Raw genomic sequence first — 230,686 nt, forward strand, 5'->3', positions numbered from 1 at the left:
CATTAAAATATATTGGGGCAGAGTACATTGTAACGAGTGATAAAGAAGAGATATTGAGAAGCGATGGCGTGATTTTACCGGGAGTAGGTGCATTTCCGAAAGCGATGGACGTATTAGAAGAAAGAGATTTAGTGTGTGTACTAAAAGAGGTTTGTGATATAGGAAGACCACTCCTCGGTATATGTTTGGGCATGCAGCTTTTATTTGAACGAAGTGAGGAACTAAAAGATTGTAGCGGGTTAGGTTTACTACCAGGGGAAATTCGTAAGTTAACAGTTTCGTATAAAATTCCTCATATGGGATGGAATGAATTAAGGAAGGAAAGAGAATTTCCGCTTTGGAATGGATTAGTGGATGGTTCTTTCGTTTATTATGTTCACTCATATTACGCGGATTGTCCAGATGAAATTGTATGCGGAGTAAGTGATTATGGAATGCAAGTACCAGGGTTTGTAGCGAAAGGAAATGTATTTGGTGCACAGTTTCATCCAGAAAAAAGTGGTGAAATTGGCATGCAAATATTAAAAAATTTTCAAGGGGTGGTAGAAGCATGGAAATCTTCCCAGCTATCGATTTAAAAGAAGGACGATGCGTTAGACTTTATCAAGGAGAGTTTAGTAAAGAAACGGTGATGAATGAAGATCCGGTAGCGCAGGCAATCATATTTGAAAAGCTTGGAGCGGAAATACTACACATTGTTGATTTAGACGGTGCAATTGCTGGCGAGTCGTTAAATTTGCCCGTCATTGAAAAAATCTGTAAGGCGGTACGTATTCCTGTGCAAGTGGGAGGAGGAATTCGTTCACTTGTAGCGGTGGAGAAGTTATTGTCAGTAGGTGTAGAAAAAGTGATTTTAGGAACAGCAGCTCTTTATGATAAGTCATTTTTAGAGGAAGCAGTTCGTCTATATAAAGAGAAAATCATTGTTGGAATTGATGCGAAAAATGGTTTCGTAGCAACGAGAGGTTGGCTTGATCTGTCTGAAATTTCTTATATTAGTTTAGCGAAACAAATGGAAAGTTTAGATGTTCAAACGATTGTGTTTACAGACATTTCGAAAGACGGGACGCTTGCAGGGCCAAATTTTGAACAATTGGCGTTACTTCAAAAAAGTGTGGGCATTCGTCTCATTGCCTCTGGAGGAGTGGCATCTATTCAAGATGTGAAAAAGTTAAATGATATGAATATATATGGTGTCATAATTGGAAAGGCGCTTTACGAGAAAACGATTGATTTAGAAGAAGTGTTACAGGTAACGAAGTTATGTTAGCGAAACGAATTATTCCATGTCTAGATGTGAAAGAAGGGCGAGTCGTAAAGGGTGTAAATTTTATAGGATTACAAGATGTCGGTGATCCGGTTGAAATAGCTGAAGCATATAACGTGGCAGGGGCAGATGAAATCGTATTTTTAGATATTACAGCGACTCATGAAGGAAGAAAAACGATTATAGATGTTGTAGAAAAAACAGCAGCTAAAGTATTTATTCCTCTTACGGTTGGCGGGGGGATTTCAAGTGTGAAAGATATGTACAATTTACTAAGAGCTGGAGCAGACAAAGTTTCAATAAACTCAGCGGCAGTGCGAAATCCGAAGCTAATCGAAGAGGGCGCAGAACACTTTGGATCACAATGTATTGTCGTGGCAATTGACGCTAGAAAAGTAGCAGAAGATAAATGGAACGTATACGTCAACGGCGGAAGAGTTGACACAGGAATGGATGCCATAGAATGGGCGAAGCGTGTTGTTAAGCTCGGGGCGGGTGAAATTTTGTTAACGAGTATGGATGCAGATGGAACGAAAAGTGGATATGACCTTCGTTTAACAGAAGAAATTTCAAAAAGTGTTTCCATTCCAGTCATCGCATCAGGAGGCTGTGGTCATACGGATCACATTATAGAAGTTTTTCAAAAGACAACAGTTGATGCAGCATTAGCGGCATCCATCTTTCATTATGGTGAGGCGACAGTGCAGAGTGTAAAGCGAAAATTAAGAGATGCAAATGTTGAGGTGCGGTTATGAAACCTAATTTTTCAAAAGGATTAATACCGGCAATTGTCATCGAAGAAGGTACGAAAGAAGTTTTAATGCTAGCTTATATGAATGAAGAAGCATATGAAAAAACGTTAGAGACGAAAAGAACATGGTTTTACTCTCGTTCGAGGCAGTCGTTATGGAATAAGGGAGAAACATCAGGGAATGTTCAATATGTGCAATCTCTATACTTAGATTGTGATCAAGATTCAATTGTTGTGAATGTGAAACAAGTAGGACCTGCTTGTCATACGGGGGAGAAGACATGTTTTCACTATCAAATTATATAGGGGGATACATATGGAAAATGCCTTTAAGTTGCTGTATAAAACAATTGAAGAACGAAAGGAAAGCCCACTTCCTGAATCGTATACAAATTATTTATTTTCAAAAGGAGAAGATAAAATTTTAAAGAAAATTGGTGAAGAGTGTGCTGAAGTAATTATCGCATGTAAAAATAATGATAAAGAAGAAGTAGTGAAAGAAATGGTTGATGTATTTTATCACTGTTTCGTTTTATTAGCTGAAAAAAATATCGCATTGGAAGATGTCATGCGAGAGGTGAAAGAACGAAATGGAAAGCTTTCGAGAGTTGGGGATAGAAGGGAAATAGATACATTATAAGGGGGAATGTATATGAAAGTAGATTATCATCTTCACTTAGAAGAAGGACCGTATTCAATAGGATGGCTTGCTAAAATAAATGAAGCGTTGGAATGTTATGAACCGCTTCAAGAAAGGCATTCTATGGATTGGCTTATGAAAACACAAGAGCGTTTGCAAAAACGTGTGAAGGAAGGGCCATTTACAACAGAATGGATAGATCTATATTTAGAAGAAGCTGTGCGAAAAGGAATAAAAGAAGTGGGAATTGTTGATCATCTATATCGTTTTCATGAAGCGAAAGGATATTATGAAAAATATGTAGATATTAGTGATTCTAAGCTCGGTCGTATACAGAAAGAATGGTTAGATCAAGTAAGGGTAGTTTCATTGTATGATTTTACAAAGGCAATTGAAGAGGCGAAAGAACGATGGAGTAAAAGAGGTGTCACACTTAAACTTGGAATTGAAGCGGATTATTTTATTGGTTGTGAAGGAGAGTTAAAAGAATTATTAGCGCTAGGAGACTTTGATTATGTAATTGGCTCCGTTCATTTTCTAAATGGCTGGGGATTTGATAATCCAGATACGAAAGAATATTTTGAGGTGCATGACCTACGCGCATTATACGATACGTTTTTTAAAACAGTTGAGAGTGCGATTCGTACCGAGTTATTTGATATTATCGCTCATCTAGATAATATAAAGGTATTTAATTATCGATTGGATGAGAATGAACAGCTTTCTTATTATGAGGAAATTGCCTGTGCGTTAGTAGAAACGAATACGGCAACAGAAATAAATGCAGGATTGTACTATCGTTATCCTGTTCGTGAAATGTGCCCAAGTCCACTATATTTACAAGTATTAGCTAAGTATGGTGTTCCAATTACGATTTCTTCGGATGCCCATTATCCAAATGATTTAGGGAACTATGTACAAGAGAATGTACAAACATTACGAGCGCACGGTGTTACTCAGGTTGCAACATTTACGAAGCGAGCAAGAGTAATGAGGTCGCTTGAAGAAGAAGTAACAAATTCAAAATGAAACGCAATTTTTTGATGAAAACCACCCTTTTTGTTCAAAATAAGAAAGAATGAAAAGGAGGGTAAGAAATGGCGAAACAACAAAATAAACAAAATGTACAAGTTGCACAGCAACAAGCTTATACTTCTGAAACGAATGCTGCATCTCAATCGGTTATTGAGGAGCAAATTAGCGATACGGTTGCAGAAGGAACTATTGATGTGAAGCTCGGAAAAGAATCGCAGGAAAAAGCGTAAGAAGAGGGGAGAGTTGCATCTCCTCTTTTTTCATGGAAAAGTGTCGATTTTCAAAACTATAATCAAATTCCTTGGTTTTTATATGTGGATTTCTTACAATGAAATATAAGAGATATCTTATTTTCTATAGAAGAGGTGTTAGTAGTGGCAAAAATATTAGTAGCGGGAAAAATTCCGGAAATTGGATTAGAACTATTAAAAGATCATGATGTAGAAATGTACGATAAAGAGGAATTAATTTCTATAGATGAATTAACAGAGCGTGTAAAAGATAAAGATGCATTGTTAAGTTTACTTTCGACAAAGGTGCCAAAAGAAGTTATTGATGCAGCGTCTCATTTAAAGATTGTTGCAAACTATGGTGCTGGTTACGACAATATTGATTACACGTATGCGGGTGAAAAAGGAATTGCAGTTACGAATACACCGAAAGTATCAACGGAAGCGACTGCAGAATTAACATTTGCACTTCTTTTAGCAGCGGCGCGTAGAATTCCTGAAGGGGATACGTTATGTCGTACGACTGGATTTAACGGATGGGCACCGTTATTTTTCTTAGGACGAGAAGTCCACGGTAAGACAATCGGAATTATTGGTCTTGGAGAAATCGGGAAGGCTGTTGCAAAACGTGCGAAAGCATTTGGAATGGATGTTTTATATACAGGGCCAAATCGTAAGTTTGAAGCTGAAAGTGAACTGGGAGCAACGTATGTGACGTTGGAAAAATTATTACAAACAGCAGATTTTATTACAATTAACTGTGCTTATAATCCGAAATTACATCATATGATTGATGAAGAGCAGTTTAAAATGATGAAGAAAACAGCGTATATTGTAAATGCTTCACGTGGACCAATTATGAATGAAGCAGCACTTGCTCATGCATTAAAAACGAATGAAATTGAAGGGGCAGCTCTTGATGTGTTTGAATTTGAACCGAAAATTACAGAAGAGCTAAAAGAGTTAAAGAATGTAGTACTTGCTCCACACGTAGGGAATGCAACGTTTGAAACTCGTGATGCGATGGCTGAAATGGCTGTCAGAAATATTTTAGCTGTATTAAACGGCGAAGAGCCAGTAACACCTGTAAATCAAAAGGTATTAGTCACAAAATAAAAAGAAACCTTCCGGACTCGGAAGGTTTTCTTATTTTTCTTTATTCGCTTTTTTAGACGGTCTTTGTCTAATGAATTGAGATAACATGTACAAAATATATAGTGGAATGGCAATGAATAAGAAAACAGAAAAATTGCCAAATCCTGTTTGATACATTGTAATAATGATTCCAACTAAAAATAGTGTAATAATGATGCTATATCGTGGAATTGGTACATCTTTTAAACTTGGGATACGAATGCGGCTCACCATTAAAAATGCGAACGTTACAAATACGGTAATAAGAACGATTTTTGGAATGGTATGTGAAAATAATGTTAAGAAAGCAACAAGCCCTCCCGCTGCTGTAATCGGTACTCCAGTGAAATATTTCATTGAAGTAGAAGATGGTGTTACATTAAATCGTGCTAAACGATATGCTCCGAAAAGAGGGAATAATCCCGCTATGTATAATCCGATGATTCCGTAGTTTGAGAAAGATGTGTAATACATTAAAACAGCAGGTGCTGCACCAAATGTTACGACATCTGCAAGCGAGTCGAGCTCTTTTCCCATTTGTGAATCAACACGTAATAAACGAGCAACACGACCATCAAGACTATCTAACATCATCCCGATAAGTACTAAAATAGCAGCTGATTTATAATATCCTAAAGATGCATAGCCGATTGATAAAAATCCGCTATATAAATTTCCGAGCGTAAATAAGTTTGGAATAGCTGCTCTATACAAAATCTGATCCCTTGCTTTCTGTAATAAATTCTTAATTAGTGTATGAAAGTTTACTTATTTTATCATACCATAAATTTATTCCTCATACGAAAGAAATTACCAATTTGTGAAAGATTTCATAGAAGGGTGATTTAAAAATTAAGTGAAAATAAAAAGAGGAAGCAACTTGTATAAAGTTGCTTCCTTTACTATTCAAATTTCGTTGTCATGGTTCCAGTTTTATATTGATTATTAGGATCGAAACGTAATAAATCTCCATAAATTAATTTATCGGAGAGTTTTAATTCTGTTTTTGCTTTTTCAATATACGGCTGACATAGCGTCATATCAGCTTCTTCACCCGTACTTCTTTTGTAGCACATATTTTTTGTATAAACATACTCTTCAGAAACAAAGCTACCATCACGCATTACCATAAGCGGGTCTTTTTCTTTAATAAATAAGTCAGTTCCAAATTCAACGGATTTATTTGTTTTAATACCAAGTAAATGAAGGAGCGTTGGTTTAATATCAATTTGACCAGATACTTTAGAAACAACTTTTCCTTCTTGACCAGGCACATGAATAATAAGAGGAACTCGTTGTAATTGCATAGAATCGAATGGTGTAATAGTATCTTTTCCTAGGAACTGTGCCATAGCTGCGTTATGGTTTTCGGAAATACCATAATGATCACCATAAATGACAATAACGGAATTATCATACAGTCCTTCTTCTTTTAATTGTTTAATAAATAATTTAAGAGCTTCATCTGTGTAACGAACAGTTGGGAAGTAGCGGTTTACAACACCACTTTCTGAGTTGAATTCATCAACATATTGGTCTTCCGGATTTAGAAGAAACGGAAAATGATTTGTTAATGTAATAAATTTTGTATAGAACGGTTGCGGTAAAGATTTTAACTTTGGAATAGATTGTTCAAAGAACTGTTTATCTTTTAATCCCCAACCGACAGACATTTGTTCCGTTCCTGCGTAATCATTTAAATTAAAGTAACGATCATATCCAAGCGCAGGATACATTACATCCCGATTCCAAAACGTTTTATCATTTGAATGGAAGACGGCAGAAGAATATCCGTATTTCTTTAATTGTTCTGGTGTCGCTGTGTATTCGTTTGTTGCATGAGTAAAGAATACAGAACCACGATCTAGCGGATAAAGTGAGTTTTCAACGATAAATTCAGCATCAGAAGTTTTGCCTTGTCCAGTTTGATGATAGAAGTTATCGAAATAGAAACTATCCTTAATAAATTCATTTAAAAATGGGGTAATTTCTTTTCCATTTATTTTTTTATTAATAACAAAGCTTTGTGTAGATTCCATTGAAATTAAAATTACATTTTTACCTTTTGCAGCTCCAAATAAGTTTTTATCAACTTGTTTGTCTTTTGAGTCTGTATAGTTTTTGATTTCAGAAAATCCATCCCCACTTGCAAATACACGCTCAGCTGAAGACTTGGATTGAAGTGTAATATCAAATAGATGATATGTGTATAAACCTAAATTCTTTACGACAGTTTGACGGTCAAATGAGCGCGAGAACATTTGTGGTTTATAAATAACTGATACAACAATTTGTAGTGCTAATAAAGCTGTTACACCGCTAAAGAAAGTTCGCTTCTCTGAGCGGGAAAGTGGTGTTTTGTCGCCAAATGATGGGAATTTACGCGAAATAAACATTAAAATAATTGCATCTGCAAATAAAAGTAATGTTTTGTACGTAAAGAGTTCTTTTATACTTGTCCCTAAATCAGCCATATTGTTTGTTTGGAATAAAACCGGGAAAGTAACGAAATCGTTATAGAACCCATAAAACATTGCGTTTCCAAATAAAATAAATGACAGTATAAAACTGATTCCAATTATAATTCGGTTTCGGTGCTTAGATGCAAGTAAAGCTAAGCCGAAAAATAAAAGTAACGCAGCTAGTGGATTAATAAAAAGCATGAATTCTTCAAAGAAATTATCAATTTTAATATCAAATGCTAGCTTGTACACAATATATGTTTTAATCCATAGTAAAACGACTGCAACGAGTGCAAATCGCAGTTTTGGAAACAGATGTTGTAGCATAATATACTCCTCTCCTAAAAAGCATGACAGTTCTTGTGAGTCAGTTTGCTTAACGACTCATTTTATATATACGAACAGTCCTTTGTTATTATGATTATTATACTATGAGTATCATTATACGAAAATAAAAGAGAGTTGTGGGCTTTTTTATAATAATCGAGTAGAAAAAGAGTGGTGGGAGACAATAAAACAGAATTTCTATGTATGATAATTATCGTACGCAGAAAGAATCGCGTGATAATACGGAGGTTATAATGCGAAAATTATTATATTTTATAGCATGCAGTAGTGTTATACTTTTTACCTCACCGAGTGTGTCAATAGCTCAATATGATGCACCTCTTATGGAAGATGCACTTTATTCTGTTTTATTTCCAAAAATAAATAAAGCAATTGAAAAACAATATGGAAGTTTGAAACCGTATCAATGTCCTAAAATTATTAGTTTAAAAAAAGTGTATAGCGGTACATATTTATTTCAAGCAAGTATTGAAGTGACAAAGTATGAACGTGTTGCTGGGAAAATTGCTCCCCCATTTGAGAAGGTAACGATTACATTTAATAACGAAGAAGGCGAATGGGAAGTGAGAAAGATTTCAGTAAAGCGCTTACCAAATGATACAAAATTAAACTGTAAAAAAACAATATAAAAAATTGTTTGACAAATAAAATGGTCCTTTGGTATTGTTAATAGCAACAATTAGATGTTTGAAAATTAAATAGACTTACCTCATCTACTCTCAAAGGTAGAGGCCGCGATAGGAAAGAGTAAGCTATGGGAGATTTCATGGAATCTGTGATCATAGGCTGAAAGGGACTATTGCCGAAATATAAGAATAACCATCTTATTCATATATTGGGACTACATTGAATAAATGTAGTACTGTCATAAGATTTATTTTATGGAGAGCTATTTGGAGATGTTGATGCGGTTTCTTATTTTGAGGAGATAACAACTCGTTTATTTTTTCAATATATATTTTTCCTAATAAGAAACGCGTGTGAACATTGTTCCGCGCGTTTTTTGTCTATCTAAAAGCGTGCTGCAATGAATAGAAGATTGGGGTTATGAGTTTTAGAGGAAATAAGGGAGGAATTTAAATGTATTTACACGGCACAAGCCGAATTAATGGGCAAGGACACTTAGAAATTGGAGGGTGCGATACGACGCAGCTAGCAAAGCAATACGGAACACCACTTTATGTATACGATGAAGAGTCTATTCGAGGAAAATGCCGAGCATTTCATCGTGCTTTTAAAGAAAGTGGTTTCTCTTATCAAGTAGCATATGCAAGCAAGGCGTTCTTGTGCATGGAGATGTGCCGAGTAGCTCGTGAAGAGAATATGTCATTAGACGTTGTTTCTGGAGGAGAATTATATACTGCGCTCCAAGCAGGATTTCCAGCATCACGTATTCATTTTCATGGAAATAATAAAACAGAAGAAGAGATAGTGATGGCTCTTCAGGCGAATATCGGTTGTTTTGTCGTAGATAATTTCTTTGAATTAGAAGTTTTACACGATTTAGCGATGCAACATGGAAAGTTTGTGAACATATTAATTCGTGTAACGCCTGGAGTAGAGGCGCACACACATGAATATATTACAACAGGCCAAGATGATTCGAAATTTGGATTTGGCGTTTCAAACGGTCAAGCGATGCAGGCAATTGGATTTGCTTTACAAAAATCCAATTATAATGTGCTAGGGATTCATTCACATATCGGATCGCAAATATTTGAAACAGCTGGCTTTGTTCGAGCGATTGAAGTTCTTCGCCAATTTTTAGAAGAAGTGAGAGAGCAAACAAACTATGTAGTAAAAGTGTTAAATGTAGGCGGGGGATTTGGAATACGCTACACAGAGTCGGATACACCGTTAACTCTTGAGACATATGTGCGAGCTGTAACAAGTGCAGTGAGAGAACAATTTACTGTATGTGAATATCCATTGCCAGAAATATGGATTGAACCAGGCCGTAGCATTGTAGGTGATGCTGGGACAACAATTTATACAGTTGGATCTGTGAAAGATATTCCTGGTATTCGGAAATATGTATCAGTCGATGGTGGAATGACAGATAATTTAAGACCTGCTTTATATAGTGCGCGTTATGAAGCAATGTTAGCGAATCGAGGGAATGATGAGAATGAGGAACTCGTTTCGATTGCGGGGAAATGTTGTGAGAGCGGAGATATGTTGATTTGGGATATTCATTTACCGAAAGTCGCTTCTGCTGATTTACTAGCAGTTTCCTGTACAGGAGCCTACGGGTACTCGATGGCGAATAATTACAATCGGATTCGAAGACCAGCCGTTGTCTTTGCAAAAGGCGGAACATCGCAAGTAGTTGTGGAACGCGAAACATATGAAAATATTATTGGGAACGATCGCATACGTATTAAAGAGCTTGTTTAAATAGAAAAAGGAGTTGTTCGGATGGGCAATTCCTTTTTTGTAAAATAAAATAATTAAAATATATCGGAAAACTAGGATTGAAAAAAATCAGAATTGTGATAAAATACAAATACAAAGCTTATCAAGAGAAGCGGAGGGAACTGGCCCGAAGAAGCTCGGCAACCTGCTTATAGAAAGCAAGGTGCTAAATCCAGCAAAATGGAATCCATTTTGAAAGATAAGGTAAAATATATTACCGAACAGTCTTTTCGAAATGGGAAAGATTTTTTTTATGAATAAAAAGGGGGGCTGTTCGCGTGGGTGTACGGGAACATTTTGATGAAGTATCCGAGAAGATTGAAGCGATGCTTGCTGATATGAAATATGGCTCAATTACAATTGTTGTGCAAGATGGAAAAGTAATTCAGTTAGAGAAAAGTGAAAAAGTACGCTTAAAGTGAAAAGCGCTGACTAGAAAAACTAGAGGCGGTTTTAACCTATTTTCATTAGGTTAAAACCGTCTTTTTGCTTTTACAGGGGGAAAAAACATGTTGACGTATGAAACGTGGGAAGAAAATGTTGTTTCGTTTTCGGAAGAAGATGAAACAAAAGGCGCGTTATCAGTATTAAATTGGGCTTATGAAGAGTATAAAGATGAAATCGTCTACGCATGTAGCTTTGGGGTGGAAGGTATGGTATTACTGCACCTTATAAACCAAGTAAATCCATCTGCTAAAGTTGTATTTTTGGATACAAATGTTCATTTTCAAGAAACATATGAATTAATTCAAAGAGTGAGGGAACGATTTCCTTCATTGAATATTATAGAAAAGCAGCCAGAACTTACACTTGATGAACAGGCGAAGTTGCATGGTGAAAAACTGTGGGAGAGCAATCCGAATCTTTGTTGTAAGATTAGAAAAATTTTACCTTTAGAAAAATCATTAGTCGTGGAAAAAGCATGGATATCGGGCTTAAGAAGGGAACAATCAGAAACACGTAAGCATACAAAGTTTATAAATCAAGATCATCGTTTTCAATCTATTAAAGTTTGTCCACTCATTCATTGGACGTGGAAAGAAGTTTGGCGATATGTATACAAACATAGCTTGCCGTATAACCCGTTGCATGATGTTGGCTATCCAAGTATTGGGTGTGAGAAATGTACTTTACCTGTAGGGGATGGTGGCGATTCAAGAGATGGTAGATGGGCTGGGAAAGTGAAAACCGAATGTGGTCTTCATTATCAATAAGATGAATCTTGAAATAAAGCTAAGAGGGGATATAGAAAATGAGCACAGTAAACGAATTAGTAAACCGTATAGATGAGACATATGATATATCACAAATTGAAAAAGAAATTAAATTAGACAACATTGCTTTAAGTGATTTAGAACTATTGGCGACAGGTGGATATAGCCCGCTTACTGGTTTTTTGGGGAAGGAAGATTATGATTCAGTCGTAGAAACGCTTCGTTTAGCAAATGGTAGTGTGTGGAGTATACCAATTACATTACCGGTAACAGAAGAAGTCGCAGAAAGCCTGAAGACCGGAGAGGAAGTAAAGCTTGTCAACAATGGAAATATATATGGTGCTATTCAAATAGAAGATATTTTCGTACCAGATAAAGAAAAAGAAGCGTTACTTGTATATAAAACAACGGATGAGGCTCATCCAGGAGTGAAAAAATTATATGAACGACCAAACGTTTACGTTGGAGGAACTATTATTCTAACAAAACGCTTTGAAAATAATCAATTTCCTTCTTATCATTTAGACCCAATTGAAACGAGAGAAGAATTTAAAAAACGTGGGTGGAAAACAGTAGTCGGATTTCAAACGAGAAACCCGGTACATCGTGCCCATGAGTATATTCAAAAATCTGCTCTTGAAATTGTAGATGGTCTCTTTTTAAATCCACTCGTTGGAGAAACGAAATCGGACGATATTCCTGCTGATGTAAGAATGGAAAGCTATGAAGTACTCCTTCAAAACTATTATCCGAAAAATCGTGTCTTTTTAAGTGTATTTCCTGCTGCAATGCGTTACGCAGGACCAAGGGAAGCGATATTTCATGCGTTAGTAAGAAAGAATTTTGGATGTACCCACTTTATTGTAGGACGTGATCATGCCGGAGTAGGAGATTATTACGGAACATACGAAGCGCAAGAAATCTTCACGAATTTTACGATAGAAGAGTTAGGCATTACACCACTATTCTTTGAACATAGTTTTTACTGCACGAAATGTGAAGCGATGGCTTCAACGAAAACATGCCCGCACGGAAAAGAAAATCATGTTATTTTATCAGGTACGAAAGTAAGAGAATTATTAAGAAACGGTGAGATTCCGCCAAGTACATTTAGTCGTAAAGAAGTAGTAGAAGTGCTAATTAAAGGTTTAAAAAAAGAAGTAGTAACAGAATAGGGAGAGAACGAGATGGATACGAATATTACTTGGCATACAGCTTCGGTTTCAAAAGATGAGAGAAGAGTGAAGAATGGACATCACAGTTTTGTAATTTGGTTTACTGGTTTATCAGCTTCGGGTAAATCTACAGTAGCGAATGCGGTCGCTCGTAAATTGTTTGAAAAGAATATTGGAAATTATGTGCTGGATGGGGATAACATTCGCCACGGTTTAAATAAAGACTTAGGATTTTCTGAAAGTGATCGCATGGAAAATATAAGACGTATTGGCGAAGTGGCAAAGTTATTTGTAGATCAAGGAACAGTTGTCCTTACAGCATTTATTTCACCATTTCGAGTAGACCGCAAACAAGTAAGAGATTTATTAGCGGCAGATGAATTTATTGAAATTTTTGTGAAGTGTCCGATTGAAGAGTGTGAGAAACGTGATCCGAAAGGGCTTTATAAAAAGGCAAGAAAAGGTGATATTAAGGATTTCACAGGTATTGATTCGCCTTATGAAGAGCCAGAGCAAGCAGAATTAATTGTAGAAACGCACAAATATTCTATTGAAGAATGTGCAGAACAAATCGTGCAGTACTTACAAGAGCGTAGTTTTATCCCGCTATTTGCCGGGAAGTAAAATTCCTACCTCAAAGTTCGGTTGGGGCAAGGAAGTTAGGTGGGGGTCGGGCTGCCCGTAAATACCCGATTGGTTAAGGCTAATAATCAGCGTGGGATGAACAAAACTCTACTGATTAAAGTTTCACTTTATATAGGGGGATTTAAAAATGAGTTATGAAAAAGTATGGGCTAACAATGAAAAACTAAATCAAACGGAGAAAAATAAATTAGAAAAAGATGGATTAGAAATTTTTAATGATATTCCTTACTATGCGGAAAATGGATTTGAATCTATTCCGAAAGAAGAGTGGGATGCCTTTAAATGGGCAGGATTGTATTTACAACGTCCAAAAGAAGCTGGTTATTTTATGATGCGGGTAAATATTCCGTCAGGGATTATTACAAATGCGCAGGCAGAAGTACTTGCTTCTATCGCTGAGGATTATGGACGTGATGTAATAGATATTACTACGAGACAGGCGATTCAGTTTCACTGGTTAGAAATTCAGCAAATTCCAGATATTTTTAAAAGATTAGCAAGAGTTGGATTATCTTCAGCGGGGGCTTGTGGTGATATAACGCGGAATATTACAGGTAATCCGCTTGCTGGAATTGATGCAAATGAACTATTTGATACGACACATATTGTGAAAGAGGTATATGACTATTTCCAACATAATGAAGAGTTTTCTAATTTGCCACGTAAATTTAAAATGTCTATTAGTTCTAATATTTATAACTCAGCAAACGCAGAGATTAACTGTGTTGCATTTACACCTGCTACGAAAGAAATAGATGGTGAGAAAAAAGTTGGTTTTCATATAAAAGTAGGCGGAGGATTATCAGCCCGTCCATATTTAGCTGATGAATTAGATGTGTTCGTTTTACCAGAAGAAGTGAAGGCAGTGGCAATTGCGATTGCTACTATATTCCGTGATTTTGGATATCGTGAGAAACGTCATTTAGCCCGTTTGAAATTTCTTGTTGCGGACTGGGGAGCAGAGAAATTTAAAGAGAAACTAATAGAGTATACAGGGCCTTTACAAAGTAAAGGGGAAAGTGCACTCAAAGGATGGAATGCAGGCTATTTTTATGGTGTTCAAGACCAAAAACAAGAGGGATTAAAATATGTAGGTTTTAATGTACCGGTAGGTCGTTTACATGCAGAAGAAATGTTTGAGATTGCAAGAATCGCAAAGCAATATGGAAATGGACAAATTCGTACATGTAATTCACAAAATTTCATTATTCCGAACGTTCCTCCGGAAAATGTAAAAGGATTACTTAGTGAACCGTTGTTTGAAGCGATATCTGCAAGCCCAAAATCATTTATTGGTCATGCGGTTTCATGTACCGGTATTGAATATTGTAATCTTGCACTAGTAGAAACGAAAGAAAGATTACGAAAAATTGCAGAATACTTAGATACACAAATTGCACTCGATGTTCCAGTTCGAATTCATATGGTAGGCTGCCCGAATTCATGTGGTCAACGTCAAATTGCTGACATTGGGTTACAAGGGGTGAAAATGAAAACGAAGGAAAAGGGAATTGTTGAAGCATTTGAGATATATGTAGGTGGAACGTTGTTAGATGGCGGTGCCTACAATCAAAAGTTAAAAGGAAAAATAGATGGCGAGGATTTACCTGATGTACTCGCATCATTTATAAGTTATTTCAAAGAGAATAAATTACCAGCCGAAACATTTTATGATTTTGTAGGTCGTGTTGGTGTAGACACATTACAAATAGCGTTAAATAACGTGTTAGAAGAAGTCATAGCGTCTTAGGGGGGACAATATGGATTTATATCGATTTGAAGCTGTATTAGTGAGTGATATTGTTCCGATTGTTGTTGTTGCTCAAAGTGAAGAACAGGCATTTAAGCTTGCGGAGATTGAGCTTGAAAAACATTTTTTACCGTTGCCAGAGGTAAAAGAGATTTCTTTGTTTGAAAAAAAGAAGATTCGAAAAGGTGCAGCATTTGTTATTCATGAGTAGAGATTAGTAATACGAAAAAATAAAAACTTCCATTCTTATATACGAATGGAAGTTTCATTTTAATAGTAGAAATGAGGAGAGATGATGGGGAAGGTTTATATTGTTGGAGCGGGTCCTGGCGATCCAGATTTAATTACTGTTAAAGGGTTGAAATGTATTGAGAAGGCAGATGTTATTTTATACGATCGCCTTGTGAATAAAGAGCTGCTTTCACACGCAAAGCCTGACGCGGATTTAATTTATTGCGGGAAGCTCCCGAATTATCACACGATGAAGCAAGAAACAATTAATACATTTCTTATTAAGTATGCGAAAAAAGGGAAAGTTGTAACGAGGCTTAAGGGCGGCGATCCATTTGTATTTGGTAGAGGGGGAGAAGAAGCGGAAGTATTAGCAAAGCAAGGTGTACCATTTGAAATCGTCCCAGGTATTTCGTCTGGAATAGCTGCACCTGCTTATGCTGGTATTCCAGTGACGCACCGTGATGCAAGTGCAAGTTTTGCTATTGTGACTGGGCATAGGAAAGAAGGTGCTGAAGAAGAAGTGAAATGGGAAAGTTTAGCGAAAGGTGTAGAGACTTTAGCGATATATATGGGGGTTAGTAATTTGCCCTACATATGTGAGCAACTTATGGAGCATGGAAAAGATAAAAGTACGCCAGCTGCTATTATTGAGCAGGGGACGACGTCTATGCAACGTACAGTTGTTGGGACATTAGGAACAATTGTAGATGTTGCGAAAAAAGAGCAAATTCAAAATCCGAGCATGATTGTAATTGGAGAAGTTGTCCGTTTTAGAGAAAAAATCCATTGGTTTGAGAAGCAAACGGAAAATGCTTATCAAGTAAGTGGAGTGTTGTAAAATGAAAGCCGTCTTATATATATGTCATGGAAGTCGTTTGAAGACAGCGAAAGAAGAGGCGATTCAATTTATTACATCGTGTATGAGTCGTATAGAAGCGAATATTCAAGAAGTTTGTTTTTTAGAGTTAGCGAATCCTTCTATTGAAGATGGTTTTCGTACATGTGTGAAGCGTGGGGCCACGGAGATTATTGCCATCCCTGTTTTTTTATTAGCGGCAGGTCATGTGAAGAAAGATATTCCATTTGAATTGGTAAAGCTCAAGAATCAATATCCGAATGTTAAAGTGACTTATGGTAATCCGTTTGGTGTATCAGAAACACTGATCAAATCAGTATATAACGGAAGTGGTATTGAAAAGGAAGGGAAGGCTGAAGTGACCCTTCTGCTCGTTGCAAGAGGAAGTAGTGATCCTGAAGTATTACAAGATATAAAATGGATCGCCTCTTTATTTCAAGCTGAGGAGAAAATTAAAAAAGTTGAGGTTTGTTATTTAGCGGCTGCGGAGCCAAAATTTGAGAGGAAATTGAAGGAAGTTGTAGAACAGGAAGTGGAGAACATCGTTGTGCTACCTTATTTGTTATTTACAGGTTTACTTATGAAACATATTGAGAAAGAAGTGCGCCAATATGCATTGGAAGAGATAAAAATCAGTCCATATTTAGGGAAGAATGAAGCGTTACAAGATATGTTAATTCAGAAAACGACGGAGTTATTGAAAGGAGATCAGTATGTATCCACTTACAGTGCGAGTTAATGAGAAACGCGTTGTTGTTATTGGTGGGGGAAAAGTTGCAGGATTTAAAATTATTCCTTTACTCAAACAAGGTGCGGATATAGTTGTGATCAGTCCAGAATTAGATGCGAATTTAGTAAAACTTGTGGAAGAAAAGAAAATTCGTTGGTATCAAAGAGAATATGAAAAAAGTGATATTAAAAATGCTTTTTTAGTTGTTGCAGCGAGTAGTGATTCAATATTAAATGAACAAGTTGCTGAAGATGCCGCAGAGAATCAATTAGTAAATGTTATTACAAATCCGGAAAGTGGTAATGTTCACTTTCCAGCAGCGATTCATCGTGGTTTGCTTAATATAGCAGTTTCTACTGGGGGAGCGAGCCCAAAGCTCGCAAAAAAAATTCGAGATGAGATTGCAAATAAATATGATGAGACATATGAATTGTATTTAGATTTTTTATATGAAGTAAGGGTGAAGTTAAAAGATTTACAGTTAGAAAAGAGAGAACGAAATATATTACTCCAAGAAGTGTTGAAATCAGTATATGTGCAAAACGAGAGAGAAAGAGAAAGTTTTTTGCGAGAATTAGAGGGAAAGGTTTTAAAATAATAAAAGATAAAGTGCGCTTTACAAATATAAAAATATAATTTATAATCACAAGTAACTTCAATAGATGAAATCGATGAGCAAGAAGAGTACGTATATTTGATGCGTTCAGAGAGCTGGGGTTAGGTGGGAGCCCGGTACGATAAATTATACAGAATGGGCTTGCGAGAGGTATGTTGAACATTGTAGTAGGCAACCCGGGTTCCGCCGTTAAAAGGATAGAGTATCGGAATTATTCCTGTACTTGAACAAGTGGGATTTATCAATCCAATTGAGGTGGTACCACGGTATTTACATTACATATATCGTCCTCTACATGCATATTTGCGTGTAGGGGACTTTTTTATTTTCTAAAGGAGGTGTGCGAGTATGAAATGAAAGTGTATAATTAACAAAAGTTTAAATATTCAGAAAAGGAGAATTTATGATGAAAGAAACACAGCAATGGACGTCGAAAATAGGCTTTGTACTCGCAGCAGCCGGAGCCGCAGTAGGTCTTGGTGCGATATGGAAATTTCCATATGTTGCAGGTAATGGCGGGGGAGGCGCATTCTTCCTTGTATTTTTACTGCTAACTTTATTTATAGGTATGCCTCTTCTAATAGCGGAGTTTGTTATTGGACGTAGCACGCAAAAAGAGGCGGTTACAGCTTATAAAGTACTAGTGCCAAATAGCAAATTATATCCTTGGATTGGTCGTATGGGAGTTGTTACTTGTTTTAGTGTACTATCTTTTTATAGTGTTGTAGGTGGATGGATTTTACTTTATTTATATTATAGTGTGACAGGAAGTTTCTGGAATGGAGTAGCTGATTATGGACAATTGTTCGGTGAAACGATTTCAAATCCGTTAAGTGCGATTGGAGCGCAATTTATCTTTATGCTTTGTACGATTTTTGTTGTAAGTAAAGGTGTAGAGAAAGGTATAGAAAAGGCAAGTAAGTACATGATGCCGCTATTATTTATTTTATTTATTGCGATTATTGTTCGTGCGTTAACACTCGATGGTGCTTTTGCTGGAGTAGAGTTCTTCTTAAAACCAGATTTTTCAAAGCTTACAGCAGATACAATTTTATATGCGATGGGACAATCTTTCTTCTCGCTAACTGTAGGTGCCTCGGTAATGGTAACGTATAGTTCGTATTTAAAGAAAGAGGAACATTTAGCGAAATCGGCAACATCTATTGTAAGTTTAACTGTTTTTGTTACAGTACTTGCAGGATTAGCAATTTTCCCAGCGATTTTCGCATTAGGAGTTAAACCGACTGAAGGACCGGGATTACTGTTTATCGTCCTTCCAGCAGTATTTGCAAAAATACCATTTGGTCAATTTTTCTTTATTATGTTTTTAATTTTATTCTTCTTTGCGACTTTAACATCAGCAATTTCAATGCTTGAAATTGTAGTAGCATCTGTTGCGAAAGGTAATGAGAAGAAGCGTCCGTCAGCATCATTATTAATTGGTATTCTTATTTTTGCAGTCGGTATTCCATCAGCGTTATCATTTGGGATTATGAGTGACGTGAAAATATTTGGGAAAACATTCTTTGATTTAGTCGACTTTTCGGTAAGTAACGTATTGCTGCCGTTAGGAGTACTAGCTATTTCATTATTTGTACCAAATAAAATGAGTAAAGAGTTGTTGATGAAAGAATTAGAAGTGACGGAAACGAAGGGGAAAACGTTATTTAACATTTGGTTCTTCTTACTTCGTTATGTCATTCCGGTAACTGTAATAATTGTATTTTTAAATGTGATAGGTGTATTTAAAATGTTTGCATAAAAAAAGGCGGGGATCTCCCGTCTTTTTTTATGTTGTTGAATGTAATAGACGATTATACGCTTTATAGGCTGTGGTGACTGCGAGGAATGAACCGATTAAAAATAAAACTGATCCGCCAAATGTAAATATCCGGCCGATAAATGTCGCTCTAGCTTCTTCTATTTTTTGTTGTAATTGCGTATTCATATTGATCACCTCGTAAACTATAGGCATTTAGTTATAGTCTATGTAGAATGCCTATATTGTGTGAAGTGTAAATAAAAAACCTCGGTAGGTACCGAGGTTTTTTATAATCCGATATAAGGAGATGGGTCGACTGCGTTTGTCTTGCCGACATTCCATTCTCCAAGATGAAGTTCGAAGTGTAAATGTTGTCCGTATGATTGGCCAGTGTTCCCCATAAATCCAAGCTGATCGCCTTGTTTTACAGTTTGTCCATTCGATACAGAACGGCTATTCATATGAGCATATACTGTCGTATATGTTTTTCCGTTTATACGGTGAGATAAATACACTACGTTTCCGTAACTAGATGATAATTCTGAGCGAATAACAACGCCATCTGCAGCAGCGATAATTGGAACCGTTCCCGAAGCGGCGATGTCAATTCCTTTATGGTTATCTAAAGAACGTACACCAAATCCGGAAGTTTTTGATCCAGCTGCTGGTTTGATAAAGCCACCGATGTTTGTATCATGTGGTGTTGGAGCTGCTTGAGTTGCTTGAGCAGATTTAGTAGCTTGTTGTTTGCGAGCCTCTTCTGCTTGGCGAGCTTCTTCCGCTTTACGAGCTTCTTCGGCCCGTTTTTCTTCTTCAATTGCTTTTTGCACAGCTTGACGTTGATTTTCTAAAATGCCTTTGGATTCTTCTAATCCTTCAATCTCTGAATCTACTTTTGCTACTTTCGTATGTAGATCGTTAATAAGAGTCTGTTGCTGCTGTTGGTTATTTTGTAATTCTTGTTGTTTTTGTTCTAGTTTTTGCTCAGATTCTTTCAGTTGTTGTTCTTTTTTCTCAACAGCTTCTTTTTCTGTAGTTACAGCATTTTGATCAGATGTTTGTTTTTTTACAATATCTGTATCGTTGTTTAATATTAAACTTACGGAGTACATATTATCAACAAGATCAGCAATGTTTGTAGAGTTTGTTAATACTTCTGTAATGATATTTGTACGCGGTTTTTCTTGCATAGATTGTAATCGTTGTTTAATAACTTCCTGACGTGTATCTATGTTTGTTTGTAATTGTTCTATATGTTTCTTTTTGTCAGTAATTACTTGTTGTGTTTTGCTAATTTCTTTTTTTGTATCGTTTAATTCAGCCTCGTTTTTATTAATAGAAGTAGTTAATTCATCGATTTTCTTCTGTAATTCTTGAATTTCTTTTTCTATTTGTTCTTTCTCGACTGATTTATTTTGTAAGTCACTTTGTTTGCCTTCTAATTCAGATTGAATGTTAGATAATTTATCTTGATTTGTTTCAGCGTATACGGGTGAAAGTAACGGGGAAGCAAAAATCGTTCCTGCTGCTAAAACACTAAACGCTGCAAATTTCTTTTTCATAGTTGTCTGACTCCTTTCCCTATGAATGTTATATATCATAAGAAGAAGAGTGTCTATCGTTGTAATCATAATGTAAAGAAAACTTTATAAAATTGCTAAGTTTTGTCGGAATTTATCATTTTTCAACTTTAATTGTCATAGTACTTACATTTTATTTATGGCTGTAATAAAGGTATATTTTGGGATTTATCTGTAAAATACAGGAGGAAAGTAATAGTTTTTATGGGGTGAAATAGTACTTAGAAAGCTAATAAAACACTAGTGAGGAATCGTTCTCATGTGAGGTTTTCTAACATGGGTTTATTTTTTGTCAAGAAAATTATTTGCATTCGGGCAAAGTTATTTTGTTGTCAGATTTTAAATTTTGATTTATGATTTTTAACAGGGACAAAATGTAGTGAATTGTCGAATAATATGTAATACTCTTAATTTCTTAGTTTTATAGAGATAGAATGAGAGATAGAGTGACACATCGAAGAGGGGGTTACAACAAATATGAAAAGAATAGGACTTGCATGGCAAATATTAATAGGGCTTGCGCTTGGTATTGCGGTTGGGGCGATTTTCTTTGATAATCCAGCTGTTGTGAAGTACTTACAACCAATTGGTGATATTTTCATCCGATTAATTAAAATGATCGTTGTACCGATTGTTGTAGCAAGTATTGTTGTTGGGGTTGCTGGTGTTGGCGATGTTAAAAAACTAGGTCGACTAGGCGGAAAAACAATTCTTTACTTTGAAATTATTACAACAATTGCAATTATTGTTGGTCTATTAATAGCGAATATTTTCCAACCAGGAAAAGGCGTAAATATGGAGCAGTTAACAAAGACAGATATTTCGAAATATACACATACGACAGAGCAAGTACAAAGTCATTCATTTGCAGATACGTTTGTAAATATTGTTCCAACGAACATTATGAAGTCATTGGCTGACGGAGATATGCTTGCTATTATCTTCTTCTCTGTACTATTTGGTTTAGGTGTAGCAGCAATTGGTGAAAGAGGAAGACCAGTTCTTCAATTTTTCCAAGGTGTAGCTGACGCAATGTTTTATGTAACAAACCAAGTTATGAAATTTGCACCATTTGGTGTGTTTGCACTAATTGGTGTTACAGTTTCTACATTTGGTCTTGCTTCATTAATTCCATTAGGGAAATTGCTAATTGTCGTATATGGGGCAATGATCTTCTTCGTTGTAGTTGTCTTAGGACTTACAGCGAAAATATTTGGAATTAACATTTTCCAATTCTTTAAGATTTTAAAAGACGAGCTGATCTTAGCGTATTCTACAGCAAGCTCAGAAACAGTTTTACCAAAAATCATGGAGAAAATGGAGAAATTCGGTTGTCCGAAAGCAATTACATCTTTCGTTATTCCGACAGGTTATTCATTTAACTTAGATGGATCAACTTTATATCAAGCAATTGCGGCTATTTTCTTGGCGCAAATGTACGGTATTGATTTATCTATTACACAACAAATTACATTATTACTTGTATTAATGGTTACATCAAAAGGTATCGCAGGTGTACCGGGCGTATCATTCGTTGTATTATTAGCGACACTTGGTACAGTAGGTATTCCACCTGAAGGTTTAGCGTTCATTGCTGGTATTGACCGTATTTTAGATATGGCTCGTACAGCAGTTAACGTTGTAGGAAACTCTTTAGCAGCTGTAGTTATGTCTAAGTGGGAAGGTCAATATGACGCTGAAAAAGGACAAGCTTATTTAAAAGAGATTTCTGAAAAGGGTCAAGCTGCTTAATTATAATATGAACAAGCTCTCACATAATATGTGGGAGCTTTTCTGTATATAGAAGAGGAGTATACATAATGAAACGTAAATATGGTGACGGTTCTTCGTGGAAAAGACTAATAGAAAAGAGTTATAGGCTTAAGCAAGTGGAAGAGGGAATGCTCGGAATACTGGATATAAAAAAGGTGAGAGAGCCTAGTTGTAAAGAATATGATGGTAAAGAAATTTGTATTGCAAGTGATGGGTATACGTGGGTTCAATATTTCATTAATGGAAAGAACTTTGCGATTACAGTTATGTTAGATGATAGGCACAATTTAGTGCAATATTATATTGATGTGACGAAAGAATATGAAATAGACGATCGTGGTTTACCGTATTTTGATGATTTATATTTAGATGTAGTATTATTACCTAGCGGTAAGGTGTATGTATTAGATGAAGAGGAGCTAGAGGATGCTTATAAAAGTGGCGATGTCACGAAGGAAGAGTATGAGTTAGCTTGGTACACTACGAAATGGATATTAGCAGCAATAAAAAATAGTGAATTTTATTGGATTTCAATATTGGAAGAAGAAATCGAAAAGTTAAAATGATTATTGTATTCAAATTTTTGTATAATTACCAAAAAAATCTATACAAAAAATAATTGACTTTTGTTTTGTAAGCGAGTAAAGTTAGGGAAGAAATTATTATTAAAAAATAAATATGAAACCTTCTTATAAAGAGAGGCGGAGGGACTGGCCCTACGATGCCTCGGCAGCGGACTCGATTTCAGAGTGCTGTGCCAAATCCAGCAAGCATGTGCTTGAAAGATGAGAAGAGCGTTTCTTATAGATGTATAAGACCTCTTCTCATCGGAAGAGGTCTTTTGTTATTCATTAGAAAAAGGTTGAAACTAGGGAGAGATGGTACTTTGAAAGAAACGAGAGGAAATGGTTTAGCTTTATTACCACTTGGGATATTTTTGGCGCTATTTATTGGTTCTGGAATTATTACAGGTGATTTCTATAAATTGCCGATACTTGTAGCAATTTCAATTGCTGTAGGAGTCGCTTTAGTGATGAATCGTAAAGAAAGTTTTAATGTGAAAGTAGAGCGGTTCGCTAAAGGTGCAGGAAATCCGGATATTATGATTATGGTATTAATTTTTGTGCTTGCAGGTGCATTTTCTGAAACTGCTAAAGGAATGGGTGGAGTAGACTCAACTGTTAATTTAGCGTTAACTATTTTACCGCCAGGATTTATCGTAGCTGGAATCTTTGTTATTGGTGCATTTATTTCATTAGCAATGGGAACTTCAATGGGAACAATTGCAGCATTAGCGCCGATTGCTGTAGGTATTAGTGGTCAAACTGATATCTCAATTGCGCTTGCAATGGCTACTGTTGTTGGGGGAGCGATGTTTGGTGATAATTTATCATTTATTTCAGATACAACAATCGCAGCTGTTCGTTCACAAGGAACAGAAATGAAAGATAAGTTTAAAACGAATTTTTTAATTGTGTTACCAGCGGCTATTATTACAATTGTACTATTAGTAATAGTTACTTCAGGAAGTGACACGCAAATTAAAGCACATAGCTTTGATTGGATAAAGATTTTACCGTACGCAGGAGTACTTATTACAGCGCTACTTGGCTGGAATGTACTTATTGTATTAACTGGTGGAACTGTATTATCTGGTGTTATCGGTCTTATAGATGGAAGTTACACGTTAGAAAGTTTCTTTAAAAGTGTAACGACTGGAATGGGCGGTATGATGGAGTTAGTATTACTTGCTATATTAATTGGCGGTATGGTTGAATTAATCCAATATAATGGTGGTATTCAATATTTAATGAATGTATTAACACGTAATATTCGTTCGAAAAAAGGTGCAGAATTTGGTATTGCTGGTTTAGTAAGTATGACGAATATGTGTACAGCGAATAATACGATTTCGATTATCTTTACAGGCCCGCTTGCAAAAAATATTGCAGATCAATATGAAATAGACCCTCGTAAATCAGCGAGTGTATTAGATCTTTTCTCATGTTGTGTACAAGGATTAATTCCGTACGGTGCCCAAATGTTAACGGCAGCAGGATTTGCAGCGTTATCTCCGGTTGAATTGTTGCCATATGCATTTTATCCAATCTTAGTTGGAGTATGTGGGATTGTTTCTATTTTAATTGGATTTCCAAGATTTTCGAAAGTAGCTGAGAAAAAAGAGTATCATAAAACAGCTTAATTTAATATGAATGTTAGTAATTAAAAAAAACGTGCAGAGAATAAACTCTGCACGTTTTTTTGCGTAAAGGGCTGAATATGACTCGGTCTTAAGTCTGAGTTAAAAACGGTTCTTAAGCTCGTTATGGAAAGATGAAAAAATAGTTAAGATAAGAGTATCAAATCGAAGGGAGGCAAGCACAAGATGAAACAATTTCTAGCGTTTATCGCAGCCGGTATTTTGGCTTTAATTGCTCTTGGTAGTCTTGCTGGTATTGTAGGATTCGCAATCGGAGCAGGAGTTGTATATTGGAGCTATAAATCATTTGTGCGAGCTAAGTCATTTTTTGGAAAGTTAGCTTGGGGTATTGTTGGTTTAATCGGTTTATCCATTGCGCTTTCTCATTCACCAGCATTAATCGGTATCGCTGCTTTAGTGGTTTTATACTACGGATACCGTGAGTGGAAAAAAGAAAAAGATGTAGTTGTTGAATCTGCTCCAGAAAGTTCTAAACCATATAGCAACTTTGAAGATGAGTGGAACAAATTAATGAAAAACTAAAACAATAAATCAAATTATAAATAAAGTAGAAGAGAGGAAGATTTATAATGAAACAATCTTTATTCGGACGTGTACGCGATGCAATTTTAGCTGATTTTCATAACGTGTTAGATGAGAAGGAAAGAAAAAATCCAATTGCGATGTTAAACCAATATTTACGTGATAGTGAGCGTGAAATAACAAAAATTGAGAAGTTAATTGAACGTCATAAAACATTAAAATCTAACTTTGCTCGTGAGCTTGAGCAAGCACGTTATTTCGTTAACAAAAGATCAAAGCAAGCTATCATTGCTCAAGAAGCAGGCGAATTACAATTGCACGAACGTGCGTTAGAAGAGGTAGCTTATTATGAAGGGCAAGTAACTCGATTAGAAGAAATGTATGCAGGTGTTGTAGAGCAAATTGATGAGTTAGAGCGTCGTCTTTCTGAAATGAAAAATAAATTAAAAGAAATGCACGCAAAGCGTATGGAACTAATGGCACGTGAAAATATGGCACATGCAAATCGTCGTATGAATACAGCGATGCATAAAATGGATGAAAATAATCCGTTCTTACGATTTGAAGAAATTGAAGATCACATTCGTGACTTAGAAACTCGTATGAATGAAGAACATGAGCGTGACACATTTGATATGAAAATTGCAAAACTTGAGCGTGAAATGAAAGAAAAGAATGATGTATCGTTAACGAAAGAGTTAACAAAATAATAGTAGTATATTATAAAACAGGCTTATGATATAGTGATAGGAGAAAAGGTGTTGGAAAGCAATGCCTTTTCTTCTATGTATATGTGACAAGAAGGGGGGAGCTGAAATGAAGAAACATTTTTCAAAGACACAATTAATGGGGATGCTCCTCATCATATTTGGATTCGGTCTTTTTCTTGATATGATACTTGGACATTTTGAACCAGGTGGTCTCATTTTTGCATTTATTATGCTTATGTTTGGAAGGCATTATCGTAAAAAGAATCGTTATGTACGGGGAAATGTATTTTTATTTGTTGGTGGTATCGTATTTTTATTCTTCTTATTTTCATCAGCAGCATTTGTTCTTGTCGTATTTGCTTGTTTAGCTTTAATTGGTTATCAATTGATTCAACAAGGGCATCAGCAAAAAGCAATGAAGGTTGAAATTAAAGAAAAAGGGATTATAGACGAAGAGAAGCAAATATATCGTACAGAACCATATTTGAAAAATATGTTTGTAGGCAATGTACGAATGATGGATCATATTTATGAACTTGAGGATATTAATGTTCAATACGGTGCTTGTGATGTGGAAATAGATTTAACTACTGCTATGATTCCAGAAGGGGAAACGGTAATTGTTATTCGGGGTGTCGTTGGTAATATTCGTTTATATGTGCCATATGATATTGAACTTTCTTTAAATCATTCTGTTATTGTCGGACGTGTGCTCTTGCCAGGTCATGAAGAGACAGGGTTTAACCGCAATGTTACATTTAGAACAGAGCAGTATAAAGAGGCTCCTCGTCGTATTAAAATTATTTCTTCGCTTGTCGTAGGCGACACGGAAGTGAGGAAAGTATAATGAAGAAACAAAAAAATATTTCGTGGATGTATATTCGTTATTCTATGTTGTCCTCAGTTAGTATCGCACTCATTTGTACAATTGTATATGTATGGAAAAGCGAGCAACAAGTGTATGATTTATTATGGAAGGAATCCATCGCTTCTGTTCCAATTGGCTTGTTTATTATGACTACAAGTTTACTTATCGGGGGAATTGTAGGATATGCAATCGGTTACTATATAGAGCAGCGTATACAAGGATTAAATACGTTTCTATTTGAAGTAGAGCGAGGGAATTTTCCGAGCGATGTTTCGTTTACTGCAGATGATGAATTTCATGAAGTGGAACGAAAAGTAATCGTTTTGGCTCGTCGATTAGAGGAGCAAGCTGGACTCTTTCAAAAAGTAACGAATGAACGAGCTCATTGGAATGAAGAGATGAGACAAGAAGCGATTTCTCAAGAAAGGCATCGTTTAGCAAGGGAGTTGCATGATTCAGTAAGTCAGCAGCTTTTCGCAATGTCGATGATGATGTCAGCGATTAATGAACAAATAACTGAATTTCCAGATGTGACAAAAAAACAATTACAACTTGTTGAAAATATGGTTGTAAATGCTCAATCAGAAATGAGAGCATTGCTCCTTCATTTACGTCCTGTACAATTGGAAGGTAAGAAACTGACAGAAGGTATAGAGGAATTATTAACGGAATTATCGCGAAAACAACATATGAAAATTGAATGGCTTATTGAGCCAATAGAATTAAAAAAAGGTGTAGAAGATCATTTATTCCGTATTGTGCAAGAAGCGCTATCAAATACGTTGCGACACGCAAAGGCAAAGAAAACAGAAGTGCGCCTTCGAAAAATTGATCAATATGCGATTTTAAAAATTATTGATGACGGCGTTGGGTTTGAAGTAGGCGTTAATAAGGCAGGTTCATATGGCCTAAGATCGATGCAAGAGCGTGTTCATGAAATTGGTGGGACACTCAAGGTGCTTAGTTTCCCGGCCAAAGGTACACAAATAGAAGTAAAAGTACCGATTATGATTGAGAGAGGGGGAGAAGTATGATAAAAGTATTGCTTGTCGATGATCATGAAATGGTTCGTATGGGTGTATCGGCATATTTATCTACACAGCCAGATATTGAAGTAGTAGGGGAAGCTGAGAATGGACGAAAAGGATCAGAATTAGCATTGCAATTAAGACCGGATATTATTTTAATGGACCTTGTTATGGATGAGATGGATGGTGTCGAAGCAACACGTGCTATTATTCAAGAATGGCCAGAAGCAAAAATTGTAGTTGTAACAAGCTTTTTAGATGACGAAAAATTGTACCCTGTTATTGAGGCTGGTGCGACCAGTTACTTATTAAAAACATCAAGAGCAAGTGATATTGCTGATGCTGTACGAGCTACTTATGATGGAGAAACAGTATTAGAGCCGAAAGTTACCGGGAAAATGATGTCCCGTATGCGTCAAAAGAAAGAGCAACCTTTGCATGATGACTTAACGGAAAGAGAGTTTGAGATTTTGTTATTAATTGCAGAGGGAAAAAGTAATCAAGAGATTGCGGACGAGTTATTTATTGCACTGAAAACGGTAAAGACACATGTGAGTAACATATTAAATAAATTGAATGTAAGTGATCGTACTCAGGCAGTTATTTATGCATTTAGGCATCAATTAACGAAGTGATAAAGTGAAGCTTTAATTGGCGGGGAATTCCTCGCTGATTATTGGCTCGCTACAATATAGATTTGGCGTTAAAACCATCGAATGTTTTTATTGACGATAAATAATGTAAGCGTTATCATTAAGGTGTTAACAGTACATATAAAGGGGAGAATGTATATGTTAGTTCAAACTATATTCGGAATGGATAAGTCTAAAAAATTAGGGGAGTATGTGAACGCATTACAAGCACTTTGTGAACAATATAATGTTGAAACAGATAAAATTGCGATTATTGAGGCAACAGAGGAATACTATTTATTTTTAGTAAAGCAAGAAGAGCGCTATGATGTTGTCAAGGTAGAAACAGTTGATACAAATATTGAATATTATACGAAAGCTTATAAAATAAGCAGTTTTAATCATACTGCTTATCAAATGTAAAAAAACTCCCTTTTGGGAGTTTTTTTAGGAGGCTTTTACTTCGTTAGATTCGATTAGTAATGGAACTTTTTTCGTACCGCTTAACTTAGCGATTGTAAGGCCAAGAAGAGCTCCTGCTAATGCTGGTATTAGCCAACCGATTCCTTCATTATATAAAGGGATAAATTCAAAATATGGTGTGATGAATGAAACTGAAATACCACCTTGTTTTAATCCATCAAATACGCTCACTACAGCTGCTCCGATTAAAGCACCTACATAAACAGAGCGATATCCACCGAAGTATTTATGAAGTAATGATAGTAGTACGAGTACAATCGCAATTGGATACACAACAAGTAGAATTGGAACAGAGATTGCGATAATTTTTGTTAAACCTAAGTTGGCAACTAATAATCCTAATGCGCAAATGATACTCGCGAATGTTTTGTATGAAAATGTAGTCAATAATGTTGAAAAATATTGGCTGCACGCAGATACGAGTCCAACGCATGTCGTTAAACAAGCGAGTGTAACGATAAGAGATAATAGGAGCAAACCGTACGGACCGAATAATTGTTGTACGATAACAGTAAGTAGCTGTCCGCCATTTTTTGCATATCCGAGAGAGACACTAGTTGCCCCAAGCCAGCCTAGTGCACCATATACAAGTACGAGTCCTGTAGCGGCAATAAGCCCTGCTTTTGCTGTGGCGATGGCAATGGACTTACGATCGTTCACACCTTTAGAGCGAATTGCATTTACAACGATAATTCCAAATGCAAGTGCTGAAATAGTGTCCATTGTTAAGTACCCTTCCATAAAGCCTTTGAAGATTGGAGAAGTTTGATACTCTTGCATAGCTGGTCCTGATTGCCCAAGTGGTGTAAAGACACTTTTAACAAACAATAAGAAAATTGAGAGTAATAAAATAGGTGTTAATATATTTCCAATACGATCGACAAGTTTAGATGGATTTAAACTCAGCCAAAATACGATAGTAAAGAATATGATTGTATATACAAATAGCACTAGGCTGCTAGAGCGGATTGTTTCTGGTAAGAAAGAACTAACACCCATTTCATAAGCAACATTTGCAACACGTGGGATGCCCATGGATGGACCGATGGCAATGTATACAACTACTGTAAAGAAAATTCCGAATAATGGATGGACATGACTTGCAAGTTGCTGCATCCCATTTCCTGATAGAGAAATTGCGATAACAGTTAGTAGTGGTAAGCCAACTCCTGTTAGTAAAAATCCAATCATTGCTGGCCAAAAATTTTCACCTGCGTTTTGTCCAAGCATGGGAGGGAAAATTAAATTACCTGCCCCAAAAAATAAAGAAAATAGCATAAGACCCGTGAAAAAAATATGTTTTTTTGATACAGTGTTCATTGTTTTTCCTCCTTTTTTAAATTCATTTGTAAGAACACAAAAAACTCGTCCCTAAAGAAAGGGACGAGTTATATTTACCCGCGATACCACCCTAATTTACACATGTAGAAATAAATCTATATGTATACGGCTTTGCAACGTACAACATGATACGTGTTCCTTGTAACGGGGGACGGCCGGTAAGAACTTACTGTAACATTCGGTTCTACTTCTCGGAGATGATTTTCGGTTATGCACTGAACGTTGGCTTTCAGCAAATCGCCAACTCTCTGGGGAACAGTTCTATAACGTACTCGTTCTCGTCAATGAATTTTTATTCAAGTATTCTGACAGTATTGTTGCATGTTTTTTTTAGAAAGTCAATATGTTTTTTGAAAGATATATTTATATACGGAAATATCGAAAGTAATATTCGTTGTTGCAAAAGGAATAATGAATTGTAAAATGGGAGTAAAAATTTGTGGAGAATTGTAAAATTTATAGAGAAAGTTGATATTTATAGGAGTAAAGAAGGGATTATTTGAATTTACAGAGAATATTACAACAATCCACTTGCTGGAAAGAACAAACCAAAAGAGGTGACTGAAATGCTTGCGATGGGAGTATTATTTGGCATTATTGCTATAATTGGTTTTATGTGGTTATATTATTCGCGTTCGTTTAAACAAGCAGAAGTTTTACTCTTTCAAAAAGGTAGTTTGTTGACAAATCAGTCTAGATATTTAGTATGTCCGAAGTGTGGAAGTGCACAGGCCAGAAGTGGAGGATATCAAGAGTGTTGCAAAATTAGATTATGAAAGAAAGGAAGCCTCACATTATTTTGTGAGGCTTCCTTCCTTACAACTTCATGGCGCTCCAAATTGTCCATCGATCTCTTTCAATAATAGGAGAGACGTTTTGTAATGCGGTCTGTATATGTTGTAGAAGTTGAGAAAGTTCATCATCTGTTAACTCATATAGAATGGATCGACCTGTTCGAGGAGATAAATCTTGTAGCAATGCTTCTACAGAATCATGTATTTTTCGTACTTCCCATTGTGTTTGTGTGGGAAGCACGTGAAGAGAATGTTTTTGTAATTCTTTCTGTATCGTGTTGGTTTTTGGACGTCTTTTTGACTCTATTTCAATGAGTTTTGGAAATATAGAGAAAAAATATCCACGAATGTGTTCGGGACTTCCTGGAACTGTACAATCTTCAATCGTTCGATCTTGTAAAATAAGTACACCGTTTTTATTTAATATACGAGAAGCTTCACATAAAAATGTAGGAATGTCTTGTAAATGATGAATAACTGCACGAGAAATAACTATGTCGAATGTTTCATTAGGGTATGGGATATTATGTGCATCACCGTGGATGAAAGAAATATTTGGAAAGTTGCTGCAATTTTCTTTTGCAGCTTGTAATATTTCTTTTGAAAAATCAAGTCCCACAACATTTTTGGCTCCCATAAGAGCAAGTTCTTTCGTATAAATCCCGCCACCGCAGCCAATATCAATTATTTGCTTGTTTTGTATGTCTGTAATGTTTTTTACCATTTCAGCCCAAGAAATATGAGCGTTTCTTGTTGCGTATGTGTATTTATTATTTGGATCATGAAAATTAATGGACATGATAAAGACCTCCTTTCAATGATTAGTATAACTTATTTAATAGGATGTCACGTTTTTGTTTTATGTATGAAGATTATAAGAATTTCTTATCGTAAAAGGAGGATTAATTTGAAAGGGAAATATGTATTGTTGTTATTTGTTATGTTACTAGCAGCTTGTGGTCAAGCTGAGCAAAAAAAAGAAACAAAAAAAGTAGAAGAGACGGTGAATGAAGTGAAAGAAACAATAGAGGTAACCGTTATACAAAAAAAACATAAAGAGAAAAAGTTGCAGGAATCAGAAGCGAAGTTAGTAATAGACATTTTGGATAAAGCTGAGAAACAAGAAATAACCGGAAGCTTCGGTGAACCTGAATATGAAATACAAATTAGTAGAGATGGGAAAAAAGAAACTTATTATGCATGGTTAAGGGGAGAAGATAGACGAGGATGGGTGCAATATAAGAAAGCTATGTATATGTTGAATGAAAAAGATACGGAAAAGCTTTTGGCTATATTTCCAAATGTTTCAGAACAAAAAGAAGATGAGATGCAGGTAGGTCCTTTAACGGAAGTAACAAAAAAAGATTTGCAGATTACTACGTTTCATATTAAAGCGGGCGATCAAAACGTGAATTATATGGTACGGTATACGATTTCACAATCACTATACGACAAGTTAGTGAAGGAACGAGAGTATTATTTGCAACTCACTTTCCCAGAAAAAGTTCAAAAATTAATTGGAGCAAAAGAGAGTGAAATGATTTTAGGTGAAAAAGTAAAGGAAGGGTATAAGCAATATGAATTGCATGCTACTGTTCCGATAAAAGGTGCTTCAGAATCACAATTAAAATCATTAGAAACATATTACGAAAAGTATGATTTGAAAATATTAAACAGTGAAAAAGAAAAAATAGGCGTGTTTCAAAATATAATTCAAATCGTTAAAGAGTATGGTGAAAAAATGAATTTTCAAAGATAAAGTGAGACTTTAATCGGCAGAGGATGCTCATTTTTCATTGATTAATAGTCTTTGCCAATTCGGCATTGATTCCCGCTTAACTTCTTTGTTCCAACTGAATTTTGAGATAAGATCCTTATTGGCTGTAACTGAATTGAAATTCTATGTAGCCTTTCCTAGGAAATGATAATAGAGAGGGGAGAAGAACACCCTCTCTATTATTTTGCTTTTGCAGATGGCTCATTCATTGATTTTCGTGTAATAAGAAATGAAATCATAAGAGCGGAAAGAATGATAAGAGTGATAAGTAAGTGATTTGGCAACCAATCTAATAATAATACATAGCTCACTGTATAAAAAATAAGAGTTGAAGCTAAAAATGATAAAACACTTATTATGAGAGATTGTAAATTCATTCGTATATACCTCCTTTATTTATATTTTTGGCTAAAAATGGATTAAATAAACATTATTTCTAACAATAGAAAAAAATATGTCATAATAGAGAAAAGAACAAGCTTTGATGAATGAATATGATTCATTAATGAGAGATAAAGGAGAGGAATATGAAAAATAATAAAAAAGGATTATGGGGAATTATTGTTGCGATAGGTCTATTTTTACTGTCTAAGTTAAAGTGGGTATTTGCAATTTTTAAATTAGCAAAGTTTTCAACGGTATTTAGTATGTTTCTATCGCTTGGCGCATACGCAGTTCTATATGGTTGGAAATTTGGAGTGGCGCTCATTTATTTGTTGTTTGTTCATGAAATGGGCCATTTATGGGCTGCGAAAAGAAAGGGGATCCCAACATCGCCAGCAATCTTTATTCCGTTTATGGGGGCCCTTATTGGAATGAAAGAGATGCCGAAAAATGCGAAAGATGAAGCTTACATCGCTTATATGGGGCCGCTTTTCGGACTTCTTTCATTTTTACCAGCGATTCCACTTTATATAATGACGCAAGAGCCGTTTTGGGCGCTTGTTATTTTGCTTGGAAGTATGATTAATTTCTTTAATTTAATTCCTGTTTCGCCGCTAGATGGTGGGCGAATTATTTCAGTTGTCAGTACTAAAATTTGGGGAGCAGGCCTTATTTTATTACTTGGCTATTCAATTTACTTTAAAAGTATTTTGGGAGGATTTATTGTTATTATCGGTTGTATGGAATTATACAGAGTGATAAAGAGAGATGAGCCGATTAAGGAATTAGGGCATAAAATTGATGGAATGAAAGAATATGTTGCTAGGCTTGAAGAGGAATTAAAAGAAACTGGAGCTGTACATCGGACTATATACATGATGCATCATGAAATGAATGCATTAAGACAAAGAGAAAGGGAAAAAGAGTTACAAATAGGTGAACTTCAAAAAATGGAAGTGTTAGAGTATCTTTTACCGAAGTTTGAACCGTTAGATTATGTTCCATATGAAGATGAAAAAGATGAGTATACTATTCACATAAGAGAAGCATTTGAAGCGTCAGAAAGAAAATTAAATGAATGGAAAACAGAAAAGGAACAACAAGAAAACTATTATAAAGTGGATACGAAAACGAAATGGACAGTATTTGCTTGTTATATCGGATTAATAGCTATACTTGGTTATACAGCTTATGAAGGTTATATTGTTTTACAGGAGCATTTGCCAAGACGAAATGTGTAGAAAAATATTGTCGAAATGATAGGAAGAATTAATACAGGAATTATATTTCTACGAGAGAATGTTACAAGTATAGTCATACATTGTAATATCTTTAGTAGAGAAGGAGTTCTGTATATGAAGAAATTGTTAAGTGTATTCGGGATTATTATCGTAATGATCATTGCGAGTTATAGTCTTATGAAAGTGCTGTTACATTATGCGAATAAGCCTGCTGAGGTAAATACAATAGCTCGAGTAGAAGATGTGCAAGAAGAGACAAAAGTGCTAGATTTTATTCGAATGACACATGAAAGCTATAATAATTTCTTAAATTACGGTAAAGCAGAGAATTATACAGACGGGGATTGGAAGCAATTTAAGCAATGGTTTCAACAACAAGAACCATCTTTAAAAAATATACATACGGAAATAAAGAATGAAAAAATAAAACGCGATGTAAATAGAAGCTATGAAATTGTAAAAAAAGGTGTGGAACTTCAAAATATTGAGTATGTAGTGTATGCCCACCGTGTATATCATGACTTGGATATTATCGTAAATAAATATAGAGGTGAAACGAATATCTGGGGGTATACGGAGTTTGGTGATGGGAAAGATAGAAAGGTAATTGAACAAGCTATACAAACAAAATAATAAGCTAGCTAGAATTCTAGTTAGCTTATTTTCTTTTGTAAATGCAATGTTCATATATTATTCACAAAAACAACGTGTTAATAGTGATTAAAATCACAATCTGCATTATAAGATTCAGTTAAACTAAAAACAGTTAAGGAAATAGAGGAGTGGGATACAATGTTAAGTGCAAAAACAATTGAAATCGTAAAGTCAACAGTACCATTATTACAAGAAAAAGGCGTTGAAATTACAACGAGATTTTATCAAATTTTATTTTCGGAACATCCGGAGTTATTGAATATTTTTAACCATACGAATCAGAAAAAGGGAAGACAACAACAAGCGTTAGCGAATGCTGTTTATGCAGCTGCAACGTACATTGATAATTTAGAAGCAATTATTCCAGTTGTAAAACAAATTGGTCATAAGCATAGAAGTTTAGGTATTAAAGCTGAGCATTATCCGATTGTAGGTACATGTTTACTACGTGCCATTAAAGAAGTCGCAGGTGCACCTGATGAAGTTTTAAATGCATGGGGAGAAGCATATGGTGTCATTGCTGATGCATTTATTAGCATTGAAGCAGAGATGTATGAAGAAGCTGCACATAAAGAAGGTGGATGGAAAGACTTCCGCAACTTTGTGATTGTTAAAAAAGTGAAGGAAAGCGATGTTATTACGTCATTTTATTTGAAACCTGAAGATGGAGGGAAAGTTTCTTCATTCATCCCAGGTCAATATGTAACGGTTCAAATCAATATTGAAGGTGAGACATATACACATAATCGTCAATACAGTTTATCTGATGCACCTGGGAAAGAATATTATCGTATTAGTGTAAAGAAAGAAAAAGGTGTAGATACACCAGACGGTAAAGTGTCTAATTACTTACATGAACATGTAAAAGAAGGAGATGTTTTACCAGTAAGTGCACCAGCGGGAGATTTCGTGTTAAATATGGATTCAACATTACCAGTTGTACTAATTAGTGGTGGAGTAGGGATTACACCGATGATGAGTATGTTAAATACGTTAATTGAACAAGATTCAAAACGTAATGTATATTTTGTTCATGCAGCAATAAATAGTAATACACATGCAATGAAAGAACACGTTAAGGCAGTAGAAAATGAATATGAACAAGTTAAAGCATATACTTGTTATTCTGCACCGACTGAAAAAGATTTAGAAATGAAGAACTTTGATAAAGAAGGTTTCGTTGAAAGCGAATGGTTAAAAACTATTATTCCGACAACTGAAGCAGAATTTTATTTCTGTGGTCCAGTAGCATTTATGAAGCATATAAATGCTGCACTAACTGATTTAGGTGTGAAACAAGAGCATATTCATTATGAATTTTTCGGCCCAGCAACAAGCTTACAATAAGACGGATGAGAATAAATAAAAAAACGAGGTATTTATTTTACCTCGTTTTTTATTTGTTCTCGTAATAAACGGTTAACTGTTTCACGGCGTATGCCTATCAGTTGACCAATTTCAGTTTGTGTTAATATTTCATATATAGGAATGTCACCTAAATATAATGTGAACCATTCTTGTAAACGATGAAGACGTTCTTTTGGTGAGACGGTTGTCAATTGATCAATTCGTTGTTGCATCATTCTTAATTTCGATTGCAATTGCATAGCGATGTTGGCATATGATTCAGGATTTGCTTGAAGTCTCTCATACCATTCACTACTAGTAATTGGTTCCACTTCTGTTTTTATTAAAGCGATAGCTGTACCGTGATATTCTTTCGGTGAAATTAAAGAATGATGAGGTATCGTTTCACCTGGAACGATAATGTTGAATAAAAATGGTGTTCCGTCTTCCTCTAGCCGAACTACTTTTAATAAGCCTGTTTTTATAAAGTATAAAGGACCGTCCTCGTCTTGACGGAATAGTACATCTCCTTTGTGTAGAATCAATGTTAGCCCCCCATTAATATGTTTCTATTTCTTCTATTTTAGCGTATATGTATATAGACAATATGCTATTTCAACAGCAATTTCATTGACGAAATGTATGCTATTACAGTAGTATACTATTTAGTGTGTAATAGTACTAGCAATGAATACGCTGTAGGGGGTTTAGTATATTGTTAGATGCGATGAGAATGACGGATATGAGAATTCCGGCGAATGCTATCATTCATGTAGAAGAGATGAAAGGTGGAGTCGTTTTATCCGTTGAAGTAGACGGCCAAATTATTTATACGATGGCTTATGATGAAGAAACAGATAGTTATGCTGAATTATATGATCGAAATGATAAGAGGGCGTGCCAAGTACATGAAGACTTTATGGGATGGTCACTTCTTCACTAAAAAAGATGTCAATATGACATCTTTTTTTATTAAATCGATAGAATATACAAAGAAATGAAATATAAGGATAAAATTTGTAATAATTGATTTTGCATTGTTAGCACTCTGTAACTGCAAGTGAACTAATTTTTCGCTATCATAAAGATAACAGTCGCAGTTATAGGAGTGGTCAACTTGAAGAAAGTACATATTTCAAATTATATGTTATTATGTGTTTGTTTAATTTTATTTGTTCTCCTCGGAGGATTTTTATATTCATGTGTATAAGAAAAACGCATTCTAAAAAGAATACGTTATAAAAGGGAAATAATGATTAATCTAGTTCCAAGAATAATTAACGTAATACGTAATAAATTAATTACGGCGTTACCACTTAGTTTTGTATTAATGTAAGCCCCGATTTTTCCGCCGATCCATGCACCAGGAATAAGGATTAATGCATAAATCCAGCTGACATTTCCAAGTGAGATGTGAGTTGCAGAACTTACAATTGCTGATAGAAATACGATGAACATTGAAGTTGCTACTGCAATATGTGCTGGGAATGCAAAAAGAAGCATCATTGCTGGAACAAGTAAGGCACCGCCACCAATTCCAAATAACCCAGATATAAACCCAACTATAAAGGCAATAAAGATAGCAAGAAACGGTGGGAATTGGTAGTGTACAGTATTTCCATCATTATCTGTAAAAGAACGCTTAATTACAGACGTATTTGAGAGGGAAAGAGGTTTTAATTTGTCTCGAAGCATAAGTAGAATTGAGACGAATATAAGGAAAACCCCAAAGTATAAAGAAAATGTGTCTTGGTTTAAAAATTTATTTGCCCATGATCCGATAATACCACCAGGGCCGCTTCCGATAAATAAAATAAGTCCACTTTTATAATCTACTCGTTTATGCTTCATATAAGTAAGGGTGGAAGATAGCCCTGTAAAAACGACTGTTACCATAGAAGTCCCTACTGCAAGTTGTGGTGATAAACTGTGTAATCCAATTAATAACGGAACAATAATAATTCCGCCTCCAAGCCCAACTAGGCTGCCGACTGTCCCGGCGATTAGTCCGATGAAAAGTAACATGATGTATTCCAAAATTGCCAACTCCTCTAAATAACTTATCCACCAATTATTATACACGCTTTTTAATGAGAAATAGGCTTGTTCACAAAAAAGTCGTCTTCCTAGAAAAATAAGGAAGACGACTTTTGATTAGAAAACAAAATGTAATAGGTAGTAAAATAGAGCAGCTAAAGAAGCTGAAATAGGAAGTGTAATAACCCATGTAATTAACATACGTTTTGCAGTTCCCCATTTTACCCCTTTCACACGGTGAGAAGCACCAACCCCTAAAATAGAAGAAGAGATAACGTGCGTCGTACTAACCGGTAAGTGAATGAATGTTGCACCGAAAATAACAAGTGATGATGATAAATCGGCAGCTACACCATTTACAGGACGAATTTTCATAATTTGTCCACCGACAGTTTTAATAATTTTCCATCCACCGACAGAAGTACCAAGCCCCATTGCGATAGCACAAGATAATTGTACCCAGAACGGAATATCGCTAGAAGTATGATAGTTATTAGCCATAAGAGCCATCGTAATGATTCCCATTGCTTTTTGTGCATCATTCGTACCGTGTGTATAGGCTTGTAATGCTGCAGTGAAAATCTGGAATATACGGAAGTTTTTGTTCGTTTTCGTTAAGTTAAAGTTTTTAAAGACCACTTTAAAAATACTGTATACGATATAACCAATAACGAAAGCGATAATTGGTGAAATAATTAAAGCTTCAAGAATTTTAATGAATCCTTTAAGGTTTAATGAGCTAATACCAGCAGCAGCAATGGCTGCACCTGCGATTGAGCCAATAATTGCATGCGAAGAACTACTTGGGATACCGTAGTACCAAGTAATTAAGTTCCATGCTATCGCCGCAAGTAAAGCAGCTAAAATTACAAGAGAACCATTTTGTAAAGCAAATGGGTCAACGATATCTTTTGTAATCGTTTTTGCTACACCTGTAAATGTCATTGCACCTAAAAAGTTCATAATAGCTGCCATAATAATTGCATGTCTAGGCTTTAGAGCTTTCGTTGAAACAGCCGTTGCAATAGCGTTTGCTGTATCGTGAAATCCATTGATAAAGTCAAAAGCTAAAGCGCAAATGACTACTAAAACGGTCAGTATCAAGAGTGTATCCATGATCAAACTCCTTACGCGTTCTTCATAATAATTGTTTCTAATACGTTTGCAACGCTTTGACAGCTATCAGCTACTTCTTCAAGCTCTTCGTAAATCTCTTTAAATTGAATAATCTTAATCGGATCTTTCTCACGAGAGAATAAGTGCTTAATCGCATGACGACGAATATCATCGCATTGTGATTCGTAATCCTTAATCTTGATTGCGTTCGTACGAATGTCGACTAACTTCTTTTTAGACAGTAGTTCAACAGAATTTGCAATTTCAATTGCACATTGATTAATTGCTTCTACGAATTTAATCATGTATTCATCAGCTTCTGTAATAGAATACATTTCGAACAGACCAGCACTGTGATCTAATCCGTCTAATACATCATCCATACTCATTGCAAGTTGTAGGATGTCCTCACGTTCAATCGGAGTAATAAACGCTTTGTTTAGCTCCATAATGATTTCGTGAATAAATGAGTCACCTTTTGACTCATACTCTTTCATGCGCATAGAAAACTCTTTTAAATCGCTAGCATTTTTAATTTTATACTCCACGAAAAATTGCGCGCCTTCTTTTAAATTTTCGGAAACATTCATTAACATTTCAGAAAATTTATCTTTTTTTGATTTAAAGACCATTATTGTTACCCCCACAAAAGTAATATATGTAAAATATATTGGCTAATCAATTCTAACAAAAAACTGTCGTTTTTTAAAACATTTTATCGAAAAGTTTACAAAAACTTAACATAACTCTCGTTGTTCTATTAATAATATTAATATCCAATAGTGAATATCTTACTTGTAGAATGTCCTTTTCTTGCAAAAAGTATGAATGTAAAAGAAAAGCTTTACACTATAGGAATGACTACGTTATTATAATAAATTTAAAAGGCGGTATATTCTTCCTTTTAAAAAGAAGAGTGTAAATAAATGAAGGAAGTGAACGAATGAAATTGAAGAACACTCATTTTAAAAAAATGCTTGAGTGGTTCAATAAGAGGAAGAAACTTCGTAATTCATTAATTGTATTGGGAAGTGTACTCGTTACTATATTTATTGCTGTAAATATAATAATTTCCATTCAAGACATATCTGAATTAAAACAAGCTGTTCCACAACCGACTTTAATTTATGATGCAAATAATGAGGTCGCAACTAAATTAGCTTCTTCGAAAACAGAAGGCGTTAAAAGAAAAGATATTCCTGATATTATGGTTCAGGCAATTGTTGCAGTAGAAGATAAGGAATTTTTTAACCATCATGGTATTTATTATAGTGGAATTATAAGTGCAGTTTTTAAAAATATTACAGCAGGAGAAGTTGTAGCAGGGGGAAGTACAATTACACAGCAGCTTGCGAAGAATGTATTTCTGACACAAGATCGTACATTTTCTCGTAAAATAAAGGAATACTTTTTAACGAAAAAAATAGAACGTACTTATACAAAAGATGAAATTATTGAAATGTATATGAATCAAATTTATTTTGGGGAAGGTGCTTGGGGGATAAAGAGGGCAGCTAAATCTTATTTTGATAAAGAGGTAAAAGATTTATCAATTTCAGAAGCTGCAACGATCGCGGGTTTAATTAAAGCGCCGTCTGCGTATTCGCCTTATAAAAACTTTAATAAATCAATTGAACGACGTAATGTCGTATTAAGTTTAATGAAGGAACAAGGATATATTTCTGAAGAGCAATACAATAAAGAAAAAGAGTCAGGCCTTGTATTAAAACGTGGGGTTGATGATAAATATAAAGGTAAATACTCCCAATATGTAGACTATATAGTTAGGGAAGCGATGGATAAGTATGAATTAACACAAAATGAAATTTTAGCAGGTGGTTATCGTATTTATACTGAGCTGGATCCGAAAAAACAACAAGCTGTAGAAGATGTTGTGAATAATGATAGTTATTTCAAAGATAGTGGCTCAGATCAACTTATGCAAACGGGTGTAGTCCTTATAAATCCCAAAACAGGCGGTGTTCCAGCTTTAGTTGGCGGGAGAGGACCATATCAGTTTTTACAATTTAATCATGCTACGCAATTAAAAAGACAGCCAGGTTCAACATTAAAGCCTCTAGCTGTATATGTACCCGCTTTAGAACAAGGGTATGAAGTATACGATATATTAAAGGATGAACCATTTCATATTAAAGAATATGAACCTAAAAATAGTGATCAGGCTTTTCATGGTAATGTGACAATGTATGAAGCGGTAGCAAAGTCGTATAATGTTTCTGCTGTGTGGTTATTAGAGCAAATAGGATTAGATAAAGGATTGAAATCTTTAGAGCGATTTGGTATTCCATTAGTACCAGAAGACCGTACGTATCCAATTGCTTTAGGTGGGATGCATGTAGGGACATCTCCATTTGTAATGGCCCAAGCATATAGTACATTCGCTAATGATGGGGTTCAAGTAGAGGCTCATGCAATTAGAGAAGTTCAAAATGCTGAAGGAGAAATAATAGGAAAATGGTATAAAAAAGAGACACGAGTGACGAGTGAAAAAATTGCTCAAAAGATGACGTATTTATTAAAAGGTGTAGTCGAAAAGGGAACAGGTGAAAAAGCGAAAGTTAATAATGTTGATACAGCAGGGAAGACAGGGACTACTCAACTTGTAAATGGTCCGAGTGTAGGAGCGAAGGACTCGTGGTTTGTAGGATACACACCAGATTTAGTAGGTGCGATTTGGGTGGGATATGACAAAACAGATAGCGAGCATTATGTGCCAGGTGGTAGTCAAATTACGACGACGATGTTCCGGGACATCATGAAAAAAGCAAATGTAAACCCAGCCCAAAAAGCGTTCCAATTGTCGTTAATATCTGAGGCGGACTATAAAAAACAATTGCAAACAATTGAAGAAGAAAAGAGAAGAAAAGAAGAAGAAAAGAGAAGGCAAGAAGAGGAACAACAAAGGAAAAAAGAACAGCAAGAGTGGTTTGATAAAGTGAAAGAGTGGATTCCATCATTATGGTGAAAAAAGAGGCGAATTTCATTATTCGCCTCTTTCTCATGTGAAAAATAAAGTGCGCTCATAATGAGTGAGATAAATGCTACTATTCATTAAGAGTAATATTCGTACTGCCAAAGGATTGAGAATCGTATGTGACGATTATTTTTCCTTTACTAATCGGTTCGTAAGGTAATTCTTCTTCATAACTACCATTATTTTCATTATGGATAGACAGCGTGATTTCATCAATTCCTTTATTTGTATACTGATCTTTAATCGTTTCAGCAATTTGAAGTAGAGTTTCGTAATTAGAAGCTTTCGTAATAAGCATTCCTTTTATAACTTTTTTTTCATTATTTGTGGAATTGGAATAAGGGATGTCGTTTTGTTTCGTATACAAAAGTTTGTATGGAACTGTTTTTCTCTCTGCTTTTGAAATAGTGGAGTATTTTAGAGTTAAAAAAAATCCTACACATAAAATAATGCATACCATAAGAGCAATCCAAATGCGTATCAGTGACATAACTCTCATTTTTCATCCCTCTTTCATATCTTTGACTTCATTATTTATCATACAAAATGAGGATTAAGATAGAGTAAATTTGAGGTAAAGAAACGTAAAGAAGGAGCACTTATCCTCCCAAATAAGTGCTCCTTTTTATTAAAAGAGAGATTTAATAGACAATCAAAAGCAAACCTATTACTTATAAATGTGCTTAGTCCTCCCAAAATATTATCGGAAATTGTGGTTAGTAAATTCGGAAGACAGATAGTGTCGCAGTTGTATCGCCCGCAGGTCCTTGAGCGCCTTGAGGCCCTTGAGCACCAGTAGTCCCCGTAGTTCCTCCACCTAGGCAACCAGATCCATATTGAACTAGAATAGCTTGACCAAGAGCTTGAAGAAGTCTAACAAATTCTGTAAGTTCTGACTTAGGGATGTTAATATGGCTACATGCTCTTACTTCGCAACAATCATTACCATAAAATACTTTTCCTTTATTTTTATTGTTCATCTTTTCATTCTTTTCTTTCATAGAATTATTAGTCATTACTATATATTAAAATGAAATTTATACTAAATTCGTGATGGACAAACTACCATTTCTAAAAAAATAAGAAATTGGCCCACCTAGAAAGAAATAAGTAAGATATAGAGAAAGGTTTATATAATGTAAAGAAGAAAAGTGCAACATAAAAAACTACATGCTAATTGTTGGGAGTGTTTAACAATTGGCATGTAGTTCGTGGATTAGTCCTTTATTTACATTGATTTAATTTTTCAAGGGTTGTTTTAGGTAAGATTGGAATTGAAATAGTGAAAGTTGTACCATCTTCATTACTAGTCATTTTTAATGTGCCATTATGATTTTGGATGATTTTTTTTGTTACTGACAAGCCTAGTCCTGTTCCCGAATCCTTCGTTGAGAAGAATGGATCAAAGATATATTCTTGAATAGCTGGAGGAATACCAATTCCATTATCTGTGAAAGTAATCCGAACGAAGTTATCAAGGCGATAACTAGTGATTTGAATAGAAAGAGGTTTGTCGCCTTGAGCATCGACGGCATTTTGAAATAGATTTAAAAACACTTGAACAAGTTCATGTCGATCAATATTGACTAAAATATCATCTAATTCATTAGAGAAGTTATAATCAATTGAAATGTTATGCAAGGAGACTTCACTAGCTAGTAACTGTTCAATATAGTCACGTAAAAATGTATTGATCGGAAACGGTTCTCTTGTAAATTCCCGTGTTTTTGAAACAGCTAAAAATTTTGTAATAATATTATTTGCACGATCTAATTCAGGGATAAGCAAGTTTTTAAATAACTCTTGATTTGATGTAGAAACGCTTTCTTGTAAAAATTGTAAGTATCCTCGTACTGTTGTAAGAGGATTTCGTACTTCGTGTGCAATTCCAGCTGCGATTCGCCCTGCTAACGAAAACTTCTCTGCATCACGTTCTGTATTTAAATAATGAAAGACACTAATAACTCTAAAAATCTCACCGTTATAATCACGAATAATTCGGTTATTTATAATACCGTAATTTTTGTCTAAAACTTCTTCATTATATATTTCTGTTCCCGTTCTTAATGTTTCAATTGCTTTAATTTTTTCTTCCGGCAAGTTTAGTAATTGTTGAATTGGTTTTCCAATAATATCATTACGTATTACACCGAAATCATCTGCGGCAACTTGATTACATAAAGTAATATTCCCTTTACTATCGACAAAGGTTACATGATGTGAAAAGGCATCAAAAATATGAACAAAGTGTTTTTCAAGTTGTTCAAATAAAAATAATGAATCACAAGTAAGTTGAAAATTAGCTTCTTTATTTTCTTTTGGTATTTCTTGAATGGAATGAGTTGTTCTGGTTTTCTTTATTCGTAAACCAATATGTGGATTTTTGTATGTGAAATGATGTGGTAATTGATTCACAAGTTCTTCATAAAAACGTACTTTATTTTCTAGTTCTTCAATTCGTTTTTCATGAGATACAGTAGCATCGTTTGGAAGCATAAATAAATAACCCCTCATTTTAAAAATTCTTCCATATAGTATATCATATTTTTATAAGGATACTCTTAAAGAAAAGGCTACATGATGCAAAGTGTTTGGAAAGTGAATAGAAGATGAAGTTAAAAAGGGAGGGATATATGTGCTGTTCATTGGAGTGACAGGATGGGGAGATCATAATTCTTTATACATAGATTCCTATGAAAATAGAAATAAATTACGAACATATAGCGAGTATTTTCCTATTGTGGAAGTGGATAGTTCATTTTACGCGATGCAACCTGCACGAAATTATATAAAATGGGCAATGGAAACGCCGAAAGATTTTTCTTTTGTCGTAAAAGCGTATCAAGGAATGACAGGACATATGAAAGGTGAAATTCCTTTTTCTACGTTCGATGAGATGTTTGATGTGTATAAACAGTCTATTCTTCCTTTATTAGAAGCTGATAAATTAAAAACAATTTTATTTCAATATCCACCATGGTTTGATTGCAAAAAGAAAAATGTAGATTTTATTCGATATACGAAAGAAAAAATGGAAGGTTTACCATGTGCAATAGAATTTCGAAATCAAACATGGTTTTATCCAGAAATGAGAGATAAGACGTTACAGTTTCTAGAACAGGAGAAATGGGTTCATACAATTTGTGATGAACCACAGGCTGGGATAGGTTCTGTGCCACTCGTGTTAGAGGTTACGAATTCAGACATGGCATTAATACGTTTTCACGGTCGAAATGTTCATGGTTGGCTTGATAAAGGGGAAAATTGGAGAGCGGTTCGCTGTTTATATCGCTACAACAATAAAGAACTGGAAGAATGGGTTGAACGACTAGAGCAATTAAAAAAGAAAACAAAGGATATATACGTACTGTTTAACAACAATTCAGGTGGGGATGCAGCAGATAATGCGAAACAGCTTATGAAAATGATGAACATTACATATGGTGAGCCGAAGCCGGAGCAATTAAATTTTTTTGAATGATAATAAACAAGAAAGGCACTGTACAAACAGGGGGAATGTACAGTGCCTTTCTATATGAAAAAGAGGGGTAACAATGTTACTGAGCGTTTGGTTGATTCATCAATTGTTGGCTTCATAATAAATGATAATGGTTATCATTATCATTGTCAATGGTTTTTCTAAAAATATATAAAAAACTTTGTATATTTTAAATAGAGATAAAAAAAGAACAGCATTAATGCTGTTCTTTTCCGTTGACAAATTGTTGTAAATCAAAAGGAGTTATCGCCTGGATAAATTCTTTTGAGATAAGTGTTTGAACGAGAGTGCTCTCAGAGATAGAAGCACCTGTTTTCTTTTCATAAGCTTGTTTTAATAAATCAAGTTTTTCAGCCGTTTCTTTTGGTAATTCAATTGTAAGTGTGTTCATAATTTCTCCCCCTTAGTATTAGAGTACCACTACAGTATAGGAGAGACAAGAAAAGAGAATATGAAATATAAAAAAGGTTACCAAATTTTCAAATGGTAACCTCTTTTATGTATAAGAGTTATTAAGCAATACCGATATACTTTAAAGTTTTTGATGGAGTACTGTGATCAAAGAAGTGTTGTAAAAATGCAATATCAACACCTGATTTGTATGCACAATAACCCCAAGTTTTTCGAAGTGTATGTGAGCTAATCCCTTCTAATCCAACTTCTTTTGCAGCTTTGTTTAAAATGTACCATGCATGTTGTCTCGTAATAGATTTTGTTCCTTTTTGAGATTTTAACAATGGTTCATTACGTTTCCAAGTTTTACGTTCTTTCATGTAGTCTTCGATTGCGTGCTGTAAGTCTTCATTTACAGCAAACCATTTATGTTTCTTCACTTTTTCATTGTAAAATAAAATGGAATGGCGAACATTTTCATTTTCATCGATTACATCACTAACTTTTAATTGTAAGATTTCACTTACTTTTAAGCCAGAATTTACAGCTAATACGAATAATAAGCCATCACGTTTCGAAGATTGTAAAAGTATATTTTTGATAGTTTCTAATTGTTTTTCATTTTGAATAGGTTGTCCTGCTTGTTTCATTTCACGCACTCTCCTCTTTTATATGTGTAAAGGAAAGGATTAACTTGTTTCTTACTATAAAGGGAGAGTGTGAATTTCATGTGAACTCCTAGTGAAATTAAGACAAATTATTTGACTTCTTTTACTTTTTGTAAATTGAAATAGAATACAACACTGTTAGTCGTATTATACACACCGTATTCGGCATGATGGAGGTCTAAAATGTTTTTTACAATAGATAATCCGAGACCGGTACCTCCAGTGTGACGGCTACGTGATGCATCTAGACGATAGAAGCGATCCCAAATTTTTTCAAGACTTTCTTCAGGGATAGGGTTTCCTGTATTTTCGATTTCGACTTTTACGGTATCTTCTGCTTCTATAATAGAGACTTGTATTTTTTCTCCATCTGGCGTATAACGGATTGCATTACTTAGTAAGTTCACAACTACTTGCTCAATACGACTGCGATTTGCTTTAACAAGTATAGAAGGGTCTGCATAGACATTCACTTGTAAATGTTTTTCTTCCATGCTAAATAATAATTTTGTGTAGACTTGTTGCGTTAATTCACCGATTGAGAACGTCGTCATATCTAGTTTGTAAGTACCAGATTCCAACTTTGCTAATTCTAACATTTCAACAATCAGCCTGTTCATATTTTCTGTTTCTTCTAAAATAACATCAGTATAATACGAAGTATCCTTACTAACACCATCTTTAATTCCTTCTGCAAAACTTCTAATTACACTCAGTGGTGTTTTTAATTCGTGTGACACGCCAGAAATGAATTCTTTTCTTGTTTTTTCTAATTGACGTTCACGTTCAATATCTTGTTGTAACTTTGTATTAGCGACATTTAATCGATCGATTCGATCTTTTAAATTTACAGATAATGTATTGATACTGCCAGAAAGCCCGCCAATTTCATCGTCAGCTGTAACAGGTAATTTCTCGCTGAAATCAAAATTAGCCATTTTTTTTGTAACACGATTTATTTTAATTAATGGCTTAACAATGATTTTTGAGTAGTAGAAGGATAACAAAATAATAACGAGAAACACGATGATTAAGGCATAAACATAATAGTCTTTTAAAACGAGCATCGCTTCATTAACGGGCTGTAAAGATGCTATCGCAAAAGCATATTCTGTAATCTTTCCGTTTTCTATAATCGGTTTTACAAAGATACTATTTTTTATATTTTCGCCACCATCTAATATGAACGTTTTTAATTGGTCCGAGTTAGAAGTGCCATCTCTAATAATATCTGCAAAATATTGAACGGCTTGTAATGTTTCAATATCATTTGCAAGACGAACCTCAGCTTTTGATGGGAGCTGTAACTTAGTTATAACACCTGTAAAGACGATGCGAGTTGTAGATTTGTATCGGCTTGCAAGTCTATTCTTGGAAGGATTACCATTAATCGACTGAAAATCCGAATAGAAATGTTCGTTTTGCCATTGATTATAATTCGTTCCTAATTTTTGTGGTGTGATTATATTATTCTCTTGTACGACTCCATCAACATTAATTATTACATCTTTTTTTAAACCTAAATTTTCGAATTTATTATATTCTTCTGGTGTTAAAAGATTATTGAGTGGAATGGAATACTGTTTATTATTGTTGGGATTAAATACATCGATATAGTAATTGTTATCACTTTTAATAATACCGTTAGAATCCAAAAACTGCATATCGGCATTTGTTTTATCATGAAATTCTTGTTTTAGTTTTCTAACCTTCTCATAACTTTTATCACTTTTGTCATAATTATCTACGAATTTTTCAAAAGCAGTTTGGACTGTTTTTACTTTCTTGTTAATATAAAATTTTTCTAAAAATAGAGATTGTCCTAGGAAAAAAAGTAGGAATATGATTGTAAATAAAGTGGATGTTAATAAAAATAGTTTAAAGACGATACTTCTGTTTTTCACTGCGTCACCTCTTATGAGAAATACTGTAAATAATTTCTTTATCCCGCTTTAACGGGCAATAAGACTCCCATTTCAAAATTCGGCGAATACAAGGGAGTTAGGCGGGAGATCAACTGCCCGTAAAATCCTGATTGGTTCAACTAATAATCAGTGGGGGATGGAAAAGAAAACCACTGATTAAAGTTTCACTTTATTATAACAAACGTTACAAGAAAGTAGAGGGGAGAAATCTGTCTCTTTATAAAATGGTTATTTATAAAAAGTCACATAAAAAGAACTCGCCAGACGTATGACAAGTTCTTTAGTGTATTATTGTTGAATTGCTGCATCTAAAGCGATTTCAATCATTTCGTTAAATGTAGTTTGACGCTCTTCAGATGTTGTTTCTTCGCCAGTGAAGATGTGATCGCTAACTGTTAATACAGATAATGCATTTACACCGTATTTCGCTGCTAATGTGTAAAGAGCAGTTGTTTCCATTTCTACTGCTAATACACCGTAATCTCCAAGTTTTTTAACCATGTCCATGCTTTCACGATAAAACACATCTGCTGTTAAAACGTTACCGACACGAACGTGTAATCCTTTTTCAGTTCCAGCATCGTAAGCTTTCTTTAAAAGATCAAAGTTTGCAGCTGGTGCAAAATCAAATCCTGGGAATGTTAAACGGTTCATATTAGAATCAGTGCAAGCCGTCATTGCGATAATAACATCACGAACTTTTACATCTTTTTGAATTGCACCGCAAGTTCCAACGCGAATTAAATTTTTAACTCCGTAGCTTTGGATTAATTCGTTTGCATAAATAGAAATAGAAGGAACACCCATACCTGTACCTTGAACAGATACACGTTTTCCTTTATAAGTTCCAGTGAAACCTAACATACCACGTACGTTATTATAGCAAGTAACATCCTCTAGAAATGTTTCAGCGATATATTTTGCACGTAATGGATCACCAGGTAATAGAATAGATTCAGCGATTTCGCCTTGTTTTGCTTCGATATGTACACTCATGAAAAGTCCTCCTTATAATGTATTGATAGAAATCAATATCATTTGCATTATACACTACGAATCCTTTCAATTAAAATCTTTTTATTATTTGTAATATGTGCAAAATAGGAGGATTTCATAAATCATAATCTAGAATATATACCTTAAGAAGTTTTGTATGAACAGAGACAATAAAAATGGTAGGTGATGTTTTGAAAAATCTTGTCATTGGGCTTATTGCGTTAGTACTTATTGTGGCAGGAGGATTTTACATAAAAAAATATCAAGAAAACGAAGAGACTGTAGGAGATGTTCAGGAAGTAAAGTGGGATGTGTCAAATGGAAAGGGAAATGAGAAAGTAGATATTGTATTTCAGTTGTTAAACAAAAAGAATAATGAAATTCGTGGTTTAAATGATCAAATTCGGGCAGTGATTGTAGATGGACAGTTAAAACACATACAACAAATTAAACCTACATTTGCAGGGAACGGGTCATATAAGTTATCTTCCAAAATAGCGAAAGACGAAGAATATACAATATTTTTATACGAAGATAAAAATAAGTCCGTAGAGTCATTCGCTAGGAAAGATTTTGGTAGAACGAAAGAGGAGAACAATAAGAAAAAAGTGAAATTTCCAATCGACAGTGTACTTACAAAAAAAATAGGAGAGTATGAAATTTCTCTTTTATTTGGCGCATTACATCCGAATGAACCAGTTACGTTAACATTTCAGTTTCAAGCGAAAAAGGGTGAAAAATTGAAATTACATTCAGAGAGAGGAGAAGTAGAGTCACTCTATATCGTGGATGAAACGAAGGAGAACTTTTTATACGCTATGCCTGTAGATACGGATGAGCAATTACAATACCGGATTACATTTCCTGCCGAGGGCACGTATAAAATGTGGGGGAATTTCTATATAAATGGTAAGAAGTATGAAAAAGAATTTATTGTACAAGTTCAAAAAAGAAAAAACAGCTAAGAATTTAGCTGTTTTTTCTTTTTCCTATTAATTTTGTTACAGAGAGCATTGTAATTGGTAAAGAATGATTCTTCCTAAATGCTAAATATTTACCGCTCCATGCTGGTTTATATTTTTCTTTAAAATGTCGTAATCCGCTGAAACTATACGTATAACGAACGTTATTAAAGATTGCAGCAGCCACTCGTTCAGACCAGAAAGACTGTGTGGATAAACCAACATTTGAAAGTGGTGCCATACCAATATTAAAGGAGTGGTATTCATTTTCTTTTGCCCATTGGAATAAGTGGATGAAAATTGCGTCCATAATGCCGCTAGGCGCATCGGGATAATATCGCATTAAATCGACAGATAATGATCCGTTTTGATATACGGGCATGAATGTTGTGAATGCAATAATTTTTCCATCTGCATCAGATAATGTTGCGATAGGGGCACGACTAATATATTCACGATCGAAGTATCCGAGTGAAAAACCTTTCTCTTTTTTTCCACCAAGCCATGCATCTGAAACTTTTCTTAACTCTTCATATAATTCGTCTGAGAAAGGTGGCTCGTGAATAGAGAATGTATAGCCTTCTCTTTCAAAACGGTTGAAAGTAGCTCGCATGCCAGCGCGTTTCTTTCCTGTTATTGTAAATGTATTTAAATCAACAACAGCTTCTTCACCGAGCTTAAAGAAGTTATAACCAAAATCGTGATATAAACTCATCCATTTACTTTCAATTTGGTAGAATACACAAATGTATCCAAATCGATCAGCCTCAGCTAAAAACTCTTGCAGTACAGTACGATAGGAGGAAGGGTCCCCAATTGGATCACCTAGTACAATAAGTCGTTTTCCAGTTATTGAGAAGAGAATGAGTGCTTTTCCATCACTACTGAAAAAGAACTGCTTATCTCCTAAAAAACCTAAATGACTAAGTACGTTTCCACCATGTTCATCTAAGAAGTTTTGTAATCTTTTATCATTAGCTGGTTGCCCGGGAAATTCATTTCGATAACGATTTGCAATGAGTGAACCAATTAGTAAAAAAGTAGGAACAAAAAAGGCAGCTGCTAATGCACTTCGTTTCACTTGTGTAATATTACGAACGACAAAATCAGGTTTGAAAGCTTCCTTTGCACCTGCAAATAAAATACCTAAGTTTTTATATAAATATAACGTTACAAGTAGGAATATAAAAACTTTTACGATATCGGAAAGTGAGACTTCCATTTTCTCACGTACAAACCTTTTACGAAGCATATACAATACAGCGAGTACGATTAATAAAATAAACGTTTCTTCAACATCAATTCCTTTTAGTGTATTAAAAATAGCCGCTCCAATTAAAGAAACAATCGTCATATAATAAGAACGTTTTGTTCCGTAATATATCCCCCGTGAAAGAATGAGTAGGAGAATACCGAATGTTAGCGATAAGCTAAAAGAAAATTGAATAAGGTGTTTTGGAGCTAGAATATGTAAGGCGTGTGCCCGATTTATACTTGTCGGTAGAATGGTTGATAAAATAACCATTAAGCCAGCAAATACTGTTAAAGCAGCAGATGCCCAAGAACCTAACTTTCCTAGAAAGTCACGCTGCAAAGTCCATATAACACCAGTTGTCTCTAATGCAGGCGCAATAAAAGGTTTATCTTCAAACTTTTTAATGGCTACTCCTGTCATTTCAAAAGCTGCAAAAATGAGACCAAGGCAGAATGGTAAGATGTAATAGACGAGACGATATAATAACATAGCAGGGAGTAAAACACCTGTATCGATGCCATATTGCCCAAGCCCAGTTAAGAAGACAAGATCAAATGATCCAAGGCCACCAGGAACAAGACTAACGACACCAGCTAAAGCAGCAATGACATATACGCCTAAAAACTTTTGGAATTCGATTTCAATGCCAAATAATAATAATATGACGTACATAACAATACCAGCAGATACCCATTCGACTAATGAAACTAATGAGTATAAAACGGTTGGGTTTTTCTCCTCTTCTTCTTGTCCCTCTGTTTGCGTCGCTTTTCTATTTTTTAATTTAGAAAACCCGATATATATAGGAACGAAAAGAGCAAAGAAGATAAGAACAGGCCATAGCCATGGTTTTTCATGCAAAATAAATCTCGTGTCTAATATTCCGATAAGACCAAGAAATGAAAGAATAGCTAATCCATTAATAAAGGCAGTTGTCATCCAAGCGATACTTTTAATAAGTTTTCCATTTTCTTTTATGTATGGACGATAAAGCATTGTGCGTACGCCGGCTCCAACGAGACCACCAAACCCGATAAATCCATTTAAAGTATTAGCAATCCACGAGATACGGAAAATCTTTTGGACAGGAATATCAGCTTTTAAGTAACGAAGCATAACATAGTCATAAAAGAACATTGTTGATACAGCGAATGCACCAAGTGTAATTGCTAAAAAGACTCCTCCAGTTGGAATGTTTTTAATTGTATCAATCGCTTCTAAAAAAGAAATGCCCGCTAATTCTTTTTTTGCTTGAAAGAATACAATTGTTAATACAACAAATGGGAAGATAATTTTCCCGATTTGTAAGAAACGTTTCCATGAAAACGACATAAATACAACTCTCCTTGTGTAAGAAAACTGAGACAATAATATTATTATGACAAACTTCAAGAAAAATAAAAAGGTAAATTCCTGTATAGGGGAGCTATTTTTTATATAGGTATATTTAAAAGAATATTTTGTTTATCAGAAAATTAAGTTAGAATAAGATAAAAGAAGGAGGAGGGGGGAGTATATGATTATAAAAGGTTATGTAGGGTATGAGTTAGAAAAAGCGAAACCTAATACATCAGAGGATTTTTTTAACAGATCTGAAGTGACATATATATTAAATGATAAAGAGAAAACTTTTTCGGTTTTATATGTTCGATATTTTGAAGAAGTTTTACAAGAAATTACTCCTTTTGAAGGAAATCCATTGTATAAAGTAGAAGAACAACACATATATTTGCGCGATATTGTAGCGATATGTTGTTTAGTGAAAGATAGGGAGCTTCGTGCGCAAAAACGTTTGTATTTAAATAATATGGAAGAATTTCAACAATATTTTGATGAGGGAACGGTGTTGAAAGTACAAGAAATATTGGCTGAATTACATAAAAATAAAAGAGTAGAAATAGCGTAAAATGGCAAAGGAGAGAGAAAAATGTCTAATTTGATGGTTGAAAATCAAACAGAGCAAGTTTCTATATTTTTAGAAGATGCTATTCATTTAATAACCAATTATGTAAATTATCATACGTTGCCTTCTTTATTAGAGGAGACACCGGCAGGGAACGAGCAATATTATAAAGGGTTATTAGCATCAATGAGACGACTTCTCGTTTTTTGCGAAGAAGGACATGATGCATGTTTTGTTTTGTTGAATAGTCAGCCATTTCGAAAAACAGCAGCTGAAAAAATTTTATATAAGATTTACCATCAAGTAATTGCAGAGTTTTTTTCACCGAAGAGTGATTATTGGTATGAAAATAGTCGGTCTGCATATACAGGAAAAAATTCTATCGTTTTTCAACAAACACCACCTGCATCTTTGGGGCAAGTGATGAAGAGTTTAGAAGGTAAATTTCAATTGATGCGTGAAGAACTAGAATATTATGAGACGGATTATCAGACAAAGATGTTACACAAATATTGATTGCGGAAAAGAAGCTAAGGTGACTTAGCTTCTTTTCCTTTTGTACAGTTATATAAGGGATTTTCATTGAATATAGTTAAGTGGATAGCATTAGGGAGGTGCAACATGAATCAGCAAGGTGTATTTACAGATTACTTTCATGAAGTAGAAAATTGGTGTGAAAGTGTTCTTCACGTATTAGATAGCCGCGCAATGGAAGTGTATGATGTCCATATGCTTGCTTATAAAATTCAGACGTTGTTAGAGCGTATGAAAGAGCATGAGTATGAAACAGATGCAGAGTTTATGTATGAAATAAGTGATGATGTAGAACATATTCAGCATCACTTGCAGGAAGTATTTATGCAAGAAGAAGAGGAATATGAATTATATGAAAGAGGGGATAGCGAACGAGCTGTTCCAATTGGAGGACATACACTCCCGCCATTACCTTATCCGTATAATGCGTTAGAACCGTATATTTCTAAAGAAATTATGATGTTACACCATGATAAACATCATCGGAGTTACGTGGAAGGGTTAAATAAAGCAGAGAAGATGATGGAAGAAGCGAGAAAAACAAATCAATTTGATTTAATTAAGCATTGGGAAAGAGAAGCGGCTTTTCATGGGTCAGGTCATTACTTACACACGATATTTTGGAATAACATGAAAAAAGACGGTGGTGGAAGTCCAAGAGGTGCTTTTTCACAACAAATCGAACAAGATTTTGGGAGCTTTTTACGTTTCCAAAAACATTTTACAGAAGCGGCCTCTAAAGTAGAAGGTTCAGGCTGGGCAATTCTCGTTTGGGTGCCCCGGTCTGGAAGGTTAGAAATTTTGCAAAGTACACTTCATCAATTATTTACACAATGGGATACGATACCACTCCTTGTACTAGATGTCTGGGAACATGCGTATTATTTACAATACCAAAATCGAAAAGATGAATATATTAAAAACTGGTGGAATGTTGTAAATTGGCCTGATGTAGAAAAAAGGTTTGAAACTGCGAAACAAATTGAATGGACACCATATTAGACGCAAATTCTCTGCGTCTTTTTTAATGGAAGCAGAAGGAAGATTTCGTTCATATTTTAAAAGGCCAAGCATACACTTGTACAAAAAGTGCCAAAAGGACGTGGGGGGAAATATGAGACGAATTTGTGTAATCATTACGCTTCTTATTATGTACGCAAGCGTTATGCCAATTCCTACATATGCAAAGATGAACAGCAATGTCAGTGCTCGAAATGCTGTATTAATGGAGCAACAGTCTGGTCGTGTATTATACGGAAAAGCAGAACATGAACCTCAAAAAATTGCTAGTATAACAAAAATTATGACTGCCTTGTTAGCTGCTGAATCAGGGAAGATGAAAGAAATGGTGTCAGTTAGCAATGAAGCGGTGAGGGTGGAAGGATCAGCAATCTATTTAAAGCCTGGACAAAAAGTGAAGTTAGAAGATTTAGTATACGGACTCATGCTTAGATCTGGTAATGACGCAGCGCAAGTAATTGCTGAAAGTGTGGGTGGGAGTATAGATGGATTCGTATATTTAATGAATGAAAAGGCGAAAGAAATTGGAATGAAAGATACTCACTTTTCAAACCCTCATGGTTTAGATGGAGATGGATCACATTATTCGTCGGCTTACGATATGGCGTTATTAACGAAGTATGCAATGGGAAACGAGTCATTTAAAAAAATCTTTGGAACAAAAACGTATAAATCCGATTCTTGGGATTACCCGTGGAAAAATAAACATAAGTTGGTAACGTCTTATTATGAATTTGCAACAGGAGGAAAAACAGGCTTTACGAAGAAAGCAGGAAGAACGCTTGTTACAACGGCATCAAAAGATGGACTAGATTTAATTGTCGTAACTTTGAGTGCTTCTAGTGATTGGGATGATCATATGAATCTATTTGACAAAGGATTCGAACGTTTCAAGCAAACGAAAGTTTTAGGACAAGGAGCAATTGCTGAAATAAATGAAAAGAAGTATGCCAACCATGTTTATACGAAAAATAGTTTTTCCGTGCCGTTAACTGAAGAGGAAAGAAAGAACGTGTTATTAAAAGTTGAACTGGATAAAAGTATAACGCTTGAGGATGGAGTAAAGGTTGGAAAGACAGATGTTTATGTTGGCAATGAGAAAGTTGGAGAACGGAATTTATTTTATAGTAAACGGAAGTTAGTAGCTACAACGGGACTTTACTGGAATAATGTGAAAGAAATTTTTTCTTACATGATAGGTGTTGGGAACGATGGTTAATCTCGTATGGGTAGCGATGGCTGTCATTGGGATTGTATACGCCATGATAAATGGAACGATGGAAGAAGTGAATAAGGCTGTATTTGACGGAGCAAAAGATGCAGTAACGATTTGTATAGGACTTATTAGTGTTTTAGTATTTTGGCTTGGTTTAATGAAAATTGCAGAGGAAGCCGGATTGTTAAAAAAATTAGTTTCACTTTTTATGCCGATAGTAAAAAGGTTGTTTCCAGAAATACCAAAGGACCATCCGTCCATGGGATTTATTCTATCAAATATGATGGCAAACTTTTTTGGTCTAGGTAATGCAGCAACCCCTCTTGGTATTAAAGCGATGGAACAACTAAAAGAGTTAAATGGAGGAAAGGATTCGGCGAGCCGTTCTATGGTGACGTTTCTAGCATTAAATACATCAGCTATTACATTAATTCCTACGACAGTCATTTCAATTCGAATGACGTATGAATCAGCCAATCCTACTGAAATTGTTGGGGTAACATTTATTGCACAAGTACTTTCTATGATTGGAGCGATTTGGATTGACCGCTATTTTTACCGAAGAAGGAGTAGAAAGGGGCGGAAAAAATGAGTATTGTAAATACAATTTCTTTATGGGTAATCCCTTGTGTAATTGGTTTTATCCTTTTATATGGCACGATAAAGAAAGTGCCGACGTATGAATCGTTCGTTGAGGGAGGAAAAGAAGGGATTCAAATTGCAATTTCCATTTTACCGTTTATGGTTGGAATGCTTGTTTCTATTTCTATATTCCGATCTTCAGGTGCGCTAGATGCAATGATATCAGTAATGAAGCCAATGCTAGATTTAATTCATGTTCCAGCAGAAATCGTTCCATTAGCACTAATACGCCCTATTTCAGGTTCTGCTGGTCTAAGTATTACGACTGATTTAATTGCCACATATGGGCCAGACTCATTCATTGGGAGATTAGCTTCTACGATGCAAGGGAGTACAGATACGACTTTTTATATTTTAACAGTATACTTCGGAGCTGTTGGTATTAGAAAAATGGGAGATGCATTAAAAGTAGGTCTTTTTGCAGATTTAATCGGAATTATTTGCTCGATTGTCTTTGTTTCCCTATTGTTTCAGTAAAGCTATTCATTTTTTATGCTATTTCGCGTATAATACGTATACGACCACTATTAAGGTGTAGCTTAATAGTGGTTTTTTTATGTGGTATTTTTGACAAAATGATGAACTTTTATTGTGAGAAATATGAAAAATATGGACAATAATAAAGGATAAAAACATGATTTGACCTTTATATGTTTAATATCATCGCTATGTTGTTTAAGTGAGATGGAGCGAATAACCGTAAAGCGTATGCGGTTGCCAAGTCTTTCTAATGTAAGGTAAGATAAATTCGAGGTGAAAAAAAGAAATGGAACGATTACAAAAAGTGATTGCGCAAGCAGGTATTGCATCGAGAAGAAAGGCTGAGGAATTAATTCAGCAAGGAAAAGTGAAAGTTAACGGAAAAATAGTGAAAGAGTTAGGAACAAAAGTAACTCCTCAAGATAAAGTAGAAGTAAATAACATCCCTCTTGAAAAAGAAGAACCTGTTTATTTTTTACTATATAAACCAACTGGTGTAATTTCAAGTGTATCAGATGATAAAGGTAGAAGTGTTGTAACAGACTTTTTCCCTGAAATTACACAACGTTTATTCCCAATCGGACGTCTAGATTATGATACGTCAGGAGTATTATTAATGACAAACGACGGGGACTTCGCAAATATATTAATGCATCCTAAATATAAAGTTGAAAAAACGTATGTTGCAAAAATAAAAGGCCCATTAACAGGTGAGAAAATTCGCATGTTAGAACGCGGTGTTGCACTAGAAGACGGTAAAACAGCACCAGCACATGTGAAAATTATTTCTTGGGACAAGCGTAAAGAAATGGCTATTGTACAATTAACAATTCATGAAGGACGTAACCGTCAAGTACGTCGTATGTTTGAAGCGTTAGACTGTAAAGTAGTGAAATTAAAACGTGAACGTTATGCTTTCTTAGAAGTAGGAAGCCTGCGACCTGGTGATGCGAGAGAATTGACACCACATGAGGTGAAACAATTACGCGCGCTTGCTTCTACAAAGCCAAGATAAGCTATAGAGTTAAAAATTCACCAGTGGAGTGCTCTGCTGGTGATTTATTCAATACAACATTTACAGAAGATAATACATAACATTTACCGAGGAGAGGAGAGGTAATATGAAGAAAAATCGCTTATTATTTCGCGTTATTATTCTACTCATTTTATGTGGTGCTGTAGGATTTACCCTTTATCAAGGATTCTTTGCTAATAAAGAGAAAATGCAAATCGGAAAAGAAGCACCTAACTTTGTTGTGACGGATTTAGAAGGGAAGAAAATTGAACTAAAAGATTTAAAGGGAAAAGGTGTATTTTTAAACTTTTGGGGTACGTGGTGTAAACCTTGTGAAAAAGAAATGCCTTATATGAATGAATTATATCCAAAGTATAAAGAAAAAGGCGTTGAAATCATAGCGTTAGATGCGGATGAAACGGATATTGCAGTAAAGAACTTTGTGAACCAATATGGTTTGAAATTCCCAGTTGCTATTGATAAAGGACAAAAGATTATAGGAACATATGGAGTAGGTCCATTACCGACAAGCTTTTTGATTGATAAAGATGGAAAAGTAGTGGAGCAAATTATAGGTGAACAAACGAAAGAACAGTTAGAAGGGTATTTAAAGAAAATTACTCCGTAATAAAGAAAGCCTTTACATAAGAGGTGCGTGTCTATAGTGCCTCTGGTTTAAAAATTCTGAGTATTGCGGTAACTCAAGGTTAGAATATAAAATAGTACATATAGAGACAGGGGCGGTGAGAGTGTTGAAAGAAATTAAATGTGAATGTGGACATGTTAATCCGATAGGAACCGTTTTTTGTGAAGCTTGCGGGAAACCATTTGAAAGCAATGAAAATGCAAAACTATTGGATATGCGCTATGAGGGGAGTGCACGGAGATCTCTCACGCAAACAAAAACGATAGTCGATAAAATTTGGAGCTTTTTCTCTTCTGTAAAAGTGGGTGTATGGCTAATCGTAATAACTTTAGCTGCATCAGCGATAGGAACTATTTTTCCGCAAGAAATGTACATAACTCCAGGGATTGCACCAGCTGAATATTATAAACAAGAATACGGATTTTTAGGGCAATTATACTATCAATTAGGATTTAATAATTTATACGGTTCATGGTGGTATATGATTTTGATTGCTTCTATCGGTATTTCACTTGTGATATGTAGTTTAGACCGCGTTATTCCACTTTATAAAGCTTTAAAAAAGCAAGGCGTAAAAAGACATCCTAGCTTTTTAAAGAGACAGAGATTATATGGGACTGGTACACCGAAAGATGGTGACCTGGAAAGAGTGCAAAAGAATTTAAAGAAAAGAAACTATAACGTGAAAGTGGAAGACGGAAACGTTTTAGCAGAAAAGGGACGCTTCTCGCGTTGGGGTCCATATGTAAATCATATCGGTCTTATTATCTTTTTATTCGGTGCGATGCTTCGTTTTTTACCGAGTATGTACGTAGACGAAGCACTTTGGTTACGTGATGGTGAAACGAAAGAAATACCAGGGACGGATGGACAATACTACTTAAAAAACGAGAAATTTATAAAAGAAGTTTATGATAAAAGTAAGGACAAGGAAGTTTTTGAGGAAGCGATTGATCGTGTAGGCGATAAAATGATTGCGAAAAACTTCCAAACGAATGCTGTATTATATAAAGCTGTGGACGAAAATATAGCAGGGCAAAAACCAAAGTTGGAAAAAGTAAAAGAAGCGGAAATTCGAGTAAATGAACCACTGAAATTTGATCAATTTGCAGTGTATCAAGTGGATTATAAAGAAAGTGAATTTAAAAGTATGTCCTTCAACTTGCAAAATAAAGAAAATAATCAAAAATGGGGACCGATTAAAGTAGATTTAACGAATCCTAAGGAAAAATATGATTTAGGAAATGGTTATTCTCTAGAACTATTAAGCTATTTTCCTGATTTTTATTTTGATGAGAATGGAAAACCAAATACAAAAACGAAATTACCGAACAATCCTGCATTTGTATTTAAAATGTTTACACCTGAAACACCAGATGGTGAAGTGAGTTTTGTTGGTATTCAGCAAAATATAGAACCTGATGGAAACAACAAATATAAAATGTCGTTTGCAGGTGTTGAAATGCAAAATGCAACAGCACTTACTGTAAGAAAAGATTTAACGCTTTGGATTCTCGGTATTGGAGGGTTTATATTTATGGTTGGTGTCATTCAAGGTATGTATTGGAATCATCGCCGTATTTGGATACAACGTGTTAATGATGAATGGTGGATTGCAGGGCATACGAATAAAAATTGGTTCGGTTTAAAGAAAGATATTGAAAGAGTAATAGAAGGTACAGCAATTCCACAGCCAAATGATAAAGTAATCGATAAAAAAATTAGTTAAGGTGGGGAAACGATATGGTGCAAATAAGTAGTAACTTTCTCTTTACCGCATTTATTTTATATTTAATTGCGACTCTATTTTTTGGTGGAGCCATTAAAGAAAAGGGTCATAAATGGGCAAATGTAGGAATAACAATTACAATTTTAGGGTTTATAGCACAAACAGTATATTTTGTTACAAGGTGGATTGCATCAGGGCATGCACCAGTTAGTAACTTTTTTGAATTCGGTACATTTTTCGGCATGATGCTTGTAGGAGCATTTATTGTAATGTATTTTATGTACCGTGTAAGTATAATTGGACTATTTGCATTACCAGTTGCGCTTTTATTAATTGCCTATGCAAGTATGTTTCCGAGGGAAATATCTCCGCTTATTCCATCTTTAAAAAGTAATTGGTTACATATTCACGTGACGACTGCAGCAGCAGGACAAGCAATTTTAGCGATTAGTTTTATTACGGGCGTTATGTATTTATTAAAAAATGTAGATCAATCAACGAGAAGTAAACGGACATTTTGGCTAGAGACGGTAGTATTTACACTTGTTTGTACAGTTGGATTTATTGGAGTAACAACGGTATTTTCTAGTATGAAATATGAAGCGAAGTTTCAATGGGTTGATAAAAATGAACAGCAACTGGAAATGAAGTACAATCTTCCGGCTTTAGTTGGACCGCATGAAGGGAAGTTACTGACAGAAAATAAATTAGAACCGGCAGTTGAAGTTCCAGCGATTGTAAATGCGAAGAAATTAAATACTGTTATTTGGTCAGTGTTAGTTGGAACATTACTTTATATTGTATTAAGACTTGTTTTACGGAAGCGAGTATCGGCAGCACTTCAGCCGTTAGTAAAGAATACGAATAGTGATTTACTAGATGAAATCGGATATCGATCTATTGCAATTGGATTCCCAGTTTTCACATTAGGAGCGTTAATTTTTGCAATGATTTGGGCTCAAATAGCGTGGACGCGTTTTTGGGGCTGGGATCCGAAAGAGGTTTGGGCACTTATAACGTGGCTCTTTTATGCTGCAGTACTACATTTACGATTATCTAAAGGGTGGCATGGAGAGAAATCAGCTTGGCTTGCAGTAATTGGTTTTGCAATTATTATGTTTAACTTTATTGTAGTAAACTTAATTATTGCCGGTTTACATTCATATGCATAGAGAAATAAAATAGGAGAGTGCATGTCACTTTCCTATTTTATTTTTGTCAACTTTTCTTCTTTTTTGAGAAAAACATGACAAAGTAGCGGTTGATTTTGTAAAATGATGTCGAGGACATTATATACTGTTCAAAAAAAATACATAGTTTTGGAAAAAAATTGAACAAAATTTATTATTCTTGTGAAGCATAATATGGGAAGTGAAACATTTAGAAGATTGCTTAAATAAACGAGAATAGCGCAACATAATAGTAAAGAAGGGTAGGTGTGAACCGCTGAAGTGAGAGTACGCAGCGGGTAGAGATGGAAAATGAATCAAGAATTTTAATTGTAGATGATGAGGATCGTATTCGTCGTTTATTGAAAATGTACTTAGAAAGAGAACAATACACAATTGAAGAAGCAGATAATGGTGATACAGCTTTAGAAATGGCGTTACAAAATGATTACGATTTAATCTTATTAGATCTTATGATGCCTGGTAAAGATGGCATTGAAGTATGTAAAGGGGTTCGTGAGAAGAAAGCGACACCAATTATTATGCTGACAGCAAAAGGTGAAGAAGTAAATAGAGTACAAGGATTTGAAGTTGGAACAGATGATTATATTGTAAAGCCATTTAGTCCACGTGAGGTCGTGCTACGTGTGAAAGCGGTATTACGTCGTGCTGTACCAACAACATTCTTTACACAAGATACAACGACAAAAGATGTTACTGTATTCCCGCACTTAACAATTGACAACGATGCACACCGTGTTACTGCAGATGGTAATGAAGTAAACTTAACGCCGAAAGAATATGAGTTACTATTATTTTTAGCGAAAGCTCCTGATAAAGTATTCGATCGTGAGCAACTGTTAAAAGAAGTATGGCAATATGAATTCTTCGGAGATTTACGTACAGTTGATACACATGTAAAGCGTTTACGTGAGAAGTTAAGCAAAAAATCACCAGATGCAGCGAAAATGATTGTTACTGTTTGGGGTGTAGGTTACAAATTTGAGGTTGTGAACGACTGATGCTTTGGAGAAGTGTAGTAGGGAAGTTATGGATGACCATATTACTTCTCGTTTCGTTTGTTCTTGGATTTGTTGCGATTTTACTTTCACAGTTTTTTAGAACGTATTATGTTGATATGAGTGAAGCTAGGCTTCAAAAAGTCGCAACAAGTGTTTCAGAGTTAATTGAAGAAGGTGCCGATGTAAAAACGATTGAGAATATCGCTTACAAATTCTCTGATCCACTTTCAAGGATTATTATTGTAGAAGATGGTAAAGAAATCTCTTCTTCACCGAAACAAGAAGGCTTAGTCACTCTTACAATGGATGACTTAAAAGAAGATAAAGAATTAGCGGCTGTGTTTACAGACAAAAAAGAAATTAAGAATAACATTAGAAAAGCCTCTAATAGTAGAAAGAATAAAAATACTGAAAATGATATTATGATTGTCGGAAAACCAGTGCAATCAAAAAATCAAAGTGCAGTGTTTGTGTACGAATCTTTACAAGTGCCGATACAAGGTATGGAAAGAACGACTGATTTTATATTCTTATCAGCAGGGATTGCGATTATATTAACAACTTTCTTTGCATTCTTCTTATCTACTCGAATTACAGCACCACTTCGTAAAATGCGTGAGGTTGCTTTTGAAGTGTCGCGTGGGAAGTTTGATGCGAAAGCCCCTATGGTATCTCAGGACGAGATTGGTGAGCTTGCAACGGCCTTAAATCAAATGGGGAAACAGTTGAAGTTTAATATGAATGCCCTGCAGCAAGAGAAAGAACAGTTAGCAAGTATTTTGAGTAGTATGGCAGATGGGGTTATTACATTAAATCAAGAAGGTGAAGTTGTAGTAATCAATCCGCCGGCTGAACATTTCTTACAAGTTTGGCAAGAAGAAAAAGAGATAGAGCTCAGTAAAAAACTGCCTTCTGAACTTGTTGAACTATTCCATCTCGTTGTAGAAAGCGAACAACAACAAGTTGTTGAAATTAATTTACAAAAAGGGAACTATGTAGTTCTTATGACGCCGCTCTACAATCAAACGAAAATTCGCGGGGCTGTAGCAGTACTGCGAGATATGACGGAAGAACGTCGTCTTGAAAAGATGCGTCAAGACTTTATTGCGAATGTATCGCATGAACTTCGTACACCGATGGTCATGCTGCAAGGGTATAGTGAAGCAATTTTAGATGATATTGTGCAAACGAAAGAAGAAATTAATGAGTTTGTTCAAATCATTTATGATGAATCCGTTCGTTTAGGTAAACTTGTAAATGAATTATTAGATTTAGCACGCATGGAAAGTGGTAATGTAGAGTTACATATAGGTGAAGTGGACATACATCCGTTTGTTGAAAAAATTGGTCGTAAATTCCAAGGGATTGCAAAGGATAAAGAAGTTGAACTAACAGTTGATTTCAAAAATCCAATTGAACAATACCCGTTTGATGCAGATCGTATGGAACAAGTATTGACGAATTTAATTGATAACGCAATACGTCATACGAACGCAGGCGGACATGTAACACTTGTAATTGATACGAAAAATAATGGTCTCATTTTTGAAGTACAAGATTCGGGCGTTGGTATTCCAGAAGAAGATATTCCATTTTTATTTGATCGTTTCTATAAAGCTGATAAAGCAAGAACACGTGGGAAAAAAGGTGGAACAGGACTCGGGCTTGCGATTGCGAAAAATATTGTTCAAGGCCATGATGGTAAAATTTCTGTATCAAGTGTTGTTGGAGAAGGAACTACATTCTCTGTCTATTTACCGAATCGTATAATTTAGATATACGTTTTTAAAGTTGGTAATGAATAAAGTTCTGCTGTTTTTTATTTTTTTGTAAACTCAATTAAATAAAGAATGGTAGAACTTTTTTCTATGTTGCTCGAATAAAGAATAACAAGAGAGGTGCTGTGAAGAAATGAAATTATATACAAAAACAGGAGATAAAGGAACGACAAGTGTAATAGGTGGTAGGGTTGATAAAGATGATATCCGTGTGGAAGCGTATGGAACAATAGACGAGGCGAATTCTCATATCGGATATGCAATGACTAAACTACAAGGCGGGCCTTTCGGAGATATTTACAATGAACTTGAAACGATTCAACATGAACTATTTGATTGCGGGGGAGACTTGGCGATAGTAGGCGAGAAGATACCTTATAAAGTAAAAATTGAAATGGTCGAAAACTTAGAAAGTAGGATTGATTCGTATATAGAAGAAGCACCGCCGCTAGAGCGCTTTATTTTACCAGGTGGAAGCGAGTCGGCAGCTGCTATTCATATTGCACGTACAGTTGTAAGGCGAGCAGAACGATGTATCGTGTCCTTACAAAAAGAAGGGAAAATAAATGAAGTTGTTTTAAAGTATGTAAATAGATTATCTGACTATTTATTTGCAGTAGCTAGAGTAATAAACGCTCGATTACAAGTAAAAGATGTAGAGTATAATCGCAGTGCAATCGTTTTTCGTGATAAGAAAGAGAAGGAAGTGGAGTGATTCACTTTCTTTTTTGTATACTTTTTTCTGTAATATACCAAAATAGAGAAGGTATGGTGGTAATTAGAAAACGGAGGATGTATATGAAAGTTTTAAAATACGGCGTTATGTTATTGACAGTACTGTTTTTATCTCAATTACATGTGTACGCAGAGGGAAATCAATGGGCATGGCCTGTTGAAGGACAGATAAGTGATTATTTTGGGACAAGACACGGAAAACACTACGGTATAGATATAGCGGCACCAATCGGCACGCCTGTGTCAGCTATTCAAGAAGGGAAGGTAACAAAGTCTTATTATTCAAGTAGTTATGGAAACGTTATATTTATTAAACATGGAGAATATGAGGCTGTGTATGCACATTTAAATAAGAGATATGTAGTTCAAGGGGATTATATTTCAAAAGGAGAAAAAATTGGAGAAGTAGGGAACACGGGAGAATCGCGAGGTGCACACTTACATCTAGAACTTCATCAAGGAAGATGGACGATGGCGAAAAAGAATGCGATGAACCCATTGCTTGTTTTAAGTGAACAAAGAAATGAAGTTGTTTCTTCATCATTATATGTCGTACAAAAAGGGGATACTTTAGTTAGTATTGCACGGAAATTTAGTATGACACTTAAGGAAATTAAAGAAAAAAATGGATTGCAGCAAGAGCTAATTTATCCTAATCAACAATTATATGTTAAGTAAAGGCAACGTCTCAAAAATTAAACTTTGAATATTCTTAAATAAGGTTCAATGTAAATGAAATTATATGGGCGCTTCTCCTAGAAGTATTGAGTGAATTAGAGTATCTATATTTAAAAGAAAACCGTCCCAAAATTTATTTTGGGACGGTTTCTTTTACCAAAAAATAAAGACACATATAAATCCAGAAATAGCTAAATAGCTATATAAGTAAAAAACTTTTGTTCTTGTTTTCTCTTTTGTTCGAAACAGTACGATAGTCGGTTCAATTAAACCGATTGTCAAACAAAGTAGGCCAAGAAGCATACAACCAATCGAAATAGAATACAGGGCGATTTGTGGTGCTTGAAATGGAATCATCCATTTTAATAAAAATGCAATAAGTGCAGTGTAACAAATGCTACCGATGTATTTATTCAGTGGTGTATTAGAACGAAAGCCAGGAAGTTTTTTTAAGAAAGAGCGGGAAACAACTTCTGTTTGTAAAGATGTATGCTCTTCAATAATTTTTTGAGCTTCTTTTCCTTTTTGAAAAAGAGATAAGATCCAATTTCGCTCACCCTGAAAAATAAATTGAGAAGTTGTCAAATAGTGATCAATCTTCACTTTACTCCAACTCTTCCACGGATGACGCTCACACAATTTTAATTTACTTTCTGTTTTCTTATCATACTGATAAATACTGATGCCATCTTCATCGAAAGTAGCATAGTATGTCTCGTTTGAGAATGTGCCTAAATCAATTGGGCAGTAGAAAAGTAATTCTTTTTTTAAGTAAAAGTATTCTTTTCTTAAGTTTTTTTTCATTGCTTCTCGAATAGAATGTCTCTTTTCTTTTTTCATGACATTTCCTCCATAACTCAGAAAATGTTCTTATCTTAACAATTCAATATCTTATCACTTTTAATTATATATGACTAGGTAATTCAAAAGAGAAATGCCGAATAATAAAAAATATGGATTGTATTGTAAAATATTTCGCAATTCATTTGTTGTTACGAAAAATAAATAACTAATTTTAAATAAGTTACAATTTTTTAGTTCACAATGTTATGAGGTTGTTGTATAATGAAGGGGAAAATAGAATATCGGTCTATCTTCGGGGCAGGGTGAAAATCCCGACCGGCGGTGATGAACTATTTATGATTTTGTTCTAAGCCCGCGAGCCGTTAAGGCAGGATTTGGTGTGATTCCAAAGCCGACAGTATAGTCTGGATGGGAGAAGATGGAGGTTCAAGCGTTCAAAAAAGATATGGATTTGAACGTCTGTTTGATGTGCCTTAAATTCTCCCTTTGTGTAAAACACAAAGGGTTTTTTCGTTCTATGAAAAAATAGGCATAGCAGAACCTTTCCACTTTCCATGAGATGATCGATGGAAAAGGAGAGAGAAAGATGAAACAAAAAAACAGTGTAGTGCAGATGGTGAGTGTAGCGATGCTAAGTAGTATTGCATATTTACTAATGATGTTGGATTTCCCGTTCCCAGGGCTTCCGCCATTTTTGAAAATTGATTTTAGTGATGTACCAGCTCTAATTGCAGCAATTATCTTTGGACCAGTAGCAGGAGTGATTGTAGAGGCGATAAAGAACATTTTACATTACGGGATTCAAGGAAGTTTAACAGGAGTACCAGTTGGAGAAATTGCAAACTTTATTGCAGGATGTTTATTTATTGGACCAGCAGCTTTCTTATTTAGAAAGTATCGTACTGTGAAGAGTTTAACGACAGGATTAATGCTAGGGACAATTACAATGGCACTTATTATGAGTGTATTAAACTACATCATCATATTCCCGGCTTACACTTGGTTTTTAAATTCACCGGCTATGTCTAGCGAAGCTATCAGAACAACGGTTGTAACGGCAATCTTACCATTTAATTTAATTAAAGGAATTGTTGTAACAATTGTATTTGTAGCATTATTCTCACGCCTGAAAGTATGGGTGTTTGCAAAAATGAAAAATGCATAATATATATTAAAACCATTAGTAGTGTGGAACTACTAATGGTTTTTTATTAAGGAAAATAAAATTGAGATACAAAAAACGCCCCTCATCAATATGAGGGGCGTTTTTTGAAGTTAATAAAAGACTATTCGAATTTTAAAGCGTCTCCGTCGAATGATTCGTCAGCAACTTTAATTGAGTCAGTTGGACAGCCTTCGAATGCATCCATCATATCTTCAATTAATACATCTGGAATTTCAACGATACCTTGGTTATCGTCTAATGTTACAAATGCAATACCTTCATCATCATAGTCATAAATGTCTGGTGCAGCAGCGCCACAAGCACCACATGCAATACAAGTATCTTTATCAACGATTGTATATTTTGCCATCTTTTTTCCCTCCTGATAATATGTATGTGAAAAGCTCGCCATAAAAATTATAACCTTATTGTAAAACGGTTTGTGAAACTTTTCAACATAAAATTATAATGATAATGCTTATCAATTAGAGTGTCAACTTATTTTTGAATTATGTCATAAGATTTTCAAAATACGTAAATGTGATTTCGTTTGATACAATAGAATATATACAAGTATATAGTTCTTATATGATAAGTTTAATGAGCGACAGTAGATAGTGTAATTGTACTGAAAAGAATGAAGTTAAGATTGGAAGGTGGAAGCGGTCATGCAAATACAATATACTTTGTTGCATTGTTTAAAACAATTGAATGGTGAAAGAACCGTTTCTTCTATTTATTATTTACTAAAGGGCAAACGTTCTTCGCAAACTTTACAAGATGGAAATATGTTCCGGATTTCTTTTTTATTCGGAATATATAAATCATTAAATAGAAATGACTATGATGGTGAAGTTGTAAAGTTGTTGCAAGCGGATTTTATTCAAGAAATACATGAAAATACATATGTGTTAACACCTACGGGTAAAATGCAGTTACATAAATGGGAGGAAGTTTATGCTTTTCCAGCACATTTGCATGGTTTACATTATGGTGAATTAGGTGAAACATTTTGGAAAAGATTATCATTGATTATTCAAACCATATCAAATTTACAACAGAATAATACGAAGTTTATCCCAATTCAACAAGATACAGAAATAATGATGTGGGTAAAACGTTTTCTAACAGGAAGGCCATATAAAAGAAGTGAGTTGGCGAGGAAACTATGGACGGAAGTACATAATCTTTTGGAAAAGAGTAATGCGATAGAAGCGACGATTGTAACATATCGACTAACGGGCTATGAACGTATTGGTTGTACATTGCAACAATTAGCAGAAATTACGAAACAAGATATATTCAGGGTGTATTTTTTATTTTGGGGTACAATGCATTTCTTTATACAAGAAGTTCGTGATAAAGAAAATGAATTTCCACTATTAGCTGAAATTATATCTTATCCAAATGAGAGAGCTGAATTATTTAGTTTATCCACGAAAAAAACATATAATTTTTGGAGACAAGGGCGTTCTTTAGAAGAAATAGCGACGATTCGGAATTTAAAGGTTGCAACGATAGAAGATCATTTTGTTGAAATTGCTTTGCGAGAAAAAGATTTTTCTATTGAAATGTTTATGGAAAAAGAAAAGATAGACAAAGTAATAAAAGTAATTGAAGCATTACAAACGCGGAAGTTACGTGTTTTGAAACAAGCGGTTGGAGAAGATATCTCTTATTTTGAAGTTCGTCTTGTATTAGCGCGGATGGAGGGTGTAAATGAAACTTGAAGAATATTTATATAAGTGGTTTGGATATTCTGAATTTCGTCCAGGTCAAAAAGGAGTTATTACAGATTTATTAGAAGGAAAAGATGTGATAGCAATGCTTCCGACTGGAAGAGGGAAATCTATGTGCTATCAGTTTCCGGGGCTTATGCGAGAAGGAACAGTGCTTGTTGTATCACCGTTATTATCTTTAATGGAAGATCAAGTGACACAATTAAAGTATGTTGTGAAAAACCGAGTGATAGCATTTAATAGTTTTCGGACATTAAATGAAAAAAGAGAAGCGATGAAAAAATTATCTTCATATAAATTTATTTTTGTTTCACCAGAGATGTTACAGTCGGAGTTATTAATTAGGGAATTGAAGAAAATTCATATTTCATTATTTGTTGTTGATGAGGCTCATTGTATTTCTCAATGGGGTTATGATTTTAGACCGGACTATAAGAAACTAAATGTAGTTATTGAAAATATTGGTTCTCCTACAGTATTAGCATTGACAGCCACAGCGACAAAAGGGGTACTACAAGATATCGCAGACAGTTTAAATTTAAAGGGTGCCGCGGAACATGTATACTCTATTGACCGTCCTAATATTGCAATGGAGGTGCAATTTGTAGAGACGATAGAAGAAAAGAAAGAGGCGCTTTTGGAGCAGGTGATGTATTTACAAGGGCCGGGAATTGTATATTGTTCAAGTAGAGCGTGGACAGAAAGGTTAACGGAATACTTGAGAGGAAAAGGTGTTACTGGTGTAGCTTTTTATCATGGTGGTATGGAACATGAAGAGCGTATGTTAATTCAACAACAGTTTATGAACGATCAATTGCAGCTTGTAATATGTACAAGTGCATTTGGTATGGGGGTAAATAAGGCGAATACGCAATATATTATTCATTTTCATTATCCAACTAATATAGCTTCTTACTTACAAGAAATCGGAAGAGCTGGAAGAGATGGCGAACCGAGTATAGCTATTTTATTGTGTAGTCCGTTGGATCATGATTTACCAATTTCAATCATTGAGGATGAATTGCCAAGTAAGTCGCAAATACAATTTTTATTTTCTTTACTACAAGAAAGAATGTTTCAAACGAAAGAATTACCAATAGAAGATGTAGAAGAAATTTGTTATAATGCAGCAAGATTTAATGAGCAATATTGGCGTTTCGTTCGTTATCATCTCGAACAGGTTGGAATTATACAACAACGAAGATTATTATTAGAGGGTTTGTCAGATGAAATTATGAACCGATTAATAGCTGAAGTAGAAATAAGGTTGCGTAATAAATATAGTGAGCTAGAAAATATGAAGTCATGGATACGAGTTAAAGGATGTAGACGTGAATATGTGCTGCAACAGTTCGGTTATAGGAAAGAGAAAGAGTTAAATAATTGCTGTGATTATTGTGGTATTACAAAAGAAGATTATAAAAAAAGACGAGCGCAACAATCGGATTTCGACTATAATTGGGAAACAGAGTTACAAAAGCTTTTCGGCCTAGAAAAGATGGGGGAATGATGAACATTCAAAGGCATAATGTTGAAGATATGAGTCCGCAGGAAATAAGGCTGAATCTATATATAACACAGTTAATTATTATCGGTATTGGCTGTTTACTAGCATATATATTATTTCAAGATGTAAAAGAAGTGTTTAATTTATGGAGATGGGAACCAGTATCTATACTTATTATAGGTGGTTTGTTAGCGATTGGTATTGTGTTATTAGATTATGTTGCAATGCGAGTGTTTCCAGAGTCTTGGTTTGATGATGGTGGTATTAACGATAAGATGTTTCGAGGAATGTCGGTTCTGCATTTACTCATTATTACGTTCGTAATCGGTTTTGCAGAAGAATTTTTATTTAGAGGTGTAGTGCAGACTCATTTTGGAATTGTAATTGCGAGTTTCGTATTTGCAGTGTTACATATTCGTTATATAGCAAAGCCATTTTTGTTTTGTTTCGTCTGTTTCATTAGTTTTGTCTTTGGTTATGTATTTGAATGGACAGGGAATTTGTTTATAACAATCTTTGCACACTTTCTTGTTGATTTTATAATGGGACTCCAATTAAGAAAATAAATGGAAGGTGGTGGTGAACAACATGAGGAAACGAATTCCTGATTTTGAAGAGGAATTAGAAGTTGAGCGAGTAGAAGAAAAAGAAAGTTTACCGCCGCGTAGTGAAATTCATAGAAATAAAGAGAAAAAACAAAAGTTTAAAATAAATCATATTTTCGTCCGGGTTTTAACATTTCTATTCATTCTGCTGCCGATTAGTATTTTGTGGTATACGGATAAATATATTCAGGTGAAGGGCGATAGTAATAATGCCGGGAAAAGTGCGTTTGAAGTAATCTTCTTTGATTCAGCTAAATCTGAGTCGCAGAAACAGTCTGAAAAAGCGATAACGCATACTGTGAAAGAGGGAGAAACTTTAGAAAGTATAGCGAAGCAATATTTTTCAGATGAAAATGGGGTTGAAGTAATTAAAAAGTATAATAACTTGCAAGAAGATGAAGTGAGTGCAGGTCAAGAATTAAAAATTCCGATAAAAGATAAGTCCACAAAGCAAGAGAGCTAGTGAATTAGGCGAACGCAGTTTGTTATAAAAGCCTAGGGTTATCTTTATGATGAGGGGAGTAAAAAATATGATATGGATTATATTATTCAGTACTCTCATAGGAATGGGGATTTTATTACTTCTTGTGATGTATAAAGAAGCGATGCGTAATACAGTGTTGGAACATACTTTAGTATTTAAAGAATTTCCGAAAAGTTTTCAAAAAGTAAATGTGTTTTTTATTTCTGATATTCATAGAAGAGTCATTTCGAATTTGTTAATTGAACAAGTAAAAGGAAAAGTAGATCTCGTAATTATCGGAGGAGATTTAGCAGAGAAAGGAGTCTCTTTATCAAAAATCTCTGCCAATATTCAAAAGTTAAGAGAGATAGCTCCTGTATATTTTGTGTGGGGAAACAATGATTATGAGATAGAATATCATGAATTAGATGCTTTATTATTAGAAAATAACGTAAAAGTTTTAGATAATACAAGAGTGGTATTTGAGTCTGAATTAGGCGAGAAAATTTGTTTGCTCGGTATAGATGATGTTGGATTGCACCGTGATCGTTTAGATTTGGCATTGGCGGATTGTAAAGAAGATGGTTTTCGTATCTTAGTTAGTCACAACCCTGATATAATAAAAAAGATGTCTGGAAATGAACAGATCTCACTTGTATTAAGTGGACATACGCATGGAGGACAAATCCGATTATTCCCATCTAAAAAATATTTAAAAGGTGGCGTATATAACCATTTGAATACGATTCTCTTTGTTAGTAATGGGTACGGAACAACATTGATACCACTTCGTTTCCGAGCGCCTGCTCAAACACATATTATTACATTGTGCGGAGGGAAATGATGCCAACTCTTAGTGGAAAATATAATATAAAAGCTGTTTCAAATATAATTGGAGTTCAGCCGAGTACGCTTCGCGCATGGGAAAGACGATATCAAATTATTGCCCCAAAGCGGAATCAAGCTGGACATCGTTTATATACAGAAGAGCATATTCAAATTTTAAAATGGTTAATGGAAAAAGTTTCTTCCGGTATGATGATTGGACAAGCAGTTCAGTTATTAGAAGAGAATCGTTTGCAGAGTACAGTTCAAAAAGAGATACATTGCGATAAAGAAGTTGTTTTAGTGGACGATTTGCTACAAGCTTTGTTAAAATTTGATGAAATTACAATTGCTGCATTATTAAACGAAGCTTTTAGTATATATTCAACAGAAAAGGTTGTTGCCAGTATCGTTCTTCGAGTGACAGACAAATTATTAACGTCAAAAAATAATAATGAGATTTCAATGGTGCAATTTCAATATGCACTATCATTTTTACAAACGCGTCTAGGGATGGTGTATCACAATGCCTCAATGTTTTCTTCTTTACACAAAGTTATTGTGTTAGAAAAGAATGCATTGAAAGGATTTATTTTTTCAACTTATTTACGCTTAAAAGGATATGAGGCGATATATATTAGGACAAGCTTAGCTGAAGATGGTATGTTGTCAGCGGTAGAGGAAATACAGCCGAAATATGTGTTTGTATCTTTTGCTGACGAACTAGAAATGAAAAAGACGATGAACTTTATAAATGTATTACAAGAAAAAAGGGAATCTCTTTCTGTTGGATTTATCGGAAAGCTAGGCGTTCTAAACCAGTTGGACATTGAAACAATCTTAATTGGTGATACGAAAGAAGAATGGGATGAATGGTTAAAAATGTCGGAATAGTTGTTCGAAAAGAACCATCTATTTTCTATTTCATATAATAAAAATTAGATGCATTGGTTACGTAGGGAGGGTATGAGATGAGGCTGGAACGATTAAATTACAATAAGATAAAAATTTTTCTAACATTTGATGATTTATCTGAACGAGGATTAACGAAAGAAGATTTATGGAGAAATGCGCCGAAAGTACAGCAATTATTTCGTGATATGATGCAAGAAGCAAATAAGGAATTAGGATTTGAAGCAGATGGTCCGATTGCAGTTGAAGTGTTTTCTCTACAAGCACAAGGGATGGTTGTAATTGTAACGAAAGAAAATCAAGAAATGGATACGGATGATGAGTTCCGTGACGAGTTTATTGAAATGCAAGTGACTCTAGATGAAAGTGAACATATATTATATGAGTTTGCTACGCTAGATGACATAATTAACCTGTCGAATCGCTTATATAACCTTGGTGTAACTGGCGGAAAGCTATATACGTGGGATGAGCGCTTCTATCTTTGGGTGGAAGAAGAGGAACAAATTCAATTGTTAAAAGCGGATTTTATAGCTATTTTAGCGGAATACGGCAATCCGTCTACAGCAACTATTTATCGCATCATGGAGTACGGTAAAGAATTAATGGATTTTAACGCGATAGAACAAATACACAATTACTTTGTGAAAAAACAAAACCTCAGCTAATACAACATAGCTGAGGTTTTGTTTTTATTTGGATAAGGGAAGGGATGATAGTAAATACGCGAACATACTTTTTGAAAATAAAATATGCAGTTTTATGGGAGCGTCGCTGAGGAAAATAAAAAATATTTAAATATTTAAGTATTTTACTTTTCTAAAAGTAATAAAAGGACTATAATAATAGTGAAAACGCTTGCAACAGAAAATAGTTTGTATATATTTGTTAGCGTTTTCTATTGCATTCCAAATTTAAGGGTGTATACTAGGCAATGAAGGTTTACTAAACAAGTGAAATTACAGGGGGTTTACTTACTATGGTAGCCGAAAAGGGAACTCAAACAAAAACACAACAACAAAGGGAACAACATTTTGAACTATTGAATTCAACACAAATTGTTATTAGTGAAGCGTTAGAAAAATTGGGTTATCCAAACGAAGTATATGAATTATTAAAAGAACCAATTCGTATGATGACAGTGAAAATACCAGTTCGTATGGATGACGGGACTGTTAAAATATTTACAGGATATCGTGCACAACATAATGATGCTGTTGGTCCAACGAAAGGTGGAATTCGCTTCCATCCGAATGTAACAGAAAATGAAGTGAAAGCACTTTCAATCTGGATGAGTTTAAAATGTGGTATTGTTGATTTACCATATGGTGGAGGTAAGGGTGGAATTATCTGTGATCCACGTGAAATGTCATTCCGTGAGTTAGAAAGATTAAGCCGCGGTTATGTACGAGCAATTAGCCAAATCGTAGGTCCGACGAAAGATATTCCAGCTCCAGATGTATTCACAAACTCTCAAATTATGGCATGGATGATGGATGAGTATAGCCGTATTGATGAATTTAATTCACCAGGATTTATTACAGGTAAACCGCTTGTATTAGGTGGATCACATGGACGTGAAACAGCAACTGCGAAAGGTGTAACAATTTGTATTCGCGAAGCTGCGAAAAAACGTGGCATTGATATTAAGGGTGCACGCGTTGTTGTTCAAGGGTTCGGTAATGCTGGTAGCTTCTTAGCTAAATTTATGCATGATGCAGGTGCGAAAGTTATTGCAATCTCAGATGCTTACGGCGCTTTACATGATCCAAACGGATTAGATATTGATTATTTATTAGACCGTCGTGATAGCTTCGGTACAGTAACAAAGCTATTTAACAATACAATTTCAAACAAAGAATTGTTAGAGCTTGATTGCGATATTTTAGTTCCAGCTGCAATTGAGAACCAAATTACAGAAGAAAATGCTAATGATATTAAAGCGAAAATCGTTGTTGAAGCTGCAAATGGTCCAACAACATTAGAAGCGACTAAAATTTTAACAGATCGCGGAATTTTACTTGTTCCAGACGTATTAGCAAGTGCTGGTGGTGTAACGGTATCTTACTTTGAGTGGGTACAAAATAACCAAGGTTACTACTGGACTGAAGAAGAAGTAGAACAACGTTTAGAAAAAGTAATGGTAAAATCATTTGATTCTATTTATGAAACAGCACAAGTTCGTAAAGTGAACATGCGCTTAGCGGCGTACATGATTGGTGTTCGTAAAATGGCTGAAGCAAGCCGCTTCAGAGGTTGGGTATAAAATATTATATATTGAGAAAACGTGATTTCCTTTCGAGGGAATCACGTTTTTTTGTTGAAGTATTAAATGAGGTGTTGTATATGGAGAATGAAATGCTGGAACGAGTAGAACAATTAGAAGAAAAGGTTAAGAGGTTAGAGGGAGAACTTGCAAGCACGGTGAAAGCTCGAAAAATAAGTACTGTTCGGATATTCGGGGAAGGGCTACTGTTTTTGATATTTGGTATGGTTGTAGTAGGGCCGATTATTGCCGTTGTAATCTCAATTTTTACTTGGCTTGCTGAAAAATAAAATAAAATAAAAATAAAAAGAACGCTTGTTCTATGCGAACAAACGTGCTATACTCTCCTTAGATAAACAAAACGGAAATGATTTTAAGGAGAGATAAATGATGAAAATGACAGTAGACCAAAGATTTATGATGCCAGCAGATGTTGTAGAGCGAGTGGAAGTATTACGAAACAAACAAAGCAAGCGTGGCACATTATTACAATCGGTAAACAAATTTTTCGGTTTAGATACGAAAGAAGATTGTGTTTGGTTTTACGGTTTTTATGGAGTGGCGGTAAGTATCTTGTTGTTTATGGTGTTCACTTCAAATATTTTCGATTTTCTCTTCGCGTAAGAAATATGCGATAAGGACATTGCTACCGAATACATATATAAGGAAGTAAGGTAATCTTCTAGAGCGGGAGTTGGTAGCAATGGCGATGTTTCCTATAGAGCGCAACTATATAGGATATGGAAGTTCACGACCGGGGATTCCTCTAACTAAAGTGAGATTTATTGTAAGTCATGATACGGGGAATCCTGGAAGCAATGCGATAGGAAATCGAGATTACTTTAATGAATTACAACCGAAAGCTTCGGCGCATACATTTATAGATGATAAAACAATATTGGAGATTATTCCTATAAATGAAGTTGCATATCATGTTCGATATGGTGTGCCGACGGATAATGACTTATACGGCTATGACGCGAATAAGGCGGCCATTGGAGTGGAACTTTGTTATGGCGGTGATGTTAACTTTTGGGAAGCATATAATCGTTTTACATGGTATCATGCGTATTTATGCCAAAATTTTGGTTTAAATCCGAAAAAAGATATCGTGTCACATAAAACGCTTGATCCAGCTAGAAAGATTGATCCTGAGAATGTATTAGGGAAACAAGGTATTAAATTTCAGCAGTTTTTAGCAGATGTCTATCGGATGTACGTTTCGTTTAGATGACAAATATATGAAAAATGAATACAATAAAGATAGGTGCCTACTGCTGTAAGTAGGTTTTTTCTTGTTTTTATAAATAGTGTATTGGTAGAAGACTAGGAGTGGACGAGTATGCAGAAAGAAACAGTTATTATAATCGGAGGCGGTCCGTGCGGATTAGCGGCAGCGATTTCGTTGCAAAAGGTAGGGATAAATCCGTTAGTAATTGAAAAAGGAAACATTGTAAATGCCATTTATAATTATCCAACTCATCAAACATTTTTCTCTTCTAGTGAAAAATTAGAAATTGGTGATGTAGCTTTTATTACAGAAAATCGTAAGCCAGTTCGAAATCAAGCGCTTGCGTATTATCGTGAAGTAGTAAAACGTAAATCTGTACGTGTAAATGCTTTTGAGCGAGTGGAGAAAGTTCAAAACGATGGAGAAGTTTTTCAGGTTGAGACGACAAAGCGTGACGGAAGTAAAGAAATATATATAGCGAAATATATTGTTGTAGCAACTGGATATTATGATAATCCAAATTATATGAATGTTCCAGGTGAGGAATTGAAGAAAGTAGCTCACTATTTTAAAGAGGGGCATCCTTATTTTGATCGAGATGTAGTAGTTATAGGTGGGAAAAACTCGAGTGTAGATGCCGCGTTAGAACTTGTTAAAGCTGGTGCGCGTGTAACGGTACTGTATCGTGGAAGTGAGTATTCACCAAGCATAAAGCCTTGGATTTTGCCGGAATTTGAGGCGTTAGTACGAAACGACACAATTCAAATGCATTTCGGGGCTCATGTGAAAGAAATTACTGAGCATACATTAACGTTTACAGTTGATGGTGAAGATTTTACAATCCAAAATGATTTTGTATTTGCGATGACTGGTTATCATCCTGATCATAGCTTCTTAACAAAGATGGGTGTTAAGATTGATGAAGAAACAGGACGTCCAATTTATACAGAGGATAGAATGGAAACGAATGCTGAAAATATTTTCATTGCAGGTGTCATAGCTGCTGGAAATAATGCAAATGAAATATTTATCGAGAACGGTAGATTTCATGGAGATGCGATTGCACAAACTATTGCATCAAGAGAAAAATAAAAAGGAGCTGTCGGGAAAACCTCGACAGCTCCTTTTTATTCGTGCATAAACATATTTTGAATGGATTCATGAGAATTTGTATTCTCTAATGCGACAAGTAATTTAATGCGTGCTTTTTGTGCATTTAAGCCGTATGTGAATACAATGCCCATATCTTTTAAGTGTTTACCGCCACCTTCATACGAATATACGTCTTGAACGATACCGTTGAAACAGCGAGAAACTAATACGACAGGAATACCTTTATTTAATAATCGTTCTAGACTAGGAAGTGTTCTTGGAGGTAGATTACCTTGTCCAAGCGCTTCGATAACAATACCGTCTACAGGAAGATTTTCGATTGCTGCTAATAATGTATCATCCATGCCGGCATATGCTTTTAGAACAACTACATTTTTAGATACTTTGTTTATCGTATATGTTTCGTGATGTACTAAAGCGTGATGGAAGACAACACCGCGTTTTGTTACCATTCCAATTGGTCCATATTGTGGGCTTTGGAATGTTGCGACATTACTTGTATGTGTTTTCGTTACATTTGTAGCGCAATGAATTTCGTCGTTTAATACGACTAAAACACCTTTTTCTGCAGCTTCATCACAACTAGCAACTTTTACAGCTGATAAGAAGTTATATAGACCATCAGCACCTAACTCATTGCTAGAGCGCATTGCACCTGTCACAACAATCGGAATGGTTGCTTGTACTGTTAAATCTAAGAAATAAGCTGTTTCTTCTAATGTATCCGTACCATGCGTAATGACTACGCCATGAATGTTGTCTTGTTTTACTCTTTCATCAATGATGACTTGTAATTGTAACATTTCGCTCGGTGTCATATGAGGAGATGGTAGATGGAACACATCTTCAACGATTAAATCAACATCACCTTCTAAATCAGGAATGAATTTTAAAAGAGGATTTTTTTCACCTGGTTGTACGACCCCAGTTTCTTTATCTTCCTCCATTGCAATTGTTCCACCTGTGTGTAAAACTAGGATTCTTTTCAATGCTTATACCCCTTTCAAGTAAAAAAATACATTTAGAACATAACATGTTTTGAGTAAATTCGACAATGGAAATGTATAAAAGTATGCCTCGAAAATGACAATAAAATTAACTGCTATATGTACGATGTATAAAATCACGAAACGAAATGTGCAAATATAGTATAGGAGGGGGCAATTATGTTGAAAAAGATGGAGAGAATTTTTATTCGTATATTAATAATACAATTCATTTGTCTTTCTGTTGTACAATTGTTATTTATACATAAGTCATCAGTGAAATATTTATCTAAAATTGTTTATTACGAAGGTGTCATGGTAAAAAATAAAGCAGAAATCTTGCAGGTGAATAGGTAGTTTTCATTTTCTTCTATGAAGGATTATGCTACAATAATTGAGGATTTAATGACGTGAAGCAAATGAAAAGAAGCAGGGTGAACACCTGCTTTTCGTTTTGTTTTATAAGTGAAAAAATGAGGTGTTACAATGGATAAACGAATTTCAATTGCTATAGATGGTCCAGCAGCTGCTGGGAAAAGTACAGTGGCAAAAGTTGTTGCGAAGGAACTTTCTTACGTTTATATTGATACAGGCGCGATGTACCGTACGCTTACATATGCAGCCCTTGAACAAAAAGTAGATATTGAAAATGAAGAACAGTTAATGGAAGTTGTAAAGAATGTAAATATTGAATTTCAACAAGGAGAAAATACGCAGCTTGTATTTTTGAATGGACAAGATGTTTCTGAAGTAATCCGTACACCTGATGTGACGAATCGAGTATCTATTGTAGCGAAGCATCGCCTTGTTCGTGAAGAAATGGTACGTCGTCAGCAAGAGTTAGCGAAAAAAGGCGGCGTTGTAATGGACGGCCGTGATATTGGTACACATGTATTACCGGATGCTGAAGTGAAAATCTTTATGCTTGCTTCTGTTGAAGAAAGAGCGGAAAGAAGGCATTTAGAAAATTTAAATAAAGGTTTCGATTCTAATTTAGAGCAGCTAAAAGAAGAAATTGCTCAGCGTGATAAATTAGATTCAGAACGCGAAGTTTCTCCACTAAAAAAGGCTGATGATGCATTGGAATTAGATACGACTTCTTTATCAATTGAAGAAGTTGTCCAAAAAATTATGAGTATTGTTTCAGGAGTGTTTGCGAAATAAAGAAAGGGGATAATCCTCTTTCTTTTTTTGTTGAAATAGAAATGTAAAGGATACGTGAATTGTGAGTCTCTTTCCTTGACAAATGAGGTAATTTGTAAGAAGTTAGTTAAAGAGGAATAAAACTGTCAGAATATATTCGCTATTATATTTCAAAACATACTTTTTTCAAGCTGGTTTTGCTGTATACTATTTATATAGGTTTAATATATTTTCTTGTGAATGGTATTGAAAAAGAGTATGTGATGAGAGATTCTTAAACATGCAAATGAAAACTTTGTTTTCATTTCGTATATACATAAAAAAATGCTTTGTCAATTCTGTAGGGAGGTATTTCCATGGTAGAGAAAATGAATGAAGAAGTTATGGATTCAAAAGAATTACAAGTTGGTGACGTTGTTACAGGTTCTGTAACGAAAGTTGAAGAGAAACAAGTGCTTGTAAATGTTGGATACAAAACAGATGGCGTAATTCCAATTAGTGAATTAGCTAACGTTCATATTGAAAAAGCAAGCGATGTTGTAGAATTAGATCAAACACTAGAGTTGAAAATTATTAAATTAGAAGAAGATGATCTTGTCTTATCTAAACGTGCTGTTGATGCAGAAAAAGCATGGGTAGAATTACAAGAGAAATTTACTTCTGGTCATGTATTTGATGTTACTGTAAAAGATATTGTGAATGGCGGATTAGTTGTGGACCTTGGTGTTCGCGGTTTTATTCCAGCTTCACTTGTAGAAGTACATTATGTAGAAGACTTTACTGACTATAAAGGTAAAACATTAGCGGTGAAAATTGTTGAATTAGACCGTGAAAAAAATCGTGTAATCCTTTCGCATAAAGCGGTAGTAGAATTAGAACTAGATTCTAAGAAAAAAGAAGCAATTTCTTCATTAAAAGAAGGTGACGTTGTTGAAGGAACAGTGCAACGATTAACTGACTTTGGTGCTTTCGTTAACGTTGGTGGCGTGGACGGTTTAGTTCACATTTCACAAATTTCACACGAACGTGTAGAGCAACCTTCTGAAGTATTAGAGCAAGGTCAAAAGGTTAAGGTGAAGGTGTTATCTGTTGATGCTGATACACAACGTATTTCTTTATCAATTAAAGCGGCTCAACCAGGACCTTGGGAAAACGTTGCTGGCGAAATAAAAGCTGGAGATATTCGTGAGGGAGTAGTAAAACGCCTTGTTACATTTGGTGCATTCGTTGAGATTTTACCTGGCGTTGAAGGACTAGTACACGTATCTCAAATTGCAAATCGTCACGTGAAAAACCCGAATGAAGTATTGGAAATGGGACAAGAAGTAAAAGTGAAAGTACTTGAAGTTCACGTAGCAGAGAAACGTATTTCTTTAAGTATAAAAGAAGCGCTTGAGGAAAATAATGTAATTGAAGATTATAGTCAGTATGAGCCAAATGCTGATTCTGCTACTTTCCAATTAAGTGATATTATTGGTGAACAACTGAAAAAATTAAAGAAATAATGAGGGGTACAAGTGGTAAGGGCAAAACGTAAATTAGATCATATTGAATACGCTCTTTCTACTGGTCAGTCTCGTACGCATGGCTTTCATGATATTGATTTTGTGCATCAAAGCTTGCCAAATTCAAATTATGACACAATAACATGTGAAACAAAAATCGGCGAACTTTCACTAAGTTCGCCGATTTTTATCAATGCGATGACTGGTGGTGGAGGAGAGAAAACGTTACATATTAATGAGCAATTAGCATATGTAGCGAAACAGCATAACCTTGCTATGGCTGTAGGGTCGCAAATGGCGGCGTTAAAAGATGAAAGTGAGGCTGCTTCTTATAAGGTGATTAGAAAGGTAAACCCGAATGGTATTTTCTTTGCTAATTTAGGTAGTGAGGCAACTATCGAGCAGGCAGAGCGTGCCGTTGATATGATTGAAGCGAATGCATTGCAAATTCATTTAAATGTCATACAAGAGTTAACGATGCCAGAAGGAGACCGTGACTTTACTGGTGTACTTCAGCGCATAGAGAAAATTGTTTTAAATAGTAAAGTTCCTGTCATTGTAAAAGAAGTTGGATTTGGGATGAGCAAGGAAACAATGCAACAGTTAGCGAACGTAGGTGTAACGGCAATTGATATTGGTGGGCAAGGTGGTACGAATTTTGCTGCTGTTGAAAATGAAAGAAGACAGCGAATGCTTTCTTATTTTAATAACTGGGGCATACAAACAGCAACCTCGATTATTGAAGCAACCTCTACAAATAATAACCTCTCTTTTATTGCATCAGGGGGTATACAGACAGCGCTTGACGTAGCGAAAGCAATCGCATTAGGGGCGAATACAACTGCGTTTGCTGGTTACTTTTTACGTATTTTAATGCAAGATGGTATCGAGAAATTAGTGGATGAAATTGAACTTCTACATACAGATTTGAAATTTATTATGACAGCTCTTGGTGCGAAGACGATAGAAGAGTTGCAGTCTGTACCTCTTGTTGTAAAAGGTGAAACATATCATTGGTTAATGCAGCGTGGTATTGATACTGCGCATTATAGTAGGAGATAAAAAATCAACCGTTCGGTTGATTTTTTTGTTTTGTTTTCTTTCTCGTAATATAAAATGGAATTGGTATTTTCTAAAGGAAATAGGTGGAGGTAAAAAGAAGTGATAGGAGGATATAGTACACAAAATATTATTTCGATATAAATAAAAATCATTAAAATGATTATGTAAAAGACGGTTTCGTACAATATCGAAACCGTCTTTTTGTGTTCATTAGTGCTGGTTTTGTTTTCGAGCCTGCTCTGGTGTATCAAGTCCAGTTGCACCTGGATATTGTAGTGATTGATCACGATCAGATTCAACGCGGCGTGATTCTCGTAGTTTTCGTTCTTGGCGATCTTTACCCATAATGAATAACACCTCCTTGTTAAAAGTGTTGCTGTTATAAGAAAAAACTATGCGTAAATAAAGTGGATTAACTTTCATAAAAAATTCCCATAATGGAAAACATAGGAGGTGAAGTAGATGGATGGAAGTACTTTTTATTTTATAGCTTGGATAGGGTGGGTTGTCGTAACCTTTTTTATGAAAAAGGACCATATTCGGTGGAAGTTAGGCGCTTGTATATTGATTTTTATAATTTGCTCTCCGTTACATGTAACGATCGCCTCATTCATGGTATCAGTAAATGCTCTTTTACTTTGTATTATTTCTTTTATAGGGATTGCGCTGTATTCTGTTTGGAAAAAATTATATAGCTTACTTTCGGCACTTATTATTGCGATGTTATATACAAGTTTTCATCTGTTAGAGATATATGATCCGATTTGGATTGTGGTGGATAGAGTGTTTCTGCTAAGTAGTGCTCTTGTGTATGCATCGGTGTTATTGCATGGGGATCGCATATTACGATTATGTTCCCTATATGTAGGGATGTTACAAGGAGAGTTGCTAGTGACATTTATTTTTCGGAAATTGAATTTTCCATATGATTACGGTAGTTTAGCATTTTTTGATATCGTCGCCGTTTCTACATTATTCATGGCAGTATTGTTTTGGATTGCAAAAGCATCAGTATACATGGAACAGTTTAAGAGAAAAACACGTAAAAGAAAGGCGAGGGTAATACATGACTGAATATACACCAGCCATTTTATGCGGCGTAATAGCGGGGACAGTTACAAGGGTGTTAATGCTTCGGACGGATACACGGCAATATCCGACGAGGCTACATGGAAAGATTATTCATATTGCAATGGGGTTAATTGCAGCAGCTTTAGGAGCGATTGCAATCCCATCTATTTTGAAAAAAGATTTTTCTGCCATTACATTTCTTACGTTAGCAGCGACACAATTTCGTGATGTACGTAATATGGAAAGAAATACACTTCAACAATTAGATGGGTATGAGCTCGTACCGCGTGGAAATACGTACATTGAAGGGATTGCATTGGTTTTTGAAAGTCGCAACTATTTGGCGATGTTAACGTCGTTTGCAACGACGTTTGCGTATATAGGGTTCCGTTCATGGATTGCTGGAGTAATTATGGCTATAATCGCATTTTTTATTGCGAAAAAATTAATGTCTGGTAGAAGACTCCATGACCTTGTAGATATTGAGCATGTTCCGCTGCGTTTTGAAGGAGCAGGGCTTTATATCGATAATATTTATATTATGAATATTGGATTGCCAGTGAGGCAAGAAGAGATTATGAAATATGGCATGGGGTTTATATTAAAACCGAAATCAATTGATGCGATGGTGACAATCTCAAATTTAGGGCAACGGCAAGCTATTTTACACGATGTTTCGGTGGCGTTAGGGATTTATAGAGATTCTGGTACACCAGCGCTTGTACCGTTAGCAAAGCGTGATTTAGAGGATGGCAGGGTTGGGATTTTTGTCTTACCGCAAGATCAAGATGCAGAGAAAGCAATAAGTGTCATAGGAAATGTACCAACGTTAGAAAGTGCTGTCCATATGTCATCGGAAGCCCCGAAAGGAAGGGGAGATAAGAGATGATGTTAGAAAGCGTTATCCTGGCAGTTATTACAACAGCGCCAGAAAAATTTGCAGGTGGTGCTCCTTTATTTGTTTGTGAGTCGATGGAGGAACTAGAATTTGTTGCAAATAATTTAGAGGCAATTTTAGATGGTATTGCGCATCGCTTACAAGAGAATGTATATATTATTGTGAAACATTAGGAACGTGTGTTATAATGTGAGGTGTTTTGATACGTTGAGAAATATTCTGGAATGCAAATCCCTTCTTGCACAAAGAAGGGTTTTTTACATAATAAACAGAAGCAAGTTGAAAGGATGAAAGTATATGCCGAAACCAGTAATAGCAATAGTAGGCCGCCCGAACGTAGGAAAATCTACTATTTTCAATAGAATAGTTGGAGAAAGAGTTTCAATCGTAGAAGATATCCCAGGTATAACTCGAGACCGTATTTATAGTGCGGGAGAATGGTTAAATCATGAGTTTAACATTATTGATACAGGTGGAATTGATATTGGAGACGAGCCGTTCTTGACACAAATTCGTCAACAGGCGGAAGTTGCGATTGATGAAGCAGATGTTATCATTTTTATGACGAATGGTCGCGATGGTGTAACTGCAGCGGATGAAGAAGTTGCTAAAATTTTGTATCGTTCTAAAAAACCAATTGTACTTGCGGTAAATAAAGTTGATAATCCAGAAATGCGTAGTGATATTTATGATTTTTATTCATTAGGATTTGGCGAGCCATTCCCGATTTCAGGTACACACGGTTTAGGACTTGGTGATTTGTTAGATGAAGCTGCAAATCATTTTCCAAAGATTGAAGAAGAAGCGTATGACGATGAAACAATCCGTTTCTCTTTAATTGGACGTCCAAACGTAGGGAAATCATCGCTTGTAAATGCACTTCTTGGTCAAGAACGTGTAATTGTAAGTAATATCGCAGGAACGACGCGTGATGCTGTCGATACACCATATAGTAAAGATGATCAAGATTATGTAATCATCGATACAGCTGGTATGCGTAAAAAAGGAAAAGTATATGAAAGTACAGAAAAGTATAGTGTACTTCGTGCACTTAGAGCGATTGAACGTTCTGACGTTGTTTTAGTTGTTTTAGACGGAGAAGAAGGAATTATTGAGCAAGATAAAAAAATCGCTGGATATGCTCATGATTCAGGACGAGCTGTTATTATCGTTGTAAACAAATGGGATGCAGTGAAAAAAGATGAAAAAACAATGAAAGCATTTGAAGAAAACATTCGCGCTCATTTCCAATTCTTGGATTATGCACCGATTGTATTCTTATCTGCAAAAACGAAAAAACGTACACAAACGTTATTACCGGTTATCAATGAGGTAAATGAAAGCCATAGTATCCGTGTACAAACAAACGTATTAAACGATGTAATTATGGATGCGGTAGCGATGAATCCAACACCGACTCATAATGGTAGCCGTCTGAAAATCTTCTATGCGACACAGGTTGCGGTAAAACCACCGACATTTGTTGTGTTTGTAAACGATACAGAATTAATGCACTTTTCATATGAGCGCTTCTTAAAGAATCGTTTACGTGAAGCGTTCGGTTTTGTAGGAACGCCGATTCACATTATTGCTCGAGCAAGAGACTAATGGAGAGGATGTGATTTTATGACAAAAATCACAGTAGTAGGAGCAGGTAGCTGGGGAACAGCGTTAGCGATGGTATTAGCTGACAATGGACATGATGTACGTATTTGGGGAAATCGCTCAGAACTTATGGATGAAATGAATACGAAACATGAGAATAGTCGATATCTCCCAGGCATTACATTGCCAAGCACAATCGTAGCCTACTCTTCTTTAGAAGAAGCATTAGTAGATGTAAATACAGTACTGCTAGTAGTACCGACGAAAGCGTACAGAGATGTATTACAAGAGATGAAAGAAATTGTTACAGAACCGATTACTTGGATTCATGCGAGTAAAGGGATTGAACCTGGTACGTCAAAACGTATTTCGGAAGTAATCGAGGAAGAAATTCCAGAGAACTTAATTAAAGATGTTGTTGTATTGTCTGGACCGAGTCATGCTGAAGAAGTTGGTTTACGACAAGCGACAACAGTTACGTCTGCAGCAAAGCGTATGGAAGCGGCTGAGGAAGTACAAGATTTATTTATGAATAGTTATTTCCGTGTATACACAAATCCAGATATCGTTGGAGTTGAACTTGGTGGTGCGTTAAAAAATATTATCGCATTAGCTGCTGGTATAACTGATGGTCTTGGATTAGGTGATAATGCAAAAGCGGCATTGATGACACGTGGTTTAACAGAGATTGCTCGTTTAGGAAGAAAAATGGGCGGGAATCCGTTAACGTTTGCTGGTCTAACTGGTATGGGAGACTTAATTGTAACTTGTACAAGTGTTCATAGCCGAAATTGGCGTGCTGGAAATATGCTTGGAAAAGGACATTCTTTAGAAGAAGTGTTAGAAAGCATGGGTATGGTTGTGGAAGGTGTAAGAACAACGAAAGCTGCTCATGAATTGGCAGAGAAAATGGAAGTTGAAATGCCGATTACAGCTGCTTTATATGACGTGCTGTTCAATGGGAATAACGTAAAAGATGCGGTAGGCTCATTAATGGGACGTGTTCGAAAACATGAAGTGGAAGCTATACCTGACTTACTGTAAAGAAAAGCGACAGAAGTACATTTGTACTTCTGTCGCTTTTTTATTTTATGGGTCTTTTCACCATTTATTTATTTTTGCATAGGATGAAGAGTAACTTGAGGAGAGGGTGAAAAGAATGGATAATAACATTTTTAATAATATTGAGAAGGAAGCGAAAGTAAATAAAGAAGATATTTTTAAATTAGCATCATCCGTGCAAAATGCGAATTTACGTGATGAAACTGTACTTCGTCAATTGATTCATCAAGTGGCTCTTATGGCGGGACGTGAAGTGCCGAAAGAGCAAGAGGATCAAATTGTAAAAGCGATTATTAATAATAATATGCCAGCAGATTTTGGCTCGTTAAGCAAAATGTTTAAAAAATAAATTATGAGAAACAAAGAGTTTGTAGATTGCATATGATAGCCATGAAAGAATGGGAATAGAGCTGTTTTTGGGCATATTTGGTCAACCGAAGCGAGAGATACAATAGCTTCGGTTTTATTTTTATCTAGATTGGTGGAAGATGCTGAAAAACCTATTGATTAAAGTTACATATTCGCGATTTGTAGTAAAATGTTCTTTTTGTATTTGTTTAAAGATTTTAATTTGTTAAAATAGTATAAAAATAGATTAATAAAAAGGGGTGTGTATATGTCAGAAGGGCTTATGAAAATGTGGTTGGCTTTAGGGGCAATTGGATTTATGTTTTTTGCAGTAAGTTTTATTTTATTAAGTAGACATAAAATAAAGAATAAATTTTTGAAAGGGATTACAGCGTTAGTAGCGTACACCCTTATGGTTGTGTCAGGAATAGTTATTTTTCTTGTTGTATTTAGTGGACCTGTACAGCAGTAAATGGAATGGTCTCGAAAATACTACATACGGAGCAAGTTATATTAGTATGAAAAGGTGATGCTAGTGAAAAAAGTCCATATTATTTTAATATTTTGTTGTATGAGCCTTTTAACGGGGTGTCTGTATCCGAAAGAAAATATGAAGCAAAATGCGGTTCCTTATGAAGATCAGCTACAGGTTGTTCAAAAAGCTGTTGTGACATTTAAGGAGCAAAATGATGGGATATTGCCAATTAAGACGAGGGATATGAGTACACCTATTTATCAAAAGTATCCAATCGATTTTCAACAGATTGCTCCGCGTTACATACAAGAAGCGCCAGGGAATGCATATGAAAGTGGAGGAGTATATCAATACGTATTAATAGACGTTGAAACAAATCCAACAGTAAAGTTAATTGATGTTAGGATGGCTGAACAAATTCAGGAATTATCTTTAAAACTTAGGATGTATCGTGATGAACATCAATATCCACCTTTTAAAAAAGTAATTTCAGATGGTGTATATGAATTGGATTTCAAAAAACTAGGATATAAAGATGTGCCACAAGTGACAAGTCCATATTCGGGTAAAGGGCTTCCTTTTGTAATTAATGAAAAAGGAGAAGTTTTTGTTGATTATAGAATCGACTTATATGACGCTTTGAAAAAAAATGAAGGGCAGTTTACGGAGGGAGAAGATATTCGAAATATACTTTCGAAAGGTTCCCCGTTTGTACCAGCCTATTCTTTACCGTACACAGTAAAGAACGGAGAACCAATTTTTTTAAAATCATAAGTCATGAACCTTTCTTTTAGTGAATAAGTTCTAGAAGAAAGGTTTTTTATGTTATACAACTTACGATGCAAACAAAAGATATTTTTTAATAGTCATATGAAATTGGACAAAATTATATGATATATTGTCCGAACTTCTAGAATACCATTATATTATATCAGATATTATAGGCAACGTTAGAGAAGGTATTAGTTGACTATAAACGCGGAATTATTCCCAAAAATTTTGAGGGAGGGAATCACTTGGAAAAGGTAGATATTTTTAAAGATATTGCAGAACGAACAGGCGGTGATATTTATTTTGGAGTTGTAGGAGCTGTTCGAACAGGGAAATCAACATTCATTAAAAAATTTATGGAACTTGTAGTTATTCCAAATATTGAGAATGAGTCTGACCGTCAAAGAGCGCAGGATGAATTGCCTCAAAGTGCTGCTGGTCGTACAATTATGACGACGGAACCGAAGTTTGTTCCAAACCAAGCGGTTTCTATCGAAGTAGATGAAGGACTTGAAGTGAACATTCGATTAGTAGATTGTGTTGGATATACGGTTCCAGGAGCGAAGGGCTATGAAGATGAGAATGGCCCGCGCATGATTAATACCCCTTGGTATGAAGAACCTATTCCATTCCATGAAGCTGCAGAAATCGGCACGCGTAAAGTAATTCAAGAACATTCAACAATTGGTGTTGTAATTACAACAGATGGAACAATTGGTGAAATTCCAAGAAGAGATTATATAGAGGCAGAAGAACGCGTTGTAAATGAGTTGAAAGAAGTAGGAAAACCTTTCATTATGATAATTAATACGGTACAGCCGTATCATCCAGATACAGAGCAATTACGCCAAAGTTTATCAGAAGAATATGATATCCCGGTTATTGCAATGAGTGTGGAGAGTTTAAGAGAAACAGATGTATATAATGTACTTCGTGAAGCGCTATTTGAATTCCCTGTATTAGAAGTGAATGTGAACCTTCCGAGCTGGGTAATGGTGCTAAATGAAGGGCATTGGTTGCGTCAAAGTTATCAAGAAGCAGTTCAAGAAACTGTGAAGGATATAAAACGTCTTCGTGATGTGGATCGCGTTGTTTGGCAGTTTAGTCAATATGAATTTATTGATCGAGCGAGCCTAGCTGGCATTGATATGGGGCAAGGTGTGGCGGAGATTGATTTATATGCGCCAGATGAATTATATGATCAGATTTTAAAAGAAGTAGTAGGAGTAGAAATTCGAGGGAAAGATCATTTATTGAAGCTTATGCTCGATTTATCTCATGCGAAAATAGAATATGACCAAGTGGCAGATGCATTGCGTATGGTTAAGCAAACAGGATATGGTGTAGCAGCCCCTGCGCTAGCGGATATGAGCTTAGATGAGCCAGAAATTATTCGTCATGGTTCAAGGTTTGGTGTGAAGTTAAAAGCGGTAGCGCCATCTATTCATATGATTAAAGTAGATGTAGAGTCAACGTTTGAGCCGATCATTGGTACTGAAAAGCAAAGTGAAGAATTAGTTCGTTATTTAATGCAAGATTTTGAAGATGACCCGTTATCAATTTGGAATTCTGATATATTTGGACGTTCGCTTAGCTCGATTGTTCGAGAAGGAATTCAGGCGAAATTATCTTTAATGCCAGAAAATGCTAGATATAAATTAAAAGAAACGCTAGAAAGAATTATTAATGAAGGATCTGGCGGATTAATTGCGATTATACTATAAGAAAAATCCCTCTCACTGTAGAGGGATTTTTTGTTTTTCCGATTATAAAATAGAAAAATAAACAGTCATTATCTAATACATTGTTGTAAATTGTCAAGTTTCATCAGATTTTCACATTTTCAGAGTAACAATTTCCTTAAAAATATTGAATTATAAAGGAGAATCGTATAATATAGGCGTTGATAATGATTTATCTACATCTTTGTAGTATAGAATTTGTAAAAATTGCCTACAAATGAAAGTAAGACTCATTTTATGATCATTATACAGTCTTATCTTTGGGAGGAGGTGAATGGCATGAACAAGACAGATTTAATCAATGCTGTTGCAGAAGCAAGTTCCCTTTCTAAAAAGGACGCAACAAAAGCAGTAGACGCTGTTTTTGATTCTATCTTAGAAGCTTTAAAACAAGGTGATAAAGTACAACTGATCGGATTCGGTAACTTCGAAGTTCGTGAGCGTGCGGCTCGTAAAGGTCGTAACCCACAAACAGGTGAGGAGATTGAAATCGCTGCAAGTAAAGTACCTGCATTCAAACCTGGTAAAGCGTTAAAAGATGCGGTTAAATAATCCTTACATATTAACAGGGAAGAAGAGTTTCCTTTTTGGGAACTCTTCTTTTTGCTTTTAAAAACATAAATATGCTAGAATGTGTTCGTATCACTTTTAGGTTTTCGGGAGGGCTAGCGGATGGCAAAAGTTAATTTAGAACAAATTGAACATGCAGTACGCCTTATTTTAGAGGCGATTGGGGATGATCCAAATCGTGAGGGAGTACTTGATACGCCAAAGCGTGTTGCAAAAATGTACGCAGAAGTGTTCTCAGGTATGCATGAAGATCCGAAAGAGCATTTGCATAAAGTATTCGGAGAAGATCACGAAGAGCTTGTACTAGTAAAAGATATACCATTTTATTCGATGTGTGAGCATCATTTAGTTCCATTCTATGGAGTTGCTCACGTTGCATATATTCCGCAAGGTGGAAAGGTGACAGGGTTAAGTAAATTAGCTCGTACTGTAGATACAATTGCACGTCGTCCACAACTGCAAGAACGTATTACATCAACAGTAGCGAACTCTATTATGGAAGTACTAGAGCCTCATGGTGTAATGGTAGTAGTAGAAGCAGAACATATGTGTATGACGATGCGTGGTGTGAAAAAACCAGGTGCGAAAACAGTAACGACAGCAGTGCGTGGTGTGCTTGAAAATGATGCTGCAGCGCGCAGTGAAATTTTATCGTTTATTAAAGCGAAGTAAAGAAAAGCGGGAAACTGCTTTTCTTTTTTTTTTAGTAAATGAATGATATAGTTTTAGCTAGACAGAGTGAGATTAGAAAGATTGCTTACATGAATGGTAGGTGTAGCCAAGTTTTGGTTATAGAAAATAGAGTGTATGTGTTATAATAAGTTTTATGAATTAGAAAACAAGGGTGATTTTTTGTGTGTGACATCTACGGAGGGTATGCGGGTATAAAAGAGAAATTGATGGAGAAATTACGCCATCCTTATTTTATAAACTATATTGAAGAACCATTTATTGATGAAGAAAAGATAGCATTGTTATATGGTGCTTTAAAGAGTGCAAACTTACATATAGAACAAATTGAGCATTACGTAGTAACAATTATGCTTGTACAAATTGCGCTTGATACGCATGAAAGGGTATCAAATAAAGCAGGCGAGGAAGAGATTGAATTCCATAAATGTCGTCAATTAACAGTACTTGCAGGCGATTACTATAGTGGACTATATTATTATTTATTGTCTATGAATCGTGATATTGTTTTAATTCGTGCACTTGCTGAAGGAATTAAAGAGATAAATGAACACAAAATTATGTTATACCAAAAAGCGCATGAAACGACGGATGACATAATGAAAAGCGTAGTAACGATTGAGTCTGCGCTCCTTCAAAAAACATGTGATCATTTTCATTTATCACATTGGAAGCCATTTGTCACATACGTATTAGGTGGAAATCGCCTTCAAAAAGAAATTCAATTGTATGCTGATAAACAACATTCACCTGTTTTTCAAGCGGTGCAAGATGCTTTAGGGGATAAAGCAGAAGTAGTGATTAATGGTTGGATGATGGAATTGAGAAAGAAAGAAAAACAATTTTTAGAAAATCACACAGACGTAAATGAAATAAATTCTGTGTTAAGGGATAAATAGAAGACATAAGCAATTTTACATTGGAAGAAGGTACGAGCATGCAACAATCAAAAGAAGAAAGAGTACATGACGTATTTGAAAAGATTTCTGATAAATACGATGTGATGAATTCTGTAATTAGTTTTCAAAGACATAAAGCGTGGCGTAAAGAAACGATGCGAATTATGGATGTACAACCTGGCAGTAAAGCGCTTGATGTATGCTGCGGAACCGCAGATTGGACAATTGCGCTAGCTGGAGCGGTAGGTGAGCAAGGAAAGGTTGTTGGCTTAGACTTCAGTGAAAATATGTTATCTGTCGGTAAGCAAAAGGTAGAGGCGTTACAATTAAAACAAGTAGAACTTCTACATGGGAATGCAATGGAGCTTCCATTTGAAGATAATACGTTTGATTATGTAACAATTGGGTTTGGTTTACGTAACGTACCGGATTATATGCACGTATTAAAAGAAATGACGCGTGTAGTAAAACCAGGTGGAAAAGTAATCTGTTTAGAAACATCTCAACCAACAATGATTGGTTTTCGACAAGGGTATATTTTATACTTTAAATATATCATGCCGTTATTTGGAAAGATGTTTGCGAAAAGTTATAAAGAATATTCATGGCTTCAAGAATCTGCTAGTGCATTCCCAGGGATGAAAGAATTGGCCCAAATGTTTGAGCAAGCTGGACTTGAACGTGTGCAAGTGAAACCATTTACTTTTGGGGTAGCAGCGATGCATTTAGGTATTAAACCAGAATCAAAATAGAAAAAAGAAAAAAGAAGTTTTAGGTTAAGGTGAACAATATGAAGTTACAACTTATGTACTCTTTTTTACGATCGGATATTAATGTGATAGAAAAAGAATTAAAAAAGACAGTTGCTTCTGAACAGCCATTAGTAGAAGAGGCAGCATTACAACTTATTGAAGCTGGTGGGAAGCGAATTCGTCCTGTATTTGTGTTGCTTGCAGGGAAATTTGGAGATTATAAGTTAGATGCGATTAAGCATGTTGCTGTTGCGTTAGAGCTTATTCATATGGCTTCTCTTGTTCACGATGATGTTATTGATGCTGCATTTTTACGACGCGGCAGTGCGACTGTGAATGCGAAATGGGGAGATCGTATTGCGATGTATACAGGGGACTATTTGTTCGCTAAGTCTCTTGAATGTATAACAAATATCGAAATCCCAGAGGCGCATCAAGCGTTATCACATACTATTTTAGAAGTCTGTAAAGGTGAAATTGAACAAATTAAAGATAAATACAATTATGACCAAAATTTAAGAACGTATTTAAGAAGAATAAAGCGAAAAACAGCATTATTAATTGCCGCGAGTTGTCAATTGGGAGCGATTGCTGCTGGTGCTAATCGTGATACAGTAAATCGTCTATTTTGGTATGGGTATTTTGTAGGAATGTCTTATCAAATTATTGATGACATTTTAGACTTCGTTTCCACAGAAGAGAAACTTGGAAAACCTGCTGGTGGAGATTTATTACAAGGAAACATAACGCTCCCTGCTTTATATGCGATGGAAGATCCAGTACTTCGTCAAAAAATCACATCTGTACATGAAAATACAACAGCAAGTGAAATGCAAGAAATTATTGATGCTGTAAAAAATAGTCCAGCAATTGATCAAGCATTTGCGTTTAGTGAACGTTATTTACATAAAGCTTTAGAAATAATAAAACCACTCCCACGTGGAAAAGCAAAGTATGCATTACAAAATGTTGCAAAGTATATTGGAAAACGAAAATTTTAATGTTTATTCTAAAAAATAAAATAATCTCTCTATTTCAAAACTATTGCACAATTGTGATAAGGGTGATAATATGTGTGTGGGGATATACAATTACATACATAATTCAGAAGTGGAGAGATTTTTTATGGAAAAAACATTTCTAATGGTAAAACCAGACGGTGTACAACGTGCCTTCATTGGGGAAATTGTAGCTCGTTTTGAGAAAAAAGGCTTTCAATTAGTTGGTGCAAAATTAATGCAAGTCACTCCGGAAATTGCTGGACAACACTACGCTGAGCATAAGGAAAAACCTTTCTTTGGTGAGTTAGTAGACTTTATTACATCTGGACCTGTATTCGCAATGGTATGGCAAGGTGAAGGTGTAGTAGATACAGCGCGTAACATGATGGGGAAAACAAGACCACATGAAGCAGCTCCTGGAACAATTCGTGGAGATTTCGGTGTAACTGTTGCGAAAAATATTATTCATGGTTCTGATTCTTTAGAAAGCGCAGAGCGCGAGATTGCTATTTTCTTTAAAGAAGAAGAATTAGTTGACTACTCAAAATTAATGAATGAATGGATTTACTAATTATTTTGAAATAATTTGTAAACGCTTTAATCACTGTGATAATAGTAAAAAGTGCAAGGAGAATAGGGGTATTCTTCTTGCACTTTTTTTATTTTCAATTAGTTACGAAGTTTGAGCTGTTATGATATATTGATATTTAAATTAGGCCTATCGGAAATATAGAATAAGAAAATGGTCGATTTATGATATAATTTCTTTAATATTTTTAGAATGATAAAAGTTAATATAGTGAGATAAATACATATACGAAAAGAGGAATAACGTATGCGATATATTACAGCTGGTGAATCTCATGGTCCGCAACTTACAACGATTATAGAAGGTGTTCCAGCAGGATTGTCTTTAGTAGCGGATGATATAAACGAAGAGTTAGCTAGAAGGCAAAAGGGATATGGGCGTGGTAGACGCATGCAAATTGAAACGGATCAAGTGCAAATTTTAAGTGGTGTTAGACATGGAGAAACATTAGGTTCCCCTATTGCACTCGTTGTTGAAAATCGTGATTTTGCCCATTGGACAAAAATTATGGGGGCAGAGCCTTTAACTGAGCAGGAAGAAAAAGAGATAAAAAGGAAAGTGACAAAACCAAGGCCTGGGCATGCTGATTTAAATGGTGCAATTAAATATGGTCATAGAGATATGAGGAATGTACTGGAACGTTCGTCAGCGCGCGAAACGACGGTGCGTGTTGCTGCTGGTGCGGTTGCTAAAAAGGTGTTAGCAGAACTTGGTATTAAAGTGGCGGGCCATGTAATTGAAATTGGCGGTGTACAAGCTAAGGAGGTTACGTATAGTTCAATTGAAGAATTAAAGAGTATTACAGAAGCATCTCCTGTACGTTGCTTAGATGACGAAGCTGGTAACCAAATGATGAAAGCGATTGATGATGCGAAAGCAAATGGTGATTCAATTGGTGGAATCGTTGAAGTAATTGTGGAAGGAATGCCAATTGGAGTAGGTAGCTACGTGCATTATGATCGAAAACTGGATGCGAAATTAGCAGCTGCAATTATGAGTATTAATGCTTTTAAAGGTGTCGAGATTGGAATTGGTTTTGAAGCAGCGCATAGACCGGGAAGTGAAGTTCATGATGAAATTCTATGGAATGAGGAGCATGGATATACAAGAAGAACAAATAATGCAGGTGGATTAGAAGGCGGTATGACGACTGGAATGCCAATTGTTGTGCGCGGTGTGATGAAACCGATACCTACACTTTATAAACCTCTTCAAAGTGTAGATATTGATACGAAAGAGCCTTTTACAGCGAGCATTGAACGTTCAGATAGTTGTGCAGTGCCAGCAGCTAGTGTCGTTGCAGAAGCGGTTGTGGCTTGGGAATTAGCAACAGCTTTAATAGAACAATTCGGATTAGATCGTATGGAACTAATTCGTGAAAATATTGAGAAACATAATGAATATGCGAGGGGATTTTAATGGGAAACATACATATTCAAACGAAATCAAAAGAATATGATGTACATGTTGGTAAAGAAGCGTTGTCAAACTTAACAATGATCGTTCAAAATATGCAGCCAGCTGTATCTAACGTAATGATCATTTCAGATGAAGCTGTTGCATCACTACATTTACAGACAGTTATCGATGCATTACAAGTGGAGCAGGACGTGTTTTCGTTTGTTGTACCAAGTGGCGAAAAAGAGAAGTCTTTCGAAAATTTCTATGCGGCTCATACGTCAGCTCTTGAAAATAAATTAGATAGAAATTCTTTAATTCTTGCACTTGGAGGCGGAATGATTGGAGATTTAGCTGGTTTTGTTGCTGCATCTTTTATGCGGGGTATTCGCTTTGTGCAGGTTCCGACGACTTTATTAGCGCACGATAGCGCAGTAGGTGGGAAAGTAGCGATTAATCATCCGTTAGGTAAAAATATGATTGGTGCATTCCATCAGCCAGAAGCGGTTGTATATCATACACCGTTTTTACAGTCTCTTCCTGAAAAAGAGTGGCGTTCAGGTTATGCAGAGGTGATAAAGCATGCTCTTATTGGTGATGTGGAGCTATATCATTGGTTAAAAGAAGAAGTGCAAACATTAGCGGATCTTCGTGATGAGAAGTTAATCCATATATTAACGAAGGCGATTCCTGTAAAGGCAAATGTTGTGTCACAAGATGAAACAGAGAAGGGTGTACGTGCCCATTTGAACTTTGGACATACGTTAGGACATGCTCTTGAAAAAGAGCTAGGGTATGGGAATATTACTCACGGTGACGGCGTAGCGGTTGGAATGTTATTCGCCATATTTTTAAGTGAGCAAGTGTACAAGGTTGATCTTGCTTATGAAGATATGAAGCAGTGGTTCTTGAAATACGGCTATCCAAAAATGCCAAGAGATTTGAATGTAGAGCGCCTCGTTCAATTGATGAAACAAGATAAGAAAGCAAATGCAGGAGCAATTCATATGGTGCTTATGCAGGAATATGGGGTAGTGAATGTCGTATCTATTTCAGATGAGACTGTTCATATTGCGTTAGAGGCATTTCAAAAAGATATGGTTTAAAATGATAGCGAAGTGTTGTGAAGTGCTCATTTAGAGGTATTCTCGTAATAGTGACGGTTATGATAAAAGATTACAGTAAGGGGCTATAACTGTATTGTAATCAAATTGAATGAAATGACTGGGGGAAGAAAAATGAGAGTGAAAGAGCAATTGTTAACTTTGAGAGCGTATGTGCCTGGGAAAAACATTGAAGAAGTAAAAAGGGAATATGGATTATCGAAAATTGTGAAATTAGCATCGAACGAAAATCCATTCGGTTGCTCAGCGCGTGTGACAGAAGCATTAACTTCTTTAGCGAGCCAATATGCCCTTTATCCAGATGGATATGCCTTTGAACTTCGGACAAAAGTAGCGGAACATTTAGGTGTAAAAGCAGAACAACTACTATTTGGTAGTGGATTAGATGAAGTCATTCAAATGATTAGCCGAGCGTTACTACATGAAGGAACAAACGTTGTAATGGCGAATCCTACGTTTTCACAATATCATCACCATGCTGTTATTGAAGGAGCAGAAGTTCGTGAAGTATCACTTAAAGACGGTATTCACGATTTAGATGCAATGCTAGAGCAAGTAGATGATAAAACGAAAATTGTATGGATTTGTAATCCGAATAATCCGACAGGTACATATGTTGAGAAACAAAAATTACTTTCATTTTTAGAATCAGTTCCTAAGTCGGCTCTCGTTATTATGGACGAAGCATATTATGAATACGCGGAAGCAGAAGACTATCCGCAAACATTGCCACTTCTTGAAAAGTATGAAAATCTTATGGTTTTACGCACGTTTTCAAAAGCATATGGTTTAGCTGCTTTTCGTATCGGATATGCGATTGGGGATGCGAAGTTAATCGGACAGCTAGAAGTAGCGAGGTTACCATTCAATACATCAACTGTAGCGCAATCTGTAGCACTCGCTGCATTAGAAGATCAAGCCTTTTTACAAGATTGTGTGAAAAAGAATGCTGAAGGTCTAAATCAGTATTATGCATTTTGTAAAGAATATAACGTATTCTATTATCCATCTCAAACAAATTTCATTTTCTTAAAACTTGGTATACCAGGTAATGAAGCTTTCGAACGATTAATGAAAAAAGGATATATCGTTCGTTCTGGTGCTGCATTTGGTATCGATGATGGTATTCGTATTACGGTCGGTTTGAAAGAAGAAAATGATGAAATTATAGAGTTGCTGAAAGAGCTTGTAAATGAGCAAGTACAGAAAGAAGAAACATATTCTTAAGAGATTGTGAAGGCTCCTATTATAGGAGCCTTTTTTATCGTATTAAAAATAAAGGTTGAAGACTGGTAATTAAGTTATTCTGTAAATCACGGTTTGTATGGCTTGATAATTAGTGAGAGAAGTTATTTGCACGGTCATAAAAGAAAGCGGTACAATAGAAGATGATGATAAGGTATCGGTGTCATATCCGAACCTTTTGAACAATTACCTACTCTGTAAGAAGAAGTATAAGAAGAAGCATGCTCATTCTAAAGGTTGCGTTCTAACAGTGAGTTGCTTATGATAAATGAACAGAAGAGAATATTTTTTAGAATTAAAGGAGACGTTTATGCAAAAGTTTGAACAAGCTGTTTCATATATTGAAAATGGTGAAGCGGAAAAAGGATTACAATTATTAAAAGAACAATTAAAAATTGCAAATGATGAAGAGAAGTATGATATCGCTCGTTACTATCATACACTTGGATTTACAGATGAGGCATTAGCGATTACTGAAGACTTACGTTTACTGTATCCGGAAGAAAGTGAATTCACTGTATTTTTAGCAGAATTATATATTGATCTAGATAAAGAAGATGAAGCGATTGAAGTACTTCATGATATTCCAGAAAATGACGATTTATATGTTCAATCTTTATTACTTGTTGCAGATTTATTCCAAATGCAAGGTTTTGATGATGTAGCAGAGCAAAAACTATTAAAGGCGAAAGAAATGATGCCTGATGAACCTGTTATTACGTTTGGGTTAGCAGAATTATATAGTAGTAAAGGTGAAGAACAAAAGGCAATTACTTATTATGAATCGCTATTAGCTGAACATAAAGTAATGGGTGGTGTTGTAATCGCACTTCGTCTTGCAGAAACGTTAAGTGCGATTGGAAACTGGGAAGAGGCGATTTCTTATTATGAAGCAGGCCTAGAGGAACAAAAAGATATTCACTCATTATTTGGATATGCCTTCACATTATACCAAGGTGAAGAATATCAGAGAGCAATCGGTGCTTGGCAAGAACTAAAAGAATTAGACCCTGAGTACGCATCACTGTACATGTATTTAGCGAAAAGCTATGAAAAAGAAGGAATGCTTCAAGAAAGCTATGAAACGCTTCATGAAGGAATTAAAGTAGATGAGCTTTCAGTTCCGTTTTATGTAGAGTTAGCGAACATTGCGGCGAAATTAGGAAAAATAGTAGAAGCAGAGGAAGTTCTTCAAAAAGCACTTGAGTTAGACCCAGGGCATTTAGGCGCAACATTAAAATATGCGTATATCTTAAAAGGACAAGAAAAGTACGAAGAGTTAATTGCAATTGTAGAGCGTGCTATTGATAGTGGAGAACCAGATACACAACTACTTTGGGACCTTGCGTATGCAAAAAAACAATTAGAAATGTATTCGGATGCATTAAAACACTATGAAAGTGCATATACTTCTTTTAAGAATCATCCAGACTTCTTAGAAGAATACGGTTATTTCTTATTGGAAGAAGGAAAGCGAAAAGAGGCGAAAGAAGTATTTACCCAGTTATTACAACTAGACCCGACACAAATTCATATTGAAGAGTTGTTATATAATTTAGAGGATTTTTCATAAGTTGGAAGGAAACTGAATGCCGCTTCTTGAATCTAAAAAGAAAAGAGAAAGACAGAGGAGGGACTTAATTGCTATGAATACCCCTGTTTCTGTAAACGAGAAGAAGGATTTTGTAAAATGGTTTTTGAATAATTACCAACTGAAACAGCGTGAATGTGTATGGATTCTGAATTATTTAATGAGTCACGACCAATTGATGCATAAAGTCCACTTCGTAGAGCATGCAAAATATTGTCCGCGTGGCTTAGTGATGTCAGCGAATTGTGTGAAAGACACACCGTTTCACTTTTTTAAACAAAATGTTATGACAACAGATGCTGAAAAATCGTTTCATGATATTCGTTTAAATCGAGATGAGGATATTTATATTCAACTCAACTTTAAATCATCGTTTCAAAATGCGAATTATGTAGCTGTATTAGAAGAAAACCCATATCTACCAAAGCATATTGAAGTAAATGAAAAAGATCGTTTACTTGCAGAAAGGTTTTTGGAAGAAAGTGTATTTTCATTTAGGAGAGAACGCCTTTTGAAACAAATTGATGAAGCGTTAGATAAGCAAGATAAGGAAGCGTTTCATAGATTAACGGCCGAGTTAAAGACTTTATAGAATTTATTTGGATTAATAAATTTTTACAAATTTCAGACTTTCGCCAAGAAAAACTACCTATATTGGGTAGTTTTTCTTTTTTTACCTCTTTTAGTATGGTTTAATATATATAAAGTGAAAGTTCTGTCATTTGCAAGTGAAGGAGGGAAGGAATTTGAAGTGGAGTGTAAAAGATGTGGAACAGTTTGAACAAGCAAGAGAGTATGTTGATACAGGAGTAATACCGCTTTTATCAATTTCGGCAGCACAAGAAATGAAAATGGTTGTAGAACAAGGTGAATTTATCGAATTGTTGAGCACGGAATTGGAAAGAGAGTATAAAGGAAGAGTGCTTTTACTACCTGCGTTTACTTATTTGGTAGAAAGTCAAAAGAATGAAAAAGGTCGTTTGCAAGAATGGACAAATCATTTACGAAGCGAAGGTTTTAAGCATATTGCTTATGTTACAAGTGATTTTTCATGGAAAGAGGATATGCAAGAGTTACAGGGAGATTTATTTTGGTTTCCTTCATTAGCATTAGAACAATTTAGTGATCAAGCAAAAAGAGAAGTTATTCATGCACATATAAAAAATATAATGGTGATGTTGGAAGAGAAGTGGGGAAACTCGCAATAAACAGAAAGTTCTTATTATTATGAGTAGTATGATATTGACCTGTGCATGAGCGTATTATATCATGATAGTGTCCTAGTTTTTATTTTTTATATAATTTATCACGAGGGGACAATTTCTGATAGAGGGGGGAAATTTTCGTGAGCGAGAAAGAACATCGCGTGTCAAGAAGACAATTTTTAAATTACACACTCACAGGGGTAGGAGGCTTTATGGCTGCCGGTATTTTAATGCCGATGACGCGATTTGCGCTTGATCCGGTATTAAGAAAAGAAGCCGGAACAGATATGGTTGCTGTTGCGCAAGTAAAGGATATTACAACAGAGCCGAAGCGTTTCGATTTTAAAGTGAAACAGGTTGATGGTTGGTACAAGTCTGAAGAACCAAAATCGGCTTGGGTTCATAAAGATGAAAGCGGAGACATTGTTGCGTTCTCTCCAGTATGTAAACATTTAGGATGTACAGTTAACTGGAATTCGGACAAAGCACATCCGAATCAATTCTTTTGTCCATGTCACGGGGGTCGTTATACAAAAGATGGGATGAACATTAAAGGTACGCCACCCCTTGCTCCGCTGGATGTGTACGAGTCTAAAGTGAAAGATGGAACGCTGTATCTAGGAAAAGCGAAGCCAAGAGGGGGTGCAAAGTAGATGTTAAATAAAATTTATGATTGGGTAGATGAAAGATTAGATATTACACCGATATGGCGTGATATCGCTGATCATGAAGTACCTGAACATGTAAACCCGGCACATCACTTTTCTGCATTCGTCTATTGCTTTGGAGGACTTACCTTTTTCGTTACTGTAATTCAAATTTTATCTGGAATGTTTTTGACGATGTATTATGTGCCTGATATTAAAAATGCTTGGGAATCAGTTTACTATTTACAAAATGAAGTTGCTTATGGGCAAATTGTTCGTGGTATGCACCACTGGGGTGCTAGTCTCGTAATTGTAATGATGTTTTTACATACACTCAGAGTTTTCTTCCAAGGTGCGTATAAAAAGCCCCGTGAGTTAAACTGGATTGTTGGTGTTCTTATTTTCTTTGTTATGTTAGGTCTTGGTTTTACCGGATATTTATTACCGTGGGATATGAAAGCTTTATTTGCTACAAAAGTAGGGATTCAAATTGCAGAGCAAACACCGCTCATTGGTCCTTATATTAAAACATTACTCGCTGGTCATTCCGAAATTGTTGGCGCTCAAACATTAACTCGCTTCTTTGCTATTCACGTCTTCTTCTTACCAGCAGCACTTCTAGGTTTAATGGCCTTCCACTTCATCATGATTCGCAAACAAGGTATTTCCGGTCCACTATAAGAGATTGCTAAATTAAAGGGGAAAGAACTAAAGGAGGGAGATTATGCATCGCGGCAAAGGGATGAAGTTTGTAGGAGATTCTCGGGTACCGGTAGCTCGGAAACCAAATATTCCAAAAGACTATTCTGAATACCCAGGGAAAACAGAAGCATTTTGGCCGAACTTCTTGTTAAAAGAATGGATGGTTGGTGCAGTTTTTTTAATCGGTTATTTATGTTTAACAGTGGCGCATCCGTCGCCGCTTGAGAGAATGGCGGATCCAACAGATGCTGGATATATACCACTTCCAGATTGGTATTTCTTATTCTTGTATCAGTTATTAAAGTATTCTTATGCTTCCGGTTCATTTACTGTAATTGGAGCGTTTATTATGCCAGGGATTGCGTTTGGTGCATTACTGTTAGCTCCATTTCTTGATCGAGGTCCAGAAAGACGTCCATTGAAGCGTCCTGTAGCAACTGGATTTATGCTTTTAGCAATTGCATCGATTATCTTTTTAACTTGGGAATCTGTAGCACACCACGACTGGGAAGCTGCAAAGAAACAAGGAGCAATTGTAAAAACCGCGCCAGTTGATAAAAATGATGATGGCTATAAATTAATGCAAAAAAATACTTGTTTAACATGTCATGGTGACAACTTACAGGGCGGGGCGGCAGCACCAGCACTGCAAAACTTAACTTTAAAGCCAGAAGAAATTGCTAAAATTGCGAAAGATGGAAAAGGTTCCATGCCTAAAGGTGTATTTAAAGGTACAGATGAGGAACTGAAGAAGCTTTCGGAATTCGTTGCAAAGTATAATAAAAAATAATAAAAAGCTGACTACAAAATTTGTAGTCAGCTTTTCTATTTAGTTGGATGAAGTTTGTTATAATAGAGTAGGATTTAGTGAATGAATTACTTTGCTTGAAAGGTGTTGGACATACAGATTGGTGTACTTGTATGCAATGTTAAGACAACGCTCGGTATTATTATTTTTATTGGTTGTTAACATATTAGGTACAATTTACGGGTTTATATGGTACGGAAATCAACTGAAAGAAACGTCACCTATATTTTGGCCGTTTGTACCAGATAGTCCTATGGCGAGTCTCTTTTTTGTCTTTGTTTTAATTGCTTTTTTGACAAAGAGAAACTGGGGATTAATAGAAGCGCTAGCGATTGTTACTTTAATAAAATATGGTATTTGGGCTGTTGTTGTAAATGCGATTATGATTTACGTAAAAGGTCCTATTGGCCTTATGGGCTACATGTTAATGCTTTCGCACTTTGCGATGGCAGTGCAAGGTGTTTTATATGCTCCATTTTACCGTATAAAAAAATGGCATTTTATAGTAGCGGGTGTATGGACGTTGCATAACGATGCAATTGATTATTTATTTTGGCAAATGCCACGATATGGAATTATGCATTTGTTTGTAGAGGAAATTGGTTATTTTACGTTTTGGTTAAGCGTTGCTGTACTATGTATTACATATTATTGTTGCTTACGTGAGCACAGGAAACAATTTTCTTTATGATGGTTAGAACATTTAGGGGGAGAACATGGAGAAAAATAAGAGTGGTACAAAAATATTGGATCGATTGATTACTTTAGTTGTTTCATATAGCATAGCATTTTCTATTTTTGCACTCGCAACAACGGCAGTTGTGTATGGAAAATGGCTGTATTATTTTGAAATTGATTTTTTAAATATTCCTGATTTAGCGGATATGACGAAGGATGAAATTAAAAGAAATTACGATGTGCTTATTACATATTTATCCCCGTTTTATGACGGAGCATTACATTTGCCAACATTAGATATGTCTACAAATGGCCGTATTCATTTTGTAGATGTTAAAAATATTTTAGTAAAGATTCAATATGTGATGTATGCGACAATTATGATTGCAGTGATAGGTGGAATTTATTTATTAAAAAAGAAAAATGAAAAGTTTTTACTGCACGGATCGATTTTAACAATCATTTTTCCGATAGCGCTTATGTTACCAATCGCTATTAATTTTGAAAAGAGCTTTGTATTATTCCATAAGCTTTTATTCAGTAATGATTATTGGATGTTTGATATTGAAACGGATCCAGTTATATTAATGCTACCAGAGGAGTTCTTTATGCATGCTGCGTGTGCTATTTTATTATTCATTTTAGGTGGTAGTATACTTTGTTATAGCTTATATAGATATTTCGTAAAAAAGAAAAGGATGTCAAAGAAAAAATTCTCTGCTTAAAGAGAATTTTTTCTTTGTAAAACGATAATATATTTTTCGGTTCAGTTCTGTTCTATTCTTGTCCCAATTAACATATTTTGTACTAGTAGTTATAGGGGGGACCGGGATGAAGAGAACATTAATTGGATTGATAGCATTTCTAATTATAATGTTTCCGTTACGTATATATGCTGAAGAGTGGAATGAGCTAACAGGGTTGTTAGACGACTCGTTACAGTTAGTGAAGCGTAATGAAGATGAAAAAGCGGTACAAGTATTACAACTTTTCTCAGAGCAATTTTTAATGAAGGGGAATGAAAAGAAGCATGAAGTAACACCAGATCAAGTTAGAGTTATTTCTTTAGCTTACGACAAGGCGCAGCAATCGCTCTCTGAAGAAGGTTTAGGTAAGCAAGCTAAAATGGATAATGTGTTGGCATTACAACTTGCTGTTGATGCACAAGTATCGAAATATCAACCACTTTGGATGGAAAGAGAAAGGAAAGTAATGGATGCCTTTTCTCAAATGGAAAAAGCGATGGAAAAAGAAGATGCTGGGCAGTTTCAACAAACATTAAATACATTTTTAAATGAATTCAATATTATTTATCCAAGTTTAATGATTGCTTTGCCAGAAAACGAGGTACAGCGTGTAAATGTTCATTTATCTTATTTGGATGAATTTCGTAACGTTATGTTAAAAACGAAAGGTGGCCAAATGCAATTAGGGATTATTAAAGGGGATTTGCAAAAGATATTTCACACAGTAAAAAAGGATGAAATTGCACCTTCTCTCATTTGGTTTATGACAATTACTGGGGGACTTATTTTATTCACATTAACTTATGTTGGATGGAGAAAGTATAAAGGAGAGAGAGAAAAAAGAAAAAGTAATGTGCATTCTAAAAATAGATAATGTAATAAGTAAAGATATGGATTGTAAGGTTTATTCATTGACAATAGTGGCAGAAGAAAATAGAATGAGAAGTACTATAATTAAAACTTCAATGGAGGTTCATGATGTTTTATTTAATTTACTTCGCGATCATAATGATCATACCGTTGTATGCACAGTCAAGAGTACGAAGTGCCTATAGCAAGTATTCACAAGTTTATTCAACATCAGGTATGACAGGAGCGGAAGTGGCTCGAAAAATTTTAGATGAAAATGGATTATACAATGTAGCTGTGGAAGAAACACCAGGTCATTTATCAGACCATTATGATCCAACGGCCAAGACGGTTCGATTATCAACAGATAACTATTATGGACATTCAGTTGCTGGTACAGCAGTGGCAGCACATGAAGTAGGACACGCAATTCAAGATGCGCAAGATTATAACTTTATGCGTATTCGTCATTCGTTAGTTCCTGTGGCGAATTTTGGATCGAATATATCATGGGTATTTATTATGATTGGTATATTTGCGACAATGTCGAAACTATTGTTATTAGGAATTATTTTAATGGCTGCAGGTGTTGTGTTCCAACTTGTTACATTACCAGTTGAGTTCGATGCTTCAAAGCGTGCAATGCAACAAATTGAAGCGTTAGGTATCGTATCAACAGATGAATATGGCCAAGCTCGTAAAGTATTAAATGCAGCAGCATTAACATATGTAGCAGCTGCAGCTGTAGCGGTATTTGAATTATTACGTCTCGTATTAATGTATACTGGTATGCAGCGTAGCGACGACTAAAGACTATCAATTTTGATAGTCTTTTTTTGTTGTGTGGATTGAATTATATAATGTATTACAAATAGAAATAATAGAAGTAATGCGGAAAGGCGGTGGGGGAAATGAAATATCCAGACCATTTAGTAAAACAAGTGAAAGAGCGTAGTGCTCCTTATCAACTAGAAGGTTTTTTAAGTGGACAAGGTCCTGAAAATCCCAAATTTATGTTGTTAGGAGAAGCGCCTGGTGAAACAGAAATTCATAATGGGATTCCGTTTAGCGGGAGGTCGGGAAAACAATTAATGGGTTTTTTAGAGCGTATTCACGTTACGAGGGAAGAAGTATATATTACGAGCGCTGTTCGGAGTAGACCTTATAAATGGCGAGAGAAAAAAGAACGAAATGGTGAAAGCATACAAAAAAAGTATAATAGAACGCCAAATCAAGGAGAAATTGTTGCCCATGCGCCTTTGTTAGATTATGAATTAGAGAAAATAAATCCGAGGCTTATCGTCACACTTGGAAATATTGGTCTTCAACGTTTAACAGGAAAAAATAAAAAAATCACAGATGTACACGGGCAATTATTAAAACAGCCCATTCAAAAATTAAAGGATATGCAAAGTGCAGAGTTTACATGGTCAGAGAATGAATATCATGTTTTTCCAACTTTTCATCCAGCTTCCATTTTTTATAATCGGAGTTTATTGGAGCTTATTTATGAGGATTTGGAGAAGCTTAAAAGACTTGTAATAAAAAACTAGAAAAGCTAAGGCGCTTTTCTAGTTACATTTAATTATGTAAAGGGTTTTTATTTTCATCCAACGTAAAACCTTCACCAACTACATCATGTACGTCACTTACTGCAACAAATGCATGAGGATCTACAGAAGTAATAATATTTTTTAATTTCACGATTTCATTTTTAGCAACAACGCAATACAATACGTTCCGTTCCACTTTTGTATACGATCCAACAGCTTTTAAAAAGGTTGCTCCGCGCTCCATCTCAGATAAAATCTTAGCAGCAATTTCATCGTTTTTATCTGATATAATAGTTGCTCCTTTTGCTGCATAGGCTCCTTCTTGCATAAAATCAATGACTTTCGCTCCGATAAAAACAGCAACTAACGTATACATACCCTCGCGATATGATAAATAGGTAAGGATAGAGACGATAATGACGATAGCATCAAACATAAACATCGTTTTCCCCATACTCCAGCCAACATATTTATGAGCGAGTCTCGCAATAATATCTACACCGCCAGTAGTCCCGCCGTATTTAAATATGATCCCGAGACCGATACCGATAAATGCCCCGGCGAATAAAGCTGCGAGTGTCATATCATTTTGCAAGTTTAAATGTAAGTTGAGCACTTCGTAACGCTGGAAAATCCATAGAAATAAAGATACGCTAAATGTGCCGATTAATGTATATAAAAATGTCGTTCTTCCAAGTAACTTCCAACCAATAAAAAATATAGGGATATTTAAAATTAAGTTTGAATAAGAAGGGTCAAACTTAAATAGAAAATACAATAAGAGTGTAATACCGGTAAACCCACCTTCTGCAAGGTGGTTTTCAATATTGATATTGACAATACCGAAAGAAAATATAGCGGAACCGATTAAAATAAAAATAATATTTCGCATCTTCAATTTTGATGTCATATAGAAATCCCCCTAATTATGTAATGATTACATTGCTCCGCTGAAACGGTAAAACATAATAATAAGTAATTTCTAGTTGCTAGTGAAAATAGTAAGAACTTGATTAGTATGGGCTAATCTTTTGCAAAAAGCGCAAAAGAAAGTTTCACTTTACCCCGTTCCAACGGCTGGTAGGAGATAAAGCTCTGAAGAAAGGCGAACCAGCCGTAGGAACCCGATTGGTTCAACTAATCTTTTGTAAAAAGCGCAAAAGAAAGTTTCACTTTATTATAGTCTATCCAAAAAAGGGTCGCAAATAGGTGTTTGGCGGGGAATAATATTTGTCAAATCGCGATGAATTGGCTAACATGAAAGAGGAAGGATTAGAGGTGAATAGTATGGAAGCAAAAACGATGAAAGATATGCAGAAAGAAGTAGATGCATATATTGGTCAGTTTAAAGAAGGTTATTTCAGTCCGCTTGCAATGATGGCTCGTTTAACGGAAGAAATGGGAGAGCTTGCGAGAGAGGTAAATCATTATTATGGTGAGAAACCGAAGAAAACAACTGAAAAAGAAAGAAGTATTGAAGAAGAGCTTGGAGATGTATTATTTGTTATGATTTGTATGGCAAATAGTTTAAATATTGATTTAGAGACAGCACATAACATTGTAATGAATAAATTTAATACACGTGATAAAGATCGCTGGACACGTATTGATGAGGGAGAGAAAGAATAATGAAAGAAATTAAAGTAATTATCGCCGGACCAAGAGGACGTATGGGACATGAAGCAGTCCTTCTTATGGAAAGAACGGAACATTTTAATTTAGTAGCAGCAGTGGATTATAAGCATGGTGGTGAGAAGATTTCTGATTTACCTGGCATGCCAGCATTACATGCACCGATTTACGCTGATTTACATACTTGTTTAGATGAAGTAGAAGCAGATGTGTTGTTAGATTTAACAACACCAGAAGTTGGGAAACAACACGTTACACTTGCAGTTGAGCGTGGACTTCGTTCTGTTATTGGTACAACTGGATTTACAGAAGAAGAATTGGCACATTTAACAGAGAATGCAAAAGAAAAAGCAGTAGGAACAATTATTGCTCCAAACTTTGCAATTGGTGCAGTTCTTATGATGAAATTCTCACAAATGGCAGCGAAATATTTCCAAGATGTTGAGGTAATTGAATTACATCATGATCAAAAATTAGACGCACCATCTGGTACAGCTGTAAAAACGGTAGAATTAATTCGTCAAAATCGTGAATCAAAGCAGCAAGGTCATCCAAATGAAGTAGAGCAACTAGCAGGTGCACGTGGTGCAAATGTAGAAGGTATTCACATTCATAGTGTACGTTTGCCAGGGCTTATTGCACACCAAGAAGTAATGTTTGGTGGAGATGGACAAATGTTAACAGTTCGTCATGATTCATTCAATCGTGCATCATTTATGTCAGGTGTAAAACTATCAATTGAGACAGTAATGAACCTTGATCATCTTGTGTACGGTTTAGAAAATATTATCGACTAAAGGGGAGACAACGGATGAAAATTGCCTTAATCGCACATGACAAAAAGAAAAATGATATGGTTTCGTTTGCATACGCATATAAACCAATTTTTGAGCAACATGAATTATTTGCAACAGGAACGACAGGGCTTCGTATTATGGAAGCGACTGGATTAGTTGTAACAAGATATCAATCTGGCCCTCTTGGTGGAGATCAAGAAATTGGTGCAATGATTGCAAAAAACGATTTAGATATGGTGATTTTCTTCCGCGATCCATTAACAGCACAGCCGCATGAACCGGATGTGAATGCATTGCTTCGTTTATGTGATGTATATGCGATTCCACTTGCAACGAATATGGCAAGTGCTGAAATGTTGATGCACGCATTAGAGCGAGGAGATTTAGATTATCGTAAGTTAAGAAAATGAGGGGAACAATTATGAGTGGATTACATATATTAGCGTTTGGTGCTCATGCCGATGATGTTGAAATCGGCATGGCTGGTACCATCGCTAAATATACAGAGCAAGGGTATGAAGTAGGTATTTGTGATTTAACAGAAGCTGATCTTTCTTCCAATGGAACGATAGAGTTGAGAAAAGAAGAAGCAGAGGTCGCAGCTCGTATAATGGGAGTAAAAACGAGGCTGAATTTAGCGATGCCAGACCGTGGTTTGTATATGAAAGAAGAGTATATACGTGAAATTGTCAAGGTGATCCGTACATATAAACCAAAACTAGTTTTTGCGCCATACTATGAAGATCGTCATCCAGATCATGCAAATTGTGCAAAGCTTGTGGAAGAGGCTATTTTTTCAGCAGGAATCCGTAAATATATGCCGGAACTTTCACCACATCGTGTGGAGTCTTTTTATAATTATATGATTAATGGTTTTCATAAACCGAATTTTTGTATAGATATAAGTGAGTACCTCTCTATAAAGGTGGAAGCATTAGAAGCATATGAAAGTCAATTTTCAACAGGAAGTGATGGGGTTAAGACACCGTTAACAGAAGGATACGTTGAAACTGTGATTGCTCGTGAGAAGATGTTTGGAAAAGAAGTTGGAGTCTTGTATGCCGAGGGATTTATGAGTAAGAAACCGGTTTTATTACATGCTGATTTATTAGGGGGATGTAAATGAAATTAAAAATAGGTATTACATGTTATCCTTCTGTAGGTGGTTCTGGAGTTGTTGGAACAGAATTAGGAAAGCAATTGGCGGAACGCGGGCATGAAATTCACTTTATTACATCGGGTTTACCATTCCGGTTAAATAAAGTATATCCAAACATATATTTTCATGAAGTGACGGTAAGCCAGTACTCTGTATTTCAATATCCACCATACGATTTAGCGTTAGCAAGTAAAATGGCAGAGGTTGCACAAAGAGAAAACTTAGACATTTTACATGTGCATTACGCAATACCACATGCAATTTGTGCATATTTAGCAAAACAAATGATCGGAGAGCGTATTAAAATTGTTACAACCTTGCATGGAACAGATATTACTGTGTTAGGTTCCGACCCTTCGTTAAATAATTTAATTCGTTTTGGTATTGAGCAATCGGATGTTGTTACTGCTGTCTCGCATTCATTAATTAACGAAACGCATGAGCTTGTAAAACCAAGTAAAGAAATTCAAACGGTATATAACTTTATAGACGAACGTGTATATTTCAAACGTAATATGTCTCAATTAAAGAAAGAATACGGTATAAGTGAGAGTGAAAAAGTACTTATTCATATTTCGAATTTCCGTAAAGTGAAACGTGTGCAGGATGTTGTTGAGGCATTTGCTAAAATTGTTAAAGAAGTAGATGCGAAGTTGCTTCTTGTTGGAGACGGACCAGAATTCTGTACGATTTTACAGATAGTGAAGAATTTACATATTGAAGATCGTGTTTTATTCCTAGGGAAGCAAGATAATGTTGCAGAACTACTTGCGATGAGTGATTTAATGTTGCTTCTATCAGAGAAGGAAAGTTTTGGTCTTGTTTTATTAGAAGCAATGGCGTGTGGTGTACCTTGTATCGGAACACGGGTTGGAGGTATTCCAGAGGTTATTCAACACGGGGAAACAGGATATTTATGTGAAGTTGGCGATACAACAGGAGTGGCAAATCAAGCTACTCAGCTATTAAAGGACGAGGAACTTCACCGTAATATGGGAGAACGAGCAAGAGAAAGTGTTTATGAGCAATTTCGCTCAGAAAAAATTGTTTCACAATATGAAACGATTTACTATGACGTACTAAGGGATGACAAAAATGGAAAGATTTAAAAAAGCTAGTTCTATTATTGAGACATTAAAACAACAAGGACATGAGGCTTACTTTGTTGGTGGGAGCGTACGAGATCTTATTATCGATAGGCCGATTGGAGATATTGATATTGCGACATCTGCTTTACCAGAAGAAGTGATGGCTATATTCCCAAGAAATGTTCCTGTTGGTCTTGAGCATGGAACTGTAATTGTTTTAGAAAATGGTGAGCCTTATGAGGTAACTACTTTTCGAACAGAAAGCGAATATGAAGATTTTCGAAGACCTAGTAGTGTTCAATTTGTTCGTTCATTAGAAGAGGATTTAAAACGTCGTGATTTCACGATGAATGCAATTGCTATGACAGAAGAAGGCGAAATGGTTGATTTATTTGCTGGACAGGAAGCCATTCAACAGAGAGAAATTGTGACAGTTGGAAATGCTGCGGATCGTTTTCAAGAAGATGCCCTGCGAATGATGCGTGGTATTCGGTTTGTAAGCGCGTTAGGTTTTTCATTAGAAACGAAAACGAAGCAAGCGATTGAAACGTATGGACATTTGCTAGAACATATAGCAATTGAGCGCATTACAGTAGAGTTTGAGAAATTGTTAACTGGTACATATTGTGTGAAAGGTCTCAAAGAATTAGTAGAGACGAAGCTATTTTCTCATTTGCCATATTTACAAATGTCAGAAGAGAGACTGTTAAAAGCTACGCAGTATAAATGGGATTCTTTCGAAACGGATATTGAGGCGTGGGCATTTTTCTTATATTGTATCGGAGAAGAACATCCATCTGTCTTTTTACGTCAATGGAAGTTTTCGAATAAAAAAATAAAAGATATTGTTGCAGTTTTATTGGCAATCCGTACTAGAAAGGAGAAGGATTGGGATACAGTCCTTCTTTATAAAACGGGAATTTATATCGCTGAAATGGCAGAGAGAGTATATGAAGCGATGATTGAAAGCTATGATCCTACATCTGTTAAACGAGTACAATCAATGTTTCATGCATTGCCAATCCAGGGTCGTCAAGAAATGAATGTGACTGGTAATGATTTATTAAACTGGGCAAACAAAAAGCCTGGTCCGTGGGTTGCTGACATGCTTCAGAAAATCGAGGAAGCAATTGTAAAAGGAAACGTAGTTAATGAGAAAGAGCGTATAAGGGAGTGGCTGCAAGGATGCAATCTACTATAAGAAAGCAGTTATTACAAGTTTTTTCTGAAGCGGATGGCGAGTTTGTATCCGGCCAAACGATTAGTGATAAACTTGGTTGTTCAAGAACTGCTGTGTGGAAACATATGGAAGATCTCCGGAGTGAGGGATATGAACTTGAAGCTGTGCGCCGATTAGGTTACCGAATTGCAAGTAAGCCAGACAAAGTGACTGCTAATGAAATTCAGTTAGGGCTACAAACGAAGCGAATTGGTAGAACAGTGTATTTTGAAGAAACTGTTGAATCAACGCAGCACATTGCAGCAAAACTTGCTTATGAAGGTGCAGAAGAAGGAACTATCGTTGTAGCAGAAGAACAAACAGCGGGAAGAGGTCGTTTAAGCAGAAAATGGCATTCACCAAAAGGAACAGGAATTTGGATGAGTATTATTTTACGCCCATCGATTCCAGTTCATCATGCACCGCAACTTACTTTGTTAGCGGCTGTTAGTGTTGCACAGGCAATTGAAAAATGTACAGGTGTAGACGTGGGAATAAAATGGCCAAATGACATTTTAATTCAAGGTAAAAAGGCTGTAGGTATATTAACAGAAATGCAAGCGGATCCTGATAAAATTAATGCTGTCATTATGGGCATCGGTATTAATGCGAATCAAAAGCAAGAACATTTTGATGAAGAAATTCAGCACATTGCTACTTCATTAGCGATTGAATCAGGTAAGCCGATTGTTCGTGCAGAACTTATGCAACAAATCTATTTACAACTAGAAAAATTATATGAAGAGTATTTACAAAATGGTTTCTCTGTCATTAAAATTCTTTGGGAAAGTTACGCTGTGAGCATCGGGAAAGAAATTACCGCTCGAACGATGAGAGAGACGATTACGGGGTTAGCAAAAGGAATCACAGAGGATGGTGTATTACTTCTGGAGGATCATGAGGGGAAAGTACATCATATTCATTCTGCAGATATCGAAATTAAGTAAAAGAAGTTCCTCTTTTGGAACTTCTTTTTATTTCAATATTTTTGAGTTAAATTTGTAACATGATAATAAATCCTTTTCATATTTAAAGTTCATTTCAAGATATCTTCCGTCTAGTTGGCCTGGCATGTTATTTAACGATTACTTTGCCTTCCATTCCTTTAAGGAGATGGTATCGACATATTAATTCATATGTACCAGTATTTTTAGGTTTCACGGTAATATTCTTTTCTTTTCCTGACTCAACTACGACGTCAATGCCGAGTTTTTTCACTGTAAAGGTGTGCTCGTTTTTACCTTTATTTTTCAATAGTAATGTTGTTGATCCTTCAAGCGGAATCGTGATGACATTTGGATTAAAGTAATCATCATTTAGTTCAACCTCAATCACGTTCGTTACATCGGTGGGTTGTGTTACGACATTAACTGAGGCAAATACATGAAAGGATCCTAAAGACATCCACCATACAATCATTACAAGCAAACTGCTGAATCGAAATAACCACCTGTTCATAGGCATCTGCAATTCTCCTTTGTTAAGTACTTTTCCTCAATTAACCTGCATCATTAGTTTAAGAGTTATACTATACAGTTAAATTGATTACAGAAGAAATTAACTTGGACTTTTTTAACATGCGCTGAAAAAACATGTATCTTTTCAGGATTGAATTATCTATAAAAACTTTATCCCGCTATTTACTGGGCAATAAGACCTCCACCTCAAAATTCAGCGGAAGCAAAGAAGTTAGGTGGGGATCGGGCTGATTAAAGTTTCACTTTCTAGCATATATACTCTCTTATTAAATTTCATATACCGTAATCAGAATAAAAAATTATTTTTTCAAAAAAATGTAGTAATTCCCTTTTGTAGTTTGCTATAATTAGTTCGAATGTGGGCAGTATCAGAGCGAACTGCACCATGATTCGAAGTAATACGAAAAATAATAACTTGGATTCTGCCTTGATCCAATAACGGACTGGGACAGAGGGATGAATAATGCCGACTAACACACAACCCTTCTGCCCTTTTATGGCCAGAGGGGTTTTTTATATGATTGCGGCCATCTCCTCTCTCCTGCATAAAGGAGGAGTAGTTTTTGAAAACAAAAACAGATTTTTTGAAGATGAAAGAGCAAGGTGAGCCGATTACAATGCTAACGGCGTATGATTATCCATCTGCTAAATTAGCAGAAGAAGCTGAAGTTGATATGATTTTAGTTGGAGATTCTCTTGGAATGGTTGTACTCGGATACGATTCAACAGTACCTGTAACAGTAGAGGATATGATTCATCATACGAAAGCTGTACGCCGCGGAGCGAAAGAGACGTTTATTGTAACTGATATGCCATTTATGTCGTATCACGTATCATTACAAGAAACGATGGTGAATGCACGCCGCATCGTTCAAGAGAGCGGGGCGCATGCACTGAAGGTAGAAGGTGCTGGAGAAGTTATATCAACGATTCAATATTTGACGAACGCAGGAATTCCTGTTGTAGCGCATTTAGGTTTAACCCCTCAATCTGTAGGAGTGTTGGGTGGATATAAAGTGCAAGGAAAAGATGCGGAGAGTGCAAAGAAATTAATAGAAGATGCAAAGAAATGTGAAGAAGCTGGTGCAATAGCGCTTGTGTTAGAATGTGTACCAATGCAGTTAGCAGAACTTATTTCAGAGCAACTAACAATACCGACAATTGGGATTGGTGCAGGACAAAAAGTAGATGGGCAAGTGCTTGTTTATCATGATCTTATCTCATACGGCGTGAATCGTGTGCCGAAATTTGTGAAGCAATATACATCTGTTCAAGAGGAGATTGTGCGTGGGATTTCACAATATGTTACTGAAGTAAAGACAAGGCAATTTCCTGAAGAAAAACATTCGTTCACAATGAAAGAGGAAGAATGCTTAGCGTTATACGGAGGAAAACAATAATGAAAATCGTAACTACAGTGCAAGAGATGCAGCAAATTACAAACGAACTTCGTGCAAGTGGAAAGAGTATTGGTTTTGTTCCAACGATGGGTTATTTACATGAAGGGCATGCTACCTTATTACGTAAGGCAAGAGAAGAAAATGAAATTGTAGTTTTAAGTGTATTTGTAAACCCGCTGCAATTTGGCCCAAATGAAGATTTAGATCGATATCCTCGTGATATTAATAGAGATGAAAATGTAGCAAAAGAAAACGGTGTAGATTATTTATTTTATCCGAGTGTAGAAGAAATGTATCCAGCAGAACAAACAACAACAGTAGAAGTTGTGAAGCGCACGGACGTATTATGCGGTCAACAAAGACCTGGTCATTTTGCTGGTGTTGCAACTGTACTAATGAAACTATTTAATATTACGCTGCCAACGCGTGCTTATTTCGGTATGAAAGATGCTCAACAAGTTGCAGTAATTGAAGGATTTGTAACTGATTTCAATATTCCGGTTACAATCGTACCAGTTGATATTGTAAGGGAAGAAGATGGATTAGCGAAAAGTTCTCGTAACGTGTACCTATCACAAGATGAACGTGAAGAGGCTCTTCATTTATACCGCAGCCTATGTATAGCGAAAGAAAGAATTAAGGTAGGTGAACGTAATCCGGAAATCATTACAAATCTTGTGAAAGAGTATATTGAGACGCATACGAAAGGCACTGTAGATTATGCGGATTTATATGCATATCCGTCATTAACAATGGTAGAGAAAGTCGAAGGACGAATCATTTTAGCTATTGCAGTTAAGTTTGAAAATGTAAGATTAATTGACAATATAACATTAACGGTTAAATAAGGGGGAGCACCTATGTTTCGCACAATGATGAGAGCAAAGTTACATCGTGCAACTGTAACGGAGGCAAATTTAAATTATGTAGGTAGTATTACAATTGATGAAGATTTAATGGATGCAGTAAATATTGTAGAAAACGAAAAAGTCCAAATTGTAAATAATAATAATGGTGCTCGTTTAGAGACATACGTTATTAAAGGGGAACGCGGTAGTGGTGTTGTTTGTTTAAATGGTGCTGCGGCAAGGCTTGTACAACCAGGGGACAAAGTAATTATTATTTGTTATGGGCTAGTTACGGAAGAAGAGGTTCATAAACAAGAACCCAAAATTGCAGTACTAGACGATAATAATCAAATTATTGAAATGTTAGGTGCTGAAAAAGCGGGTACGATATTATAAGTAGAAAGGCTATCTCCATTGCGGAGATAGCTTTTCTGTGCATCTTTTCATTAAGATGAGATAAAACGTGGTATAGTAACATTATATAAATTATTGTTGTTTGAAAGGTAAGAAATTGAGGTGTTACATATATGAGTAAGCGTTATGTCGTTGTTGATTTAGAGACGACAGGGAACTCCTGGAAAGATGGGAAGGATAAAATTACCCAAATTGCAGCTGTTGTAGTAGAAGATGGAGAGATATTGGAGATTTTTTCGTCTTTTGTTAACCCAAAGAGAGAGATCCCACCATTTATTACAGAATTAACAGGGATTGATGAAAGTCTTGTAAAACAAGCCCCGTTATTTCAAGATGTAGCCCCGATGATTGTTGAGCTATTACAAGGTGCGGCTTTCGTTGCGCATAATGTTCACTTTGATTGGAATTTTTTAAATGAAGAATTAAGACAGGCTGGATATACAGAAATACATTGTCCTAAAATCGACACGGTTGAATTGGCTCAAATTCTTTTGCCGACAGCTGATAGTTATAAATTACGTGATTTAGCTAAGAAGCATGAACTAGAACATGATCAACCACATCGTGCGGATAGTGATGCTCTTGCAACAGCGGAATTATTTTTACAATTTTTAAATGAAATTGAAAAGTTACCACTTGTCACGTTGCAATCACTTTATGAATTAAGCGATGTGTTCCAAAGTGATATAGCTGATGTGCTTTCTGAAAATATTTTAAAGAAAGTAATGAATGGTAAAGAAGATATAGCGGAGTATGAAATACATCGAAATATTGCGCTGAAAAAGCGGAACTATTCCTTAAACCTTGGAGAAACGTGTTCATCAAAGTTTGATGCTTTCTTGAATAAAACGATGGATAAATTGGAATCACATATGCCAAAGTTTGAAAGAAGAGAAAGTCAACAACTGATGATGAAAGAGATATATACGGCGTTAAGAGACTCTCGTTTTTCACTAATTGAAGCCGGTACAGGAACAGGAAAGACTCTTGCATATTTGCTTCCTAGTCTTTATTTTGCAAAGAGAAAAGAAGAACCTGTCATTATAAGTACACAAACGGTACAACTCCAACAACAAATATTAGAAAAAGAAATACCGTTATTACAAAAAATAATGCCATTTTCATTTGAGGTAGCTCTTCTTAAAGGAAGAAAGCATTATCTTTGCTTACACAAATTTGAGTATGCTTTACAAGAGGAAGAAAAAAATTATGATATGGCACTTACGAAGGCGAAGATTTTAGTTTGGCTATTGCAAACTGAAACGGGTGATCAAGACGAATTAAATATTCCTGAGGGCGGAAAGTTACTTTGGAATCGTATTTGTAGTGATGCGTATAGTCCAGGCGGTATGCAAAGTAATTGGTTTAGTCGTTGTTTTTACCAGCGAGCGAAGAATAAAGCTTTATTTGCAGATATCGTTATCACAAATCATGCGTTATTATTTCAAGATTTTTCAAGTGAAGAACCGCTGTTTGCTTCATGCGAACATATTATTTTTGATGAAGCTCACCATATTGAAGAAGCTGCGAGTAGAACATTGGGTGAACAGTTCTCTTGTATGTATTTTCAATTGGTTATATCTCGTCTTGGGACGCTAGAAACAGAAGATGTACTCTCCAAAGTATATAAAATGATGAAAAAATCAGAGCAAGCATCTCGTTCAACTTTCCGTATGATAAGTTATAGTTTGAAGGAACTTAAGTTTGATGCGGATGAACTCTTCCAAATGTTACGTACTTTTATATTTAAACAAACAAAGCAAGAACAAGGAACGAATAATATGCCGCTCATCTATAGGTATAACGCAGAACTAGAAAAAGGTAAGTTGTGGGATAGTATCGTTGAATTAACAAATCGTTTTATATATGAATTAAGAAGGGTAGTAACTGCTCTTGAGAAGCAAGTGGATATATTGCAAAGTAAGTTAGAATGGGAGATGCATGTTGTAACAGGTGAATTTATGCATTTAATTGAGTTGCTGAGAAAGATGGCAGAATCATTACAGTTACTCGTATTAGAAAAGAATTCGTATGTAACTTGGATGGAGACTGAAACGAAAGGGACGATTCATTCAACAGTTCTATATGCACAGCCTGTTCATATTGGTGAAAGATTTGCTGATGAATTTTTAACAGAAAAAAAGAGTGTTATTTTTACATCCGCAACACTAACAGTTAACGATACGTTTGATTATATAAAAGAGGAACTTGGTTTACATGATTTCGCTCCAAATACTTTAAAGGTTCCATCGCCATTTCGTTATGATGAACAAATGAAATTAATGGTTTCAACGGATGTACCTTTTATTAAGCAAGTAAGTAATGAGCGATATATTGAATCTGTATCGGAACATATTGCAAAGATAGCGAAAGCCACAAAGGGCAGAATGCTTGTTTTATTCACTTCGTATGAAATGTTAAAAGAAGCGTATGCGAATTTAAAAAATAATGATGAATTAGAGGGTTATTTATTACTCACACAAAGTGTGAATAATAAAAGTCGAAGCCGTTTAATTCGAAAGTTTCAAGAGTTCGACAAATCAATTTTATTAGGGACGAGCAGTTTCTGGGAAGGGATAGATATTCCAGGAGATGCCTTAAGTTGTCTTGTTATTGTCCGTCTACCATTTACGCCGCCTCATCAGCCGATGATGGAAGCGAAAGGTGAGTGGCTAAAAAATCAAGGTGAGGATGTATTCGCTAAATTAGCGCTGCCACAAGCAATATTACGTTTCAAACAAGGATTCGGCCGCTTAATTCGAACGAATACAGATACAGGAACGGTAGTAGTGTTAGATCGTCGTTTGACGAGTTCTTCCTATGGAAAACGATTTCTACAATCGATCCCTAACGTACCTCTTTATGAAGGACCATTAGAAGAATTATTAGTACAATTAGAAGAACCATCAAATGAATAAAAATGGAAGAAAAATACGCCTGAAATACTTATAAACTTCAGGCGTAAAAAATGTGGGTAGGAGGAATTTTATTTTTCTTACTTCTTGTATACAAAATGTGTTGGTTTTCGACTTGAAACCTTTTTTTGCTGTACATGTCCTGCTATAATAGATGGGTGATGAAGCAGGGGTTGTAAAGAATGTACTCTTATTGTAACCGCATTGCGTTCTTCTATAATTAGAAATTTTTGTGTAACGGAGGAGTTTTTTCATGGAGAAGAAAATCGAAGTACTATCAACGACGCGTATTAAATATTCGTCTGATTTGTATAAAATTGTTGATAGTTTGAATCGTACGTTAAAAGAGCAGGACCTCATGTTCGGACTAGCATTAGACGAAAAAGATAAAGAAACAGCTGTATTTACGATTTACAGAACGTAGTGATACAATGAAAAAGTGGATCTTTGCAATCATTATTGTTATCGTTGCTAGCGGAATATATGGGGCGTATGTTTATAATAAAGCAATGGGGAAGAAAATTCCAAAAGAGTCGAAATTTGTAGAAATTGCTAAAGAAAAAGCAAAGCTTACAAAGGTGAAATCTGTTGATTATTACAACGGAAAATCTGCATATATAGTCGTGCAAGGTACAGATGAAAAGGGAGAACAACTTATCGTTTGGGTGCCGGAGAAAAAAGGGGATACTGTAGTAAGGAAAAAGAGCGAAGGTATTTCTGAAAAAGAGGCTATACAAAGAACATTAGAACAAGTCGGCAATGAAAGTAAGGAATCAAAAAGTAAGCCGAAAGAGATTATGAAAGTGAAATTAGGCTTTGAAAATGATGTACCACTATGGGAAGTTACATATATTGATGATGACAATCGTTATAGTTATTACTATCTTGAATTTAAAGATGGAAAATTTTTAAGACGATATAGCATTGAAAAATAGATGTAGGGGGAACTACAAATGAAATTAGCAAAGCGAGTAGCTGCTTTAACACCGTCTTCAACTTTAGAAATTACAGCAAAGGCACAAGCATTAAAAGCAGAGGGTCATGATGTAATTGGATTAGGGGCAGGGGAACCTGACTTTAATACACCAGAGCATATTATGGATGCTGCACATAAAGCGATGTTAGAAGGGCATACGAAGTATACACCAACAGGTGGATTACAATCGTTAAAACAAGAAATTGTGAAGAAATTTACTCGCGATCAAGGTATTGCGTATGATCCATCTGAAATTATTGTATGTAATGGCGCAAAGCATGCATTATATACATTATTCCAAGTATTACTTGATGAGGGAGATGAAGTTATCATTCCAACTCCTTACTGGGTAAGCTATCCAGAGCAAGTAAAGCTTGCTGGCGGTAAGCCGGTTTATGTAGAAGGTTTAGAAGACAATGAGTACAAAATTACAGCAAAGCAGCTGCGTGAGGCAATTACAGAGAAAACGAAAGCAGTTATTATTAATTCACCGAGCAATCCAACAGGAATGATTTATAGCAAAGAAGAATTACAACAGCTTGGAGAAGTATGTTTAGAACATGATATTTTAATCGTTTCTGATGAAATTTATGAAAAATTAATTTATGGTGGCGTAGAATATACATCAATTGCCCAGCTTTCTAATGCATTAAAAGAACAAACACTTATTATTAATGGTGTATCTAAATCTCATTCTATGACAGGATGGCGTATTGGATATGCAGCAGGAAATAAGCAGCTTATTAAAGCGATGACGAACTTAGCGAGTCATAGTACGTCAAACCCTACTTCAATCGCTCAATACGGCGCAATTGCAGCATATGCAGGCTCACAAGAACCTGTGGAAACAATGCGTCAAGCCTTTGAAGAGAGATTAAACATCATTTATGATAAATTAATTCAAATCCCTGGCTTTACTTGTATTAAACCGCAAGGTGCATTTTACTTATTCCCTAACGTAAAAGAAGCTGTAGCTTTATCAGGATATGCAACAGTTGATGATTGGGCAAAGGCTCTATTAGAAGAGGAAAAAGTGGCTCTTGTACCAGGTACAGGATTTGGTGCTCCAAATAATGTTCGTTTATCATATGCGACATCTCTTGAACAAGTAGAGAAAGCATTAGAACGCATCCATACATTTATGAAAAGTAAAGTGCAAGCTTAATTTTATATTTCATTCATGTAATATAAAAAACCTCCCTATTGATGGGGAGGTTTTTTTGACGAATTGTGGCAAAAAGAAATAGCTAAAGGTGTGTTATACTAGAGAGCGAGGTGTTTGGTGATGAAAAAGAAAATGATGCTACAGTGGTTTGAGCAGGGAAGCATTGCAATTCCAAAATTGCTTATGATGCATTATAAAAAATTAGGTTTAAATGAGACGGAATTTATGGTTGTACTTCATGTACACACATTTTTAGAATCAGGTAATTCGTTTCCGACTCCTTCAGAGATTTCTGAACGGATGACGATAACGGAAATGAAATGTATGGAAGTAATTCAAGCGTTGATTCAAAAAGGTTTTTTATCACTAGAAGGTGGACAAAGATCAGAAGCAATGATGTGCGAAAGTTATTCTTTACAACCGTTATGGGAAAAAATATTACATTTCTTAATGGATGAATCAATAGAGGAAGAGCAAAAAGAAAAAAAACAGCTGCAAGTAAATTTATATACAGTATTTGAAAAAGAATTTGGAAGACCACTTTCGCCGTTCGAATGTGAAACGTTAGGAATGTGGGAGGACCAAGATCAACATCATCCAAATTTAATTCAGGCAGCTCTTAGAGAAGCTGTAATGAGTGGGAAACTAAATTTCCGATATATTGATCGTATTTTATTTGAGTGGAAAAAGAATGGAATTAAAACGGTAGATCAGGCTCAAAATCAAGGTCAAAAATTTAGAGCGAATCAACAAAGAGCACAACAAATGACAAAACAAGAGACGAAATTTACTGGAAAAGTGCCTTTTTATAATTGGTTGGAGCAGTAATATAGGAGGAGAAATATGCTTAACAAAACGCAAATCCGTTATTGTTTAGACACAATGGCGGATATGTATCCAAAAGCGCATTGTGAATTGGTTCATGATAATCCATTTGAACTTGTAATCGCGGTGGCGTTATCTGCACAATGTACAGATGTACTTGTAAATAAAGTGACAAGAAATTTATTTCAAAAATATAAAACACCAGAAGATTATTTAAGTGTTTCTCTAGAAGAATTACAACAAGATATACGCTCTATCGGATTGTATAGAAATAAAGCAAAAAACATTCAAAAATTATGCCGAATGTTATTAGATGACTATAATGGGGAGGTACCGAGCGATCGAGATGAACTTACGAAATTACCCGGTGTAGGAAGGAAAACAGCGAATGTTGTAGTTTCCGTAGCGTTTGGGATTCCTGCAATTGCTGTCGATACACATGTGGAGCGAGTGAGTAAACGATTAGCGATTTGTAGATGGAAAGATTCTGTGTTAGAAGTAGAAAAAACGTTAATGAAGAAAGTACCGATGGATGAGTGGGGGGTTACGCATCATCGTATGATTTTCTTTGGACGTTATCATTGTAAAGCACAACGACCGCAATGTGAGGAGTGCAGACTGTTAGAAGTATGTCGTGAAGGAAAGAAGCGAATGAAGGTGAAATAAGGGATGGAGCGAGTTATAGAAATACCGAAAGAATTTCACTGCTTACCATTTTTTAAAGAAAGCGTAAATTCAATTGAGTATCATACAGACGATTCTTTTGAAGAAATAATACAAAATACTTACTTTATATTTGATATTGAAAGACAGTATGAGCCATGGAAGGAAATTGAAAACAGTATTCCAGCGCTGTTGAATGTATGGAAAAATAAGCATGAAGACATTGCTATACTGTTTCGAAATAGAAATAAGCAAGAGGCTGAGGGGCCAATGATTCTTTTTGCAGCTCACTTGTTATCGGTTGTCTATTGGCTAAATGAGCAACCTGTTCATAGTTTAAATGAAATGCAAATAAATACGAATAAATTAAAAGTGCAACCTGTTAATTTTATGGAAAGATATTCATTCATAATAAAGAAACCGAGTAATTATCATTCTTATATTCAATTAGCGCAGTTGTATATCGAAATAGAAAAGCTATATGTAAAGAAAATGATAACAAAAAAGAAGTCCGCTTCTCGTTAAGAGAAACGGACTTCTTTTTTGTTTATTAGGACTCTGTTGTAATAACAGTACCGTCTGCGTGAGGTGTATCTCCTCCGGTATTTTGATGTTGCTGTTCTTGTTGTTTCTTAGCTTCTTCTTCAGCTTTTTTCTTGGCCTCTTCTTCAGCTTTCTTCTTAGCTTCTTCTTCAGCTTTTTTCTTAGCTTCTTCTTCAGCTTTTCTTCTAGCTTCCTCATCAGCTTTCTTTTGAGCTTCTTCTTGCTGTTTACGTTGTTGTTCTTGTTGCTGTTCTTGTTGTTTCTTAGCCTCTTCATCAGCTTTTTTCTTAGCTTCGTCTTGTTTTACTTTATCTTCATTAGCCTTTTTCTGGGCTTCCTCATCAGCTTTTTTCTTAGCTTCTTCATCGGCCTTTTTCTTAGCATCTTCTTCAGCTTTTTTCGCATCTGGAGTTCCGCCAGGCGCAGTGAAGGATGCACCAACTGCTGGGCTTGTTCCAGTGCCTTTTTTCGCTACTACAGAGAAGCTGTAAGTAACACCTGGTTTAATACCACCAAGAGTAGCTGTCGTACCACTTATTGATAGGCTACCACTTGAACCGTCAGTTGCTTTATAGCTGGCTGCATATGCATCAACTTCTGCTGGTCCAGACCAGTTTAGTGTAACTGTGCTAGCGCCATCAAAAGTGACATTCAGACCACTAGGAGCATCTACTTTAATTTGTTTAATTGCATCTTTTTTCGCACCTTTTACGTATAACTCTCCGTTTATTTCTTGTACAGAAGAAGGACGTTCAAAGCGTGATTTATCTGTAGCGAATTTGCTCATCATTACTTGGAACATTTGCTGTGCAATTCTAGTGGAGCGATCGCTAACATAATTTTTTGGACCATCTTTTTCGTAACCGGTCCAAACAGCCATTGTGTATTGTGGCGTATATCCAGCAAACCAGCTATCTCTGTTTGCATCAGCTGGGATGTCATATTTTTGAAGAACTGATTCATCAAAGTTTTGTGTTCCTGTTTTACCTGCTACGTCAACACCTGAAACGTATGCTGTTGGACCTGTACCACCAGAACCAGGTTTTACTACGTCACGAAGAACGTCAGTAACCATATAAGCTGTATAGTCTTGCATTGCGCGATGTTCTTTCGGTTTAAAGCTTTTCTTTTTCCCGTCCGGGAAGGTTACTTCTTTTACGAAGTGTGGTTTATTATAGTTACCACTATTACCAAAGGTTGCATATGCACCTGCTACTTCTAATGGAGAACTATCGTTACTACCGATTGCTGTTGATTCGTAGACTTTTCCTTCTTTAAAGGTCATGCCTAAACCTTCAGCAAATTCTTTTGACTTATTAAGACCAACTGTTTGTGCTGTCTTTAAAGCTGGAATGTTTAATGACTTTTTCAAAGCTTCACGTAGTGAAACGTCACCTTTGTAACTCTTTGTTGCATTTTGTATTTTCTTACCATTGGAATACGTATACTCTGAGTCGTTTAATTGATGGTATGTAGACCATTGTAAATTTTCAATTGCCGGACCGTAGTCGAAAATTGGTTTCATTGTTGAACCAACTTGGCGTTTTAAATCAGTTGCCATATTATGACCTTTGAAAGTAGACTTACTTTCTTTACGTCCAGCACCAATTGCTCGAACTTCTCCAGACTGTGTATCCATAAATACGAATGACCCTTGGAATTGATCGTCCGGATACTTAATAAGATTGCCATCCATAATTTTGTCGGCGTAATCTTGAGCATCTTGATCAAGTGTTGTATGAATCGTTAAACCATCTGAACCGATATTTACATCAGGATATTCTTTTTCAACTTCTTTTACAACCGCATCTAAAAATGCTTGATACTTCATCTCAGTTACTTCTGAAGACGGTTGAAGGCCCTCAGTTACTGGAATCTTAACGGCGTTATTCATTTCTTCTTTTGTTATATAACCATGTCGATTCATTAATGATAATACGACATTACGACGATTTGTTGCTCGTTCAACATTTTCCTTTTTTGTTGGATCATAAATGTTTGGACCTTGGGGTAAACCAGCGAGCATAGCAGCTTCATGTAATTGCAAGTCTTTTAAATCTTTACCATAATATTTTTGCGCTGCTGTCGCAATACCGTATGAACGGTTACCTAAATTAATCTTATTTAAGTACATTTCTAAAATCTCATGTTTAGAGTATTGTTGCTCTAATTTGTAAGATAAGTACCATTCTTGCACTTTTCTTTTAGCAGTTTTGTCCATCGTTAGAAAATAGTTTTTAACGACTTGCTGTGTAATCGTACTACCACCTTGGGAACCGAAACCACCAGTGACATTTTCCATAACTGCTTTTGTAGTTCGTTTAAAGTCAATTCCATTATGATCATAGAAACGCGAATCCTCAGTTGCAAGGAATGCATTTTCAACTACTTTTGGAATTTGATCATAAGTAACATGCGTTCGTTTTTCAGCACCGTATTCATAGAAGAAATTTCCGTTTTTATCAAGAAACTTTGTTGATAAAGGATTAACAAGTTTGGATTTATCTAATTTTGGAGCGTCCTTTACCATAACAAAGAAAGCGGAAACGCCGGCTACAAGACCAACGATACCAAGAAGTAGACAACCTATAAGGAATTTCTTGAAAAAGGAGCCTTTTTTCTTTGGTTTTTCTTCTTTATTTGTTTTTTTCTCTTGATTTTTTACATGATTTCGTTCTGTACGAGAACGATAATTATCTGACATTATACTTTCTCCTACCTTTCATTCTCTCCCCCAAAAGTCGAAAAAAGAGCCTTAGTGATGACTCTATCACGAAAAATAAACCGTGTCTAGTACACGGATATAGTCAATCCGAGGGTGATAACCGCATGATAATAAGGATCCATGCTCTTCTATTTCTTCTTTCGTAATCGACTTGCGTCCACCTGTATTTTGACGATTCCAAAATGCAATAATATGTTTTGCATCTAATAAATAAAATTCATCAAAAAGTGTAAATTTAATAATGACAAATGCAATTCCATTATGAGCAACCACTTGCTTCATATGTTCTATTTGATGAAGGTGGAAGTTTTGAAGTGGGAAACTAGTTTTATTTTTTGTTTCCTTTGCTTCAAAATCGATGTATTTCCCTTTGTATACACCGTTGTAATCTGTCGTAGAAGGTTGTTTAAAATACGCTTCTTTTACCACTGCAGCACTTCGAGCGGGGTAATCTACTTTTACAATTTGAAGAGGTGTAGGCTTTTTATGTACACATGCAATATTATGGGTTAAGTAATATTGATTTGTTTCATTCAATTCCTCTTCAAGGGACATACCTCTATTACTATAAGTATGTGTTTTTATAGGTGTTTTTTGAGGTTGTGAAGCTTGATTATACCTTTTTCCATTTGGGTAACGAATGGTCATAGTGTGTCCACTCCCAACTTGCTAAGAATTACTTACAAAGGTGATTATATCAAAAAATGAAAAAAGATGTGACCTTTTTGATGAAAGGTATGATGACTTATTTATGTTTACATGGAATGATTATATGAAAATTAAACAAAATCGAGAAAAAAATTTTTGTACAGAGAAAGAAAAAGCGATCATTCGCAATATTAAAAAGAAAACAGAAATAGCTAATGTGGACAATATTTCTCGGACACAATCTTATCACGAATATTATTTAAGAAATAGTGAAATCAGGTGGGCCTTTTTAGCGAGTATGGTTTCGAGAAATGCGGGATGGAATATGACTGATTTAGAAGGGAGATATTATGCCACTGTATTACCTGAAACGGTAAAAAAACATTTATTTCTTCTGTACGAACAAGCTAATTGGATTATTTTCTTAGATGCATTTCCTCAGCTATTATTGTATGAGGAAAGTAAGAAGAGACGGGCACCTCTCTTTCATTTGTTGCAATATTTCAGCGTATCAATTTTTATGGAAAAAGAATGGTTACTTTTCTGGGAAAGAAGAGATATGAATAGGCTTATGACAGCGCTTATTATAAATGAACAAAATAAAATTCAAAAACCAGTCATTGAGAACACATTTTTTAAAAAACATGTATTCCATACTGCACTTTTTAAAGTACAAGAAAGATTTCATATTAGTGCAGTTATCTTCCCAACAATTGAAGGGAGGATGTATGGATTTTCGGTTTATCAATTTGAAACGTTACAACAGCGTATAGAACTAGGAAAAAAATTAGCATGGTTATTGTTTCATCCAATTTATAATGGTTCGTTTTATAAGTTTGCATTGCAAACTACACATACTGGGTCTAGAGAAGATTATGAAGTTTACGCACAGGAAACTCGAAAGTCTTATACGCCAACACTTAGAGATATTTATCCTGTTATTTTACATGAAGAAATAAAAATGAGAGATTGGTTTTGTGCAAATATGAAAATGAATGTGCTATTTGTACTTGAAGAACCTAAAGAGGAAGTTAATATAACAGAATGGTATAGAAGAAAGAGAGAACAAATCTATAGGCTATCTATCGTAAATCGTTTTGCTAAAAGGATGGATGAGTTCATGATATAATAAAAAAGAAGTCCCGTCTTCCATTTTGAAGACGGGACTTCTTAATTTGAAACAATCCTGCTATGCGTGCTACAACTTTAATTTCAAAACGTAATGCTAGTAGGAGATTAAGGATGATTTGAAATCTACCTGTTCGTAATAAAGTCTCGCTTTATGTAGCAGGGAAGTTTGGACCATCTAGCTTTGGATTGCCAGTCTCAGGTTTATTTTGTTGTTTGTTTTGGTTTTTCTTTTTTTCATTTTTGTTCTTTGCCATTGTAATACACCTCCTTTTTGTATTGTTACCATTTCTATAAATGACATACGAAATGATTTCTTTGACGAATAACAACTAGTTTTGTCATGTGGGCAGGAGTGGTGAATCATTCGGCGAAATTACATGACAAAGGAAAAGCAAAGAAGGAGGCGTTTTGTATATGGCGATGGTTCAGAAGGAAGATGTAATGAAAAAAATGGATCAAATGTTAAGTTCTCTCGATTTGCTGGAAATGAATATAGGGATTAGAATGAATCATGCATTAAAGGATGCGAGTGAAAAAATATGCAATAAGATAGAAATAACAGAAATGCATATTGAACATATGGAAAATAAATTAGTGCATCACGAAGAAAAAGGGAATTGGGTAAAGACATTTCAAAACGTCGTAGTGAGTGCATAATAAGGTGGGAAAGAAATGAAGAATGAATCATTAATACAGTCTTCAGAAAAACTCATGCAGTATAATAATGAAGCGAATGTAAAAAAAAGAGAACTAACCGAATACGACTTTTATAAGGATATGAAACCGTTTGTAGATATGGTAGATGAGGAATTAGAGAAGTGGAAAGAATTAGCTTATACGTGGATTAAAGAAGAAAAGCCAAAGTATATACATGTACAGCAAATTGATCAAGTATACGATAATTTACAAACGAATGTGTTACAATGCTTTGTAAATAAAGGTAAAGGTAAACGATTCTTTGAAACACACCAAGCCGTTTCGTATACTTTGCAAAATATAGTTGAGCAATGTAAATAACAAGAGGGAGAACCCTCTTGTTATTTTTATGCTTCTGTCATTGTTGTAGGTTTTGTTGCGCCGTTTATTTCTAATTCTTTTATTAATGTTCGATAATCTGATATGCATATTTTTCCTTCGAGATACCAATGTCTCGCAAAGTCTAATAATTCATTTGCATTCTCTGTGCAATACCCCTTTTTTTGAGAAAACGCTTGTTTTAAATCCCCTAATACCATGTTGATTCCTCCCCCATGAGAATCTTCTTCTTAATTATCATAGCATGGAAGGGTTTTCTTTTTTAATTTTTTAAAAATTTAAACTTCCGACAAAAATAGACAGATACTCCATCACACATATTATTTTATAGGTACATATTATATATGTAGAAACTTATGTAAAGGAGGAGAGAATGCATGTTTCAACAATCTAACGTATATCAGCAAACGTATCCATATGCACAGCAAAATATGTACCAATATAATACGGATACATATTTACGGTATAATATGTATCCTTTCGAGCCTTATTATGGAAATCAAAATTATTATCAACCGTTTGAAGTGTCATTTATGAATCAAGCTCAACAACAGCAGCAACCTTATGTAAATCAGGCTCAACAACCACAACAGCAGCAACCTTATGTGAATCAAGCTCAACAATCACAAGCTCAGCAACCATACATGAATCAACAACAGCAGCAGCCTTATATGAATTCACAATATTATATGCCACCACAAGCGCCCTATGCTAATCAACAAGGGATGTTTTATCCACCAAAACAACCGTATCCGACACAGAGTAAACAAAAGCAACAACAGCCAAGTCAGTTTTCTAGTTTTGTTTCTCAATTTAAAACATCAGATGGTAACTATGATGTAAATAAAATGATGAACACAGCTGGCCAGATGATGAATGCGATGAATCAGGTGACAGGTATTGTAAAACAAGTTGGAGGCTTCTTTGGTAAGTAATGTTGAAGGGTTGTCTATGAAAGTATTGTATATGAAATAAAGGACTAGACAAATTTCCTTGTAATAAATGGGTATATATAACAATCGGCTTTCTCTCTTTTCTCATACTGTAAAGTGTAATCAGATTTTTTTAACGAGAGAGGAGAGAAAAAACTATGCATCATTGTCATCCTTGTTTTGGAGGGCATAAGCCTGTAGGACCTATTTGTACAACTGCTCCTGTCGTTCATCCGACGAAACAATGCGTAACACACTCTTTTTCAACAACGGTGGTGCCACACATTTTCCCAACACATACAACACATGTACATCATCAACAAATTAAAAACCAAAACTTCTTCCCACAAACAAATTCAAATGTAAATGTTGTGGACCCAATCGACCCAGGATTCGGCGGTGGATGTGGACCGTGTGGTCATGGACATCATGGACATCATGGACATCACGTATCTCCATTTGGTCCAGGACCAAATGTATCTCCGTTTGGACCAAACGTATCACCATTCGGACCGAATATTGGACCAAACGTATCACCATTCGGTCCAAATATTGGACCAAACGTTGGTGGAATGTTTAAAAAGTAAATGATATGTTAGAACTAGCGAAATGCTAGTTCTTTTTTTGTAATTGGAGTGTTGATATGAAAGTTATTGCAGTAACAGGATATAAGCCATTTGAACTTGGAATATTTAAAAATGATCATCCAGGGGTGGAGTGTATAAAAAAGGCATTATACCGTAAATTAACCACTTTTGTAGAAGATGGTTTAGAGTGGGTTATAATAAGCGGCCAGTTAGGTGTAGAATTATGGGCTGCTGAAGTTGTTTTTGAAATTCAAGTAGAATATCCAGATTTAAAATTAGCGGTATTCACTCCGTTTTTAGAACAAGAAGAAAATTGGAAAGAAGATAATCGTGAATATTACGAATTTATTCTTTCTCAAGCAGACCATGTTGATAGTATCACGAAAAGGAAGTATGAAAGCCCAGAACAATTTAAATTAAAAAATCAATTTTTTATTGAAAAAAGTGATGCGCTTTTAGCGGTATATGATGAAGAAAAACCAGGAAGTCCCAAATATATTGTAGAAGCAGCAAAGAAAAAAGGGGAAATAGAAAATTATCACAGTTATTTCATTCTTTTTTCTGATTTACAAGATATAATAGAAGAGGAACAGTGGAATAATGCAGAGTAATATGTAATATAGTACTCGTATATATGATTGACAAAAAGCATTGTTTCTGAAAAAATTTAGTTAATGAAAGTTTTGGTAAAAATTTGAGGTGAAGAAAATGATTTCGGATAAAATTAAATTAACAGCGAAAGATATTTTAGAAAAAGAATTTAAAACAGGTATGAGAGGTTATCAGCAAGAAGAAGTAGACAAGTTTCTTGATATGATCATTAAAGACTATGAAGCTTTCCACAAAGAGTTTGAGCAATTAAAGCAACAAAATGCTCGTTTAAAGCGTGAATTAGAGGAACAAAAACTAGCAGTAACGCAAGTTCCACAACAACCTGTACAAACACCAGTTGCACAACCGGTTTATAACAACACGAATACGGATATTTTAAAACGCTTATCTAACTTAGAAAAAGCTGTATTTGGAAGTAAGTTATACGAATGATGTAAGGTGGGAAAAGGTTTAAGCGTTTTACATAGAAAAAAACGTTGCAAAATCTTTTTGTTTCCACTATACTAATGGATGTCATAACGTTTGGGTAATCGCTGCAACGCCAACGTTGTAGAGGAAAGTCCATGCTCGCACGGCCTGAGATGGCTGTAGTGTTCGTGCCTAGCCAATTCATAAGCTAGGGTATTCTGGCTGTAAGGCTGGTTTAACGGCAGGGAAAAAACCTAAGTCCTTTCGGATATGGTTTGACTACCTTTAAAGTGCCACAGTGACGAAGTCCTTGAAGAAATGATAGGAGTGGAACGAGGTAAACCCCACGAGCGAGAAACCCAAATAATGGTAGGGGAATCTTTTCCAAGGAAATGAACGACGGGAAAGGACAGGTTTTATAACCTGTAGATAGATGATTGCCACCGGAGTACGAGGCGTGGGCCGTTTGTAGTACAAAGGAACAGAACATGGCTTACAGAACGTTATGAACCAACTATGAAATAACTCAGCTCTCCTTTGTTAGAGGAGGGCTTTTTATTTGTATGAAGTTGTAAAGTATGAGTTAAAATGGTTAATGAGAAAATTTTTCGTAAAATGTAATGATTAATAGGACCAATTGCTATTAATTATTGTTTGAATATACATAAGAGGTGAATGCAAATGGGAAAAGTTACTTTAATTGCAACAGCGGCAATGGGTATTGAAGCGTTAGTTGCCCGAGAAGTTCGCGATCTTGGTTATGAATGTCAAGTAGAAAACAGCAAAGTAACATTTGAAGCAGATGAAAAGGCGATTTGTCGTACGAATTTATGGTTGCGTACTGCGGACCGTGTAAAAATTAAAGTTGGCGAATTTAAAGCAACAACATTTGATGAGCTATTTGAAAAAACGAAAGCATTAAACTGGGGAGATTATATTCCAGAGAATGGCGAATTCCCTGTTATCGGTAAATCTTTAAAATCTGAATTATTCAGTGTTTCGGATTGCCAACGTATCGTTAAAAAAGCTGTCGTTGAAAAATTAAAAACAACATATAAACGTACAACTTGGTTTGAAGAAGATGGTCCGTTATTCCGTATCGAGATTGCAATGCTCAAGGATATTGCAACATTAACAATTGATGCGAGTGGTGTTGGACTTCATAAACGTGGATACCGTATGGATCAAGGGGAAGCTCCGTTAAAAGAAACATTAGCTGCGTCTTTAATTAAATTAACAAACTGGAAGCCAGATCGTCCATTTGTTGATCCATTCTGTGGATCAGGTACAATTCCGATTGAAGCAGCATTAATTGGACAAAACATTGCACCAGGATTTAACCGTGGTTTCGCATCTGACGAGTGGGGCTGGGTAGGTAAACAAAACTGGCGTGAAGCTCGTCAAGAAGCTGAAGATTTAGCGAACTATGATCAACGCTTACAAATCATTGGATCAGATATTGATCATCGTATGATTCGAGTTGCTCAAGATAACGCAGAAGAAGTAGGCTTAAGCGATTTAATTACATTTAAACAAATGCAAGTAAAAGATTTCACAACAAAAGAGGATTATGGCTACGTTGTAACGAATCCTCCATACGGAGAACGTTTAAGTGAAAAAGCACTCGTTGAACAACTGTATAAAGAAATGGGACAAGTATTCCGCCCGTTAGATACATGGTCAGCGTATGTATTAACAAGCTACGAAGCATTTGAGAAGTGTTACGGAAAAGATGCGTCGAAGAAGCGTAAACTATTTAACGGATTTATCCGTACAGATTACTACCAATACTTCGGAAAACGTCCACCGCGTAATTCATAGTATAAAACTCCTCCAGCGCGCATATAATGGCTATTATGTAATGCGTAAAGGAGGAAGTGATATGGATAATTTCCAATTATCAATGATTCAAAAAGCTATTCACCGTACGTATGATGAGCTCGGAAAAGAAGTGGATAGTCAAGGTGCGATTGTAGATGAAATACAAAAAGCACAAGAAGAATATTTGTCAGCTCTTTCACATGAAACAGCGATTGATAAACGGTATTTAAAGTCATTAATATAGAAGAAAATTTTCCTTTTTCGAAAGGAAAATTTTTTTTCGTGAATTTCTATGTATTGCAACAGGGGAAAGCAAATGCATACATATGCGTAGCAGTTGCTATTATTTTTTTATAGAAAAACTTTTTGGTTGGAGGCTAAGGATGTTTACTGAGAAGAGATTACCATTTGAAGTAGGAAAACAAGATAATTTTTATGATAAGTTGAATGAGTGGATTGGAGATGTGTTTTACGACATCCTTCCGGAAAAAGGCTTTGAAGAGCGTGATGAACAAATTTTTATGGCGTTTCAGTTAGAACGCGCTTTCCAAGAAAAGAAAGTTATGTTCGCAGAAGCTGGTGTAGGAACAGGGAAAACAATTGTATATCTTCTATATGCAATTTGTTACGCGCGTTATACTGGGAAACCAGCTATTATTGCTTGTGCAGATGAAACGTTAATTGAGCAGCTTGTGAAAGAAGAAGGGGACATCGCTAAGTTATCTGAAGCATTAGGGCTATCTGTTGATGTAAGGCTTGCAAAATCAATGGATAATTATTTATGCTTACGTAAACTTGAAGATGTTATGAGTGGACGAGCTCCAGAAGTAATTGAAGACGTATATTATGAGTTACCACAGTTTGTATTCGATCATGGTACGATGCAAAACTTTACTCACTATGGTGACAGAAAAGAATTTCCACTTTTAAATGACGAAGAATGGTCAAAAGTAAATTGGGATTACTTCCAAGATTGCTTTACTTGTGATTCTCGTCATCGTTGTGGACAAACTCTTTCTCGTGAACATTATCGTAAAGCAGCAGATTTAATTATTTGTTCTCAAGATTTCTATATGGATCATATTTGGACGTACGATGCTCGTAAGCGTGAAGGACAAATTCCATTATTACCAGAAAGTAGCTGCGTTGTATTCGATGAAGGACATCTTGTAGAATATGCAGCTCAAAAAGCTTTAACATACCGTTTAAAGCAAACGATGATGGAGCAACTTTTAACGAGATTGCTACAAAACGATATTCGTGAGGAGTTTGCACATTTAGTAGAAGAAACAATTTGGCAAACAGAGCGATTCTTTGATGTGTTACAAGAAAACAAAAAAGAAATTGCCGGTTCTGATCGTTTAGAAATTACTGTGACAGAAAAAGTAACAGCTGAAGCGAAACGACTTTATGCAAAAATCGGTGAAGTTGGAGATGCATTAGTATTCGAAAGTGAAATGCATACAGTAAACACGTATGATTTAAATATTGTTGATGAGCATTTAGATGTATTAGAACATTCACTTCGTCTGTTCATGCACGAGAAAAATGTAATTACTTGGGGTGAAGAAGGTGATGGTGCCTTCACGTTAGTTATTATGCCGCGTGCAGTTGAAGAAGTATTACAAGAGAAAGTGTTCTCGAAGAAAATACCGTATATTTTCTCTTCTGCGACATTATCGAACAACGATTCATTCGCTTTCACAGCTAATAGCCTAGGGGTAAAAGATTACTTGTCATTCTCAGTTGCTTCACCGTTTGATTATGAAGAGCAAATGACAGTAAACTTACTATCGCATACGAAAGAAAATGAATGGGAAAGAAAGTGTCAATATACACTTGAAAATATTCAAAAAACAAATGGACGTACGCTTGTATTGTTCCGTACAACGCAAGAGCTTGCAGCGTTCAAAGAGTATGTAAGTAAAGAGCAAATGTCGGTTCCGTTCTTATATGAAGGCGATCAGGAAATTAGTCAGCTCGTTTCTCGTTTCCAAAATGAAGAAGAGACTGTACTTTGTGCGGTTCATTTATGGGAAGGTTTAGATATTCCTGGTTCATCATTATCGCACGTTATTATTTGGTCTTTACCATTCCCTCCAAACGATCCTGTGTTTGAAGCGAAACGTAAGCACGTAAATGATCCATTCTGGGATGTAGATGTACCATATATGATTTTACGACTTCGTCAAGGAATTGGGCGTTTAATTCGTACAAGTGAAGATAAAGGTGCTATATCAATCTTCTTATCTGATTCAGAAGATGAGAAAGTAGTTGCAGCTGTGAAAAATGTACTGCCAGTAGAAGGTAAAGAATTATAAGGAGAAAGCTTGGCGCTTGCCAAGCTTTTTTCTATTATAAAAGGAATTTATGTTTCCGTGTCGAATTAAGTTTGAGGTAGAAAAAGGAGGCTTTTATACGATGACAGTTGCTACATATGAAGTAGAAAAACAATTTTTAACATACGTGAAGAAGATACAAAATTACGGAGAAGCATTAAGTTTAATGTTTTGGGATTTAAGAACAGGTGCACCAAAAAAAGGTGTAGATCAGCGTTCAGAAGTAATTGGTATGCTTTCGTCAGAAGTGTTTGCTATGTCGACTTCAGATGAGATGGGAAACTATTTAACAGAGCTTGAAGCTTTAATACGTGAAGATAAACTTTCTGAAACGACGAAGAAAATGGTTGAAGAGTGTCGGAAAGAATATGATAGAAATAAAAAAATTCCACAAGCTGAATATGAGGCTTATGTGAAATTAGAAGCGAAAGCAGAGAGTGTGTGGGAAGAAGCTCGCGAAAAATCTGATTTCGAAATGTTCCGCCCGTACTTAGAAAAAATTGTTGAATTTAAAAAGAAATTTATTACATATTGGGGTTATGAAACATATAAATACAATACATTATTAGACATGTATGAGCCAGGTATTACAGTAGAAGTTTTAGATCACGTATTTGGTCAACTTCGTGAGCGTATCGTGCCGCTTGTAAAAGAAATCTCTGAGTCTAAAAAAGGATTAAAAACAAGTGCTTTATCGGAACAATTTTCAAAAGAAAAACAAAAGAACTTTACATTAGAACTATTAAAGCAATTGAATTATGACTTTGAAGCAGGTCGTCTTGATGAAACAGTACATCCTTTCGAAATTACATTAAATAGAGGGGATGTTCGTATTACGACACGCTATGATGAAAAAGATTTCCGTATGGCTGTATTTGGAACAATTCATGAATGTGGTCATGCAGTATATGAACAAAACATTGCAGAACAATTTGAAGGTACACCACTTTGCAGTGGTACATCTATGGGTATTCACGAATCACAATCATTATTCTTTGAGAACTTTATCGGCCGTAATAAATCATTCTGGAAGAAAAATTATGATTTATTAAAAGAGTATAGCGATGGTCAATTTGATGATATGTCAGTCGATGAGTTTTATGATGCAATTAACGAATCGAAGCCGTCATTCATTCGTATAGAAGCAGATGAGCTTACATACCCGCTTCATGTTATGGTGCGTTATGAATTAGAGAAAGAATTATTTGATGGTACATTACAAGTGAAGGACTTACCAGCAGCTTGGAATGATAAGATGGAAGCATATTTAGGAATTCGTCCGGAAAATGATGCGCAAGGTGTATTGCAAGATGTTCACTGGGCTGGTGGCTCATTTGGATACTTCCCATCTTATGCGCTTGGTTACATGTATGCAGCGCAATTTAAGCAAAGAATGTTAAAAGACATTCCGAACTTTGATGCATTATTAGAAGAAGGAAACGTAACACCGATTCGTGAATGGTTAACAGAACATATTCACCAATATGGTAAAACGAAAAAGCCGCTTGAAATTTTAGAAGATGTAACAGGTGAAGGCTTAAATGCAAACTACTTAGCCGATTATTTAGAAGCGAAATATAGAGCGATTTATGAGTTGTAAAAAAAGAGCTGCTTAATTGCAGCTCTTTTTATTAAAGGGGATGATAAAATGGGTTATACATATACAGTAATGAAGCAAGAAGAAGCGGAGGAAATTGCGTATAACTGGCATTATGAAGGTAAATATTCTTTTTATGATATAGAGGCAGATGAAGAAGATTTAGCTGAATTTTTACATGGTGAGAGTAGAGGAGATCATACATTTTCTGTGAAGCAAAATGGTATTCTCATTGGTTTTTTTACTGTTTGTAAAATGAATGATGGAACGGTTGATATAGGACTTGGAATGAGACCTGATATAACTGGCAATGGATTTGGTTTACAGTTCGTGAATGCTGGATTAGCTTTTAGCAAAGAAAAATACGGATGCAAATATATAACACTATCAGTAGCGACATTTAATGAGAGAGCGATAAAAGTGTATAAAAGGGCGGGATTTGAAGTGGTTGGAACGTTTATACAGAAAACAAATGGTAGTTGTTTTGAGTTTTTGAAAATGAACTACATATGTAAACGTGATTAAAAAACAGAGGGATCTTCTGTTTTTTTATTTTGATTTAGAAATATATGATACATATTTTTTTACTTGTTGTAATTGAGGGTTTTGAAATTTTGGTAAAGGATGTGTATGATAGAAGTTTAGTAGCGAATAGTAGGTTTAGCAAGGAAAGGTAGAGGTAGTATGATTACAATTAAAACAAAAAATGAAATAGATTTGATGCATGAATCTGGAAAATTACTTGCTTCATGTCATAAAGAAATTGCGAAAATGATAAAGCCAGGTATAACGACGCAAGAGATTAATACGTTTGTTGAAATGTATTTAAAAAAGCATGGTGCCACATCTGAACAGAAAGATTACAATGGTTATCCATATGCGATATGTGCATCTGTAAATGATGAAATGTGTCATGCGTTTCCGGCCGATGTTCCTTTAACTGAGGGTGATATTGTAACAATTGACATGGTAGTAAACTTAAATGGGGGTCTTTCAGATTCTGCTTGGACGTATAGAGTTGGAAAAGTTTCTGATGAAGCAGAAAAGTTGTTGCTAGTAGCTGAGAATGCTTTATATAAAGGGGTTGATCAGGCGGTAATCGGTAATCATGTAGGAGACATTGGCTATGCAATTGAAAGTTATGTAACAAATGAAGGTTTTTCTGTCGCAAGAGACTTTACGGGACATGGAATCGGTAAAGAGATTCATGAAGAACCAGCAATTTTTCATTTTGGGAAACAAGGACAAGGGCCTCAGTTACAAGAAGGAATGGTGATTACGATTGAGCCGATTGTCAATGTAGGTATGCGATATTCGAAAGTAGATTTAAATGGGTGGACTGCACGAACGATGGATGGGAAATTATCAGCTCAATATGAGCATACACTTGCGATTACAAAAGATGGGCCAATCATTTTAACGAAGTTGTAATTGGAAATGAAAGAGTTTACAAAACTCGAACGAAAATAGTAGTTTTTAAAAATTCGTACGTGTTTTTTCGATAAATGCTTTTCAAAGTATAAAAAGTGCGTTATAATCCTTCTATAAAATAAATAGTTAGCTACACTCATATAATCGCGGGGATATGGCCTGCAAGTTTCTACCGAAGTACCGTAAATACTTTGACTATGAGTGAGGACGAATATAATTGCTTGTTTGGCATTCTTTTTTGCGAAACTCCAAAAGCGCGTCTCTCACTTGTAACGAGTGGTGGCGGCTTTTGGAGTTTTTTTATTGCATAAGAGGGGGAACAAACATGAAAGTATTACAAGAAAAGATTTTGAATGAAGGAAAGGTTTTATCTGGTGACGTATTAAAGGTGGATGCATTTTTAAATCACCAAATTGATCCAGTACTTATGCAAGAAATCGGAAAAGAATTTGCTAAACGTTTTAAAGAAGAGAACATTACAAAAATCGTGACGATTGAATCTTCAGGCATTGCACCATCTGTTATGGCTGCATTAGAGCTTGGTGTAAAAGTAATCTTTGCAAGAAAACGTAAATCGTTAACGTTACAAGATAATATGTACGTTGCAAACGTATATTCATTTACAAAACAAGAAACAAATGAAATTTCATTATCTCGAAATCATATTGATGAAAATGATCGCGTGCTAATCATCGATGACTTTTTAGCAAACGGTCAGGCTGCTTTAGGTTTAATGAGTTTGGTAGAGCAAGCAGGAGCAAGTATTGCAGGAATTGGAATTGTTATTGAAAAAGCATTTCAAGATGGAGGAAAGAAGCTTCGTGAACAAGGCGTTCGTGTTGAATCACTAGCAGAAATTGCATCACTTGATAACGGCACAGTTACATTTGTACAGCAAGAAACTGTGGAGGTGAAATAAACGATGAAGCAGCATCCATTTAAAATTGCATCGCTTGGTATGCAACATATGCTTGCAATGTATGCTGGAGCAATTATCGTTCCGCTTATTGTGGGCGGTGGACTTGGTTTAAATCAAAAAGAATTAACATATTTAGTCTCAATTGATTTATTAATGTGCGGCGTTGCAACAATTTTACAAGCATTATCAAATCGCTTTTTCGGTATTGGACTTCCCGTTGTACTCGGTTGTACATTTACAGCCGTTGGACCGATGATTGCGATTGGAAAACAATACGGTGTGTCTTCTATTTATGGAGCAATTATTGCTGCTGGGTTATTCGTTGTTATTTTTGCGAAATTATTTGGAAAGCTTGTAAAACTATTTCCACCTGTTGTAACAGGATCTGTTGTTACTGTAATTGGAGTTACACTTGTTCCAGCAGCAATTAATGATATGGCTGGAGGAGTAGGAAGTAAGGATTTCGGTAGTCTTGAAAATTTAGCATTAGCATTTGGTGTGTTACTATTTATCATCATTATGTATCGTTTCTTTGATGGATTTATTCGTTCAATCTCTATTTTACTAGGTCTATTGTTCGGTACAATCGTTGCAGCGTTTATGGGGAAAGTAAGCTTGCAAGCGGTTGGAGAGGCTGATTGGTTCCATGGTATTCAACCATTTTACTTCGGTACACCAACATTTGAATTAACACCAGTTATTACGATGATTCTCGTCGCTTGTGTAGGGATTGTAGAAGCAACGGGTGTATACTTTGCATTATCTGATATTTGCAATAAAAAAATCGGTGAAAAAGAATTAACAAAGGGCTATCGAGCAGAAGGATTAGCGATGGTGTTAGGTGGTATTTTCAACGCGTTCCCATATACAACTTACTCTCAAAACGTAGGACTTGTTCAATTAACTGGAGTAAGAAATCGCGTTATTATTTATACTTGCGGTGGTATGTTAATCGTTCTTGGATTCATTCCTAAAATCGCAGCTATTACAACAATCATTCCGAAATCAGTACTTGGCGGTGCTATGCTCGCAATGTTCGGTATGGTAATGGCATATGGTATTAAAATGTTAAGTAGCGTTGATTTTGGCAAACAAGAAAACTTATTAATTGTTGCATGTTCTGTCGGAATTGGGCTTGGGGTTACAGTTGTTCCTACATTATTCTCACAACTTCCTGAAAACATTCGTATTTTAACAGATAACGGAATTGTACTTGGAAGTGCGTCAGCAGTACTTTTAAATATCGTATTTAATATGGTGCCGCAGCGTAAAGTGAAAGTAAAAGAAGAGCCGGTGTCTATGCAAAGTGCAGTAAGAGAAGCGTAAAAAAGCAAGGTCTCGTTATGAGACCTTGCTTTTCTTTTTAAGTGGCATCATTTTCCCGTAAGTACCAAGACGCCAAATGTACTCAAGTGGTCCGTATTGGTAATGTGAAAGCCACCAGCGGCTAATAAAGATTTGTAACGTGTAGAAACTAATGCAGAATAGTGGTCCAACCCATAGTGGAGCCAGATAATCATTTTTAAACAATAGCCCGAATACAAGTAATGTAACAATTGTATGCGAGATGTAATTTGTTAATGCCATTCGTCCAACGTATTGGAATGGACGTAATAACGTTTGCCATTTTTCTTTTTGTAATAAACGCATTAACGTGACAATGTAGAAGATGAACAATGTCTTTCCGCTTATCATCGTAATGCCCATAAGTGAAAATGGTGTGTATGGTTGATTGTTCATAAAGAAGTAAACCATAATAAACCACATCGGTAATGTTAAAATGAACATAATGATTTGCCATTTTTTAAGTTTTGGATCTAATTCCTTAGCACGGCGGAAAATGTCTTTTTTACCGGCATATAATCCGAGTAAAAACAATCCTAGTGTTTCAGGAAGCATAATAAGACTGTTACTTATTGCTTCAGAATAGAATGAATAGAATCTGTCTGTAATTTGTAAGCCCCAGTTTTCTAACGGCATAATGGCTATGGAAAGGCCTAGTTCATCTACCGGCACTAATAACATGACAAGAGAACCTAATAATGTGAACAATTGCATGAAACTTAATAGTACAATTGACCATATTAAAATAGTACGTGTCTTTCTTTTGTAAAATAAAAATAAGAAAAACCCGGTAATTGCATAAGTATGTAAAATGTCACCGTCCCATAAAAGAACGTAATGTAAGAACCCGAATAATAATAAGATAAGTAAGCGGCGAACAAACAAAGTTTTTGGACGATCGGTCTTCGCCTCAGCACGATTCATAAAAATATAAAAACCTAATCCGAATAAAAACGAAAAAATTGTATAAAATTTCGTTTGAATAAACATATCGTAAAATAGGCGAATATAGCTGTCTATCCCTTCGTAAATTCCTGTAATATCACGTGAGTCAACCCCGGCAATAATTGGCCAGTTAACAAGAAAAATACCTAATACAGCTATTCCTCTAATAATATCAATGGAGTGTATCCTCTCGCCTTGTGTGAGATTTCGTGTCATTTTTTTCCTCCTTGTTAAGTAATTCCCTTTTATTATACAAAATGTAAGATGGAGGGGATAGGGGATATTTCCATTTTTTTAAACTGTTAAGTTATGTAGGATGAGATATAATAAGAGTGCACAACAAGTTTTAACCTTTTTCAAAACAGGCAGTAAAGCTCCTTCTTATAAGGAGCTTTCTTTATGAAAAGTGTTGATAATGATTCTCTTTAATGATAAAATGTATTCAAAAGTGATAATCATTATCAAAAAAAGGTTGGTGCATGAGTATGGTATATGCATTAGTAGCAGGTACAGTTGCTGTATATGCAGTTATTGCAAAGTATGTTTTAAATGGAGTAGGAACAGCAAAATGAGTGATATGACATAAAATCCCTTTCATTTGTAAAAAGAATGAAAGGGATTTTTTATTTTTAATGAGAATATGCTGAAAATTTAGTATGATAGTAAAGTGAAACTGTAATCAATGGGTATGTGTAACTCTCACTGGTTATGAGCTCGCAATTAGCGGGGAAAAGTATATACATCTTGGATAAAGGGGAACAAGGGGATGACAAACATAGTACAGACAAACGGTATAAAAAAACTTGTTTGTTTTTATGAAGAGTGGCAAAAACACGGCGATGCAGAGAATAGCTTAAAGTTGTTTGAAGTAATTCAAAAATATAAACGAGAGCAGCTTATGATAGCGTTCTGCGGTCACTTCTCAGCAGGGAAATCAACGATGATGAATCATCTATATAAAGCGCAGTTGTTACCAACAAGTCCAATTCCGACAAGCGCTAACGTCGTTAAAATTGAAAAGGGATTTGATCGTGTTGTTGTAACAATTAAATCTGGAGAACAGTACGAATATGACGGTGCATATTCAGCAGAAGAATTAAAGCAAATTTGTAAAGATGGCGATGAGGTAATTGGTGTTCATATTTATCGGAATGATGCACCAATTCCTGAGGGTGTTATGTTAGTTGATACACCAGGGATTGACTCAACAGATGATGCCCATCAACTAGCGACAGAATCAACGCTACATCTAGCAGACGTAATTTTTTATATGATGGATTATAATCACGTCCAATCGGAAGTGAATTTGCAATTTGTTAAAGAATTGAAACAACGTAATAAAACGGTTTATCTCGTTGTAAATCAAATAGATAAACATAAAGAAAATGAATTATCATTTGAGGATTATAAAGATAGTGTGAAACAATCGTTCTCTAACTGGGATATTGAAGTAGATGGAGTTTATTATACGTCATTACGAATGATGAACCATCCACATAATGAAATTGGAAGCTTAGAAACATTAATTACTTCTATTATGAAAGAAAAAGAGCAGTATGTAAGAGAGGGAATGGAGCGAGAAACAGAACATTTAATGGGAGAACATTTCTCGTTTATTGTTTCTGAAAATGAAAAAGCTCTTTTGACATATGAGGAAGAGTTAGCATCACCGCTTTTGATTTCAGAAATAGTTGAAAAGAAAGAAGAGCTAACGGAAACTAAACACCGCGAGGCTAGTAAAGAATCTCATGTGAGAAACGAATTTATAAAAGGTTTACAAGCTATATTAGATAACGCGTATTTAATGCCATTTGAAATGAGAGAATTGGCAAATGCATATTTAGAAACGAAATTAACAAAGTTTAAAGTTGGTTTGCTATTTGCGAAAGGAAAGACGGAGCAAGAAAAACAAAGACGTGTAGAGGTGTTTTATTCTGCCCTTCAAAAGACTGTTGAAACGCAACTTGATTTTCATGTGAAAGAATTTATTGTAACCTTCTTAAAAGAAGAAGGATTGTTCACGGAGGAAATTGGGAAAGACATATATGCTTTAGAAATTGCTTTTGGACCAGAAATGTTAGCTGAAGTCATTAAACAAGGTGCAGGTTTCACAGGTGATTACTTACTTCTTTATACAGCGGATGTAGCGAATGAACTGAAGAAACGTTATTTTACAAAAGCACAGCAAATTTTTGATAAAAGTGCAGTTGTTTTAAAGCAAAAAGTGAAGGAAGCAGTTGCTCGTATGGAAGAAGAGATTGAAAAATATACGATGTTGCAAACGGCAAAAGAGACGGAATTACAATACAGTAACAATTTAGAGACATATGAAAGTTATTTACAAAATGTTTGGCACGAGCGTGTTGCTACACCAGAAGGATTGCAAATAGAGGAGATATTGCAACGTGAAAAACAAATTGTTAGTGAGAAATTCACACTACAAGAGCAGGAAATGGTAAATGATAACGTAGTGGCTCATGAAGAAGAGATAAAAGGAACGGCAGCTTTAAATATTCAGCGTATATTAGAGAAAGTGAAGAAAGCTGAAATGATATTAGAGCCATTGCCAGCGCTGAAACATGTACAGCAAGAGGTGATAGAAAAAAGGCGTCGTGTGGAAACGAAACAATTTACAGTAGCGTTATTCGGAGCTTTTAGTGCTGGGAAATCATCATTTGCCAATGCCTTACTTGGTGAGAAGGTACTTCCTGTATCACCAAATCCGACGACGGCAACGATTAATCAAATTTTGCCGGTTACAGAGGAAAAACCACACGGAACAGTAATGGTTCAATTCAAATCAAAGCAAGCTCTATTAGAAGATATGAAAGCTGTTTATAAGCTGTTTCATTATGAGATTACTACGTTAGATGAGGCGTTAGCACAAATTGATAAAGTTATGAAATATCCTTCACCGACTGGGAAGCAAAAAACAACATTTAGCTTTTTACGAGCGGTACAAAAAGGGTATGATGCAGTTTCTACTTATTTAGGAGAACAAGTACAAGTCACATTAGAAGAGTTCTCTGATTATGTAGCGAATGAAGAAAAATCATGCTTCGTTGAGTATATGGAGCTTTATTATGATTGTGCTTTAACAAGGCAGGGAGTAGCGCTTGTAGACACACCTGGAGCGGATTCTATTAATGCTCGCCATACGGATGTTGCATTCCAGTATATTAAAAATGCAGATGCTATTTTATTTGTAACATATTATAACCATGTATTCTCTCGTGCTGATCGTGAATTTTTAATTCAGCTTGGGCGTGTAAAGGATACTTTTGCCCTTGATAAAATGTTCTTCTTAATTAATGCGGCGGATTTAGCAGAGTCTGAAGAAGAACTTGAAATGGTAAAAGGTTATATCGCAGATCAGCTACTGCAATACGGTATTAGAAATCCGCGTTTATTTGCAATTTCAAGTTTATGTGCGCTTGAAGAGAAACAAGGAAAGAATGTTGAAAAAGAGAAGTATGGTATTTTACAAAACTCTGGAATTACTAAGTTTGAGGAATCATTTACGTCCTTTATGATGAGAGATTTAATGCTTGTTTCTGTGCATGCTCTATATGGTGCGTTGCAAGGGGCAGATCAACTTTTAGTAAACATGATAAATGGTGCAAAGCAGGGGAATGAAGAGAAAGAGAAGCAAACGAAAAAATATGAAGCAGAGCGTGATCAACTACTTCATATTATTTCATCATATAGTGTACTTGCTGAAGAACAGGCGATGCAAAATGAAGTGAAAGAGTTGCTTTATTACGTGCAACAGCGTCTATTCCTACGTTATAACGATGTGTTTACTGAATTTATTAATCCGGCGTCACTTCGAACGGATGGAAATGTGAAAACACAATTGCAACAGTGTGTTATGGAATTAGTAGCATTTATTCAGCATGATTTATTACAAGAAATGCGTGCGACATCATTACGTCTTGAAAAATGGATAGACGAAGCGATGAAGCGTGCAAAGGACGAAATTGTAGTGAACTGTAAAGTAGAAAATCAATCAATTTCTATGAATGGAACAGTTGAGTATGAATATAAAGATATTACACATAAAGAACCGTTCCCTTCAGTTGAAATAAAAGATTTCAAAAAAGCACTGGCACATTTTAAAAATGAGAAAAGCTTTTTTGAAAAGAATGACAAAGCTTTTATGCAAGAAGACGCTAAATCTGTATTAGAACCGCTTGTATCAAACTATGTAGCCGATGAAAAAGATTTATTTGTCCATCATTATAAGCAAGAATGGGATATGAAGTGGAACTTATTCCAAAAAGTGATGCAACAAGATGTAATGAACTATTATGAAAGTATATTGTTTGCATTGGCTGAAACGATCGATGCATCTCTATATGAACAAAGTAAAGAACAATTGCACAATCAGTTAGTAGAGATTGAAAAAGAAATTTATGTTATATAGTCGTTATGAGAAAAAGATTCGTTCAATTTTCTTTTGCAGTACAGTATCTAAAGATTTGACAAATCCAGCAAATTCATCGGTAGAAATCATATGAGTAAGAACGAGTCGTCTGCCATCTGGTGTTTCACCGCATAAGACGAATGAAGAAAATTCGTATGTTTTATTTTCAACTACTAATTTTGGATAGGAATACGTGTCGCTTTTCTTCTTCTTTCCATCAATAGAGATGACGTTGCATTTTTTCTCATTGTTGTCCATGGTGAATCCCTCCTTTCTATTATTTATGGTAGACAAGGAGGGTTTAGAACAATAGAGATGGGGGGATTTTTTATGTCTTTTGTAATAGAACGTATTTTAAAAGAGGCTATACCGAAGTCTTTATTGCTACTTGCTGATCCAAGTGAACGGCAAATAGCTATATATGTACAAAGAGGGTTAACATACGTAGCAAAGCAAGGGGGCAGCATCATCGGTGTGTATGTTCTTTTGGAAACAAGGCCGAAGACGATGGAAATCATGAATATTGCGGTTGCAGAGCATTTGCAAGGAAAAGGGATTGGGAAGAAGCTATTAAGGCATGCCGTAGAAACTGCTAAAGGATATGGTATGTCAAAACTTGAAATTGGTACAGGCAATTCTAGTGTTTCACAACTTGCTTTATATCAAAAATGTGGATTTCGTATTTTTTCTATTGATTTTGATTACTTTTCGAAGCATTATGAAGAAGAGATTATTGAAAATGGCATTGTATGCCGTGATATGATTCGGCTTGCAATGGAATTGAATTAGAACGTATAACTTATTTAGGGGGAAGAGAAGATGGAAGTACATAAAGCAATTACAGCACATTCTCGTAAACAAAATGAAAGTGTAAAAGCATGTTTACAATTAGATGCGCAGCGTGAAGCAGCTATTGAAGCAGCCGTATCTCTTGCGTCAAATGGGAAAGAATTTTCGGTTGATGTCATTAATGTTGTAACAAAGCAAATTAATGATCTTGCAAAAAATGGTGTTACCTTGCAGCGTAAATATGTTACAGAAGAAATGGTTATGGAGTATGTAAGTCGTTTACAAGAGAAAGAAGGTCGTTAAAGATGATAGTTACAGTCGAATGGTTACGTGAGCATATAGAAGATGAGAACGTCCGTGTAATCGATTGTCGTTTTGATTTAGCGAATCCTAATTGGGGTAGAGAAAAGTATGAAGAAGAACATATTCCTCATGCGTTATATTTTGATTTGAATTTAGATTTATCAAGTCCTATAGCAGAACATGGTGGCCGCCATCCGTTGCCAAGTATTGAAGAGTTTGCGGACAAGCTTTCGGAGGTTGGTATTGATGAACATACGACAGTAATTGCGTATGACAGTCAAGCTGGTGCAAATGCTGCTCGTTTATGGTGGTTATGTAACTATGTAGGACATGAGAAAGTATATATATTAGATGGTGGTTTCCCGGTTTGGAAAGAGAATGGACTACCGACAACAACGGAAATTCCTGTTGTTATACGAAAAACATTTAAAACAAACATACAAGATCATATGCTTGTATCGATGGAAACAGTAAGAGAGAATATCCAGGCAGGTGCAGATGTTACGTTAATTGATTCAAGAGAGCCAAAACGTTATGCTGGTGTAGAGGAACTTGTCGATCATAAAGCAGGACATATTCCGACAGCAACAAACTATTTTTGGAAGGATGGAATGTTGCAATCAGGACAATTTAAGAATGAAGCTGAGCAACAAGAACGATTCCAAAATCTGTCGAAAGATAAGGAAACCATTGTATATTGTGGTTCTGGTGTTACGGCATGTCCAAATATCATTGCGTTAAAATTGGCTGGATTCCAAAATGTTAAATTGTATGCAGGTAGCTGGAGTGATTGGATTTCTTATCCAGAAAATCAAATTGCAAAAGAAGAAGATTAATCACTTGCATGCAAAAATAATTTGTATTAAAATAAGGTCACAAGCAAGAGATTGCTCGAAAAACTTTGTATTTTACACATTGGAAACAATGTGATAATATAACGACAAGTAAATAATACATCCTGCGGTGTACGTAACTTATTTATGTCTAAAACCGATGTTAGTTATACGGAAGCTCAATATTTAGCGACCATCATCAAGCCTTCCTTGTGGAGGAAGATGTACGGTAACTGTGAGGGCATCCACCTGCGAGTAGCGGGTTTTTGGACATTTACGAGGAGCGGCACGTGCGGGGGTCTTATTTCAACTAACCTTATATAAAATTCCTACGGTGTACGTAGCTTATGCATGTCTTAAACCAATAAGTTTAATATGGAAGTTCAATATTTAAATGTAGCTAACATGCCATCTTTTTAAGAAGGAAGTTACAAACATTTGTGAGAGCATCCACCTGTGAGAGCAGGTTTATGGACATCTAGAGAGAACGGCATATGTGGGGCTATATAAAAACCTTACGTTTTATACGTAAGGTTTTTTTGTTGCATAGATATATCAATATTATCTTGATTCACCTGTGAAGTTTCCGTAATAAATGTAGCACTTTCTGTCTTCATCAATCTCTCTTGAATCCAAGGAGAATTCCATAGACATGCCGTCTCGCTGAATATATATAATATCTGAATGAAGAGATGGTAAAATTTCTTCGTAGTTCCATACATCTTGACTATCTACTAAGCTTGAACTCGTTTCACTTAGTTCTCTAATTTCAAAACCGATGTGGGAGTATGTAGGGTCTGAAGGGTCATTGGCGAAAACTTCTTTTTGAATATAAATAACCGCTGTTCCGTCTGGATCAACCGAAGTTGCAGTAACAACATAAGTATTTTTCTCTTTAATAAAATATTCACAAGTCATGCGTGCGATAATTTCAGAATTAGAAATATTGGCGTAGTTCCATAAAGCAGGATACCCTTTCGTTTCATCATTAAGTCGATATTCTAAGCGCATTTAATCCCTCTTCTTCCTTTTTCTTCTACTTTATCATGCCATCCTATATAATAGGAATAGAATTTAAAAAGGGGAGTGCGAAGGTGACAAAAACGAAATGGCTAGTAGGTGGTGTCGTAACGTCTTTAATGACTGGCACTTTATTTGGCTGCGCACAAGATCTTCCCCCAAAACCGAATGATAATAGTTGTTCTGATTGGGATTGGGATGATGAACTTGGGGTATGGCAGTGTGATGATAGTAGTTCAGGTTATCGTGGGCATTATTTCTATGGTGGGCGATACTATCAAAATAAATCCACTTTTAAAAATTCATCGGCATTTAAATCGTATCAATCGTCTGCTGAATTTAAAGGTGGAATTGGAAGCGGTTCAAAGGGAGGATTTGGGGGCTAAAATATGTCGCAATACATAAGGGATCGAAAAGAATTTTATTTAAAATATCCGAATTTTTGGTCGGATTTATATGAATGTGAGTATAGTTTGTTTCATGTTTTTTCTATAACAAATCAGACTTTGGACCAATTACACTTAGCGACTGAACGAATGGGGAAAATATTTTTTAAGACTGCTAGACTGCTGCGTAATTTAAGTGACGAACAGCTTCTAGATCTTGGCTTTCCATCCGCGAGTTTATCATTCATTAGAATGAAAGGGATTTATCCTGAATCTGTAATTTCGCGATTTGATTTTGCTGTAACAGAGGATAATAAAATCAAAATGCTTGAGTTTAATAGTGATACACCAACTTTTATTGTGGAATGTTTTCAAATGAATGGGAAAGTATGTGAAAATCTAGGCTATGATGATCCAAACTCGGATCAAGAACGATTGCTATCTTCTGGTGTAACGAAAGCAGTAATGGAAGCGACAAAGGGATTAGATAATCCAAATGTTGTTTTTACAGCACATCATGAACATATCGAGGATTGGAATACCACTATGTATTTAAGTCAGCTATGCCATGTTGAAAATAAAGTAGTGCCAATGTCAGAACTTAGAATTACAAAGGATGCTCTAGTCGATAAAGATGGGGCGAAGATTGATGTTTTATATCGCCAAACATATCCGATAGAAGATTTAATTGAGGATCAAGATCCTGAAACAGGAGATTTGGTAGGTGTGGAACTGTTACAACTTGTAAAAGCCGGAAAGCTTTTTATAATAAATCCTTTGTCAGCATTTTTACTTCAGCCAAAATCAATTCAGTGTCTTATTTGGGGGTTAGCAGAAGAAGAGGTCTTTTATACAAATGAGGAACAACAGTGGATTAAAGAATATATGTTACCTACATATTTAGAACCAGATTTATTTTTAGGAAAAGGTTCTTTCGTTCAAAAACCTTCATTTGGGAGAGAAGGAGATACAATTACGATTCGCGATAAAGACGAAAATATTATGCTTCAAAATGCACAGGAAACGTATAAAGCGTCACTGCCGATATTTCAAAAGTATACCGAACTGCCAGTCGTATCCTTGGAAACAGAAAAAGGGATCGAGAAACTGTCATATGTGTTTGGTTCGTTTTTAATTGCTGGAAAAGCGAGTAGTATCGGTATTCGTGCGGGAGAAAAGATTACAGGAAATGAATCGTACTATTTACCGGTAGGTATAAAAAGGAGGGGAAAAAATGATTAATTTTTTATTATATTTAGCAGTAACACTCGGCCTTTTATGTATAGGTCTGTTCTTGATGGAAGTGACAACGAAAGTAAAGGAATTTAAGTTAATGGCTCAAGGAAATAAGGCGGTAAGCTATGTGCTTGGAGGACGATTACTTGGGTTAGCTGTTGTTTTATATTCGACAGCAGCTAATTCAATTTCACTTCTTGATATGATTTCGTGGGGAGCAGTTGGGATTTTGGCTCAAATTATCGTCTTTTATTTAGCTGAGTGGCTTACACCACGCTTTAATATAAACAAAAGTCTCGAAGAAGATAATCAAGCAGTCGGTCTTTTTCTTATGTTTTTATCGCTTTCGATTGGGATTGTAATCGCTGGTTGTATAACTTATTAAAAACTTTACGTTTAAACGTAAAGTTTTTTATTTTATCCCGCTATTTGCCGGGCAGCCCGATTGGTGAGGGCTAATAATCAGTGGGGGATGAACAAAACCCCCACTGATTAAAGTTTCACTTTATATACGTTAGTTTGCCATACCTTTTGAAAAAATTGTAGGCTACTGTTGACATCTATTTTAAATAAGAGTAACATTTTCAATGTAATGAAAATAAGTCTCTGTTAGGTGAGGCTCCTGTATAGAGAAATGCTACTGCCCAAAAATGTCGAGAGACGCCAATGGGTCAACAGGAATGATCGAATTAAGGTTTTTCTTAACGTAGCTGGTAATGTACCTATGCTATACAGTGCTAAAACTCGGTGAGGGAGAGGTCCGTAGATTTCTAATTATATTAGAAATCGTTTATTTGTGTATGTAATGGCCACTACTCTCTTAAGGGTAGGGGTCTTTTTTGTTACCAAGCTATGAGTAATTTCATAGTATAAACTATAAAATTAAACGAGGAGGTGAGGAGCATGTCAAATTCTGACTCGGTTCCGTTACCCATATACTTCAAATCAAAAATATATGATGTAGGCAGGAAACGATTTGTTCCTCCCTCTATATTTATCACAATGTAGCGTTTATAAAGCGCTAGACACTTTCACAGTAAAGTGGATAAATTGAGAAACAAAGCGTTTCTTCCTATGTTGTAAAGGAGGAGACGATAATATGTTATATGCAAACAAAACTGTGGGTAACACGTCATATAAACTAAATAAAAAATCAATAAAAGAACAAACAATGCTCCAAAAAAATAAAGATTTATTAATTGAAATTGCAACAAGAGATGTAAAATCTGTATTTGCATATTTTAAAACAACAAGAGACGGACTATCAATGAAAGAGGCGCAAAAACGTATTCAAGTATATGGCCGAAATGAACTAACTTCAAAAAGAGCAATTCTTGCAGAAGTAATGATGAAGCTTGGTGGCATGATTCCAGGTTTTTCAAAACAACGTGTGTGTGATGAATTACAACGTGAAACGATTACTGTATCTAGAGTAGAATGTTCTAGTAGTACAGGGCTAAATAGTGAACTGAAAATGATGGAGATACCAGTGCAAGAACTTGTACCTGGAGATATGATTTTTCTTTCGGCTGGAGATGCTGTGCCAGCTGATGTACGTATTATTTATGCAGATGATTTATTAGTGAATGAGTCTGTGTTAACGGGAAACGAAGCGAGTATAGAGAAGTTTGAAAGCTGCTATCACCTTGAACGTAAACGATTTATTCCATTAAAACGGATGAAAGATTATAATCCACTTGAGCTTGAAAATGTATGTTTTAAAGGTTCACATATCGTTAGTGGAAGTGCAAAGGCTGTCGTTGTTTCTACTGGAAAAAATACGTATTCAGGCATATTGCATACTTGTTGTAGTAGAACGTCTTAATGTGTTAATGGTGCTAAATATACAAAAACAATGTATAATAGACAAAGTTGAGCAAAAACGTAGAATGGTAATCTATTTATATAACCTTACGTGATAACGTGAGGTTATTATTTTTTTAATAGGAGAGGAATTATGAAAAAAGTATTATTAGTTGATGGTATGGCACTATTATTTCGTGCTTTTTACGCAACAAGTGTCTACGGACAATTTATGAAACGACAAGATGGAACCCCTACGAATGGGATTCATGGTTATATGAAACACTTGTTAACAGCTACGCAAGCGATTGAACCAACACATATCGTTACATGCTGGGATATGGGAAGTACGACATTTAGAACAGAATCGTTCTCGAATTATAAAGCAAATCGTGCAGCGCCACCAGAAGAATTAATTCCTCAATTTGATTTAGTGCAAGAAATGACTGCGAAATTATCCATTCCAGTTATCGGTATGAAAGGCTACGAAGCGGACGATTGTATCGGTACGCTTGCAAAACAATACTGCAATGAAGCTGAAGTTTATATTTTAACTGGTGATACAGATTTACTTCAACTTGTTGATAAGAACGTTACGGTTATGCTTCTGCGTAAAGGAATTGGAAATTACGAATATTACACACCGGAGAAAATCATGGAAGAAAAAGGTGTAGAGCCTTGGCAAATCGTCCATGCAAAAGCTTTCATGGGAGATACAAGTGATAATTATCCAGGTGTAAAAGGTATCGGTGAAAAAACAGCGTATAAGCTTATTCAAGAGCACGGAACAGTATCCGCTGTACTAGAAAATGTAGAATCATTAACAAAAGCGCAGCGTACGAAGATTGAAAGTGATTTAGAGAACTTAAATATTTCGTTGCAATTAGCACAAATTCACTGTGAAGTTCCAATTTCATGTATACTAGAAGAGGGATTACACACAATGGATGAAGAAAAACTTAGATTTGTTTGTGAAGAAATGAATTGGGGAAGACCTGAAATATTAATAAATATGCTATAAATAGTTTGGAAAGAGGGATGTTGCATAAGTCGAAATTTGACTTGGTGACACCTTCTTTTTGTTTTTGTAAACAGTATTATAGTAAATAAAATTATGTCGAACTCAATTTTAAATATATAAATGTTTCGACAAGATATAATGATAAAAGTTGATGGGAATAGTAATTTTTATAATGAAGTGAATTAATTTCAACATAGTTTTAGAGAGTCTTTTTTTCGTGTTCACAAAGTTGTCAGAAAATAAACGGAATTTTCATATGAAGTTCAAATAGAATTCACAACAATCAATTATTATAAGGACACACAGATAATTCTTTATCTTTTATATAAACCATCCCCCAAGGAGGACAATGAAAATGAGAAAAAAAGTGAGAAAATCTTTTAAACAATTATTAATTGAAAATAAACAATCACTATTAAATAATAAAGAAAATATGAAAGAAATTGAAGAGAGAATTGAGAAACGACATGTAGCATATAGTGGTGCCAGTAATTAAATAAAATAAAAAAAGATAGCCTATATAGGCTATCTTTTTTATTTTATATTGAAAAAACGCTATTCATCTCTTTAATTTTGTAAATATGCAAGAAATTTTTATAGTGTTTTTCTATCAATATTACTCATTTTTCGAGGTTGAAATTGGTATATACCAATTTTTGAGATTCGCTATTCATAATATTACAAAAAATGTTACAATACACTCAAATTTATACTATAAAATCATTTTAATATGAAAAATTGGAATGAAAAGAAAGGAGAGGAATATGAATAAAGATGTCGCTTTGAAATGATTATTATCATTTCATTAGGAGTTGATGTAAAAAGATGAAGAGATACGAAGAATTGGATTCTATAAGAGGGATTTCTTCATTAATAGTAATGATCGGTCATCATTTAATGATTTTTTCAGCATTTCAAAATTACAGTTATGAAGATAATAAACCATTTGTTGTGTATCTATTAAAAGAAACGCCTGCTCGTCTTATTTTTAGTAGTGGTAACGAATCTGTTATTATCTTTTTTGTTTTGAGCGGATTTGTTTTGTATGAATCTATTCAAAAAACCTATAGTAGCTATGGGGCATACCTTTTAAAACGTATATGCAGAATATATATTCCTTATATTGTGGCAATAATTATAGCTATTATATGCCAGGCTACAATTAGTGAATATGGTATTTCTTATTTAAGTGAATGGTTTAATCGCTCATGGACGATTGAAAGTTCTCCAAGCTTAATAGCGCAACATATTTTATTGGTTGGGAAATATAATACAGATGCATATAACGGTGTGATTTGGTCACTTGTCCATGAAATGCGAATATCAATAATTTTTCCGTTAATTTTGATGATTTGTTTACGAAAAACGTTAAGGTGTTCATTACTATTATTGTTTAGTTTTAGTATATGTTCTGTCGTAATATTATTTTTGTTTCGCTCGGGCTTAACATTAACAAGCTATGCATTAACGTTGCATTATACGGTGCTGTTTTTATTGGGGGCACTAGTTGCGAAGTATAAAAATAATTTAATAGTTTTTTATAGTAATTGTACTAAAAACACGAAAATTGCATGGTTTTTATTTGCGATTTTACTTTTTATGTATGAAGGACTTATTGGAGAAATTAAAGTACTCAATAATTTTATATTTCGAGACTACGTAGTGGCGATAAGTGCAAGTCTATTTGTCATATTAAGTTTGTCAATATCAACTTTGTCATCCTTGCTACGCAATAAATACTTGTTATATTTGGGGAAGATTTCTTACAGTCTTTATTTATACCATATTATATCGTTGTTTTCCCTTATATACATGTTCCATGAAATATTACCGTTGCCTATTATTTTAATTTTTTCACTTATATTTTCGTTTATACTTGCAATACTTTCGTATATATATGTAGAAAAATTTGCATTCAGAGTCGGAAAGTATGTAACAAAACAAGTGGATAGAAAGAAGAGAGGGGTATCTGTAAAGAGTGACTTGCAGGATGTTATTCAGAAAAGGGCGGTGAAATAATTGAAGCAAGAAATGAGTATAAAAGATTTTCAACAATTATTGAAAAGAAGATTCGTAACGATTATTTTAACGATGTGTTGTTTAACCGCTTCTTTAGTTCTTATCTCTATGTATGTTTTAAAGCCGTCATATCAATATTCAACGCAAATTCTTGTTGGGAATTTAGATGAGTTTAATAAGGAAAATTCAACAAATAAAACACAAGAAAATAAGCAACTAGTAACATCGTATGTTGATATTTTAAAAAGCCCATTAATTATTTCAACAGTCAAAAAAACTTTGAAATTAGAGCAATCAAGTTATGAATTAGCACAAAAAATCTCGGTAGTGAATACGGACAATTCACAAATTGTAACTGTTACAGTAAAAGATTCTAATCCGAAAGTCGTGAAAGACATTGTAAAGACATTGGCAGAGCAATCACAACAAAGTTTTCAACAGTACACAAATGTACAAGGTGTGAAAGTGTTGACGGATCCTGAGTTACAGGAACAGGCTGAAAAATTGTTTCCGAAATTTCAACTGATCATTCCTATTTCTTTAATTGTTAGTTTTTTTGTTGGGATAGGTTTAGCTGTATTTCGAGATTATTTTGATGAACGTATATACACGGAACAAGATTTAGAGAAAATAACAACAGTCTCTGTTATTGGTCACATAAATGTGAAACCGAATAGAAAACAGAAATCTACAGAGATTGATAAACAATCATCTATATATCGAGGTGAACATGTCGATGTTTAGAACAAAGAAACAGCTGCCATTCGATTTGCATGATGATTTGATGAAAGAGCAGTTTTATACGGTGTATCACAAGCTGAAAAAATCTGGAAAACAACTATTCACAGTTAGTTCAACGAAGGACAGAGGGGTTGTTGCCTCACTTATAGTAAATATGGGTCTAGTGTTTGCAGAAATGAAGAAAAAGGTGTTACTTATTGATGTGAATTTTTCTGACCCTAAATTACATGTATTATTACAAAGTGATCACATGATAACCGTAAACGATATAATAAGCTCTTTCCCCTGCAATTATGAATCTTTTTCTAGTAATTTGTCTAAATACTTATATTGTATTCCTGCAAAAAAAACAGTACACACAGGGACGCCCTTAGTTGCTATGGATGAATTTGATAATGCGATTGCTAAGTGGAAAGAAGACTTTGATTACATTTTCTTTTATTCTTCTGAAGTATTTGATCTTCCTGCTACGCACATTATTGCAGAGAAATGCGATGGAATGGTCTTAGCAGTTAAAAAGCGAAAAGATTCACTACGTACAGTGCAAAAAGTAATAGCGGATATAAATAGGAAAGAATGTGAATTAATAGGTATAATTTTATATTCTTGAATGTGGGGGTAACGATCCATGATTCGTGAAACAAATCAAGCCAAGTTGTATACGATTCCGGCTCAAGAAAAGCCTAGCATATTGAATCGAAGTGTAAAACGCTTGTTTGATATTATATTTTCAATCATATTGTTACTATTAACGATACCAATTATGTTGTTCTTTTGTATTATGATTACTTTAGAAACATCAGGGGCTCCAATTTACTTTCAAGAACGTTTAGGTATAAACGGGAAGAAGTTTAATGTATTTAAATTAAGATCAATGGTAAAGGATGCTGAAATAAATGGCCCACAATGGGCAAAAGAACATGATTCAAGAATTACAAAAGTTGGATTGTTTATAAGAAAAACGAGAATTGATGAATTACCACAACTTTTAAATATTTTAAGAGGAGATATGTCTTTTGTAGGCCCTAGACCAGAGAGAGAGTTTTTTTATAATGAGTTTGATACGTTTATTCCAGAATTTAAGGATCGTTTAATGGTAAAACCAGGATTAACAGGATGGGCACAAATAAATGGAGGATATAATCTTGATCCAAAGGAAAAGTTGAGGCTGGACATGGAGTATATTGAAATGAAAACATTTCGGCTGGACATCCGTATTTTATGTAAAACCGTTTTAATTGTATTGAACGGTAATGGTGCAAGATAAATATATATGTAAACAAACAACATATGTAAGTAGGTTACTTGCAAAGGAGAACTTGTATGGGTAGATCTATTCTAAACAATATTATCCATCTATTTTATAGTACGATTTTAGCTAACCTTCTTCAGGCCGTCAGTTTAATTGTTTTAGCAAACTTTTTTAACGCACAACATTATGGGATGTTTAGTGTTGCCATAGCAGTGACGTTTGTTATGTTATTTTTTACAGACTTAGGACTTAGTAATACGTTTCTTCGAGAAGGGGCAAAGGATGGAGCAGATTTAGAGAAGATTTTATCATCGTATATAAAAATAAGGATGATTCTACTTATTCTTATTTCTATAATCGGTTATATTGTTATTCATTATATGTATGCGGATAAAAATTTAATTTATATGATGATAAACGTAATGTTTTTCATGTTAATAGGATTAACTTGGCAAAACATAGGAATTGCCTATTTTCAACTGACGGAACGTATGAAGTATATAGCGCTCATTAAAGTTGTATCAGCATCGGTTGTCATTATAATTACATGTTTTTGTATTTTCGGAGAGTTACCGGTGTATGTAACGGCTCGCTTATATGCTTTTGGGTATATGATCGGTGGTTTATTCAGTATATATATCATGAGAAGAAAGACGAAAATGAATATGAAAGTCGTAATTCATAAAGCTTTATTTTGGCAATTAACTCCCTTTATTATTAGCGGTTTTTTAATAATGAGTACGCCACAATTAGCACCTATCTTGCTTAACTATACATTGCCATTAAGTATGGTAGGTGTTTTTGCAGTGGCGTACCGGATGCCGGCAGCTTTATATCAAGTACCAGGGGTAATTGCAGGTGCATTTTTTCCAGTGCTCTTTAAGCATTATAACCAGAATAATATAGAAGAGCATACGAAATTAAATTTGCTTCAAATTAAATCAATGGCGATTGTAGGAATATGTATGACGATCGGTTTATATCATTTAGCACCATACTTTATTTCTATATTTTTTCATGAAGAATGGAGCAATGCAGTAGAGCCACTCCAAATATTATCATTTCTTATTGTGCTACAAAGTTTAAATATTGCTATTGCTGACGGTTTAACGACGAGTGGATGTCAAAATAAGAGAACTGTTGTGCAGTGTGTAGCATTGGTGATAGGTGGGGTTATGCTTTATAGCTTTAGTAGTCTTGGTGGAGTGATAGGATCGGCATACGCTATGGTTTTATTTGAAATAGTCGCTTTAGTGGGATATATAGCGGTAAGTGTAGTGAAGAAAAAAATTGTATTCCAAATTGTAATACCGTATACAATTTATTTTGGTGTAACCTTTATTGGAGTTCAATATATATTGCATACATATCATTTAATTGCGCTTGTTCTTAATATACTAATTGTAGTAGCTGTCATATTCCTATATGATTATGAGCTAAAAAAACTTCTTCTTTCTTTTATAAGAAAAATACGCAAAAAGGATTATATTACGAAACAGGGGATATAGCCTATGGAAAATAATATGAAAGTATCGATGGGATGGATTATTCTTCTAATATTATTTGTTATGTTAAGTAAATACAATTTATATATTGGATTTTCATTGAAAATATATATGATTTTTTTAGTCATATATTTTTGTTTAACAATTAAAGACTTTCATATTCAAAAGTTATATTTTCATGAAGTTATATTTTTACTGTTTTATTTCATTTATTGTTTGAGTGGAATTCTTTCTATGTATTTAAATGCTAGTATTCGTATGATTTTTGGCGTGCTACTTGTTTTAGGATGCTATTTTATAATGAGGAATTTATTGGGAAATACTGAAATAGTGGTACTTGAATCATCTATTGCTTATGTAGGAGTAGTATTTAATGTAGTAAGTCTAATACTCTATATAATCGGTTTACAATACTTTAGTTTATACGGTGGAGAAGAGAGAGAAATTTTTGCCGGGTTATTAGTTGATAGAGGATATCCACGGTTAATTGGATTGCTAGATGATCCTAACATTTTTATTTTCTATAATACAATATTTTTTATGTACTATATGACGAATTTACAAAATATTACTAACATCCTAGGGTTAATTTTATGTGTTACGACGAGTTTATTAACCTTTTCAAGAGGGGGGATATTAGCGCTTGTGCTTGTCGTTTTTGTATATATATGTATGTCTAGTTTCGCTAAAAAAATAAAAATAATTATGAGTTTAGTATTGTTTAGTGTAGTTATTTTTAGTTTATCGAATAGTGTAATGGGGGGCCAATTAGATGACATATTAAATAAACGAATTTCTGATTTTTCCCATGATAATGGAAGTGGTAGATTTACATTATGGGAAGCTGCTTTTAAATATTATTTATCCAATCCATATATCGGAATCGGTGCTTTTAACTTTTCGAATTATTATGAGTATCAATTTAATGAAAAATTATATGTACACAATACATTTTTAGAAATTTTGTCTGAATCGGGTACAATTGGTTTTCTTCTATATAGCGCGTTTTTATTCATATTAATGTTCAAGCTAGCGCAGCATACTTTGTTTCGTGAAAAACCATATCTTCTATTGACTATGATTGCATTTTTATTTCAGATGATGTCATTGTCACTCATTATTAACGAAGCGTTCTTTTTATTTTTAGCAGTTGTTGTGAAGTATATTTCAATATATGAAGGAAGGGGAAAGATAGATGGTAAAATGTCTATCAGCACATAACGAGCCGCCTTATGTTTCTGTAATAACACCTTCTTATAATAGTATACGATTTATAGGTGAGACAATTTTATCTGTACAGAATCAATCGTATGAAAACTGGGAAATGATTATCATTGATGACGGTTCAACCGACCAATCTGCCGCAAAAATTAAAGAGATAATAGAAGGAGACTCACGAATTAGGTTATTATCATTAAAAGAAAATGTTGGTGCTGCTAAAGCTCGGAATTTAGCGATCCAAGAGGCAAGAGGAAGGTATATTGCCTTTTTAGATAGTGATGATATATGGTTGCCGCATAAATTGAAGACACAATTGTTATTTATGGAAGAAATGAATATAGCTTTTTCATATGCGTCGTATAGTTTAATTGATGAAAATGGTAATGAACTAAATTGCGAAGTGAGTGTACCAAAATCTGTTGACTATCATTATTTAGTAGGAAATACAATTATCGGGTGTTTAACAGTGATGATTGATCGTAAAAAAATTCCGTATGTCGAAATGCCTAGTATACAGCCGGAAGATACAGCGTTATGGCTGAACTTATTACATGAAGGGTATGAAGCAAAAGGGATACAGCAAGTGTTAGCAAAATATAGAATTGTTACAAATTCTGTTTCTAGAAATAAAATTAGAGCAGCTTTTCGGTATTGGAAATTGTTAAGGGAACAAGAACGACTGAATTCGGTGCAAATTTTTTACTATTTTAGTAAGTATGCTTATCATGCTTATAAAAAAAATAAAATCAATGTAGTTGGGAAGACGCAATTATGAATATACTGTTGATGACAGATAAATTGATAACTGGCGGAGCCGAGAGCTATTTCTGTAAATTGGAAAGTAATTTGCGTTATGATGATTTTAAGATTTATACAGCTGCAGGTGATGGAGAACTATATGAATCTCTTACTAGAAAAGAAAATTTTATATTACTTAGTCGATGGAATCATTTGAGAAATCTTTATTATTTACGAAACGAAATTTGTAAACGAAAGATAGAACTTATTCATGCAAATAGTTTGCGAATGGTATTATATGCTTTTCTAATTCAAAAGTTTATTAAAAAAAAGATGAAAATTGTTTATACGAAACATAATGTAACGATATTAGAAAAGAAAATGCCAACGCTTTTTCGTTATTTCATGAATAAATATGTAAACAATATTATTACAGTAAGTGAGTTTGAAAAGAATAATTTAATTTCAATTCATGTAGCAGAAGAAAAAATAAATACAATTTATAACGGTGTCGATATTGAAAAGTTTTTATTCCAGCAGAAGAAGAAAGAATCTACATATAAAATAGGGATATTAGCTAGATTATCCAAAGAGAAAAACCATCAACTATTTGTCAAAATTGCAAATGTGTTGAAAAAGAGAAATGATTTTATGTTTTATATTGCTGGTGATGGACCAGAGAAAGAATCGATTATGAAAGAAATAGAAAAATATGGATTGCGGCAAAGGGTGAAGATGCTAGGGAATATTTCAGAGCCGCATGAGTTTATAGGGAATATGGATGCCTTACTTTTATTATCTTTTCGTGAAGTGTTTCCAATGGTAGTAATTGAAGCGATGGCTACAGGGACACCAATTGTTTCAATAGATGTTGGCGGAATACATGAAGCGGTAATAGATGGAGAATCAGGTATTTTGATATCTGAATATTGCGAATCTGAATTCGCAAGTGCACTTGAAGAACTACAAGGGAATGAAGAAAGGGTAAATGATATTAGATTGAAAGCACGAGAGAAAGCAGTGAGGTATTTCTCTTTAACTAAAATGATAGAAGAAACGAAAAATATATATGAGTTAAACAAATGACCGGGTAGGTCGTTTGTTTTTTTTATTATAGAAACTTTTAAGAGAGAACTCACATATTATATGAAAAAAGGTAATATGAGGAGTGAATTTATTTTGTCAGAATATATTTCTTCCCAAGAAGATTGTGCGCCAGAAAATAGCGTTCACATTGATTGTTTTGGCGCAGTTCCAAACTCGGGAAATGATAGCTCATTAGCAATTCAGCAAGCTATTGATTATTGTGTAGCGAATCGAATTTCGACGGTTAGAATTACAGGGGTAAATACGTACAAAATTGTAAAGCCGATTGTTATTAAATCAAACGTAAGATTAGAGTTAGATCCTACCGTAACGCTGCAAATTGATGGGGATTTTAATGCATTTGAGCTACAAAGTAACGCTTCGATAGTTGGTGGTACTATTCAAGTTATAAATTCATTGTTTCAATCTGCTGTTATTTATGTTTCTGGTTCACAACAAATCGAAGTACCTAATCAATCTGTTATATCAAATATAAATATAATAAATACAACTCCATCGTATAAAGGAAAAGCTATACATTTTTATTGTCAAAAGGCATGGGATTATATTAGTTTCTTTCAAGTTAAATTTATTCAAATTAAAAACTTTCAAACTGCAATATATTTGAAAACAGAGTATATAGATGATATCAATACACCTTGCTGGATTAACGCCAATGTATTTCAATCAATATTTATTGATGGATGTGTGTATGGGATTGAAGTAGATGGAAATAGTGATTTGCCAAATGAAAGTTCAGGAAATACGTTTCATGATATTCAAGTGCAATGTAGACAACAAACGAAAAAAGCAATTCGTTGCTCAGGTGCGTATAATACATTTGATTGTATGATTTGGGATACGTACCGGATGAGTAGTGAACAGATTGTCATTGAATTTTCTTCTAATTCGCATCGTAACTACCTTTTTTCAAATTTACTTTCTACAACTATTGTAGATAAAGGACAATACAATGTTTGTAAGTCTACCTATGAAGAATCTCTTCGAATTCAGTTACCGATTACGTTAAATAAACCACATTTAATAGGGAATCAAGATGATATTTTAGTAAATGCTCAGCAGAAGTATACGATTAAGCAAGTAAGTGGGAAAGTGCCTTACGGGGGGAATCTCGCAAATTGCTTTAATTTAATAGATGAACAAAGTGTAAACTATATTGACGTTCCAGATAGTAATCCAGTTGTAATTGAACTGGATTTTACGAAAAAACCAATACAAATGTTAAATTGTTTTGGAATGTATTTTGGGTGGGGAGAGAGCGCAAAGAAAATTAAAATTGAATATGCATTAAGCGCAACTGGAAGTTGGGTTATCGCGTTGGATGTTCCATTAAATGTTGGCGATACAATTATATCGAATATGAAGGCGAGTCAGTTATATAAAGTTAGAATTACATTAAGTGGTTATTCTCAAGATCATAAGCGTTTTCGAATTAATCGTATTTTTGCAAGGTCTTCTATGGAAAACGGGAACGCTTGGTTAGCGACAACTGGTGGAAGAATGTTTGGAGATATTGAAATAGAGGCAAGTAAAGGTATAATCATGAAGACTGCTAGTGGAGTGAAATGGAAAGTTACTATTAATGAAGCTGGCCAACTTATTACGACTAAGATAACTTGAGATGTTGTTTAATTGTATATCCTTGGACGAGTTACAACGTAGTGGGATATAGGTAATGAAAAAGAGATTGTAATTTGGTTTCAACCAAACTACAATCTCTTTTTTGTTTCAATTACTTCCACCAAATCCAAGTCCAAAGGTAATTTCGTACATTTCGAGGAGTAATGCGAATGAAGCGTTCACCGTCAAAGAAGCAATTTAAATTTGGAAGTGTTTCATCTGGATTTTCTGGAACAAAAGTGACGATGTTTTCGTTACTTGTAACGGTTACTGTAATTGGTGGGTCGGTAGGCGAGACTTGAAGTTGTAACGAAATATTGGCCGTATTTTTAAATTCATTATTAACAGGTGGACTTATTACTTGTACTGTGAATAATACGATAATTGTTTCGTTTGGTTCCAAATTAGTGGCAACCAGGAAACCGATATTCGGATTCGCTAGTGGAGAGCGTTCACCGTTAATAAAGACAGTGCCGTTTATAAATTGTAAACCTGCTGGAATGGTATCTTGTAAAGAAATATTTGAGAGTGAAATTTTGGAAGTATTTGTAATGCGTACCGTGTAATCAAAATATTGATTTAAATAAGCTGAGCTGACGGAAGCATTTTTCGTGACTGTTACAGTTATAAATTGAATTGGTATACGAACGATATTTGAATTAACAATGAAAGTAATAATTGGATCCTGTGGTGTCAATTGAAAGGCAGCGGTAACTGTTGCAGAATTTATAATTGTACTGTTTGAAGGAATAGAAGTTACGAGAACTTGAAATGTTATAGTTGCTACTGAATCTGCAGGTAAAGAGCCGATATTAATACCAGTGTCTGGACGAACATTTGGAACGGGAGTACCATTAATTGTTACGCTGTTTTCTATAAATGTTGTACCAGCTGGAATTGTGTCTATAACAGAAGTACTGATTGTCGGAATTGGGGAGTGATTAAATACCGCTAATGTGAATGTAATAATATCTCCTATAACGACAATAGATTTGTCAGCTGTTTTTTTAATGTCAACCATCGGATCAACGACTGTCGTTGTAACGGTATTTGTTTGCTTTGTAACTGTATTTGTTTGCTTTGTAATCGTAATAGGTGGTTGGATTGGACCGACAATAGGCGTATAGGAAATAGTAGCATCGTTATTGATTGTAGATTGAAGAGTAGAAGAAGAAATTGTCACTTGGAATGTAATAATAACAGATTCATTTGGAGCAAGATTTCCTAACGTAATACCATTTTCCGGATTCGCATTAGGTTGATTGATTCCGTTAATCGTAACACTACCAATAACAAATGTCGTATCTGCTGGTGCTGTGTCTACTAAAAGAAGGTCTTCGATAATGATATTACCATTATTAGTAATCGTGATGGCATACGTTAAAGTTTGACCGGGTAAGGCACTTGTGAAATCAACAGCTTTTATCGCAATGACATTATCATTTTGGACAGTAGTTGTGACGTTGTTTGTTGTAGTCGTATTTGTAACAGGTACGTTATTTGGGTTGACTATATAGTTAAAAGTAGTAATTGCGTTGTTGTTTAGTTCATTTGGTGTTGGAATAGAAGTCACAGTTACTTGGAATGAAACGATAGCATCTTCACCAATAGTTATAGTACCAATTGGTATGCCGCTTACTGGATTCACTCCTGGAAGAGTTTCTCCGTTTACAATGACGCTATTTTCTATAAACGTAGTACCTTGAGGAATAATATCTTGAATGATTACATCATTTACTGCAACATTACCGGTTTGATTTAGTGTAATCGTATACGTTAACGTATCACCAACCGTTGCAAATGCAAGGTCAACAGCTTTATTACTATTCAAATTTGCGTGATTAATTTCTGTTGCGGCAGCTGATGAAATAATAGTTTCGGTAATAGGTGGTCGATCTGGTAACGTGTATTCATATTCAATTGTACTCGTGTTAGAGATTGGATTTGTTTGTGGAATCGAAGTAACCCGTACTTGGAATAGAATAGTTGCTGTCGTATTAGGTGGAATGGTATCAATTTGTATACCGTTAAGAGGGTTTTCATTTGGCCGAGCGTTGCCGTTCACGATAACACTATTCTCTATAAAGCTCGTATTTGCTGGGATGATATCTGTAACAATAATGTTTTCGACTTGTATATTTCCGTTATTTATGATGGAAATTGTATAAGGGATGATAGTTTGTAAGTCAGCATATTGGATAGGCGTTGTTTTTGTCGCAATTACATTAGCGGAAATAACTTCAGTGGAGGTAATATTGCTAGTCGATATTTGTTCTTCCACGTTTATTGTATAACGAGAAGTTGATTGATTTTGAACATGACCGCTAGCAGGAAGAGCTACGACGGTAACAGAAAATGTGACTGGGATAGAAATGTTAGGAGCAATCGTTCCCACAAGTATACCTACACTTGGGTTGGCGTTAAGCTGAGGAGTGTTATTTACTAAAACGCTACCGTCAATAAAGGTTGTTCCATCAGGTATATTGTCTGTAAATACAACAGCAGTGGCATCCGTATTCCCTGTATTCGTTAAAGTTGTTGTATAAGTTAAAATGTCACCAATCGTTACAGAGGTTAAATCAACAGTTTTAAGTGAAACGATATCAGCATCATTAATTTGAACGAAAGTAGTATTGGAAGTAGTAGATTTTTGAATTGGTGCAAAGTCAGGATTGAAAATAAAGTCGTAGACGATGTTTGCAGTATTAGGTGTTGGATTTACAGTAGGTAAATTCGTAACGGAAACTTGGAATGTTATTGTAGTCATTTGACCTGCTGCGACATTAGGAATGGAAAAGCCGATATTCGGATCTGCTGCAGGAAGTACAGTATTATTAACTATTACACTTCCTGGAATAAATACTGTTCCATCTGCTATAGTATCTGTAAAAAAGATGGAATTAGTTGTAGCCGATCCATTATTTTGAATGAATACTGTATATTCAATGGTTTCATCAATAGTAGCTAATACAGTATTAGCAGATTTTGTAGCAATAAGAATAGCATCAATAAATTGTATGTTTGTAGCATTGGAAGAGGTCGTTTCTGAAATTGGTGGTGTGCTTGGGTCTGGTCGATACTCATAGTGAATGACGGCGATATTATTAATGTTATTTTGTGGCGGTATAGAAACTACGCTTACTTGGAACGTAACAATAATCGTATTATTTGGAAGAATTATATCAAGATTGATACCGGTAATTGGATTTTCGTTAGGTCTTGGTACGCCATCTACAAGAATGCTATTTGGAACGAATGTGGTGCCAGAAGCAATTGCGTCAAGTAGGAGAGTATTTGTAATAGGTATTGTACCGGCGTTTGTAACTGCGACTGTATATGTGATGATTTGACCGATACGTGTAATGGATCTGTTAGCGGATTTAATTGCACTAACATTTGCCGTTCGCACTTCAGTATTTACTGCATTTGATAACGATCTACGCTGAATAATTGGAGAACTAGGGTCAATTTGGTATTCGTACGAAGTGTCTGAAATATTAATGACTGTATTGCCCTCTGGTATATTTGTAAGTTGTACTTGGAATGAAATAGTGACTGTTTCATTTGGTTGTATCGTGCCGAGAGTTACTCCGTTTTCAGGATTCACGCCAGGCTGAATTACATTATTTATTGCTAAGCTATCTTCAATGAATATAGTACCTTCTGGAATGTTATCAATGAACACGATATTGTTAGCCGGAACGGTTCCTATATTTTGAAGTGTATTTGTGTAGGTAATCATTTGCCCGATTGATACGAAATTTACATCCGCACTTTTAACAGAAATAATATTTGCATTTTGAAGTGATGTTGTAACAATGTTAGAATTTGCAGAGCGATTTACTGGTGGGGCTGTAGGAATACTTACATATTGGTAAGTTGCTGAAGATTGATTTACAATTTCAGTTTCATTCGGTGGATTATTTGTTTGCACTTGAAATAGTATCGTTTTGGAACTGTTTGCTGGAATTGTTCCAATTGGTATTCCGTTTTCAGGATTTACACCTGGCTGAAGGACACCGTTAATTGTGACACTATCGGGAACGAATGTAGTCCCAGTTGGAATAGAATCTGTGAAATCAATATTTATTGCGTCAACATTACCGATATTTTTCACTTCAGAAATATAAAGTATAGTTCCACCGATATCTACAGTTGTTGGATTGGATGTTTTTGTAATTGTCAATTGTGCTTGCACGAAATTTGTAATGACGATATTACTAGTAGATGTTTCACTAATAGGCGGTTGCCCTGGGTCTGGTTGGATTGTATATGTTGTATTGGATTGATTTGTAATCGATTCTTGCGAGAATGAATCGTTAATAAGAATTTGGAACGAAATAAGATGAGTAGCGTTTGCTACTAGGGTAGGCAAAGTAACACCTACATTTGGATTGGCACCAAGTATAGTTGTTCCATTAAGTGTAAAACTATTTTCTACGAATGTAGTATTTTGGGGAATAGTATCTGAAAATATGAGATTAGTAGCTGGAATATTTCCGGTATTTTCTAGTGTTATTGTGTAAGTCAAAATATCACCTGTTGTTGCTTGCTGTGCATTGACTGCTTTTAAAGAAAGGATAGTCGCATCCGAAATTTGTGTGAAAGCAGGATTAGACGTAATTGTTCGAGAGATGATAGGAGCAGTTGGATCGGCGATAAAAGTGTAGTCAATACGGGCTGTATTAGAAATTGGGTTCACGCTTGGAATAGATTGAACGATAACCTGGAATGTTACAGTGACGATTTCTGACGGTGTGATGGAGTTTAATGGTATTCCTACGTTAGGATCAGCATCTGGAACGGAAACGCTATTAATAGTTACGCTATTCGGAATAAAGGCAGTTCCTTCGGGGACCAAATCTGTTAAAGTAACTGTATTTGCAGTAGTATTTCCGTTATTTTGAACGACTACTGTGTAAGTGATTGTACCGTCAGTAGATTGTACGAGAGAATCTGTACTTTTAATTACGGATAACGATGCATCAACAACAGCTGTATTAACCGTATTAGACGAGGATGTTGCTGTAACAGGAGGTTGACTTGGATCGACAATATACGTGTAACTTGTAAGTGCTTGATTTATAATTGCTCCTTGTGGTGGAATAGAACTTGCAAGAAATTGGAATGTAATAGTAGCGGAATCACCTGGTGCGATAATACCAACGGGAATACCGAGAGTTGGACTTGCATCTGGAAGTGAAATCCCGTTGAGCGTAACACTATTTGGAACAAATAATGCTCCTTCAGGAACTCCGTTAATGAGTAAAACAGAGTTTGCAGGGAAGTTTCCAGTATTCGTTAATGTTGCTGTATACGTAATTACATCCCCGATAGACACAATTGAACGATTTGCTTGTAAAACAGTTGTAACAGTCGCGTTATTAATTTGTGTTGAAGCGCTATTAGAATTTATCGTGCCTGTAACAGGAGGAGAGGCCGGATCAACGATGAATGTGTATTGAATAGATGCTACGTTTGTAATCGGATTTGAAGGTGGAGTTGATGTAACTATGACTTGGAAAGTAACGGTTAAGGAACTATCCGAGCTAATTGTTCCGATATTCACTCCGTTATTTGGATTTGCACCTGGAATTGTACTCCCATTTACAGCAAAACTATTTTCAACAAAGGTTGTTCCTGCTGGAACTGGGTCTGAGAAATTTACATTCGTAGCGTTTGTATTGCCGCTATTTTGAATCAAAACTGTATAAGTGATCGTATCTCCAATATTTGCAAAGGCTGTATTAGCAGTTTTTACAGCTGAAAGTATTGCTGTATTAATAGAAGTAACGAAGACATTCGTTTCCACATTGCCAGGCTGAGCCAGTAATGCATTGCCTACGTTATATTGGAAGTTAACAAATCCTAAGTTTTGGAGTTCAGGTGTGAACGTTGTTGGATTACTTACGATTTGTACTTGGAATATGATTGTAACAGTTTGATTTGGATTGATTGTATTTATGCCAACACCGTTAATAACCGAAGCGGATGGTAATGGAGTGCCATCAACAATAACTGATCCTGCAACAAATTGTGTCCACGATGGTAAAGGGTCTGAGAATATAGCGTTGTTAGCAGGAATATTGCCTGTGTTCGTAATAGTCGTTGTATACGTAATCGTATCACCAATCGTTGCAAAAGTTTTATCTCCTATTTTAATAGTATTTAAAATAGCACTTTCAATTTTTGTTGTAACGTTGTTAGAAATAATATTTTTTGAAACTGGAGGATTAGCTGGATTAACGATATGTTGAAAGCTAACGCTAGCTTGATTAGTAATTGGATTTATAGGCGGAATCTCATTGGCGATAATGTTAAATGCTACGATGACAGATTCGTTTGGCGCGATATCACCGATTGGAACGCCTGTAATGATATCTGCATTTGGGATGCTAGTTCCGTTCAGTGTAAAGCTATTCGGTTCAAAGGAAGTTCCGTCTGGAATAAGGTCGGTAAAAATAACATTCGTTGCACTCACATTTCCGCTATTTGTAATTGTAACGGTGTAGGTAATATCCTGCCCGATATCTACCGTAGATACATTTGAATTTTTTTGTGCAGTAAGGATAGCGCTATTAATTTGTGTTGTCGTTGTATTAGATTGATTGGAAGTTGTAATAAGTGGCTGGCTAGGATCAACGACATAATGATATGTGGTAGAAGCAGAGTTAGAAATGGGATTAAGTGTTGGAAGTGTAATAACAGTTGCTTGGAATGTAACGATTGCCGTATTACCACCATTAATGGAACCAATATTTACACCAGTTGATAAATCGGCGTTTGGAATGGTTTGCCCATTAGCTGTGAAACTATTTGGAACGAAACTTAAATTGCTATCAAGAATATCGATAATAGTTACATCAGTTGCGGTCACATTCCCGGTATTAGGGAGGTTAAGTGTAAATGTTATTGTATTACCAACATCCGCAAAAGTAAGGTCTGCTGTTTTTGTGCTAATAATAGTTGCATTGTTTATTTGAAGGAGTGTAGTGTTGGAAGTAGCTGCACTTGAAACGGGAGGATTAACAGGATCAACAGTAAATTCATACGTCGTTGATGCTTTATTTGGTGCTGGGTTACTAGGGGGAATATTGTTTACTGTAACTTGAAAGACGATACTATATATTTCATTTGGTGGAAGTGTTGCAAGTAATACACCCGTATTTGGATCCGCGTTAGGTTGTAAAACGCCATCGACAGTTAATGTGTTAGGAACAAATGTGAGTCCACTTGGTAATGCATCTGTGAATACAATATTAGTTGCATCGGTATTGCCTACATTGGTAATAGAAGTAGTATAAAAAGCAGTTTGCCCGATATCTGCAAAGGATACACTTTCATTTTTCGTCATAGACAATATTGCTTCGTTAATTTGGGTTGAAACAGGATTACTAATTGAAGTTTCTGCATCAGGCGGTGTGACTAATTGATACGATGTTGATGAGAAATTTACAATTGGGTTTTGGGTGGGTAATGATGTTACAGTAACTTGGAACGAAACTGTTACTGTAGTCCCGGTTGTTATTGTCCCAATATTCACACCGTTCGATGGATCCGCCCCACTTTGAGGAACTCCATTAATAGAAAATGTGTTTGCAATAAATGTAGTGACGCTTGGCACTGTATCTGTAAATATAACATTTTGTGCAGATGAGTTTCCATTGTTTGTTAAAACGACAGTATAAGTGAGTGTGTCTCCAATACGACTAAAGGATTTATCGACTTGTTTTAATGAAAGAATGTTAGCTGTATTAATCGTAGTAAACACTGTGTTTGAAGTAACGTTTCTTGAAACGATCGGTGCATTTGGATCAGCGATAAATGTGTAAGAAGCAGTAGCGGAATTGGCTACAGGATTTTGGTTTGGTGTAGAAGTAGCAGTAACTTGAAATGCGATAGATATTGAGTTGTTAGGAGCAATTGATCCGATTGTTATACCTGTATTAGGATCGAGTTCGATGTGTGTACTGCCATTGATTGTGACACTATTCGGAATGAACGTTGTGCCGTCTGGAATAAGATTAGTGAAAGTAATATTAGTTGCATTTGTATTGCCATTATTCGTTAAAATGGTTGTATAGGTAATAGTATCACCTAGTGTTACAATTGTTTGATCGACCGATTTTACCATCGTTATCATAGCATCTAGTACCGGGTTTGTAACGATATTCGTGGAAGTAGAAGTTGTGATAGGAGTTCCGTTTGGATCGACAGTATAAGAATATAAAATTGTGTCATTACCCATAATTGAACTTGAAGGGGGAACAGAAAGAACATTTGCTTGGAAAGTAACGGTTACTGTTTCACCAGGAGCGATATTTGGTATAGTTACTCCAAGTGCTGGTTGCGCACCAGATTGCTGAACCCCATTTATTTTGACTGAGTTTGGTATAAAGGTAGTGTTAGCTGGAATTGCGCTCGTGAACGTTATATTCGTTGCAGTCGTATTTCCTGTATTTGTAATAGTTGTTGTATACGTAATCGTATCTCCAACAGAAATGATAGATTTATCAACGCTTTTTTTGGTCGTTAATATTGCACTATTAATTGTTGTCGAAACAGCATTAGATACGTTCGTTTGTGTTACGGCAGGTTGGCTAGGATCAACTACATGTGCAAATTGTACAGAACTAAAATTAGAAATTGGGTTTATACTTGGAATGTTTGTAACAAGTACGTTGAGAGTAATCACGGCCGTTCCATTTGGGTTTATATTTCCAATCTGAATCCCGTTAGATGGATTTCCGATTTGCTGTGTACCAGAATCGTTTGTAAGAGTGCCAGATATGAATGTCGTCCCATCAGGTAAACTATCCGTGAAAATTATATTTTGTGAAGTGACATTTCCAGGGTTACTTAATGTAATTGTATAAGAAATTGTATCACCAATCGTTGCGAAAGTTTTATCTACAGATTTGATTGCCACAATTTCCCCAGAATTTATTTGTGTCGAAACAGAATTAGATGTCGTATTTCGTGAAACAAGTGGTAAATTAGGTCCTGTCATAAATTTATAATCAATAGAAGCGCCGTTTACAACCGGTGAGTTTGGTCCGCCTGGTCCAATTGTGAAAATTGGATTTGGAATGCTAACTACTTGCACACGGAAGGTAACATTTATAAAATCTCCTGCAATAATATCCCCAATTGGTATCCCGTTCGCTGGATTTACTCCAGGTAATAAAACTCCGCCTACTCGAACGCTATCTTCTATAAATACTGCGTTATTTGGAATCGGATCTGTAAAAATGATATTCGTAGCAGTTGTGTTTCCTACATTTTCTAATAAAACTGTATACGTTAAAAATGAATTTCCAGGTGCTATGTCAGAAAATAGCCGATCCACACTTTTCGTTGCTTGAATAATCGCTTCGTTAATTTGAACTAAAGTTGGATTACTTGTAGCTGTTTCTGTCACCGGCGGCTGGGTAGGATCAACAATGATCGAGTATGTCGTGCTAGACTGGTTCAAAGTTGGATTTGTAACTGGTATTGAGCCAACGATAGCTTGAAAGCTAATTGTTGTCGTTCCTCCAACTGGAATTGAGTCTAAAGAAATCCCGCTATCTGGTCTAAATCCAAGTTGTGGGATGGTATTAATTTGTACGCTATCAGGAACGAATGAAAGTTCAGGTGGTAATATATCGATAAAAACAGGTGTGTTTGCGGTAGTATTTCCGCTATTGATGAGGGTAGTTGTATACGTAATTGTATCTCCAACAGCAGCAAAAGCACTGCTTGCAGTTTTTGTTGCGATAACAGAAGCAGTATTTACTTGTGTAAAGGTTTTATTAGATTGAACTGTTCGTGAAACTGGCGGTTCATTTATATCTACAATAAAGCTATATTGAAGCGATGATTTATTCGGGATTGGATTAGGGTTTGGAAGTGTTGTAATGTTTACTTGAAAACTGAGTGTAGCAGATGCATTTGAATTCAAGTTACCAATATTGATACCGTTTTGTGGATTTGCATTCGGAACGGTTACACCATTTATCTTAAAGCTATTTGGGATAAAGGTAGTACCGTTTGGAATTGTATCAGTAAAAATAATGTTGTTCGCAGTAGTATTTCCGTTGTTTGTAACAGCTGAAGTGAATGTAATTGTATCACCAATTGTAGCGAAAGTTGTACTAGCGCTTTTATTTATTACTAAAGTAGCGTCAATAATTGGTGTAACAGTTGTATTTGTTACGGTGCTACCAACAGCAGGAGATTGGTTTGGATTTACGGTATATTCATAATTTACAAGAGCATTATTTGTTAATGTGCCACTAGGTGGTATCGCTAAAATTTGTGCTTGAAAAGTAATGAATACAGTATCTCCTGGCGAAATATCTGCCAAGTGAACACCAAGTGATGGATCTAATCCTGGTTGTGGAACATTATTGATAGTTACGGAGTTCTGGATAAATGAAGCTCCTGCGCCAAGCCCATCTGTTAAAACAGTTGCACTAGCAGGGATATTACCTGTATTTGTTACTGCAATCGTATAAGTAACAATATCACCAATTGCAGCTGTCGGTGTATTCACAGACTTAGTAGCGACAATAGTAGCGTTATTAATTTGAGTTGTTATTACGTTACTTAACGTATTGGCGGATGCTGGAGGTAAGTTAGGATCTACGACATACTGGTACGTTGTATTACTTTGGTTCGGGATTGGATTTGGATTTGGGATAGAATTTATTTGTACTTGGAATGAGATGATTGTATTTGCATTCGGATTTATTGGGTCGATTGCAATTCCGCTTGCTGGATTGACATTAGGCAGTGTATTCCCATTTACAGTAACACTATTAGGAATAAACGATGTTCCGTTTGGAATTACATCTGTAAATATTACATTTGATGCAAGTGTGTTCCCGTTATTCGTTAAAGTAGTCGTGTACGTAATAATATCATTTACGTTAGCAAACTGTTTATCTGAAGATTTAGTAGCGGCAATTGAGGCGTTATTAATAGTTGTCTGTACAGTGTTAGAAGCAATCATCTGCATCACAGCAGGTTTGGATGGATCATACGTATATTGGAATGTTGTGCTTGATTGATTTGTAATTGGGTTTACAGCAGGGATAGTTGGTACAAAAACTTGGAATGCAACGGTGCTTGATGAACTCGCTCCTATCGTACCAATTGAAATGCCGTTAGCAGGATTTGCATTAGCTATAGGGACATTATTAATCGTTACAGTATTAGGAATGAAGAGGGTACCCGCTGGAATGATATCTGTAAATGTTACATTAGCAGCAGGGGTATTCCCGTTATTCGTTAAAATAGTCGCATATAGTATGACATCACCAATATCAGCGAAGTTTGTACTCGTTAGTTTTGTAGCAACGATATTAGCAGTATTAATTTGTGTAGTTACTATATTGCTAGCAGTGTTTCTAATAAGAGCAGGTAAGTTTGGATCAGCGATAAAGCTATATTGAAGTGCAGCGCTGTTTTGAATTGGGTTTGGTGAAGGTAGCCCATTTGTACTTATTTGAAAAACAATCGTTGTAAAACCACCTGAAGGAATGGAGCCGACTTGAAGACCGGTACTAGGGTCTGCACCTTGTTGTAAAGTACCACCTATAAAAATACTATTTGGTACGATAGTGGAGCCATTAGGGATTATATCGGTAACAATAACATTATTTGCTGTAGTATTGCCAAGATTAGCTAAAGAAATTGTATATGTGATTGGTTGCCCGACATCGGCGATAGTTAAATCTACTTCTTTGACAATCACTACATTTGCTAAATTAATTTGTGTACTTACAGTGTTACTTACAGATGTTTCTATAGTTGGTGGATCGCCCGGATTTAGAATAAAGCTATACTGTGTACTAGATGAATTTAATGTTGGGTTTTGTGTTGGTAAAGAGTTGACGGTTACTTGATAAGAGACAGTAAGTGAGCCATTAGCAGCAATGGAAGGTAGCGGAACACCTATATTTGGATCTGCGTTATTTTGAAGTACACCATTAATAAGAAAAGTATTTGGAATAAAGGTAGTACCGTCTGGATTCGTATCTACGAAAGTAGGACTATCAGCAGAAACACTTCCTGCATTCGTCAAAGTAACAGTATAAGTTAATATATCCCCTACGGTAGCGAACTCTCGATCCACTGTTTTGGCTGAAATGACATTTGCATCGTTTACTTGAGTAAATGTAGTGGTTGAAGTAGTGTTCTTACTTACAGGTGAAGTGTTTGGATCAACGATAAAGTTATAGGAGATGGAAGCGCTATTTGAAATAGGGTTTGGATTTGGAATGCTAGTTATTACTACTTGGAATGAAGCTGTAATTGTAGTATTAGCATTGATGCTACCAATATTGATGCTAGCTGGTGTAACGCCTGGCTGAGTAACACTGTTAACTATAACGCTGTTTGGGACAAAGGCGGTTCCATTCACAATTGAATCAGATAGTAATACATTGTTCGCTGCAACATTTCCATCGTTAGTAAGAGCAAAGGTGTAAGTTAATACATCGCCAACTTCCGCAAACGTTTTATCTACAGATTTATTAACATGGAGATTTGCTAGTCTAATTGTTGATGTAACAGAATTAGAATTTGCTGTTTTTGAAGTCGGTGGCAAACTTGGATTTACAGTGTAAATATAAGAGGCGAAAGCGTTATTAATAATAGGGTTTTGGGCAGTAATGTTAATGACTGTTACTTGAAAGGATAAGGTAAAAGTAGCTCCACCAGGAATTGTGCCGATAGGTAAAGGAACGAGAGAATCTACATTTTGTAAAACTCCGTTTAGTGTTACAGTACCAGGAGTCAATATCGTTCCGTTTGGAAGTGGATCAGTTAGTTGCACGTTATTAGCGGCTGCATTTCCACTGTTTGTAATAAGGATTGTATAACTTATCGTTTCGCCAATTTTGGCAAATTGTTTGTTAGTTGATTTTGTTAATGTTACATTCGCATTGTTAATTTGAGTGGAAACGAGATTCGAAGAAATATTTTTTGTAACAGGTGATTGGCTAGGATTGACAGTATATTGATAAGAAGCGCTTAATCCATTAGATACGACATTTGACGTGGGTATTGTGTTTACTACTACTTGAAATGCAACATTTTTTGTTGTGCCGCTTGTTATGGATCCAATGTTCACGCCGGTAGCGGGATTTGCGCCCACTTGTGTCGTGCCATCTATTGTTAAACTGTTTAGAACGAAAGTTGTTCCAGTAGGGATGACATCTGTAAAAATAACATTGTTCGCATTTGTATTACCTGTACCTGTAAAGGAAACAGTGTACGTTAGTGTATCACCAATATCTGCAAAATTTTTATCTACTGCTTTCGTCATTGTTACAGTAGCATTATTCACTTGAGTGGAGACAATATTTGTCGTATCAGTCCCACTTACTGCTGGTTGATTAGGTACAGGAATGTATTGATATGTTGTTGTTCCACTATTTAATATTGGGTTTGTTTGAGGGATAGAAGGAACGAGCACTTGGAATGAAATAGTAGTAGTGGAATTTGCGGCAATTGAACCAATTGGTATACCATTAGCGGGATTTGCGCCAGCTTGAGTAACTCCGTTCACAGTTACACTCCCTGGAATGAAAGTAGTCCCGCTAGGAATCGGATCCGTATATATCACATTCGTTGCAGCGATATTTCCTATATTAGCTAAGGCAATACTGTAAGTTAATGTTTCACCAATATCGGTAAAAAGTTTGTTAACTGATTTTGTTCCATTAATATCTGCAAGGTTAATTTGTGTTCCAGCAGAGTTACTTGTTGCAAGACCATTAAAAGTTGTTCCTCCGGCGATTGGTGTATATTGAAATGTAATATTAGCAGTGTTAGAGATAGGATTTTGACTTGGAAGAGAAACGACAGTAGCTTGGAAAGTTACTATACGAGAAGCACCATTATTAATTGTTCCAAGAGATATACCAGCGGTAGGATTTGCATTTGTTTGTGGTACGTTATCTACTGTTACAGTGCCGGGTATAAAAGAAGTACCGTTAGGGAGACTATCTATAAAAATAGCGTTATTGGCAGGAAGAAGCCCGGTGTTAGGGATAGTAACTGTATAAGTGAGAATGTCTCCAATTGCAGCAACGCTTTTATTCACGCTTTTCGTTGCTTGAATATTTGGTGAGTTTATATTAATTTGTAAGCCGACTGTATTTAACATGTATGCATCTCCGTTAGTAGTTAAACGGATTGCGGCGGATACTTGTGAGTTTGTTAAATAAGAGGAAATATCAATGGAAGTAATGTCCCAGCCCTGTCTTCCTGCGGAAATGTTTGTACTTGTAGAAGCACTTTGATTTCGCGTTCCAAATGTCCCTGTTGTATCTAAGTTTCCTGCAGCATTATTAACTTGAGAACCGAAGAAATTATTTATGGCATTGTTTGGTCCAGATAAAGCATTTAACGAACTGAAATTTGGTCCAAATAAAGCTTGATCCCCGGTTAAATCTGCATCTCCTTCGGTAGAACTTAAAAATAATCTCCCGCTTACTGGTCCACCTGAAGGTGTTAAAAATCCAGAAACAGATACATCAGCACTACCAGTTTCTGCAGAAACACGGTTACCAGCTACATAAATGGTTAAGTTTCTTGCTGGCAATGTCCCGTTTTGATAAGCGACGATAAGCGTCCATCCAGCCGAATTAATTGTTCCATTAGAAGCATCTATAGGATCTACAAGTCCAGGAACCGCTCCTGTAGTATAGGAACCAGAACCTCCCGCTTGAATAAGAGTTGTTACGTCTGCTGAACGAGTGTAAAAGCCAAATGTAATAGAGTTTGAAACGAATGTTTGATTTGAAGCTGTAACAGCTGAAGGAGTAATCGAGTATGTTGAAACAGGTGTTGTAAAAGAAACTGGGTTTCCTAATACACTCGTAATGTTTTGATCACGAGATAAATAGTTTCCACCCCAAACGAGTTCTGCGTAAAGAATAGTACTACCAGCAGGGATATTTAAAATAGCGGTAGAACTATTTTGTGTATAGTTTAACGTTGTACCAGCAGGAAAAGTAGTTACTTGTAAAGCAGTATTCGTAGTTACGAATGCACCAATTGCCCCGATTGTACCAGCACGGTTTTGATTACTAATTTTACTTAAGCCTAAAGTATTGCCTGTAATAGCGAGTGCGCCGTTAGTGGTGGTAGAAAATCGATTCGTAATGGGCATGTTGTCACCTCATTTACAATATAGTCTTGGTCAAAATAACATATGTGTGTGACAAATAAAGGGAAACATGTACAAGTTGATTTCGTAATAATGATTTAAATGTCTAGATAAGGGGATGGAGTATGGTTGAATTAGAAATTAGGGTGGAGTGTCTTAGGAAAGAACAAATAGGCGATATTGTAGCATTATCTTCTTATATTGGATGGGATTATAACAGAGAAGAAGTTGAAACAATTTTCAACTCAGGTATTGTATACGGTGTATGGAATGAGAGAAAAGAACTTATTGCTAGCGCAGCAATAATATTATATGGGGAGGCGTTAGCATCTATCGGAATGGTAATTGTACATTCAGATTATAAGGGAAGAGGAATTGGAAAGATGATAACAGATTCATGTATTAAGAGTGTACTAGCTCATACTCCCATTATGTTGATTGCTACGGATGAGGGAAAGCCTTTATACGAAAAGTTAGGATTCAGGGAAGTAAGCTATGTTTCTAAATATATATGTAACTCGTACAATGCGAATAATCATTGTATAAAAAATGAAGATTATATGATGAATTATGAAGAGTGTGATTTAGAAAAAATAATAAAAATAGATGAAAATGCGTTTGGAACAAATCGAAAGGTGTTTTTAAAGAAAAGGATTATGCAAAGTGAACAATGCAATGTTGTGAAAGATAAGGAGCAAAATGTACTAGGATATGGTTTGAGTATACAAACGCCAGAAAATAAAATAATAGGACCAGTCGTTGCTAAAAATAATGCGATGGCAATGAGAATAGTACATGATTTAGCAAGAGGGCATAATGGAAAATTAAGAATGGATGTACCAGAAGGAAAGAACGATTTTATGAAAGAATTAGAGATTGCTGGTTTTAAAAAGGTGAATACACCACCAATTATGATGAAAAATAGTAATCGGTTATTAAAAAGAAATGGTGAACTATATAGTATTGCAGCACAAATTTTTGGATAAAAAAAGAATCCTTTTAAATGAAGGATTCTTTTTTTATCCCGCTATTTGCCGGGCAGTAAGACTCCCACCCAAAAAATTCAGCGGAAGCAAAGAAGTTAGGTGGGGGATCAACAAACCACCACTGATTAAAGTTTCACTTTATCCAATTTAATCACGATATTGGTCATGAGTTGGCTGAAAGAGGTCTTCCTCGATATCTCTCACCATAGAAAAATTATCAACGTTATAATGACCGTGTAAAGTTTTATTGTGATGACCAATAATTTGTTCTGCAGACAATACGTTAGAATCAGTTGTTGAATGCCCGTTTTTAATTAATGTAACGTCAAATCCTTGTACAGTTGCTGTCCTAACCGCAGTGTCAATGCAATGTTCGGTTTTACATCCGCCTATAACAATATGATTAATGTTTTCTTCTTTTAAAAGTTCAAGTAAAGAAGTGCCGTAGAATGAATTGGTTGCTGCTTTATTAATAAGGATTGCAGACTGGGGTACTTGAATTTGATTATGTACTTCAAATCCTTCGCCACTACCAGAAGCAACATCGATATCTCTTACGAAAACAATAAGAGCATTTGAATCTATTGCTTTCTGCAGTGCTGTATTTAGTGTAGATAATAGCTCGGTTTTGCGAAAAACTTCATTTTCTTGCTCATTTCCATCAATTAATTCTTGTTGAGCGTCGATAATTAATAGTGCTTGTTTCATCGTGTCTCCCCTTTAATATGAAATAAGTTCCACTTTACATATTCCTTCAGGTTGTTAGGAAATCCTCCATTGTAAGCGAAGTAGAAGATTGATTTACAAAGTTGTCAAAGAAATTTCATTCTCATAGCGTGTAAAAACATGTATGATAGGAGATGGAGAATTTTTGAGTAGGTGGGAATAACATGCAAACAGTAGAAGATTATCTTTCATTCTTACATACGAAAGGATTTAAATTATCAGAGGAAGCGCAAGGGTTTATTATGTTCGGACAAGGATATACTGGTGCGTCTGATGGGATTGTGAACGCAGCAATAGAAGCGACAATTAAACATCAATTACAGTTTGATGGTAGTTATTTCGTTGCGTTATTAGAACGATTGAAAGAAGAAGAAATTACAGATAAAAAAAGCGCTAAGGCTTTTATGCGGAAGTTACAAGCGTAACTTCACGCAGCCTGCGCTTCTTTTTTTGTTTTGGAAGGTAATTCAACAAAAATCATGCCTAGGAAAATACATAGACATCCGATAATAGCAGAAATAGAAAGTTGTTCATTTGCAACGAGAACGCCTGTTAAGGCAGCAAAAACGGGCTCCATTGCGAAAATAATTGCTACTCTCGTTGGAGAAGTGTGTTTTTGTGCCGATGTTTGAATGAAAAAAGCAATAGATGTTGCAAACAGGGCAGTTAGAAAGAGTGCGAATAAAAAGGATTGATTCGTCCATAGTGATACTGAAAATAACTTTTCCCAATCTTCAAACAAGAAAGCACAAATAGAAGAAAATATACCAACAGCTAATACTTGAGATGTGCTTAATAATAAAGGTGATATTTTTTTAGAAAAGAAGCCGTTAATAAGAATATGGGCAGCGAAAGCGACTGCACAACCGAGAACAAGTATATCTCCTATATTTACTTGGAAAGAATCAGCAGCTGTTAATAAGTACAAACCTGTTGTAGCTACAGCAATACCAAGTACGATGAAAATGGTAGCTTTTTGTTTTAAAAAGATAAATGATAAGATTGGGACCATAACAATGCTTAGCCCAGTTAAGAAACCTGCTTTTGAAGATGTTGTATAGAGTAAGCCAAATGTTTGCAATAAATAACCGACAAATAAGAAAAACCCAACGATTATCCCTGCCGTGCAACTATGTTTTATATCTTGTTTTGAAGTTTTTTGTGAGAAAATAATTTGAACGAATAATAAAATAATTCCAGCGAATAAAAAGCGAATACCATTAAACGTAAATGGACCAACGAAAGACATAGCGTTTTGAACGACAACAAACGTAGCTCCCCAAATAAAAGAGACAAATAATAAAGCAAGAGGAGCAATCCACTCTTTTTTCACACTCATACCCCCGTTAATTTTGTAAGATAGCTTTTCTAGCTAATTCATCAGCTACTTTATTTTGACTACTTGGAATCCACTTAATAAAAAAGAGATCGAAGTTTTTTATGTACTGCAGCGCTTCATCTAAAAGAGGTGCAAATATTTTATTTTTTGCGTATTCCTTTTCAACAGCCCGTTCGACAAGCTGGGAATCTGTACGAAAAGAGACAGTGCTATAATTATGCTCGATGCAATATTTTAATGCTAGAAGTAAAGCGCGGTATTCTGCTTCATGATTGGACATTGTTCCAAGTGGTAATGATAATTGTACAGGTGGCTGAACGCCTTTAATAAACACTCCTGCACCAGAAGGACCAGGATTTCCTTTTGATGCACCATCAATATATACTTCAATCAAAATGAGAAACCTCCAAATTATAAGATTATCCCCTACTTAAATGCTTTTTGAAGTAGGGGATAGAGTAGTTATCCGATTGTGATGCTATAACGACATGTAAATGTTTCATTCGCTTGTAAAGATTGAATTCCCTTTTTGTCCTTGAAATCTTTTGCTGGATTTATTTCATCAGCGATTCCATACCAAGGTTCAATACATAAGAAAGGTGCGTTATCCCCTGGTGTCCATACGCCGACAAATGGGAAGCCATCAAATTCTACTTTTACAAATTTATTATGTTTATGAGAACGAATCGAAATTTCATTCGTATTCATATTTTCAAAAATAAGCGCATCATTTTTGAATAAATCATATGTAAGTGGCAATTCAGTTGTATTTTCAGCGATTAATTGCTTTTTGTTTGAAAGATAAGGTCCTTCTAATACGCTTGTTTCTAAGCGTTCCGAACCATTAAACGATAAATGATAATCTGTAAATGATTCACCGTCCAATAAAGGGAAGTTGAAGCCAGGATGTGCTCCGATTGAGAAGAATATCTCTTTAGAAGTAGGATTGTTTACTTCATATGTTATATGAACGCTTTGTCCATCTAGCTCATAAGAAACGAGTAATTCGAATTCGTATGGGTATTTTTTTAATGTTTCTTCATTACTAGTAACGATATAAGTGATTTTTGTTTCGCTTTGTTCTTTCACAGAGAAAGTAAGATCACGAGCGAAACCGTGTTGTGTTAATGAATATGGTTTACCGTCTACGTAGTATGTATTATCTACTAATCGGCCGACAATTGGGAACAAAATTGGTGCACGGCGTCCCCAATAAGTAGAATCACCTTGCCATAAATATTCTGTGTTGTCTTCTTTTAAGCGAACGCTCTGTAATTCTGCACCTTTGTCAGAAATGGAAACGATCACTTTTTCATTTTGAATTGTTGCTGTCATGAAGTGAAACCTCCTAAATCTTTCATATGTTTCATTATACGTTGTCTAAAAGGAAAAAGGTAGTTTATGATAGGAATCTATTGACGAAAGAGGGGCTACGACGTAAAATATAATCTTGTTGCTTAAAAAACGAATAACGTGGTTCGAAACCATCCCACGTAAAAAAACTAAGGAGATTTTGTCATGAATATTAGAACTTTAGTCGGTAATGGTATTTTAGCGGCATTATATATTGCTGTTTCTATGCTTATTCAGCCATTTGGCTTTACGAATGTACAATTTCGTATTTCAGAGATGTTTAATCATCTCGTTGTATTTAACAAGAAAGCAATTTACGGAATTGTATTAGGTGTATTTTTAACGAATCTCTTGTTCTCACCTATGATCGCTTATGATTTAGTATTTGGAGTAGGTCAATCTATTCTTGCATTAGTTGCAACGATTATTTCTATGCGATTTATTAAAGGTGTTTGGGCTCGTATGATTTTTAATACAGTTATCTTTACGATTACAATGTTTATGATTGCAATTGAACTTCATCTTGCATTGGGTTTACCATTTATGTTGTCTTGGTTAACATGTGCAATCGGTGAATTTGTTGTCATGGCGATTGGTATGCCTGTAATGTACTGGATTAATAAGCGAGTACAATTTGAAAGATTTATGTAATAGATGAAAGAGCTATTCCTATAGGGATGGCTCTTTTTGCATGTGATAATATTGAATATAATTCTTTGACTCTTGATAAAATATAATAAAATAAAGTGAGGCTTTTATTAGCTGGCTACATATAAGAAGTCTTACATAAGGGGAATGTAGTATGAAATATAAAATTCATTGGTTGTATAAAACGAAGCGCGGATTGCAGACGGAATTAACAACAGAGTATATGAACATAGAAGAAATACTTCAATTTGCAGAGGATTTTGAGAAAACAGGAAGAGTAAAAGAATTTTCATTTTATGATGAAATGGACGCAGAATGGTCATTAAAAGAGATGAAAAAGTTAAGTAAGCAAGTAGAGGAAGAGCCCCAAGAAATACTCGTTTATTTTGATGGGGGGTATGATGTGCAAACGAAAGAAGCTGGCGTTGGTATATGTGTGTATTATAAAAAAGGAAATACAAACTACCGCATTCGCCGCAATGCATATATAGAAGGTATATATGATAATAATGAAGCGGAGTATGCATCACTATTATACGGTATGAATATACTCGAGGAATTAGGGATTAAATATGAAGCAGTTACACTTCGCGGCGATTCTCAAGTTGTATTGCAGCAATTGGCCGGAGAATGGCCTTGTTATGATGAGCATTTAAATCATTATTTAGATCAAATTGAACAAAAGGCGAAGCAAATGAAATTAAAACTTGTATGTGAACCGATATCTAGAAAACAAAATAAAGAAGCACATCAATTAGCAACGCAAGCATTAGAAGGGACAGTCATTGATAGTCATAAAGAAATAACCGAATAGAGAGGTGCAAAGGTGGATAAAAAGCAACTCATTACAGAGGTAAATGACTTATTAGAAACATATTGTGAAGGATGTTTCTTGCGAGAACATAATCGAAAGACAAATAGTAAGTATTATGCTCATTCATTTTGTATAAGACAATGTACAGTTGGAGAAACATTGAAAAAGTATGGAGAACAGTTGTCATAAAAAAACATCCAGAGAAAATTCTCTGGATGTTTTTTTAGTGCTTTGCTTCGTTTAATTGCTGCTCGCATTTGCTTAGTTTCTTTTCCTCGTTCATTAAAAATGGTTCATCTAAATCTACTGCAACAGATTTCATAATTTCAAGCTGTGAGCGAGCTGCTTCTACTGCAGTAGTAGCATGCTCTAATGTATCTGGATCCATTGAAATTGTTGCTGATCCTACCATTTTTTGTGCTGTTTCTACACGGAATTTTACTTCTTCAAAATCATTTACTTCTGATCCCATTGTTACTGCCTCCTTTGTATATTGCGCATTTCACATAGTTTTTGCTCTGTAAAACGGAAATATACAAAGGAATAATAAAGGAGGTTACCAAGTAAGGTAACCTCCTGTTATATGTTGGATTAAAGTTTTACTACGTTAGCAGCTTGAGGTCCGCGGTTACCTTCAGTAATGTCGAAAGATACTTCTTGACCTTCTTCTAAAGCTTTGTAGCCGTCTCCTTGAATAGCAGAGAAATGTACGAATACATCGTCAGCGCCTTCCATTTCGATAAATCCAAAACCTTTTTCGTTGTTAAACCATTTTACTTTTCCTTGCATGCTATAATTCCTCCTAAAAGCGTTTACTATTTTCATTTAGTGAAATTCATTTAAAAAATAATATAAACTAGAAATGCTATATTCTTGAATATTCTGCTAAATGATTAATTTAAATATACACGAATTGGGAGAATTTAGTCAAGTAAGCGATTTTATTTTTTGTATTTTTAAATAATTTTTCAGTCAAATTTTTAAATAGGTATAGGACAGGCCGAGTATGTAATATTCTTAATTGAATGCTATACATAATGAGGTGAAAGAATGAATAAGTCTTACTTATTAGATAATGAAGAAATGAGAACGAGAACCGACATACCGGATTGGGTTGCAAAAGAATTTGAGATTTTTTCAAGTGTCGTGTTAGAACCAACTTTTCCATGTTATTTCGGTTTAACAGCTTTGAAAAAGAATGAACTTCGCTATTCATTTCTTTCTCATAATGATTGGAGTCATTTGCCACATACAATGTTATCTTTTTTAGAGTTAATGAAAGAGAGGCCGATTGTAAGGAGGGGCTTTTTCCTTTTTATAGAACCGGAATGTGAAGAACAATCACTCGAATATTACCGTGATTCCTTTTGGAAAGTGCTACAGTATTTACATGAAAACGATAATCAAGCATGGCCAAAGCAAATTCCTGAAGATCCAGACCATTATTTATGGGAATTTTCATTTGGTGGTGAGCCAATATTTGCATTTGGAAATGCGCCAGCTTATAAACAACGAAAAACTAGACATTTAGGGAATTCTCTCGTTATTGGGTTTCAGCCACGCACTATTTTTGATGGATTAGAGGGAGATCGTCCTAAAGGAGCATATTCAAGACAAATGGTCCGTGAGCGAGTTGAAAAGTGGGATCAATTGCCGAAACATCCTAACATTAGTCATTACGGTGACCCAGAGCATCGTGAATGGAAACAATATTTCATAGGAGACGATGTAGAACCAATAAAAGGGAAATGCCCTTTTCTTCATAAGATAAAAAAGTAAGAGCCATCACCTAGATGGCTCTTTTGTATATTTTGGATAAAAAAGGGTATTTTATTATGAAAGCTAGTCTATTTTTTCAAATTATATCATTAACTAGTAATAAAGAGAGTAGAAAGGATAGAGCGATGTTTGGAGCAATTATACAGCAAATCGTATTAGGTATTTCATTAGCTGCACCAGTAGGGCCGATTAATATTGAAATGTTAAAACGAGGAATTGAACGTGGGTTTTGGCATGCTTGGGTTGTTGGAATTGGTGGAATGACTGCAGATGTTTTATTTATGTTACTCATTTATTTCGGTTTATCTTCTGTGTTTATGTATACATATGTACAAGCCTTCATGTATTGCACGGGTTTTTTCTTGTTATTTTATTTAGGATTTCAAAGTGTAAAACAAGGAATTTTCCACTCGAATATGGAATATAAAAAAGAAGAGGTAGGTGGCCTTAAGCAATCGTTTATGGCAGGATTTTTAATTGCGATATCCAATCCATTAAATCTTGTTTTTTGGTTTGGTATATACGGAAGTACACTTAGCTCATTACTTACGAAGGTAACGAAACAAGAAGCTTTTTTGTACAGTCTTTGCATTATTGCTGGCATTATTTTATGGAATTTAAATATTGCTTTTTCTGTACATTTTGGAAGAACTTTATTAAAACCAAAAGCACTTGGCTACATAACAGCTGGAGCAGGTATTATTTTAGTAGGTTACTCTATACATTTTGCATACAAAGCTTTACAGTTGTTCACATAAGATTGAAGGGGAGATTTTTATGTATCGAACCACTATTGACGGAAAAGAAATTATCATTACGTTAGCGCCAAAAATCCGAAAAGAAATTACTGATAGAAATCCACTATATGAAGCGGTATTTCATAATGCTGCAAGATTGCTACAAACAAAGCAACCGACGTTTGCAGTAAATCATGAAATATTTGGTCTCATTATTGGAGAAGTGCAAAGAGGAGAAGTAACAGTGTTTGCAGTGGAACATATTATTCCGAAGCAAAATATATTTGGACCAAATAATTTTTTCTCGACAATAGAACAGCAGGCAAATTTGTAAAGTGAATAGAATAAGAATAGAAAAGAAATAGTCGTAACGATATGTTGCGGCTGTTTTTTGAGAAAAGGGGGAAACAAGATGAAGAAAGTGGGGAAAGAGTTCTTTTTACAACATGATATCGTTATTATGTATAGCATTCTATTTATTTTCATTATTATTTTAAAAATGCAATTTTTCTCTTGGGTTGGCATGTTAGCATGTATGTTTGGGATTGTTTTCTATACACTTAATGAATATATGACACATCGTTTTTTATTCCATATAAAGCCACCTAAAAACACATTTCTATTAAAAATGTTAAGAAGATTACATTATGATCACCACGTATATCCAGAGGATTTAAAACTTTTGTTTTTACCTGTATGGTTTAGTATACCTAGTTTTACTATTTATTTGCTTATAGCATATGGTATTACAAAAAGTGTTACTATTACACTTTCATTTGGAATCGGAATGATTATCATGCTGCTCGTTTACGAATGGAAACATTATATTGCCCATAGACCGATTCGTCCCGTCACTAAGTTTGGAAGATGGCTAAAAAAACAACATATATTACACCATTATAAAAACGAAAAGTTTTGGTTCGGTGTTTCAAATCCAGTATTCGATTTTATATTTGGAACACTTAAAGACGGAAAAGATGTTGAGTTAAGCGAAACAGCTCGTAATTTGGAAAAGGAAAAAAAGACAAAAGTAGTGCGTTAAGCACTGCTTTTGTCTTAATGAAGAAAAAAAGTAAGGTGTCACTTTATTTTGAAAAAGTATATTAAAAATTTGAGGGAAATTGCCGAAAAATGTCTATCGAAAAATCTTTGCATGAATGTATGGATTGTCTAAAATGAGTATAAGTTTCTGAATATTTATAAAATTTAGTCTTTAGGTATGCAAGGGGGAAGTGTATTTCAAGTAAGAGAGGGGATCGGTTAATGAAACGAGATGATACGTCAGCACGTAAGTTGCAAAATGAGGTGAATTATACAGAGGTTGTTCAGTCGGAAGAATTTCAATTGTTATTAAATACGAAAAAGAAGTTTATCATTCCAATGAGTATTTTCTTTTTTAGTTTTTTTATTGCATTACCTATTTTAACGTCGTATTCAAAGGTGCTTAATACACCTGCATTTGGTGACGTTACATGGGCGTGGGTATTTGCTTTTTCCCAATTTATTATGACATGGGCACTATGTATGATTTATAGCAAAAAAGCAGAGTCATTTGATGAAATCTCCCAAAAAATTCTGCAAGATATGCAAAAAGGGAGGGGCTGAACTTGAATACTACTGCATTTGCACTATTTTTAATTATTGTTCTTGGTACGCTCGTCATAACATATTTTGCATCGAAAAAAACGAAAAATGCGAGTGAATTTTATACAGCCGGAGGGGGATTAACTGGTTGGCAAAATGGTCTGGCCATCGCTGGAGATTACATGTCTGCTGCTTCATTTCTTGGTATAGCCGGAGCAATCGCATTAACTGGGTTTGATGGATTCTTTTATAGTATCGGTTTTTTAGTTGCTTATTTAGTTGTACTGTATCTTGTTGCAGAACCGCTTAGAAATTTAGGAAAGTACACTTTGGCGGATATGATTGCAGCACGCTTTGATGCGAAAAAAGTTCGCGGAGTTGCAGCTCTTAATACGATGACGATTTCTATCTTTTATATGATTGCACAATTAGTTGGCGCGGGTGCACTTATTAAATTATTATTAGGGATTGAATATACGACATCTGTATTAATCGTTGGAACACTTATGACGGTGTATGTTATTTTTGGAGGTATGACAGCAACGAGCTGGGTACAAATCGTAAAGGCTGTATTACTTATGGCTGGTACGTTTATTATTTCTGTTATCGTTTTCGCAAAATTCAACTTCAGCGTGACTGAAATGTTCGCTCAAATGAAAACAGCTACACCTTTAAAAGATTCATTTTTAAATCCAGGTGTAAAGTATAAGGATGGTCTTGATACACTTTCTTTAAATTTAGGACTAGTACTTGGTACAGCTGGATTACCACATATACTTGTCCGCTTTTTTACAGTACGTGATGCAAAAACTGCGCGTCAATCTGTCGTATATGCGACGTGGTTAATTGGTGCATTTTATATTATGACGATTTTCTTAGGATTTGGTGCGGCAGCGTTTGTAGGAAATGAAGCGATTATTAAAGCGAACCCAGCTGGTAATATGGCGGCACCTTTATTAGCCAAAGCGTTAGGTGGAGACTTCTTATTTGCTTTCGTATCAGCAATTGCTTTTGCAACGATTTTGGCTGTAGTGGCAGGTCTTGTATTAACAGCAGCATCAGCATTCGCTCATGATTTTTATAATGAAATCATTCGTAAAGGAAAATCAACGGAAAAAGAGCAAGTATCCATGGCTCGTTATGCATCTATTGGAGTAGCGATACTATCTATCATACTTGCATTATTTGCCCAAACATTAAACGTAGCATTTTTAGTATCATTAGCATTTGCAGTTGCAGCGAGTGCAAATCTACCAGTAATTTTATTTACAATATATTGGAAGCGTTTTAATACAACGGGTGCTATTTCGGGTATGATTGTAGGTCTCGTATCAGCAATTGTTCTCGTAGCGTTGAGTCCGAATGTTTGGAACCCTGTAGCTGGAAAAGCTATTTTTGTTGGGGAAGCGTTATTCCCATATACGACACCAGGAATTATTTCAATTCCACTCGGATTTCTTGCAGCATATTTAGGAACGGTTTTATCTAGTAAGAAAGAAGATGCAGCGAAATTTGATGAAATTCTCGTGAAATCTAATACTGGTCATGGCATTAGCGATGCGTCTTCACATTAAATAAAAGAGGAGCTTTTCGATAGATAAGAAAAGCTCTTTTTTCTTTTGTCATTTTCTTGTAAATATTACTGATTTGTAAGTAGGATTTGTCTTAATTTTGTGGAATGAAAATAGCAGGGAGAAATTTAAGTCATCATGGCACCAGCGCAGCTTTTGTGAAAAATAAGTTGTTATGGAAGGTGGAAGTAATGATGAAAACGAAGCAAACTGATGAATTATTAGCAAAAGATGAGCAATATGTTTGGCACGGAATGCGTCCCTTTAGTCCAAATAGTACAATGGTAGGGGCAAAAGCTGAAGGGTGCTGGGTTGAAGATATACAAGGAAAAAGATATTTAGATGGTATGAGTGGCCTTTGGTGTGTGAATAGTGGATATGGAAGAAAAGAGCTCGCAGAAGCGGCTTATAAGCAATTACAAACATTATCATACTTTCCAATGTCACAATCCCATGAGCCAGCTATAAAGCTTGCTGAAAAGTTAAATGAGTGGCTTGGGGGAGAGTATGTTATTTTCTTCTCAAATAGTGGTTCAGAAGCGAACGAAACAGCTTTTAAAATAGCAAGACAATACTATGCTCAAAAAGGTGAACCACATCGTTATAAATTTATGTCACGTTATCGAGGGTATCACGGGAATACAATGGCGACAATGGCAGCGACGGGACAAGCGCAGCGTAGATATCAATATGAGCCGTTTGCTTCAGGTTTTTTACATGTAACACCACCGGATTGTTACCGTATGCCTGAAATTGAAGGGCAGCATATTTATGATGTAGAATGTGTGAAAGAAGTCGATCGTGTTATGACGTGGGAATTAAGTGAAACAATTGCTGCGTTTATTATGGAACCTATTATTACAGGCGGGGGCATATTAATGCCACCACAAGACTATATGAAAGCTGTTCATGAGACGTGTCAAAAACACGGTGCCTTGCTTATTAGTGATGAAGTGATTTGCGGTTTTGGACGTACAGGAAAAGCATTCGGATTTATGAATTATGATGTGAAGCCAGATATTATTACAATGGCAAAAGGTATTACGAGCGCATATTTACCATTATCTGCAACAGCTGTGAAAAAAGAAATATATGAGGCTTTTAAAGGTAAAGGAGAATATGAATTTTTCCGCCATATTAATACATTTGGTGGGAATCCAGCAGCTTGTGCATTAGCACTTAAAAATTTAGAGATTATGGAAAATGAAAATTTAATTGAGCGATCTGCACAAATGGGTTCCCTTTTATTAGAGCAACTAAAAGATGAAATTGGGGAACATCCACTTGTTGGGAATATTAGAGGAAAAGGTCTATTAGTTGGGATTGAATTAGTAAATGATAAAGAGACGAAAGAGCCAATTGATAATGATAAAATAGCAAGTGTTGTAAATGCTTGTAAAGAAAAGGGCTTAATTATAGGACGAAACGGTATGACAACAGCAGGATATAATAACGTTTTAACATTAGCGCCGCCTCTTGTTATTTCAAGTGAAGAGATTGCTTTCGTTGTTGGAACGTTGAAGACAGCGATGGAGCGTATTTAATAAATAGAGAGAGGAGCGAGCTGTAATATAAGGCTCGCTCTTGTTTAGTAGGAGGGGACTTTTAATGGAGAAATATGATCCTAACAAACATTATCACATCGGATATTATGAAGACGGATATGATTTAGAAGTGACGGCGTACAAAAGAATAAATGAACCAGTTTGGGATGCTTATATTCCGCACTATGAGGCAGACTATTTTTATAAGAAAGTGGAGGGAATGAAGCTAGGTAAATATATAGATGATTATGGCATTATGGTGTATTCATTTGGGAATGATATTGATGATGATGAAGCACGAATTATTTTTGAAAAATGGTTAAAAAAGAACGGGATTGTTTAAAGATAAAACAAAAAGGAGATTGCTATCTTATAAAATAGCAATCTCCTTTTATTATAGTAAATTTATTTACTTGCTTTCATTGCTTTATCTTTTGCACCAAAAGTGTATTTTAACATTGGTGGTGTAATCATTGTAGTTAAAATAACGACAATAACGATTGCTGTAAAGTAATCTTGTGCCAATAGACCTGAAGAAAGTCCTGTTCCTGCGATGATAAGTGCAACTTCACCACGAGAAACCATTCCAGCACCGATAATTGCAGAAGACTTAGCGTCAAATCCAGTCATTCGAGCACCGAATCCACAGCCGATTAATTTCGTTAATACAGCGATAACAGTTAATGCTAAGATGAACCAAATTTGATTGCCGATACCGTCAAATGTAATATTCATACCGATACTAACGAAGAATACGGGAACGAACATAGCGTAAGCAATTGGTTCTACTTTCTTTTCTACTTCATGTTTGTAGTTTGTTTGAGAAATTGCAATACCAGCAGCGAAAGCACCGATAATACCAGCAATTCCTAATAATTCGCCGAAATATGCGAATGAGAAACAGATGATAAGAGCCGCGCTCACGATAGACTCAGATACGCGCAGTGGTGATAACCAGCGCATAATCGCAGGAACACCTTTCCATCCGATTAAAATAATAGAAGCGAAGAATACTACTTTCTTCAAGATAACCATTGTTAAGTTAACATCATCAGTACCTAAGAAGCTCATTGCAAATGCTAATAAAATAACAACAAGAATGTCATCAAATACAGCGGCTCCAAGCATCGTCGTACTTTCACGTGTTTTCATTTTACCTAAATCACGAAGTGTTTGTACGGAAATACTAACACTTGTCGCACATAGAAGTAATCCTAAGAATACAGCGTTTCCTTGTTCCATTCCCATCACAAGACCGGAAACGTAACCACCTACGAATGGAAGAATGATACCTCCGAGTGCAACTGCTAAAGAAGAATTACGATTTGCGTTTAATTCTTCTAAGTCTGTTTCAAGTCCAGCCATAAACATTAAAAGAATAACTCCGACATTACTTAATTGAGTTAGAAGCTCTGAATTTTCAATCCAACCTAATACAGCTGGACCGATAACGATACCGACAATTAATTTACCTAGTACAGAAGGTTGACCTAATCTAACACTAAGATCACCAGCAAGCTTTGTACTTAATAAAATAAGTGCAATTTGAAAGAAAAATTCGAATTCCATCTGATCCTCTCCTCGTCATTTTTAATTTTATCATACGATTTCTCGGAATTTGCCTAATGAAAATATGTAAAACCCATTAAACAAAAGGGTCTTATTACAAGTTCTTTTGAACTCGTAATTTGAACCTGTAATTAATATATAATAAAATTTATTAAAAATCAATGAAAAAATAGCAGATTTTCATGATGGAATTTGATTTAGGTATGAAGGGAATGGCTATATAATAAGAAGAAATAAGGCAATATTTTTAATGAATTGGAGAAGGAAACATGTTATTAAATAAACGCTTTACAATTGGAGAAATGGCAAAAATGCATAATATCGCAGAATCTACATTGAGGTATTATGATGAAAAAGGAATTTTTCATCCGTCCATTGTTGATCCTCAAACGAATTATCGTTATTATACAATCGATCAATTTTCACTGTTAGATACGATTAAATTTTTACGCCAGTTAAATATTCCGTTAAAGGAAATTAAGAAATATATTGATGAAAGAAATCCAACATACGCACTCAATTTACTGGAAAAACAACAAGAAATGATGCTGAAGAAACAAAGAGAAATTGAATATGCCTTAGCAAAAATGGAACATAGAATTCATTTAATTAAGGAAGCAACAAAAGCAAAAGCTGAACAAATGGTAATTAAAGAGATCCCGCAGCGGAAAATTACAGCAATTGCGGTTGCTCCAAATACGACGGATGATATGTTTGAGTACTACATCCATTCGTTGCAAAAAAATATGAGGCAAATGGATGATAGTTTATTTTCTGGAGATATTGGTGTAACTGTTGCGAAAAAAGGATTAATGCAAAATGAGTTTCAAGCATATAGTAGTGTTTTCATTCTTTTGGATTACATGCCCTTTCAAGTGAATAGTTCAGATGAAATTAAAGCAGGTATATTTGCCTGTGTATATCACCACGGGCCATATGAAGAAACTGATGAAACATATAAGAAATTAATAAAATATATTGATCAAGAAGGATATGAAATAGACGGAGATTCGATTGAGATTGCATTAATTGATTGGTCTGTAACAGAAAATCCAGAGGAGCAAGTAACAGAAATTCAAATTCCTATAATGAAAAAACAAAGCAATAAGTTATAGGACTCGTATAATTACAAATGAGCATCAAACGCGATAATTAAGTTACCTATTTTTTAATTCTCTATTGACCTTCAAGTTACTTGAAGGTTTAAACTGAGGAAAGAGAGTTGAAAAAAGGAGCATATTAGAGTATGGAAGCAACAGAAAAATTAAGAGAAAAACCGATAAAAAGTTTATTTATTTCTTATTTAATACCAGCTGTTCTAGGAATGGTATTAATGTCAGTTAATATTGTAATTGATGCGGTCATGATTAGTAGAGGAGTTGGGGCGAATGGTTTAGCAGGAGTAAACGTGGCTATTCCAGCGTTTTCGATTTTTTTCTCTATTTCATTATGGATCGGAATGGGCGGGGCAACGTTATATTCCATTGCATTAGGTGAAAATAAACGAGAAAGAGCAAGGTCTATTTTTACTCAATCCATGACGGTAGCAGTTGTTATCGTAGGTGTTTTAGCGGCTATTTGTTTATGGAGAATAGAAGATTTAGCATACTTATTTGGTGCAAATGAAGTGATTTTACCATATGCGTTAGACTATTTACACGTATTATTAACATTTGGAATGATATACGTTTTAGAAAATATTTTAAGTACATTTATACGAAATGATGGAAATCCTAATTTAGCAATGGCAGGTCTTGTTGTAACGGCTGTATTAAATATAGTATTTGACTATATCTTTATTTTTATCTTTGGATGGGGGGTAACAGGTGCTGCTTCAGCGACTATTCTTTCGGCAGCGATTGGTTTTCTTGTATTATTAACTCATTTCTTTAGAAAAAGTAGTATTTTAAAATGGACGAAATTCCATTTTGAATGGGATACTGTCAAACAAATTATGGTGATTGGTTTCCCAAGTTTTACAGCAGAAAGTACGGTTGCAATCGTAACGATTGGTTTTAATATCGCATTCGTCCAATATGCAGGAGAAGTAGGAGTAGCTTCCTATGCGATGGTGAATAGTATTCATGCAATGGCATTACTATTATTCTTCGGTGTAGGTGCTGCATTGCAACCGATTGCTAGTTTCCATTACGGGGCAAACTTATCAGAAAGATTGCGTGAAGGATTGCAGTTTGCTGTGAAAATTGCTGTTGTACTTGGGGGCATTGCGATAATTGTCGGATTATTCTTCGGGAAATATATCATTGGTCTATTTGATGTCCAATCTCCAGAATTATTGGAGTTAACATTAACGGGTATTAGCTTATTCTTTATTCAATACGTATTTTTAGGCTATAACATTGTGTATGGAGAGTACTTCCAATCAGTGCGACAAACGAAGAAATCAGTACTGATTATAATGAGCCGAGGGTTACTATTTATCATTCCATTGTTATGGATTATGCCGAAATTATTTGGGATAAACGGAATTTGGCTCGTTATGCCAGTTGCTGAAGTAATGACAGCAATTATCGTATTTACGATGAATCGTATGAAACATCCTGTTCCATTAAATATGGCAGGAGAGAAAGAAGCGATATGATGAAGAAAATCCCCTTAAGCAATTAAGGGGATTTTTTTATTCCTTTAAACTAATCGCAAAAGATCCATCCGTTTCTTGAACAGAAGCGAAAGCAACGTTTTTAATATTTGTAATTCCTTTTTCTTTTAATTCTTTATATAACCATTTTTCATCTTTATGGATTAACTTTAAGTTATCGTATTGAATTTGTGAATCGACGATAAGTGCAATTGGTAATCCAGCATACTTAACATCTATGTTTAAATCTTTTGGAGTTAATGGTACAAGTTCTCTTTTTGGTAAAATACTAATAGCTCCGTTCGCTTCTAAAATGGCGTATTCAATTTCATGAACACTCGGATATCCTGCAACGCGAAGATTAGAAAGTAGTTCGGCAATGGGATATCTACTTTTTTGTAAGTTCTCAAAAATAATATCACCATGTTTAATTAAAATGATAGGGTGTCCGAGAATAAAACGATTTAGTTTGTTGAATAGGCTTAATTTTGTAAGGAGTAAATGTAAACATGTAATAACAACCATACCGAGAAATGCTTGTAAAGCACCAGAGACGGGTATGGCCTGGAAAGCTAAATAAGATAAAAAGATTATAGCCCCAAAATCATGAGGAGTTAGTTGTGCTAACGCGGATTTACCGAGTAACTTAAGCGATAGTAAAAATAAGATGAAAAAGAACGACACGTTACATAAAAAGAGAAGCAATAGAGACACTCCTTGGTGTAAAGTTGTACTTACTATTCCCGAAAGTAATATAAATATTACCTTTCAGAGGATAATTTAGGGTTTATTGGAATTTGTCTGTATACAAACAAATAAATGGATATTATCATGAAGGAAGTAAAAGAAAATAGGAGTATATGAGTATGAGAAAGAAGAAAATAATAAAGTGTATTTTAGTTGTTATAATGATTTGCGCCGTATATGCGGGGTTTTTACAATATCACATTTATAAGCATGGACATATGAATGCAAGTGACGATGCTGAGTACATAATTGTACTAGGATCGAAAGTAAATGGAACGAAACCATCTTATTCATTGCAATATCGTATTGATAAAGCAGCTGAATATTTAAAATCACATGAGAAAACAATCGCTATCGTATCTGGAGGACAAGGAAAAGGTGAAGACATTTCAGAAGCATTAGCAATGAAACAAGGACTAATAAAACAAAACATCGCAGAAGACCGTATTATAATGGAGGACAAATCTACGAGTACAGATGAGAATATTACATTCTCAAAACCGTTAATTCCAGCCGATATGAAAAAAGGTATGATCGTAACAAACGATTTTCATATGTTTAGAGCGAAAAAAATAGCTGCCAAACAAGGTTTACAATTAGAAGGTCTTCCGGCAAAAACACCGAAACCAATCATCATTCCATCGAATGTACGAGAATATTTAGCCATTACACAGTATTGGTTTATGAATCGAATATAGTGAAAGTGATCCCGTCTGAAACTTCAGACGGGATTTAATTTGAGGAAAATCTTACAAATATGTCACGTTAGTGAAAGGTAAAGCGATAGTTTCTAGAATGATTTCCTGACATAATGAAAGTAACAAAAACTATTTAGAGGTGAATCGGATGAAAGGAAATAATATTTTATCTTCGTTATGTTACTTTAGTATCTTTTTTGCACCATTTTTACTACCAATTATCGTGTACTTTGTTGCAGAAGATGAAGTGAAGTATCACGCGAAAAAAGCATTTTGGTCACATGTTTTCCCATACGCAATCTTATTTGGAGGACTAGCAGTATCAGGAATGTACGGTTTAGGTTTCAATCAATCTGACGGTGCTGGAATTGGAATGATTATCACATATACAGTGTTCATTCTTGTAGGAATTTACTACTTCATTTGGAATATCGTAAAAGGTATTAAAGTCTTGAAAACGGCGTAATAAGACAAGAAAAAATTTCATTTAAATTACCGTTAATATAATTTCATTTACCGTATTCATAGACGTTTTAAAAAAAGAGCAATTCAAAAAGAATTGCTCTTTTTGTGCTTATAAGTTGTGAATATTGAAAAAGATGTGTTAATTTTTCATTATGAAGAGAAAAAGGAGTGATTTTCATGAATGAGATAATACATAAGATAGAGCAACACGTTTCAGTTCGTAAATATAAAGAAGAATCAATTCCGAAAGATGTAGTAGAAAAAATGGTGCACGCTGCACAGCATGCGGCTTCATCACATTTTGTACAGGCGTATTCTGTCATATATGTAACAAATCAGGAATTAAAGGCTAAATTAGCAGAGTTATCCGGAAATCGCCATGTGAAAGACTGCGCAGCATTCTTTGTTTGTTGTGCAGATTTAAAACGACTTGAAATTGCATGTGAAAAACATGGTACAGAGATAAAGCATGAAGGGGTGGAAGACTTTATCGTTGCGACGGTAGATGCTTCACTTTTTGCGCAAAACTTAGCGTTAGCAGCAGAGTCATTAGGATACGGTATTTGTTATATTGGTGGTATTCGTAATAATCCGAGAGAAGTGAGCGAATTGCTTCATTTACCAGATAAAGTATATCCTGTATTCGGAATGACAGTCGGTGTACCAGATGAAGAACATGGAGTTAAACCACGCTTACCGGTAGCAGCGGTTCTTCATGAAAATGGATATGATGAAAAGAAATATGATGAATTATTAAATGAATATGATGAAACGATGAACTCGTATTACAAAGAAAGATCATCAAACAAGAAAAGCGTAACATGGACGGAATCAATGAGTTCGTTTATGTCTAAAGAAAAAAGAATGCATATGAAAGAGTTTTTAAGTGAAAAAGGATTAAATAAGAAGTGAGTAAAAGGGCAAACCTGAATGCGGGTTTGCCTTTTTTGAAAGGAGAAATACCTAAGATCAGAAAGTTGTCTATTCTTTCTGATCTTAGGTATTTCGTTTGTTATCATATATATAAGTAAAAATTAATAATTTTTTACAAAAGTGATAGAAAATGAGAATGAAATACCAATAGTAAGTAAAGGCAGCTGCTAAAGGGGAACTGAGGAAGGAAGATGCATATGATTTTCGATTCTGAAGAGGATTTAATTATAGCTATGAAAAAACATGATCAAGATGCTTTGAAAGAAGTGATTGATCAATATGGAAAATTAATTTTGTACATTATTCATAAATCATTAAGTACCTCTACTGAAAAACAATATGTGGATGATTGTTATAACGATGTATTTACTGTCATTTGGTTTAATATCGACCAATTTGATACAGAAAAGGGAAACTTAAAATCTTGGATGATTGGTATTACTAAATTGAAGGCATTGGAATATAAAAAGAAAGTATATAAAGAGAATAAAATCGATAAGGACGTAGAACTAGATACAAGTGTCCATGATAGGTATGAAATAGAACAAGAAGAAGAGATTATGAAAATTGTTCAAGATTTAAATAAGAAAGATCGATATATCTTTTTAAAGAGGTATATTGATGGGTATTCCATTGACGATATTGCAAAAGAATTAAAAGTAACGGCGGATTATATATACAATCGAATTTCTCGTGGGAAGAAAAAACTTCAAAAACTGTGGAAAGGGAGTGTGTAATATGGATAAAAGATTATTATCGATGTTGAATGAGCTCCAATATTCAGAGGAAGAAATTACACGTTTAGAGAAAGAAGCAAATGAGTCTATCAATATAGATAAGTATTATGTGAAAAACGGGGAGTTATTGAAGAAATTAACGGTGCAAATGTTGGAAGAATCAGTTCGGAAAGAGTTGCAAGAAGGAGAGGAAATACAATGTGAAATATTAGTGGAAGAAGGAAGTCTTGTAAATTCTAAAGTTATACCTAATATATTAACCACAGGTGCTACATTTTATTATTACATTGTTTTAACTAATACAATGTTACAAATTATAGCGTTAGATTGTTATTTTAAAAAGTTAAATGAATACAGTGTATTAGTAAACTCAATTCAAGCAGTTTCGCAACATAAAAAAATGAAAAATGTATATGGAATTAAAATAAATAACAATTATATACAATTAGGAAGTAAAGAGTATAATCAAGAATTAACAGTTTTAATTGGAAAGCTAAAACAATGTGGAGTGAAAGAAGAGAGATATAAAGATTTCGAAAAAAGTTGGATGATTTTTTTCAATGTGTTTGTAATAGCGATAGCTGGGCTTCTAGTTTTAAAATATTTAATGTGAAAATAAAAAGCGGCATAATAGCCGCTTTTTATCATTTGGTTAGTATTTTATTTATGATTTTGTATTTTGAAAAACTTACTTATAATAAATGCAAACTTTCAATAAGAAGATACATACCCGTGCAACTTAAAAGGATGTACGTAAATATTTTGAAAATTCGTTTATTAAGCCATTTGAAAATAATTTGCCCTATATACAAACCTAGAAATACGATTGGAATAGCGTAAAAACTTGATTCCCAAATTGTTTTGTTTGTGCCAGTAAAGAGTATTTGAGTTAGTAGGCTAATGAAATATATAAATAGATAAAAAGCTAAAGTAGTTGCTCTCAATTTCTCTTTTTTCGTATCAGTTCCTGTAAAGTAAAGTAACAGGGGTGGTCCTGGCATACCGATACTTGTCGTTAAAAGACCGGATAATCCGCCCACTAAGAAATCTCTAGATTTTGTTGATTTAATCTTAAAGTTGCATATTAGCATCAACGTTAATAGTAAAAGCAGGATGCTAATTGCTAATTTAAAAGTGTTGATGTTAATGGAAGTGAAAATGAAAATGCCAAAAGGAACACCAACTATACTTCCGAAAATTAATCTTTTCAGTAGTATAAAATCAATGTCTATTCTTATTTTCCAAATGAGTGATATGGAAATAATTAATGATAAAATGATATTTATTTGTATAGCTTCTTGTGGTAGAAATAACATGAGTAAGAAAGGTGTTGCCATAATAGAAAAGCCAAAACCTGTACTTGTTTGTAAAATAGAAGCTACTAATATAATACATATGAAAATGAATATAATTTCCAAAATAGCCCCCCTACATAATCAAATTTAATAAATATTTTAACATAAAGTGAAACTTTAATCAGTGGGAGGCTTACTGCACGGCAAATAGCGGCTTTTTATGTGGCATTTAATATTCTAATGATGATCCTGTAGTTTTAAAGTATTTTTCTCGTGAAGGAGTCATTACCCGGATTGCTAATAAACAGGAAAGGAAAAGAATGAGTAACGAGCTACTTATTACAGTAAATTGAACGGAAAGAAATTGTGCGGATGCCCCAATTGCTAAAACGAAAAAGATTTGGATGAAATTTTTTATGGAATCAAACACGCTATCGATACGTCCTATCATATATATAGGGATGTTATTTTGATAAAATGTTATAAAGCCAGTACCAGCAAATGATGAAGAAATACCAAGTAAAATGAAACCACCTGCTGCGACTATAAATGAATTTGAAAAGGCGAAAATTACATAGCCTATTGCTGTGAAAATCATACCTAATCCGATACAATGTTGAATTGGTAATCGTTTGGCAAAGAGAGAGACGAGAAATGAACCGGAAACGTAAGCAGCGCCAGTTATACTAACAAGCATACTGTATTCTATATCGGTTAAAAACAGTACTTGCCTCGTAAAAACAACTTCTTGTGAATCGAGTGCCATAGAAACAAGCATAGTCGCTTGAAATAAAACGAATATGAGAATAATGTACGTTTCTGTTCGAGCGAACGAAAAAACTTGTTTCCAATCACTTCGTAATGTTTGTACAAAAGTATTTGCAACTTCTTCGTTTTGCTTTGTTTGTAATGTAATGTTTGGCAAGAAGTAAATGAGAATGGTAGAAAGTAGAAATGAAAGTGAGTTGCAGTAAATAACAAAGGCTGCTGAGTATGTGGTGAGAAGTATTCCAGCAAGAGCTGGACCGATAATAAAAGCCCCGTTTGTACATAGGCTATTCCATGCATTAAATTGAGCGCGCTCTTCAGCTCGTATGAGCATTGTTTTATAAGTAAATGAAGCTGGATCAAAAAATGATGTAGCGATGCGAGTTAAAAAGATGAACATATAAATGGCCCAAATAGAATCAAATAATGGAATACAGCCAATGAGAGCTGCTCGAATTATATCTGTGATGAGCATAATGGACCGTTTGTTTAATCGATCTACTATACTACCAGACCATATTTTTGTAACAACAGTGGCGATTGGACCAACAATCCATAATCCTGCTACAGCAGCAGGTGAGTTTGTGCTATTTAACACCATTAAGTTTAGAGCGATGAGATACATAAAATCACCTAAACGAGAAATTCCTGTTCCCGACAATAATAATAATTTATTTTTCATGAATAAATGGCCCTTTCTTTCATTGTTTTTTAATCCTGCAGGAAATAGCGTATTCCTCTTCAGAGTTTGATTGACGAGCGGTTTTGTTTTCCCAGCGTAATAAAACTTGTGTAATCTCCCAAGTAAGCTGTTGTAATTCCTCTGGAGTTAAAAATAAATGAGATACAATATGACTACCTGTATTCGTTCCTTCTGTGCCGCTTTCTTCAATATAGAAATGAGCAGCTTTTGCTTTATAATATTTTTCAATAATCCCTCGTTTTTCCTTCGTTTCTACTAATTCAAGCAACCCTCCATCATATAAAATTTGAACGTGATAATGTACGCTTCCAGCAGATTTATTTAGTTTAGTAGCAACTTGTTTTGCAGTAAGTGCTTCATCTTTTAAAAGGTGAAGAATTTGAATGCGAGTTGCATTGGAAATGAGCTTCTGCTGCTCAGCTGAAATAGTAAGTCTATCGTCAAACATTATGGCACCCCTTTTCTTATAATCTAAATTTATTGTACATTCTAAAAAATTAGAACGTAAGGAAAATAAATCGTCTTTTTCCTCTGTATTTCGACATAAATAAAAATAGCATGTTTATAAACATGCTATTAAGTAGAAGGAGATTCTTCATTAAATTCCCCGCGATAAAATAAAAACAGCCATATAAAACTTACAAAAATACAACATATAGCTAATAAACTGCCAATCATTTGAGGAGAAAGAATTTCTAACAGCCCTCCTGTAAAAAACATCGATAACTGAATAAGAGATCCGTAAATAGAATAATGGAATGAAAAAACTTTACCTATCATATTTTCGTGTGTGTAAGTTTGAAGTAATGTCGTATCAAGTGGAACGATGATTCCTCCTGCTATACGCATACAGAATAAAGTAATGATACCGATAATAAGTTGATCGGATAGAATGAATCCGAGAAAGAAAATTCCTTGTAATAAGTAGGCCCAACCGAATACTTTTTTCATTTTTTCTTTATTATGGGATATATAAAGATTAACGAGAAGGCTTCCTATCATAAGTCCAGCCCCTTGAACCGTATATAAAATCCCAATGTTCGTATGGAAAATTTTTCTGGCATAGATTGTTAGAAGTAGTTGATAAGCGCCTCCAATAATCCCCCATGAAATGCCGACAAGAATTAATGTTAAAATGATTTTTGTTTGTAATATGTATGTATAACCACCTTTTATATCAGTGAAAAATGCATTGTTCTTGTTACAAGTATCATGAGCAGGAATACTCATATTATAAATAAAATAGGCTGAAAGAAAGTATGATAGGCTATTTACTAAAAAAGCGAACTCAATATGTAAAGATTGTGCAATTACTCCGCCCAAAGAGGCCCCCATAATAGACATAAAACCATTAATTGTACTAGAAAGAGAGTTAGCAGTTACGAAATGATTTTGGTGTACGATATTTTTTAGGGTTGCTTGTTTAGCCGGTTCAAATAAACAAGCAAGTACAGATAAACATATATTAGCAATGAAAATAATCTCAATTTTATAGCCTGCGAGTAAGTATGTAAGGACTAGAATTCCCCGTGTAATATCGGTAAAAATCATAATATTCTTTTTAGAGAAACGATCTACAATTCCGCCTATGAATGGACTAAGAAGAAGCTGTGGTAAACCTTTACTTATAAAAGTAAGTGCGATTATAAACGGCGATTCCGTTATGCTGTAGACAAATGTTAATAAAGCTACCGTATGGAACCAATCCCCAAGTACACTTAATGTTTGCCCATAAAATAGTTTATTGAAGTTTTTATTTGTTTTAAGAAGTGTGGAATAAGAAACGGACATAAATAGATTATTCCTTATGTAATGACGATGTTTGAATTTGTTCTTTCCACTCACTCAAATACACTTTTTCCGCTGTAGGAAGTCCAACAGGTAATTGTGCAATCAATTCTAAACTATTTCCATCAGGGTCGTTAAAGTATACGGCTGCATGTGCTAATTCCGGAAAAACAATCGGTTCAATTGGTTCCATTCCAAAGTCTTTTCGTGCTGAAATTCCTTTTTGATTTAGCCAATGAATCGCATCTTCTAAATCATGTAAACTTACTTGAAAGGCGATATGTCGTAAAGAGGGGTGATAATTCACTTTGTATTCTGTGCCTTCCCAAAGGCCGAGCCAACTCTCATTTTCTTTAATCCAAAAGAAAGCAATATTATCTCCTCTTTTATATAATTTTAGCCCTAGTGATTCATAGAAAGGTATTGATACTTTTAAGTTGCGGACAGGTAAATGTGCTTCGTAAAGACCTCTAATCATTGTAATCCCCCTTAGTAAAAATGTTTCTTATTCCATAGTAAACAATATGTTGCTAGTTGAAATCGCAAATAAGAGGGATATAAATTCATACGAAAGTATGAAAAAAACAGCTCAAATATGAGCTGTTTTTCTATAGTTTTTAGTTCATTTGTCAAGGATAGGATATATTAATATCCGTATCCGCCGCCACCCCAACAGCTACATCCGATGATGATTAGAAGGATGAATAGTACGATAAGCAAAGCAAATCCACCGCCGAAACCAGCGCAACTTCCACCATAACTCATATGTTTTCCTCCTTTTTAGTAAGTTAATCTATATGGTTCATGGACTACTATATACAGTATGTTTTTTGTATAGAAAACGAGCCAGTCTCATTTATAATTAGACAAATGCCTGTAGATTCATTAGGATTGTATGTTAGTGATTTGTAAATAAACCTTTACATGATTCGTAATTTAGGCATAGAAAAATAAAAAATTGTAAAAAAAACCATTTTTTTATTTTTTTATGAGAGAATATGTACTATAATTTTACAAGTAATATTATGGGAAAAGGGAGTTTTAGTATAGAGATGGAGATGGGACAATTACAAAATAAAATAGAAAACAAAAAGAAAGAATTAATTCAACTTGTTGCGAGACACGGATTGGATCATGATAAAGTTTTGTTATTTAGTCGTGATTTAGATATACTAATTAATAAGTTTATGAATATAAAAGACAAAGTGCATAAATAAAAAATTTATAGTTTTTTATATTAAGATGTTTCACAGAAAGGAGAGGACAGTAATTGGAACATTTACAGGAAGAATTGTATAAACAAATAAAAGAAGAAAAAGGTACAGTTACAATTTTCTTAAAGAGTGGCGTTAGAATAGTAGGAGAAGTTGTTGGAGTAGATAAATTTACAGTTTTAATTTTAGTGGATGGAAAACAACAGCTTATTTATAAGCAGGCTATATCAACAATAATGAAATAAGACACTCTTGTTGAGTGTCTTATTTCATTATTGCTTGCATGCCCCAACATCAATGCCGGCAGCAATTAACTTCTTTTCTCCATCTTGTTCAATAATTTTTTGTAATTTAGATAGGAAAGAATCAAAGTTTGTATGCTTTGCTACTTGGAATGTCATTTTATGTTCAATTGGTAGCCACGTATCAATATCAGCTTCGTTATGCTGGATTTTCACCTCAAGTTTATCGAGTGCATTAGCAACTTTTGCTTCGTACGTTTCTTTTGCTTCAAACTCCATCCATAAGTCATATAATTCCTCACCGAGAGAACCTGTTAACGTTTGTTTAATATTTAAAATAGCTTCTAGTTCATTTTTTTGTTTTTGTAGCTGTAATTCGTGACTATTCATCGTATCAAATGCAGGGATATCACCAGCTTCGGCTTCGACTAGGTCGTGAATAATAACCATTTTAAGTAATTTCTCAATATTTACTTTTTGATCCAAATAAGGTTCAACTAAAATGGCCATTAGAGACATACGCCATGTATGTTCGGCAACACTTTCTTGACGCCCGTTGGAAAGCCAGCTATGTCGCATTTCATATTTTAGTTTTTCTGCTAATGCAATGACTTGTAAAATGTTGTGTTCCATCGTGAGCCTCCTCATGTTTTTATATCATAATTCTAATATAGAAATGAAATGTGTCAATTTCATGAGTATATTGCGATAAACAGATGATAAGCGTATAATACATGTTATATGTGAAAACGTATTATTAAAATAAAAAAATGTTATATGAAAATGGAAAGGAAAGGGCAGAAATATGGGAGAAAAAAATCAAGTATTAGCTAGACCACAAAGAAGAAAAAGGAAGTTTGATATTTCTAGCCCAGTGGGCATTATAGTAGGTTTCATCATAGTGATAGCGGCGATTATGCTTGGCGGCGGTGGAATAAAAGCTTTCAAAAACTTTTTAGATATTTCATCTATTTTAATTGTCATAGGGGGAACAACAGCGACAATTGTTGTGGCATATCGATTTGGAGAAATAAAAAAATATACGAAAAGTATTTTCACTGTTTTACATAGAAGAGAAGAAGATTTAGAACAGTTAACGAATTTGTTTGTTGATTTTTCGAAAAAGTCTAAAAAGAACGGCTTGCTTTCTTTAGAGGTTGATGGAGAGCAAGTAGACAATCCTTTTATTCAAAAAGGAATTCGATTAATGTTAAGCGGTTACGATGAAGATGAATTAAAAGAAGTGTTATTGAAAGATATTGAAACGGAAGTGTATGAGTTAAGAAAAGGAGCGGCATTATTAGATAAAATTGGTGATTTTGCTCCAGCTTGGGGAATGATTGGTACGTTAATCGGTCTTATCATTATGCTCCAAAACTTACAAGATACATCGCAAATTGGTACAGGGATGGCAGTTGCGATGTTAACGACATTATATGGGTCTGTACTTGCGAATATGATTGCAATCCCTCTGTCGGAAAAAGTATACCGTGGTATTGAAGATTTATATACAGAGAAAAAGTTTGTAATAGAAGCAATTTCAGAATTGTATCGCGGACAAATCCCTTCTAAATTAAAGTTGAAACTGGATACATACGTATACGAAACAAAGGTAAAAAAGGTAAAAGGAGCAGCCTAATATTTCAAGGAGTGGTATGATGAGTAAAGGACCGCAAAAGGGATCGCCTCGTTGGATGACGACTTTTACAGATTTAACGATGTTATTATTAACTTTCTTCGTATTACTAGTTGCTACATCAAAGCAAGATGCAGTAAAATTGTCAAAGATGCTTGAAAAGTTTAGTGATACGGGGCAAGTAGATGCAAAAGTAATGGAAAATACAATACCAGATATTTCACATGAAAAAAATGATGAAAAAATGATTTCAAAAAAGAGAATGGATGAATTATATAAGAAGTTGAAAGCGTATGTAGATAATAACGGTATTAGTCAAGTGAATGTATATCGAGAGGATACAGGGGTAAGCGTCGTTATAGTAGATAATTTAATATTTGATACAGGCGATGCGAACGTTAAGCCCGAAGCGAAAGGGATAATAAGTCAATTAGTTGGATTTTTTCAATCCGTACCTAACCCAATTGTTGTAGAGGGACATACAGATAGTAGACCTATTCATAACGAGAAATTCCCTTCTAATTGGGAGTTATCTTCAGCACGAGCGGCAAATATGATTCACCATTTAATTGAAGTGTATAATGTGGATGATAAAAGGCTAGCTGCAGTAGGATATGCAGACACAAAGCCAATTGTACCAAATGATTCACCGCAAAACTGGGAAAAAAACCGTCGCGTTGTTATTTATATAAAAGAGTAGTATATTATTATTTTAATAATAAAATAATAAAAATACGAAAATTCTTTTAAAAAAATATTAAATTTTATCATTTTATTTTGTATAATGAGTGAGAATGATAAGGTGAAATATTAAGATATATTTATACATAGAAGGAGAGAATTAAAAAGAATGGCACATAAAATTTTAGTAGTAGACGATGCGATGTTTATGCGAACGATGATTAAAAACTTATTAAAAAGTAATGCTGAATTTGAAGTTATCGGCGAAGCAGAGAATGGGATAGAAGCAATTCAAAAGTATAAAGAACTTCAACCTGATATTGTAACATTAGATATTACTATGCCAGAAATGGACGGGCTTGAAGCATTAAAAGAAATTATTAAAATTGATTCAAGTGCAAAGGTTGTTATTTGTTCTGCAATGGGACAACAAGGTATGGTATTAGATGCAATTAAGGGCGGGGCAAAAGACTTTATTGTAAAGCCATTCCAAGCGGATCGTGTAATTGAAGCTTTAACAAAAGTAGCAAATAGTTAATATAGAAGGGGTGCCACAAGGAATCAAAACAGTGATAGCGGATCGACGTGTGGCCCCCTTTTTTCTCATTGTAAAACACTAAATTGTTATACATAAATGAAATGTTTGTTAGACAGGTAGGGGATAAAAATGCAAACAGATCTATTAAATATATTTTTCGAAGAGTCAGAAGAACATTTACAGTCGCTAAATGAAAATGTGCTAGTGTTAGAACAAAATCCTGCTGATATGGATGTTGTAGGAGAAATATTCCGATCCGCTCATACATTCAAAGGTATGTCTGCGAGCATGGAATTTACGGAAATGGCTGATTTAACGCATAAGATGGAAAATGTGTTAGATGAAATTCGTCATGGAAATATAGTTGTAAATGCGGATATTATTGATGTGATTTTTGAGTGCATTGATAATTTGGAGAAGATGGTTGCAGATGTGCAACAAGGTGGAATGGGCAATATTGATGTAGCCTCAACTAAACAGAAATTAGAAGCATTATTGAACGGTAATGTAGAAACTCCTACGGAACATATAGAGCAAAATCATATAGACACCGATGATGGAGTTTCGCATGAAGTGCATATAACAGTTGAACAGCAAGCGATTTTAAAAGCAGTACGTGCCATTATGTGTATTGAAGCATTGCAAAATGTAGGGAATATACAAAAAACAGCTCCGAGTATTGAAGAAATTGAAGCAGATGCTTTCGGATTTGAATTTACAGTATTTATGGATACGGATTGTAGTATAGAAGAGTTGAAACAAGTAGTACTTCATGTTTCTGAAATTGAGAAAGTGGAAGTAAAGCAAGGAGAACCTATATCGAAGGAAGTAGCTTCTAAAAAAGTCGTGACACAAGAAGTTGTGCAAGTAGAAGAAAAGCTACAACCTGCTGTGGTTACGCAAGTAAAATCACCGATAGAGGCAACGAATCAACCTTCAAGTACTATGCCAGCTAAAAGTACTACAAAAACGAAAAATGCTAAAGTGGAGAATCGTTCAATTCGTGTTCAATTAGAGAAAATCGAAAGATTAATGAATATGTTTGAAGAAAGTGTAATTGAACGTGGGCGCATTGATGAATTGGCTCAAATAATTCAAAACAAGGAGCTAATTGAACATTTAAATCGATTAGGCGATATTTCAAAAGATATTCAAAATGTACTATTAAATATGCGTATGGTGCCGATTGAAACTGTGTTCAATCGTTTCCCGCGTATGGTACGTATGTTAGCGAAAGATTTAGGGAAAAAAATCGATTTACAAATTACAGGTGAAGATACTGAAGTAGATAAAATTGTTATTGATGAAATCGGCGATCCGCTCGTTCATTTAATTCGAAATGCAATCGATCACGGTGTTGAAACTGTTGAAAAACGACGTGATGCAGGTAAAAATGAGACAGGTACGATTAAATTAGAAGCCTTTCATAGTGGAAATCATGTCGTTATTCAAATTACGGATGATGGAAACGGTATTAATAAAGGGAAAGTATTAGAAAAAGCGATTAAAAATGGCGTTGTAACTGAAGCGGATGCGAATAGATTAACAGATCGTGAAGTGTTTGATCTTATTTTCCAACCGGGATTTAGTACAGCTGAAGTTGTATCAGATCTTTCTGGACGCGGTGTCGGATTAGATGTTGTAAAACATACGATTCATAGTTTAGGTGGACATTTAATTATTGATTCTGAGGAAGGAAAGGGAAGTACATTTAGAATTGAACTTCCATTAACGTTATCTATTATTCAATCTATGCTTGTTCAAACGAATGATAAGCGTTATGCTTTACCTCTTGGAAATATCGTTGAAGCAATTCGAATTAAGAGAGAAGACATCCAATCCTTACAAGGAAAAGATGTGTTAAATTATCGTAATCAAATTATTGAAGTGAAACATTTAAGTACTGTATTTGGTGAAAAAACAGTAGATGAGGCGTTTGCGTCATATGATGGTCAAATGGTTCCTGTGTTAATTGTTCGTAATACACATCGCAGCTATGGACTTATTGTAAACACAATTATCGGTCAAAGAGAAATAGTCTTAAAGTCATTAGGTGACTTCTTTGCAGAGAGTTCTAACTATTTCTCTGGTGCGACGATTCTCGGTGATGGACGAGTGGTCCTCATTTTAAACCCAGAAGGTTTATAATAGGAATGAAGGAAAGCTCCCCACTTGTATACAATTGGGGAGCTTTTTGGCTAATCGTTACTAATCTAATAATGGGAATACATACATATTAACGTTTTATATAATAAGTTTGCTAAAATCAAATGAGAGTTTATATTATTTGATAGAAAAACAGAAATGAGGAGGCAGGGAAAATGCCTGAGCAACACACAAAAGGGGATACGAGCACGATTGTGCTAGAAAAAGAAAATGAGCATTTAACGCCTCAAGAATGCGATATTCTTGGCGAAATTGCAAATATATCATTTGGTTCAGCTTCGACTGTATTATCAACGATTTTAAATAGGCAAGTAAGCATTACTGCTCCTCGCATAGAGTTGGTAGATTTATATGATTCAAGAGATGTCGAAGTTCCACATGTTGTATTAAACATTCATTTTACAAAAGGATTAGATATGGAAAATCTTCTTGTTCTTAAACAAGATGTTGCATTGTCCATTGCTGATTTAATGATGATGGGAACAGGTGAAGTGGAGGATGGAAAAGAACTTGGTGAATTAGAACTAAGTGCTGTACAAGAAGCGATGAATCAAATGATGGGATTCGCAGCTACATCTATGTCTGAATTCTTCCAAGATACAGTAGATATGTCTCCGCCGACGATTAATGTTGTAAAGTTATCAGAAGAAATGGAGAAAATCTCTGAAATCGATGGGAATCATACGATTGTTAAAGTGTCGTTTGATTTAAAGATAGATAATCTTGTAAACTCTAAACTTGTACAAATTGTTTCAGTTGAGCATGCGAAACAAATGGTAAATAAATTAATGCAATTATCTGGTGGAGTAGAAGAAAAAGACGAGCCAGCAGAAGTAGTGGAAACTGAGATTGTAGAAGAAGTTGAAAAAGAGCATTTAACACAAGAAGAGAAAGATGTGCTTGGTGAAATTGCAAATATTTCAATTGGTTCCGCTTCAACAGTATTGTCAACGCTTTTAAATCAGCCAGTTACAATTAGTACACCAAATGTGGAAGCAATCAATGTTCGTCATTATGATGGAGTACCAGTGCCATTTGTTATTTTAAATGTTGACTTTGTTGAAGGGCTAAAGAATGAGAATGTATTCGTATTTACGAAAGATGTCGCCTTAACAATGGTAGATTTAATGATGATGGGAACAGGTGAAGTTGATCCGGAAAAAGAGCTTACTGAATTAGAACTGAGCGGTATTAAAGAAATAATGAACCAAATGATGGGTCACGCTGCTACGGCGATGTCAGAAATGTTCCAAGAAAAAATGGACATGACGCCGCCAAATGTTAAATTTGTAACGTTAAAAGAAGAAATGGAGTATTTGGGAGAGTCAATGGAAGTGGACGAACTCGTTCAAATTACGTTCAATCTTGAAATTGGTGATCTGCTTCAATCGAAAATGTATCAAATTTTGCCAATTTCTGAAGCGAAAGAAATGGTAAGGCGACTTCTGTATCCAATGGTGGAAGAAGAAGAGATTGCCACAGAAGAAATTGAAGAAGAAAAAATTGTAGAACCAGTTGTGCAACCTATTGAATTTAAAGAAGTAAAACAAATGGAACCAGTATATATGGACACGTCCATTCTACAAAATGTAGAAATGAACGTGAAATTTGTATTTGGAAGTACAGTGAAAACGATTCAAGATATATTAAGTTTACAAGAAAATGAAGCAGTTGTACTAGATGAGGATATTGATGAACCAATTCGTATTTATGTAAATGATGTATTAGTGGCGTATGGTGAACTTGTAAATGTAGATGGATTTTTCGGAGTAAAAGTGACGAAATCACTATAAGGCATTGAAATAGGAGTTTGAACTAGTAGATGAAAAACGTAAAGTTTTTTCTAATGAGTTGGCTATGCATACATGTGTGCTTGTTCTTCCCCTTGCAAAGTCAGGCTGAGGAACAAATTGAGCCAGATCAAAAAATAAATGAAGTGAATGTACAAGAAGAAAATAAGGAATCTCAAGAACCGCCAGAGCAAGTGGAAACGAAACAAGATGAAGAGAAACAAAAAGAAGAGAAACAAAAAGAAGAGAAACAAAAAGAAGCAGAACAACAAGAAGTAGCAAATAAACAATTGAGTGAAAGAAAGATAGAAACAGAACAGGGAATTATTACAGTAAATAAGCTGGAGCTTAAAGTTGGCGAAGAGGTGCGAATTGCTGTAGAACCAAATGGGAAAAACATTCAAAGTATGAAAGGTATATTGCAGTTACAAAAAAATGGCGAGCAATATGCGCAAGAAAGAATGTTATCTTTTGAGTATGATGAAGGAACGAAGAGCTGGGTTGCTAACTATAAAGCAGGGGATTTTGATTTGCAAGGTGATTGGAATCTTCAGCTCGTTCAAAGTTACAAAGAGAATGAGAAAGAAGAGCTCATAAAAAATGAAGTGAAAGTCCCGCTCATTCGTATTAAAAATGAAACGCCAACTATAGATAAAGAATTGCCAAAGTTACAGAAAGTTACTATTGATGAAGTAAAAGAGAACTTAGTTGAACGAAAACAGGGAGATTCTATACATATACGAGTAAAAGCGTCAGATATAGAATCGGTTGTAAAAGAAGTGCGCGTTACATTAAAAGGGAAAGAAAATAAAGAGCTTTCCTTTTTATTAGACTACAACAAGCATGATATGGATTGGCAAAAAGTATTTGAAATAACAGAAGCATTGCCGGCTGGGCCATACGAATTACTTGTAGAGATAATAGATGCAGCAGGTAATAAACTTGTTGAGGAAAGTGAATATACCATTTCTGTTTTGGTGCCAAAAAACGAAGATGATAAAAAGATAGAAGAGAAAGAAAAAGAAGAAAAATTAGATAATAAACTAGAAAATGAATTAGAAGATAAGAAAGAAAATGAGAAACAAGAAGATTCGAAAGTCAAAAACCCGCTTCCAGAAGAAAATTTGCCAGTTGTTCAAATTCCGAAGCAAGATGAGATAGTAAATAAGTTTATAAAAGAACCGTTGAAAGAGAAAGAGGAATTTACTTACGTTATAAAAGAGCCGTTCGAAGACAACAAGGAAGTACATAAGGGGAAGGACCAAAAAGAGAAAAATAACAAACAAGTTGCCTCTAAAAAGAAAGAACAAAAAGAAGAACCGAAAGACAAGAAAGAAGAAAAAGGTGAACAGGGAGTGCAAGCTTCTGATGTGTTTACTATCATGTCAGGTTTATTCGTACTGTTTTTAGTTTTAAAGAGTAATAAAGAATGGGGCTAATTATTTCATAGTAGTGGAGGCGCTTAAATGGAGATTAAACGTACGACAATTGAAGATAAGGCGTTACAACCATTAAAACAGCCTGCAGCTATTTCGGAGCATGAAATCCAGAAAGAACGAAAGCGTAGCAATTTAGTGTTTACTGGACAGTCTAAAATTATTTCGAAAAATAATGAAATAGGTATTTTACTTGCAAGTTTAAGTGATGGAAAGATTATGAAGGAAATGCTTTCTAAAGAGATGGATACAGTGTTACAACTTTTTAAAAAGCTACATACGTTATCCGGAGAAGGTAAGCAAACAGAAAAAATATTTGAACAAGTAATTAGAAGCCTACAAGGGCTTGTTAAGCAGGCGCATATAAAAGAACTTCCTTTGTTAGATGGAACGTATGATTTCGCTGAAGTACAACTATCATTTGGTAGAAAAGTACATATTCCGTTACTAGATGTGAGTGCACTTATCTCTAGAGTGGAAAGTGATTCTTCAGAAGGAAATATAAATTTGATGGTAACGGTTATTACTGCTTATATAACGAAACTGTCTAACGAAACAATTTTAATTAGCGTTACAGACCGTATTGCTAGAGATCGGGATGTAAGTGTATGGAGAGCGCTTGCGGAAATGAACATGACACAATTATCACAGGCATTGAAACATACGGTGCAAGAACATAAATGGTCTATGACGTTTCTTTTTCTCTTTATATGGATTGTCGGTATTATTTTAATTCGAGTTATGTAAAAAGGTCGTCACTCCATTGTGACGACCTCTTTTATATTTTTTCGTAGAAGAATGTATCAAATCGCTGAAGATTATAACGTTCGGGTGTTAAAATTTGTTCCGTACTACCAACAAATAGTACACCGCCTTTTCGTAAAGAACGACTAAATTTTTCATAAAGTTTTACTCTTGCTTCTTCTGTAAAATAAATCATTACGTTACGACAAATAATCAAATCATAATTTGTATCGAACGACTGCATTAAAAGGTCGTGCTGTTTGAACGTAACGTTTTGTTTAATGTTTTGATGCAATGAATATATATCATTCTCTTTTGTGAAATGACGTTCTTTCAAATCATTAGGTAATTCCTTCAGAGAACGTTCTGTATATTGACCGCGTTTTGCGGTTTCTAAAATATGAAAATCAAGATCTGTTGCTTGAATTTCAAAACGAAATGGAGCTAGATGCTTTGATAAAATTAAAGAGAGTGTGTACGGTTCTTCACCAGCAGCGCAAGCGGCACTCCATACCTTTAATTTTCCGCTATTTTGTTCGAGTAATTTAGGTAGTGCTTTCGACTCTAAAGTTTGCCATCGTTCTTTATTTCTAAAAAACTCTGAAACGTTAATTGTAATATAGTCAATAAAATTTAAAAATAAATTTTGATCAGCACGTAATTTGTTTAAAAAATTAGTGTAGTTTTCAAAGCCTTTTCTCGAAATGAAAGCATCGATTCTACGGCGCATTCTATCTTGCTTATACGAAGCGATATCCATATTGAATTGTTGTTTAAAACTCGCGATAAAATGATCATAATCTTGTTCAATTATCATATTTACAATGGGCACAATAATGATATTGTGCCGCCCCCTTTACATCATACGAATTTTTTGTTCAAAGCTTTTTTTCATTTGCTTTTCATGTAATCCTGGTAAATCATAAATGACAGCATCAATACCTGCTTCTTTTGCAACATCGACAGGGATGACAGATGTATGTTTGTCCCCATTATAAAAACAGAGAACTAAATCAGTGTCTTCAATAATTTGTTTAACAAAAAACATATAATCTGATCGGTAAATGGAGTCAGAAGGATGATCGAAAGCAACATATTCGGCTCCGTGTTTTTTTAAGTAATCAACGACTTCTTGAAATTCATCTGTTATTGCTTGCAATGGTTGCAGCGTGTAAAGGCATAAATTTTGAGCAAGTCTTTCATTCTCAACGAAAAAACGAAGAACCTCATTTTCAATAGATTTATAACATAATATGTAAATTTTATGTTTGTGAGCATAGTCAGTTAAAAATTTTTTAATTTCTTCTTGATCTAATGCTGTTAATTGATTTGAACCACAAAGGAAAATATTCATAGAATTGTGCCACCTCATGCTAAATTGTAACATATCTTTTATAAAAAATAACTGCAAAATATTACTGTTCAGAGTATAATTATAAATAACTGGATTTTACGATTAAGTTTAGGAAGAAATAAAAAAATAAATAGGTGATATATATGCTACGTTCTATCTCGCATAATCCAATTTTATCGCATATACCGCCTGCTACTCAAATGCCGAAAGAAGCAAATGTCAGGACAGGACTTGCATTTTCGGATAATTTGCATGCAGATCCGAAAAAAGATAAATTACTAGAACAAATGGAAGCGTTTGTCGATAATATTGGAGAAATTAAAGAAAAAATTGAAATGGAATTAACGCTTGATAATGTAATGGAATACAAAAATACAGTAAAATCATTTTTGAATTTTTACGTTGATAATGTATTGCAGTATAAAGATGTCATGTCTCGTCACCCACGTTATGGATATTCACAGAAAATGACGATTGTGAAACAGGCAGAAATGGGATTGAATGAATTAGAAGATGTTATGAATTTAATTAATACGAAAACAGGACATTTAGAAATGTTAAATCAAATTGGAGAAATCCATGGTTTAATTGTGAATTTAGTCTTGTAAAAGGAAGGAAGCTATATGTACATACAATTATATGAAAAGCTCGTTATTATACAAAAGGCGTATGAAAATATTCAAGCGCTTGGAGAGCAAATATATGAGAATTTAAAAAATAAAGATATAAATGCAGTTCAAAAGTTACAAGTAGAACAATTGCAGTACATTGATGGTTTAAAAGGACTATCTAGCTCATTCGAAGAAATGGTTGTTCAGTTTTGTAAAGAAAAGGATGTTGAAGCATCTCGTGTAAGTGCATTATTTTCGTATTTTTCTCAAGAAGAAATTGAAAAAATGGAAGAATTACAAAAAAACGTAACTGAATTAGAAGAGAATGTAAAAATGATTCTTTTGAAAAATCAATATTACTTAAACGTACTATTAAAAACTACAGAAAGTATTGTGGATTCTGTTTCTGAATATAATTTAGAGCGAAACAATAATTCGCAAATCTTTATGAATGAACTATTGTAAAGGAGAAGTGAAGCTTTATGAGATTATCTGATTATAATACACCGCTATCAGGGATGCTAGCGGCTCAAATGGGATTACAAACAACGAAACAAAACTTATCTAACATTCATACACCGGGTTATGTGCGTCAAATGGTGAATTACGGATCTGTTGGAGCAAGTAATGGTCATACGCCAGAACAGAGAATTGGTTACGGTGTACAAACGCTAGGTGTTGACCGTATTACTGATGAGGTAAAGACGAAGCAGTTTAATGATCAATTATCTCAGCTCTCTTACTATAACTATATGAATTCGACTTTATCACGTGTAGAGTCTATGGTTGGAACGACAGGAAAGAATTCATTATCTAGTTTAATGGACGGTTTCTTTAATGCCTTTCGTGAAGTGGCAAAAAATCCAGAACAACCAAACTACTACGATACATTAATTTCTGAAACTGGGAAGTTCACAAGTCAAGTAAATCGTCTTGCGAAAAACTTAGATACAGTGGAAGCGCAGACGGCAGAAGATATTGAAGCGCATGTTAATGAATTTAATCGTCTTGCTGCTAGTTTAGCAGAAGCGAATCATAAAATTGGACAAGCAGGTACACAAGTGCCGAATCAACTTTTAGACGAACGAGATCGCATCGTTACAGAGATGTCTAAGTATGCAAACATCGAAGTATCTTATGAATCTATGAATCCTAATATTGCGAGTGTTAGAATGAATGGTATTTTAACAGTAAATGGACAAGATACATATCCACTTCAATTAAATAAAGAAAAAGACCCAATGTCAGTTGAGATTTACGGTTCAGAAATCAATGTAACTAGCGGAGCGATAAAATCAGCGATTGACACGAAAGCGAAGATTGTTGATTATAAAAAAAATCTTGAAGACTTAATGAGTTCAGTGAAAAATCAAGTGAATACAGTGATGGGAAAAGATTTCTTCGTTGGAGATCATGCGAAAGATATGAAGTTAAATCCAGAATTTCAAAAAGATATTTCGAAAATGAAAATATCTGCAGAAACAGCAAATAAACTAGCAGCAATTACAGATGGAGACTATAAAGAAGGTCTTTCTTATAAAGCAGCATTAGACCAATTCATAGTTCGTGTAGCTTCTGATAAAAGTGCAGTGAATGCTTATCAAAAAATTCATGGGGACTTATTAGAAGGCATTCAGCAAGAAAAGATGAGCGTTGAAGGGGTAAATATGGAAGAGGAAATGGTAAATTTAATGGCCTTCCAAAAATATTTCGTGGCGAACTCTAAAGCTATTACTACGATGAATGAAGTGTTTGATAGTCTATTTTCGATTATTCGATAGGTGATAGTAATTGATTGAAAATATATAAGGAGGAGATAGAAATGAGAGTATCTACATTTCAAAATGCAAACTGGGCAAAGAATCAGTTAATGGATTTGAACGTGCAACAGCAATATCATCGAAATCAAGTAACTTCAGGGAAGAAAAATCTTCTTATGAGTGAAGACCCACTTGCGGCAAGTAAGTCATTTGCGATTCAACATTCATTGGCGAATATGGAGCAAATGCAAAAAGATATAGCGGATTCGAAAAATGTATTAACACAAACTGAAAATACTTTACAAGGTGTTTTGAAATCTCTAACGAGGACAGATCAATTAATGGTGCAGGCATTAAGTGAGCAAAATGGTGAAAAAGAATTGAAGGCCATTGGTGCAGAGATTGATCAAATTTTAAAACAAGTTGTATATTTAGCGAATACGAAAGAGCAAGGTCGTTATATTTTCGGTGGTGATAGTGCAGAAAAACTGCCATTTACAGAAGATGGTACGTATCAAGGTGGACAAAATGATGTGAACTGGCAACTAAATGACGGTTATGAAATAAAAGCATTTCGAAACGGAGAGGCATTATTATCTCCGGTTATAAAGACGTTAAAACAGATGAGTGAAGCGATGCAAAAAGGTGATCAAAAAGCGTTACAACCGTTATTAGGAGAAAACAAGAAAAACTTAGATGGCATCATTAACCGTACAACTGAAGTTGGTTCAACAATGAACACAATGGAGACGTTTAAAACAATTTTAAGCGAACAAAATTTAGCGCTTCAAGAAAACCGTAAAGAAATTGAAGATGTCGACTTAGCGGTAGCAATTTCCGACTTGGCATATATAAATGCAACGTATGAAGCGACGCTTAAAGCGGTTAGTACGATGAGTAAAACGAGTATTTTAGATTATATGTAAAAAAGGAGTGGTAGTTAATGGCAGTTACATCAACAGGTATTGGTAATAGACAACAAATTTGGAATCTAGGCAATAATATAATAGATACTTCAAAGCTAGTAGAATTAGAATTACAAGCGTTGGATATGAAGAAAACTCCTTATAATAATGAAAAGGAACAACTTACACAAGAAAAATTATTATATGCAAGTTTGAAAAAGGAATTTAGTTCTCTAACACAAACAATGAAAGATTTATCTAGTTTTAAAGGGAATGAAAAAAAAGTAACACTCTCTCAAGAAGGATATATTAGTGTGACAGCAGATGCTTCAGCAATTGCAGGAACCTTTAATATTGAAGTCAAAGAATTGGCTCAACGCCATCAAATTTCAAGTGAAAAGATAGCGGATTTAGATGCTAAAATTGATATGGAAGAAACAATAAAGATTAACAATCAGGATATTGTAATTACAAAGGATACTACATACCGTCAATTAATAAATAAAATTAATAGTGGAAATTATGGAGTTTCGGCATATTCTCTTGGAAATAAGATATTCTTTTCTTCTTCAAAAATGGGCGAAAAGGGAGCTATTAAGTTAGAAGATAGCGGTCAATTTTTAGAAAAGATGGGATTTGTAAAAACAGATGGTACACTTAATGAAATAGAAAAGGCTAAAAATTCAACATATGTAATTAATGGGGTTGAAGAGCATGGAGAGTCAAATACAATAGAAACTCTTCCAGGTGTTAAAATTCAACTAGATAAATCTGAGGTAGGAAAGAGCGTTAAATTTACAGTAGAAGATTCAAATGTAAAAGAAGCGAATGAACTTATAAAAAAAATGGTAAGCAATTATAATCAAGCGGTATCTACAGTAGAATTATTTGGTGGGAAAAATGGAGCGCTTCAAGGCCAAAATATTATGGGTGATATTAGAAGGATTATGAATAATATTGTAACATACTCACAAGATGGAAATTATTTGTTTTCGTATGGTATTCAGGTGACAAAAGAGGGTACATTACAAGTTGATGAAGCAAAATTAACAAACGCTTTGAAAGAAAACCCGGATGCGGCAAAACAATTCTTTTTTAGTGCAGATGGTCTTGGAAAACAAATAGATACACAATTTAATAAGATATTCGGTGACGTGGGAATCATAGGAGAAAGAATAAAAATTATAGATGACCGTGTGGGGAAACTAGATCGTAAAATCAATGATATTGACATTCAAAATAAGCAAAAACAAGATGATATTGTAAAGAAATATCAAAAATTAGAAAGTACATTAGCGGCGCTTGATAGTCAGCTAAAAACAATTAAAGCAATGACAAAACAAAAAAGTGATGATTAATGAAATCTAAGGAAGTGATCGTATGCAAGCATGGCAACGTTATATGCAAAATGATATTATGACGAGTAATCCGATTAAAAATACAATTTTTATTTATGAAAGATGTATTGTAGAGTTTCGTAATTTAGAAGAACTTTTACATACTTTTAACTTACAAGAAGGAGATGCGCTTCTTGAAAAGTTAGAACGTATTTTTGAAGAATTAAAACTTCAATTAAACCCTGAAATTACAAAAGATTTATATGATAGTTTATATGGCTTATACGATTGGATTAGCATTCAAATTCAAACGATGAAAGTGACTCGTGAGGCAAAAGACATGGATGCAATTGTGAAAGTATTACAAGATTTAATAGATGGTTACCGCGGAGCACTTGAAAATGAACAATGATATTTATCGGACGTTTGTCGGCTGTTTTAATGAAATCGGTGAATTGCAAGTGTCAGATGGAGAGTTTGCTGAGAAGAGTGAAATGTTAAATCGCTGGATGATGACATTGGATGAAGAAACACGTGCACAAGTTGCAGCAGAAGTAAGCCCATTCATTATTAAGGCAGCTCAGCATATTCGAGATAAGCAAAAGATTTTGGAAGAAATGATAATGGAAAATGATGGGCGGATGAAAGCTAATTCATTTTACGGTAAATATTAATGATAGAGTTTGGAAACGGATTCCCCTTTTAAAAGGGGATCCATTCCTTTGTTTAAATAAAGAATTCCGCTGATTGAGGTTTCACTTTATGACTGTAATAAAAAAGTAGTAATCTAAATAATATAAAAATGAACTTAGTTTGTAGTTCATATGTTGAAATGTTTCATGAATTACTGCGTGTATACAGTTTTTTCGTATTCTTTTTTATATTTTTATATTTTTCTAAAGACAACAATGGAAAAATGGAATAAAATATGTAAGGGTACATAATAGTTAATATTTTAATAAATACATATAAGAAAATAAATAATGAAGTGAAACTTCCATCAGTGGATCCTTAAGTTAGAAAAGGAAGGGTGTGGAATATGCCAGATTTAGTGAGTGATGTAAGCCATTATATGAATTATTTAGTAACGAAACGAAATACGGTTTCTAGTAATATTGCAAATGCGAATACACCTGGCTATAAAGCACAAGATGTAACATTTGCTGAGCAGATGAATAAAAGTAGTGCATTATATAAAAACAATGCGGCTGATTTAAAGAGCAATCCAGATTTATATCAAACGAATGAAATGCACTTGCCGACAGTAAATACGAAAAATACATATGCAAAGATTCAAACAAAATCAATGCAAACGAATAAAGACGGAAATAGTGTGGATGTAACGACAGAAATGCTAGATTTAATGAAAGCAAATCAGTTATACGGTATTTCAATTAACGCGATTAATACACAATATGCAATTAACCAAGCGGCACGCGGACGTTAAGTAGAAGGAGAGACAACGGATGTTTCAGGCAATTAATGCAAGTGGCTCAGGGCTAACGACAGCGAGAAAGTGGATGGAAGTTACTTCTAACAATATTGTAAATGCGAATACGACGGCGGCTCCGGGGGCAGATTTATATGAGCGTCGTAGTGTGGTGCTAGAATCAAACAATAGTTTTGCAAGTATGTTAGATGGTGCTCCTACTAATGGAGTAAAAATAAAAAGTATTGAAGCAGACAAAACGGAAAATTTAGTGTATGATCCGACGCATCCGCACGCAAATGAAGAAGGATATGTACGTTATCCAAATATTGATGTAACTGCTGAAATGACGAATGTAATGGTTGCTCAAAAAATGTATGAAGCGAATACGAGTGTATTAAATGCAAATAAAAAAATGCTTGATAAAGATTTAGAAATCGGCCGAGGATAAGGGGGAAGATAGTAATATGAAAATCCAACCAATGTTACATACACAACCATTTGGAGCAATTCAGTCAATTGGTGCACCGAAAACTTCTCAAACATCTGTAGTTGAGGGGAAAAAGTTTATTGATTTATTGGAAGATATGAATCAAACGCAAAACAATGCACAAACAGCAGTATATGATTTACTAACTAAAGGGGTAGGAGAAACACATGACGTTTTAATTCAGCAAAAGAAAGCTGAGTCTCAAATGAAAACAGCTGCTCTCGTACGTGATAATCTTATTGAAAATTATAAGTCACTAATTAATATGCAAATTTAGGAAAGTGGACGGGTGTGTTTAAATGGAAAAGATGAAAAATGTTATTCAATCGTTAAAAACGTGGCATAAGTTAGTAATTGGTGCTGCGCTTTTAGCGATTGTAACAGGAGCACTTTTATACTTCACCTTGCCAGATAAATATGTTGTTGTATATCAAAATTTAAATGATACAGATAAACAAGAGATTACAGCAGAATTATCGAAGTTAGGTGTCGATTATCAATTAGCGGCCGATGGTTCGATTCGTGTGCAAAAGAATGATGCTCCATGGGTTCGAAAAGAAATGAATGGGATGGGCTTACCGTTTAATTCTAAAAGCGGTGAGGAAATTTTATTAGAAAGCTCGCTCGGTTCAAGTGAGCAAGATAAAAAAATGAAGCAAATTGTCGGTACGAAGAAGCAATTGGAGCAAGATATTGTAAGAAACTTTGCGACAGTTGAAACGGCAAATGTTCAAATTACATTGCCTGAAAAAGAGACGATTTTTGATGAAGAAAAAGCAAAAGGAACAGCGGCGATTACGGTTGGAGTGAAGCGTGGCCAATTGTTAACAGCTGATCAAGTTGCAGGTATACAGCAAATGATAAGTGCAGCAGTTCCTGGTGTGAAGGCAGAAGAAGTAAGTGTTATTGATAGTAAAAAAGGTGTTATCTCAAAAGGAGCAGATGAAGCGCATTCTAGTAGTTCCTCTTCTTATGAGAAAGAAGTAGAGATGCAGCATCAACTTGAAGGTAAATTAAAGCAAGATATTGATGCAACATTAATGACGATGTTTAAACCGAATGAATATAAAGTGAATACGAAAGTATCTGTAAACTACGATGAAGTTACACGTCAGTCAGAAAAGTATGGTGATAAAGGTGTACTTCGTAGTAAACAAGAGCAAGAGGAAAGCTCTACTGCGCAAGAAGGGACAGATACGAAGCAAAGTGCTGGTATTACAGCAAACGGTGAAGTGCCGAACTACGGTACGAACAATAATCAAAATGGTAAAGTTGTTTATAATAATAAAAATGGTAATAAAATAGAAAACTATGAAATAGATAAAACAGTTGAAACAATTAAGAAACACCCAGAATTAACGAAAACAAATGTTGTTGTATGGGTAGATAATGATACGCTAGTAAAACGTAGAATGGATATGACAACTTTTAAAGAAGCAATCGGAACAGCGGCAGGACTTCAAGCTGATCCGAACGGTAACTTTATAAATGGTCAAGTTAACGTTGTAACTGTTCAGTTCGATCAGCCGAAAGTCGAAAAAGAGAAAGAGCCAGAAAAAAGTGGCATGAACTGGTGGTTATTCGGTGGAATTACAGCTGGCTTATTAGCGATCGGTGGTCTAGTATGGTTCTTATTAGCAAGACGTAAGAGAAAGAAAGAAGAAGAAGAGGAATATGAAGAATACTTAGCAGAAGATGAAATTGCTGCAAGTAATGAAAGTATCTTGGAAATTCCTGAAGAAAAAATAGTGCCAGAGCCAAAACCTGAACCAGAAGAACCGAAAGAACCAACGTTAGATGAACAAGTGCAGGATGCTACGAAAGAACATGTAGAAGGTACTGCAAAAGTAATTAAAAAATGGCTAAACGGACAGTAAGGGAGGAACAACGATGTTAGATGAAATCTCCTCCAAAGAAAAAGCTGCCATCCTTATTCGTACATTAGAAGAAGGGGTGGCAGCAAAAGTCATTGAATATATGACAGCTGAGGAAAAAGAAGTATTACTTCGTGAAATCGCGAAGTTTCGTGTATATAAACCAGAAACGTTAGAAAATGTACTAGGAGAGTTCTTATATGAACTAAATGTAAAAGAATTGAACTTAGTCACTCCAGATAAAGAATACATTCGTCGCATATTTAAAAACATGCCAGAAGACGAACTGGAAAAATTATTGGAAGACCTTTGGTATAACAAAGATAATCCATTTGAATTCTTAAATTCACTTACAGATTTAGAGCCACTTCTTACAGTGCTTAATGATGAATCACCACAAACAATTGCAATTATCGCTTCTTATATTAAACCGCAGCTTGCGTCTCAATTAATTGAGAGATTGCCAGATCATAAACGAGTAGAGACGGTAATGGGTATTGCGAAGTTAGAACAAGTTGATGGTGAATTAATTAATCAAATTGGTGAGTTGTTAAAATCGAAATTAAATAATATGGCATTCAGTGCAATTAATAAAACTGATGGCTTGAAAACGATCGTAAACATTTTAAATAACGTTTCACGAGGTGTTGAAAAAACAGTCTTTCAAAAGCTGGATGAAGTCGATTATGAGTTATCTGAGAAAATTAAAGAAAATATGTTTGTCTTTGAAGACTTACTTGGTCTTGAAGCTCTTGCGCTTCGCCGTGTATTAGAAGAAATTACAGATAACGGTGTTCTTGCGAAAGCACTTAAAATTGCAAAAGAAGAAATTAAAGAGAAACTATTTACATGTATGTCTTCAAACCGTAAAGAGATGATTCTAGAAGAATTAGATGGCTTAGGACCGCTTAAGATGACGGATGCTGAAAAAGCGCAGCAAACGATCACTGGTACAGTGAAAAAGCTAGAGAAAGAAGGAAGAATTATCGTTCAAAGAGGTGAAGAGGATGTCCTTATTTAAAAACAGAATTCCGAAGAATTCTGTTTCTTTTTCTGAAGAAACGTATGAATTACAATTTCCAAAACCAGCTTCAGTCCAAATAGAAGAGGAAGAATTACAAGCTGATCATGCAGAACTTCGCGCCCAGCAAGAATCATTACATATGGAAATGAATCAGCTAAGGCAAGAGCAGCAAATGCTAGAAAGAGAGCGGCAGCAGTTATTACAAGATAAAGAACAATTTCAAATGCATATTCATGAACAAATGGAACAGATGGAAGCAGCGCGTGTGCAGTTTCAAAAAGAACAACAAGAAACAGCATACGAATGGACAGAGTTATTATGGGATCAATCTTTTCATCTAGCAGAAAAAATCGTGAATCAAGCGGTAGATTCACGATTGCTTGATGTGTTACCTATTTTAACTGGCATCGTGCAAACATTGCCAACTTCGTTTGAAAAATTAATCATTACAGTACATCCAGAAACGTTTGAACGTATTCAAGAAGAGAAGGAAAATACGAAAGAATATTGGTTGCTACAATTAGTAGAATGGAAATATGATTTCTCCCTGCAGTTTGGTGAATTTGTTCTGGAAGAAGAGAAAGAGTTCTTTGAATTTAAATTTGCACCTATATTTGCGAAACTTCGTCAGAAATGGGAAGAAGAGAAGCTATTTGAGGAGCAAAATGTATGAGCCGTCTGTTAATGAATGAGAACGAAAAATGGAATAAGTTCATTGAAACACCACTGTATACGAAAGTAGGCAAAGTTCATAGTGTACAAGAACAGTTTTTCGTAGCAAAAGGGCCGAAAGCGAAGATTGGAGATGTTTGCTTCGTTGGAGAACATAAGGTCTTATGTGAAGTGATTGCTATTGAAAAAGAAAATAATATGCTACTTCCATTTGAACAGACAGAAAAAGTATGTTATGGAGATTCAGTGATTTTAATTTCAGAAGATGTTGTTGTACCACGTGGTAATCACTTACTCGGAAAAGTGTTAAGTGCAAATGGTGAAGTATTAAATGAAGACGCTGAAAACATTCCATTACAGAAAATAAAACTAGATGCACCGCCTATACATGCATTTGAACGTGAAGAGATTACTGATGTATTTGAAACAGGAATAAAATCAATTGATTCTATGCTAACAATTGGTATCGGTCAAAAGATTGGTATTTTTGCTGGATCAGGTGTTGGTAAATCTACTTTACTTGGAATGATAGCAAAAAACGCAAAAGCTGATATAAACGTTATTAGTTTAGTAGGAGAACGTGGCCGGGAAGTAAAAGACTTTATTCGAAAAGAATTAGGCGACGAAGGTATGAGAAAAAGCGTCGTTGTTGTAGCGACGTCAGATGAAAGTCATCTTATGCAACTTCGTGCAGCGAAACTCGCAACGTCTATTGCTGAATACTTCCGTGATCAAGGCAATAACGTATTACTTATGATGGACTCTGTTACTCGTTTTGCCGATGCACGAAGAAGTGTTGATATTGCTGTTAAAGAGTTACCGATTGGTGGTAAAACACTGCTAATGGAAAGTTATATGAAGAAGCTGTTAGAGCGGTCCGGGAAAACACAAAAGGGATCTATAACAGGTATTTATACGGTGCTTGTTGATGGGGACGATTTAAATGGTCCTGTACCAGATTTAGCACGTGGTATTTTAGATGGACATATTGTATTAAAGCGTGAGCTTGCAACGCTTAGTCATTATCCTGCAATTTCAGTATTAGATTCAGTAAGTAGGATTATGGAAGAAATTGTTTCGCCACATCATTGGCAACTTGCAAATGAAATGAGAAAAATTTTATCAATTTATAAAGAAAATGAATTGTATTTTAAGTTAGGAACGATTCAAGAAAATGAAGAAAATGCTTATATTTTTGAATGTAAAAATAAAGTAGAAGGTATAAATACGTTTTTAAAGCAAGG

General features: G+C 35.1%; 242 protein-coding genes, 3 other RNA genes, 7 riboswitches and 2 other annotated features (2 of these 254 cut by a window edge). Of the genes, 195 read left to right on the plus strand and 50 right to left on the minus strand.

Going from position 1 to position 230,686, the window contains the following annotated elements:
* From hisH to H6481_RS04265, 8 genes are all read left to right on the plus strand, one after another.
* On the plus strand, positions 1–578 hold the 3' portion of the coding sequence (gene hisH, locus H6481_RS04230) for an imidazole glycerol phosphate synthase subunit HisH (protein WP_182811082.1). Its footprint begins 52 nt before the window's first position; only the last 578 of its 630 coding nucleotides appear in the window; its start codon lies beyond the left edge, outside the window; the stop codon is at positions 576–578.
* A complete protein-coding gene (gene hisA / locus H6481_RS04235) occupies positions 551–1,270 on the plus strand; it encodes a 1-(5-phosphoribosyl)-5-[(5-phosphoribosylamino)methylideneamino]imidazole-4-carboxamide isomerase (RefSeq protein WP_000402295.1) in 720 nt (239 codons plus the stop codon). Before hisH ends, hisA begins: the two co-directional genes overlap by 28 nt.
* Positions 1,264–2,022 (plus strand): imidazoleglycerol phosphate synthase cyclase subunit, encoded by a 759-nt coding sequence (gene hisF, locus H6481_RS04240; RefSeq protein WP_023521478.1) that lies wholly within the window; start codon positions 1,264–1,266, stop codon positions 2,020–2,022. Before hisA ends, hisF begins: the two co-directional genes overlap by 7 nt.
* Positions 2,019–2,324, plus strand: coding sequence for a phosphoribosyl-AMP cyclohydrolase (gene hisI, locus H6481_RS04245; RefSeq protein ID WP_000803964.1), 306 nt, complete (start codon positions 2,019–2,021; stop codon positions 2,322–2,324). Before hisF ends, hisI begins: the two co-directional genes overlap by 4 nt.
* Positions 2,325–2,334: 10 nt before the next feature.
* Positions 2,335–2,658: a phosphoribosyl-ATP diphosphatase gene (hisE, locus tag H6481_RS04250; protein ID WP_000426355.1), complete on the plus strand. Its 324-nt coding sequence runs from the start codon at positions 2,335–2,337 to the stop codon at positions 2,656–2,658.
* Positions 2,659–2,670: 12 nt separating this feature from the next.
* Entirely contained in the window at positions 2,671–3,687 is a 1,017-nt protein-coding gene (locus tag H6481_RS04255) for a histidinol phosphate phosphatase domain-containing protein (protein WP_000861843.1), read from the plus strand.
* A gap of 68 nt (positions 3,688–3,755) precedes the next feature.
* On the plus strand, positions 3,756–3,923 hold the full coding sequence (locus tag H6481_RS04260; protein WP_001118893.1) for a DUF4025 domain-containing protein: 168 nt from the start codon (positions 3,756–3,758) through the stop codon (positions 3,921–3,923).
* Positions 3,924–4,067: 144 nt separating this feature from the next.
* Positions 4,068–5,039 (plus strand): NAD(P)-dependent oxidoreductase, encoded by a 972-nt coding sequence (locus tag H6481_RS04265; protein ID WP_001062841.1) that lies wholly within the window; start codon positions 4,068–4,070, stop codon positions 5,037–5,039.
* 30 nt (positions 5,040–5,069) lie between these two features.
* Here the strand turns inward: H6481_RS04265 and pssA are convergent, their stop codons facing one another.
* Positions 5,070–5,771, minus strand: a complete 702-nt coding sequence (gene pssA, locus H6481_RS04270) for a CDP-diacylglycerol--serine O-phosphatidyltransferase (protein WP_000285417.1) — start codon at positions 5,769–5,771, stop codon at positions 5,070–5,072.
* A 188-nt stretch (positions 5,772–5,959) separates the two neighbouring features.
* Positions 5,960–7,846 (minus strand): LTA synthase family protein, encoded by a 1,887-nt coding sequence (locus H6481_RS04275; RefSeq protein ID WP_000939084.1) that lies wholly within the window; start codon positions 7,844–7,846, stop codon positions 5,960–5,962.
* Positions 7,847–8,100: 254 nt separating this feature from the next.
* On the opposite strand from H6481_RS04275, the gene H6481_RS04280 reads away from it, so the two are divergent.
* The 12 genes from H6481_RS04280 to H6481_RS04335 all read left to right on the plus strand — a co-directional run bounded on the left by H6481_RS04280 (position 8,101) and on the right by H6481_RS04335 (position 19,264).
* Positions 8,101–8,496 (plus strand): DUF3888 domain-containing protein, encoded by a 396-nt coding sequence (locus H6481_RS04280; protein WP_001228819.1) that lies wholly within the window; start codon positions 8,101–8,103, stop codon positions 8,494–8,496.
* Between the two features lie 89 nt (positions 8,497–8,585).
* A riboswitch (Lysine riboswitch) is annotated at positions 8,586–8,767 on the plus strand.
* Positions 8,768–8,947: 180 nt separating this feature from the next.
* Positions 8,948–10,264 carry a diaminopimelate decarboxylase gene (gene lysA, locus H6481_RS04285; protein ID WP_000280643.1) on the plus strand — a complete coding sequence of 439 codons (1,317 nt, stop codon included), beginning with the start codon at positions 8,948–8,950 and terminating at the stop codon, positions 10,262–10,264.
* Positions 10,265–10,379: 115 nt separating this feature from the next.
* Positions 10,380–10,488: riboswitch (SAM riboswitch) on the plus strand.
* Between the two features lie 72 nt (positions 10,489–10,560).
* Positions 10,561–10,704 (plus strand): YezD family protein, encoded by a 144-nt coding sequence (locus H6481_RS04290; RefSeq protein ID WP_000538896.1) that lies wholly within the window; start codon positions 10,561–10,563, stop codon positions 10,702–10,704.
* 87 nt (positions 10,705–10,791) lie between these two features.
* A complete protein-coding gene (locus tag H6481_RS04295) occupies positions 10,792–11,496 on the plus strand; it encodes a phosphoadenylyl-sulfate reductase (RefSeq protein WP_000959018.1) in 705 nt (234 codons plus the stop codon).
* Positions 11,497–11,534: 38 nt separating this feature from the next.
* A complete protein-coding gene (gene sat / locus H6481_RS04300) occupies positions 11,535–12,671 on the plus strand; it encodes a sulfate adenylyltransferase (RefSeq protein WP_000108780.1) in 1,137 nt (378 codons plus the stop codon).
* A 12-nt stretch (positions 12,672–12,683) separates the two neighbouring features.
* Complete coding sequence (cysC, locus tag H6481_RS04305; protein ID WP_000380507.1) at positions 12,684–13,295, plus strand: adenylyl-sulfate kinase; 612 nt, start codon at positions 12,684–12,686, stop codon at positions 13,293–13,295.
* A 148-nt stretch (positions 13,296–13,443) separates the two neighbouring features.
* Positions 13,444–15,066 carry a ferredoxin--nitrite reductase gene (locus tag H6481_RS04310; protein ID WP_000119611.1) on the plus strand — a complete coding sequence of 541 codons (1,623 nt, stop codon included), beginning with the start codon at positions 13,444–13,446 and terminating at the stop codon, positions 15,064–15,066.
* 10 nt (positions 15,067–15,076) lie between these two features.
* Complete coding sequence (locus tag H6481_RS04315; protein WP_000366918.1) at positions 15,077–15,277, plus strand: DUF3906 family protein; 201 nt, start codon at positions 15,077–15,079, stop codon at positions 15,275–15,277.
* A gap of 84 nt (positions 15,278–15,361) precedes the next feature.
* Positions 15,362–16,138, plus strand: coding sequence for a uroporphyrinogen-III C-methyltransferase (cobA, locus tag H6481_RS04320; protein WP_153591918.1), 777 nt, complete (start codon positions 15,362–15,364; stop codon positions 16,136–16,138).
* Position 16,139: 1 nt separating this feature from the next.
* Positions 16,140–16,895, plus strand: a complete 756-nt coding sequence (locus H6481_RS04325) for a sirohydrochlorin chelatase (RefSeq protein ID WP_182811084.1) — start codon at positions 16,140–16,142, stop codon at positions 16,893–16,895.
* Positions 16,870–17,484 (plus strand): NAD(P)-binding protein, encoded by a 615-nt coding sequence (locus H6481_RS04330; RefSeq protein WP_182811086.1) that lies wholly within the window; start codon positions 16,870–16,872, stop codon positions 17,482–17,484. Before H6481_RS04325 ends, H6481_RS04330 begins: the two co-directional genes overlap by 26 nt.
* A gap of 64 nt (positions 17,485–17,548) precedes the next feature.
* Positions 17,549–17,797, plus strand: a binding site (T-box leader).
* Positions 17,798–17,908: 111 nt separating this feature from the next.
* On the plus strand, positions 17,909–19,264 hold the full coding sequence (locus H6481_RS04335) for a sodium-dependent transporter (RefSeq protein ID WP_053564908.1): 1,356 nt from the start codon (positions 17,909–17,911) through the stop codon (positions 19,262–19,264).
* A gap of 27 nt (positions 19,265–19,291) precedes the next feature.
* On the opposite strand, the gene H6481_RS04340 is transcribed toward H6481_RS04335, so the two are convergent.
* Entirely contained in the window at positions 19,292–19,450 is a 159-nt protein-coding gene (locus tag H6481_RS04340; RefSeq protein ID WP_001095997.1) for a hypothetical protein, read from the minus strand.
* A 101-nt stretch (positions 19,451–19,551) separates the two neighbouring features.
* Complete coding sequence (locus tag H6481_RS04345; RefSeq protein WP_000726083.1) at positions 19,552–20,826, minus strand: M23 family metallopeptidase; 1,275 nt, start codon at positions 20,824–20,826, stop codon at positions 19,552–19,554.
* 495 nt (positions 20,827–21,321) lie between these two features.
* Between H6481_RS04345 and gltP the strand changes: the two genes are divergently transcribed.
* The 9 genes from gltP to H6481_RS04390 all read left to right on the plus strand — a co-directional run bounded on the left by gltP (position 21,322) and on the right by H6481_RS04390 (position 29,021).
* Positions 21,322–22,596, plus strand: coding sequence for a glutamate/aspartate:proton symporter GltP (gene gltP / locus H6481_RS04350; protein ID WP_000821130.1), 1,275 nt, complete (start codon positions 21,322–21,324; stop codon positions 22,594–22,596).
* A 68-nt stretch (positions 22,597–22,664) separates the two neighbouring features.
* Complete coding sequence (locus H6481_RS04355) at positions 22,665–23,183, plus strand: DUF402 domain-containing protein (RefSeq protein WP_063546925.1); 519 nt, start codon at positions 22,665–22,667, stop codon at positions 23,181–23,183.
* A 120-nt stretch (positions 23,184–23,303) separates the two neighbouring features.
* A riboswitch (SAM riboswitch) is annotated at positions 23,304–23,409 on the plus strand.
* Positions 23,410–23,503: 94 nt separating this feature from the next.
* Positions 23,504–24,820, plus strand: coding sequence for a Na+/H+ antiporter NhaC family protein (locus H6481_RS04360; protein WP_000665496.1), 1,317 nt, complete (start codon positions 23,504–23,506; stop codon positions 24,818–24,820).
* A gap of 183 nt (positions 24,821–25,003) precedes the next feature.
* Positions 25,004–25,360, plus strand: a complete 357-nt coding sequence (locus H6481_RS04365) for a hypothetical protein (RefSeq protein WP_000808640.1) — start codon at positions 25,004–25,006, stop codon at positions 25,358–25,360.
* A 47-nt stretch (positions 25,361–25,407) separates the two neighbouring features.
* Positions 25,408–26,070 (plus strand): PspA/IM30 family protein, encoded by a 663-nt coding sequence (locus H6481_RS04370; protein WP_000814127.1) that lies wholly within the window; start codon positions 25,408–25,410, stop codon positions 26,068–26,070.
* Positions 26,071–26,176: 106 nt separating this feature from the next.
* Positions 26,177–26,917 (plus strand): cell wall-active antibiotics response protein LiaF, encoded by a 741-nt coding sequence (gene liaF / locus H6481_RS04375; RefSeq protein ID WP_000716094.1) that lies wholly within the window; start codon positions 26,177–26,179, stop codon positions 26,915–26,917.
* A complete protein-coding gene (locus H6481_RS04380; protein WP_000744326.1) occupies positions 26,917–27,972 on the plus strand; it encodes a sensor histidine kinase in 1,056 nt (351 codons plus the stop codon). The genes liaF and H6481_RS04380 overlap by 1 nt, the downstream gene beginning before the upstream one ends.
* A complete protein-coding gene (locus H6481_RS04385) occupies positions 27,969–28,601 on the plus strand; it encodes a response regulator transcription factor (protein ID WP_000598707.1) in 633 nt (210 codons plus the stop codon). Before H6481_RS04380 ends, H6481_RS04385 begins: the two co-directional genes overlap by 4 nt.
* Before the next feature lie 81 nt (positions 28,602–28,682).
* The gene (locus H6481_RS04390; RefSeq protein WP_072939635.1) at positions 28,683–29,021 is read left to right on the plus strand and encodes a DUF3922 domain-containing protein; all 339 of its coding nucleotides are present in this window, start codon (positions 28,683–28,685) and stop codon (positions 29,019–29,021) included.
* Positions 29,022–29,045: 24 nt separating this feature from the next.
* On the opposite strand, the gene brnQ is transcribed toward H6481_RS04390, so the two are convergent.
* Positions 29,046–30,401, minus strand: a complete 1,356-nt coding sequence (gene brnQ, locus H6481_RS04395) for a branched-chain amino acid transport system II carrier protein (protein ID WP_001099168.1) — start codon at positions 30,399–30,401, stop codon at positions 29,046–29,048.
* Positions 30,402–30,457: 56 nt separating this feature from the next.
* Positions 30,458–30,716: a binding site (T-box leader), on the minus strand.
* Between the two features lie 272 nt (positions 30,717–30,988).
* Here brnQ and H6481_RS04400 point away from each other — a divergent pair.
* Positions 30,989–31,198 (plus strand): hypothetical protein, encoded by a 210-nt coding sequence (locus H6481_RS04400; protein WP_000880630.1) that lies wholly within the window; start codon positions 30,989–30,991, stop codon positions 31,196–31,198.
* Positions 31,199–31,238: 40 nt separating this feature from the next.
* On the opposite strand, the gene H6481_RS04405 is transcribed toward H6481_RS04400, so the two are convergent.
* Complete coding sequence (locus H6481_RS04405; protein WP_043924637.1) at positions 31,239–32,015, minus strand: class I SAM-dependent methyltransferase; 777 nt, start codon at positions 32,013–32,015, stop codon at positions 31,239–31,241.
* Positions 32,016–32,123: 108 nt separating this feature from the next.
* Here H6481_RS04405 and H6481_RS04410 point away from each other — a divergent pair, with 108 nt between their 5' ends.
* Positions 32,124–32,975 carry a hypothetical protein gene (locus H6481_RS04410; protein WP_182811088.1) on the plus strand — a complete coding sequence of 284 codons (852 nt, stop codon included), beginning with the start codon at positions 32,124–32,126 and terminating at the stop codon, positions 32,973–32,975.
* A gap of 197 nt (positions 32,976–33,172) precedes the next feature.
* On the opposite strand, the gene H6481_RS04415 is transcribed toward H6481_RS04410, so the two are convergent.
* Positions 33,173–33,370 carry a hypothetical protein gene (locus H6481_RS04415; protein ID WP_001053359.1) on the minus strand — a complete coding sequence of 66 codons (198 nt, stop codon included), beginning with the start codon at positions 33,368–33,370 and terminating at the stop codon, positions 33,173–33,175.
* A gap of 150 nt (positions 33,371–33,520) precedes the next feature.
* On the opposite strand from H6481_RS04415, the gene H6481_RS04420 reads away from it, so the two are divergent.
* The 3 genes from H6481_RS04420 (at position 33,521) to hmpA (ending at position 36,619) form a co-directional block, all read left to right on the plus strand.
* Complete coding sequence (locus H6481_RS04420) at positions 33,521–34,618, plus strand: site-2 protease family protein (RefSeq protein ID WP_023521488.1); 1,098 nt, start codon at positions 33,521–33,523, stop codon at positions 34,616–34,618.
* Positions 34,619–34,732: 114 nt separating this feature from the next.
* Positions 34,733–35,251: a hypothetical protein gene (locus H6481_RS04425; RefSeq protein ID WP_000735529.1), complete on the plus strand. Its 519-nt coding sequence runs from the start codon at positions 34,733–34,735 to the stop codon at positions 35,249–35,251.
* Between the two features lie 159 nt (positions 35,252–35,410).
* Positions 35,411–36,619 carry an NO-inducible flavohemoprotein gene (gene hmpA / locus H6481_RS04430; protein ID WP_000947339.1) on the plus strand — a complete coding sequence of 403 codons (1,209 nt, stop codon included), beginning with the start codon at positions 35,411–35,413 and terminating at the stop codon, positions 36,617–36,619.
* Positions 36,620–36,651: 32 nt separating this feature from the next.
* Here hmpA and H6481_RS04435 read toward each other — a convergent pair whose 3' ends face one another.
* The gene (locus H6481_RS04435) at positions 36,652–37,164 is read right to left on the minus strand and encodes a Crp/Fnr family transcriptional regulator (RefSeq protein ID WP_025118235.1); all 513 of its coding nucleotides are present in this window, start codon (positions 37,162–37,164) and stop codon (positions 36,652–36,654) included.
* A 170-nt stretch (positions 37,165–37,334) separates the two neighbouring features.
* Between H6481_RS04435 and H6481_RS04440 the strand changes: the two genes are divergently transcribed.
* A complete protein-coding gene (locus H6481_RS04440) occupies positions 37,335–37,562 on the plus strand; it encodes a hypothetical protein (protein WP_000883009.1) in 228 nt (75 codons plus the stop codon).
* Positions 37,563–37,855: 293 nt separating this feature from the next.
* On the opposite strand, the gene H6481_RS04445 is transcribed toward H6481_RS04440, so the two are convergent.
* The 3 genes from H6481_RS04445 to H6481_RS04455 all read right to left on the minus strand — a co-directional run bounded on the left by H6481_RS04445 (position 37,856) and on the right by H6481_RS04455 (position 40,404).
* Positions 37,856–38,656 (minus strand): sulfite exporter TauE/SafE family protein, encoded by an 801-nt coding sequence (locus H6481_RS04445; RefSeq protein WP_053564902.1) that lies wholly within the window; start codon positions 38,654–38,656, stop codon positions 37,856–37,858.
* A 117-nt stretch (positions 38,657–38,773) separates the two neighbouring features.
* Positions 38,774–39,772 carry an inorganic phosphate transporter gene (locus tag H6481_RS04450; protein WP_000380276.1) on the minus strand — a complete coding sequence of 333 codons (999 nt, stop codon included), beginning with the start codon at positions 39,770–39,772 and terminating at the stop codon, positions 38,774–38,776.
* An 11-nt stretch (positions 39,773–39,783) separates the two neighbouring features.
* Positions 39,784–40,404: a DUF47 domain-containing protein gene (locus H6481_RS04455; protein WP_000231445.1), complete on the minus strand. Its 621-nt coding sequence runs from the start codon at positions 40,402–40,404 to the stop codon at positions 39,784–39,786.
* A 311-nt stretch (positions 40,405–40,715) separates the two neighbouring features.
* Between H6481_RS04455 and H6481_RS04460 the strand changes: the two genes are divergently transcribed.
* Positions 40,716–42,758, plus strand: a complete 2,043-nt coding sequence (locus tag H6481_RS04460; RefSeq protein ID WP_182811090.1) for a PBP1A family penicillin-binding protein — start codon at positions 40,716–40,718, stop codon at positions 42,756–42,758.
* Between the two features lie 79 nt (positions 42,759–42,837).
* Here H6481_RS04460 and H6481_RS04465 read toward each other — a convergent pair whose 3' ends face one another.
* The 3 genes from H6481_RS04465 to H6481_RS04475 form a co-directional block, all read right to left on the minus strand.
* Positions 42,838–43,266, minus strand: coding sequence for a hypothetical protein (locus tag H6481_RS04465; protein WP_182811092.1), 429 nt, complete (start codon positions 43,264–43,266; stop codon positions 42,838–42,840).
* A gap of 217 nt (positions 43,267–43,483) precedes the next feature.
* A complete protein-coding gene (locus tag H6481_RS04470; protein WP_063546928.1) occupies positions 43,484–43,768 on the minus strand; it encodes a hypothetical protein in 285 nt (94 codons plus the stop codon).
* Positions 43,769–43,991: 223 nt separating this feature from the next.
* A complete protein-coding gene (locus H6481_RS04475; protein ID WP_071714672.1) occupies positions 43,992–45,263 on the minus strand; it encodes an ATP-binding protein in 1,272 nt (423 codons plus the stop codon).
* 139 nt (positions 45,264–45,402) lie between these two features.
* Here H6481_RS04475 and H6481_RS04480 point away from each other — a divergent pair, with 139 nt between their 5' ends.
* Positions 45,403–46,248 carry a DUF72 domain-containing protein gene (locus tag H6481_RS04480; protein WP_182811095.1) on the plus strand — a complete coding sequence of 282 codons (846 nt, stop codon included), beginning with the start codon at positions 45,403–45,405 and terminating at the stop codon, positions 46,246–46,248.
* A gap of 214 nt (positions 46,249–46,462) precedes the next feature.
* Here H6481_RS04480 and H6481_RS04485 read toward each other — a convergent pair whose 3' ends face one another.
* The 4 genes from H6481_RS04485 to deoD all read right to left on the minus strand — a co-directional run bounded on the left by H6481_RS04485 (position 46,463) and on the right by deoD (position 50,248).
* Positions 46,463–46,657 (minus strand): DUF3924 domain-containing protein, encoded by a 195-nt coding sequence (locus H6481_RS04485; protein WP_001094860.1) that lies wholly within the window; start codon positions 46,655–46,657, stop codon positions 46,463–46,465.
* 121 nt (positions 46,658–46,778) lie between these two features.
* Positions 46,779–47,309, minus strand: a complete 531-nt coding sequence (locus H6481_RS04490) for a tyrosine-type recombinase/integrase (RefSeq protein WP_000806236.1) — start codon at positions 47,307–47,309, stop codon at positions 46,779–46,781.
* Positions 47,310–47,416: 107 nt separating this feature from the next.
* Positions 47,417–49,231: a HAMP domain-containing sensor histidine kinase gene (locus H6481_RS04495; RefSeq protein ID WP_182811097.1), complete on the minus strand. Its 1,815-nt coding sequence runs from the start codon at positions 49,229–49,231 to the stop codon at positions 47,417–47,419.
* A 309-nt stretch (positions 49,232–49,540) separates the two neighbouring features.
* Complete coding sequence (deoD, locus tag H6481_RS04500) at positions 49,541–50,248, minus strand: purine-nucleoside phosphorylase (protein WP_000110700.1); 708 nt, start codon at positions 50,246–50,248, stop codon at positions 49,541–49,543.
* Positions 50,249–50,424: 176 nt separating this feature from the next.
* Between deoD and H6481_RS04505 the strand changes: the two genes are divergently transcribed.
* A complete protein-coding gene (locus H6481_RS04505; protein WP_182811098.1) occupies positions 50,425–51,213 on the plus strand; it encodes a hypothetical protein in 789 nt (262 codons plus the stop codon).
* 4 nt (positions 51,214–51,217) lie between these two features.
* Here the strand turns inward: H6481_RS04505 and mprF are convergent, their stop codons facing one another.
* Entirely contained in the window at positions 51,218–53,797 is a 2,580-nt protein-coding gene (gene mprF, locus H6481_RS04510; RefSeq protein ID WP_000010853.1) for a bifunctional lysylphosphatidylglycerol flippase/synthetase MprF, read from the minus strand.
* A 184-nt stretch (positions 53,798–53,981) separates the two neighbouring features.
* Here mprF and H6481_RS04515 point away from each other — a divergent pair, with 184 nt between their 5' ends.
* The 14 genes from H6481_RS04515 to H6481_RS04580 all read left to right on the plus strand — a co-directional run bounded on the left by H6481_RS04515 (position 53,982) and on the right by H6481_RS04580 (position 67,032).
* Positions 53,982–54,371, plus strand: a complete 390-nt coding sequence (locus H6481_RS04515) for a hypothetical protein (RefSeq protein ID WP_182811101.1) — start codon at positions 53,982–53,984, stop codon at positions 54,369–54,371.
* Between the two features lie 21 nt (positions 54,372–54,392).
* Positions 54,393–54,884: a YpuI family protein gene (locus tag H6481_RS04520; protein ID WP_000067551.1), complete on the plus strand. Its 492-nt coding sequence runs from the start codon at positions 54,393–54,395 to the stop codon at positions 54,882–54,884.
* A gap of 105 nt (positions 54,885–54,989) precedes the next feature.
* Positions 54,990–55,904, plus strand: a complete 915-nt coding sequence (locus H6481_RS04525) for a superoxide dismutase (protein WP_001075742.1) — start codon at positions 54,990–54,992, stop codon at positions 55,902–55,904.
* Between the two features lie 112 nt (positions 55,905–56,016).
* Positions 56,017–57,141 (plus strand): D-alanyl-D-alanine carboxypeptidase family protein, encoded by a 1,125-nt coding sequence (locus tag H6481_RS04530; protein WP_001252626.1) that lies wholly within the window; start codon positions 56,017–56,019, stop codon positions 57,139–57,141.
* Positions 57,134–57,730, plus strand: a complete 597-nt coding sequence (spmA, locus tag H6481_RS04535; protein WP_000247810.1) for a spore maturation protein SpmA — start codon at positions 57,134–57,136, stop codon at positions 57,728–57,730. Before H6481_RS04530 ends, spmA begins: the two co-directional genes overlap by 8 nt.
* The gene (spmB, locus tag H6481_RS04540; RefSeq protein WP_000029514.1) at positions 57,727–58,257 is read left to right on the plus strand and encodes a spore maturation protein SpmB; all 531 of its coding nucleotides are present in this window, start codon (positions 57,727–57,729) and stop codon (positions 58,255–58,257) included. Before spmA ends, spmB begins: the two co-directional genes overlap by 4 nt.
* 289 nt (positions 58,258–58,546) lie before the next feature.
* Positions 58,547–59,275: a 23S rRNA pseudouridine(2605) synthase RluB gene (gene rluB, locus H6481_RS04545; protein ID WP_000440553.1), complete on the plus strand. Its 729-nt coding sequence runs from the start codon at positions 58,547–58,549 to the stop codon at positions 59,273–59,275.
* A 106-nt stretch (positions 59,276–59,381) separates the two neighbouring features.
* Positions 59,382–59,903 carry a thiol-disulfide oxidoreductase ResA gene (resA, locus tag H6481_RS04550; protein WP_000742194.1) on the plus strand — a complete coding sequence of 174 codons (522 nt, stop codon included), beginning with the start codon at positions 59,382–59,384 and terminating at the stop codon, positions 59,901–59,903.
* A 121-nt stretch (positions 59,904–60,024) separates the two neighbouring features.
* Positions 60,025–61,650 (plus strand): cytochrome c biogenesis protein ResB, encoded by a 1,626-nt coding sequence (gene resB, locus H6481_RS04555; protein WP_182811103.1) that lies wholly within the window; start codon positions 60,025–60,027, stop codon positions 61,648–61,650.
* A gap of 14 nt (positions 61,651–61,664) precedes the next feature.
* Positions 61,665–62,822, plus strand: coding sequence for a cytochrome c biogenesis protein ResC (gene resC, locus H6481_RS04560; protein ID WP_000250087.1), 1,158 nt, complete (start codon positions 61,665–61,667; stop codon positions 62,820–62,822).
* Between the two features lie 302 nt (positions 62,823–63,124).
* Positions 63,125–63,841, plus strand: a complete 717-nt coding sequence (gene resD, locus H6481_RS04565) for a DNA-binding response regulator ResD (RefSeq protein WP_000426861.1) — start codon at positions 63,125–63,127, stop codon at positions 63,839–63,841.
* A complete protein-coding gene (gene resE / locus H6481_RS04570) occupies positions 63,841–65,616 on the plus strand; it encodes a sensor histidine kinase ResE (protein ID WP_000964683.1) in 1,776 nt (591 codons plus the stop codon). Before resD ends, resE begins: the two co-directional genes overlap by 1 nt.
* A 136-nt stretch (positions 65,617–65,752) precedes the next feature.
* Positions 65,753–66,334: a cob(I)yrinic acid a,c-diamide adenosyltransferase gene (locus tag H6481_RS04575; protein WP_000781271.1), complete on the plus strand. Its 582-nt coding sequence runs from the start codon at positions 65,753–65,755 to the stop codon at positions 66,332–66,334.
* Between the two features lie 83 nt (positions 66,335–66,417).
* Entirely contained in the window at positions 66,418–67,032 is a 615-nt protein-coding gene (locus tag H6481_RS04580; RefSeq protein ID WP_000866228.1) for a peptidoglycan DD-metalloendopeptidase family protein, read from the plus strand.
* A 153-nt stretch (positions 67,033–67,185) separates the two neighbouring features.
* On the opposite strand, the gene H6481_RS04585 is transcribed toward H6481_RS04580, so the two are convergent.
* Positions 67,186–67,872, minus strand: coding sequence for a hypothetical protein (locus tag H6481_RS04585; RefSeq protein WP_000711798.1), 687 nt, complete (start codon positions 67,870–67,872; stop codon positions 67,186–67,188).
* Between the two features lie 248 nt (positions 67,873–68,120).
* A riboswitch (FMN riboswitch) is annotated at positions 68,121–68,260 on the plus strand.
* A 162-nt stretch (positions 68,261–68,422) separates the two neighbouring features.
* Here H6481_RS04585 and H6481_RS04590 point away from each other — a divergent pair.
* Positions 68,423–69,001 carry an ECF transporter S component gene (locus tag H6481_RS04590; RefSeq protein WP_000810856.1) on the plus strand — a complete coding sequence of 193 codons (579 nt, stop codon included), beginning with the start codon at positions 68,423–68,425 and terminating at the stop codon, positions 68,999–69,001.
* Positions 69,002–69,122: 121 nt separating this feature from the next.
* Here H6481_RS04590 and H6481_RS04595 read toward each other — a convergent pair whose 3' ends face one another.
* A complete protein-coding gene (locus H6481_RS04595; protein ID WP_001151993.1) occupies positions 69,123–69,371 on the minus strand; it encodes a ferredoxin in 249 nt (82 codons plus the stop codon).
* Positions 69,372–69,669: 298 nt separating this feature from the next.
* Here H6481_RS04595 and H6481_RS04600 point away from each other — a divergent pair, with 298 nt between their 5' ends.
* From H6481_RS04600 to H6481_RS04655, 12 genes are all read left to right on the plus strand, one after another.
* The gene (locus H6481_RS04600) at positions 69,670–70,731 is read left to right on the plus strand and encodes a helix-turn-helix domain-containing protein (protein WP_001167017.1); all 1,062 of its coding nucleotides are present in this window, start codon (positions 69,670–69,672) and stop codon (positions 70,729–70,731) included.
* On the plus strand, positions 70,721–72,250 hold the full coding sequence (recQ, locus tag H6481_RS04605; RefSeq protein ID WP_016082279.1) for an ATP-dependent DNA helicase RecQ: 1,530 nt from the start codon (positions 70,721–70,723) through the stop codon (positions 72,248–72,250). Before H6481_RS04600 ends, recQ begins: the two co-directional genes overlap by 11 nt.
* Positions 72,250–72,813, plus strand: coding sequence for a CPBP family intramembrane glutamic endopeptidase (locus H6481_RS04610; protein WP_063546930.1), 564 nt, complete (start codon positions 72,250–72,252; stop codon positions 72,811–72,813). Before recQ ends, H6481_RS04610 begins: the two co-directional genes overlap by 1 nt.
* A gap of 22 nt (positions 72,814–72,835) precedes the next feature.
* Positions 72,836–73,315, plus strand: a complete 480-nt coding sequence (locus tag H6481_RS04615; RefSeq protein WP_001231555.1) for a LysM peptidoglycan-binding domain-containing protein — start codon at positions 72,836–72,838, stop codon at positions 73,313–73,315.
* Between the two features lie 67 nt (positions 73,316–73,382).
* Complete coding sequence (locus H6481_RS04620) at positions 73,383–74,159, plus strand: metallophosphoesterase (protein ID WP_000637796.1); 777 nt, start codon at positions 73,383–73,385, stop codon at positions 74,157–74,159.
* Positions 74,159–75,034 (plus strand): MerR family transcriptional regulator, encoded by an 876-nt coding sequence (locus tag H6481_RS04625; protein WP_001142715.1) that lies wholly within the window; start codon positions 74,159–74,161, stop codon positions 75,032–75,034. The genes H6481_RS04620 and H6481_RS04625 overlap by 1 nt, the downstream gene beginning before the upstream one ends.
* A gap of 77 nt (positions 75,035–75,111) precedes the next feature.
* Positions 75,112–75,720: a genetic competence negative regulator gene (locus H6481_RS04630; RefSeq protein ID WP_001235398.1), complete on the plus strand. Its 609-nt coding sequence runs from the start codon at positions 75,112–75,114 to the stop codon at positions 75,718–75,720.
* Positions 75,721–76,031: 311 nt separating this feature from the next.
* On the plus strand, positions 76,032–77,318 hold the full coding sequence (gudB, locus tag H6481_RS04635) for an NAD-specific glutamate dehydrogenase (RefSeq protein ID WP_000225172.1): 1,287 nt from the start codon (positions 76,032–76,034) through the stop codon (positions 77,316–77,318).
* An 80-nt stretch (positions 77,319–77,398) separates the two neighbouring features.
* Positions 77,399–77,608: a hypothetical protein gene (locus H6481_RS04640; protein ID WP_120459952.1), complete on the plus strand. Its 210-nt coding sequence runs from the start codon at positions 77,399–77,401 to the stop codon at positions 77,606–77,608.
* Between the two features lie 97 nt (positions 77,609–77,705).
* Positions 77,706–77,942 carry a DUF3961 domain-containing protein gene (locus H6481_RS04645; protein ID WP_001983018.1) on the plus strand — a complete coding sequence of 79 codons (237 nt, stop codon included), beginning with the start codon at positions 77,706–77,708 and terminating at the stop codon, positions 77,940–77,942.
* Between the two features lie 79 nt (positions 77,943–78,021).
* Positions 78,022–78,552 (plus strand): N-acetylmuramoyl-L-alanine amidase, encoded by a 531-nt coding sequence (locus tag H6481_RS04650; protein ID WP_001240655.1) that lies wholly within the window; start codon positions 78,022–78,024, stop codon positions 78,550–78,552.
* Positions 78,553–78,660: 108 nt separating this feature from the next.
* Positions 78,661–79,641 carry a YpdA family putative bacillithiol disulfide reductase gene (locus H6481_RS04655; RefSeq protein WP_001168518.1) on the plus strand — a complete coding sequence of 327 codons (981 nt, stop codon included), beginning with the start codon at positions 78,661–78,663 and terminating at the stop codon, positions 79,639–79,641.
* A gap of 35 nt (positions 79,642–79,676) precedes the next feature.
* Here H6481_RS04655 and ansA read toward each other — a convergent pair whose 3' ends face one another.
* Positions 79,677–80,651: an asparaginase gene (ansA, locus tag H6481_RS04660; protein WP_000822009.1), complete on the minus strand. Its 975-nt coding sequence runs from the start codon at positions 80,649–80,651 to the stop codon at positions 79,677–79,679.
* A 180-nt stretch (positions 80,652–80,831) separates the two neighbouring features.
* Here ansA and H6481_RS04665 point away from each other — a divergent pair, with 180 nt between their 5' ends.
* The 4 genes from H6481_RS04665 (at position 80,832) to H6481_RS04680 (ending at position 84,358) form a co-directional block, all read left to right on the plus strand.
* Positions 80,832–81,005 carry a YpfB family protein gene (locus tag H6481_RS04665; RefSeq protein ID WP_023521499.1) on the plus strand — a complete coding sequence of 58 codons (174 nt, stop codon included), beginning with the start codon at positions 80,832–80,834 and terminating at the stop codon, positions 81,003–81,005.
* A 129-nt stretch (positions 81,006–81,134) separates the two neighbouring features.
* On the plus strand, positions 81,135–81,812 hold the full coding sequence (gene cmk / locus H6481_RS04670; protein ID WP_000361252.1) for a (d)CMP kinase: 678 nt from the start codon (positions 81,135–81,137) through the stop codon (positions 81,810–81,812).
* A 335-nt stretch (positions 81,813–82,147) separates the two neighbouring features.
* The gene (gene rpsA, locus H6481_RS04675) at positions 82,148–83,296 is read left to right on the plus strand and encodes a 30S ribosomal protein S1 (RefSeq protein ID WP_000229558.1); all 1,149 of its coding nucleotides are present in this window, start codon (positions 82,148–82,150) and stop codon (positions 83,294–83,296) included.
* Positions 83,297–83,308: 12 nt separating this feature from the next.
* Complete coding sequence (locus H6481_RS04680) at positions 83,309–84,358, plus strand: type 2 isopentenyl-diphosphate Delta-isomerase (RefSeq protein ID WP_000251041.1); 1,050 nt, start codon at positions 83,309–83,311, stop codon at positions 84,356–84,358.
* Positions 84,359–84,568: 210 nt separating this feature from the next.
* On the opposite strand, the gene H6481_RS04685 is transcribed toward H6481_RS04680, so the two are convergent.
* Positions 84,569–84,703 (minus strand): YpzI family protein, encoded by a 135-nt coding sequence (locus H6481_RS04685; RefSeq protein WP_000513900.1) that lies wholly within the window; start codon positions 84,701–84,703, stop codon positions 84,569–84,571.
* Between the two features lie 117 nt (positions 84,704–84,820).
* On the opposite strand from H6481_RS04685, the gene H6481_RS04690 reads away from it, so the two are divergent.
* From H6481_RS04690 to H6481_RS04830, 29 genes are all read left to right on the plus strand, one after another.
* Positions 84,821–85,432: a hypothetical protein gene (locus tag H6481_RS04690; RefSeq protein WP_002093921.1), complete on the plus strand. Its 612-nt coding sequence runs from the start codon at positions 84,821–84,823 to the stop codon at positions 85,430–85,432.
* Positions 85,425–86,318 (plus strand): YIEGIA family protein, encoded by an 894-nt coding sequence (locus H6481_RS04695; RefSeq protein WP_000141599.1) that lies wholly within the window; start codon positions 85,425–85,427, stop codon positions 86,316–86,318. Before H6481_RS04690 ends, H6481_RS04695 begins: the two co-directional genes overlap by 8 nt.
* On the plus strand, positions 86,315–86,500 hold the full coding sequence (locus H6481_RS04700; RefSeq protein WP_000979048.1) for a hypothetical protein: 186 nt from the start codon (positions 86,315–86,317) through the stop codon (positions 86,498–86,500). The genes H6481_RS04695 and H6481_RS04700 overlap by 4 nt, the downstream gene beginning before the upstream one ends.
* A 124-nt stretch (positions 86,501–86,624) precedes the next feature.
* Entirely contained in the window at positions 86,625–87,935 is a 1,311-nt protein-coding gene (engA, locus tag H6481_RS04705; RefSeq protein WP_001125890.1) for a ribosome-associated GTPase EngA, read from the plus strand.
* A gap of 18 nt (positions 87,936–87,953) precedes the next feature.
* Positions 87,954–88,976 (plus strand): NAD(P)H-dependent glycerol-3-phosphate dehydrogenase, encoded by a 1,023-nt coding sequence (locus H6481_RS04710; RefSeq protein ID WP_000161783.1) that lies wholly within the window; start codon positions 87,954–87,956, stop codon positions 88,974–88,976.
* A gap of 115 nt (positions 88,977–89,091) precedes the next feature.
* Positions 89,092–89,343 (plus strand): stage VI sporulation protein F, encoded by a 252-nt coding sequence (locus H6481_RS04715; RefSeq protein WP_000369753.1) that lies wholly within the window; start codon positions 89,092–89,094, stop codon positions 89,341–89,343.
* A gap of 267 nt (positions 89,344–89,610) precedes the next feature.
* Positions 89,611–89,814 (plus strand): DUF2768 domain-containing protein, encoded by a 204-nt coding sequence (locus H6481_RS04720; protein ID WP_001289005.1) that lies wholly within the window; start codon positions 89,611–89,613, stop codon positions 89,812–89,814.
* Between the two features lie 63 nt (positions 89,815–89,877).
* Complete coding sequence (locus tag H6481_RS04725; RefSeq protein ID WP_000755480.1) at positions 89,878–90,591, plus strand: hypothetical protein; 714 nt, start codon at positions 89,878–89,880, stop codon at positions 90,589–90,591.
* A 242-nt stretch (positions 90,592–90,833) separates the two neighbouring features.
* Entirely contained in the window at positions 90,834–92,312 is a 1,479-nt protein-coding gene (gene spoIVA / locus H6481_RS04730) for a stage IV sporulation protein A (RefSeq protein ID WP_000416519.1), read from the plus strand.
* A 297-nt stretch (positions 92,313–92,609) separates the two neighbouring features.
* On the plus strand, positions 92,610–92,882 hold the full coding sequence (locus tag H6481_RS04735) for an HU family DNA-binding protein (protein WP_001043860.1): 273 nt from the start codon (positions 92,610–92,612) through the stop codon (positions 92,880–92,882).
* A 120-nt stretch (positions 92,883–93,002) separates the two neighbouring features.
* On the plus strand, positions 93,003–93,572 hold the full coding sequence (gene folE, locus H6481_RS04740; protein WP_001151481.1) for a GTP cyclohydrolase I FolE: 570 nt from the start codon (positions 93,003–93,005) through the stop codon (positions 93,570–93,572).
* 182 nt (positions 93,573–93,754) lie between these two features.
* Positions 93,755–94,489, plus strand: a complete 735-nt coding sequence (locus H6481_RS04745; protein WP_182811105.1) for a heptaprenyl diphosphate synthase component 1 — start codon at positions 93,755–93,757, stop codon at positions 94,487–94,489.
* 38 nt (positions 94,490–94,527) lie between these two features.
* The gene (gene menG, locus H6481_RS04750) at positions 94,528–95,241 is read left to right on the plus strand and encodes a 2-heptaprenyl-1,4-naphthoquinone methyltransferase (RefSeq protein WP_001187668.1); all 714 of its coding nucleotides are present in this window, start codon (positions 94,528–94,530) and stop codon (positions 95,239–95,241) included.
* 38 nt (positions 95,242–95,279) lie between these two features.
* The gene (gene hepT / locus H6481_RS04755) at positions 95,280–96,242 is read left to right on the plus strand and encodes a heptaprenyl diphosphate synthase component II (RefSeq protein ID WP_000776079.1); all 963 of its coding nucleotides are present in this window, start codon (positions 95,280–95,282) and stop codon (positions 96,240–96,242) included.
* A 124-nt stretch (positions 96,243–96,366) separates the two neighbouring features.
* Complete coding sequence (gene ndk / locus H6481_RS04760; RefSeq protein ID WP_000415883.1) at positions 96,367–96,813, plus strand: nucleoside-diphosphate kinase; 447 nt, start codon at positions 96,367–96,369, stop codon at positions 96,811–96,813.
* A gap of 264 nt (positions 96,814–97,077) precedes the next feature.
* Complete coding sequence (gene aroC, locus H6481_RS04765) at positions 97,078–98,250, plus strand: chorismate synthase (RefSeq protein WP_001269379.1); 1,173 nt, start codon at positions 97,078–97,080, stop codon at positions 98,248–98,250.
* Positions 98,250–99,335, plus strand: coding sequence for a 3-dehydroquinate synthase (aroB, locus tag H6481_RS04770; RefSeq protein WP_000526809.1), 1,086 nt, complete (start codon positions 98,250–98,252; stop codon positions 99,333–99,335). The genes aroC and aroB overlap by 1 nt, the downstream gene beginning before the upstream one ends.
* Before the next feature lie 132 nt (positions 99,336–99,467).
* Positions 99,468–100,580 carry a histidinol-phosphate transaminase gene (gene hisC / locus H6481_RS04775; protein WP_001264022.1) on the plus strand — a complete coding sequence of 371 codons (1,113 nt, stop codon included), beginning with the start codon at positions 99,468–99,470 and terminating at the stop codon, positions 100,578–100,580.
* Positions 100,581–100,908: 328 nt separating this feature from the next.
* Positions 100,909–102,171, plus strand: coding sequence for a tetratricopeptide repeat protein (locus H6481_RS04780; RefSeq protein WP_001168673.1), 1,263 nt, complete (start codon positions 100,909–100,911; stop codon positions 102,169–102,171).
* A 73-nt stretch (positions 102,172–102,244) separates the two neighbouring features.
* The gene (locus H6481_RS04785; RefSeq protein ID WP_001095925.1) at positions 102,245–102,781 is read left to right on the plus strand and encodes a ReoY family proteolytic degradation factor; all 537 of its coding nucleotides are present in this window, start codon (positions 102,245–102,247) and stop codon (positions 102,779–102,781) included.
* A 154-nt stretch (positions 102,782–102,935) separates the two neighbouring features.
* Positions 102,936–103,397 (plus strand): YpiF family protein, encoded by a 462-nt coding sequence (locus H6481_RS04790; RefSeq protein WP_000872171.1) that lies wholly within the window; start codon positions 102,936–102,938, stop codon positions 103,395–103,397.
* A gap of 137 nt (positions 103,398–103,534) precedes the next feature.
* Entirely contained in the window at positions 103,535–104,047 is a 513-nt protein-coding gene (gene qcrA, locus H6481_RS04795; RefSeq protein ID WP_001290420.1) for a menaquinol-cytochrome c reductase iron-sulfur subunit, read from the plus strand.
* Positions 104,048–104,722, plus strand: coding sequence for a menaquinol-cytochrome c reductase cytochrome b subunit (gene qcrB, locus H6481_RS04800; RefSeq protein WP_000932700.1), 675 nt, complete (start codon positions 104,048–104,050; stop codon positions 104,720–104,722).
* A gap of 43 nt (positions 104,723–104,765) precedes the next feature.
* Positions 104,766–105,533, plus strand: a complete 768-nt coding sequence (qcrC, locus tag H6481_RS04805) for a menaquinol-cytochrome c reductase cytochrome b/c subunit (RefSeq protein WP_000554601.1) — start codon at positions 104,766–104,768, stop codon at positions 105,531–105,533.
* 118 nt (positions 105,534–105,651) lie between these two features.
* Positions 105,652–106,242 (plus strand): DUF1405 domain-containing protein, encoded by a 591-nt coding sequence (locus tag H6481_RS04810; protein ID WP_000262838.1) that lies wholly within the window; start codon positions 105,652–105,654, stop codon positions 106,240–106,242.
* A 25-nt stretch (positions 106,243–106,267) separates the two neighbouring features.
* Positions 106,268–106,954, plus strand: a complete 687-nt coding sequence (locus H6481_RS04815) for a TIGR01906 family membrane protein (protein ID WP_000414374.1) — start codon at positions 106,268–106,270, stop codon at positions 106,952–106,954.
* Positions 106,955–107,060: 106 nt separating this feature from the next.
* Complete coding sequence (gene ypjB / locus H6481_RS04820; protein WP_000831589.1) at positions 107,061–107,849, plus strand: sporulation protein YpjB; 789 nt, start codon at positions 107,061–107,063, stop codon at positions 107,847–107,849.
* 101 nt (positions 107,850–107,950) lie between these two features.
* Positions 107,951–108,634 carry a zinc metallopeptidase gene (locus H6481_RS04825; protein ID WP_011109966.1) on the plus strand — a complete coding sequence of 228 codons (684 nt, stop codon included), beginning with the start codon at positions 107,951–107,953 and terminating at the stop codon, positions 108,632–108,634.
* A gap of 101 nt (positions 108,635–108,735) precedes the next feature.
* Positions 108,736–109,377, plus strand: a complete 642-nt coding sequence (locus tag H6481_RS04830) for a uracil-DNA glycosylase (RefSeq protein WP_000876861.1) — start codon at positions 108,736–108,738, stop codon at positions 109,375–109,377.
* A 28-nt stretch (positions 109,378–109,405) separates the two neighbouring features.
* Here H6481_RS04830 and H6481_RS04835 read toward each other — a convergent pair whose 3' ends face one another.
* Positions 109,406–110,287: a YitT family protein gene (locus tag H6481_RS04835; protein WP_063546933.1), complete on the minus strand. Its 882-nt coding sequence runs from the start codon at positions 110,285–110,287 to the stop codon at positions 109,406–109,408.
* A 377-nt stretch (positions 110,288–110,664) separates the two neighbouring features.
* Between H6481_RS04835 and H6481_RS04840 the strand changes: the two genes are divergently transcribed.
* From H6481_RS04840 to H6481_RS04870, 7 genes are read left to right on the plus strand one after another with little or no spacing between them, the layout of a single operon-like run.
* The gene (locus tag H6481_RS04840) at positions 110,665–111,006 is read left to right on the plus strand and encodes a nucleotide pyrophosphohydrolase (RefSeq protein WP_002108639.1); all 342 of its coding nucleotides are present in this window, start codon (positions 110,665–110,667) and stop codon (positions 111,004–111,006) included.
* Entirely contained in the window at positions 111,006–111,806 is an 801-nt protein-coding gene (dapB, locus tag H6481_RS04845; protein WP_182811107.1) for a dihydrodipicolinate reductase, read from the plus strand. The genes H6481_RS04840 and dapB overlap by 1 nt, the downstream gene beginning before the upstream one ends.
* Positions 111,807–111,820: 14 nt before the next feature.
* Positions 111,821–112,216, plus strand: coding sequence for a methylglyoxal synthase (gene mgsA, locus H6481_RS04850; RefSeq protein ID WP_000684765.1), 396 nt, complete (start codon positions 111,821–111,823; stop codon positions 112,214–112,216).
* Positions 112,217–112,227: 11 nt separating this feature from the next.
* Complete coding sequence (gene bshB1, locus H6481_RS04855) at positions 112,228–112,932, plus strand: bacillithiol biosynthesis deacetylase BshB1 (RefSeq protein ID WP_078993568.1); 705 nt, start codon at positions 112,228–112,230, stop codon at positions 112,930–112,932.
* Positions 112,929–114,074, plus strand: coding sequence for an N-acetyl-alpha-D-glucosaminyl L-malate synthase BshA (gene bshA, locus H6481_RS04860; protein WP_000768317.1), 1,146 nt, complete (start codon positions 112,929–112,931; stop codon positions 114,072–114,074). Before bshB1 ends, bshA begins: the two co-directional genes overlap by 4 nt.
* Positions 114,061–115,254, plus strand: coding sequence for a CCA tRNA nucleotidyltransferase (locus tag H6481_RS04865; RefSeq protein ID WP_000439311.1), 1,194 nt, complete (start codon positions 114,061–114,063; stop codon positions 115,252–115,254). Before bshA ends, H6481_RS04865 begins: the two co-directional genes overlap by 14 nt.
* Complete coding sequence (locus H6481_RS04870) at positions 115,239–116,219, plus strand: biotin--[acetyl-CoA-carboxylase] ligase (protein WP_001192056.1); 981 nt, start codon at positions 115,239–115,241, stop codon at positions 116,217–116,219. The genes H6481_RS04865 and H6481_RS04870 overlap by 16 nt, the downstream gene beginning before the upstream one ends.
* Positions 116,220–116,346: 127 nt before the next feature.
* On the opposite strand, the gene H6481_RS04875 is transcribed toward H6481_RS04870, so the two are convergent.
* Positions 116,347–116,736 carry a cupredoxin domain-containing protein gene (locus H6481_RS04875; protein ID WP_153217639.1) on the minus strand — a complete coding sequence of 130 codons (390 nt, stop codon included), beginning with the start codon at positions 116,734–116,736 and terminating at the stop codon, positions 116,347–116,349.
* A 577-nt stretch (positions 116,737–117,313) separates the two neighbouring features.
* On the opposite strand from H6481_RS04875, the gene panB reads away from it, so the two are divergent.
* The 10 genes from panB to H6481_RS04925 all read left to right on the plus strand — a co-directional run bounded on the left by panB (position 117,314) and on the right by H6481_RS04925 (position 126,481).
* Positions 117,314–118,150: a 3-methyl-2-oxobutanoate hydroxymethyltransferase gene (panB, locus tag H6481_RS04880; protein ID WP_000851108.1), complete on the plus strand. Its 837-nt coding sequence runs from the start codon at positions 117,314–117,316 to the stop codon at positions 118,148–118,150.
* Positions 118,150–118,998, plus strand: a complete 849-nt coding sequence (panC, locus tag H6481_RS04885; RefSeq protein WP_097919838.1) for a pantoate--beta-alanine ligase — start codon at positions 118,150–118,152, stop codon at positions 118,996–118,998. Before panB ends, panC begins: the two co-directional genes overlap by 1 nt.
* 12 nt (positions 118,999–119,010) lie before the next feature.
* The gene (gene panD / locus H6481_RS04890; RefSeq protein WP_000490186.1) at positions 119,011–119,394 is read left to right on the plus strand and encodes an aspartate 1-decarboxylase; all 384 of its coding nucleotides are present in this window, start codon (positions 119,011–119,013) and stop codon (positions 119,392–119,394) included.
* A 131-nt stretch (positions 119,395–119,525) separates the two neighbouring features.
* Positions 119,526–122,330, plus strand: coding sequence for an ATP-dependent DNA helicase DinG (gene dinG / locus H6481_RS04895; protein ID WP_098678387.1), 2,805 nt, complete (start codon positions 119,526–119,528; stop codon positions 122,328–122,330).
* A gap of 250 nt (positions 122,331–122,580) precedes the next feature.
* Complete coding sequence (locus H6481_RS04900; RefSeq protein WP_000412179.1) at positions 122,581–122,751, plus strand: YpmA family protein; 171 nt, start codon at positions 122,581–122,583, stop codon at positions 122,749–122,751.
* Between the two features lie 7 nt (positions 122,752–122,758).
* A complete protein-coding gene (locus H6481_RS04905) occupies positions 122,759–123,262 on the plus strand; it encodes a DUF5590 domain-containing protein (RefSeq protein WP_000758740.1) in 504 nt (167 codons plus the stop codon).
* 18 nt (positions 123,263–123,280) lie between these two features.
* Positions 123,281–124,468 (plus strand): aspartate transaminase AspB, encoded by a 1,188-nt coding sequence (gene aspB, locus H6481_RS04910; RefSeq protein ID WP_000761571.1) that lies wholly within the window; start codon positions 123,281–123,283, stop codon positions 124,466–124,468.
* Between the two features lie 120 nt (positions 124,469–124,588).
* Positions 124,589–125,296, plus strand: a complete 708-nt coding sequence (gene dnaD / locus H6481_RS04915) for a DNA replication protein DnaD (RefSeq protein WP_000728542.1) — start codon at positions 124,589–124,591, stop codon at positions 125,294–125,296.
* 15 nt (positions 125,297–125,311) lie between these two features.
* Positions 125,312–125,959, plus strand: a complete 648-nt coding sequence (nth, locus tag H6481_RS04920; protein WP_182811109.1) for an endonuclease III — start codon at positions 125,312–125,314, stop codon at positions 125,957–125,959.
* Positions 125,960–125,962: 3 nt separating this feature from the next.
* The gene (locus H6481_RS04925) at positions 125,963–126,481 is read left to right on the plus strand and encodes a YpoC family protein (RefSeq protein ID WP_182811111.1); all 519 of its coding nucleotides are present in this window, start codon (positions 125,963–125,965) and stop codon (positions 126,479–126,481) included.
* Positions 126,482–126,506: 25 nt separating this feature from the next.
* On the opposite strand, the gene H6481_RS04930 is transcribed toward H6481_RS04925, so the two are convergent.
* Both H6481_RS04930 and recU read right to left on the minus strand, forming a co-directional pair.
* Positions 126,507–129,203 (minus strand): PBP1A family penicillin-binding protein, encoded by a 2,697-nt coding sequence (locus H6481_RS04930; RefSeq protein WP_065482933.1) that lies wholly within the window; start codon positions 129,201–129,203, stop codon positions 126,507–126,509.
* A gap of 66 nt (positions 129,204–129,269) precedes the next feature.
* Positions 129,270–129,872, minus strand: coding sequence for a Holliday junction resolvase RecU (gene recU, locus H6481_RS04935; RefSeq protein ID WP_000155599.1), 603 nt, complete (start codon positions 129,870–129,872; stop codon positions 129,270–129,272).
* A gap of 103 nt (positions 129,873–129,975) precedes the next feature.
* Here recU and H6481_RS04940 point away from each other — a divergent pair, with 103 nt between their 5' ends.
* The gene (locus tag H6481_RS04940; RefSeq protein WP_000495657.1) at positions 129,976–131,001 is read left to right on the plus strand and encodes a DUF2515 domain-containing protein; all 1,026 of its coding nucleotides are present in this window, start codon (positions 129,976–129,978) and stop codon (positions 130,999–131,001) included.
* A 151-nt stretch (positions 131,002–131,152) separates the two neighbouring features.
* Here the strand turns inward: H6481_RS04940 and H6481_RS29085 are convergent, their stop codons facing one another.
* The gene (locus tag H6481_RS29085) at positions 131,153–131,332 is read right to left on the minus strand and encodes a hypothetical protein (protein WP_001987054.1); all 180 of its coding nucleotides are present in this window, start codon (positions 131,330–131,332) and stop codon (positions 131,153–131,155) included.
* Positions 131,333–131,417: 85 nt separating this feature from the next.
* Here H6481_RS29085 and H6481_RS04945 point away from each other — a divergent pair, with 85 nt between their 5' ends.
* Both H6481_RS04945 and H6481_RS04950 read left to right on the plus strand, forming a co-directional pair.
* Positions 131,418–131,660 carry a hypothetical protein gene (locus H6481_RS04945; protein WP_001252036.1) on the plus strand — a complete coding sequence of 81 codons (243 nt, stop codon included), beginning with the start codon at positions 131,418–131,420 and terminating at the stop codon, positions 131,658–131,660.
* A gap of 15 nt (positions 131,661–131,675) precedes the next feature.
* Positions 131,676–132,020, plus strand: coding sequence for a YppE family protein (locus H6481_RS04950; RefSeq protein ID WP_000787408.1), 345 nt, complete (start codon positions 131,676–131,678; stop codon positions 132,018–132,020).
* 26 nt (positions 132,021–132,046) lie between these two features.
* On the opposite strand, the gene H6481_RS04955 is transcribed toward H6481_RS04950, so the two are convergent.
* Positions 132,047–132,238, minus strand: coding sequence for a YppF family protein (locus tag H6481_RS04955; RefSeq protein ID WP_000242652.1), 192 nt, complete (start codon positions 132,236–132,238; stop codon positions 132,047–132,049).
* A gap of 177 nt (positions 132,239–132,415) precedes the next feature.
* Here H6481_RS04955 and H6481_RS04960 point away from each other — a divergent pair, with 177 nt between their 5' ends.
* From H6481_RS04960 to pbuX, 13 genes are all read left to right on the plus strand, one after another.
* Positions 132,416–132,973, plus strand: coding sequence for a YppG family protein (locus H6481_RS04960; protein ID WP_000487718.1), 558 nt, complete (start codon positions 132,416–132,418; stop codon positions 132,971–132,973).
* Between the two features lie 155 nt (positions 132,974–133,128).
* Positions 133,129–133,557 (plus strand): CotD family spore coat protein, encoded by a 429-nt coding sequence (locus H6481_RS04965; RefSeq protein ID WP_000546290.1) that lies wholly within the window; start codon positions 133,129–133,131, stop codon positions 133,555–133,557.
* 56 nt (positions 133,558–133,613) lie between these two features.
* Positions 133,614–134,168: a DUF1273 domain-containing protein gene (locus H6481_RS04970; protein WP_000862925.1), complete on the plus strand. Its 555-nt coding sequence runs from the start codon at positions 133,614–133,616 to the stop codon at positions 134,166–134,168.
* Between the two features lie 97 nt (positions 134,169–134,265).
* Complete coding sequence (gene gpsB, locus H6481_RS04975; RefSeq protein WP_000622431.1) at positions 134,266–134,601, plus strand: cell division regulator GpsB; 336 nt, start codon at positions 134,266–134,268, stop codon at positions 134,599–134,601.
* A gap of 86 nt (positions 134,602–134,687) precedes the next feature.
* Positions 134,688–135,078, plus strand: an RNA gene (rnpB, locus tag H6481_RS04980) — RNase P RNA component class B.
* A 180-nt stretch (positions 135,079–135,258) separates the two neighbouring features.
* Positions 135,259–136,398 carry a class I SAM-dependent RNA methyltransferase gene (locus tag H6481_RS04985; RefSeq protein WP_000521227.1) on the plus strand — a complete coding sequence of 380 codons (1,140 nt, stop codon included), beginning with the start codon at positions 135,259–135,261 and terminating at the stop codon, positions 136,396–136,398.
* A gap of 61 nt (positions 136,399–136,459) precedes the next feature.
* Positions 136,460–136,642, plus strand: a complete 183-nt coding sequence (locus H6481_RS04990) for a DUF3921 domain-containing protein (RefSeq protein ID WP_000368570.1) — start codon at positions 136,460–136,462, stop codon at positions 136,640–136,642.
* 139 nt (positions 136,643–136,781) lie between these two features.
* A complete protein-coding gene (locus tag H6481_RS04995; RefSeq protein ID WP_000493709.1) occupies positions 136,782–138,719 on the plus strand; it encodes an ATP-dependent DNA helicase in 1,938 nt (645 codons plus the stop codon).
* A gap of 100 nt (positions 138,720–138,819) precedes the next feature.
* Positions 138,820–140,337, plus strand: coding sequence for a carboxypeptidase (gene ypwA, locus H6481_RS05000; RefSeq protein WP_023521517.1), 1,518 nt, complete (start codon positions 138,820–138,822; stop codon positions 140,335–140,337).
* A gap of 48 nt (positions 140,338–140,385) precedes the next feature.
* A complete protein-coding gene (locus H6481_RS05005) occupies positions 140,386–140,859 on the plus strand; it encodes a GNAT family protein (protein ID WP_053564873.1) in 474 nt (157 codons plus the stop codon).
* Positions 140,860–141,018: 159 nt separating this feature from the next.
* Entirely contained in the window at positions 141,019–141,765 is a 747-nt protein-coding gene (locus tag H6481_RS05010; protein WP_044307511.1) for a type I methionyl aminopeptidase, read from the plus strand.
* 116 nt (positions 141,766–141,881) lie between these two features.
* Positions 141,882–141,983: riboswitch (purine riboswitch) on the plus strand.
* 107 nt (positions 141,984–142,090) lie between these two features.
* On the plus strand, positions 142,091–142,684 hold the full coding sequence (locus tag H6481_RS05015) for a xanthine phosphoribosyltransferase (RefSeq protein ID WP_063546939.1): 594 nt from the start codon (positions 142,091–142,093) through the stop codon (positions 142,682–142,684).
* A 3-nt stretch (positions 142,685–142,687) separates the two neighbouring features.
* Positions 142,688–144,010: a xanthine permease PbuX gene (gene pbuX / locus H6481_RS05020; protein WP_000809230.1), complete on the plus strand. Its 1,323-nt coding sequence runs from the start codon at positions 142,688–142,690 to the stop codon at positions 144,008–144,010.
* Between the two features lie 15 nt (positions 144,011–144,025).
* Here pbuX and H6481_RS05025 read toward each other — a convergent pair whose 3' ends face one another.
* Positions 144,026–145,189 carry a DUF418 domain-containing protein gene (locus H6481_RS05025; RefSeq protein ID WP_182811113.1) on the minus strand — a complete coding sequence of 388 codons (1,164 nt, stop codon included), beginning with the start codon at positions 145,187–145,189 and terminating at the stop codon, positions 144,026–144,028.
* 550 nt (positions 145,190–145,739) lie between these two features.
* On the opposite strand from H6481_RS05025, the gene H6481_RS05030 reads away from it, so the two are divergent.
* Positions 145,740–149,399: a dynamin family protein gene (locus H6481_RS05030; RefSeq protein ID WP_182811115.1), complete on the plus strand. Its 3,660-nt coding sequence runs from the start codon at positions 145,740–145,742 to the stop codon at positions 149,397–149,399.
* 3 nt (positions 149,400–149,402) lie between these two features.
* Here H6481_RS05030 and H6481_RS05035 read toward each other — a convergent pair whose 3' ends face one another.
* The gene (locus H6481_RS05035; protein ID WP_000369740.1) at positions 149,403–149,657 is read right to left on the minus strand and encodes a DUF3931 domain-containing protein; all 255 of its coding nucleotides are present in this window, start codon (positions 149,655–149,657) and stop codon (positions 149,403–149,405) included.
* Between the two features lie 72 nt (positions 149,658–149,729).
* On the opposite strand from H6481_RS05035, the gene H6481_RS05040 reads away from it, so the two are divergent.
* The 5 genes from H6481_RS05040 (at position 149,730) to ssrS (H6481_RS05060) (ending at position 151,831) form a co-directional block, all read left to right on the plus strand.
* On the plus strand, positions 149,730–150,188 hold the full coding sequence (locus H6481_RS05040; protein ID WP_000011410.1) for a GNAT family N-acetyltransferase: 459 nt from the start codon (positions 149,730–149,732) through the stop codon (positions 150,186–150,188).
* A gap of 30 nt (positions 150,189–150,218) precedes the next feature.
* A complete protein-coding gene (locus H6481_RS05045; protein WP_000451820.1) occupies positions 150,219–150,491 on the plus strand; it encodes a YpbS family protein in 273 nt (90 codons plus the stop codon).
* A gap of 2 nt (positions 150,492–150,493) precedes the next feature.
* A complete protein-coding gene (locus tag H6481_RS05050; protein WP_089170718.1) occupies positions 150,494–151,327 on the plus strand; it encodes a sulfurtransferase in 834 nt (277 codons plus the stop codon).
* Between the two features lie 116 nt (positions 151,328–151,443).
* Positions 151,444–151,626: non-coding RNA, 6S RNA (gene ssrS, locus H6481_RS05055), on the plus strand.
* A 21-nt stretch (positions 151,627–151,647) separates the two neighbouring features.
* Positions 151,648–151,831: non-coding RNA, 6S RNA (gene ssrS / locus H6481_RS05060), on the plus strand.
* Between the two features lie 54 nt (positions 151,832–151,885).
* On the opposite strand, the gene H6481_RS05065 is transcribed toward ssrS (H6481_RS05060), so the two are convergent.
* Positions 151,886–152,335: a hypothetical protein gene (locus H6481_RS05065; protein ID WP_001235522.1), complete on the minus strand. Its 450-nt coding sequence runs from the start codon at positions 152,333–152,335 to the stop codon at positions 151,886–151,888.
* Between the two features lie 83 nt (positions 152,336–152,418).
* Here H6481_RS05065 and H6481_RS05070 point away from each other — a divergent pair, with 83 nt between their 5' ends.
* The 15 genes from H6481_RS05070 to H6481_RS05140 all read left to right on the plus strand — a co-directional run bounded on the left by H6481_RS05070 (position 152,419) and on the right by H6481_RS05140 (position 166,993).
* A complete protein-coding gene (locus H6481_RS05070) occupies positions 152,419–152,730 on the plus strand; it encodes a hypothetical protein (RefSeq protein WP_000169030.1) in 312 nt (103 codons plus the stop codon).
* 3 nt (positions 152,731–152,733) lie between these two features.
* Positions 152,734–153,972, plus strand: coding sequence for a glutathionylspermidine synthase family protein (locus H6481_RS05075; protein WP_000084934.1), 1,239 nt, complete (start codon positions 152,734–152,736; stop codon positions 153,970–153,972).
* Positions 153,965–154,351 (plus strand): DUF350 domain-containing protein, encoded by a 387-nt coding sequence (locus tag H6481_RS05080; protein WP_000606862.1) that lies wholly within the window; start codon positions 153,965–153,967, stop codon positions 154,349–154,351. The genes H6481_RS05075 and H6481_RS05080 overlap by 8 nt, the downstream gene beginning before the upstream one ends.
* 213 nt (positions 154,352–154,564) lie before the next feature.
* Positions 154,565–154,728: riboswitch (M-box (ykoK) riboswitch) on the plus strand.
* Between the two features lie 337 nt (positions 154,729–155,065).
* The gene (locus H6481_RS05085; protein WP_000964944.1) at positions 155,066–155,791 is read left to right on the plus strand and encodes a cation-transporting P-type ATPase; all 726 of its coding nucleotides are present in this window, start codon (positions 155,066–155,068) and stop codon (positions 155,789–155,791) included.
* 132 nt (positions 155,792–155,923) lie between these two features.
* Positions 155,924–156,790 (plus strand): 5'-3' exonuclease, encoded by an 867-nt coding sequence (locus H6481_RS05090; protein ID WP_023521526.1) that lies wholly within the window; start codon positions 155,924–155,926, stop codon positions 156,788–156,790.
* A gap of 355 nt (positions 156,791–157,145) precedes the next feature.
* On the plus strand, positions 157,146–157,286 hold the full coding sequence (locus H6481_RS05095; protein WP_001228048.1) for an FbpB family small basic protein: 141 nt from the start codon (positions 157,146–157,148) through the stop codon (positions 157,284–157,286).
* A gap of 329 nt (positions 157,287–157,615) precedes the next feature.
* Entirely contained in the window at positions 157,616–158,809 is a 1,194-nt protein-coding gene (locus H6481_RS05100; protein ID WP_065482956.1) for an acyltransferase, read from the plus strand.
* Entirely contained in the window at positions 158,810–159,553 is a 744-nt protein-coding gene (locus tag H6481_RS05105; RefSeq protein ID WP_000807062.1) for a Wzz/FepE/Etk N-terminal domain-containing protein, read from the plus strand.
* On the plus strand, positions 159,540–160,160 hold the full coding sequence (locus H6481_RS05110) for a CpsD/CapB family tyrosine-protein kinase (RefSeq protein WP_182811117.1): 621 nt from the start codon (positions 159,540–159,542) through the stop codon (positions 160,158–160,160). The genes H6481_RS05105 and H6481_RS05110 overlap by 14 nt, the downstream gene beginning before the upstream one ends.
* A gap of 18 nt (positions 160,161–160,178) precedes the next feature.
* On the plus strand, positions 160,179–160,817 hold the full coding sequence (locus H6481_RS05115; protein ID WP_000617645.1) for a sugar transferase: 639 nt from the start codon (positions 160,179–160,181) through the stop codon (positions 160,815–160,817).
* Positions 160,818–160,873: 56 nt separating this feature from the next.
* Positions 160,874–162,310 carry an oligosaccharide flippase family protein gene (locus H6481_RS05120; RefSeq protein WP_063546948.1) on the plus strand — a complete coding sequence of 479 codons (1,437 nt, stop codon included), beginning with the start codon at positions 160,874–160,876 and terminating at the stop codon, positions 162,308–162,310.
* A gap of 3 nt (positions 162,311–162,313) precedes the next feature.
* The gene (locus H6481_RS05125; RefSeq protein ID WP_063546949.1) at positions 162,314–163,528 is read left to right on the plus strand and encodes an O-antigen ligase family protein; all 1,215 of its coding nucleotides are present in this window, start codon (positions 162,314–162,316) and stop codon (positions 163,526–163,528) included.
* The gene (locus H6481_RS05130) at positions 163,503–164,303 is read left to right on the plus strand and encodes a glycosyltransferase family 2 protein (protein ID WP_182811119.1); all 801 of its coding nucleotides are present in this window, start codon (positions 163,503–163,505) and stop codon (positions 164,301–164,303) included. Before H6481_RS05125 ends, H6481_RS05130 begins: the two co-directional genes overlap by 26 nt.
* Entirely contained in the window at positions 164,300–165,352 is a 1,053-nt protein-coding gene (locus H6481_RS05135) for a glycosyltransferase family 4 protein (RefSeq protein ID WP_098851917.1), read from the plus strand. The genes H6481_RS05130 and H6481_RS05135 overlap by 4 nt, the downstream gene beginning before the upstream one ends.
* 93 nt (positions 165,353–165,445) lie before the next feature.
* Positions 165,446–166,993 carry a hypothetical protein gene (locus H6481_RS05140; protein ID WP_182811121.1) on the plus strand — a complete coding sequence of 516 codons (1,548 nt, stop codon included), beginning with the start codon at positions 165,446–165,448 and terminating at the stop codon, positions 166,991–166,993.
* Positions 166,994–167,105: 112 nt separating this feature from the next.
* On the opposite strand, the gene H6481_RS05145 is transcribed toward H6481_RS05140, so the two are convergent.
* Positions 167,106–182,159 (minus strand): DUF11 domain-containing protein, encoded by a 15,054-nt coding sequence (locus H6481_RS05145; RefSeq protein WP_182811123.1) that lies wholly within the window; start codon positions 182,157–182,159, stop codon positions 167,106–167,108.
* 122 nt (positions 182,160–182,281) lie between these two features.
* On the opposite strand from H6481_RS05145, the gene H6481_RS05150 reads away from it, so the two are divergent.
* The gene (locus tag H6481_RS05150; protein WP_000229748.1) at positions 182,282–183,142 is read left to right on the plus strand and encodes a GNAT family N-acetyltransferase; all 861 of its coding nucleotides are present in this window, start codon (positions 182,282–182,284) and stop codon (positions 183,140–183,142) included.
* 147 nt (positions 183,143–183,289) lie between these two features.
* Here the strand turns inward: H6481_RS05150 and H6481_RS05155 are convergent, their stop codons facing one another.
* Entirely contained in the window at positions 183,290–183,850 is a 561-nt protein-coding gene (locus H6481_RS05155; RefSeq protein ID WP_061666864.1) for a cysteine hydrolase family protein, read from the minus strand.
* A 182-nt stretch (positions 183,851–184,032) separates the two neighbouring features.
* Between H6481_RS05155 and H6481_RS05160 the strand changes: the two genes are divergently transcribed.
* A complete protein-coding gene (locus tag H6481_RS05160) occupies positions 184,033–184,293 on the plus strand; it encodes a DUF6123 family protein (RefSeq protein WP_001195212.1) in 261 nt (86 codons plus the stop codon).
* A 2-nt stretch (positions 184,294–184,295) separates the two neighbouring features.
* On the opposite strand, the gene H6481_RS05165 is transcribed toward H6481_RS05160, so the two are convergent.
* The 3 genes from H6481_RS05165 to H6481_RS05175 all read right to left on the minus strand — a co-directional run bounded on the left by H6481_RS05165 (position 184,296) and on the right by H6481_RS05175 (position 186,542).
* Positions 184,296–185,201 (minus strand): DMT family transporter, encoded by a 906-nt coding sequence (locus H6481_RS05165; RefSeq protein ID WP_120459962.1) that lies wholly within the window; start codon positions 185,199–185,201, stop codon positions 184,296–184,298.
* Between the two features lie 13 nt (positions 185,202–185,214).
* Positions 185,215–185,601 (minus strand): reverse transcriptase-like protein, encoded by a 387-nt coding sequence (locus H6481_RS05170; protein WP_000573877.1) that lies wholly within the window; start codon positions 185,599–185,601, stop codon positions 185,215–185,217.
* A gap of 68 nt (positions 185,602–185,669) precedes the next feature.
* Positions 185,670–186,542, minus strand: a complete 873-nt coding sequence (locus H6481_RS05175; protein WP_063546955.1) for an aldose 1-epimerase family protein — start codon at positions 186,540–186,542, stop codon at positions 185,670–185,672.
* A gap of 132 nt (positions 186,543–186,674) precedes the next feature.
* A riboswitch (PreQ1 riboswitch) is annotated at positions 186,675–186,719 on the plus strand.
* 6 nt (positions 186,720–186,725) lie between these two features.
* Between H6481_RS05175 and H6481_RS05180 the strand changes: the two genes are divergently transcribed.
* From H6481_RS05180 to H6481_RS05190, 3 genes are all read left to right on the plus strand, one after another.
* The gene (locus tag H6481_RS05180) at positions 186,726–187,211 is read left to right on the plus strand and encodes a QueT transporter family protein (RefSeq protein ID WP_001026480.1); all 486 of its coding nucleotides are present in this window, start codon (positions 186,726–186,728) and stop codon (positions 187,209–187,211) included.
* Positions 187,212–187,362: 151 nt separating this feature from the next.
* Positions 187,363–188,022 carry a ribonuclease H family protein gene (locus H6481_RS05185; protein WP_182811125.1) on the plus strand — a complete coding sequence of 220 codons (660 nt, stop codon included), beginning with the start codon at positions 187,363–187,365 and terminating at the stop codon, positions 188,020–188,022.
* A 12-nt stretch (positions 188,023–188,034) separates the two neighbouring features.
* Complete coding sequence (locus H6481_RS05190; protein WP_000358801.1) at positions 188,035–188,211, plus strand: zinc-finger domain-containing protein; 177 nt, start codon at positions 188,035–188,037, stop codon at positions 188,209–188,211.
* A gap of 34 nt (positions 188,212–188,245) precedes the next feature.
* Here H6481_RS05190 and H6481_RS05195 read toward each other — a convergent pair whose 3' ends face one another.
* Both H6481_RS05195 and cspB read right to left on the minus strand, forming a co-directional pair.
* On the minus strand, positions 188,246–188,494 hold the full coding sequence (locus tag H6481_RS05195) for a DUF2564 family protein (protein WP_000534400.1): 249 nt from the start codon (positions 188,492–188,494) through the stop codon (positions 188,246–188,248).
* A 119-nt stretch (positions 188,495–188,613) separates the two neighbouring features.
* Positions 188,614–188,811, minus strand: a complete 198-nt coding sequence (gene cspB, locus H6481_RS05200; RefSeq protein ID WP_001161731.1) for a cold shock-like protein CspB — start codon at positions 188,809–188,811, stop codon at positions 188,614–188,616.
* A gap of 261 nt (positions 188,812–189,072) precedes the next feature.
* On the opposite strand from cspB, the gene H6481_RS05205 reads away from it, so the two are divergent.
* The 8 genes from H6481_RS05205 (at position 189,073) to H6481_RS05240 (ending at position 195,580) form a co-directional block, all read left to right on the plus strand.
* On the plus strand, positions 189,073–189,801 hold the full coding sequence (locus H6481_RS05205) for a YqcI/YcgG family protein (protein WP_182811127.1): 729 nt from the start codon (positions 189,073–189,075) through the stop codon (positions 189,799–189,801).
* Positions 189,802–189,815: 14 nt separating this feature from the next.
* A complete protein-coding gene (locus H6481_RS05210) occupies positions 189,816–190,559 on the plus strand; it encodes a LysE family transporter (RefSeq protein WP_113304022.1) in 744 nt (247 codons plus the stop codon).
* A gap of 19 nt (positions 190,560–190,578) precedes the next feature.
* Complete coding sequence (locus tag H6481_RS05215; protein WP_000286361.1) at positions 190,579–190,872, plus strand: hypothetical protein; 294 nt, start codon at positions 190,579–190,581, stop codon at positions 190,870–190,872.
* 78 nt (positions 190,873–190,950) lie between these two features.
* Entirely contained in the window at positions 190,951–191,580 is a 630-nt protein-coding gene (locus H6481_RS05220) for a sterol desaturase family protein (RefSeq protein WP_000755393.1), read from the plus strand.
* Between the two features lie 221 nt (positions 191,581–191,801).
* Positions 191,802–192,143, plus strand: coding sequence for a DUF485 domain-containing protein (locus H6481_RS05225; protein ID WP_023521588.1), 342 nt, complete (start codon positions 191,802–191,804; stop codon positions 192,141–192,143).
* A gap of 2 nt (positions 192,144–192,145) precedes the next feature.
* A complete protein-coding gene (locus H6481_RS05230; RefSeq protein ID WP_001098239.1) occupies positions 192,146–193,696 on the plus strand; it encodes a sodium/solute symporter in 1,551 nt (516 codons plus the stop codon).
* Positions 193,697–193,887: 191 nt separating this feature from the next.
* Positions 193,888–195,237 carry an aspartate aminotransferase family protein gene (locus tag H6481_RS05235; protein WP_000850962.1) on the plus strand — a complete coding sequence of 450 codons (1,350 nt, stop codon included), beginning with the start codon at positions 193,888–193,890 and terminating at the stop codon, positions 195,235–195,237.
* A gap of 64 nt (positions 195,238–195,301) precedes the next feature.
* The gene (locus H6481_RS05240; RefSeq protein ID WP_182811129.1) at positions 195,302–195,580 is read left to right on the plus strand and encodes a DUF3986 family protein; all 279 of its coding nucleotides are present in this window, start codon (positions 195,302–195,304) and stop codon (positions 195,578–195,580) included.
* A gap of 62 nt (positions 195,581–195,642) precedes the next feature.
* On the opposite strand, the gene H6481_RS05245 is transcribed toward H6481_RS05240, so the two are convergent.
* Positions 195,643–196,806, minus strand: coding sequence for a cation:proton antiporter (locus H6481_RS05245; protein WP_000393901.1), 1,164 nt, complete (start codon positions 196,804–196,806; stop codon positions 195,643–195,645).
* Positions 196,807–197,075: 269 nt separating this feature from the next.
* Between H6481_RS05245 and H6481_RS05250 the strand changes: the two genes are divergently transcribed.
* Both H6481_RS05250 and H6481_RS05255 read left to right on the plus strand, forming a co-directional pair.
* Complete coding sequence (locus H6481_RS05250) at positions 197,076–197,921, plus strand: MerR family transcriptional regulator (protein WP_000925940.1); 846 nt, start codon at positions 197,076–197,078, stop codon at positions 197,919–197,921.
* Positions 197,922–198,052: 131 nt separating this feature from the next.
* Positions 198,053–199,408 (plus strand): MATE family efflux transporter, encoded by a 1,356-nt coding sequence (locus H6481_RS05255; protein WP_000388396.1) that lies wholly within the window; start codon positions 198,053–198,055, stop codon positions 199,406–199,408.
* 36 nt (positions 199,409–199,444) lie between these two features.
* On the opposite strand, the gene H6481_RS05260 is transcribed toward H6481_RS05255, so the two are convergent.
* Positions 199,445–200,110, minus strand: coding sequence for a DUF421 domain-containing protein (locus tag H6481_RS05260; protein WP_000923922.1), 666 nt, complete (start codon positions 200,108–200,110; stop codon positions 199,445–199,447).
* Between the two features lie 161 nt (positions 200,111–200,271).
* On the opposite strand from H6481_RS05260, the gene H6481_RS05265 reads away from it, so the two are divergent.
* The 5 genes from H6481_RS05265 to H6481_RS05285 all read left to right on the plus strand — a co-directional run bounded on the left by H6481_RS05265 (position 200,272) and on the right by H6481_RS05285 (position 203,598).
* Positions 200,272–200,850 (plus strand): YdcF family protein, encoded by a 579-nt coding sequence (locus H6481_RS05265; protein WP_001227657.1) that lies wholly within the window; start codon positions 200,272–200,274, stop codon positions 200,848–200,850.
* A gap of 148 nt (positions 200,851–200,998) precedes the next feature.
* Positions 200,999–201,316 carry a DUF4870 domain-containing protein gene (locus tag H6481_RS05270; protein ID WP_063546959.1) on the plus strand — a complete coding sequence of 106 codons (318 nt, stop codon included), beginning with the start codon at positions 200,999–201,001 and terminating at the stop codon, positions 201,314–201,316.
* Between the two features lie 176 nt (positions 201,317–201,492).
* Positions 201,493–202,227, plus strand: coding sequence for an oxygen-insensitive NADPH nitroreductase (gene nfsA / locus H6481_RS05275; RefSeq protein WP_001002379.1), 735 nt, complete (start codon positions 201,493–201,495; stop codon positions 202,225–202,227).
* A 212-nt stretch (positions 202,228–202,439) separates the two neighbouring features.
* On the plus strand, positions 202,440–202,985 hold the full coding sequence (locus H6481_RS05280; RefSeq protein ID WP_182811131.1) for a sigma-70 family RNA polymerase sigma factor: 546 nt from the start codon (positions 202,440–202,442) through the stop codon (positions 202,983–202,985).
* Position 202,986: 1 nt separating this feature from the next.
* Positions 202,987–203,598, plus strand: a complete 612-nt coding sequence (locus H6481_RS05285) for a flagellar motor switch protein FliG (protein ID WP_106822540.1) — start codon at positions 202,987–202,989, stop codon at positions 203,596–203,598.
* Between the two features lie 79 nt (positions 203,599–203,677).
* On the opposite strand, the gene H6481_RS05290 is transcribed toward H6481_RS05285, so the two are convergent.
* The 6 genes from H6481_RS05290 to H6481_RS05315 form a co-directional block, all read right to left on the minus strand.
* Positions 203,678–204,403, minus strand: a complete 726-nt coding sequence (locus tag H6481_RS05290; protein ID WP_182811133.1) for a sulfite exporter TauE/SafE family protein — start codon at positions 204,401–204,403, stop codon at positions 203,678–203,680.
* A gap of 106 nt (positions 204,404–204,509) precedes the next feature.
* Positions 204,510–205,730: an MFS transporter gene (locus tag H6481_RS05295; RefSeq protein ID WP_000791674.1), complete on the minus strand. Its 1,221-nt coding sequence runs from the start codon at positions 205,728–205,730 to the stop codon at positions 204,510–204,512.
* A gap of 19 nt (positions 205,731–205,749) precedes the next feature.
* Positions 205,750–206,199 (minus strand): winged helix-turn-helix domain-containing protein, encoded by a 450-nt coding sequence (locus H6481_RS05300; protein ID WP_000459089.1) that lies wholly within the window; start codon positions 206,197–206,199, stop codon positions 205,750–205,752.
* Between the two features lie 128 nt (positions 206,200–206,327).
* Positions 206,328–207,542 (minus strand): MFS transporter, encoded by a 1,215-nt coding sequence (locus H6481_RS05305; protein WP_098851920.1) that lies wholly within the window; start codon positions 207,540–207,542, stop codon positions 206,328–206,330.
* Positions 207,543–207,549: 7 nt separating this feature from the next.
* On the minus strand, positions 207,550–208,017 hold the full coding sequence (locus tag H6481_RS05310; RefSeq protein WP_182811135.1) for a VOC family protein: 468 nt from the start codon (positions 208,015–208,017) through the stop codon (positions 207,550–207,552).
* 167 nt (positions 208,018–208,184) lie between these two features.
* Positions 208,185–208,304, minus strand: coding sequence for a YjcZ family sporulation protein (locus tag H6481_RS05315; protein WP_000120179.1), 120 nt, complete (start codon positions 208,302–208,304; stop codon positions 208,185–208,187).
* Between the two features lie 233 nt (positions 208,305–208,537).
* Between H6481_RS05315 and H6481_RS05320 the strand changes: the two genes are divergently transcribed.
* Together H6481_RS05320 and hfq are read left to right on the plus strand one after the other, a co-directional pair.
* Positions 208,538–208,756 (plus strand): aspartyl-phosphate phosphatase Spo0E family protein, encoded by a 219-nt coding sequence (locus H6481_RS05320; protein WP_000291691.1) that lies wholly within the window; start codon positions 208,538–208,540, stop codon positions 208,754–208,756.
* Between the two features lie 53 nt (positions 208,757–208,809).
* Entirely contained in the window at positions 208,810–208,998 is a 189-nt protein-coding gene (hfq, locus tag H6481_RS05325) for an RNA chaperone Hfq (RefSeq protein ID WP_000400665.1), read from the plus strand.
* Between the two features lie 27 nt (positions 208,999–209,025).
* On the opposite strand, the gene H6481_RS05330 is transcribed toward hfq, so the two are convergent.
* Positions 209,026–209,628, minus strand: a complete 603-nt coding sequence (locus H6481_RS05330) for an HD domain-containing protein (RefSeq protein ID WP_000400767.1) — start codon at positions 209,626–209,628, stop codon at positions 209,026–209,028.
* Between the two features lie 172 nt (positions 209,629–209,800).
* On the opposite strand from H6481_RS05330, the gene H6481_RS05335 reads away from it, so the two are divergent.
* The 7 genes from H6481_RS05335 to H6481_RS05365 all read left to right on the plus strand — a co-directional run bounded on the left by H6481_RS05335 (position 209,801) and on the right by H6481_RS05365 (position 217,989).
* Entirely contained in the window at positions 209,801–210,634 is an 834-nt protein-coding gene (locus H6481_RS05335; RefSeq protein WP_000504188.1) for a MotA/TolQ/ExbB proton channel family protein, read from the plus strand.
* A 19-nt stretch (positions 210,635–210,653) separates the two neighbouring features.
* Positions 210,654–211,331, plus strand: a complete 678-nt coding sequence (locus tag H6481_RS05340; RefSeq protein ID WP_000033627.1) for an OmpA family protein — start codon at positions 210,654–210,656, stop codon at positions 211,329–211,331.
* Between the two features lie 150 nt (positions 211,332–211,481).
* Positions 211,482–211,850 carry a response regulator gene (locus H6481_RS05345; RefSeq protein ID WP_000940566.1) on the plus strand — a complete coding sequence of 123 codons (369 nt, stop codon included), beginning with the start codon at positions 211,482–211,484 and terminating at the stop codon, positions 211,848–211,850.
* 129 nt (positions 211,851–211,979) lie between these two features.
* Positions 211,980–213,998 (plus strand): chemotaxis protein CheA, encoded by a 2,019-nt coding sequence (locus tag H6481_RS05350; RefSeq protein ID WP_001192617.1) that lies wholly within the window; start codon positions 211,980–211,982, stop codon positions 213,996–213,998.
* Between the two features lie 173 nt (positions 213,999–214,171).
* A complete protein-coding gene (locus H6481_RS05355) occupies positions 214,172–215,809 on the plus strand; it encodes a flagellar motor switch protein (RefSeq protein ID WP_001115016.1) in 1,638 nt (545 codons plus the stop codon).
* Between the two features lie 29 nt (positions 215,810–215,838).
* Positions 215,839–217,245: a transglycosylase gene (locus H6481_RS05360; protein ID WP_182811137.1), complete on the plus strand. Its 1,407-nt coding sequence runs from the start codon at positions 215,839–215,841 to the stop codon at positions 217,243–217,245.
* Between the two features lie 27 nt (positions 217,246–217,272).
* Positions 217,273–217,989: a hypothetical protein gene (locus H6481_RS05365; protein WP_097987179.1), complete on the plus strand. Its 717-nt coding sequence runs from the start codon at positions 217,273–217,275 to the stop codon at positions 217,987–217,989.
* A 31-nt stretch (positions 217,990–218,020) separates the two neighbouring features.
* On the opposite strand, the gene cheR is transcribed toward H6481_RS05365, so the two are convergent.
* Both cheR and H6481_RS05375 read right to left on the minus strand, forming a co-directional pair.
* On the minus strand, positions 218,021–218,803 hold the full coding sequence (cheR, locus tag H6481_RS05370; RefSeq protein ID WP_000582875.1) for a protein-glutamate O-methyltransferase CheR: 783 nt from the start codon (positions 218,801–218,803) through the stop codon (positions 218,021–218,023).
* Positions 218,804–218,842: 39 nt separating this feature from the next.
* The gene (locus H6481_RS05375; RefSeq protein WP_001020110.1) at positions 218,843–219,340 is read right to left on the minus strand and encodes a flagellar motor switch protein FliG; all 498 of its coding nucleotides are present in this window, start codon (positions 219,338–219,340) and stop codon (positions 218,843–218,845) included.
* A 143-nt stretch (positions 219,341–219,483) separates the two neighbouring features.
* On the opposite strand from H6481_RS05375, the gene H6481_RS05380 reads away from it, so the two are divergent.
* From H6481_RS05380 to H6481_RS05445, 14 genes are all read left to right on the plus strand, one after another.
* On the plus strand, positions 219,484–219,948 hold the full coding sequence (locus H6481_RS05380; protein ID WP_000946323.1) for a YaaR family protein: 465 nt from the start codon (positions 219,484–219,486) through the stop codon (positions 219,946–219,948).
* Positions 219,949–219,963: 15 nt separating this feature from the next.
* Entirely contained in the window at positions 219,964–220,416 is a 453-nt protein-coding gene (flgN, locus tag H6481_RS05385) for a flagellar export chaperone FlgN (RefSeq protein ID WP_000275875.1), read from the plus strand.
* A 17-nt stretch (positions 220,417–220,433) separates the two neighbouring features.
* On the plus strand, positions 220,434–221,732 hold the full coding sequence (gene flgK, locus H6481_RS05390; protein WP_001239708.1) for a flagellar hook-associated protein FlgK: 1,299 nt from the start codon (positions 220,434–220,436) through the stop codon (positions 221,730–221,732).
* 41 nt (positions 221,733–221,773) lie between these two features.
* Complete coding sequence (locus tag H6481_RS05395) at positions 221,774–222,637, plus strand: flagellar hook-associated protein 3 (RefSeq protein WP_001266418.1); 864 nt, start codon at positions 221,774–221,776, stop codon at positions 222,635–222,637.
* A 17-nt stretch (positions 222,638–222,654) separates the two neighbouring features.
* Positions 222,655–223,974: a flagellar hook-associated protein 2 gene (locus tag H6481_RS05400; protein ID WP_000301747.1), complete on the plus strand. Its 1,320-nt coding sequence runs from the start codon at positions 222,655–222,657 to the stop codon at positions 223,972–223,974.
* A 22-nt stretch (positions 223,975–223,996) separates the two neighbouring features.
* Positions 223,997–224,365 carry a flagellar protein FliS gene (locus tag H6481_RS05405; protein ID WP_001149524.1) on the plus strand — a complete coding sequence of 123 codons (369 nt, stop codon included), beginning with the start codon at positions 223,997–223,999 and terminating at the stop codon, positions 224,363–224,365.
* Complete coding sequence (locus H6481_RS05410) at positions 224,355–224,627, plus strand: hypothetical protein (protein WP_001058079.1); 273 nt, start codon at positions 224,355–224,357, stop codon at positions 224,625–224,627. Before H6481_RS05405 ends, H6481_RS05410 begins: the two co-directional genes overlap by 11 nt.
* Positions 224,628–224,992: 365 nt before the next feature.
* Complete coding sequence (flgB, locus tag H6481_RS05415) at positions 224,993–225,400, plus strand: flagellar basal body rod protein FlgB (protein WP_001113108.1); 408 nt, start codon at positions 224,993–224,995, stop codon at positions 225,398–225,400.
* A gap of 19 nt (positions 225,401–225,419) precedes the next feature.
* Complete coding sequence (flgC, locus tag H6481_RS05420) at positions 225,420–225,833, plus strand: flagellar basal body rod protein FlgC (protein WP_000484680.1); 414 nt, start codon at positions 225,420–225,422, stop codon at positions 225,831–225,833.
* Positions 225,834–225,849: 16 nt separating this feature from the next.
* Positions 225,850–226,149 carry a flagellar hook-basal body complex protein FliE gene (gene fliE, locus H6481_RS05425; RefSeq protein ID WP_000701672.1) on the plus strand — a complete coding sequence of 100 codons (300 nt, stop codon included), beginning with the start codon at positions 225,850–225,852 and terminating at the stop codon, positions 226,147–226,149.
* A gap of 22 nt (positions 226,150–226,171) precedes the next feature.
* Entirely contained in the window at positions 226,172–227,749 is a 1,578-nt protein-coding gene (locus tag H6481_RS05430; protein ID WP_000413954.1) for a flagellar M-ring protein FliF C-terminal domain-containing protein, read from the plus strand.
* Between the two features lie 13 nt (positions 227,750–227,762).
* Positions 227,763–228,767, plus strand: coding sequence for a flagellar motor switch protein FliG (gene fliG, locus H6481_RS05435; protein ID WP_000883363.1), 1,005 nt, complete (start codon positions 227,763–227,765; stop codon positions 228,765–228,767).
* Positions 228,754–229,443 carry a FliH/SctL family protein gene (locus H6481_RS05440; RefSeq protein WP_000051697.1) on the plus strand — a complete coding sequence of 230 codons (690 nt, stop codon included), beginning with the start codon at positions 228,754–228,756 and terminating at the stop codon, positions 229,441–229,443. Before fliG ends, H6481_RS05440 begins: the two co-directional genes overlap by 14 nt.
* Positions 229,440–230,686: the 5' portion of a flagellar protein export ATPase FliI gene (locus H6481_RS05445; RefSeq protein WP_000088683.1), read on the plus strand. It continues 58 nt past the right edge of the window; the window shows 1,247 of its 1,305 coding nt (coding positions 1–1,247); it begins with the start codon at positions 229,440–229,442; its stop codon lies off the right edge, out of view. Before H6481_RS05440 ends, H6481_RS05445 begins: the two co-directional genes overlap by 4 nt.

Source organism: Bacillus sp. ME78 (assembly GCF_903970865.1).
Classification (GTDB): domain Bacteria; phylum Bacillota; class Bacilli; order Bacillales; family Bacillaceae_G; genus Bacillus_A; species Bacillus_A cereus.

What these genes read in the sequence shown, in the direction of transcription:
- cobA (WP_153591918.1), top strand. Translation starts at nt 15,362, where the DNA reads ATGGGGAAGGTTTATATTGTTGGAGCGGGTCCTGGCGATCCAGATTTA.
- H6481_RS05270 (WP_063546959.1), top strand. Translation starts at nt 200,999, where the DNA reads ATGAAAGGAAATAATATTTTATCTTCGTTATGTTACTTTAGTATCTTT.
- H6481_RS04610 (WP_063546930.1), top strand. Translation starts at nt 72,250, where the DNA reads ATGAACATTCAAAGGCATAATGTTGAAGATATGAGTCCGCAGGAAATA.
- H6481_RS05440 (WP_000051697.1), top strand. Translation starts at nt 228,754, where the DNA reads ATGTCCTTATTTAAAAACAGAATTCCGAAGAATTCTGTTTCTTTTTCT.
- H6481_RS04275 (WP_000939084.1), bottom strand. Translation starts at nt 7,846, where the DNA reads ATGCTACAACATCTGTTTCCAAAACTGCGATTTGCACTCGTTGCAGTC.
- H6481_RS05145 (WP_182811123.1), bottom strand. Translation starts at nt 182,159, where the DNA reads ATGCCCATTACGAATCGATTTTCTACCACCACTAACGGCGCACTCGCT.
- H6481_RS04965 (WP_000546290.1), top strand. Translation starts at nt 133,129, where the DNA reads ATGCATCATTGTCATCCTTGTTTTGGAGGGCATAAGCCTGTAGGACCT.
- panC (WP_097919838.1), top strand. Translation starts at nt 118,150, where the DNA reads ATGAAAATCGTAACTACAGTGCAAGAGATGCAGCAAATTACAAACGAA.
- folE (WP_001151481.1), top strand. Translation starts at nt 93,003, where the DNA reads ATGGCAAAAGTTAATTTAGAACAAATTGAACATGCAGTACGCCTTATT.
- H6481_RS04840 (WP_002108639.1), top strand. Translation starts at nt 110,665, where the DNA reads ATGGAAGCAAAAACGATGAAAGATATGCAGAAAGAAGTAGATGCATAT.
- H6481_RS04590 (WP_000810856.1), top strand. Translation starts at nt 68,423, where the DNA reads ATGAAACAAAAAAACAGTGTAGTGCAGATGGTGAGTGTAGCGATGCTA.
- H6481_RS04930 (WP_065482933.1), bottom strand. Translation starts at nt 129,203, where the DNA reads ATGTCAGATAATTATCGTTCTCGTACAGAACGAAATCATGTAAAAAAT.
- aroC (WP_001269379.1), top strand. Translation starts at nt 97,078, where the DNA reads ATGCGATATATTACAGCTGGTGAATCTCATGGTCCGCAACTTACAACG.
- H6481_RS04990 (WP_000368570.1), top strand. Translation starts at nt 136,460, where the DNA reads ATGGATAATTTCCAATTATCAATGATTCAAAAAGCTATTCACCGTACG.
- H6481_RS05405 (WP_001149524.1), top strand. Translation starts at nt 223,997, where the DNA reads ATGCAAGCATGGCAACGTTATATGCAAAATGATATTATGACGAGTAAT.
- liaF (WP_000716094.1), top strand. Translation starts at nt 26,177, where the DNA reads ATGAAGAAACATTTTTCAAAGACACAATTAATGGGGATGCTCCTCATC.
- H6481_RS04615 (WP_001231555.1), top strand. Translation starts at nt 72,836, where the DNA reads ATGAGGAAACGAATTCCTGATTTTGAAGAGGAATTAGAAGTTGAGCGA.
- H6481_RS05010 (WP_044307511.1), top strand. Translation starts at nt 141,019, where the DNA reads ATGATTACAATTAAAACAAAAAATGAAATAGATTTGATGCATGAATCT.
- H6481_RS04825 (WP_011109966.1), top strand. Translation starts at nt 107,951, where the DNA reads ATGATGTTTTATTTAATTTACTTCGCGATCATAATGATCATACCGTTG.
- H6481_RS05030 (WP_182811115.1), top strand. Translation starts at nt 145,740, where the DNA reads ATGACAAACATAGTACAGACAAACGGTATAAAAAAACTTGTTTGTTTT.
- rpsA (WP_000229558.1), top strand. Translation starts at nt 82,148, where the DNA reads ATGGTAGAGAAAATGAATGAAGAAGTTATGGATTCAAAAGAATTACAA.
- fliE (WP_000701672.1), top strand. Translation starts at nt 225,850, where the DNA reads ATGAAAATCCAACCAATGTTACATACACAACCATTTGGAGCAATTCAG.
- H6481_RS05345 (WP_000940566.1), top strand. Translation starts at nt 211,482, where the DNA reads ATGGCACATAAAATTTTAGTAGTAGACGATGCGATGTTTATGCGAACG.
- H6481_RS04950 (WP_000787408.1), top strand. Translation starts at nt 131,676, where the DNA reads ATGAAGAATGAATCATTAATACAGTCTTCAGAAAAACTCATGCAGTAT.
- H6481_RS05315 (WP_000120179.1), bottom strand. Translation starts at nt 208,304, where the DNA reads ATGAGTTATGGTGGAAGTTGCGCTGGTTTCGGCGGTGGATTTGCTTTG.
- H6481_RS05395 (WP_001266418.1), top strand. Translation starts at nt 221,774, where the DNA reads ATGAGAGTATCTACATTTCAAAATGCAAACTGGGCAAAGAATCAGTTA.
- H6481_RS04400 (WP_000880630.1), top strand. Translation starts at nt 30,989, where the DNA reads ATGCTTGCGATGGGAGTATTATTTGGCATTATTGCTATAATTGGTTTT.
- H6481_RS04830 (WP_000876861.1), top strand. Translation starts at nt 108,736, where the DNA reads ATGAAATATCCAGACCATTTAGTAAAACAAGTGAAAGAGCGTAGTGCT.
- H6481_RS05255 (WP_000388396.1), top strand. Translation starts at nt 198,053, where the DNA reads ATGGAAGCAACAGAAAAATTAAGAGAAAAACCGATAAAAAGTTTATTT.
- qcrB (WP_000932700.1), top strand. Translation starts at nt 104,048, where the DNA reads ATGTTAAATAAAATTTATGATTGGGTAGATGAAAGATTAGATATTACA.
- resA (WP_000742194.1), top strand. Translation starts at nt 59,382, where the DNA reads ATGAAGAAAAATCGCTTATTATTTCGCGTTATTATTCTACTCATTTTA.
- resC (WP_000250087.1), top strand. Translation starts at nt 61,665, where the DNA reads ATGGTGCAAATAAGTAGTAACTTTCTCTTTACCGCATTTATTTTATAT.
- H6481_RS05150 (WP_000229748.1), top strand. Translation starts at nt 182,282, where the DNA reads ATGGTTGAATTAGAAATTAGGGTGGAGTGTCTTAGGAAAGAACAAATA.
- H6481_RS04650 (WP_001240655.1), top strand. Translation starts at nt 78,022, where the DNA reads ATGGCGATGTTTCCTATAGAGCGCAACTATATAGGATATGGAAGTTCA.
- H6481_RS05005 (WP_053564873.1), top strand. Translation starts at nt 140,386, where the DNA reads ATGGGTTATACATATACAGTAATGAAGCAAGAAGAAGCGGAGGAAATT.
- spmB (WP_000029514.1), top strand. Translation starts at nt 57,727, where the DNA reads ATGAGTATTGTAAATACAATTTCTTTATGGGTAATCCCTTGTGTAATT.
- H6481_RS04465 (WP_182811092.1), bottom strand. Translation starts at nt 43,266, where the DNA reads ATGAGAGTTATGTCACTGATACGCATTTGGATTGCTCTTATGGTATGC.
- flgC (WP_000484680.1), top strand. Translation starts at nt 225,420, where the DNA reads ATGTTTCAGGCAATTAATGCAAGTGGCTCAGGGCTAACGACAGCGAGA.
- H6481_RS04335 (WP_053564908.1), top strand. Translation starts at nt 17,909, where the DNA reads ATGAAAGAAACACAGCAATGGACGTCGAAAATAGGCTTTGTACTCGCA.
- H6481_RS05265 (WP_001227657.1), top strand. Translation starts at nt 200,272, where the DNA reads ATGAGAAAGAAGAAAATAATAAAGTGTATTTTAGTTGTTATAATGATT.
- nth (WP_182811109.1), top strand. Translation starts at nt 125,312, where the DNA reads ATGCTTAACAAAACGCAAATCCGTTATTGTTTAGACACAATGGCGGAT.
- H6481_RS05100 (WP_065482956.1), top strand. Translation starts at nt 157,616, where the DNA reads ATGAAGAGATACGAAGAATTGGATTCTATAAGAGGGATTTCTTCATTA.
- H6481_RS05305 (WP_098851920.1), bottom strand. Translation starts at nt 207,542, where the DNA reads ATGTCCGTTTCTTATTCCACACTTCTTAAAACAAATAAAAACTTCAAT.
- H6481_RS04645 (WP_001983018.1), top strand. Translation starts at nt 77,706, where the DNA reads ATGATGAAAATGACAGTAGACCAAAGATTTATGATGCCAGCAGATGTT.
- rluB (WP_000440553.1), top strand. Translation starts at nt 58,547, where the DNA reads ATGGAACGATTACAAAAAGTGATTGCGCAAGCAGGTATTGCATCGAGA.
- H6481_RS05430 (WP_000413954.1), top strand. Translation starts at nt 226,172, where the DNA reads ATGGAAAAGATGAAAAATGTTATTCAATCGTTAAAAACGTGGCATAAG.
- recQ (WP_016082279.1), top strand. Translation starts at nt 70,721, where the DNA reads ATGAAACTTGAAGAATATTTATATAAGTGGTTTGGATATTCTGAATTT.
- H6481_RS05065 (WP_001235522.1), bottom strand. Translation starts at nt 152,335, where the DNA reads ATGCGCTTAGAATATCGACTTAATGATGAAACGAAAGGGTATCCTGCT.
- dinG (WP_098678387.1), top strand. Translation starts at nt 119,526, where the DNA reads ATGAGTAAGCGTTATGTCGTTGTTGATTTAGAGACGACAGGGAACTCC.
- H6481_RS04900 (WP_000412179.1), top strand. Translation starts at nt 122,581, where the DNA reads ATGGAGAAGAAAATCGAAGTACTATCAACGACGCGTATTAAATATTCG.
- H6481_RS05195 (WP_000534400.1), bottom strand. Translation starts at nt 188,494, where the DNA reads ATGGGATCAGAAGTAAATGATTTTGAAGAAGTAAAATTCCGTGTAGAA.
- gltP (WP_000821130.1), top strand. Translation starts at nt 21,322, where the DNA reads ATGAAAAGAATAGGACTTGCATGGCAAATATTAATAGGGCTTGCGCTT.
- lysA (WP_000280643.1), top strand. Translation starts at nt 8,948, where the DNA reads ATGTATTTACACGGCACAAGCCGAATTAATGGGCAAGGACACTTAGAA.
- H6481_RS04405 (WP_043924637.1), bottom strand. Translation starts at nt 32,015, where the DNA reads ATGTCCATTAATTTTCATGATCCAAATAATAAATACACATACGCAACA.
- hisC (WP_001264022.1), top strand. Translation starts at nt 99,468, where the DNA reads ATGAGAGTGAAAGAGCAATTGTTAACTTTGAGAGCGTATGTGCCTGGG.
- hisF (WP_023521478.1), top strand. Translation starts at nt 1,264, where the DNA reads ATGTTAGCGAAACGAATTATTCCATGTCTAGATGTGAAAGAAGGGCGA.
- H6481_RS04330 (WP_182811086.1), top strand. Translation starts at nt 16,870, where the DNA reads ATGTATCCACTTACAGTGCGAGTTAATGAGAAACGCGTTGTTGTTATT.
- H6481_RS04315 (WP_000366918.1), top strand. Translation starts at nt 15,077, where the DNA reads ATGGATTTATATCGATTTGAAGCTGTATTAGTGAGTGATATTGTTCCG.
- sat (WP_000108780.1), top strand. Translation starts at nt 11,535, where the DNA reads ATGAGCACAGTAAACGAATTAGTAAACCGTATAGATGAGACATATGAT.
- H6481_RS04735 (WP_001043860.1), top strand. Translation starts at nt 92,610, where the DNA reads ATGAACAAGACAGATTTAATCAATGCTGTTGCAGAAGCAAGTTCCCTT.
- H6481_RS04960 (WP_000487718.1), top strand. Translation starts at nt 132,416, where the DNA reads ATGTTTCAACAATCTAACGTATATCAGCAAACGTATCCATATGCACAG.
- H6481_RS05025 (WP_182811113.1), bottom strand. Translation starts at nt 145,189, where the DNA reads ATGACACGAAATCTCACACAAGGCGAGAGGATACACTCCATTGATATT.
- bshB1 (WP_078993568.1), top strand. Translation starts at nt 112,228, where the DNA reads ATGAGTGGATTACATATATTAGCGTTTGGTGCTCATGCCGATGATGTT.
- flgK (WP_001239708.1), top strand. Translation starts at nt 220,434, where the DNA reads ATGAGATTATCTGATTATAATACACCGCTATCAGGGATGCTAGCGGCT.
- H6481_RS04640 (WP_120459952.1), top strand. Translation starts at nt 77,399, where the DNA reads ATGGAGAATGAAATGCTGGAACGAGTAGAACAATTAGAAGAAAAGGTT.
- H6481_RS04475 (WP_071714672.1), bottom strand. Translation starts at nt 45,263, where the DNA reads ATGCTTCCAAACGATGCTACTGTATCTCATGAAAAACGAATTGAAGAA.
- H6481_RS04380 (WP_000744326.1), top strand. Translation starts at nt 26,917, where the DNA reads ATGAAGAAACAAAAAAATATTTCGTGGATGTATATTCGTTATTCTATG.
- H6481_RS04955 (WP_000242652.1), bottom strand. Translation starts at nt 132,238, where the DNA reads ATGGTATTAGGGGATTTAAAACAAGCGTTTTCTCAAAAAAAGGGGTAT.
- H6481_RS04505 (WP_182811098.1), top strand. Translation starts at nt 50,425, where the DNA reads ATGGTAGGTGATGTTTTGAAAAATCTTGTCATTGGGCTTATTGCGTTA.
- H6481_RS05235 (WP_000850962.1), top strand. Translation starts at nt 193,888, where the DNA reads ATGAAAACGAAGCAAACTGATGAATTATTAGCAAAAGATGAGCAATAT.
- H6481_RS04310 (WP_000119611.1), top strand. Translation starts at nt 13,444, where the DNA reads ATGAGTTATGAAAAAGTATGGGCTAACAATGAAAAACTAAATCAAACG.
- recU (WP_000155599.1), bottom strand. Translation starts at nt 129,872, where the DNA reads ATGACCATTCGTTACCCAAATGGAAAAAGGTATAATCAAGCTTCACAA.
- cmk (WP_000361252.1), top strand. Translation starts at nt 81,135, where the DNA reads ATGGATAAACGAATTTCAATTGCTATAGATGGTCCAGCAGCTGCTGGG.
- H6481_RS04655 (WP_001168518.1), top strand. Translation starts at nt 78,661, where the DNA reads ATGCAGAAAGAAACAGTTATTATAATCGGAGGCGGTCCGTGCGGATTA.
- H6481_RS05360 (WP_182811137.1), top strand. Translation starts at nt 215,839, where the DNA reads ATGAAAAACGTAAAGTTTTTTCTAATGAGTTGGCTATGCATACATGTG.
- H6481_RS04685 (WP_000513900.1), bottom strand. Translation starts at nt 84,703, where the DNA reads ATGGGTAAAGATCGCCAAGAACGAAAACTACGAGAATCACGCCGCGTT.
- H6481_RS05090 (WP_023521526.1), top strand. Translation starts at nt 155,924, where the DNA reads ATGAAAAAAGTATTATTAGTTGATGGTATGGCACTATTATTTCGTGCT.
- H6481_RS05040 (WP_000011410.1), top strand. Translation starts at nt 149,730, where the DNA reads ATGTCTTTTGTAATAGAACGTATTTTAAAAGAGGCTATACCGAAGTCT.
- H6481_RS04970 (WP_000862925.1), top strand. Translation starts at nt 133,614, where the DNA reads ATGAAAGTTATTGCAGTAACAGGATATAAGCCATTTGAACTTGGAATA.
- H6481_RS04940 (WP_000495657.1), top strand. Translation starts at nt 129,976, where the DNA reads ATGTTTACATGGAATGATTATATGAAAATTAAACAAAATCGAGAAAAA.
- H6481_RS05160 (WP_001195212.1), top strand. Translation starts at nt 184,033, where the DNA reads ATGCAAACAGTAGAAGATTATCTTTCATTCTTACATACGAAAGGATTT.
- H6481_RS04695 (WP_000141599.1), top strand. Translation starts at nt 85,425, where the DNA reads ATGACTGAATATACACCAGCCATTTTATGCGGCGTAATAGCGGGGACA.
- deoD (WP_000110700.1), bottom strand. Translation starts at nt 50,248, where the DNA reads ATGAGTGTACATATCGAAGCAAAACAAGGCGAAATCGCTGAATCTATT.
- H6481_RS04530 (WP_001252626.1), top strand. Translation starts at nt 56,017, where the DNA reads ATGAGACGAATTTGTGTAATCATTACGCTTCTTATTATGTACGCAAGC.
- H6481_RS05075 (WP_000084934.1), top strand. Translation starts at nt 152,734, where the DNA reads ATGTCGCAATACATAAGGGATCGAAAAGAATTTTATTTAAAATATCCG.
- pbuX (WP_000809230.1), top strand. Translation starts at nt 142,688, where the DNA reads ATGAAGCAGCATCCATTTAAAATTGCATCGCTTGGTATGCAACATATG.
- H6481_RS05095 (WP_001228048.1), top strand. Translation starts at nt 157,146, where the DNA reads ATGAGAAAAAAAGTGAGAAAATCTTTTAAACAATTATTAATTGAAAAT.
- H6481_RS05085 (WP_000964944.1), top strand. Translation starts at nt 155,066, where the DNA reads ATGTTATATGCAAACAAAACTGTGGGTAACACGTCATATAAACTAAAT.
- H6481_RS05210 (WP_113304022.1), top strand. Translation starts at nt 189,816, where the DNA reads ATGGCTCTTTTGTATATTTTGGATAAAAAAGGGTATTTTATTATGAAA.
- H6481_RS04580 (WP_000866228.1), top strand. Translation starts at nt 66,418, where the DNA reads ATGAAAGTTTTAAAATACGGCGTTATGTTATTGACAGTACTGTTTTTA.
- hisE (WP_000426355.1), top strand. Translation starts at nt 2,335, where the DNA reads ATGGAAAATGCCTTTAAGTTGCTGTATAAAACAATTGAAGAACGAAAG.
- H6481_RS05215 (WP_000286361.1), top strand. Translation starts at nt 190,579, where the DNA reads ATGTATCGAACCACTATTGACGGAAAAGAAATTATCATTACGTTAGCG.
- H6481_RS04325 (WP_182811084.1), top strand. Translation starts at nt 16,140, where the DNA reads ATGAAAGCCGTCTTATATATATGTCATGGAAGTCGTTTGAAGACAGCG.
- H6481_RS05080 (WP_000606862.1), top strand. Translation starts at nt 153,965, where the DNA reads ATGATTAATTTTTTATTATATTTAGCAGTAACACTCGGCCTTTTATGT.
- H6481_RS05340 (WP_000033627.1), top strand. Translation starts at nt 210,654, where the DNA reads ATGAGTAAAGGACCGCAAAAGGGATCGCCTCGTTGGATGACGACTTTT.
- H6481_RS05240 (WP_182811129.1), top strand. Translation starts at nt 195,302, where the DNA reads ATGGAGAAATATGATCCTAACAAACATTATCACATCGGATATTATGAA.
- H6481_RS05375 (WP_001020110.1), bottom strand. Translation starts at nt 219,340, where the DNA reads ATGAATATTTTCCTTTGTGGTTCAAATCAATTAACAGCATTAGATCAA.
- bshA (WP_000768317.1), top strand. Translation starts at nt 112,929, where the DNA reads ATGAAATTAAAAATAGGTATTACATGTTATCCTTCTGTAGGTGGTTCT.
- H6481_RS04595 (WP_001151993.1), bottom strand. Translation starts at nt 69,371, where the DNA reads ATGGCAAAATATACAATCGTTGATAAAGATACTTGTATTGCATGTGGT.
- H6481_RS05365 (WP_097987179.1), top strand. Translation starts at nt 217,273, where the DNA reads ATGGAGATTAAACGTACGACAATTGAAGATAAGGCGTTACAACCATTA.
- H6481_RS05135 (WP_098851917.1), top strand. Translation starts at nt 164,300, where the DNA reads ATGAATATACTGTTGATGACAGATAAATTGATAACTGGCGGAGCCGAG.
- flgB (WP_001113108.1), top strand. Translation starts at nt 224,993, where the DNA reads ATGCCAGATTTAGTGAGTGATGTAAGCCATTATATGAATTATTTAGTA.
- H6481_RS05355 (WP_001115016.1), top strand. Translation starts at nt 214,172, where the DNA reads ATGCCTGAGCAACACACAAAAGGGGATACGAGCACGATTGTGCTAGAA.
- H6481_RS04450 (WP_000380276.1), bottom strand. Translation starts at nt 39,772, where the DNA reads ATGGATACACTCTTGATACTGACCGTTTTAGTAGTCATTTGCGCTTTA.
- ypjB (WP_000831589.1), top strand. Translation starts at nt 107,061, where the DNA reads ATGAAGAGAACATTAATTGGATTGATAGCATTTCTAATTATAATGTTT.
- H6481_RS04515 (WP_182811101.1), top strand. Translation starts at nt 53,982, where the DNA reads ATGATTATAAAAGGTTATGTAGGGTATGAGTTAGAAAAAGCGAAACCT.
- H6481_RS04865 (WP_000439311.1), top strand. Translation starts at nt 114,061, where the DNA reads ATGGAAAGATTTAAAAAAGCTAGTTCTATTATTGAGACATTAAAACAA.
- aspB (WP_000761571.1), top strand. Translation starts at nt 123,281, where the DNA reads ATGAAATTAGCAAAGCGAGTAGCTGCTTTAACACCGTCTTCAACTTTA.
- gudB (WP_000225172.1), top strand. Translation starts at nt 76,032, where the DNA reads ATGGTAGCCGAAAAGGGAACTCAAACAAAAACACAACAACAAAGGGAA.
- H6481_RS05045 (WP_000451820.1), top strand. Translation starts at nt 150,219, where the DNA reads ATGGAAGTACATAAAGCAATTACAGCACATTCTCGTAAACAAAATGAA.
- engA (WP_001125890.1), top strand. Translation starts at nt 86,625, where the DNA reads ATGCCGAAACCAGTAATAGCAATAGTAGGCCGCCCGAACGTAGGAAAA.
- H6481_RS04575 (WP_000781271.1), top strand. Translation starts at nt 65,753, where the DNA reads ATGAAATTATATACAAAAACAGGAGATAAAGGAACGACAAGTGTAATA.
- H6481_RS05380 (WP_000946323.1), top strand. Translation starts at nt 219,484, where the DNA reads ATGCTACGTTCTATCTCGCATAATCCAATTTTATCGCATATACCGCCT.
- aroB (WP_000526809.1), top strand. Translation starts at nt 98,250, where the DNA reads ATGGGAAACATACATATTCAAACGAAATCAAAAGAATATGATGTACAT.
- H6481_RS04870 (WP_001192056.1), top strand. Translation starts at nt 115,239, where the DNA reads ATGCAATCTACTATAAGAAAGCAGTTATTACAAGTTTTTTCTGAAGCG.
- H6481_RS05410 (WP_001058079.1), top strand. Translation starts at nt 224,355, where the DNA reads ATGAACAATGATATTTATCGGACGTTTGTCGGCTGTTTTAATGAAATC.
- H6481_RS05155 (WP_061666864.1), bottom strand. Translation starts at nt 183,850, where the DNA reads ATGAAACAAGCACTATTAATTATCGACGCTCAACAAGAATTAATTGAT.
- H6481_RS04715 (WP_000369753.1), top strand. Translation starts at nt 89,092, where the DNA reads ATGGATAATAACATTTTTAATAATATTGAGAAGGAAGCGAAAGTAAAT.
- hisI (WP_000803964.1), top strand. Translation starts at nt 2,019, where the DNA reads ATGAAACCTAATTTTTCAAAAGGATTAATACCGGCAATTGTCATCGAA.
- qcrC (WP_000554601.1), top strand. Translation starts at nt 104,766, where the DNA reads ATGCATCGCGGCAAAGGGATGAAGTTTGTAGGAGATTCTCGGGTACCG.
- H6481_RS05300 (WP_000459089.1), bottom strand. Translation starts at nt 206,199, where the DNA reads ATGTTTGACGATAGACTTACTATTTCAGCTGAGCAGCAGAAGCTCATT.
- H6481_RS05245 (WP_000393901.1), bottom strand. Translation starts at nt 196,806, where the DNA reads ATGGAATTCGAATTTTTCTTTCAAATTGCACTTATTTTATTAAGTACA.
- H6481_RS04485 (WP_001094860.1), bottom strand. Translation starts at nt 46,657, where the DNA reads ATGAACACACTTACAATTGAATTACCAAAAGAAACGGCTGAAAAACTT.
- H6481_RS04585 (WP_000711798.1), bottom strand. Translation starts at nt 67,872, where the DNA reads ATGAAAAAAGAAAAGAGACATTCTATTCGAGAAGCAATGAAAAAAAAC.
- H6481_RS04425 (WP_000735529.1), top strand. Translation starts at nt 34,733, where the DNA reads ATGAAGAAATTGTTAAGTGTATTCGGGATTATTATCGTAATGATCATT.
- H6481_RS04255 (WP_000861843.1), top strand. Translation starts at nt 2,671, where the DNA reads ATGAAAGTAGATTATCATCTTCACTTAGAAGAAGGACCGTATTCAATA.
- H6481_RS04780 (WP_001168673.1), top strand. Translation starts at nt 100,909, where the DNA reads ATGCAAAAGTTTGAACAAGCTGTTTCATATATTGAAAATGGTGAAGCG.
- hisA (WP_000402295.1), top strand. Translation starts at nt 551, where the DNA reads ATGGAAATCTTCCCAGCTATCGATTTAAAAGAAGGACGATGCGTTAGA.
- H6481_RS04340 (WP_001095997.1), bottom strand. Translation starts at nt 19,450, where the DNA reads ATGAATACGCAATTACAACAAAAAATAGAAGAAGCTAGAGCGACATTT.
- H6481_RS04455 (WP_000231445.1), bottom strand. Translation starts at nt 40,404, where the DNA reads ATGGTCTTTAAATCAAAAAAAGATAAATTTTCTGAAATGTTAATGAAT.
- H6481_RS04280 (WP_001228819.1), top strand. Translation starts at nt 8,101, where the DNA reads ATGCGAAAATTATTATATTTTATAGCATGCAGTAGTGTTATACTTTTT.
- H6481_RS05350 (WP_001192617.1), top strand. Translation starts at nt 211,980, where the DNA reads ATGCAAACAGATCTATTAAATATATTTTTCGAAGAGTCAGAAGAACAT.
- H6481_RS04600 (WP_001167017.1), top strand. Translation starts at nt 69,670, where the DNA reads ATGCAAATACAATATACTTTGTTGCATTGTTTAAAACAATTGAATGGT.
- flgN (WP_000275875.1), top strand. Translation starts at nt 219,964, where the DNA reads ATGTACATACAATTATATGAAAAGCTCGTTATTATACAAAAGGCGTAT.
- H6481_RS04720 (WP_001289005.1), top strand. Translation starts at nt 89,611, where the DNA reads ATGTCAGAAGGGCTTATGAAAATGTGGTTGGCTTTAGGGGCAATTGGA.
- mprF (WP_000010853.1), bottom strand. Translation starts at nt 53,797, where the DNA reads ATGTCGTTTTCATGGAAACGTTTCTTACAAATCGGGAAAATTATCTTC.
- H6481_RS05130 (WP_182811119.1), top strand. Translation starts at nt 163,503, where the DNA reads ATGGTAAAATGTCTATCAGCACATAACGAGCCGCCTTATGTTTCTGTA.
- H6481_RS05320 (WP_000291691.1), top strand. Translation starts at nt 208,538, where the DNA reads ATGTACTATAATTTTACAAGTAATATTATGGGAAAAGGGAGTTTTAGT.
- H6481_RS05285 (WP_106822540.1), top strand. Translation starts at nt 202,987, where the DNA reads ATGGATAAAAGATTATTATCGATGTTGAATGAGCTCCAATATTCAGAG.
- resD (WP_000426861.1), top strand. Translation starts at nt 63,125, where the DNA reads ATGGAAAATGAATCAAGAATTTTAATTGTAGATGATGAGGATCGTATT.
- menG (WP_001187668.1), top strand. Translation starts at nt 94,528, where the DNA reads ATGCAACAATCAAAAGAAGAAAGAGTACATGACGTATTTGAAAAGATT.
- H6481_RS05400 (WP_000301747.1), top strand. Translation starts at nt 222,655, where the DNA reads ATGGCAGTTACATCAACAGGTATTGGTAATAGACAACAAATTTGGAAT.
- H6481_RS04415 (WP_001053359.1), bottom strand. Translation starts at nt 33,370, where the DNA reads ATGAATTTACAATCTCTCATAATAAGTGTTTTATCATTTTTAGCTTCA.
- gpsB (WP_000622431.1), top strand. Translation starts at nt 134,266, where the DNA reads ATGATTTCGGATAAAATTAAATTAACAGCGAAAGATATTTTAGAAAAA.
- H6481_RS05175 (WP_063546955.1), bottom strand. Translation starts at nt 186,542, where the DNA reads ATGACAGCAACAATTCAAAATGAAAAAGTGATCGTTTCCATTTCTGAC.
- H6481_RS04390 (WP_072939635.1), top strand. Translation starts at nt 28,683, where the DNA reads ATGTTTTTATTGACGATAAATAATGTAAGCGTTATCATTAAGGTGTTA.
- H6481_RS04690 (WP_002093921.1), top strand. Translation starts at nt 84,821, where the DNA reads ATGGATGGAAGTACTTTTTATTTTATAGCTTGGATAGGGTGGGTTGTC.
- H6481_RS04630 (WP_001235398.1), top strand. Translation starts at nt 75,112, where the DNA reads ATGAGGCTGGAACGATTAAATTACAATAAGATAAAAATTTTTCTAACA.
- H6481_RS04905 (WP_000758740.1), top strand. Translation starts at nt 122,759, where the DNA reads ATGAAAAAGTGGATCTTTGCAATCATTATTGTTATCGTTGCTAGCGGA.
- H6481_RS05220 (WP_000755393.1), top strand. Translation starts at nt 190,951, where the DNA reads ATGAAGAAAGTGGGGAAAGAGTTCTTTTTACAACATGATATCGTTATT.
- H6481_RS04875 (WP_153217639.1), bottom strand. Translation starts at nt 116,736, where the DNA reads ATGCCTATGAACAGGTGGTTATTTCGATTCAGCAGTTTGCTTGTAATG.
- H6481_RS04355 (WP_063546925.1), top strand. Translation starts at nt 22,665, where the DNA reads ATGAAACGTAAATATGGTGACGGTTCTTCGTGGAAAAGACTAATAGAA.
- H6481_RS05110 (WP_182811117.1), top strand. Translation starts at nt 159,540, where the DNA reads ATGTCGATGTTTAGAACAAAGAAACAGCTGCCATTCGATTTGCATGAT.
- brnQ (WP_001099168.1), bottom strand. Translation starts at nt 30,401, where the DNA reads ATGAACACTGTATCAAAAAAACATATTTTTTTCACGGGTCTTATGCTA.
- H6481_RS04525 (WP_001075742.1), top strand. Translation starts at nt 54,990, where the DNA reads ATGAATCAGCAAGGTGTATTTACAGATTACTTTCATGAAGTAGAAAAT.
- mgsA (WP_000684765.1), top strand. Translation starts at nt 111,821, where the DNA reads ATGAAAATTGCCTTAATCGCACATGACAAAAAGAAAAATGATATGGTT.
- H6481_RS05015 (WP_063546939.1), top strand. Translation starts at nt 142,091, where the DNA reads ATGAAAGTATTACAAGAAAAGATTTTGAATGAAGGAAAGGTTTTATCT.
- H6481_RS04945 (WP_001252036.1), top strand. Translation starts at nt 131,418, where the DNA reads ATGGCGATGGTTCAGAAGGAAGATGTAATGAAAAAAATGGATCAAATG.
- H6481_RS04815 (WP_000414374.1), top strand. Translation starts at nt 106,268, where the DNA reads ATGGAGAAAAATAAGAGTGGTACAAAAATATTGGATCGATTGATTACT.
- H6481_RS04370 (WP_000814127.1), top strand. Translation starts at nt 25,408, where the DNA reads ATGAAACAATCTTTATTCGGACGTGTACGCGATGCAATTTTAGCTGAT.
- cheR (WP_000582875.1), bottom strand. Translation starts at nt 218,803, where the DNA reads ATGATAATTGAACAAGATTATGATCATTTTATCGCGAGTTTTAAACAA.
- H6481_RS04985 (WP_000521227.1), top strand. Translation starts at nt 135,259, where the DNA reads ATGGGAAAAGTTACTTTAATTGCAACAGCGGCAATGGGTATTGAAGCG.
- H6481_RS05280 (WP_182811131.1), top strand. Translation starts at nt 202,440, where the DNA reads ATGCATATGATTTTCGATTCTGAAGAGGATTTAATTATAGCTATGAAA.
- H6481_RS05180 (WP_001026480.1), top strand. Translation starts at nt 186,726, where the DNA reads ATGAATATTAGAACTTTAGTCGGTAATGGTATTTTAGCGGCATTATAT.
- spmA (WP_000247810.1), top strand. Translation starts at nt 57,134, where the DNA reads ATGGTTAATCTCGTATGGGTAGCGATGGCTGTCATTGGGATTGTATAC.
- H6481_RS04490 (WP_000806236.1), bottom strand. Translation starts at nt 47,309, where the DNA reads ATGAAACAAGCAGGACAACCTATTCAAAATGAAAAACAATTAGAAACT.
- H6481_RS04470 (WP_063546928.1), bottom strand. Translation starts at nt 43,768, where the DNA reads ATGAAAGAAAAGAATGAAAAGATGAACAATAAAAATAAAGGAAAAGTA.
- H6481_RS05115 (WP_000617645.1), top strand. Translation starts at nt 160,179, where the DNA reads ATGATTCGTGAAACAAATCAAGCCAAGTTGTATACGATTCCGGCTCAA.
- resE (WP_000964683.1), top strand. Translation starts at nt 63,841, where the DNA reads ATGCTTTGGAGAAGTGTAGTAGGGAAGTTATGGATGACCATATTACTT.
- panD (WP_000490186.1), top strand. Translation starts at nt 119,011, where the DNA reads ATGTTTCGCACAATGATGAGAGCAAAGTTACATCGTGCAACTGTAACG.
- H6481_RS04620 (WP_000637796.1), top strand. Translation starts at nt 73,383, where the DNA reads ATGATATGGATTATATTATTCAGTACTCTCATAGGAATGGGGATTTTA.
- nfsA (WP_001002379.1), top strand. Translation starts at nt 201,493, where the DNA reads ATGAATGAGATAATACATAAGATAGAGCAACACGTTTCAGTTCGTAAA.
- H6481_RS04925 (WP_182811111.1), top strand. Translation starts at nt 125,963, where the DNA reads ATGGAGCGAGTTATAGAAATACCGAAAGAATTTCACTGCTTACCATTT.
- H6481_RS04385 (WP_000598707.1), top strand. Translation starts at nt 27,969, where the DNA reads ATGATAAAAGTATTGCTTGTCGATGATCATGAAATGGTTCGTATGGGT.
- H6481_RS05050 (WP_089170718.1), top strand. Translation starts at nt 150,494, where the DNA reads ATGATAGTTACAGTCGAATGGTTACGTGAGCATATAGAAGATGAGAAC.
- H6481_RS04700 (WP_000979048.1), top strand. Translation starts at nt 86,315, where the DNA reads ATGATGTTAGAAAGCGTTATCCTGGCAGTTATTACAACAGCGCCAGAA.
- hmpA (WP_000947339.1), top strand. Translation starts at nt 35,411, where the DNA reads ATGTTAAGTGCAAAAACAATTGAAATCGTAAAGTCAACAGTACCATTA.
- H6481_RS04995 (WP_000493709.1), top strand. Translation starts at nt 136,782, where the DNA reads ATGTTTACTGAGAAGAGATTACCATTTGAAGTAGGAAAACAAGATAAT.
- fliG (WP_000883363.1), top strand. Translation starts at nt 227,763, where the DNA reads ATGTTAGATGAAATCTCCTCCAAAGAAAAAGCTGCCATCCTTATTCGT.
- H6481_RS05225 (WP_023521588.1), top strand. Translation starts at nt 191,802, where the DNA reads ATGAAACGAGATGATACGTCAGCACGTAAGTTGCAAAATGAGGTGAAT.
- H6481_RS05335 (WP_000504188.1), top strand. Translation starts at nt 209,801, where the DNA reads ATGGGAGAAAAAAATCAAGTATTAGCTAGACCACAAAGAAGAAAAAGG.
- H6481_RS05205 (WP_182811127.1), top strand. Translation starts at nt 189,073, where the DNA reads ATGAATAAGTCTTACTTATTAGATAATGAAGAAATGAGAACGAGAACC.
- H6481_RS04295 (WP_000959018.1), top strand. Translation starts at nt 10,792, where the DNA reads ATGTTGACGTATGAAACGTGGGAAGAAAATGTTGTTTCGTTTTCGGAA.
- H6481_RS04710 (WP_000161783.1), top strand. Translation starts at nt 87,954, where the DNA reads ATGACAAAAATCACAGTAGTAGGAGCAGGTAGCTGGGGAACAGCGTTA.
- H6481_RS04460 (WP_182811090.1), top strand. Translation starts at nt 40,716, where the DNA reads ATGAAATTGAAGAACACTCATTTTAAAAAAATGCTTGAGTGGTTCAAT.
- ndk (WP_000415883.1), top strand. Translation starts at nt 96,367, where the DNA reads ATGGAAAAAACATTTCTAATGGTAAAACCAGACGGTGTACAACGTGCC.
- H6481_RS04625 (WP_001142715.1), top strand. Translation starts at nt 74,159, where the DNA reads ATGCCAACTCTTAGTGGAAAATATAATATAAAAGCTGTTTCAAATATA.
- H6481_RS05330 (WP_000400767.1), bottom strand. Translation starts at nt 209,628, where the DNA reads ATGGAACACAACATTTTACAAGTCATTGCATTAGCAGAAAAACTAAAA.
- H6481_RS05035 (WP_000369740.1), bottom strand. Translation starts at nt 149,657, where the DNA reads ATGGACAACAATGAGAAAAAATGCAACGTCATCTCTATTGATGGAAAG.
- H6481_RS04420 (WP_023521488.1), top strand. Translation starts at nt 33,521, where the DNA reads ATGAAAAATAATAAAAAAGGATTATGGGGAATTATTGTTGCGATAGGT.
- H6481_RS05120 (WP_063546948.1), top strand. Translation starts at nt 160,874, where the DNA reads ATGGGTAGATCTATTCTAAACAATATTATCCATCTATTTTATAGTACG.
- H6481_RS04835 (WP_063546933.1), bottom strand. Translation starts at nt 110,287, where the DNA reads ATGACATCAAAATTGAAGATGCGAAATATTATTTTTATTTTAATCGGT.
- H6481_RS05185 (WP_182811125.1), top strand. Translation starts at nt 187,363, where the DNA reads ATGAAATATAAAATTCATTGGTTGTATAAAACGAAGCGCGGATTGCAG.
- H6481_RS05250 (WP_000925940.1), top strand. Translation starts at nt 197,076, where the DNA reads ATGTTATTAAATAAACGCTTTACAATTGGAGAAATGGCAAAAATGCAT.
- cysC (WP_000380507.1), top strand. Translation starts at nt 12,684, where the DNA reads ATGGATACGAATATTACTTGGCATACAGCTTCGGTTTCAAAAGATGAG.
- ypwA (WP_023521517.1), top strand. Translation starts at nt 138,820, where the DNA reads ATGACAGTTGCTACATATGAAGTAGAAAAACAATTTTTAACATACGTG.
- H6481_RS04365 (WP_000808640.1), top strand. Translation starts at nt 25,004, where the DNA reads ATGAAACAATTTCTAGCGTTTATCGCAGCCGGTATTTTGGCTTTAATT.
- H6481_RS05310 (WP_182811135.1), bottom strand. Translation starts at nt 208,017, where the DNA reads ATGATTAGAGGTCTTTACGAAGCACATTTACCTGTCCGCAACTTAAAA.
- dnaD (WP_000728542.1), top strand. Translation starts at nt 124,589, where the DNA reads ATGAAAAAGAAAATGATGCTACAGTGGTTTGAGCAGGGAAGCATTGCA.
- H6481_RS04260 (WP_001118893.1), top strand. Translation starts at nt 3,756, where the DNA reads ATGGCGAAACAACAAAATAAACAAAATGTACAAGTTGCACAGCAACAA.
- dapB (WP_182811107.1), top strand. Translation starts at nt 111,006, where the DNA reads ATGAAAGAAATTAAAGTAATTATCGCCGGACCAAGAGGACGTATGGGA.
- cspB (WP_001161731.1), bottom strand. Translation starts at nt 188,811, where the DNA reads ATGCAAGGAAAAGTAAAATGGTTTAACAACGAAAAAGGTTTTGGATTT.
- H6481_RS04345 (WP_000726083.1), bottom strand. Translation starts at nt 20,826, where the DNA reads ATGAAAAAGAAATTTGCAGCGTTTAGTGTTTTAGCAGCAGGAACGATT.
- H6481_RS04520 (WP_000067551.1), top strand. Translation starts at nt 54,393, where the DNA reads ATGTCTAATTTGATGGTTGAAAATCAAACAGAGCAAGTTTCTATATTT.
- H6481_RS05125 (WP_063546949.1), top strand. Translation starts at nt 162,314, where the DNA reads ATGGAAAATAATATGAAAGTATCGATGGGATGGATTATTCTTCTAATA.
- H6481_RS05295 (WP_000791674.1), bottom strand. Translation starts at nt 205,730, where the DNA reads ATGAAAAATAAATTATTATTATTGTCGGGAACAGGAATTTCTCGTTTA.
- hepT (WP_000776079.1), top strand. Translation starts at nt 95,280, where the DNA reads ATGAAGTTACAACTTATGTACTCTTTTTTACGATCGGATATTAATGTG.
- H6481_RS04785 (WP_001095925.1), top strand. Translation starts at nt 102,245, where the DNA reads ATGAATACCCCTGTTTCTGTAAACGAGAAGAAGGATTTTGTAAAATGG.